The 227,798-nt window shown below is 65.0% G+C and carries 212 protein-coding genes and 2 tRNA genes (2 of these 214 cut by a window edge); 129 read left to right on the top strand and 85 right to left on the bottom strand.

Going from position 1 to position 227,798, the window contains the following annotated elements:
• Both IC608_RS08255 and IC608_RS08250 read left to right on the top strand, forming a co-directional pair.
• A protein-coding gene (locus IC608_RS08255; RefSeq protein WP_191774389.1) for a hypothetical protein crosses the window boundary here: on the top strand, window positions 1-159 show its 3' portion. The gene continues 66 nt to the left of window position 1, outside the view; the window shows 159 of its 225 coding nt (coding positions 67-225); its start codon lies off the left edge, out of view; the stop codon is at window positions 157-159.
• Between the two features lie 55 nt (window positions 160-214).
• Window positions 215-1,138, top strand: coding sequence for a glycine--tRNA ligase subunit alpha (locus IC608_RS08250; RefSeq protein WP_191774388.1), 924 nt, complete (start codon window positions 215-217; stop codon window positions 1,136-1,138).
• A 25-nt stretch (window positions 1,139-1,163) separates the two neighbouring features.
• Here IC608_RS08250 and rnk read toward each other — a convergent pair whose 3' ends face one another.
• Window positions 1,164-1,571, bottom strand: coding sequence for a nucleoside diphosphate kinase regulator (rnk, locus tag IC608_RS08245; RefSeq protein ID WP_191774387.1), 408 nt, complete (start codon window positions 1,569-1,571; stop codon window positions 1,164-1,166).
• Window positions 1,572-1,855: 284 nt separating this feature from the next.
• On the opposite strand from rnk, the gene IC608_RS08240 reads away from it, so the two are divergent.
• The 4 genes from IC608_RS08240 to IC608_RS08225 all read left to right on the top strand — a co-directional run bounded on the left by IC608_RS08240 (window position 1,856) and on the right by IC608_RS08225 (window position 7,535).
• On the top strand, window positions 1,856-2,416 hold the full coding sequence (locus IC608_RS08240) for a LemA family protein (protein WP_191774386.1): 561 nt from the start codon (window positions 1,856-1,858) through the stop codon (window positions 2,414-2,416).
• Between the two features lie 13 nt (window positions 2,417-2,429).
• A complete protein-coding gene (locus tag IC608_RS08235; RefSeq protein WP_191774384.1) occupies window positions 2,430-4,322 on the top strand; it encodes a DUF2207 domain-containing protein in 1,893 nt (630 codons plus the stop codon).
• A gap of 85 nt (window positions 4,323-4,407) precedes the next feature.
• A complete protein-coding gene (gene glyS / locus IC608_RS08230) occupies window positions 4,408-6,432 on the top strand; it encodes a glycine--tRNA ligase subunit beta (protein WP_191774382.1) in 2,025 nt (674 codons plus the stop codon).
• 110 nt (window positions 6,433-6,542) lie between these two features.
• Window positions 6,543-7,535, top strand: a complete 993-nt coding sequence (locus tag IC608_RS08225; protein ID WP_191774380.1) for a DUF808 domain-containing protein — start codon at window positions 6,543-6,545, stop codon at window positions 7,533-7,535.
• A 2-nt stretch (window positions 7,536-7,537) separates the two neighbouring features.
• Here the strand turns inward: IC608_RS08225 and rnhA are convergent, their stop codons facing one another.
• Genes rnhA through ispH form a run of 3 tightly spaced genes read right to left on the bottom strand, consistent with a single transcriptional unit; the run spans window position 7,538 to window position 9,493 of the window.
• Window positions 7,538-8,005, bottom strand: a complete 468-nt coding sequence (gene rnhA / locus IC608_RS08220; RefSeq protein ID WP_191774378.1) for a ribonuclease HI — start codon at window positions 8,003-8,005, stop codon at window positions 7,538-7,540.
• The gene (locus IC608_RS08215) at window positions 7,998-8,525 is read right to left on the bottom strand and encodes a GNAT family N-acetyltransferase (protein ID WP_191774376.1); all 528 of its coding nucleotides are present in this window, start codon (window positions 8,523-8,525) and stop codon (window positions 7,998-8,000) included. Before IC608_RS08215 ends, rnhA begins: the two co-directional genes overlap by 8 nt.
• Entirely contained in the window at window positions 8,522-9,493 is a 972-nt protein-coding gene (gene ispH, locus IC608_RS08210) for a 4-hydroxy-3-methylbut-2-enyl diphosphate reductase (protein WP_191774374.1), read from the bottom strand. The genes IC608_RS08215 and ispH overlap by 4 nt, the downstream gene beginning before the upstream one ends.
• Window positions 9,494-9,612: 119 nt before the next feature.
• On the opposite strand from ispH, the gene IC608_RS08205 reads away from it, so the two are divergent.
• The 3 genes from IC608_RS08205 (at window position 9,613) to IC608_RS08195 (ending at window position 13,768) form a co-directional block, all read left to right on the top strand.
• Window positions 9,613-11,883, top strand: coding sequence for a putative PEP-binding protein (locus IC608_RS08205; protein WP_210316276.1), 2,271 nt, complete (start codon window positions 9,613-9,615; stop codon window positions 11,881-11,883).
• An 83-nt stretch (window positions 11,884-11,966) separates the two neighbouring features.
• Window positions 11,967-12,530, top strand: coding sequence for a hypothetical protein (locus IC608_RS08200; protein ID WP_191774370.1), 564 nt, complete (start codon window positions 11,967-11,969; stop codon window positions 12,528-12,530).
• A gap of 245 nt (window positions 12,531-12,775) precedes the next feature.
• On the top strand, window positions 12,776-13,768 hold the full coding sequence (locus IC608_RS08195; protein WP_248306267.1) for a cell wall hydrolase: 993 nt from the start codon (window positions 12,776-12,778) through the stop codon (window positions 13,766-13,768).
• On the opposite strand, the gene IC608_RS08190 is transcribed toward IC608_RS08195, so the two are convergent.
• The 3 genes from IC608_RS08190 to ygfZ form a co-directional block, all read right to left on the bottom strand.
• Entirely contained in the window at window positions 13,765-14,250 is a 486-nt protein-coding gene (locus IC608_RS08190) for a hypothetical protein (RefSeq protein ID WP_191774366.1), read from the bottom strand. The two genes, IC608_RS08195 and IC608_RS08190, sit on opposite strands and share 4 nt — an antisense overlap.
• 98 nt (window positions 14,251-14,348) lie before the next feature.
• Complete coding sequence (locus tag IC608_RS08185; RefSeq protein ID WP_191774364.1) at window positions 14,349-14,957, bottom strand: HD domain-containing protein; 609 nt, start codon at window positions 14,955-14,957, stop codon at window positions 14,349-14,351.
• Window positions 14,958-15,026: 69 nt separating this feature from the next.
• On the bottom strand, window positions 15,027-15,857 hold the full coding sequence (gene ygfZ / locus IC608_RS08180) for a CAF17-like 4Fe-4S cluster assembly/insertion protein YgfZ (RefSeq protein ID WP_191774362.1): 831 nt from the start codon (window positions 15,855-15,857) through the stop codon (window positions 15,027-15,029).
• Window positions 15,858-15,976: 119 nt separating this feature from the next.
• Here ygfZ and IC608_RS18305 point away from each other — a divergent pair, with 119 nt between their 5' ends.
• Entirely contained in the window at window positions 15,977-16,111 is a 135-nt protein-coding gene (locus IC608_RS18305) for a hypothetical protein (RefSeq protein ID WP_282567961.1), read from the top strand.
• A gap of 25 nt (window positions 16,112-16,136) precedes the next feature.
• On the opposite strand, the gene IC608_RS08175 is transcribed toward IC608_RS18305, so the two are convergent.
• The 3 genes from IC608_RS08175 to IC608_RS08165 form a co-directional block, all read right to left on the bottom strand.
• Window positions 16,137-16,415 carry a hypothetical protein gene (locus IC608_RS08175; RefSeq protein ID WP_191774360.1) on the bottom strand — a complete coding sequence of 93 codons (279 nt, stop codon included), beginning with the start codon at window positions 16,413-16,415 and terminating at the stop codon, window positions 16,137-16,139.
• A gap of 107 nt (window positions 16,416-16,522) precedes the next feature.
• On the bottom strand, window positions 16,523-16,927 hold the full coding sequence (locus tag IC608_RS08170; RefSeq protein ID WP_191774358.1) for a TIGR02301 family protein: 405 nt from the start codon (window positions 16,925-16,927) through the stop codon (window positions 16,523-16,525).
• Between the two features lie 12 nt (window positions 16,928-16,939).
• Entirely contained in the window at window positions 16,940-17,338 is a 399-nt protein-coding gene (locus IC608_RS08165) for an NUDIX hydrolase (RefSeq protein ID WP_191774356.1), read from the bottom strand.
• 64 nt (window positions 17,339-17,402) lie between these two features.
• Here IC608_RS08165 and IC608_RS08160 point away from each other — a divergent pair, with 64 nt between their 5' ends.
• Entirely contained in the window at window positions 17,403-18,140 is a 738-nt protein-coding gene (locus tag IC608_RS08160) for an SOS response-associated peptidase (RefSeq protein ID WP_191774354.1), read from the top strand.
• A gap of 106 nt (window positions 18,141-18,246) precedes the next feature.
• Here the strand turns inward: IC608_RS08160 and IC608_RS08155 are convergent, their stop codons facing one another.
• Window positions 18,247-18,855: a hemerythrin domain-containing protein gene (locus tag IC608_RS08155; protein ID WP_191774353.1), complete on the bottom strand. Its 609-nt coding sequence runs from the start codon at window positions 18,853-18,855 to the stop codon at window positions 18,247-18,249.
• 97 nt (window positions 18,856-18,952) lie between these two features.
• Window positions 18,953-20,368: an FAD-binding oxidoreductase gene (locus tag IC608_RS08150; RefSeq protein ID WP_191774352.1), complete on the bottom strand. Its 1,416-nt coding sequence runs from the start codon at window positions 20,366-20,368 to the stop codon at window positions 18,953-18,955.
• 103 nt (window positions 20,369-20,471) lie between these two features.
• Here IC608_RS08150 and IC608_RS08145 point away from each other — a divergent pair, with 103 nt between their 5' ends.
• From IC608_RS08145 to aroC, 3 genes are read left to right on the top strand one after another with little or no spacing between them, the layout of a single operon-like run.
• A complete protein-coding gene (locus tag IC608_RS08145) occupies window positions 20,472-21,281 on the top strand; it encodes an enoyl-ACP reductase FabI (RefSeq protein ID WP_191774351.1) in 810 nt (269 codons plus the stop codon).
• 48 nt (window positions 21,282-21,329) lie between these two features.
• Window positions 21,330-21,971, top strand: coding sequence for a histidine phosphatase family protein (locus IC608_RS08140; RefSeq protein WP_191774350.1), 642 nt, complete (start codon window positions 21,330-21,332; stop codon window positions 21,969-21,971).
• 47 nt (window positions 21,972-22,018) lie between these two features.
• On the top strand, window positions 22,019-23,134 hold the full coding sequence (aroC, locus tag IC608_RS08135; RefSeq protein WP_191774349.1) for a chorismate synthase: 1,116 nt from the start codon (window positions 22,019-22,021) through the stop codon (window positions 23,132-23,134).
• A 274-nt stretch (window positions 23,135-23,408) separates the two neighbouring features.
• Here aroC and IC608_RS08130 read toward each other — a convergent pair whose 3' ends face one another.
• Window positions 23,409-24,326 (bottom strand): MBL fold metallo-hydrolase, encoded by a 918-nt coding sequence (locus IC608_RS08130; protein ID WP_191774348.1) that lies wholly within the window; start codon window positions 24,324-24,326, stop codon window positions 23,409-23,411.
• 92 nt (window positions 24,327-24,418) lie between these two features.
• Here IC608_RS08130 and IC608_RS08125 point away from each other — a divergent pair, with 92 nt between their 5' ends.
• A complete protein-coding gene (locus IC608_RS08125) occupies window positions 24,419-25,030 on the top strand; it encodes a biotin transporter BioY (RefSeq protein WP_191774347.1) in 612 nt (203 codons plus the stop codon).
• Window positions 25,031-25,074: 44 nt separating this feature from the next.
• Here IC608_RS08125 and IC608_RS08120 read toward each other — a convergent pair whose 3' ends face one another.
• The 3 genes from IC608_RS08120 to IC608_RS08110 all read right to left on the bottom strand — a co-directional run bounded on the left by IC608_RS08120 (window position 25,075) and on the right by IC608_RS08110 (window position 28,758).
• Window positions 25,075-26,118, bottom strand: coding sequence for a DNA topoisomerase IB (locus tag IC608_RS08120; protein WP_248306266.1), 1,044 nt, complete (start codon window positions 26,116-26,118; stop codon window positions 25,075-25,077).
• 80 nt (window positions 26,119-26,198) lie between these two features.
• Entirely contained in the window at window positions 26,199-28,550 is a 2,352-nt protein-coding gene (locus IC608_RS08115; RefSeq protein ID WP_191774346.1) for an HWE histidine kinase domain-containing protein, read from the bottom strand.
• 131 nt (window positions 28,551-28,681) lie between these two features.
• Window positions 28,682-28,758, bottom strand: a tRNA-Pro gene (locus tag IC608_RS08110).
• 163 nt (window positions 28,759-28,921) lie between these two features.
• Here IC608_RS08110 and IC608_RS08105 point away from each other — a divergent pair.
• The 3 genes from IC608_RS08105 to IC608_RS08095 all read left to right on the top strand — a co-directional run bounded on the left by IC608_RS08105 (window position 28,922) and on the right by IC608_RS08095 (window position 31,465).
• A tRNA-Gln gene (locus tag IC608_RS08105) sits at window positions 28,922-28,996 on the top strand.
• Window positions 28,997-29,174: 178 nt separating this feature from the next.
• Window positions 29,175-30,632 (top strand): NAD-dependent succinate-semialdehyde dehydrogenase, encoded by a 1,458-nt coding sequence (locus IC608_RS08100; protein WP_191774344.1) that lies wholly within the window; start codon window positions 29,175-29,177, stop codon window positions 30,630-30,632.
• 77 nt (window positions 30,633-30,709) lie between these two features.
• Window positions 30,710-31,465 carry an ABC transporter permease gene (locus IC608_RS08095; RefSeq protein ID WP_191774342.1) on the top strand — a complete coding sequence of 252 codons (756 nt, stop codon included), beginning with the start codon at window positions 30,710-30,712 and terminating at the stop codon, window positions 31,463-31,465.
• Here IC608_RS08095 and IC608_RS08090 read toward each other — a convergent pair.
• Window positions 31,462-32,265: an ABC transporter ATP-binding protein gene (locus IC608_RS08090; RefSeq protein WP_345890867.1), complete on the bottom strand. Its 804-nt coding sequence runs from the start codon at window positions 32,263-32,265 to the stop codon at window positions 31,462-31,464. The genes IC608_RS08095 and IC608_RS08090 overlap by 4 nt on opposite strands.
• Window positions 32,262-33,269 (bottom strand): ABC transporter substrate-binding protein, encoded by a 1,008-nt coding sequence (locus IC608_RS08085; protein WP_191774339.1) that lies wholly within the window; start codon window positions 33,267-33,269, stop codon window positions 32,262-32,264. Before IC608_RS08085 ends, IC608_RS08090 begins: the two co-directional genes overlap by 4 nt.
• A 280-nt stretch (window positions 33,270-33,549) precedes the next feature.
• Here IC608_RS08085 and IC608_RS08080 point away from each other — a divergent pair, with 280 nt between their 5' ends.
• From IC608_RS08080 to IC608_RS08055, 6 genes are all read left to right on the top strand, one after another.
• Window positions 33,550-34,533 carry an ABC transporter ATP-binding protein gene (locus tag IC608_RS08080; RefSeq protein ID WP_191774337.1) on the top strand — a complete coding sequence of 328 codons (984 nt, stop codon included), beginning with the start codon at window positions 33,550-33,552 and terminating at the stop codon, window positions 34,531-34,533.
• Window positions 34,533-35,342 carry an ABC transporter permease gene (locus IC608_RS08075; RefSeq protein ID WP_248306306.1) on the top strand — a complete coding sequence of 270 codons (810 nt, stop codon included), beginning with the start codon at window positions 34,533-34,535 and terminating at the stop codon, window positions 35,340-35,342. Before IC608_RS08080 ends, IC608_RS08075 begins: the two co-directional genes overlap by 1 nt.
• Window positions 35,339-36,142 (top strand): substrate-binding periplasmic protein, encoded by an 804-nt coding sequence (locus IC608_RS08070; protein ID WP_191774336.1) that lies wholly within the window; start codon window positions 35,339-35,341, stop codon window positions 36,140-36,142. The genes IC608_RS08075 and IC608_RS08070 overlap by 4 nt, the downstream gene beginning before the upstream one ends.
• A gap of 184 nt (window positions 36,143-36,326) precedes the next feature.
• Complete coding sequence (locus IC608_RS08065) at window positions 36,327-36,983, top strand: c-type cytochrome (protein ID WP_191774334.1); 657 nt, start codon at window positions 36,327-36,329, stop codon at window positions 36,981-36,983.
• Window positions 36,984-37,027: 44 nt separating this feature from the next.
• Window positions 37,028-38,821, top strand: coding sequence for a pyrroloquinoline quinone-dependent dehydrogenase (locus IC608_RS08060; RefSeq protein ID WP_191774332.1), 1,794 nt, complete (start codon window positions 37,028-37,030; stop codon window positions 38,819-38,821).
• 61 nt (window positions 38,822-38,882) lie between these two features.
• Entirely contained in the window at window positions 38,883-39,704 is an 822-nt protein-coding gene (locus tag IC608_RS08055) for a substrate-binding periplasmic protein (RefSeq protein WP_191774330.1), read from the top strand.
• On the opposite strand, the gene IC608_RS08050 is transcribed toward IC608_RS08055, so the two are convergent.
• Window positions 39,705-40,307 (bottom strand): zinc metalloprotease, encoded by a 603-nt coding sequence (locus IC608_RS08050; RefSeq protein WP_191774328.1) that lies wholly within the window; start codon window positions 40,305-40,307, stop codon window positions 39,705-39,707.
• A 294-nt stretch (window positions 40,308-40,601) separates the two neighbouring features.
• On the opposite strand from IC608_RS08050, the gene IC608_RS08045 reads away from it, so the two are divergent.
• The 6 genes from IC608_RS08045 to IC608_RS08020 are packed head-to-tail and all read left to right on the top strand — an operon-like array spanning window position 40,602 to window position 47,825.
• Window positions 40,602-42,119: an ABC transporter substrate-binding protein gene (locus tag IC608_RS08045; RefSeq protein WP_191774326.1), complete on the top strand. Its 1,518-nt coding sequence runs from the start codon at window positions 40,602-40,604 to the stop codon at window positions 42,117-42,119.
• 55 nt (window positions 42,120-42,174) lie between these two features.
• Window positions 42,175-43,134, top strand: a complete 960-nt coding sequence (locus tag IC608_RS08040) for an ABC transporter permease (RefSeq protein WP_191774324.1) — start codon at window positions 42,175-42,177, stop codon at window positions 43,132-43,134.
• Window positions 43,134-43,973, top strand: a complete 840-nt coding sequence (locus tag IC608_RS08035; RefSeq protein ID WP_191774322.1) for an ABC transporter permease — start codon at window positions 43,134-43,136, stop codon at window positions 43,971-43,973. The genes IC608_RS08040 and IC608_RS08035 overlap by 1 nt, the downstream gene beginning before the upstream one ends.
• Entirely contained in the window at window positions 43,970-45,700 is a 1,731-nt protein-coding gene (locus IC608_RS08030) for an ABC transporter ATP-binding protein (RefSeq protein ID WP_191774320.1), read from the top strand. The genes IC608_RS08035 and IC608_RS08030 overlap by 4 nt, the downstream gene beginning before the upstream one ends.
• The gene (locus tag IC608_RS08025; RefSeq protein ID WP_191774318.1) at window positions 45,697-46,698 is read left to right on the top strand and encodes a serine hydrolase domain-containing protein; all 1,002 of its coding nucleotides are present in this window, start codon (window positions 45,697-45,699) and stop codon (window positions 46,696-46,698) included. The genes IC608_RS08030 and IC608_RS08025 overlap by 4 nt, the downstream gene beginning before the upstream one ends.
• 11 nt (window positions 46,699-46,709) lie before the next feature.
• Entirely contained in the window at window positions 46,710-47,825 is a 1,116-nt protein-coding gene (locus tag IC608_RS08020) for an anhydro-N-acetylmuramic acid kinase (RefSeq protein WP_191774316.1), read from the top strand.
• Here the strand turns inward: IC608_RS08020 and IC608_RS08015 are convergent.
• Window positions 47,822-48,739 carry an AraC family transcriptional regulator gene (locus IC608_RS08015; protein WP_191774314.1) on the bottom strand — a complete coding sequence of 306 codons (918 nt, stop codon included), beginning with the start codon at window positions 48,737-48,739 and terminating at the stop codon, window positions 47,822-47,824. The two genes, IC608_RS08020 and IC608_RS08015, sit on opposite strands and share 4 nt — an antisense overlap.
• Window positions 48,740-48,836: 97 nt before the next feature.
• On the opposite strand from IC608_RS08015, the gene IC608_RS08010 reads away from it, so the two are divergent.
• Window positions 48,837-49,595 (top strand): SDR family oxidoreductase, encoded by a 759-nt coding sequence (locus IC608_RS08010; RefSeq protein ID WP_191774312.1) that lies wholly within the window; start codon window positions 48,837-48,839, stop codon window positions 49,593-49,595.
• A 141-nt stretch (window positions 49,596-49,736) separates the two neighbouring features.
• On the opposite strand, the gene IC608_RS08005 is transcribed toward IC608_RS08010, so the two are convergent.
• The gene (locus IC608_RS08005) at window positions 49,737-50,162 is read right to left on the bottom strand and encodes a GNAT family N-acetyltransferase (RefSeq protein WP_191774310.1); all 426 of its coding nucleotides are present in this window, start codon (window positions 50,160-50,162) and stop codon (window positions 49,737-49,739) included.
• Between the two features lie 192 nt (window positions 50,163-50,354).
• Between IC608_RS08005 and IC608_RS08000 the strand changes: the two genes are divergently transcribed.
• Complete coding sequence (locus IC608_RS08000; RefSeq protein ID WP_191774308.1) at window positions 50,355-52,796, top strand: EAL domain-containing protein; 2,442 nt, start codon at window positions 50,355-50,357, stop codon at window positions 52,794-52,796.
• A gap of 7 nt (window positions 52,797-52,803) precedes the next feature.
• Here the strand turns inward: IC608_RS08000 and IC608_RS07995 are convergent, their stop codons facing one another.
• The 10 genes from IC608_RS07995 to IC608_RS07950 form a co-directional block, all read right to left on the bottom strand.
• Entirely contained in the window at window positions 52,804-53,580 is a 777-nt protein-coding gene (locus tag IC608_RS07995) for an SDR family NAD(P)-dependent oxidoreductase (protein ID WP_191774306.1), read from the bottom strand.
• 2 nt (window positions 53,581-53,582) lie between these two features.
• A complete protein-coding gene (cobM, locus tag IC608_RS07990) occupies window positions 53,583-54,353 on the bottom strand; it encodes a precorrin-4 C(11)-methyltransferase (protein ID WP_191774304.1) in 771 nt (256 codons plus the stop codon).
• A gap of 127 nt (window positions 54,354-54,480) precedes the next feature.
• Window positions 54,481-55,692 carry a precorrin-6y C5,15-methyltransferase (decarboxylating) subunit CbiE gene (gene cbiE / locus IC608_RS07985; RefSeq protein ID WP_191774302.1) on the bottom strand — a complete coding sequence of 404 codons (1,212 nt, stop codon included), beginning with the start codon at window positions 55,690-55,692 and terminating at the stop codon, window positions 54,481-54,483.
• Window positions 55,693-55,933: 241 nt separating this feature from the next.
• The gene (locus IC608_RS07980) at window positions 55,934-56,689 is read right to left on the bottom strand and encodes a precorrin-3B C(17)-methyltransferase (RefSeq protein WP_191774300.1); all 756 of its coding nucleotides are present in this window, start codon (window positions 56,687-56,689) and stop codon (window positions 55,934-55,936) included.
• On the bottom strand, window positions 56,686-57,411 hold the full coding sequence (locus tag IC608_RS07975; RefSeq protein ID WP_345890866.1) for a precorrin-2 C(20)-methyltransferase: 726 nt from the start codon (window positions 57,409-57,411) through the stop codon (window positions 56,686-56,688). The genes IC608_RS07980 and IC608_RS07975 overlap by 4 nt, the downstream gene beginning before the upstream one ends.
• Window positions 57,408-58,040 (bottom strand): precorrin-8X methylmutase, encoded by a 633-nt coding sequence (locus IC608_RS07970; RefSeq protein ID WP_191774299.1) that lies wholly within the window; start codon window positions 58,038-58,040, stop codon window positions 57,408-57,410. The genes IC608_RS07975 and IC608_RS07970 overlap by 4 nt, the downstream gene beginning before the upstream one ends.
• On the bottom strand, window positions 58,037-59,398 hold the full coding sequence (gene cobG / locus IC608_RS07965) for a precorrin-3B synthase (RefSeq protein WP_191774297.1): 1,362 nt from the start codon (window positions 59,396-59,398) through the stop codon (window positions 58,037-58,039). Before cobG ends, IC608_RS07970 begins: the two co-directional genes overlap by 4 nt.
• A 120-nt stretch (window positions 59,399-59,518) precedes the next feature.
• Entirely contained in the window at window positions 59,519-60,244 is a 726-nt protein-coding gene (gene cobF / locus IC608_RS07960) for a precorrin-6A synthase (deacetylating) (protein WP_191774295.1), read from the bottom strand.
• Window positions 60,241-60,561 carry an ArsR/SmtB family transcription factor gene (locus IC608_RS07955; RefSeq protein ID WP_191774293.1) on the bottom strand — a complete coding sequence of 107 codons (321 nt, stop codon included), beginning with the start codon at window positions 60,559-60,561 and terminating at the stop codon, window positions 60,241-60,243. The genes cobF and IC608_RS07955 overlap by 4 nt, the downstream gene beginning before the upstream one ends.
• A 40-nt stretch (window positions 60,562-60,601) precedes the next feature.
• Window positions 60,602-61,624, bottom strand: coding sequence for a LacI family DNA-binding transcriptional regulator (locus IC608_RS07950; RefSeq protein ID WP_345890865.1), 1,023 nt, complete (start codon window positions 61,622-61,624; stop codon window positions 60,602-60,604).
• Between the two features lie 211 nt (window positions 61,625-61,835).
• Between IC608_RS07950 and IC608_RS07945 the strand changes: the two genes are divergently transcribed.
• From IC608_RS07945 to IC608_RS07935, 3 genes are all read left to right on the top strand, one after another.
• Complete coding sequence (locus IC608_RS07945; protein WP_191774291.1) at window positions 61,836-63,377, top strand: sugar ABC transporter ATP-binding protein; 1,542 nt, start codon at window positions 61,836-61,838, stop codon at window positions 63,375-63,377.
• On the top strand, window positions 63,358-64,362 hold the full coding sequence (locus IC608_RS07940) for an ABC transporter permease (RefSeq protein WP_191774289.1): 1,005 nt from the start codon (window positions 63,358-63,360) through the stop codon (window positions 64,360-64,362). Before IC608_RS07945 ends, IC608_RS07940 begins: the two co-directional genes overlap by 20 nt.
• A gap of 107 nt (window positions 64,363-64,469) precedes the next feature.
• On the top strand, window positions 64,470-65,420 hold the full coding sequence (locus IC608_RS07935) for a substrate-binding domain-containing protein (RefSeq protein ID WP_191774287.1): 951 nt from the start codon (window positions 64,470-64,472) through the stop codon (window positions 65,418-65,420).
• A gap of 398 nt (window positions 65,421-65,818) precedes the next feature.
• On the opposite strand, the gene IC608_RS07930 is transcribed toward IC608_RS07935, so the two are convergent.
• From IC608_RS07930 to IC608_RS07920, 3 genes are read right to left on the bottom strand one after another with little or no spacing between them, the layout of a single operon-like run.
• A complete protein-coding gene (locus IC608_RS07930; protein WP_191774285.1) occupies window positions 65,819-66,019 on the bottom strand; it encodes a heavy-metal-associated domain-containing protein in 201 nt (66 codons plus the stop codon).
• Window position 66,020: 1 nt separating this feature from the next.
• Window positions 66,021-66,428: a Cu(I)-responsive transcriptional regulator gene (cueR, locus tag IC608_RS07925; protein WP_191774283.1), complete on the bottom strand. Its 408-nt coding sequence runs from the start codon at window positions 66,426-66,428 to the stop codon at window positions 66,021-66,023.
• Complete coding sequence (locus IC608_RS07920) at window positions 66,428-68,692, bottom strand: heavy metal translocating P-type ATPase (RefSeq protein WP_191774281.1); 2,265 nt, start codon at window positions 68,690-68,692, stop codon at window positions 66,428-66,430. The genes cueR and IC608_RS07920 overlap by 1 nt, the downstream gene beginning before the upstream one ends.
• A gap of 180 nt (window positions 68,693-68,872) precedes the next feature.
• On the opposite strand from IC608_RS07920, the gene IC608_RS07915 reads away from it, so the two are divergent.
• Entirely contained in the window at window positions 68,873-69,595 is a 723-nt protein-coding gene (locus IC608_RS07915; RefSeq protein ID WP_191774279.1) for a Crp/Fnr family transcriptional regulator, read from the top strand.
• A gap of 307 nt (window positions 69,596-69,902) precedes the next feature.
• The gene (locus tag IC608_RS07910; protein WP_191774277.1) at window positions 69,903-70,049 is read left to right on the top strand and encodes a DUF1127 domain-containing protein; all 147 of its coding nucleotides are present in this window, start codon (window positions 69,903-69,905) and stop codon (window positions 70,047-70,049) included.
• Window positions 70,050-70,158: 109 nt separating this feature from the next.
• Here the strand turns inward: IC608_RS07910 and ybaK are convergent, their stop codons facing one another.
• Together ybaK and IC608_RS07900 are read right to left on the bottom strand one after the other, a co-directional pair.
• Window positions 70,159-70,632: a Cys-tRNA(Pro) deacylase gene (gene ybaK, locus IC608_RS07905; protein WP_191774275.1), complete on the bottom strand. Its 474-nt coding sequence runs from the start codon at window positions 70,630-70,632 to the stop codon at window positions 70,159-70,161.
• A 38-nt stretch (window positions 70,633-70,670) separates the two neighbouring features.
• Complete coding sequence (locus IC608_RS07900) at window positions 70,671-70,889, bottom strand: hypothetical protein (RefSeq protein ID WP_191774273.1); 219 nt, start codon at window positions 70,887-70,889, stop codon at window positions 70,671-70,673.
• Window positions 70,890-70,998: 109 nt separating this feature from the next.
• Here IC608_RS07900 and IC608_RS07895 point away from each other — a divergent pair, with 109 nt between their 5' ends.
• A complete protein-coding gene (locus IC608_RS07895) occupies window positions 70,999-71,904 on the top strand; it encodes a LysR substrate-binding domain-containing protein (RefSeq protein WP_191774271.1) in 906 nt (301 codons plus the stop codon).
• Here IC608_RS07895 and IC608_RS07890 read toward each other — a convergent pair.
• Window positions 71,893-72,768, bottom strand: a complete 876-nt coding sequence (locus tag IC608_RS07890; RefSeq protein ID WP_191774269.1) for a LysR family transcriptional regulator — start codon at window positions 72,766-72,768, stop codon at window positions 71,893-71,895. The two genes, IC608_RS07895 and IC608_RS07890, sit on opposite strands and share 12 nt — an antisense overlap.
• 92 nt (window positions 72,769-72,860) lie before the next feature.
• Between IC608_RS07890 and IC608_RS07885 the strand changes: the two genes are divergently transcribed.
• Window positions 72,861-74,357 (top strand): CoA-acylating methylmalonate-semialdehyde dehydrogenase, encoded by a 1,497-nt coding sequence (locus IC608_RS07885; RefSeq protein WP_191774267.1) that lies wholly within the window; start codon window positions 72,861-72,863, stop codon window positions 74,355-74,357.
• A gap of 141 nt (window positions 74,358-74,498) precedes the next feature.
• On the opposite strand, the gene rhaI is transcribed toward IC608_RS07885, so the two are convergent.
• Together rhaI and IC608_RS07875 are read right to left on the bottom strand one after the other, a co-directional pair.
• Window positions 74,499-75,788, bottom strand: coding sequence for an L-rhamnose catabolism isomerase (rhaI, locus tag IC608_RS07880; protein WP_191774265.1), 1,290 nt, complete (start codon window positions 75,786-75,788; stop codon window positions 74,499-74,501).
• A 154-nt stretch (window positions 75,789-75,942) separates the two neighbouring features.
• Window positions 75,943-78,039, bottom strand: a complete 2,097-nt coding sequence (locus tag IC608_RS07875; RefSeq protein WP_191774263.1) for a bifunctional rhamnulose-1-phosphate aldolase/short-chain dehydrogenase — start codon at window positions 78,037-78,039, stop codon at window positions 75,943-75,945.
• 180 nt (window positions 78,040-78,219) lie between these two features.
• On the opposite strand from IC608_RS07875, the gene IC608_RS07870 reads away from it, so the two are divergent.
• The 6 genes from IC608_RS07870 (at window position 78,220) to rhaM (ending at window position 84,165) form a co-directional block, all read left to right on the top strand.
• Window positions 78,220-79,026 carry a DeoR family transcriptional regulator gene (locus IC608_RS07870; protein WP_191774261.1) on the top strand — a complete coding sequence of 269 codons (807 nt, stop codon included), beginning with the start codon at window positions 78,220-78,222 and terminating at the stop codon, window positions 79,024-79,026.
• Between the two features lie 31 nt (window positions 79,027-79,057).
• The gene (rhaS, locus tag IC608_RS07865) at window positions 79,058-80,044 is read left to right on the top strand and encodes a rhamnose ABC transporter substrate-binding protein (RefSeq protein WP_191774259.1); all 987 of its coding nucleotides are present in this window, start codon (window positions 79,058-79,060) and stop codon (window positions 80,042-80,044) included.
• Window positions 80,045-80,197: 153 nt separating this feature from the next.
• Window positions 80,198-81,703, top strand: a complete 1,506-nt coding sequence (locus IC608_RS07860) for a sugar ABC transporter ATP-binding protein (protein ID WP_191774257.1) — start codon at window positions 80,198-80,200, stop codon at window positions 81,701-81,703.
• Entirely contained in the window at window positions 81,700-82,680 is a 981-nt protein-coding gene (locus tag IC608_RS07855; RefSeq protein ID WP_191774256.1) for an ABC transporter permease subunit, read from the top strand. The genes IC608_RS07860 and IC608_RS07855 overlap by 4 nt, the downstream gene beginning before the upstream one ends.
• A gap of 157 nt (window positions 82,681-82,837) precedes the next feature.
• Complete coding sequence (locus tag IC608_RS07850) at window positions 82,838-83,836, top strand: ABC transporter permease (RefSeq protein WP_191774254.1); 999 nt, start codon at window positions 82,838-82,840, stop codon at window positions 83,834-83,836.
• Complete coding sequence (rhaM, locus tag IC608_RS07845) at window positions 83,833-84,165, top strand: L-rhamnose mutarotase (protein ID WP_191774252.1); 333 nt, start codon at window positions 83,833-83,835, stop codon at window positions 84,163-84,165. Before IC608_RS07850 ends, rhaM begins: the two co-directional genes overlap by 4 nt.
• A gap of 92 nt (window positions 84,166-84,257) precedes the next feature.
• On the opposite strand, the gene IC608_RS07840 is transcribed toward rhaM, so the two are convergent.
• On the bottom strand, window positions 84,258-85,115 hold the full coding sequence (locus tag IC608_RS07840) for an NAD-dependent epimerase/dehydratase family protein (RefSeq protein ID WP_191774250.1): 858 nt from the start codon (window positions 85,113-85,115) through the stop codon (window positions 84,258-84,260).
• 189 nt (window positions 85,116-85,304) lie between these two features.
• Here IC608_RS07840 and IC608_RS07835 point away from each other — a divergent pair, with 189 nt between their 5' ends.
• From IC608_RS07835 to IC608_RS07820, 4 genes are all read left to right on the top strand, one after another.
• The gene (locus tag IC608_RS07835) at window positions 85,305-85,643 is read left to right on the top strand and encodes an SH3 domain-containing protein (RefSeq protein ID WP_191774248.1); all 339 of its coding nucleotides are present in this window, start codon (window positions 85,305-85,307) and stop codon (window positions 85,641-85,643) included.
• A gap of 75 nt (window positions 85,644-85,718) precedes the next feature.
• Complete coding sequence (locus tag IC608_RS07830) at window positions 85,719-86,720, top strand: asparaginase (protein WP_191774246.1); 1,002 nt, start codon at window positions 85,719-85,721, stop codon at window positions 86,718-86,720.
• 57 nt (window positions 86,721-86,777) lie between these two features.
• Complete coding sequence (locus IC608_RS07825; RefSeq protein WP_191774244.1) at window positions 86,778-87,332, top strand: biliverdin-producing heme oxygenase; 555 nt, start codon at window positions 86,778-86,780, stop codon at window positions 87,330-87,332.
• A complete protein-coding gene (locus IC608_RS07820) occupies window positions 87,329-89,881 on the top strand; it encodes an HWE histidine kinase domain-containing protein (RefSeq protein ID WP_191774242.1) in 2,553 nt (850 codons plus the stop codon). Before IC608_RS07825 ends, IC608_RS07820 begins: the two co-directional genes overlap by 4 nt.
• On the opposite strand, the gene IC608_RS07815 is transcribed toward IC608_RS07820, so the two are convergent.
• Window positions 89,868-91,151, bottom strand: a complete 1,284-nt coding sequence (locus IC608_RS07815; RefSeq protein WP_191774240.1) for a TIGR03808 family TAT-translocated repetitive protein — start codon at window positions 91,149-91,151, stop codon at window positions 89,868-89,870. The two genes, IC608_RS07820 and IC608_RS07815, sit on opposite strands and share 14 nt — an antisense overlap.
• Window positions 91,152-91,291: 140 nt before the next feature.
• Here IC608_RS07815 and IC608_RS07810 point away from each other — a divergent pair, with 140 nt between their 5' ends.
• Together IC608_RS07810 and IC608_RS07805 are read left to right on the top strand one after the other, a co-directional pair.
• Window positions 91,292-92,797, top strand: a complete 1,506-nt coding sequence (locus tag IC608_RS07810; protein ID WP_191774238.1) for a helicase HerA-like domain-containing protein — start codon at window positions 91,292-91,294, stop codon at window positions 92,795-92,797.
• A gap of 1 nt (window position 92,798) precedes the next feature.
• Window positions 92,799-93,332: a hypothetical protein gene (locus IC608_RS07805; protein ID WP_191774236.1), complete on the top strand. Its 534-nt coding sequence runs from the start codon at window positions 92,799-92,801 to the stop codon at window positions 93,330-93,332.
• A gap of 2 nt (window positions 93,333-93,334) precedes the next feature.
• On the opposite strand, the gene IC608_RS07800 is transcribed toward IC608_RS07805, so the two are convergent.
• Window positions 93,335-93,874 carry a response regulator gene (locus tag IC608_RS07800; RefSeq protein ID WP_191774234.1) on the bottom strand — a complete coding sequence of 180 codons (540 nt, stop codon included), beginning with the start codon at window positions 93,872-93,874 and terminating at the stop codon, window positions 93,335-93,337.
• A gap of 206 nt (window positions 93,875-94,080) precedes the next feature.
• Window positions 94,081-96,156: a S9 family peptidase gene (locus IC608_RS07795; RefSeq protein WP_191774231.1), complete on the bottom strand. Its 2,076-nt coding sequence runs from the start codon at window positions 96,154-96,156 to the stop codon at window positions 94,081-94,083.
• A 217-nt stretch (window positions 96,157-96,373) separates the two neighbouring features.
• Between IC608_RS07795 and IC608_RS07790 the strand changes: the two genes are divergently transcribed.
• From IC608_RS07790 to IC608_RS07745, 10 genes are all read left to right on the top strand, one after another.
• The gene (locus tag IC608_RS07790; protein WP_248306265.1) at window positions 96,374-98,785 is read left to right on the top strand and encodes a putative monovalent cation/H+ antiporter subunit A; all 2,412 of its coding nucleotides are present in this window, start codon (window positions 96,374-96,376) and stop codon (window positions 98,783-98,785) included.
• Window positions 98,782-99,207, top strand: a complete 426-nt coding sequence (locus IC608_RS07785) for an MnhB domain-containing protein (protein ID WP_191774228.1) — start codon at window positions 98,782-98,784, stop codon at window positions 99,205-99,207. The genes IC608_RS07790 and IC608_RS07785 overlap by 4 nt, the downstream gene beginning before the upstream one ends.
• Window positions 99,207-99,584, top strand: coding sequence for a Na+/H+ antiporter subunit C (locus tag IC608_RS07780; RefSeq protein ID WP_191774226.1), 378 nt, complete (start codon window positions 99,207-99,209; stop codon window positions 99,582-99,584). Before IC608_RS07785 ends, IC608_RS07780 begins: the two co-directional genes overlap by 1 nt.
• A 4-nt stretch (window positions 99,585-99,588) precedes the next feature.
• Entirely contained in the window at window positions 99,589-101,196 is a 1,608-nt protein-coding gene (locus tag IC608_RS07775) for a proton-conducting transporter transmembrane domain-containing protein (protein ID WP_191774224.1), read from the top strand.
• The gene (locus tag IC608_RS07770) at window positions 101,193-101,672 is read left to right on the top strand and encodes a Na+/H+ antiporter subunit E (RefSeq protein ID WP_191774222.1); all 480 of its coding nucleotides are present in this window, start codon (window positions 101,193-101,195) and stop codon (window positions 101,670-101,672) included. Before IC608_RS07775 ends, IC608_RS07770 begins: the two co-directional genes overlap by 4 nt.
• Window positions 101,669-101,971, top strand: coding sequence for an MrpF/PhaF family protein (locus IC608_RS07765; RefSeq protein ID WP_191774220.1), 303 nt, complete (start codon window positions 101,669-101,671; stop codon window positions 101,969-101,971). The genes IC608_RS07770 and IC608_RS07765 overlap by 4 nt, the downstream gene beginning before the upstream one ends.
• A complete protein-coding gene (mnhG, locus tag IC608_RS07760; RefSeq protein ID WP_191774218.1) occupies window positions 101,968-102,348 on the top strand; it encodes a monovalent cation/H(+) antiporter subunit G in 381 nt (126 codons plus the stop codon). The genes IC608_RS07765 and mnhG overlap by 4 nt, the downstream gene beginning before the upstream one ends.
• A gap of 101 nt (window positions 102,349-102,449) precedes the next feature.
• Window positions 102,450-102,872: a Ros/MucR family transcriptional regulator gene (locus IC608_RS07755; RefSeq protein ID WP_191774216.1), complete on the top strand. Its 423-nt coding sequence runs from the start codon at window positions 102,450-102,452 to the stop codon at window positions 102,870-102,872.
• Between the two features lie 141 nt (window positions 102,873-103,013).
• A complete protein-coding gene (locus IC608_RS07750; RefSeq protein WP_191774214.1) occupies window positions 103,014-103,361 on the top strand; it encodes a helix-turn-helix domain-containing protein in 348 nt (115 codons plus the stop codon).
• On the top strand, window positions 103,354-103,851 hold the full coding sequence (locus IC608_RS07745) for a DUF6456 domain-containing protein (protein WP_191774212.1): 498 nt from the start codon (window positions 103,354-103,356) through the stop codon (window positions 103,849-103,851). Before IC608_RS07750 ends, IC608_RS07745 begins: the two co-directional genes overlap by 8 nt.
• Here IC608_RS07745 and IC608_RS07740 read toward each other — a convergent pair.
• Both IC608_RS07740 and IC608_RS07735 read right to left on the bottom strand, forming a co-directional pair.
• Window positions 103,848-104,279 (bottom strand): SufE family protein, encoded by a 432-nt coding sequence (locus IC608_RS07740; RefSeq protein WP_191774210.1) that lies wholly within the window; start codon window positions 104,277-104,279, stop codon window positions 103,848-103,850. The genes IC608_RS07745 and IC608_RS07740 overlap by 4 nt on opposite strands.
• A 159-nt stretch (window positions 104,280-104,438) precedes the next feature.
• Window positions 104,439-104,729 (bottom strand): hypothetical protein, encoded by a 291-nt coding sequence (locus tag IC608_RS07735; protein WP_191774208.1) that lies wholly within the window; start codon window positions 104,727-104,729, stop codon window positions 104,439-104,441.
• A 338-nt stretch (window positions 104,730-105,067) separates the two neighbouring features.
• On the opposite strand from IC608_RS07735, the gene IC608_RS07730 reads away from it, so the two are divergent.
• Genes IC608_RS07730 through IC608_RS07720 form a run of 3 tightly spaced genes read left to right on the top strand, consistent with a single transcriptional unit; the run spans window position 105,068 to window position 108,496 of the window.
• The gene (locus IC608_RS07730; protein ID WP_191774206.1) at window positions 105,068-106,879 is read left to right on the top strand and encodes a PAS domain-containing sensor histidine kinase; all 1,812 of its coding nucleotides are present in this window, start codon (window positions 105,068-105,070) and stop codon (window positions 106,877-106,879) included.
• Window positions 106,876-108,141: a peptidoglycan-binding domain-containing protein gene (locus tag IC608_RS07725; protein WP_248306264.1), complete on the top strand. Its 1,266-nt coding sequence runs from the start codon at window positions 106,876-106,878 to the stop codon at window positions 108,139-108,141. Before IC608_RS07730 ends, IC608_RS07725 begins: the two co-directional genes overlap by 4 nt.
• A 1-nt stretch (window position 108,142) precedes the next feature.
• A complete protein-coding gene (locus IC608_RS07720) occupies window positions 108,143-108,496 on the top strand; it encodes a DUF1491 family protein (RefSeq protein WP_345890864.1) in 354 nt (117 codons plus the stop codon).
• Here IC608_RS07720 and IC608_RS07715 read toward each other — a convergent pair.
• Window positions 108,493-109,638, bottom strand: a complete 1,146-nt coding sequence (locus IC608_RS07715; RefSeq protein ID WP_191774200.1) for a DUF2336 domain-containing protein — start codon at window positions 109,636-109,638, stop codon at window positions 108,493-108,495. The two genes, IC608_RS07720 and IC608_RS07715, sit on opposite strands and share 4 nt — an antisense overlap.
• 296 nt (window positions 109,639-109,934) lie before the next feature.
• On the opposite strand from IC608_RS07715, the gene IC608_RS07710 reads away from it, so the two are divergent.
• Both IC608_RS07710 and chrA read left to right on the top strand, forming a co-directional pair.
• On the top strand, window positions 109,935-110,816 hold the full coding sequence (locus tag IC608_RS07710; protein WP_191774198.1) for a hypothetical protein: 882 nt from the start codon (window positions 109,935-109,937) through the stop codon (window positions 110,814-110,816).
• 7 nt (window positions 110,817-110,823) lie between these two features.
• Window positions 110,824-112,029 carry a chromate efflux transporter gene (gene chrA, locus IC608_RS07705; protein ID WP_191774196.1) on the top strand — a complete coding sequence of 402 codons (1,206 nt, stop codon included), beginning with the start codon at window positions 110,824-110,826 and terminating at the stop codon, window positions 112,027-112,029.
• Between the two features lie 27 nt (window positions 112,030-112,056).
• Here the strand turns inward: chrA and IC608_RS07700 are convergent, their stop codons facing one another.
• Together IC608_RS07700 and IC608_RS07695 are read right to left on the bottom strand one after the other, a co-directional pair.
• Complete coding sequence (locus IC608_RS07700; protein ID WP_191774194.1) at window positions 112,057-112,602, bottom strand: DUF1254 domain-containing protein; 546 nt, start codon at window positions 112,600-112,602, stop codon at window positions 112,057-112,059.
• On the bottom strand, window positions 112,599-113,174 hold the full coding sequence (locus tag IC608_RS07695; protein WP_191774192.1) for a DUF1214 domain-containing protein: 576 nt from the start codon (window positions 113,172-113,174) through the stop codon (window positions 112,599-112,601). The genes IC608_RS07700 and IC608_RS07695 overlap by 4 nt, the downstream gene beginning before the upstream one ends.
• Window positions 113,175-113,460: 286 nt before the next feature.
• Between IC608_RS07695 and IC608_RS07690 the strand changes: the two genes are divergently transcribed.
• Window positions 113,461-113,880, top strand: coding sequence for a hypothetical protein (locus IC608_RS07690; protein WP_191774190.1), 420 nt, complete (start codon window positions 113,461-113,463; stop codon window positions 113,878-113,880).
• A 45-nt stretch (window positions 113,881-113,925) separates the two neighbouring features.
• Here IC608_RS07690 and IC608_RS07685 read toward each other — a convergent pair whose 3' ends face one another.
• The gene (locus IC608_RS07685) at window positions 113,926-116,085 is read right to left on the bottom strand and encodes a PBP1A family penicillin-binding protein (RefSeq protein WP_191774188.1); all 2,160 of its coding nucleotides are present in this window, start codon (window positions 116,083-116,085) and stop codon (window positions 113,926-113,928) included.
• Between the two features lie 133 nt (window positions 116,086-116,218).
• On the opposite strand from IC608_RS07685, the gene IC608_RS07680 reads away from it, so the two are divergent.
• The 5 genes from IC608_RS07680 to IC608_RS07660 all read left to right on the top strand — a co-directional run bounded on the left by IC608_RS07680 (window position 116,219) and on the right by IC608_RS07660 (window position 121,487).
• Window positions 116,219-116,674, top strand: a complete 456-nt coding sequence (locus IC608_RS07680) for a YcgN family cysteine cluster protein (protein ID WP_191774186.1) — start codon at window positions 116,219-116,221, stop codon at window positions 116,672-116,674.
• Window positions 116,675-116,746: 72 nt separating this feature from the next.
• The gene (locus IC608_RS07675) at window positions 116,747-117,382 is read left to right on the top strand and encodes a GGDEF domain-containing protein (RefSeq protein WP_191774184.1); all 636 of its coding nucleotides are present in this window, start codon (window positions 116,747-116,749) and stop codon (window positions 117,380-117,382) included.
• A gap of 94 nt (window positions 117,383-117,476) precedes the next feature.
• Window positions 117,477-118,733 (top strand): Hsp70 family protein, encoded by a 1,257-nt coding sequence (locus IC608_RS07670; protein ID WP_191774182.1) that lies wholly within the window; start codon window positions 117,477-117,479, stop codon window positions 118,731-118,733.
• Window positions 118,734-118,786: 53 nt separating this feature from the next.
• Window positions 118,787-120,019, top strand: a complete 1,233-nt coding sequence (locus IC608_RS07665; RefSeq protein WP_191774180.1) for a DUF2254 domain-containing protein — start codon at window positions 118,787-118,789, stop codon at window positions 120,017-120,019.
• Between the two features lie 118 nt (window positions 120,020-120,137).
• Window positions 120,138-121,487 (top strand): MFS transporter, encoded by a 1,350-nt coding sequence (locus tag IC608_RS07660; protein WP_191774178.1) that lies wholly within the window; start codon window positions 120,138-120,140, stop codon window positions 121,485-121,487.
• A gap of 79 nt (window positions 121,488-121,566) precedes the next feature.
• On the opposite strand, the gene IC608_RS07655 is transcribed toward IC608_RS07660, so the two are convergent.
• Complete coding sequence (locus IC608_RS07655) at window positions 121,567-121,809, bottom strand: KTSC domain-containing protein (RefSeq protein WP_191774176.1); 243 nt, start codon at window positions 121,807-121,809, stop codon at window positions 121,567-121,569.
• A 98-nt stretch (window positions 121,810-121,907) separates the two neighbouring features.
• Between IC608_RS07655 and IC608_RS07650 the strand changes: the two genes are divergently transcribed.
• The 24 genes from IC608_RS07650 (at window position 121,908) to IC608_RS07535 (ending at window position 141,334) form a co-directional block, all read left to right on the top strand.
• Complete coding sequence (locus tag IC608_RS07650) at window positions 121,908-122,345, top strand: hypothetical protein (RefSeq protein ID WP_191774175.1); 438 nt, start codon at window positions 121,908-121,910, stop codon at window positions 122,343-122,345.
• On the top strand, window positions 122,320-123,615 hold the full coding sequence (locus IC608_RS07645; RefSeq protein WP_428054852.1) for a DNA-packaging protein: 1,296 nt from the start codon (window positions 122,320-122,322) through the stop codon (window positions 123,613-123,615). The genes IC608_RS07650 and IC608_RS07645 overlap by 26 nt, the downstream gene beginning before the upstream one ends.
• An 89-nt stretch (window positions 123,616-123,704) precedes the next feature.
• On the top strand, window positions 123,705-124,871 hold the full coding sequence (locus IC608_RS07640) for a phage portal protein (RefSeq protein WP_191774174.1): 1,167 nt from the start codon (window positions 123,705-123,707) through the stop codon (window positions 124,869-124,871).
• Window positions 124,872-124,975: 104 nt separating this feature from the next.
• Window positions 124,976-125,164, top strand: coding sequence for a hypothetical protein (locus tag IC608_RS07635; protein WP_191774173.1), 189 nt, complete (start codon window positions 124,976-124,978; stop codon window positions 125,162-125,164).
• Between the two features lie 4 nt (window positions 125,165-125,168).
• Window positions 125,169-125,324 (top strand): hypothetical protein, encoded by a 156-nt coding sequence (locus tag IC608_RS07630; RefSeq protein ID WP_191774172.1) that lies wholly within the window; start codon window positions 125,169-125,171, stop codon window positions 125,322-125,324.
• Window positions 125,321-125,794 (top strand): HK97 family phage prohead protease, encoded by a 474-nt coding sequence (locus IC608_RS07625; protein ID WP_191774171.1) that lies wholly within the window; start codon window positions 125,321-125,323, stop codon window positions 125,792-125,794. The genes IC608_RS07630 and IC608_RS07625 overlap by 4 nt, the downstream gene beginning before the upstream one ends.
• A gap of 12 nt (window positions 125,795-125,806) precedes the next feature.
• Window positions 125,807-127,027, top strand: a complete 1,221-nt coding sequence (locus IC608_RS07620) for a phage major capsid protein (protein ID WP_191774170.1) — start codon at window positions 125,807-125,809, stop codon at window positions 127,025-127,027.
• A gap of 294 nt (window positions 127,028-127,321) precedes the next feature.
• Window positions 127,322-127,888, top strand: a complete 567-nt coding sequence (locus IC608_RS07615; protein ID WP_191774169.1) for a head-tail connector protein — start codon at window positions 127,322-127,324, stop codon at window positions 127,886-127,888.
• Complete coding sequence (locus tag IC608_RS07610) at window positions 127,885-128,226, top strand: phage head closure protein (RefSeq protein WP_191774168.1); 342 nt, start codon at window positions 127,885-127,887, stop codon at window positions 128,224-128,226. The genes IC608_RS07615 and IC608_RS07610 overlap by 4 nt, the downstream gene beginning before the upstream one ends.
• Before the next feature lie 3 nt (window positions 128,227-128,229).
• Window positions 128,230-128,622, top strand: coding sequence for a DUF3168 domain-containing protein (locus IC608_RS07605; protein WP_191774166.1), 393 nt, complete (start codon window positions 128,230-128,232; stop codon window positions 128,620-128,622).
• A gap of 161 nt (window positions 128,623-128,783) precedes the next feature.
• The gene (locus IC608_RS07600) at window positions 128,784-129,197 is read left to right on the top strand and encodes a phage major tail protein, TP901-1 family (protein WP_191774164.1); all 414 of its coding nucleotides are present in this window, start codon (window positions 128,784-128,786) and stop codon (window positions 129,195-129,197) included.
• Between the two features lie 141 nt (window positions 129,198-129,338).
• Complete coding sequence (locus tag IC608_RS07595) at window positions 129,339-129,653, top strand: gene transfer agent family protein (protein ID WP_191774162.1); 315 nt, start codon at window positions 129,339-129,341, stop codon at window positions 129,651-129,653.
• Window positions 129,650-129,841: a rcc01693 family protein gene (locus tag IC608_RS07590; RefSeq protein ID WP_191774160.1), complete on the top strand. Its 192-nt coding sequence runs from the start codon at window positions 129,650-129,652 to the stop codon at window positions 129,839-129,841. The genes IC608_RS07595 and IC608_RS07590 overlap by 4 nt, the downstream gene beginning before the upstream one ends.
• On the top strand, window positions 129,831-130,379 hold the full coding sequence (locus IC608_RS07585; RefSeq protein ID WP_210316274.1) for a phage tail tape measure protein: 549 nt from the start codon (window positions 129,831-129,833) through the stop codon (window positions 130,377-130,379). Before IC608_RS07590 ends, IC608_RS07585 begins: the two co-directional genes overlap by 11 nt.
• 244 nt (window positions 130,380-130,623) lie before the next feature.
• The gene (locus IC608_RS07580) at window positions 130,624-131,244 is read left to right on the top strand and encodes a DUF2460 domain-containing protein (RefSeq protein ID WP_191774158.1); all 621 of its coding nucleotides are present in this window, start codon (window positions 130,624-130,626) and stop codon (window positions 131,242-131,244) included.
• Window positions 131,241-132,131, top strand: coding sequence for a DUF2163 domain-containing protein (locus tag IC608_RS07575; RefSeq protein WP_191774156.1), 891 nt, complete (start codon window positions 131,241-131,243; stop codon window positions 132,129-132,131). The genes IC608_RS07580 and IC608_RS07575 overlap by 4 nt, the downstream gene beginning before the upstream one ends.
• Complete coding sequence (locus IC608_RS07570; RefSeq protein ID WP_191774154.1) at window positions 132,128-132,544, top strand: NlpC/P60 family protein; 417 nt, start codon at window positions 132,128-132,130, stop codon at window positions 132,542-132,544. The genes IC608_RS07575 and IC608_RS07570 overlap by 4 nt, the downstream gene beginning before the upstream one ends.
• A 44-nt stretch (window positions 132,545-132,588) precedes the next feature.
• Window positions 132,589-136,317: a baseplate multidomain protein megatron gene (locus tag IC608_RS07565; protein WP_191774152.1), complete on the top strand. Its 3,729-nt coding sequence runs from the start codon at window positions 132,589-132,591 to the stop codon at window positions 136,315-136,317.
• Window positions 136,310-137,047 carry a glycoside hydrolase family 108 protein gene (locus IC608_RS07560; protein WP_191774151.1) on the top strand — a complete coding sequence of 246 codons (738 nt, stop codon included), beginning with the start codon at window positions 136,310-136,312 and terminating at the stop codon, window positions 137,045-137,047. Before IC608_RS07565 ends, IC608_RS07560 begins: the two co-directional genes overlap by 8 nt.
• Before the next feature lie 81 nt (window positions 137,048-137,128).
• The gene (locus tag IC608_RS07555; protein ID WP_191774149.1) at window positions 137,129-137,428 is read left to right on the top strand and encodes a PepSY domain-containing protein; all 300 of its coding nucleotides are present in this window, start codon (window positions 137,129-137,131) and stop codon (window positions 137,426-137,428) included.
• Window positions 137,429-137,450: 22 nt separating this feature from the next.
• Window positions 137,451-138,110: a response regulator transcription factor gene (locus tag IC608_RS07550; protein ID WP_191774147.1), complete on the top strand. Its 660-nt coding sequence runs from the start codon at window positions 137,451-137,453 to the stop codon at window positions 138,108-138,110.
• Window positions 138,111-138,141: 31 nt separating this feature from the next.
• Entirely contained in the window at window positions 138,142-139,515 is a 1,374-nt protein-coding gene (locus IC608_RS07545; protein ID WP_248306299.1) for a sensor histidine kinase, read from the top strand.
• Window positions 139,516-139,576: 61 nt separating this feature from the next.
• Entirely contained in the window at window positions 139,577-140,056 is a 480-nt protein-coding gene (locus IC608_RS07540) for a hypothetical protein (RefSeq protein ID WP_191774143.1), read from the top strand.
• 72 nt (window positions 140,057-140,128) lie between these two features.
• Entirely contained in the window at window positions 140,129-141,334 is a 1,206-nt protein-coding gene (locus tag IC608_RS07535) for a hypothetical protein (protein ID WP_191774141.1), read from the top strand.
• 1 nt (window position 141,335) lies between these two features.
• Here the strand turns inward: IC608_RS07535 and IC608_RS07530 are convergent, their stop codons facing one another.
• The gene (locus IC608_RS07530) at window positions 141,336-143,285 is read right to left on the bottom strand and encodes an FAD-dependent oxidoreductase (RefSeq protein ID WP_191774139.1); all 1,950 of its coding nucleotides are present in this window, start codon (window positions 143,283-143,285) and stop codon (window positions 141,336-141,338) included.
• Window positions 143,282-144,358: an FAD-binding oxidoreductase/lyase gene (locus IC608_RS07525; RefSeq protein WP_191774137.1), complete on the bottom strand. Its 1,077-nt coding sequence runs from the start codon at window positions 144,356-144,358 to the stop codon at window positions 143,282-143,284. The genes IC608_RS07530 and IC608_RS07525 overlap by 4 nt, the downstream gene beginning before the upstream one ends.
• Before the next feature lie 138 nt (window positions 144,359-144,496).
• On the opposite strand from IC608_RS07525, the gene ccmI reads away from it, so the two are divergent.
• From ccmI to IC608_RS07485, 8 genes are all read left to right on the top strand, one after another.
• On the top strand, window positions 144,497-145,573 hold the full coding sequence (ccmI, locus tag IC608_RS07520) for a c-type cytochrome biogenesis protein CcmI (RefSeq protein ID WP_191774135.1): 1,077 nt from the start codon (window positions 144,497-144,499) through the stop codon (window positions 145,571-145,573).
• A complete protein-coding gene (gene ccmE, locus IC608_RS07515; protein WP_191774134.1) occupies window positions 145,570-146,046 on the top strand; it encodes a cytochrome c maturation protein CcmE in 477 nt (158 codons plus the stop codon). The genes ccmI and ccmE overlap by 4 nt, the downstream gene beginning before the upstream one ends.
• Complete coding sequence (locus IC608_RS07510; protein ID WP_191775403.1) at window positions 146,043-148,016, top strand: heme lyase CcmF/NrfE family subunit; 1,974 nt, start codon at window positions 146,043-146,045, stop codon at window positions 148,014-148,016. Before ccmE ends, IC608_RS07510 begins: the two co-directional genes overlap by 4 nt.
• Window positions 148,013-148,489, top strand: a complete 477-nt coding sequence (locus IC608_RS07505) for a cytochrome c-type biogenesis protein (RefSeq protein ID WP_191774132.1) — start codon at window positions 148,013-148,015, stop codon at window positions 148,487-148,489. The genes IC608_RS07510 and IC608_RS07505 overlap by 4 nt, the downstream gene beginning before the upstream one ends.
• Window positions 148,490-148,615: 126 nt before the next feature.
• Window positions 148,616-150,154: a Do family serine endopeptidase gene (locus tag IC608_RS07500; RefSeq protein ID WP_191774130.1), complete on the top strand. Its 1,539-nt coding sequence runs from the start codon at window positions 148,616-148,618 to the stop codon at window positions 150,152-150,154.
• Between the two features lie 70 nt (window positions 150,155-150,224).
• Window positions 150,225-150,896: a winged helix-turn-helix domain-containing protein gene (locus IC608_RS07495; protein WP_191774128.1), complete on the top strand. Its 672-nt coding sequence runs from the start codon at window positions 150,225-150,227 to the stop codon at window positions 150,894-150,896.
• 3 nt (window positions 150,897-150,899) lie between these two features.
• Window positions 150,900-152,315 (top strand): sensor histidine kinase, encoded by a 1,416-nt coding sequence (locus IC608_RS07490; RefSeq protein WP_191774126.1) that lies wholly within the window; start codon window positions 150,900-150,902, stop codon window positions 152,313-152,315.
• Window positions 152,316-152,360: 45 nt separating this feature from the next.
• Window positions 152,361-155,240: a bifunctional [glutamine synthetase] adenylyltransferase/[glutamine synthetase]-adenylyl-L-tyrosine phosphorylase gene (locus IC608_RS07485; protein ID WP_191774124.1), complete on the top strand. Its 2,880-nt coding sequence runs from the start codon at window positions 152,361-152,363 to the stop codon at window positions 155,238-155,240.
• A gap of 6 nt (window positions 155,241-155,246) precedes the next feature.
• On the opposite strand, the gene IC608_RS07480 is transcribed toward IC608_RS07485, so the two are convergent.
• The 3 genes from IC608_RS07480 to IC608_RS07470 all read right to left on the bottom strand — a co-directional run bounded on the left by IC608_RS07480 (window position 155,247) and on the right by IC608_RS07470 (window position 160,044).
• Window positions 155,247-156,782 carry a sensor histidine kinase gene (locus tag IC608_RS07480; protein WP_191774122.1) on the bottom strand — a complete coding sequence of 512 codons (1,536 nt, stop codon included), beginning with the start codon at window positions 156,780-156,782 and terminating at the stop codon, window positions 155,247-155,249.
• 388 nt (window positions 156,783-157,170) lie between these two features.
• On the bottom strand, window positions 157,171-159,807 hold the full coding sequence (pepN, locus tag IC608_RS07475) for an aminopeptidase N (RefSeq protein ID WP_191774121.1): 2,637 nt from the start codon (window positions 159,805-159,807) through the stop codon (window positions 157,171-157,173).
• A gap of 12 nt (window positions 159,808-159,819) precedes the next feature.
• Window positions 159,820-160,044: a hypothetical protein gene (locus IC608_RS07470; RefSeq protein WP_191774119.1), complete on the bottom strand. Its 225-nt coding sequence runs from the start codon at window positions 160,042-160,044 to the stop codon at window positions 159,820-159,822.
• A 72-nt stretch (window positions 160,045-160,116) separates the two neighbouring features.
• Here IC608_RS07470 and IC608_RS07465 point away from each other — a divergent pair, with 72 nt between their 5' ends.
• On the top strand, window positions 160,117-161,967 hold the full coding sequence (locus IC608_RS07465) for an ABC transporter ATP-binding protein (RefSeq protein ID WP_191775401.1): 1,851 nt from the start codon (window positions 160,117-160,119) through the stop codon (window positions 161,965-161,967).
• Window positions 161,968-162,002: 35 nt separating this feature from the next.
• On the opposite strand, the gene IC608_RS07460 is transcribed toward IC608_RS07465, so the two are convergent.
• A complete protein-coding gene (locus IC608_RS07460) occupies window positions 162,003-163,982 on the bottom strand; it encodes an EAL domain-containing protein (RefSeq protein WP_191774117.1) in 1,980 nt (659 codons plus the stop codon).
• A gap of 233 nt (window positions 163,983-164,215) precedes the next feature.
• On the opposite strand from IC608_RS07460, the gene IC608_RS07455 reads away from it, so the two are divergent.
• Together IC608_RS07455 and IC608_RS07450 are read left to right on the top strand one after the other, a co-directional pair.
• Window positions 164,216-166,735: a beta-mannosidase gene (locus IC608_RS07455; protein ID WP_191774115.1), complete on the top strand. Its 2,520-nt coding sequence runs from the start codon at window positions 164,216-164,218 to the stop codon at window positions 166,733-166,735.
• A 142-nt stretch (window positions 166,736-166,877) separates the two neighbouring features.
• Window positions 166,878-167,792: a DMT family transporter gene (locus tag IC608_RS07450; protein WP_191774113.1), complete on the top strand. Its 915-nt coding sequence runs from the start codon at window positions 166,878-166,880 to the stop codon at window positions 167,790-167,792.
• Here the strand turns inward: IC608_RS07450 and IC608_RS07445 are convergent.
• The 3 genes from IC608_RS07445 to IC608_RS07435 all read right to left on the bottom strand — a co-directional run bounded on the left by IC608_RS07445 (window position 167,789) and on the right by IC608_RS07435 (window position 171,025).
• Window positions 167,789-169,075 carry an NAD(P)/FAD-dependent oxidoreductase gene (locus IC608_RS07445; RefSeq protein WP_191774111.1) on the bottom strand — a complete coding sequence of 429 codons (1,287 nt, stop codon included), beginning with the start codon at window positions 169,073-169,075 and terminating at the stop codon, window positions 167,789-167,791. The genes IC608_RS07450 and IC608_RS07445 overlap by 4 nt on opposite strands.
• 47 nt (window positions 169,076-169,122) lie before the next feature.
• Window positions 169,123-170,499 carry an FGGY-family carbohydrate kinase gene (locus tag IC608_RS07440; protein WP_191774110.1) on the bottom strand — a complete coding sequence of 459 codons (1,377 nt, stop codon included), beginning with the start codon at window positions 170,497-170,499 and terminating at the stop codon, window positions 169,123-169,125.
• 76 nt (window positions 170,500-170,575) lie between these two features.
• Window positions 170,576-171,025, bottom strand: coding sequence for a universal stress protein (locus IC608_RS07435; RefSeq protein ID WP_191774108.1), 450 nt, complete (start codon window positions 171,023-171,025; stop codon window positions 170,576-170,578).
• A 202-nt stretch (window positions 171,026-171,227) separates the two neighbouring features.
• Here IC608_RS07435 and dusA point away from each other — a divergent pair, with 202 nt between their 5' ends.
• Window positions 171,228-172,214: a tRNA dihydrouridine(20/20a) synthase DusA gene (gene dusA, locus IC608_RS07430; RefSeq protein ID WP_345890883.1), complete on the top strand. Its 987-nt coding sequence runs from the start codon at window positions 171,228-171,230 to the stop codon at window positions 172,212-172,214.
• Here dusA and IC608_RS07425 read toward each other — a convergent pair.
• Both IC608_RS07425 and IC608_RS07420 read right to left on the bottom strand, forming a co-directional pair.
• Complete coding sequence (locus IC608_RS07425) at window positions 172,211-172,897, bottom strand: retropepsin-like aspartic protease family protein (protein WP_191774106.1); 687 nt, start codon at window positions 172,895-172,897, stop codon at window positions 172,211-172,213. The genes dusA and IC608_RS07425 overlap by 4 nt on opposite strands.
• 63 nt (window positions 172,898-172,960) lie before the next feature.
• Window positions 172,961-173,755 (bottom strand): adenosylcobinamide-GDP ribazoletransferase, encoded by a 795-nt coding sequence (locus IC608_RS07420; RefSeq protein WP_191774105.1) that lies wholly within the window; start codon window positions 173,753-173,755, stop codon window positions 172,961-172,963.
• 64 nt (window positions 173,756-173,819) lie between these two features.
• Here IC608_RS07420 and cobT point away from each other — a divergent pair, with 64 nt between their 5' ends.
• Window positions 173,820-174,842: a nicotinate-nucleotide--dimethylbenzimidazole phosphoribosyltransferase gene (gene cobT, locus IC608_RS07415; RefSeq protein ID WP_191774103.1), complete on the top strand. Its 1,023-nt coding sequence runs from the start codon at window positions 173,820-173,822 to the stop codon at window positions 174,840-174,842.
• A 28-nt stretch (window positions 174,843-174,870) separates the two neighbouring features.
• Here the strand turns inward: cobT and IC608_RS07410 are convergent, their stop codons facing one another.
• On the bottom strand, window positions 174,871-176,394 hold the full coding sequence (locus IC608_RS07410; RefSeq protein WP_191774101.1) for a sensor histidine kinase: 1,524 nt from the start codon (window positions 176,392-176,394) through the stop codon (window positions 174,871-174,873).
• A gap of 245 nt (window positions 176,395-176,639) precedes the next feature.
• On the opposite strand from IC608_RS07410, the gene IC608_RS07405 reads away from it, so the two are divergent.
• The gene (locus tag IC608_RS07405) at window positions 176,640-177,119 is read left to right on the top strand and encodes an Lrp/AsnC family transcriptional regulator (protein WP_191775397.1); all 480 of its coding nucleotides are present in this window, start codon (window positions 176,640-176,642) and stop codon (window positions 177,117-177,119) included.
• Window positions 177,119-177,526, top strand: coding sequence for a VOC family protein (locus IC608_RS07400; protein WP_191774100.1), 408 nt, complete (start codon window positions 177,119-177,121; stop codon window positions 177,524-177,526). Before IC608_RS07405 ends, IC608_RS07400 begins: the two co-directional genes overlap by 1 nt.
• Here the strand turns inward: IC608_RS07400 and moaA are convergent, their stop codons facing one another.
• Window positions 177,527-178,540: a GTP 3',8-cyclase MoaA gene (gene moaA, locus IC608_RS07395; protein WP_191774099.1), complete on the bottom strand. Its 1,014-nt coding sequence runs from the start codon at window positions 178,538-178,540 to the stop codon at window positions 177,527-177,529.
• A 95-nt stretch (window positions 178,541-178,635) separates the two neighbouring features.
• On the bottom strand, window positions 178,636-179,166 hold the full coding sequence (locus IC608_RS07390; protein WP_248306263.1) for a L,D-transpeptidase: 531 nt from the start codon (window positions 179,164-179,166) through the stop codon (window positions 178,636-178,638).
• A 301-nt stretch (window positions 179,167-179,467) separates the two neighbouring features.
• On the opposite strand from IC608_RS07390, the gene rpiA reads away from it, so the two are divergent.
• The 5 genes from rpiA (at window position 179,468) to IC608_RS07365 (ending at window position 185,695) form a co-directional block, all read left to right on the top strand.
• Window positions 179,468-180,172: a ribose-5-phosphate isomerase RpiA gene (gene rpiA / locus IC608_RS07385; RefSeq protein ID WP_191774097.1), complete on the top strand. Its 705-nt coding sequence runs from the start codon at window positions 179,468-179,470 to the stop codon at window positions 180,170-180,172.
• A gap of 21 nt (window positions 180,173-180,193) precedes the next feature.
• Window positions 180,194-180,721 (top strand): DUF2059 domain-containing protein, encoded by a 528-nt coding sequence (locus tag IC608_RS07380; protein ID WP_191774096.1) that lies wholly within the window; start codon window positions 180,194-180,196, stop codon window positions 180,719-180,721.
• Between the two features lie 126 nt (window positions 180,722-180,847).
• Entirely contained in the window at window positions 180,848-182,221 is a 1,374-nt protein-coding gene (gene gor, locus IC608_RS07375) for a glutathione-disulfide reductase (protein ID WP_191774095.1), read from the top strand.
• Window positions 182,222-182,299: 78 nt separating this feature from the next.
• Complete coding sequence (locus IC608_RS07370; protein ID WP_191774093.1) at window positions 182,300-183,676, top strand: class II 3-deoxy-7-phosphoheptulonate synthase; 1,377 nt, start codon at window positions 182,300-182,302, stop codon at window positions 183,674-183,676.
• A 102-nt stretch (window positions 183,677-183,778) separates the two neighbouring features.
• Window positions 183,779-185,695 (top strand): PAS domain-containing sensor histidine kinase, encoded by a 1,917-nt coding sequence (locus IC608_RS07365; RefSeq protein ID WP_210316272.1) that lies wholly within the window; start codon window positions 183,779-183,781, stop codon window positions 185,693-185,695.
• A 3-nt stretch (window positions 185,696-185,698) separates the two neighbouring features.
• Here IC608_RS07365 and IC608_RS07360 read toward each other — a convergent pair whose 3' ends face one another.
• Complete coding sequence (locus tag IC608_RS07360) at window positions 185,699-186,127, bottom strand: response regulator (protein ID WP_191774091.1); 429 nt, start codon at window positions 186,125-186,127, stop codon at window positions 185,699-185,701.
• 198 nt (window positions 186,128-186,325) lie between these two features.
• On the opposite strand from IC608_RS07360, the gene IC608_RS07355 reads away from it, so the two are divergent.
• The 3 genes from IC608_RS07355 to gltX are packed head-to-tail and all read left to right on the top strand — an operon-like array spanning window position 186,326 to window position 190,376.
• Window positions 186,326-187,291, top strand: coding sequence for a hypothetical protein (locus IC608_RS07355; RefSeq protein ID WP_191774089.1), 966 nt, complete (start codon window positions 186,326-186,328; stop codon window positions 187,289-187,291).
• A gap of 53 nt (window positions 187,292-187,344) precedes the next feature.
• Complete coding sequence (locus IC608_RS07350) at window positions 187,345-189,051, top strand: NAD+ synthase (RefSeq protein ID WP_191774088.1); 1,707 nt, start codon at window positions 187,345-187,347, stop codon at window positions 189,049-189,051.
• Window positions 189,048-190,376: a glutamate--tRNA ligase gene (gene gltX / locus IC608_RS07345; RefSeq protein ID WP_191774086.1), complete on the top strand. Its 1,329-nt coding sequence runs from the start codon at window positions 189,048-189,050 to the stop codon at window positions 190,374-190,376. The genes IC608_RS07350 and gltX overlap by 4 nt, the downstream gene beginning before the upstream one ends.
• On the opposite strand, the gene IC608_RS07340 is transcribed toward gltX, so the two are convergent.
• The gene (locus IC608_RS07340) at window positions 190,321-191,466 is read right to left on the bottom strand and encodes a DUF2865 domain-containing protein (protein WP_191774084.1); all 1,146 of its coding nucleotides are present in this window, start codon (window positions 191,464-191,466) and stop codon (window positions 190,321-190,323) included. The two genes, gltX and IC608_RS07340, sit on opposite strands and share 56 nt — an antisense overlap.
• Window positions 191,467-191,601: 135 nt before the next feature.
• Between IC608_RS07340 and IC608_RS07335 the strand changes: the two genes are divergently transcribed.
• The 8 genes from IC608_RS07335 (at window position 191,602) to IC608_RS07300 (ending at window position 201,625) form a co-directional block, all read left to right on the top strand.
• Entirely contained in the window at window positions 191,602-192,606 is a 1,005-nt protein-coding gene (locus tag IC608_RS07335) for a fumarylacetoacetate hydrolase family protein (RefSeq protein ID WP_191774082.1), read from the top strand.
• A gap of 346 nt (window positions 192,607-192,952) precedes the next feature.
• Window positions 192,953-194,332: a cysteine--tRNA ligase gene (gene cysS, locus IC608_RS07330; RefSeq protein WP_191774080.1), complete on the top strand. Its 1,380-nt coding sequence runs from the start codon at window positions 192,953-192,955 to the stop codon at window positions 194,330-194,332.
• A 69-nt stretch (window positions 194,333-194,401) separates the two neighbouring features.
• A complete protein-coding gene (locus IC608_RS07325) occupies window positions 194,402-194,785 on the top strand; it encodes a VOC family protein (protein WP_191774078.1) in 384 nt (127 codons plus the stop codon).
• Window positions 194,786-194,836: 51 nt separating this feature from the next.
• Window positions 194,837-195,334, top strand: coding sequence for a GFA family protein (locus IC608_RS07320; protein ID WP_191774076.1), 498 nt, complete (start codon window positions 194,837-194,839; stop codon window positions 195,332-195,334).
• A 14-nt stretch (window positions 195,335-195,348) separates the two neighbouring features.
• Window positions 195,349-196,959, top strand: coding sequence for a citramalate synthase (gene cimA, locus IC608_RS07315; protein WP_191774075.1), 1,611 nt, complete (start codon window positions 195,349-195,351; stop codon window positions 196,957-196,959).
• 204 nt (window positions 196,960-197,163) lie between these two features.
• Window positions 197,164-199,305 carry a LysM peptidoglycan-binding domain-containing protein gene (locus IC608_RS07310; protein WP_191774073.1) on the top strand — a complete coding sequence of 714 codons (2,142 nt, stop codon included), beginning with the start codon at window positions 197,164-197,166 and terminating at the stop codon, window positions 199,303-199,305.
• A gap of 107 nt (window positions 199,306-199,412) precedes the next feature.
• Window positions 199,413-199,730 (top strand): ArsR/SmtB family transcription factor, encoded by a 318-nt coding sequence (locus IC608_RS07305; protein WP_191774071.1) that lies wholly within the window; start codon window positions 199,413-199,415, stop codon window positions 199,728-199,730.
• On the top strand, window positions 199,730-201,625 hold the full coding sequence (locus IC608_RS07300) for an ABCB family ABC transporter ATP-binding protein/permease (RefSeq protein WP_191774069.1): 1,896 nt from the start codon (window positions 199,730-199,732) through the stop codon (window positions 201,623-201,625). The genes IC608_RS07305 and IC608_RS07300 overlap by 1 nt, the downstream gene beginning before the upstream one ends.
• A 166-nt stretch (window positions 201,626-201,791) precedes the next feature.
• On the opposite strand, the gene IC608_RS07295 is transcribed toward IC608_RS07300, so the two are convergent.
• The 11 genes from IC608_RS07295 to IC608_RS07245 form a co-directional block, all read right to left on the bottom strand.
• On the bottom strand, window positions 201,792-205,127 hold the full coding sequence (locus IC608_RS07295) for an efflux RND transporter permease subunit (protein WP_191774067.1): 3,336 nt from the start codon (window positions 205,125-205,127) through the stop codon (window positions 201,792-201,794).
• 11 nt (window positions 205,128-205,138) lie between these two features.
• On the bottom strand, window positions 205,139-206,401 hold the full coding sequence (locus tag IC608_RS07290) for an efflux RND transporter periplasmic adaptor subunit (protein ID WP_191774065.1): 1,263 nt from the start codon (window positions 206,399-206,401) through the stop codon (window positions 205,139-205,141).
• 19 nt (window positions 206,402-206,420) lie between these two features.
• Window positions 206,421-206,969 carry a PadR family transcriptional regulator gene (locus IC608_RS07285; protein ID WP_191774064.1) on the bottom strand — a complete coding sequence of 183 codons (549 nt, stop codon included), beginning with the start codon at window positions 206,967-206,969 and terminating at the stop codon, window positions 206,421-206,423.
• A 128-nt stretch (window positions 206,970-207,097) separates the two neighbouring features.
• Window positions 207,098-207,910, bottom strand: coding sequence for a 3'(2'),5'-bisphosphate nucleotidase CysQ (gene cysQ, locus IC608_RS07280; protein WP_191774062.1), 813 nt, complete (start codon window positions 207,908-207,910; stop codon window positions 207,098-207,100).
• A 183-nt stretch (window positions 207,911-208,093) separates the two neighbouring features.
• Entirely contained in the window at window positions 208,094-208,879 is a 786-nt protein-coding gene (locus IC608_RS07275) for an SDR family oxidoreductase (RefSeq protein ID WP_191774060.1), read from the bottom strand.
• A gap of 65 nt (window positions 208,880-208,944) precedes the next feature.
• Window positions 208,945-210,213 carry an AGE family epimerase/isomerase gene (locus IC608_RS07270; protein WP_428054819.1) on the bottom strand — a complete coding sequence of 423 codons (1,269 nt, stop codon included), beginning with the start codon at window positions 210,211-210,213 and terminating at the stop codon, window positions 208,945-208,947.
• Window positions 210,214-210,323: 110 nt separating this feature from the next.
• Complete coding sequence (locus tag IC608_RS07265; protein WP_191774056.1) at window positions 210,324-211,271, bottom strand: class 1 fructose-bisphosphatase; 948 nt, start codon at window positions 211,269-211,271, stop codon at window positions 210,324-210,326.
• A gap of 76 nt (window positions 211,272-211,347) precedes the next feature.
• On the bottom strand, window positions 211,348-216,039 hold the full coding sequence (locus IC608_RS07260) for an NAD-glutamate dehydrogenase (protein WP_191774054.1): 4,692 nt from the start codon (window positions 216,037-216,039) through the stop codon (window positions 211,348-211,350).
• Window positions 216,040-216,432: 393 nt separating this feature from the next.
• Window positions 216,433-216,711: a DUF6894 family protein gene (locus IC608_RS07255; RefSeq protein WP_191774052.1), complete on the bottom strand. Its 279-nt coding sequence runs from the start codon at window positions 216,709-216,711 to the stop codon at window positions 216,433-216,435.
• 73 nt (window positions 216,712-216,784) lie between these two features.
• Window positions 216,785-217,339, bottom strand: a complete 555-nt coding sequence (locus IC608_RS07250) for a flavin reductase family protein (RefSeq protein WP_248306262.1) — start codon at window positions 217,337-217,339, stop codon at window positions 216,785-216,787.
• A gap of 89 nt (window positions 217,340-217,428) precedes the next feature.
• On the bottom strand, window positions 217,429-218,031 hold the full coding sequence (locus IC608_RS07245; RefSeq protein ID WP_191774050.1) for a superoxide dismutase: 603 nt from the start codon (window positions 218,029-218,031) through the stop codon (window positions 217,429-217,431).
• Window positions 218,032-218,181: 150 nt separating this feature from the next.
• On the opposite strand from IC608_RS07245, the gene IC608_RS07240 reads away from it, so the two are divergent.
• A complete protein-coding gene (locus IC608_RS07240; protein WP_191774048.1) occupies window positions 218,182-218,793 on the top strand; it encodes a helix-turn-helix transcriptional regulator in 612 nt (203 codons plus the stop codon).
• The gene (locus IC608_RS07235; RefSeq protein WP_191774047.1) at window positions 218,780-219,265 is read left to right on the top strand and encodes a group III truncated hemoglobin; all 486 of its coding nucleotides are present in this window, start codon (window positions 218,780-218,782) and stop codon (window positions 219,263-219,265) included. The genes IC608_RS07240 and IC608_RS07235 overlap by 14 nt, the downstream gene beginning before the upstream one ends.
• Before the next feature lie 30 nt (window positions 219,266-219,295).
• On the opposite strand, the gene IC608_RS07230 is transcribed toward IC608_RS07235, so the two are convergent.
• From IC608_RS07230 to arfA, 8 genes are all read right to left on the bottom strand, one after another.
• Complete coding sequence (locus tag IC608_RS07230; RefSeq protein WP_191774045.1) at window positions 219,296-220,114, bottom strand: alpha/beta fold hydrolase; 819 nt, start codon at window positions 220,112-220,114, stop codon at window positions 219,296-219,298.
• An 85-nt stretch (window positions 220,115-220,199) separates the two neighbouring features.
• Window positions 220,200-221,144 carry a glycoside hydrolase family protein gene (locus IC608_RS07225; RefSeq protein WP_191774043.1) on the bottom strand — a complete coding sequence of 315 codons (945 nt, stop codon included), beginning with the start codon at window positions 221,142-221,144 and terminating at the stop codon, window positions 220,200-220,202.
• Window positions 221,141-222,061, bottom strand: a complete 921-nt coding sequence (locus tag IC608_RS07220) for an ABC transporter ATP-binding protein (protein WP_191774040.1) — start codon at window positions 222,059-222,061, stop codon at window positions 221,141-221,143. The genes IC608_RS07225 and IC608_RS07220 overlap by 4 nt, the downstream gene beginning before the upstream one ends.
• Window positions 222,058-223,098 (bottom strand): ABC transporter ATP-binding protein, encoded by a 1,041-nt coding sequence (locus IC608_RS07215; RefSeq protein ID WP_428054812.1) that lies wholly within the window; start codon window positions 223,096-223,098, stop codon window positions 222,058-222,060. Before IC608_RS07215 ends, IC608_RS07220 begins: the two co-directional genes overlap by 4 nt.
• Before the next feature lie 2 nt (window positions 223,099-223,100).
• Complete coding sequence (locus IC608_RS07210; protein WP_191774036.1) at window positions 223,101-223,958, bottom strand: ABC transporter permease; 858 nt, start codon at window positions 223,956-223,958, stop codon at window positions 223,101-223,103.
• A 4-nt stretch (window positions 223,959-223,962) separates the two neighbouring features.
• A complete protein-coding gene (locus IC608_RS07205; RefSeq protein ID WP_191774034.1) occupies window positions 223,963-224,967 on the bottom strand; it encodes an ABC transporter permease in 1,005 nt (334 codons plus the stop codon).
• 188 nt (window positions 224,968-225,155) lie between these two features.
• Entirely contained in the window at window positions 225,156-227,036 is a 1,881-nt protein-coding gene (locus tag IC608_RS07200) for an ABC transporter substrate-binding protein (protein WP_191775391.1), read from the bottom strand.
• A 270-nt stretch (window positions 227,037-227,306) separates the two neighbouring features.
• On the bottom strand, window positions 227,307-227,798 hold the 3' end of the coding sequence (gene arfA, locus IC608_RS07195; protein ID WP_191774032.1) for an arabinosylfuranosidase ArfA. Its footprint extends 1,023 nt past the window's final position; the window shows 492 of its 1,515 coding nt (coding positions 1,024-1,515); its start codon lies off the right edge, out of view; it ends in the stop codon at window positions 227,307-227,309.

The raw sequence follows: 227,798 nt of genomic DNA, 5'->3' as shown, positions 1-227,798 counted from the left end.
TGGTTCGACTGGTCCAACAAGTTCAAGGACGATGAGGAAACCGCACGCCGCCTGCGCCGCGAGCGCGACCTGGCCGAACGGCAACGGCCGGATGTCATTGATCTCAAGCGGGACAACGACGGGACGTTCCGGCCGCGCGACAAAAACGAGCGCCATTGACCGCTCCGGAGCGGTTCACTAGAGCTTTGTCCCGCCTATCGAGGGACTTTTCCGCATGACCGATCGCCCCGCCCACATGGATCCCCGGAACTCTTTCCAGGGCCTCATCCTGACACTGCAGAACTTCTGGGCAGAGCAGGGCTGCGTCATCCTGCAGCCCTACGACATGCAGATGGGCGCCGGCACATTCCACACCGCCACGACCTTGCGCGCGCTCGGGCCCAAGCCGTGGAAGGCCGCCTATGTGCAGCCCAGTCGCCGGCCGACCGATGGCCGTTATGGGGAGAACCCCAACCGGCTGCAGCACTATTACCAGTTCCAGGTGATCCTCAAGCCGTCCCCGGACAACATCCAGGAGCTCTACCTCCAGTCGCTCGCCGCCATCGGGCTCGACTCGTCGGTACATGACATCCGCTTCGTCGAGGACGATTGGGAAAGCCCCACCCTCGGCGCCTGGGGCCTGGGCTGGGAGTGCTGGTGCGACGGCATGGAAGTCAGCCAGTTCACCTATTTCCAGCAGGTGGCAGGGTTCGAGTGCTCGCCCGTGCCGGGCGAGATCACCTACGGTCTCGAGCGCCTCGCCATGTATGTCCAGGGCGTCGAAAACGTCTACGATCTCAATTTCAATGGTCGCGACGGCGAGGACCGCGTCAGCTATGGCGACGTGTTCCTGCAGAACGAGCAGGAAGCCTCGAAGTACAATTTCGAAGCGGCCGACACCGAGATGCTGTTTCGCCACTTCGAGGACGCGGAGAAGGAATGCCGCGCCGTGCTCGCCAAGGGCGCCGAGGCCAACCGCCAGACCATGGCGATCCCGGCCTATGAGCAGGTGATCAAGGCCTCGCACAACTTCAACATGCTCGACGCGCGCGGGGTCATCTCGGTCACCGAACGCCAGAGCTATATCCTGCGCATCCGCGAAATGGCCAAGGCCTGCGGCGAGGCATGGCTGCAGACCTCGGGCGGCGGCGTCGACTGACACCGGCCCGGGTCTGCGCCTGCGATCAGGCGTTCTCGGCGGCCGCGACCTCGAGGACCGTCAATTGCTGCCGCCGGCCGGAGCGATCGCGCCAGGTGATGGACTGACCGGCCTTGAGCCCGATAAGCGCCGTGCCGATCGGCGTCATGACGGACACCTTGCCCTGATCGATGTCGGCTTGGGCAGGATAGACCAGCGTAACGGTCTGCTCGGCTCCCGATGCGGTAGTGTATGTGACCCGCGAGCCCATCCGCGTGACATCGGGCGGTAGCGTGCCGTCAGCGACAACGCGGGCGCGTTCCAACTCGCCGAGCAGGGTTTCAGCCAGTTCAGGCGTACGATCCAGTCCGGCCTGCGCCAGTGCGGTGAGCATCTGGTGGTCGGTCTTGCCAAGAGCAATGCGAGGCGTGAGGTCGCGCGATACAATAGTCATGATACGTCCTCCTGCGCCTCCGCGCATGGCGCCGGAGGTGAGCAGATTCTAGTTTTGGGAATAAGGTGTGCCGGTCGTGGCGATGCGCAGGCCCCCTAAGCAGGTGCCGGCTCGGCCTGCTTGGGGCAATCAGCTTTTGAGAGCGAACGCGAAAATGGAGCTGGTGCGCAAAGTCATCCTCTCAAGCTAGGGATGAACCCGGGGAAGTCAACCCCTGCGGACAGCCAATTGCGCGTCTTCGCGGAACCTGCGAGAGTCGGCGCAGCGTCGCGTGGAGCCCCATCATGGAATGGATCGTCGTGCTTGTGGTCGTCGTGGCCGTGGTCGGCTACGCGATCGTCCTCTACAACAGCCTCGTCACCAATCGACAGATGGTGCGCGAGGGCTGGTCTGGCATTGATGTGCAGCTCAAGCGCCGGACCGACCTCATCCCCAACCTCATGGAGACCGTGAAAGGCTACATGGCGCACGAGCGCGAAACGCTCGAGGCCGTGGTGGCAGCGCGGGCCCGAGCCACCAGCGCGTCCGGCGCCGGGCCGGATCAACGGGCCAAGGCCGAAGGTGAGCTATCGGCTGCCCTGGGGCGGTTGCTGGCAGTTGCCGAGGCCTACCCCGACCTCAAGGCCAACACGACCTTTCTTGAATTCCAGGACGCCTTGCGCACTGTCGAGGACGAAATCCAGATGGCGCGCCGCTACTACAACGGCGCCGTCCGCAATCTCAACGTGCAGGTGGAGTCCTTCCCCTCCAACCTCATCGCCAACGCCTTCCACTTCGAGACGGCCGAGTACTTCGAGCTCGAAAACGAGGCCGACCGCACCGTTCCGAACGTCAAGTTCACCTGACAGGCGACTGCCGATGTCCCTGCTTGTTCGCCTAGCGCTGCTGCTTGCTCTCGCGCTGGGCTTTTCCACGCATGCTCTGGCCCGGGAGGAAATCCGGGCATTTGCCAGCGATGTCGTCCTGCGTCAGGACGGGTCGGTGGCGGTGCAGGAAACCATAGACGTCAATGCGGAAGGCGTGGACATACGCCGCGGCATCTATCGGGACATTCCCGTTACCCTGGCGAGCGACAGCGGCGGCAGGATCCGCATCAACCTTTCGGTCTCCACCGTCACACGCGATGGCGCAGCAGAGCCTTTCCGCGTCGAACGCATGGGCGATTTTCAGCGGATCTGGATCGGCGACCCGGACCAGTTCATCTCTCGCGGCGAGCACCGCTATGTGGTGTCCTACGTCATGAACCGGATGGCCCGCAGCTTTGCCGATCACGACGAGCTCTACTGGAACGCAACGGGCAATTACTGGGCCTTTCCCATCCTCAAATCGGTAGCGCGCGTGACCCTGCCTCAAGGCGCGATCATCACTGATTTGTCCGCCTACACAGGCCTTGTCGGGTCCTCGGAAAGCGCCGTCACCATCACCCGCAGCGGGGATAATTCGGCGATCTTCCGCACGGGCCGGAGCCTGGCGCCAGGCGAAGGCATGACGTTTGCCGTTTCGTTCCAAAAGGGCATCATCACCTATCCCGAGGGTGTAGACGCTGCGGCCTACTGGCTTTCGGACATGCGCGATGTGCTGATCCCTGTGGGCGCGGTGCTGCTTGTCCTGCTCTACAATTTTGCCGCCTGGTGGCGTGTCGGTCGTGATCCGCCCAAGGGCACGATCATCCCGCTCTTTTACCCGCCCAAGGGGTTCTCGCCGGGCCTGGCGCACTACGTCCACCGCTGGGGCTTCGCCAAATCGGGCTGGACGGCCATGACCGCCGGTATCTTCGCTCTCGGGGTGAAGGGCCTGGTGACCATTTCCAATGTCGACAATACGCTGACCGTGACAGCGACGGGCAAGAAACCGTCCGAGAAGCTGCCCGTCGGCGAACAACTGCTCTTCAATTACTTCTCCGCCCGCGGCGCGGTCACCATAGACAAGGCAGCGGGGAAGGAGATCGGCGCCAAGCGCGCCGAGTTCACCAGCGCCATCGAGAGCGAAAACCGCCTGGTCTGGTTTCGCAACAATATCGTCTATTCGGTCTTCAGCTTCGTGCTCGCCATCGGGCTGCTCGCCCTGATGGTGGTGCTCGATGTCCTGGACCCGCCCCTGCTTATCCTTGGAGCGGTGATCGGCATTTTCGCGGGGGTTGTCGGAGGCATGCTGATGAACAGCTTCCGCAAGGGCGTGTTCCAGAAGCTGTTCATCCTCGTCTGGGCCGGCATCTTCCTGTTCAACGTGGGAGGCGGCATGCTGGGCTCGCTGACCGCTGTGCCGGTCAATTCCGCTGCCATTGCCGGCGCCTCACTGATCCTGATCAGCGTCATCTTCGCCGTGCTGATGCGTGCACCCACCATTCAGGGCCGCAAGGTCATGGACGAGATCGAAGGCTTCAAGCTTTATCTCGAAACCGCCGAGAAGAATCGCCTCAACATCATCGGCGAGCCGCCGATGAGCATCGACCGCTTCGAACGGATCCTGCCCTACGCCATCGCGCTCGGCGTGGAGAAGCCCTGGTCGGAGCACTTCGAGGCTGAACTCGCCCGCAACGCCGTGGCGGATACAGCCACGCCCTATCAGCCCATGTGGTACTCGGGCAGCAATTTCTCATCTGGTGGCCTCTCGCGGGCCATCAGCGGAGCCTCGGCGGGCATGGCGGCCGCCATGATCGCGGCGCAGCCGGTACAGGCGAGTTCCTCCGGGTCGGGCGGCGGCGGCTTTTCCGGCGGGGGCGGGGGCGGCGGCGGTGGTGGCGGCTGGTAGCTGACCCGGCCGCAATTGGCCCTGGCGATGGACATCGCCGTGCCCTCACGCTAAGCACGCACTGCCTTCCAACACGGTTCAAACCATGCCCGAATTCCTGCTTGAACTCTTCTCCGAGGAAATTCCCGCCCGCTTCCAGCGCCGCGCCGCCGAAGATCTCAAGAAGGCCGTTACCAACGGTTTGGCGGATGCGGGCTTGGTCTACGAGGGCGCCAAGGCCTTTGCCACGCCGCGCCGCCTGAGCCTGACGGTCTCCGGGCTTCCGGCGCGTTCGCCCGATACGCGGGAGGAAAAGAAGGGGCCCAAGGTCGGCGCACCGCAGCAGGCGATCGACGGCTTCCTTCGCGCCGCGGGCCTCGCGTCGCTCGACCAGGCGCAGATCCAAAGCGATCCCAAGAAGGGCGACTTCTACATCGCATCCATCGAGCGTCCCGGTGCCGATGCCATCGAACTGCTTTCGGGCATGCTGCCCAAGGTCATGAGCGAATTTCCCTGGGCCAAGTCGATGCGCTGGGGCTCGGGCAGCTTCAACTGGGTGCGCCCCCTGCGCGCCATCACCGCCACATTCGGCACGGAAAACGACGAACCTGTCGTGGTGCCATTCAGCGTGGCCGGCGTGACTGCCGGGCAGACCACGTTCGGCCACCGCTTCCTCTCGCCCCAGGCCATTCGCGTCAAACGGTTCGAGGACTACGTGATCGCGCTGGAACGGTCGAAGGTCATCCTCGACATCGACCGGCGCAAGGAAATCATCCGCACCGATGCCGACAATCTGGCTTTCGCCCAGGGGCTAACCGTCATCCATGACGAGGGGCTGCTCGAAGAGGTGGCTGGCTTGGTCGAATGGCCAAACGTCATGATGGGCGGGTTCGACCCGGACTTCCTCAAGCTCCCCGAGGAAGTCATCATCGCCACCATCCGCGCCAATCAGAAGTGCTTCTCCCTGCGCGACGCGTCGGGAAAGCTGGCGCCCAATTTCATCATCACCGCCAATACCGTTCCCGCCGATGGCGGCGACGTCATCGTCGCCGGCAATGAGCGCGTCATCCGAGCCCGGCTGTCCGACGCGGCCTTCTTCTACCAGAACGATCTCTCCCTGCCGCTCGAACACGGCCTGCCCAAGCTCGAAGACATGGTGTTCCACGCCAAGCTGGGCAGCCAGTTCGCGATGGTGCAACGCCTCGTGCAGCTGGCTGGCGAGATTGCACCCAAGGTGGGGGCTGACCCGGAGCAGGCCAAGCGCGCCGCCATGCTGGCCAAGGCGGACCTGGTCACCGATATGGTGGGCGAGTTCCCCGAGTTGCAGGGGTTGATGGGCCGCTACTACGCCGCAGCGCAGGGGGAGCCGGCGTCGGTCGCAACGGCTCTCGAGATGCACTACAAGCCGCTGGGCCCGCCCGACCGCATTCCCACCGAGCCGGTGTCGATTGCGGTTGCCCTGGCCGACAAGCTGAACGTCCTCTCGGGCTTCTGGTCGATCGACGAAAAACCCACCGGCTCGCGCGATCCCTTCGCATTGCGCCGCGCGGCGCTGGGCGTGATCCGCATTGTCGTAGAAAACGGCCTGCGGCTCCCGCTCGATGTCGAGGCCGATCTGCTGGCGTTCTTCCATGACCGCCTCAAGGTGTCCCTGCGCGATGCCGGCGCGCGGCACGATCTGGTGGACGCGGTGATCACCGCCGACAGCCGGGACATGCTGGAGATTACCCAGCGCGTGGAGGCGCTTTCGACCCTTCTCGCGACCGATGACGGCGCCAATCTCCTCGCCGGCTACAAGCGCGCCGCGAACATTCTGGCCGCGGAGGAAAAGAAGGACGCCCGCAGCTACGACGGTGCGGTGGAACGAGCCGCATTGTCGCTCCCCGAGGAGACGGCGCTGTTCGAGGCCGTCGAGAAAACGTCTGACGCCGTTTCCGCTCGTGTCGCGGCCGACGACTATCGCGGCGCTGTGTCGGCCCTCGCCGCTCTGCGCGCTCCGGTGGATGCGTTCTTCGAAGCGGTTCTGGTCAATGATGCCGATCCGCAGGTTCGGACCAATCGCCTCAACCTACTGGCGCGCCTGCGCGACACCATGCGGCTTGTCGCCGACTTCTCGCGCGTGGCCGGCTGAGGTCCAGTCTTGGAGGCCAGTGGTTCGGACAGCGAAAAGTGCCGGCGGGGAACAAACATCCCCCCGGCGTGGTTCGAGTGACGCAACAAAGGGTCTGCGGAGAAAGCTAGATGGCTGTTGGATTGCTGGCGCTGCTCGATGATGTCGCGAGCCTGGTCAAGGTCGCGGCGGCCTCGCTTGACGACGTAGCGGGGCAGGCGGCGAAAGCCGGCGTCAAGGCCGCCGGTGCCGTGATCGACGATGCCGCCGTCACGCCCAACTATGTCCAGGGGTTCACCGCGGAACGAGAGCTGCCTATCGTGGGCAAGATTGCCTGGGGGTCGGTCAAGAACAAGCTGCTGTTTCTGCTGCCTGCCGCGCTGCTGCTGAGTTTGTTTGCACCGTGGATCATCACGCCCCTGCTCATGCTTGGCGGCGCCTATCTCTGCTACGAAGGCGCCGAAAAGGTCTTCCACGCGCTTGCTCCGCACAGTGCCGAAAGCCACGAGGCGGAGCTGGAGCCGGCGGCCATCGAGCCCCATTCAATGGAAGATCGTCAGGTGGCAGGGGCGATAAAGACGGATTTCATTCTCTCTGCGGAAATCATGACGATCATTCTCGCCGCCATCGAGGTCGGCGACTTCTGGACCCAGGCGGCCATTCTTGCCGTTGCCGCTATCGGCATAACAGTTGCTGTCTATGGCGCGGTGGCGCTCATCGTGAAGGCCGATGATCTGGGCCTGTGGCTAGCCCGGAACAGCCGGACCGGAGCCGGCCGCAGCTTCGGGCGCGGCATCGTGCGCTTCATGCCAGTGTTCATGAATGTCCTCAGCGTCGTGGGTACTGCGGCGATGACGTGGGTCGGTGGCTCGATCATCGTCCACGGGCTTTACGAGTTCGGAATCGGTGGCCCCGAGCATGTAGTGGAAACTGTCGCGCACTGGGCGGAAGCAGCACTGCCCTCCGTTGCGGCAGTGGCCGGCTGGGTGGCTACCGCCGCAGTGGACTTTGTCTTCGGCATCGTCCTCGGCGCATTGTTGATCCCCGTTGCCAGCCACGTCATCGCCCCCGCCTGGCGGGCCGTCAAGCGCCGCCTGCCCAAGCGAAACAAGGCCGCCGCCTGATCCTAAACCGGAGGCGTCAGCGACGCCTTCTTGCGCTTGAACGGCGCCATCCCTTCGCGCGCCAGTTCGTCCGCCCGCTCGTTGAGTTCGTCTCCGGCGTGTCCCTTCACCCAGTGCCAGGAAATCTCGTGGCGCTTGGTGGCCTCGTCGAGCGCCTGCCAGAGCTCGACATTCTTCACCGGCTTCTTGTCCGCCGTCTTCCAGCCGTTGCGCTTCCATCCGTGGATCCAGCCCTGGACGCCGTTCTTGACGTACTGGCTGTCGGTATGAAGCTCTACCGTGCAGGGGCGGGTTAGGGCGTTCAGAGCCTCGATGGCAGCAGTGAGCTCCATCTTGTTGTTCGTGGTCAGCGCTTCCCCGCCATTGAGCTCCTTGCGATGTGCGCCGAACTGCAGGATCGCGCCCCAGCCCCCGGGTCCGGGATTGCCCGAACAGGCGCCGTCTGTGTGGATGATGACGCTATCAGCCATGGTCGGACCGTTTGAGGATGTGGAATTGGCAGGTGAGGCCGAGGTAGTCCACCTCGACATGGGTCTTCGTCATGCCGATCCTGGCGAGCACGGCGAGGGAAGGGGCGTTGCGGATATCGGCCATGCCGATGAAGTGGTCGTCGGGGCGTGTGTCGAAGAACCAGTCCCGCAGACCGCGCGCAGCCTCTTGCGCATAGCCGTGCCCCTGATGCTCCTCCAGAAGGGCATAGCCGATTTCCGGCTCCCCGGTCGACGGATAAAGGCCAAATCCGGCCCGTCCGATAAAGGCGCCATCGCTCTTGCGCGTCAGCCGCAGCTTGCCCAGTCGCTGGGTTTCGAACAGATCGGTCCAGCCGCGCAGAGCCGTGGCTGCCTGCTCCTCGGTCCAGGGTGCGCCGCTCTTCGTGAGATAGCGCGAGATGCGCGGGTTCCCGTGCAGCGCCATGAGATCGGGCAATTGGTCGTGCTGCCAGCCGGACAGGATCAGGCGGTCGGTCTCGATAAGGTCGAGGTCCTTCACCGGCCCGACGCCGTTTCCAGCGTCCGCAGCACACGCGGAATGTTGAAGGCGATGTGCTCTTCGGCGGTGGTCTTGGTCTCAACCGTCACATCGTAGCGCGCTGCAAAGGCGTCGATCACCTCTTCCACCAGGCTCTCTGGAGCCGATGCTCCGGCGCTGACGCCCAGCGAGGTCAGGTTGCCATAGATCGACCAATCGATTTCACTGGCGCGGTCCACCAGCGTCGCGACCTTGCAGCCATTGCGCAAGGCGACTTCCACCAGGCGCTGCGAATTGGACGAATGCGGCGAGCCCACCACGATCATGGCGTCCACCAGGGGGGCGACCGCCTTAATGGAGTCCTGCCGGTTCGTCGTGGCGTAGCAGATGTCTTCCTTGTGCGGGCCGGCAATGGCGGGGAAACGGGCGCGGAGGGCGGCGACGATGTCGCGCGTGTCGTCGACGGACAGCGTCGTCTGCGTCACGAACGCCAGCGCTTCCGGGTTTGATGGCGTGAAGCTGGCGACATCCTCGACGGTCTCGATCAGGGACACCGCGCCGGTAGGCAATTGCCCCATAGTTCCGATGACCTCGGGATGCCCGGCGTGCCCGATCAAAACGATCTCGTGGCCTTCCTCGAAATGCCTTTGCGCCTCGACATGCACCTTGCTGACCAGCGGGCAGGTGGCGTCGAGGAAGAACATGTTGCGGCTTTTGGCATCTGCCGGAACACTCTTGGGCACGCCATGGGCGGAAAACACCACAGGCGCCTCGGTCTCGGGAATTTCGTCCAGCTCTTCCACGAAGACGGCGCCCTTGGCCTTGAGTCCCTCGACCACATACTTGTTGTGCACGATCGCGTGACGCACATAAACCGGCGCGCCGTATTTCTGCAGCGCCAGTTCTACGATCTGGATGGCGCGGTCCACGCCGGCGCAGAAACCGCGCGGGGCGCAGAGCAGAATGTCGAGGTGCGGCCTTTTTTCCATGCCAGGAGAGATGCTTTCGGCGGCAGGGCAAGTCAAGTGCTGTTGCGGCGCGAGGGCGGCATGGGCAATATGCGGCCGCGGTGAAGGCAGGGATCTTTCAGGTGAGCTTGGCGCAGGAAATGTTTGCGATTGCCCCGGCAACGGGGAAGGCGAACCTGTCGGCCAGCCAGCTCAAGCTTCTGACCGGCAAAGCGAGATGGATTTTCCGCGTGGCCGAGGCGGGCTTCCCCACAGTGCCCACCATCGCCATCACCCGGGCGGCCTGGGATGCCCTCATTGCGGAACGCGGCCGCTACGACACGAAGCTGCGAACGCACTGGATCGCCTGCCTCTACAAGCTCGTCGGCAAGGACGGAAAGCCGCCGCACCTCGTGGTCAGGACTTCGGCAGGCAGTCACAATGGCGGCTTGATGCCGGCGCGTTCGGGGATCGCGGCGCCCACCTCGTCCGAAGATTCCGTTGATCCAACCCGGCCGCTTGCGCGGGCCATCAAGCAGGCATTCGAAAGCTACGGCTTTTCCGCGCGCAGTTGGGGCGGCCCCCGCCAGGACGACGACCGGGGCCGCCAGATCGTGCTTGTGCAGGTTGCCGCCGAGGGGGAGATCGCGCAGTTCCTGACCCGCAACGCATCGACGGGCGCCCTTGGTCCGGCGCCGCTCGCTGGCCAACCACCGCCGCGCCTCCCTGCGGAGGTGGAGGCGCTGATCGCCCTTCTCGACAGCAAGTCGGGGCGGCACATGGCCTGTCTCGTCGCGGTTGACGGCGCGCACATGCAGTTCCTTTCGGCGCGGCCCGTCCAGGCCAGCGCCGGGGCCGAACTGGCGGCGGCAGTGGACCGGGTCAACCGCAAGGTCTGGACGCCGCACAATGCGGTGACGCGGGTCGATCCCAACCGCCTGGCGCAGATGCTCCATCCGCACATTCGATCGAGCGAAGGCGCAACGCCCATCGCCATGGGGCTCGGCGTGTCGCCGGGAGCTGCCAGCGGCATCATTGTGTTCAACCCCGAAGACGCTGCGCGCCTGCGAGCCCGGGGCAAGCACTGCATCCTCGTGGTCAACGAGACCGGCCCCGCCGACATCGAAGGGATGAAGGCGGCGACGGGCATTCTGACCGCGCGGGGCGGCATGTCGAGCCATGCCGGTGTGATCGCCCGCATCACCGGCAAGCCATGCGTGGCGGGCGTGCGGACACTCTCCGTCGATCCCGTGGAAATGATCTGCCGCATCGGCGACCGCGAACTGCGCGCCGGCGACCGGCTGACCATCGATGGCAGCGATGGCGCGGTCTATTCCGGCACCTTGCCGCTGGCCCAGCCGCAGATCGTGGGTGCCGTCGGCACCTTGCTCGGCTGGTCCGACGCCAGCCGGACGATTGCCGTCCGGACCAATGTGGAAACGGTCGAATCTGCCGCGACGGCGCTCAGCTTTGGGGCCGAAGGGGTGGGCCTCGCGCGTTCTGAACACATGTTCTTCTCGCCCGAACGCATGGTTGCACTCCGCCGGGTCATTCTGTCCGAGGACGAGGATGACCGTAGCCGTGCCATTGCGGGCCTCGTCGATTACCAGACGGGGGACTATTCGGCGCTGTTTTCGGCGATGAAGGGGCTGCCGGTCACGGTGCGGCTCTTCGACCCGCCATTGCACGAATTCCTGCCGCGCACGGATGAGGAGGTCGAGGAAACCGCCGCTTCCCTGGGTGTGGCGGTTCGCGCGTTGCGCCTCAGGCTCGAGCGCATCGCCGAGATCAATCCCATGCTCGGCCACCGCGGCGTGCGCCTCGCCATTACCTATCCCGAAATCCTGCAGATGCAGATGCAGGCCGTGTTGGCCGGTGCTCGCGCGGCCAGCGAGCGGCAAGGCCCGCCGGTGGCTGTCGAGGTGATGGTGCCATTCGTCTCCACCGCCACGGAAGTGAGTTGGGTGCGCGACAGGGCAATGGCGATCGTCGACAATTCGGGCCTCCAGCGCTCCGAACGCGTGCGCTTTTCCTTCGGTACGATGATCGAGTTGCCGCGCGCCTGCCTCAGGGCTGGCGATATCGCCTCGATGGTCGATTTCATCTCGTTCGGCACCAATGATCTGACCCAGACCACGTTCGGGATTTCCCGCGACGATGCCCCTACGTTCCTCGCGGCCTATCAGCGCAAGGGCATCTACGAGCGCGACCCCTTCGTCACCATTGACGAAAAGGGCGTGGGTGAAATGATCGCTATTGCCATCGAACGTGGCCGGGCGGCCAATCCCCGGCTCAAGATCGGCATTTGTGGAGAACATGCAGGAGACCCTGCTTCCCTGGGCTTCTTTGCGCGTCTCGGCGTCGATTACGTCAGTTGTTCACCCTATCGTGTTCCCGTCGCGCGGCTGACCCTGGCTCAGGCTTCGGCTTAAACTGCTGGACATCCTCACCTACATGTTGAGGGTGGGAGGGGGCCGGCAGGTGTCGGCGCTCAGGCGGAAAGGGATCTCCATTCGTGAAGCGTGTACTGGCTCTCCTTGTGCTGCCGACCGTTCTTTTCACCGCCGGGCCCGCCTTCGCCCAAGCCACCGCGCAAACCGCTGCTCAATGTGCCGCCATCGGGGAGGATGTCGAGCGGCTGGCCTGCTACGACACTATCTTCCGGCCGGATACGGCAGCTGCAGAGGGCCCGAGTGTCACCCTTGAGTCCGAGCAACTGATCCCGGCAAGGCCTGAGGGGCGTGCGCCGGCCACCCTGACGGTCCGGTGCCAGGCTGGAACGCTGCAGGTCGCGTTCGGCTTTGCTGGCAATACCATGTCGGCGCTGGGGCGGGACGCCGGGATCACCCTGCAGTATGACCTGCAGCGAGCGCGCAGCAGCACCCTGCCGGTAAATGCCGAAAATACTGCCATCGTCATCGACACCACCCGGGCGGCCCTGGATTTCCTTGATGGACTGGCGGGCGCATCCAATCTCACTGTCCGGGTGACACCGGTATCCAGCCGTTCATTGTCGGTGCGGTTCCGCGTTGACACCCTGGAGGCCCAAAGCGCGCCTGTTGTTGCCGCGTGCTCCTGAGTTCCCTTTGGGCCAGTAACAATTCCGTCAATCAATGTTTGGCCATATCCCTGCCGTCTCAGGGCCTTCAACCGCATTTACGCAACAATAACCTTAATCGATGAACATCACGGACAGCGGCATTTGCGCGTCACATTTGCCGGCTTTGTGTTTGTGTTGCGTAGCGTTGAGTAGCTCTTATGGCAAATTCCACCCCGCCCTCGGTGTGCCTTCACCAGGGCAGAGCGGTTCGTTCTGTCGCCGTTATGGCCAAGGTTTTCCTGGCGGTCGTCGTGACAGGGCTGAGCTATGTCAGTCTCGCGAGCGGTGCCGCAGGCCCAACTTCCGGTCCCCTGGGAGAACACGGGCTTCCCCAGCGCCCCAAAATCGCGGAAGCAAGCCTGAGTTTCTCCGGGGGCAAGCCGGTCATCACCGGCTCAGTGGCCAGTCTGTTTGAGACGCCCATGTTCGCGGGTCCCAACCGGGCAGAGAAAACCGATCGGGTGCGTCCCAAGGTCGACGCGCTGCAGTTCGCCAACAACTTCGAGGAAGCGCGCATTCGCCTGGCGGCGCTGCGGGCGCCGAGCGCTGATGCGGAGGCGCTGGGGCAAACAGGCATCGCCGACGTCAAGCTGCCGACTTCAGACGACAAGGAGCTGGACGGTCCCCGCATTTCCGTTGCCTCCATCGATCCCTCTATCGGCACGGGAGCGCTCGAGGCTATCGACGGCATAGCGCCATCGTCGTCCGTGCCAACGCCAGCCATGCCCTCGGAACAACTGGCCTATGCCCGAGAAACAGCGCCCGTGACCGGCAGCTTTTCCCGCGGCAAGACAATGCAGGTGTCCGACAAGGAGCGCTGGTGCCTGGCCACCGCGATCTACTTCGAGGCCCGCGGCGAAAACTATCGTGGGCAGGTTGGGGTTGCCCAGGTGGTCCTCAACCGGGTCAAGGATCATCGCTATCCCAGCACGATCTGCGGCGTCGTCTTCCAGAACCAGAGCAAGCGGAACGCGTGCCAGTTTTCCTTCGCCTGCGACGGGATCCCGGAAGTCGTGACGGAAAAGGAGCCCTGGGCGCAGGCCGAGGAGATTGCGGCGCGGGCGCTGGACGGGGAACTCTACTTAACCGAAGTGGGCGACGCGACGCATTACCACGCCACCTACGTCCGCCCGGCTTGGGCACCGCGCATGCAGAAGGTCACGCAGATCGGCATGCACGTCTTCTACAAGTTCAAGCGCGGCTGGCTGTTCGGCTAGTTGCAGACCCGGAACCCCTTGCCGGAGACGCAACTGTCGGCCCAGCCGTTGACGAGGGAAACGAAAGACTTGCCCTGGTGGGTGGAGAGTCGCAGCCACCGCCCGTTCGACCAGGACGAGAAGGAAAACCGCGGCTTGGTCACTTCCGTCACGGCGATCCCCGGATATTGTACATGCGGGGACGTCAGGCCGTCGGTGGAATAGGTGCCGGTAGCTGTCGTCGAGATCGACACGTAGCTCACCCTGCCGCCTTCAATTTTCTTGACTGTGGTGGAGGACAACGGATCGGTCGCTACCCAGGGCTCGTAGTCCACCTGGTACTCCCGGTCTCCGAACTTCACGAGCTTGCTGGCGTCGATCCCTACCGGCGCTTCATCGGCAAAGGCCTCGACAACGTAGCCGGGCCCGATGGCGGCAAGGGCCGTGGCACAGATGGCGCCGAGCGTCATACCCATCAGCAGGTGGCGGTCTGGCAGGTTCATGGCGGAGCCCTCTGTTCCAATTCGGCACAGTTGCCTTAATGGATCAGTAACCATCGCGATCCGCAAACGCGACGATTTCGTTAAGCCATGGTTAACGATCAGAGCGCCGAACTTAGCGTCTGGAAGGCTTCGATGAACTGGGCATGCGCCTGATGCGTGGGCCAGGGTCGGATCAGGCGCTCGAAGGCGTCGACATCGAACGCGGCCTGACTGGGCTCGCCAAAGAGTTTCCGCGCTTCGCTGGCGGCAAATCCGGCCAGATGCGTGGCTTCGAAATAAGCCGCCTCGCGATCCGCGACCTTGATCTGGCGGGCGAGCACAGCGGGCATGGTAGCTGGCAGGGAAAAGCGCAGGAAGATCGCCGATAGCAGGCGGTTTTCCACATCCTTGTAATTGCCGCCCATCGCGGCCTTGAACGGGGAGATGATGTCGCCCATCACGTATTCCGGCGCGTCATGGAGCAGCGCCTGCATCTGCGCGGCGGGCAATGCCTGCGCGTTGGCGGCGCGGAAGAGTTCGAGCACCAGAACGGAATGCTGCGCGACCGAAAAAGGATAGTCGCCAACGGTCTGGCCGTTCCAGCGCGCCACGCGCGCAAGACCGTGCGCGATGTCGGAAAGCTCCACGTCGACCGGTGACGGGTCGAGAAGATCGAGACGGCGGCCGGACAGCATACGCTGCCAGGCGCGCGAACGTTGGCGTGACATCGATGGGGTTCTGGTTAGCAGACTGTTGACGGCGACAGTAGCAGAAGCGACCGATTCGAGAATGCCAACCTAATTGGTGTTTTCCGGTTCCGCAGGGCCGCCAAAGCAGTAGGTGGCCCACTGTGGCAGGGCCACCGAAACCAGCTTCCCCTCGACCGTTACCGCGTCGGGATCTTCGATGCGATCAAGGCGCAGGCTGGCAACGGCGCGGCCCTCGACCACCTGGCCGATCATGCCCGCCTCGCGCCCATCCGCGACAACCGCGGCTCCGGCGGGAGCATCGATACCCGAAACGATGACCGGACGGCGGCGTGCGGTGCCGCGGTGTTTCATGCGGCTGACGACCTCCTGGCCGACATAACAACCCTTGGCGAAATCGATGCCTTCGAGGATGTCCATGCCGATGTCGTGCGCGAATGCGTCACTGGCGGGAAAGTCGTTGCCCTGGTGGAGAATGCCGGCCGCGATGCGGGCGCGATGATAGGGCGTGTCGTCGCTAGACCAGCCTGCGGTATCCTCGACGGGAGCCACAAGGCGCCAGCCCATGCTCACGGGCCCCACCCGGTCGCGCTGGGCGCCCGGCACTTCGTCGGGCGAATAACCGACCCGGTGCGTCTCGCGCAGGTCCTCGATTTCCGCCTTGGCGCGGAGGCGATACATGCGCATGCGCTTGAAGAAGTCGTCGGCCACCGACTGGTGCACATCGAGCCAAAGGGCGTCGTCGACGCTTCCCGCAAGGCCTTCAGCCAAAATCTTGCCCTGCGGTGAGAGAAGCGCCCAGGCAGCTGCATCTCCCGGGGCCTCGGGGATATGCCCCGTCACCACATCATTGAGGAGCTTGTGCGCGTCGGGTCCGGAGAACCGGAACAGAACGCGGTCGGCACGCAGGATCGTGGTCATGACAAGCTCCGCAAAACTGGGGTCTTCGCATTGGCAGGAAGGTCCCGCGCATGGGGATGGACAGGCAAGGCGGACAGCTTCTGGGATCAGAGCAACCCAACCAACCTGGGAGTGCAGACATGGCGCAGGACGACACCTTTTTCAAGAATGCTATGGTGACCGCGGAAAGCTCGGCACGCGACCGGTCCGACCAAACATGGATGGGGCAACACTCGTTTTTCCGTTTGCGCGAACGAGCGGGAGGCGAGACCTGACCGCTAGCTTCAGCCAGAGCCGCTGCTACTGCACGACCCGGTCGAGGTTGTACTCGCCGTTGCGGATATGGTCCGTAAGTTCGGAGACGAGGTCAGCCGTAGCTTCGTCGCCGTGCAGGCGCACGAAGGTGGCGAGGGCGGCAAAGAGCGACGCGTGGGCCAGCGAGGCGCTTTCGAGGCCGTCTTCCTCGGCGCTGTTCCAGGCTTCGGCGAGGTATTCCAGCGCCAGCTGGCGCTCCGCCTGGCTGCGGTCAAAGGGACCAGGCCCGGAGGCGGGGGAAAATAGGGTTTTCGTCACGCTCATGGTGCTGGATTTACCACGCGCAACAGCGATGCGCGCCGGAGAAGTAAGCCGAAGGTTAACGACGAGTGCTCAATCCGACACAAAGTCGGGCGGCGCCCGCAACCCCGCTACTCGGCAAACCGCGTGTGTATCTCGCGCGCCAGTTTCTCAGCTTCTTGCAGAAGGCGGGTCAGGGCCTCGCGGGAGGCGGGCGTGCAGGTGTGGTGGAAGCGGGCAAAGGCCTCGTAGCCGCCATTGAACGCGCCGGCCAGGCGCTGGCGGCGGTCCTCGTCCGGTTCATCGAGCGCGATGAGGTCGGCCATCTCGGCGCGCCAGTCGTCGGAGCCGGCCTGGCACAGCGGTTCGAGGTAATAAAGACTGCCCATGACCTCGGAAAGCCGCTCCATCTGCTTCTGGTAGGGCGGATCGATGGCCAGCGCTGGTGTGGCGCAGCACAGCGCCAGGAGCAGCGGGGGGAGGCCGATGCGGAAGGCAGCCGAAAGCCGGGCGATATGGGGAGGTCGAGACGTCATGCCTCCCTCCTATCAGCTTTGTCCCAGAACGCTGAAGCACTCTTTGATGACTTGATCGAGACGCGACGTGGTGCGCAGGGCAGGGAGCATGCCGGGATCAGCCCAGATGTGGCCACTAACTTCGTCGGACGCGCGGATGACACCGGAAAAATCCGTGGTGGCGAAGACGGCGAGCCGGTAGGTGCCGTCGCGGCCCAGCTCCTGCGTCATGACTGGCCGCAGATTGCGAACGGTGAGGCCGAGTTCTTCCTGCACCTCGCGCACGGCGCACTGCTCGGGTGTTTCCCCCGCCTCCATGCGGCCGCCGGGAAAAGTCCAGAGGTTCTGGTAAGGCGCACGGGCGCGCTTGATCAGCATTACCTGCCCATTGCGCACGAGGGCGACACTGGCGGCGTTTGGTTGGTCGGTCATGGCGCACGGGTTTGCGATTCGGTTCCGGTGAGACTACCTCTTTGCCGGTAAAGGAGACACGACCATGTGCGGACGCTATGCCTCGACGCTGCCGCCCGAGATGATGGTGGAGCTGTTCAAGCTGCTCAAGACCATCGAGGTGGTGCCGCGCTACAATATCGCGCCCACCCAGCCCATCGTCGCGATCTGGGAAGAAGAGGCGCGCCGTGAGCCGCACTTTGCCCGCTGGGGTCTTGTGCCCGGCTGGGTGAAGGACCCGCGCGAGTTTCCGCTGCTGGTCAATGCGCGGGCCGAGAGCATGGCCGACAAGCCGGCCTTTCGTGATCCGCTCAAGCACGGACGCTGCATCGTGCCGGCCAGCGGATACTATGAGTGGCATACGGGGCCCGACAAGAAGAAGCAGCCCTATTACATCACCCGGGCCGACGGGCAGCCCATGGCGCTGGCCGGTCTTTACGCGCGCTGGATGGGTCCCAATGGCGAGGAGATCGACAGCGTCGCCACCATAACCGTCCCGACCAACGCGCAGCTGTCCGCCATCCATGACCGCATGCCCGCTATCCTTGTGGACGAGGCGGGGCAGGACGCCTGGCTCAATGTTCGGGAGGTGCGGGCCAAGGAGGCGGCGCAACTGGCCTTACCGCTGCCTGACGGGGTGCTGAAGTTTCACCCGGTTTCGACGCGCGTCAACTCGGCGCGCGACGATGATCCCGGGCTGATCGAGGAGGTGGCGGTCGAGGAGCCGGCGCCCGCGGTGTCGCGGCCGAAGAAGGTGGCGGGCGGGCAGATGGATTTATTCTAGGCGGGCTGCAGCCTGGAGATCGGGGCTCTCGTACCCCCCTCCCGGCCACTCCCTTTAGGGGAAGGAGTGGCGCGGTGGGTGTCGCACGGTCGCACCCTAGGTCCGGCTAGACGCCAATTTCGAAATAGCCCAGCGCGTCTCCGATGGCGTCTTCTTCGTAGCCGAGGTGGCTGAGGAGGACGCGTTCGAGGGCCCTGAAGACTTCGACGGCATCGTCGAATTTCTGTCTGTCCGGCGCATCGGCCAGCGCGATGAGCGCGTCAATCAGCTTTTCGAGGAGCTGATGAACCACCACGTGCTCGGCCTGCAGCCGGTCGGCAATGGCCTTGAAGGCCGGGCCCTGGGCCGCAATGCCGGGGAAGATCGCATAATCCTCGATCGAGTGATGGCCATGCACGAATTGGCAATACTGCCCGCACAGCGTGCCGAAGCGGCGATAGTTCGAGACCATGACGAGGTCGGCGGTCTCCGCCTTGACCTCCTCCGCACTCGCCGTGCCGGCCGCGGCGCGCTCGATGAGGCGCCCCAGGACCACCATGTTCTCGCGCAGGTGATCGTGGATCATCCGCAGGTGTTCGCCCGGCCCGCGATGGGCCTCGGTGAGACCGGGCAGATCGGGGATGGCCGGACGCGTGGCGTCGTCGAGAAACTGAATGTCTTTGAGCAGCATTGGGCAGAGATGGGCAGCCGAGGCTGCGATCGCAAGCAGGCACATGCGAGTGACTGGGGTGACGCGATGAGATGGATTGCCGGGACGAGCCCGGCAATGACGGGGAACGGGGGTTTGGCGTATTGTTTGGTTTAGAGGGCAGTTAGCGCAGCATCTTGCCGGGGTTGAGGATGCCATTGGGGTCGAGCGCGGTCTTGATGGCGCGCATCATGTCGAGGGCGACCGGGTCCTTGACCTGCCGAAGAAGATCGACCTTGAGCTGGCCGATGCCGTGTTCGGCCGAGACCGAGCCGCCGAGCTTGAGCACGACCTCGTAGATCACCTCGTGCACCGCCTCGTCGAACTCGGCCATGAAGGCCTTGGGGTCGGCGCCCGCGGGCATTGAAAAATTAAAGTGGATATTGCCGTCGCCCATATGCCCGAAGGGGACCGGTCGGATACCGGGGACGCGCCTTTCGACCGCCGCTGAGCCTTCGGCGATGAGGCGAGGAATGGCGGCGATGGGCACCGAGACATCGTGCTTGATGGAGGCGCCCTCGCGCGACTGGCATTCGCTCATCTGCTCGCGAAAGGTCCACATGCGGGTGCGCTCGGCTAGGGATTCGGCAATGGTCGCGTCGGCAATCAGGGATTGCTCGAACGCGGTTTCCAGTATCGACTGCAGCGAGCCCGGCGCGGTCCCGGCCAGGCGGATCAGCTCGATCAAGGCGTACCAGGGAGAGGCGCTGGCAGTCGGGTCGGCATCAAGCATGCCGTGGCGCAGCTGGATGTCGAGACCGATATGGGGGATGAGCTCGAAGGCATTGAGACGGCTGCCGGCGCGGGCGCGCAGCAGCTGGAAAAGCTCGAGCGCGGCCTCGGGCGAGGCGACGTTGACCAGCGCTGTTTCGTGGTCCTCGGGGAGGGGGAAGATTTTCAGGGTAGCGGCGGTGATGATGCCCAGCGTGCCCTCGGCGCCGACGAGCAAATCCTTGAGGTCGTAGCCCGTATTGTCCTTCTTGAGGGCGTTGAGCCCCCGGTAGAGCCGCCCGTCGGCCAGCACCGCCTCGACGCCCATGGTGAGTTCGCGCGCATTGCCATAGGCCAGCACATTGACCCCGCCGGCATTGGAGGAGAGAACCCCGCCGATCCGCGCGGACCCCTGCGAGGCGAGCCAGAGCGGGAACATGGCGCCAGCTTCCTCGGCGGCCTTGTGCGCATTTTCGAGGATGACGCCGGCCTCGGCCGTCATGACCCCGGCAGCGGCGTCCACGGAGCGGATTCGGTCTAGCCGCGCGAGGCTCAGGATGATCTCTTGGCCCGAAAGCGGCACCTGCGCGCCGACAAGGCCGGTATTGCCGCCCTGCGGGATGACGCCGACATGGTTCTGGTTGGCCCAGCGCAAGATCGCCTGGACTGCGGCGATGTCGGGCGGGGTGACCACGGCCGTGGCCGGCGTGTGGAAGCGCTTGCGCGGTTCGTTGAGCCAGGCGGCCATCTTGCTCGGATCGCTGACCACGACCTCGGGGCCGGCCATGTCCGAGAGGGCGCGGACGATTTCGGAAGCGGACAGGGACATGGAAAACCGGACGTGAAGATGAAGGGAAACGGGCGGCGCGCTTGCCGGGTCACCCGACCATGTGGCACAACCGGGCAAACGACTCCAGCAAGGGAAACCAAGAATGGCCACTGGATTGATGGCAGGCAAGCGCGGTCTCATCATGGGCCTCGCCAACAATCGCTCGATCGCCTGGGGCATCGCCAAGCAGTTGCATGCGCAGGGCGCAGAGATGGCCTTTTCCTACCAAGGCGAGGCCCTCAAGCGCCGCGTCGAGCCGCTGGCAGCCGAGGTTGGTTCGGACTTCCTGGTGGAGTGCGACGTCACCAATGAAGCGGCTATGGACGAGACCTTCCGCCAGATCAAGGAGAAGTGGGGCAAGCTCGACTTCGTGGTGCACGCCATCGGCTTTTCCAACAAGGATGAATTGGAAGGCCGCTATATCGAGACCAGCCGCGACAATTTCGCGCTGACCATGGACATCTCGGTCTATTCCTTCACCGCCGTGGCCAAGCGTGCTGAACCGCTGATGAGCGAGGGCGGTGCCCTTCTGACGCTGACCTATTATGGCGCGGTCAAATATGTGCCGAACTACAACGTCATGGGCGTCGCCAAGGCCGCGCTCGAGGCGTCCGTGCGCTATCTTGCCGTCGACTTGGGCAAGAAGGGTATCCGCGTCAACGCCATTTCGGCCGGCGCCATCAAGACCCTGGCGGCTTCGGGAATTGCGGGCCTGCGCGACATGCTGCACTGGCAGGAAGCCAACTCGGCCATGCGCAAGAATGTCGACATCAATGATGTGGGCGGCTCGGCCACTTATCTGCTGTCCGACCTGGCGGCGGGCGTATCTGGCGAAATCCACTACGTCGATGCCGGTTTCAACGTCGTGGGCATGAAGCTGCTCGACAACGACACGCCCGCAACTGGCGAATAACGCCCACCTACCTTTCGTGAAGGCGCGTCGGTTCGGCGCGATATGCCCATGACTGCCCCCAACTGGCCGGACTTCTATTTTGCCCGGCACGGTGAGACCGCCTGGAACCGCGAACAGCGCTATCAGGGCAGTCGCGACATTCCCCTCAACCGGACGGGGCAGTTGCAGGCCGATGCCAACGGCCTGCTGTTGCGGGACCTGCTGGAGCGGGACGCGGTGGACCCGGCATCGCTCAACTGGTTCGCCTCGCCGCTCAGCCGCGCGTCGGAAACCATGGACCGGATGCGGGCTGCGTTCGACGTGGCCCTGCCGCCGGTCATCCATGATCCGCGGCTGATCGAGATCTCCTTCGGGACGTTCGAGGGGCGTCTGCACGCCGAGATCTCCCGCGAGCACGCGGCGCTGGCGCCGGGCGAGCGGGACGAAAGCTATTGGGCGTTTCGGCCCGAAGGGGGCGAAAACTATGACGACGTGGCAGCGCGGCTGCTCGACTTTGCCCGCACCCTGACCGACCATGCCGTGGTCGTCGCACATGGCGGCGTCCTGCGCGTGCTGCGGCATCTGGTGGAGGGAACATCGCGGCGCGACGTTCTCAACTGGCCCCCGCCGCAGGGTGTCATCGCCCATTTCCAGGGGGGGCGGATGACGCTCCACTCGGCAGAGAACACCTGGGAAGAAGCGGTCGATTGACCTGACCAATCGCCCTGCCTAGAACGGGCTCAACCACGGGGCGCGCCATGTCTTTCAACACCTTCGGGCATCTTTTCCGATTTACCACCTGGGGCGAAAGCCACGGTCTGGCACTGGGCGTGGTGGTGGATGGCTGCCCGCCCGGCCTGCTGCTGACCGCGGAGATGATCCAGCGCGATCTCGACCGGCGCAAGCCGGGGCAATCCAAGTTCACCACGCAACGCCGCGAGGCCGATGAGGTCAAAATCCTCTCCGGCGTCTTCGAAGACGAGCGGACCGACGGGCCGCGGACGACGGGCACGCCGATCTCGCTGCTGATCGAAAACACCGACCAGCGCTCGAAGGATTATTCCGAAATCCGTGACAAATATCGTCCCGGGCACGCCGATTACACCTATGACCAGAAATACGGCATCCGCGACTATCGCGGCGGCGGCCGCACCTCGGCGCGCGAAACCGCGGCCCGGGTCGCTGCTGGGGCGGTGGCGCGGCAGGTGCTTGCCGGCGTGACGATCCGCGCCAGCCTCGTGCAGATGGGGCCGCACAAGATTGACTACGCCAATTTCGACTGGGACCAGGTGAACCAGAACCCGTTCTTCTGCGCCGATGCCAAGGCCGCCGAACTCTGGGCGGACTATCTCGATGGGCTGCGCAAGGACGGCAATTCGGCCGGGGCCGTCATAGAAGTGGTGGCCGAAGGCGTGCCGGCGGGGTGGGGTGCGCCGGTCTATGGTAAGCTCAGCGCCGACCTCGCTTCGGCGATGATGAGCATCAATGCGGTCAAGGCGGTGGAGATCGGTGCTGGCTTCGAGGCGGCGAGCCTGACCGGCGTGGAGAATGCCGACCAGATGCGCGCCGGGGCGGAGCGCCCGTACTTTCTATCCAACCATGCCGGCGGGATTTTGGGCGGCGTCAGCAATGGCGATCCGGTGGTGTGCCGGTTCGCCGTCAAGCCGACCTCGTCCATCCTGACGCCGCGCCAGACAGTGACCACAGCCAACGAGGATGCCGACATCGTCACCAAGGGCCGGCATGACCCTTGCGTGGGGATCCGCGCGGTGCCCGTGGGCGAGGCGATGATGGCGCTGGTGCTGGCCGACCACATGCTGCGCCATCGCGGGCAGACGGGCCGCGAAGGCGGGGTCGGCTTTCAGCGGAACTGAGGGGTTTGGTCGTCACCACCGGGCTTGTGCCGCTGGTCCATGCCTGTCCGAGATGGATTGCCGGGACAGGCCCGGCAATGACGGTGCTCAGGATATCAGGGTTGGGAAGAGCCTCGTCCCCAGGAGGCCGCGCACTCGGCACAATGGCAAGGACGCTGGCTCTCATCCTCCACCCCAGCCCTCCCCGCAAGGGAGAGGGAGCCGCATTGGGGCTGTGGCACTATCGCAGATCGATCACCAGCCCAACTCCTCGCGGGGAGGGAGGGCGTCGCGTTCAGGTCAGCGCCAGATGTGTCCCGAGCAACCCTCGCTTCACGCGCAATTCGCCTCGTGCTTCCAGATATTCCACATGTGCCGTGATCGTCATGCGGGCCGCGAAGCGCACTTTGGCCGGTTGAGTGGGGTAGATGGCGGCAACGACGGCGCCGATGGTCCGGGCGCCGTTTTTGACGGACTCCACCACCTGATGGTTACGCATCTCGCGATGGGCCTTGAGAGCGCGGGCGTAGTCGGGGCCGTCGGCGATGGGGCCGCCATGAGCAGGGACGTATTGGCGATAGGGCAGGGCGATGACCTTGTCGAGGGAGGCCAAATAATCCGCCATCGACCCGTCGGGCACTGAAACCAGCGTCGAGTTCCAGCCCATCACATGGTCCCCGCTGAGCAGCAGGTCGTGTTCCGGCACGCCGAAGGCAAGGTGGTTGGCGCAATGGCCGGGAGTCGCATGAACCACCAGGGCTAGGTCGCCGGCCAAAATGTTTTCTCCATCGACAAGCGCCCGGTCGGGCACCAGAGCCCAGTCGCAGGAGCGGCGGATGGGATTGCGCTCGAAGCGGCGCAGGGGCCGCGACAGGCGGTGTTGCCCACCGAACCACACGGGCGCGCTGAGCCGCTGGCTCCATTGGAGCGCCGAAGCGCTGTGGTCGCGGTGGGTGTGAGTGAGAATGATCGCCTCGACGGGCCGCGATCCGATCGCCGTTCGCAGCGCCGCTTCATGCTCCGCATTTTCCGGGCCTGGATCGACCAGCGCCAGCCGCTCTCGCCCCAAAACGAAGCTGTTGGTGCCGGTGAAGGTATAGGCGGAGGCGTTGGGCGCGGTGACGCGGACAACACCCTCGGCAAGGACGACAGGGCGACCCGTCAGCGGATCGAACGAGGTGTCGTAGACGGGGGAGGGAGGAGGGCTTGCCATTGCACCGCGCGTTGCGAAAAAGTAAGAACCGAACAGCCTGAACTCAAGGCGCCGCTGCGGGCGCCGGTTCGGCCAAGCATGGAAGGTATGAAATGGCCGTGACTTTGACCACGCCCAACACGCTTCTCGGCGTGTTCCAGCCCAAGGGCGATGCCGCCAAACTGGCGACCAATCTCGCAACCGTCGTGCTGGGCACCCTGCTCATCACCGCTGCCGCCAAGATCAACGTGCCGGTCTGGCCCGTCCCGGTGACCCTGCAGAGCTTCGCCATCGCGGCGCTCGCCGCCGCCTTCGGCATGCGAATCGCCGTGGCCACTGTCGCGCTGTATCTCATGGAAGGCGCTTTCGGCCTTCCCGTCTTTGCTGCCGGTGGTGGAATGGCCTATCTCGCCGGCCCGACGGGCGGCTTCCTCCTCGGCTTCCTGGCGCAAGCCGGCATCATTGGCTTTGCCGCAGACCGCGGCGCCTCCTCGCGTCCGGTCGTGTTGTTCGGTGCCATGCTGGCGGCGACGGCCGTGCTCTATGCCTTCGGCTTTGCCTGGCTGATGTCGATGGCCGGCAACGCGGCCTGGGTCGACCAGAACAACGTGATTGCCTCGGCCTTCGCTGGCGCGGTGCAGCCGTTCGTGGTGTGGGACATTCTGAAGATGGCCTTTGCCGCCCTGACCGTGACCGGGCTCTTCGGCTTTTTCGCCAAGCGCTGACCAGACATGATCGCGCACGGAGGGCCGGCATTCGCCGGCCCTTTTTATTTGCCGAGTTGCTTGAGGAAGGCGACGGTCTCCAACTCGTCTTCGTCCATTGCCTCCTGCGGCGCGAAGCGACCCGACCGATTCAGGGTTCCCTCCTGCCAGTGTTCGGGCACCGCCGGGTGGATGTAGGACTGGCGGCACACGGTACGCGTATTACCCAGCCGCGCGGCGACCTGATCGATGATCGCGTTCATGGCGCGGGCCTTGGCCGTCTTGCTGTCCGGCACTTCGGCATCGGCGAAGAGGCCGAAGGCGCGGACGGTGCCAGCCCAGGTCCGGAAGTGCTTGGCGGTGAACTCCGGGCCGGCAAAAGCCGCTAGGTAATCGTTGACGTCGCGCGAGGTGATGGTGCAGCGGCCCGCATCGCTCTCATACTGGAACAGGTGCTGCCCCGGCATTTCCTGCAGGGTCTTGATGATGTTGGCGATCCGCCGGTCGGCCAGGTCGAGCTTCCACTGCTTGCCGGACTTGCCCTTGAAATGGAAATGCAGCGTGGAGCCGGTGATGTCGACGTGCCGGTTGCGCAGCGTCGTCAGCCCAAAGCTCTTGTTTTCGCGCGCATAGGTCGGGTTGCCGATGCGGATGAGGCTGTTGTCGAGCAGCCAGACGACTGACGCGACGACGCGCTCGAAGCTGAGGCTGCGGCGGCGCAGGTCGCTTTGCACCTGCTCGCGCAGGCCGGGCAGAACCTCGGCGAAGCTGGTCAGCGTTTCGAATTTCGTCGAACTGCGGTGTTGCGTCCACTCGGCGTGATAGCGGTATTGCTTGCGGCCCTTCTCGTCACGCCCCGTGGCCTGGATGTGGCCGCAGGTGTCCTTGCAGATCCAGACGTCGCGCCAGGCGGGCGGGATGGCCAGCGCCTTGATGCGCGCCAGATCCGTTTCCGAAGGCCTGTTACCGTCGACATCAAAATAGGCAAAACCAGTCCCGCGGCGCTGCCGCTTCCAGCCGGAATCGGTGTCGCACGAAAAGGCCAGACTGGGTGGCGGCGCAATTTCGTCCGCCCGCATGCGGTCCCGCTGGGGAAAAGGCCGGCGCATGAGGAACTCCCCTACCGTTGGTTTCCCCAATGCAGGGCGCGCGGCGAGAGTTCCGCGCCACGCCGACACGTCAACGTGCGCTATCGCGGCCGACGGTGATTTTTCGACGGGGAGGGTGTGGCTGGCGAAAGGAGGTCGAGCAGCGCAGCGATGACCGCTTGCGGGTCGGCCGGCTTTTGCAGGCAGGGCGTGGCGGCGAGGTCCGGGGGCAGCATCGCCTGATCGTATCCCGTGAGGAAGACGAACGGGATGCCAGAGGCGCGAAGGGTGCGGGCCAGACCAAAATCCGGCCCGTCCCCGCCAAGGTTGAGGTCGAGAACGACGGCGTCCGGATTGTGCCGGAGCGCCCGGTGGGCCTCCTCCGCGTTTTCGCAAGGATCCAGAGGGTGGGCGCCGATGCGCGTCACAGCGCTCACAACCTCCGCTGCGGCGTAGTAATCGTCGTCCACAACGAGGATGCGCTTGTGCGCCAAACCCCCGCCCTTGCTCTCTTTGCCCGCATGATCCTCTGCAGGCGGCCGGGGGGCGTTCGTCTGGAAGATGCTCGGACGGTTGACCAGCGGAAACTCCAGCCGGCAGTGCAGGCCGGAGGGTAGAAACTCCAACCGGCCGATGCCCGACAACTCATAGGGAATGCGCGATTCGATGAGCTCGCTGCCGAAGCCGCGCCGGCCGGGCGGCGTCACGGCTTCGCCGGATCGCTCGATCCAGTCGAGCAGCAGCCATTCGGCGCCGTCCCTTGGCGCCGTCTGCCACTCCACAGATACAAAGCCGGTATCGCCGGAGAAGGCCCCATATTTGACGGCATTTGTTACGAGTTCGTGGATCGCCAGAGCCAGCACTTCAGTGGCCTTGGGCGGAAGCCCGATATCATCTCCCAGAAGTTCGAACCGGTCCTGTTGCGGCGCCTGCGCCACCACCTCTTCTTCGATAAGTGTCCGCAAGGAAGCGCCGCTATCGGGATTGCGCGTCAACACGCTCTGCACGCGGGCGAGGGTCGTGAGCCGGCCACTGAGGAGGCTGGCGTAGTTCTCGACGGTACCGGCCGTGTCGGCGCTACGCGCAGCGATGCCTCGAATAACGGCCATGACGTTCCGGACGCGATGCTGCAGTTCCGACAGCAATACGCCCTGCCGATCGGTCGCCTGGCGGACATCGGTGATGTCGGTGGAAATGCCCGCGACACGATCGACCCAACCTTCGGCGTCGAAGATGGGAAAGCCGGTGCTGCGGATCCACCGGATCGCGTGATCGGTGGGGCGCAGGATGCGGTATTCGTGGACCACCGCCTTACCAGCGCGCACGGCTTCAAGATTGAGAGATACGTCCGCACGATCCTCGGGGACAATGGTCCTCAAAAGCGCCTCGGCGTCAGCAAGGGCTGCCTCAGGGGAAATGCCGAACACGCTCTGGGACGCCTGGCTGATGAATTCGAGCGCCAGCGTGTCCACCTGGCGGATCCACAGAACGTCCGAGGAGGCGCCCGCAAACTGGCGGAAGCGTTCCTCGCTGGCCCGCAATGCGGCCTCTGCCTGCCGCGACTGCGTCACGTCCTGGAACAGCACGGCCACCTTGCGCTCATGCGGGCGGCCGATCCGAAAAGCGTAGAGGTCGAAGATGCGGTGCCCCAGGGCATCGGAGCCTTCCTCGAAGCGCAAACTCTCGCCGGTTTCGGCCACGTGGGCATAAGTGTCGATCCACTTGCGCTCGATGCCGGGCTCCAGCTCCCGCATGGTTTTGCCGGCGGCATCGTGCAGGCCATTGTGCCGCTCGAAGGCCGGATTGACCTCGAGGAAGCGCCAGTCGACCGCTTGCCGTCCCTCGTACAGCACCTGGATAATGCAGTAGCCCTGGTCCATGGAGTTGAACAGTTCGCGGTATTTTTCCTCGTTCTGCCGCAAGGCCGCTTCTGCCTGAGCCCGTTCGACCGCCGCCCATGTGCGCTCGGCGGTGGCCTCGGCCATCGCCACTTCTTCTGCAGTAAAAGAGTGTGCCGCGGTGAAATGGACGGCCAGAATGGCGATGGGCGCTCCATTCCTTGCCAAGGGGACGTTGAGCGTTGCCCCAAGCCCCAGCACCTGGTGAGCCTGCTTTTCCTCAAGGCTCATCCCGGGATCGCTGGCAATGTCGGAGCGGACGAGCGAGTGGCCGCTGCGCAGGGCCTCGGTCAGTTCCTCGCCGTAATCGGCGTAGCGGAAGCGGCCGGCGAGGCTCGGTAACCCGCGGGTCCAGTCGCGCGTGACCTGAACGTGCACACCGTCGCCCACATCTTCGGCATAGGCCACCCGGTCTGCATCCAGCCATTCTGCCAGGAGGCGCTGCGCCGTTTCCTGGATAGCCACCGGATCGTGCAGCGACCGCAGGGCATCGCTCAAGGCAAGGAGGTAGGCCTGGAGGCGCTCGTGGTTTGGTTCATCTTCTGGATTGCTCACGCGTTTCCCCGCTCGGCCGCTGCAGCGCCGGCCGGTGGCCTAGCACGGCAACAAGAGCTTGTTTGTGGCACAGGTTAAACGACGCCAACCGCGAAAAACAAACCCCGACCTCGCGAGAGGCCGGGGTTGATTGGTCGGAGTAGAGTGATTCGAACACTCGACCCCCTGCTCCCGAAGCAGGTGCGCTACCAGGCTGCGCTATACTCCGTCAAACATCGCAGCTTGCGATGCCCGTGCAGGAGCACGGACCGCTCACGATGGGCGGCGTTATAGCCGCGAGGCGGCTTGCGATCAAGCGGTTCGCACAACCTTTTCCTGCCCTCCCGAGCATGTTGCGCCCCTTAGGCAAACCGTGTAGGAACCCGCCGAGTTGGGGCGTCGCCAAGTGGTAAGGCAGCGGTTTTTGGTACCGCCATTCCCAGGTTCGAATCCTGGCGCCCCAGCCAGATTTCTCCCGTTTTCAGATTGATTGAAGCACTGGTTGGCGCATGCGCTGGGTGCGCAAGACGTATTGGGCACAGTTCGGCTTGCGGCTGAGGCAGGGAATGGAAATACTGCCGCTCGCCTTGCGCTGATGCCGCACGCTCTGCGTGACGGCGGGCGCCGGACGAAGAAGGAAAAGCCATGACCTCCGCCTCTGCCCTCACCCTCGACTGTTCCCGCTACGCCAAGGGGCTCTATATCGGCGGCGAGTGGATTGCCGGCGGGGGAATCGCGGTGGTTGATCCCTCGACCGAGGAGCCGGTGGCCGAGGTCGCCGATGCCAGCGAAGCCCAGGCCATCGCTGCGGTCGACGCCGCCCATGCCGCAGCCGCCGGGTGGCGCGCGACCGCGCCGCGCAAACGGGCGGAAATCCTGCTGCGCTGTCATGCGCTCATCCTGGAGCGGATCGACGAACTGGCCATGCTCATCTCGCTGGAAAATGGCAAGGCGCTGAGCGATGCGCGCGGGGAAGTGACCTATGCGGCCGAGTTCTTCCGCTGGTATGCCGAGGAAGCGGTGCGCGTGGCCGGTGAGTTCCGCATGGCGCCGGCGGGGACCAACCGGATCCTGGTGGACTATGAGCCGATCGGGGTATCGGTGCTGATCACGCCCTGGAATTTTCCTGCCGCCATGGCGACGCGCAAGATTGCGCCGGCGCTTGCGGCCGGCTGCACCGTGGTTCTGAAGCCGGCGAGTGAAACACCGCTGACCGCCTATGCCCTGGCCGATATTTACGCCGAGGCCGGCGTGCCGCCGGGGGTCGTCAACGTCATCACCACCAATCGGCCCGGCCCGGTGACTGCCGCCATGCTGGCCGATACGCGGGTGCGCAAGCTTTCGTTCACGGGCTCGACCGGCGTCGGCCGGACGCTTCTGGCGGAAGCGGCCAAGCGGGTGCTGAACGCCTCGATGGAACTGGGGGGCAATGCGCCCTTCATCGTCTTCGATGACGCCGATCTCGAGGCTGCGCTCGATGGCGCCATGGTGGCCAAGATGCGCAATGCCGGCGAGGCCTGCACCGCGACCAACCGGTTCATCGTGCAGGATGGGATCTGCGAGCGTTTTGCGGAGGGGCTGGCGCAACGCATGGGTGCGCTGCGTGTCGGCCCGGGTACCGACCCGCAGACACAGTGCGGGCCGATGATCACGAAAAAGGCCGTGGACAAGATCGAGGACCTGGTGGCCGACGCAATCCGGCAGGGCGCGGAGGTTCTTGTGGGCGGCGAGCGTCCGCAACGGGCTGGATATTTCTACGCGCCCACCGTGCTCATCGACGTGCCGCGCACGGCCCGGATGGCGCAGGAGGAAATCTTCGGGCCAGTGGCGGCGCTGTACCGCTTCACGGACGAGGACGAGGCCGTTTCGCTCGCCAATGACACCGAGTATGGCCTGTCCGCCTATGTCTACACCGACGACCTCAAGCGCGGCCTCGCCGTGTCGGGCCGCATCGAGGCGGGCATGGTGGCGCTGAACCGCGGCCTCGTCTCCGATCCGGCTGCGCCGTTCGGGGGCGTCAAGCAGAGCGGCCTCGGGCGCGAAGGCGGCATCCATGGCATTCTCGAATATATGGAAGCCAAGTACATTGCGACCAGCTTCTAGATGATCGTTTTTCGGGCGGGGGCGCAGGACCGGATGGTGGGGATGATCGGTACCAGCGTAAGCGCGGGTCAGCCGTGATGGAGCGGCAACGCGGCCTTATCTGGCTCTTGCGGTTCGCGTTCGTCCTCGTGCTGCTGGGGTTGTGGTGGCTAGCGGCGCTGGCCGTGGGAAGAAACCTCGTGCCCACGCCGCTGGCCACGATGGTCGCCGGCATCGATCTGTTGTCCCGCCCCGACATCTACGAAGCCATCGGCAACTCGATGTCGGTCTATCTCGGCGGCATGCTGATCGCCACGGCGATCGGCCTGCCGATGGGGCTGCTGGCCGGCGGCATCCCATTGCTGGGCCGGACGCTGGACCCGTTCTTCAATGCGCTGATGGCGACGCCGCGCGTGGCGTTCATTCCCCTCATCATCGTCCTGCTCGGGCTGGGCTTCCAGGCCAAGATCGCCATCGTCACCCTTGGCGCCGTCATGCCCATTCTCATCAACACCTATGCCGGGGTCCGCAACGGCGACGCGGAACTGGTGGAAATGGCGCGCTCGGCCGGGGCGACCAGAATGCAGGTGTTCACCAGGATCCTGCTGCCGGGCGCGGCGCCTTTCGTCATGGTCGGGCTGCGGCTCGGGGCGACCATCGGGCTGATCAACACGGTCGTGGCCGAGCTCTACACGGCCGTCCAGGGGCTGGGCGGGCTCCTCGCGACCTACGGCAACACGTTCCGCATGGCGCCCTATTTCGTGGTGGTGCTGGTTCTTTCGCTGCTGGGGGTCGCGATCACGGAAGTCCTGCGCCTCTTCGAACGGCGGCTGGACCGCTGGCGGCAGGGCTAGGCGCGGCGGAAGAAGGGCGAGTTCGGGTCGTCCGCGATCAGGCTTCGTATGGTGCCCGTCAACTGCGCGCGAAGGGCGAGGAAGCGCGGATCGGTCCGGATATCGTCGCGGCGCGGCCGGGGCAGGTCCACGGGCACGATTTCCCGGATCGATCGGGGCGCCGGTCCCATGACCACGATCCGGTCGGCGAGCAGGATGGCCTCTTCGACGCTATGCGTGACGAAGACGGCGAGACGTTTCCTTTCCTCCCAGAGCCGCAGCAGCTCAAGCTGCATGATCTCGCGCGTCTGCGCGTCGAGACTGGCGAAGGGTTCATCGAGCAGGAGAATGTCGGGATCGGTCGCCAGCGCCCGGGCCAGCGCAACGCGCTGCTTCATGCCGCCCGAAAGCTGGTTGGGATAGGAAGCGGCGGCGTGGGCGAGGCCGACCCGCTCGAGCCAATGGCGCACGACGGGCTGCCGCTGGGCACGCTCCATGCCGGCGAGCGCAAGCCCGAAGCCGACATTGTCGGCGGCATTGAGCCACGGCACCAGCCGGAAGGACTGGAAGACGAAGCTCATCGAAGGGCCGGGGGAAGGGGCACGACCGTCAATCTCGACCGTTCCCGCATCGGGAGGAATGAGGCCGTTGATGAGCCTCAAAAGAGTGGTCTTGCCGCAACCGGACGGGCCCAGGATGGTGACGAATTCACCCGGGGCGATATCGAGGGAGACATCCTGGATGACGGATGCCCCGCCAGCGGGTGAAAAGCCCTTGCTGACGCCGCGCAGAGAGATGCCGGAGACGGCTGCTCCGATCACCGATCGGCCGGATCCAGATCCGCTTCGGTGCCGATCTTGGCCAGAACATCATCGGCGACCGTAAAGTCGACCCAGCGGGAGAGGGGGAACGGCTCGATGTCGGCAAGGTCCTCGCTCTGGAAATTCCAGGTCGCGGTCGTCTCGAGGCTCTTGGCACTGAGCCCGCCATTGACGCTCCAGCTGCGGGCATAGCTCTGCGCCAAGGCTTCGAGGTTGCTCCGCTCGATGTCGGGCCGCGCCTTGCTCATGGCATCGACCCAGATCGCGGGATCTGCGGCAATGTCGCGCGAAAGCTTGGTCAGGGCGGTCACCACCGCGACCACGTCGTCGCGGCGGTTTTCGAGAACGTCCGCGGTCACGACGTTGACCTTGTTCACCACCGGAGCGGCGTCGAAATAGGCGTCCTGATCGATGAGGACGTGGAGCCCTGTTTTATCGGGAAGGGTTGTCCAGGTGCCCAGCGACATGGTGGTGGCATCGATCTGCCCGGCCAAAAGGGCCTGGGCCCGCGCGGCCGGCTGACCGAGCGCGACCTGCTCGAGGCCATCAAAATCGACGCCGTTGGCGTCGAGCACTGCTGCGCTGAGGCTGGCATCGACGCTGCCGACGCGGCCGATGCCGAAGCGCTTGCCGTCGAGGTCGCCGGGACTGTCGATGCCATCGCGGGCAACGATCATGAAGGAGAGCGATTTGCTGGGCGAGGTGACGGCCATGATGTCCAACTGCCCGCGGCCGACCAGCTGGAGCGCACTGTCCACGCCGATATTGGCCATCTCGCCTTCGCCCGCCTGCAGCGCCGTCACGGCCAGCGGCGTCTGCTGCACCCGCACCAGCTCGACATCGACGTTCTCGCGCTCGAAGTAGCCAAGGTCCAGAGCCAGATCCATGACCGAATTGGGCACCAGCGGGGGCTCCAGATCGGTGACGATCAGGCGGAACGGTTCGGCCTGGCCGGGCGAGGCAAGAAGGGCGAGCAGGCCGACAACGGCGAAGGATCTGAGCATGACGTCTCTCCTCATGGGCATTCTGGTGAACCCATTATGTTGGCTAGCGCAGGTCGAGCCGCACCCGCAAGGGCGTTTCGTCGCAAAACAAGGGGCGGCGATGCAGTTGCGCCCTTGCCAGCCGCTCCCTTCTGCCCTTCTGGCCTCCGGCGTAGCGACCGCAAACGCGATACTGGACATTGATCCGGTTGCGACGGCTCTAGCCGCTGCGCGGTCTTTTGACGTAACGGTTGGACCGGGCTGCCGCCCATCCTCAACCCCCAGCGGCCAGGACCCTCGTATGAATGCTCAACCCGACGCTGCAATCGTGGTCTCAAATGTCACGGTGTCCTATGGCGCAAAGCGCGCGCTGGACGATGTGAGCTTGACCGTGCCCGCCGGGGCCAGCTTTGCGTTGCTGGGCCCAAACGGAGCGGGCAAGACGACGCTGATCAGCGTTCTGTGCACCTTGCGCCGGCCGGATCGTGGATCGGCCGCGGTGGCTGGAGCCGATGTGGTGCGCATGCCAACGCAAGCCCGTCGCTCCATTGGGGTGGTGTTCCAGGATTCCAGCCTCGATGACCGGCTCTCGGCCTGGGAAAACCTGGAATTCCATGGCCTCGTCTACGGCATGCCGAAAAAGCGCCGGCGCACCATGATCGAGGCGGCGCTGGCGCTGGTCGAACTGGAGGAGTGGACGCACGACATCGTGCGCAGCTTCTCAGGTGGCATGCGGCGGCGCCTCGAAATCGCACGGGCACTCCTGCACGAGCCAAGAATACTCTTTCTCGATGAACCGACAGTGGGCCTCGATGCCCAGACGCGGCAGCGGATCTGGCAGTATCTCGAGACACTGCGGCGCGAACGGGGGCTGACGGTCCTCACCACGACCCACTATATCGAGGAAGTGGAGGACGCGGACAGTGTCTGCATCATCGATCAGGGGCGCATCATTGCCCAGGATACGCCGGCGGCCCTGAAAGAGCGCTTCGGGCAGCGCTGGTTGACGGTTCTGCCGCAAGACCAGGAGGCAGCGGATGCCATCTTGGCTTCTGTCCCGCAGGTCCGGCGGCTGGGAGCGCAGCGCCTGGCCCTGCCGGCAGAGGACGAGGCCGCGACGGACGCTTTCCTGTCGACCTTCCGCGACCGGTTGAGCGAAGTGCGCTTCCAGCCGCCAACGCTGGAGAGCGTTTTTCTGAGCCTGACCGGACGGGAACTGCGCGACCGGGCCGACGGGCAGCGCGACGCCGAAAAGGCAGCCGGGCGGCGGGGAGGGCAGCGGTGATGGAGATGCTGGCCTTGCTGCGCGGGCTTTACGCCATCTGGCTGCGCGAACTGACCCGTGCCACCCGCGACCGCGCGCAACTGATCGGCGGCGTCAGCCGGCCGCTCATCTGGCTGCTGATCCTGGGCGTGGGTCTCAACCCCTATTTCCGGGGCGAGGTCTATGGCGAAGTCCGCTTCGTCATCCCCTACACCTACCTGCAGTTCCTGTTCCCCGCCGTGATCGTGCTCAACATCATGTACACCTCGATCCAGTTCGCGGTGTCGGTGATCTGGGACCGAGAATTCGGGTTCCTCCGCGAAGTGCTGGTGTCACCCATGCCGCGACCGCTGATCCTTCTCGGCAAGGTCCTGGGGGGCAGCACGGTCGCCATGATTCATGGTGGACTGGTGCTGATCCTCGCGCGCTTTGCCGACGTCACGCTATCGCCGCTGCAGATCGTGCAGGCGCTGGGGTTGATGTTCGTGCTGGCCTTCGGTCTCACCTCATTCGGCGTGATCCTGGCAGCGCGCGTCCGCAGCTTCGAAGGCTTTGGCGTGTTCTCGAACACGATTATCCTGCCGCTCTATTTTACGTCATCCTCGGTGTTTCCGCTCGATCCGTCGCTCACGCGGGCGCAGATCGTGACGGCTTATCCCGAGTGGCTGGTGTTCATGGTGCAGATCAACCCGATCACCTACGCGGTGGATGCGCTGCGCGGCATCCTGATCACCTTCAACCAGTTTCCCTCGGCCATGGGCTCGGCGGTCATCTTCGGCATGGCCGTGGTGTTCTTCGTGGTGGCGCTGCTGGACTTCCGGCGCGCATGACCCCGGCTCGTCCGCATCGCTGGGGCAGGGCGCTGCTCAATATCGGGGCGGCCGCCTGCCTGCTGCTCGGCGCGAGCTTATTGCCGCCCGACACCTCACTGAACGATCGCAAGGCGTCCGGCGTCCTCAAGCTCTGCGTTCCCCCCAGTTACCCCCCGCTGGTGACCGGCAAGCCCGATGAGCCGGGCTATGATATCGAGCTGGCTCGCGCCATTGCCGGCAAGCTGGAGCTCCGTCTGCTGGTAAACGTGCTGCCCTCGATGGGCCAGGACTTCAACCCGCGCAACTGGTCTCTCACCCGCGCCCAATGCGACCTGGTCGGCGGGGGCGTGGCGGACACGGCACAGACGCGCAGCTTCATGCAGACCCTGGCAACGGGAGCCGAGACCGGCTGGGTGATCATCGGCAAGAGCGGCGCGCAACTGAGCAAGGGCGATGCGGTGGCCGTCCTGCCCGGTACCTCCGGCCTCGACCGGATCGCCCTCTCCAACTGGGTTCGCCGCGCGGGGCTCACGGCAAGGCTGGCGGCGACGCCTGCCGATCTTGAGCGGTTGCTGACCAGTAGCGAGGTGGCCGCGGCCATCACCGAGCGCTATGTGGCGGCCCAACTCTCCGAAGGGTTCAGCGTTGGCTGGCTGGATCCGGAGAGCTTCCCGGTCTTCCCGATGGCGTTCGGCCTCTGGAAGGGCGACCAAACCCTGATGCGGGCCGTCCGGCAGGCGCTCCACCAGCTCGAGCGCGAAGGCATGGTTAGTCAGTTGCAGGACCATTACGGCGTGTCGCGGCTGGGCCCGGGCTGAGCCTGCGAGGCCCCACAAACGCTCTGGACATCAAATGGTTCCGGGCATAACGCGGCAAAACCGTGGCAAAGTGACGTTGCGCTCACCTGTCGCATATGGAATGTTTTCGGAGCCGCGGGAGAGCGTCTTTCGTCCGATCGCGTTCTCTCTCACAAGCGGCGAATAACTTCATCGGGAGGCTTCAGTGTCCTTGAGATCCAACGGGATCGCCGCACCCGCTCTTTTCGCACTCATGACTGGTCTGGCAGGTGTCGGCGCTGCGCAGGCAGGCGGATTCACGGCCGAACAGGCGGAGGCCGGCGAACAGGCCTACAATACCAATTGCGCCCGTTGCCACGGCAGCCAGCTCGAAGGCGTGGAAGCGCCCGGTCTTGCCGGGCACGACGTCATGCAGAACTGGGATACCGCAGGGGGGCTCTACGACTTCATTTCGGTGGCCATGCCGCCCTCCGCACCGGGGCAGCTCGGGTCGGAAACCTACGTCAACATCGTTGCCTACATCATGAAGTTCAACGGCGCGCAGCCGGGCGACACGCCACTGACCGACGATCCCGACCAACTCTATTCGGTCTCGCTCGCGGAAGAGACGGCGGCCGGAGCGGCCAGCCAGGCATCCGCAGCGCTGGATGCCGGTGGCGCGCCAGCGGCGGCCGGTGCCGGTGCCGGCCCTGAAGCGGCGCAGCCCGCTGCGACCGATGTGCCGCAAGCCTATACATGGGGCAAGGAGCTTCCGGGCGCAACGCCCGCTCCCGCCCAGAGCACACCGGCGGCAACGCCCGCCGAACCATCGGTTCCACAGGCCTATACCTGGGGCAAGGACTTGCCCACGGCCGGCAACTGATTTCAACTTCGGCGCGCCCGACGCGCCTCTCGAGGAGACGATCGATGCGGATCAATTCGCTCAAAACCCTGCTGGTGGCCAGCACCGCTTTCGCGGCACTCAGTGCTCCGGCCGTTTATGCGCAGTCAGACACTGCGGCCCAGACACCCGCTTCGGCGATGGACAACTATACGCCCGTGACCGAGGACATGCTGGTGGACCCGCCGGCACAAGACTGGCTGATGTTCCGCGGTGCCTATAACAACCAGGGCTACAGCAAGCTCGACCTGATCAACAAGGACAATGTCGGCAAGCTGCAGCTTGCCTGGGCGTGGCCCATGGCGGAAGCCGGCATCCAGGAAACGGCGCCGCTGGTGCATGACGGCATCATGTTCCTGCAGACCAACAACAACATCGTCGAGGCGCTCGACGCCAAGACGGGCGACCTGATCTGGCAGTACCGCCACGTGCTGCCCGAGATCCCGGCATCCTGGAGTTACCAGGCCAACCAGGCCCGCCGCCAGAAGGCTTCCATCGCGCTCTACGACGACAAGGTCATCCTGACCACGGTCGACGCCAAGATCGTCGTGCTCAACGCCAAGGACGGCAAGGTCGCCTGGGAAAAGCAGGTCCTCGACTACAACGTGGGCTATAGCTACACCGTCGGGCCGCTGGTGGCCGATGGCAAGATCATCTCCGCCATTTCGGGCTGCTCGATCGCCGGCACGGCCGGCGGGTGCTACATCATGGCCCACGACATCAATACCGGCGACGAGCTGTGGCGCTTCAACACCATCGACGATCCGGACAATCCCAAGCAGCAGGAAAGCTGGGGCGACGTGCCGCCGGAGAACCGTTGGGGCGGCACGCCCTGGACGACGGGCTCGTACGACCCTGAAACCAAGACCACCTACTGGGGCGTGGGCATGCCCGGTCCGTATGCGGAGCTGATCCGCGGCTCGGGCGACGGCTCGGTGCTCTACACCAACTCGACCGTGGCCCTCGACACCGAAACGGGCAAGCTCAAGTGGTATTATCAGCATCTGCCGCGCGACAACTGGGACCTCGATAGCCCGTTCGAGCGCATCCTGGTCGACCAGGAGGTCGATGGCGAGACGCACAAGATGCTTGTCACCGTGGCGGGCAAGAACGGCATCGCCTTCGCGCTCGATCGCGATACCGGCGAGTACCTGTGGTCCCTGGAAACGGTGTACCAGAACGTCGTGACCAGCATCGACGATGATGGTACCGTGAACATCAACGAGGATCTGGTGTCCCAAGCGGTGGGCGAAGAGTTCCTAATCTGTGCGTCCGTTTCGGGCGGCAAGCTCTGGCAGGCCGGCGCCTACAGCCCGCTCACCAACGCCTACTTCGTGCCGCTGACCGAAGCCTGCAATACCGTCGCGCCGACCCAGACCGAGTTCACGGCCGGTAATGCCGTCGGGTCGGTCAAGTTCGGTCCGCGCGTCCTGCCTGAAGGCCAGACCAATGCGGGCCTGGTGGAGGCCATCGACGTCAACCCCGAGCAGGGCGAGAGCAAGTGGGAATACCGTAGCCGCCCCACCCCGACCAGTTCCGTGCTGGCCACGGCCGGTGGGCTGGTGTTCGGTGGTGACGCCGCACGTGACGTCAAGGCCTGGGATCAGGAGACCGGCGACGTTCTCTGGACGCAGCGTCTCAACGCCCCGATCGGCGGCTACCCCATGACCTACGAGATCGACGGCGAACAGTACCTCGTGATCCCGACGGGTTACTCGAACTCGGCGAGTTCGATTGCTTCGGCCTTCCCGGAAATCCCGCTGCCGACCGGCTCGGGCAACTCCATCTTCGTCTTCAAGCTGCCCAAGTCGGACAGCTAAGATACCGGCAGACGATGAAAGGGGGCCGCTGGCCCCTTTTCTGTTTCAAGGAGTATTCGAAATGGTTCGCCTGCTTGCGGCAGCCACCTTCCTTATCGGCACCACGGCCGCCTTCGCGCAAACCTCCGGCATCCCGCCCGAAGATTTCAGCAACACGCGGCGGCTGGCGGGTGATGCGATCAATGTGTGCTTCGATATCACGAGTCTCGGCCGCCCGTTCGACGAGGCGGTGGCCAAGGCGATCGGCGATGCGCTGTTTCTAAAGGTGAACGTCATCGAGGGGTTCGGTGGCTTTCCGCTCAATGGCGATGGGTTCATGGACGAGCTGAGCCTGGCCATGAACAACACCTGTGACATGTTCATGGGCGTTTCGGTTTCCGCCAACACGCCCTTTTCCGAAGCGTTCTCGATCACCCGGCCCTACGCCACCATTCCGTTCGTGCTCAGCGTATCGGACCCGGATTGGCAGAAGCTGAGCGACATTCCCAAGGACAAGCGGCTGGGCACCGCCATGGCCAGCATGGGTGAGATGAACTACATCACCTGGGCGCAGCAGCAGCCCAAGGCGGACCGGTGGGTTCGTCTGCCCTATGCCGACTACGACAAGATGGCGACGCGCGTGCTCGACGGCACCATTGCGGGAATGATCCTGTGGCAGCCGGCCCTGGCGCGGCTCAAGGCGGAGCGAACCGATGCCGAGGCCCTGCGGGTCATCGCCAACGACCCGTTGCCGGAGGCCTATGTCCGGGTCGGGGCGCTGGTGTCGAGCCGCAATTCCTTCCTGCGCAGCCAGGTCGACCAGGCGATCGATGCCCTTGTGGCGGACGGCACGATCGATGGCTTGCTCGAGCAGTTCGGCTATGAGGGGCACGCGGGCGAATAGTCAGCGCCCGATGAGGTCGAGGAGGGGGCCGGCAAAGCTCGGGAGCCAGCCGGCGACGATGGCGGCGGCGACGAGCGCGATGCCGATGGGCTCCCAGGTCCTGATCTGGCGTTCCCGATCCGGCCAGGCAGCCTGGAGCAAGGCGCCACCGACCAGGCCCGGAATGGGCAAGAGGTTCAGCAGCGCCGCGCCGAGCGCGATCAGCTGGAATTGTCCCAGCACGTAGAGCACGGCGTAGCTGCCGCTCCGGGGCAGCAGCAGCGCCAGCGGGCGCAAGAGTTCGACGGCCATGGCGATGGCCAGCATCAGTGCAATCGAGCCGAGGGTGACAGCGACGATGCCGCCGCGGGACCAGCGGTTCTGCGTGGGGTCGAACCAGATGCTGCGCGGCCAGCTGAGGGCAAAGAGCGCCCCCATGATGGCGCCCCACACCGAGACATGGACGAACGGGTTGAGCGTCAGCCGGCCCTCGTGCTGCGGGCGCCTGTCGCCGAAAAGCCGGGCGAGGGCCGCGAGAATGAAGCCGTGCAAAGCGGCGTAGACGAGCACCGCCGCGAGCCGGGAGACGATGAGGCCGATGCTGAGGTCGCGCAGGAATTGCATGCGGATTCGTGGGTGGCTCGAAAGAGGGAAGGTTCAAGCATCATGGAAATGGGTCGAGCGCAACACCACCCCATGTGGCAGCGGCAGAATTCGCGGCGGATGGTGCCAATCTGTGATCAATGAAAGACCAGTGTGATACCACTCTCGACACCGCCGCGTCATGCTCATAAGCTTTGCGCCGATAAGGTCGACGGACCGGGGGCGACGCTTCCGGCGGATTGACCACAAGGGCAGGCCGGCGACCGACGAAGTGCACCCGGGCCTGTCCAGAAAGAGCACTTCGGAGGGATGAGCATGTCAAAATTTTCCGCCAGATCCGGCCTAGGCCGGCTCGCCGCAATCGCTTTGGTCTCGACCGCGCTGGTTCTGCCGGCCGCGGCGGCCAATCTGCGCATGGCCTGGTCGCAGGACGCGACCGGGCTCGATCCGCATGCGCAGACGGCGTTCTCGTCGCTGCGCCTGCTCGAGCTGATCTACGAGCCGCTGGTGCGGCTCGACGCCGACCTCAACGTCGTTCCGGCCGTCGCCGACAGCTGGGAATTTTCCGAGGACGGGCTGACGCTGACCTTCAAGCTCGACCCGGATGCGACATTCAGCGACGGCACGGCGGTAACTTCGGCTGACGTCAAGGCCTCGTTCGAGCGCCTGCTGGACGAAGCCACCGGTGCGGCCGCGCGCTCGAACTTCCTCTCCATCGAGAGCATCGACACGCCGGACGAGGCGACGGTGGTGTTCAACCTGTCCCAGCCCGACGCGCCGATTCTCGTGGCCATGGCGACCATCAACGCGGCCGTGGTGCCGGCCAAGGCCATCGAGGATGGCTCGGTGGCGACCACGGCGCTCGGTTCGGGTCCCTTCGTGCTCGACCAGTGGGATCCCAATTCCAAGGAAGAGCTCAGCGTCAACGAGAACTGGGCCGGCGGCGACATCGCCTATGACGGCATCAGCATCTCGGTTCTGCCCGATGAAACGGCGATCCTGGCGTCGCTGCGCGCCGGACAAACGGACTTCGCGCTGCTCAACGATCCGCTGGTGGCAACGCTCGTGCCCAACGAGCCCAACCTGCAGCTCAATGCAGTGCCGGGGCTGGCCTACAACGTGCTCCAGCTCAACCCGTCGCGCCCGCCGATGGACAACCTCAAGGTGCGCCAGGCCATGTCCTGCGCCATCGACCGGCAGGATATTCTCGACACCGCGCTTGTCGGCGAAGGCAAGGTGACGGGGCCGCTCACCATGCCGGCCTATGCCAGCGATCCCTCCACGCTGTTCTGCTACGAGCAGGACCTCGACAAGGCCAAGGCGCTGATGGAAGAGGCCGGTGTAGACGGCTTCGAAGCCAAGGTGATCGCCGCGACGGGCGAGCCGCCGGTGGCATCGGCCGAAGCGCAGGTGCTGCAAAGCCAGCTGGCCGAGATCGGCATCAAGCTCGATATCGAGCTGATGGAGCTCAATGTCTATGTCGACCGCTGGCTGGCTGGCGATTTCGACATGGCCGTGGCCCAGAACGGCGGCCGGCCGGACCCCTATCCGATGTACAACCGCTACTTCACCAAGGACGGCAACCTCGTCAATGTCTCGAACTTCAAGGACGACGAGATCGACAGCCTGTTGCAGCAGGGGCGCGAGGAAACCGACATCGCCAAGCGCAAGGAGATCTTCTCCAAGTTCGAGCATCGCCTGGCCGAACTCTCGCCCTGGCTGTGGCTCTCCACCTCGAACATCTATACCGCCCAGCTCAAGACGGTGTCGGGCTTCGAATCGTCGCCCACCGGCACGCTGTTCGGCCTGACCAAGGTCACCCTCGGCGAATAACTTTTAGCGGGGCGGGCCGCCGGCCCGTCCCGACCTTTCGGGACGACCCACCCTCATGTCCTACCTGGCGCGGCGGCTGCTGACGTTCCCCCTGATCCTGCTGGGCGTATCCCTGCTGGTCTTCTTTTCCATCCGGCTCATTCCGGGCGACGCCATCACGGCCATGCTCGGCACCGAGGCCGGCCTGCTGACGCCCGCCCAGAGGCAGGCGCTCGCGGCCTATTTCGGCATCGATCAACCGGTGGTGGTCCAGTATGGCCGCTGGCTGACGGGCCTGTTGCGCGGCGACCTCGGCGTTTCGGTGACCTATGGGCGGCCGGTGCTCGACGTGATCCTCGAGCGTTTTCCGCTGACGCTGGAACTGGCGCTGCTCTCGATGCTGATTGCGCTCGCCGTCGGTGTCCCCGCCGGCGTCCTGGCCGCGACGCGCAAGGAGAAGGCGAGCGACGTGGGTATCCGCGTTCTCGCCATGTTGGGGCAATCGACCCCCAATTTCGTGGTGGGTCTGCTCATCATCTACATCTTGTCCGTCTATTTCGGTTTCATCCCCGCCATGGGCGCCTTCACGTCGCTCTGGGTGGACCCTTTTGCCAATCTGGGACAGCTGATCTTTCCGGCCATTACGCTCGGCTTTGCCTTCGCCGCCTCGGTGACGCGCATCTCGCGCTCGGCCATGCTCGATGTGCTCAGCGACGACTATATCCGCACGGCCCGCTCGAAGGGGGCGCCGGGGCGCAGCGTCATCTGGCACCATGCCTTGCCCAATGCGCTCATCCCGGTGGTGACGCTGAGCGGCGTGGAGTTCGGCTATCTCTTGGGCGGCGCGGTGATCGTGGAGCAAATCTTTGCCCTGCCGGGGCTGGGCCGGCTGACGCTGGACGCCATCGCGCAGCGCGACTATGCGCTGGTGCAGGGGAGCGTCCTGTTCATTGCGTTCAACTTCCTGATCGTGAACCTTCTCGTCGATCTCGCCTATGCGGCGCTCGATCCGCGCATCCGGCTCGGAGCGCGCTGATGCAAATCTGGAGAGCCATCCTTGCGCATCCGACCGGCCGCATCGGCGCCGCCATTATCGGGCTCTACATCCTCCTGGCCCTGCTCGGGGCGGTGGGGCTGACGCCGCACGACCCGCTGCAGCAGTTTCGCATCGACCGCCTGAAGCCCCCCAGCGGCACCTACTGGATGGGCACCGACCTCTTCGGACGCGACACGGCGAGCCGCCTCATGGTGGGGATCGGGCAATCCTTCATCATCGCCTTCGCCTCGGTGGGGCTTGCGGCGCTGGCGGGCAGCATCATCGGCCTGCTCGCCGGGTGGTGGGGCGGGGTGGCCGATGGCGTCCTGATGCGCATCATGGACGTGTTGCTCTCGTTCCCGGCGATCCTTCTGGCGCTGCTGATCATCGCCATCGTGGGGCCGGGAACATTCACCAGCGTCGCGGCCATCGCCATCGTCTATACCCCCATCTTCGCCCGGGTCGTGCGCGGGCCGACCCTGTCGCTCAAGCGGCGCGAATTCGTCGATGCGGCGCGCACCTTCGGCAGTTCGCAGCGCTATATCCTCTCCCACCATCTGCTGCTCAACCTCGTGGCGCCGCTGACCGTGCAGGTGACGCTGGCGCTGGCCTGGGCCTTGCTGACGGAGGCGGGGCTGAGCTTTCTGGGGCTGGGTACGCAGCCGCCGGCGCCCTCGCTCGGGCTGATGATGAGCGAGGCGCGCAATCTGATGCAGCAGGCGCCCTGGCTGCTCGCCTTTCCGGGCCTCACCATCATGCTCGGCATCCTCGGCTTCAATCTCTTCGGCGACGCGCTGCGCGACATTCTCGACCCGCGCAGCCAGGAGCGCTCGTCATGAGCCGGCTGCTGTCTGTCCGCGATCTTCGGGTGGGGTTTGGCCGGCGCCCCGAGGCGGCGCCCGTGGTCAAGGGCGTCAGCTTCGACCTCGAGGCGGGCGAGACGCTCGCCATCGTGGGGGAAAGCGGTTCGGGCAAATCGGTCACGGCGCTTTCGGTCAATCGCCTCGTCGATTTTGGCGGCGGCCGGATCGTGGCGGGCGACATGGCGTTTACGCGCGCCGATGGCTCGGTGCTCGACCTGCGGCAGGCGCGGGGCCGGGACCTCAACCGCATACGTGGGCGCGAGATCAGCATGATCTTCCAGGAGCCGATGACCTCGCTCAACCCGGTGCACACGATCGGGGCGCAGATCGAGGAGGCGTTCCGGCTGAGCCGAGGCCTGCGCGGGGCGGCGGCGCACAAGGCGGCGCTCGAGGCGCTGGAGCGGGTGCGCATTCCGGACGCTGAAACGCGGCTGCGCTACTACCCGCATCAGCTTTCCGGCGGCATGCGGCAGCGCGTGATGATCGCCATGGCCCTGGCCGGCAATCCGCGGCTGCTGATTGCCGACGAACCGACAACGGCGCTCGATGTGACGGTGCAGGCCCAGATCATGGCGCTGCTGGCCGAACTCAAGGCCCAGCTGGGCATGGCGATGATCTTCATCACCCACGATATCGGCCTTGTGGCGGGCGTTGCCGACAAGGTGCTGGTGATGCAGGACGGCGTGGCGGTGGAGCAGGGGGCGCTCGACCAGGTGCTCGATGCGCCGCAGCACGCCTACACCCAGCACCTGCTCAGGGCCGTGCCGCATTTTTCCGGCGGCCGGGCGGTGCGCGACGATGCCCCTCAGGCGGGGGCGCGCCATGCCATCGTGGCGGTGCGGGATCTGTCGGTGCGCTTTCCCTTCGGCCGGAGCGTGTTCGGCCGGTCGGCGGGGGCGATCCATGCCGTGGAAGGGGTCGGCTTCGATATCGTGCGGGGCGAGACGCTGGCCATTGTGGGCGAGAGCGGTTCGGGCAAATCCACCACCGCCCGCGCCATGCTGGGGCTGGTGGATGTGCATCGTGGCCGGATCGAAACCAGCGACGCAGAGAGCCGCCGGCCGGTGCAGATGGTGTTCCAGGACCCGTTCGCCTCGCTCAATCCGCGCATGACGGTGGACAGCATTCTGGCTGAACCCGCCATCGCGGCCGGGCGAAAGCAGGACGCCGAACTGCGCGAGCGCATGCTGTTCCTCCTGGGCAAGGTGGGACTGGCCGAGGACGCGCTCCTGCGCTACCCGCACCAGTTTTCCGGCGGGCAGCGGCAAAGGCTGTGCATTGCCCGCGCGCTGATGCTCAACCCCGATGTCGTGGTGCTGGACGAGGCGGTGTCGGCGCTGGACGTGTCGGTGCAGGCGAAGGTGCTCGACCTGCTGGTCGACCTGCAGGAAGAATTCGGGCTCGCCTATCTGTTCATCTCGCACGACATGGCCGTGGTGGAGCGCATCGCGCACCGGGTGGCGGTGATGTATGCCGGGGAGATCGTGGAGATCGGCAGCGCCCGCAACGTGCTGGGCCAGCCGCAGCACAGCTATACCAAGCGCCTGATCGCGGCGGTGCCGGGGATCGAACTTCGGCGCCAGCACTATGCGCTGGACAGTTCCGCCGTGCCCTCGCTGGTGCGCGAGCGCGGCTACGAGCCGCCCGAGGCGCGCTGGCGGGATCTCGGTAATGACCACCGCGTGCGGTTGGAGGACGAATGAGCTTGCAGGTAAAGTTTGACCGGGCTTTTGGCCCGGTGCAGCAGGCGGTCGCGGCGGGGCGCATTCCGGGGGCGGTGCTCGGGATCATCGACAAGGACGGCACGCGGGTGACCCGCGCGCTGGGTCAGGCGCAGAAGGTGCCCCAGGAGCGGCCGATGTCGGAGGGGACCTGGTTCGACCTGGCGTCCCTGACCAAGGTGCTGTTCACGACGCCGACCATCCTTCGGCTGGCGGAAGAGGGGCGGCTGGACCTCGATGCCCCGCTGACCAGCGCCATTCCTGATTTTGCGCAGTACAATCCGGACAACTGGCAGCGGAAGATCACGTTTCGGCAGTGCCTGGGGCACCAGACGCCGTTTCCCGGGGTATTTCCGCTCTATACCTACGGCACCGATCCGAACCAGTTGCGGCACTTCGTGCTCCAGCGCGACTGGCCGGGGGGGCCGGCGGTCTATTCCGACATCAACTTCATCCTCCTCGGCATCGCCATCGAGCGGCTGGCGGGGCAGACCATCCGGCACATCGATCCGGGGCCAGGCTTCGCCTGGTCGGCCGATCCGGCGCAAGCGGCGGCAACGGAACTGGACGCCTGGCGCGGCCGGATGATCGTGGGCGAGGTGCACGACGAGAACTGCGCGGCGCTAGAGGGTTCGGGACATGCGGGGCTGTTTGGCACGGTCGCCTCGGTGCTCGATTTCGCTTTAGCCGTGCTCAATGCCGATGACGTGTCTGCGTCCAGCATCGCGCTGATGCGCACGCCGCTCTCGGGACGCCGGACGCATGGCTGGGAGCGGCCCTATATCGGCTGGTCGGGCGGGGAACGCTGCTCGACCGACACCATCGGCCATACCGGCTTTACCGGCACGGGGCTGTGGATCGACTTCGCGGCCGGGCGGGCCTGGACGCTACTGACCAACCGGGTGCACCCCACCCGCCATTTCGACAGCGGCATTTTCGAGCTGCGGCGCGCCGTCGGCGACGCCATCAATTCCCACTGAGGATTTCGCGCATGGACCCCATCTGGACCATTGGCCTCATGACCGGCACGGTGCTGGACGGCAATATCGACATCGCCATGATCCGCACCGATGGCGAAACCATCGACCGCTTTGGACCCTATACGCTGGCGCCCTATAGCGCCGAGATCCGGGCGCTGCTGGAAGAAACGCTGGCGGCGGCGCGAGCCTGGAATTTCGAGGGCGCCGACCCGGCGATCTTCGCCGAGGCGGAACGGGCGCTGACCGAGGCGCAATCGGAGGCGGTGCTCAAATTCGTCGCCGATGCGGGCATGACGATGGCCGAGATCGGCGCGGTGGGCTTTCATGGACAATCGGTGCTGCACCGGGCGCCGCAGCCGGACCGCATCGGAGCGACGCGCCAGCTGGGCGACGGGCTGCTCATGCACGACATTCTGGACGTGCCCATCGTCTACGATTTCCGCAGTGCCGATGTGCGCGCGGGCGGGCAGGGGGCGCCGCTCGCGGCAGCCTACCACCAGGCGCTGTTGCGCAAGCTCGACGCCAGGGGTGATGTAGCCGTGCTCAATCTGGGCGGGGTGGCCAATGTCACCTGGTGGGACGGCGCGGACACGCTGATCGCCTTCGACACGGGGCCGGCCAATGCGCCCATCAACGACTTCGTCAAGGCGCGCGGGCAGGGTGATATGGACCGCGACGGGGCGCTGGCGCTGAAAGGCACGGTGGACGAGGCGCGGCTGGCCGAGCTGCTCAAGCACCCGTATCTGACGGCGCCGCCGCCAAAGTCGCTCGACCGTTTCGACTTCTCGGCCGCCATGGCCGACGGGCTCGACCTTGAAACCGGGGCAGCGACGCTGACGGCCTTTACCGCCAGCGCCGTGGGTAAGGCGCTGGACCTGCTGCCGCAGCGGCCGAAGAAGCTGATCGTCTCGGGCGGCGGACGGCACAACCCTGCGCTGATGCGGATGCTGGGCGAGCGCGCGGGCGTCGAGGCGGTGGATGCCGACGCTATCGGGTGGCGCGGCGATGCCATCGAGGCCGAATGCTTCGCCTTCCTTGCGGTGCGCGTGCTGCGCGGGCTGCCGACCAGTTTTCCGACGACGACCGGCGCGCCGGAGCCCATGTCGGGCGGGCTGGTGGTTCGCTAGGCCGCGCTGGCGGCGTTGGCGCTGCGCCAATGCGTCCGGGCATAGGCAGCCGGCGGGATGCCGACCTGCCGGGTGAAGGCGACGCTGAACGTGCTCGAGGAGCTGTAGCCGACACGCTGCGCGACTTCGCTCACGCTGACGGCCTCGCCGCGCAACAGGTCCTTGGCCAGTGTCATGCGCCACCCCAGCAGATATTCCATCGGCGCCACACCGACTTCGCGGCGGAAGCGAGTGAAGAAGGAGGAGCGCGAGAGCGCCGCTTCCCGTGCTAGGTCACCAATGGTCCAGGGATGGGACGGCTCGGCATGGATGCGGCGCAGTGCTGCCGCGAGTCGCCCATCGCCAAGGCCGCGGATCAGCCCGGGCGGCGCGGTCGGCCCGGTGGTCGCGCGGAACGCCTCGATCAGCAGCACTTCGAGGAGACGGGCCAGCACCGCGTCGCGGCCGGGCCGGCCGGCGCGGGTTTCCTCGCTCAGCAATTCGACCAACGTCGTCAACCGGCGCTCGCCCCGCACAACCACGAGCTTGGGCAAAAGCGAAACCAGCAGCGCGGCGTCGCTCGATCCGAACGAGCAATGCCCGATCAGCATGCGCACGTCGGGAGTGCCGGGCTCGCCCAGGTGAAATTCGCCCGGACGCTGTTCCACGGGCTCGTCGAGATGCCCTGCGGGGGGCGCGACCAGGCTGGTCATGGTGAACTCGTGCGAGGCCGGGATCAGGACGAAATCGCCCCGGCTGAGCCGCAGCGGTTCATGCCCCACGATGGAGAGCTCGCCCTCGCCCTCGAGCATGGCGCCGTAGAAGGGTTCGGCGCCGGGAGGGCGCACGGCCCAGCGGCCCGCCGCGGTCACCAGCTTGGAAAAGGAGGCGTTCGGCCGGAGCAGACCGATCACTTGCGCCAGGGGGTCACTCAAATCTGGACTATCTCCAATGATCAGCGGACTTTGACGCGTAGCACGTCCAGTAGTGGAAGGCTATCTCTCCGGTATCGATCCCTTCAGGAGATATTTCATGAACAGCGTCTTCATCACGGGTTGCTCGACCGGCTTTGGCCGCGAGACGGCCGCTTATTTCCTCGAGCAGGGATGGTCCGTCGTGGCGACCATGCGCGACCCGGCGGCCAACACGCTGCCGCCATCGGACCGGCTCCGGGTACTGCCGCTCGATGTCACGGATGCAAAGAGCATTGCGGCCGCGACCGCCGCGGCCGGCCCCATCGACGTGCTCGTCAACAATGCGGGCGTGGGTTGGCTCAATGCCGTGGAAGGCACGTCCATGGACACGGTGCGCCGGATTTTCGAGGCCAACACGTTCGCGATGGTCGCCATGATGCAGGCGGTGCTCCCCGGCATGCGGGCGCGGGGCGCCGGCGTCATCGTCAACGTCGGGTCGAGCACCACCATCAAGCCCTTGCCGCTGCTGTCGATCTACCGAGCCAGCAAGGCGGCCGTGAATGCCCTGACCGAGTCTGCGGACCTGGAACTGGCCCAGTTCGGGATCCGCGCCCGCGTGGTGCTGCCCGGGTCCGCGCCAACGACAAATTTCGGTACGACCGCGCGGGCACAGATCGCGGCGAGCGGCGGCTTTCCCGAACCCTATGCCGGCTTTGTCCAGGAGACCATGCAGGGCATGCAGCGCCATGCTTCGGGCGGCGCGGTGACGACGGCGCAGGATGTGGCCAAGGCCGTGTTCCGCGCCGCGACTGATCCCGATTGCCCGATGCTGCTGCCCGCCGGGGCCGATGCCATCGCCTGGTCCGAAGGGCGCTGAGCAACTGCTGCTTGGTGAGGCGGGGGCGGTACGCCCCCGCCCTTCGAGACGCCGCAGTGCGGCTCCTCAGGATGAGGGCCGGTGAGGGGGCGGGCCGTGCCTAGCAAAACCAAAAAATGCCAGGCACGGAGTGGCGCCGGCTCAGACGGGTGCGAGGGGTTTTTGCAGGAAGGTTCGGGTGCGGCCCCTGGGGAAGTCGGGGAGGGCGCCGAAAGGGGTGTATCCGGCGCGCTGGTAGACCTTGAGGGCGGTGGGGTTGAAGGTGTCGATATAGGCGCCGTGGCAGGTGCGGCGACGGGCTTCGGTTTCGGCCATGTCGAGCATGCGGCCGGCCCAGCCGGCGCCGCGTTGGGTTTCCGCGAGCCAGAGCCACTGGATGTAGAGCCAGCCCCAGGCGGTGTAGGCGGAAAGGCCGCCGACGATGACGCCGTCGTCGTCGCGCAGCACGATGGCGAGGGGCAGGCGGTCGGCGGGGCCGACATCGGCGGTGTTGAAGGCGGTGAGGCTCTCACCGATGGCGGTGAGTTCCTGTTCGGTGGGTGTGGCGGTGAGCGTGATCTGGACCATGCCGCCTTATAGACCAGACAGAGGCGTCTTGCTCGCTCTCAGCGAGTGTCGCGCAATGGCCGGAGGGATACCAGCGGCCGGTTCCTGTTGGAGTTCCGCCTGGTCCGACCTGTCAAATGCGCGAAGGGCCATAACGAATGTGAAAGGGGCCCGCCTTAAGCTGGGCAATCACCTTTCGTAGGATGCCTTCCCGTGAGTCTTGTCGACTTCTTCTTTCACGGGCACGATCTGCGGTTCGTGCTCCTGGCGGCCGCGGTCTGCCTGGTTTCGGCATATGCCTGCATTACCCTGATGCGGCATGCCAAACGGGCCACCGGGCGGATGCAGAAAGTCTGGATCGGGATTTCCGCGCTCGCGGTCGGGTTCGGCATCTGGGCAACCCACTTCGTCGCCATGCTGTCGTTTCGCCCGGGCTTTGCCCTCAGCTACGACATCGGCCTCACGGCCCTGTCACTGCTGATGGCCATCGTCCTCTGTGGCGCGGGTATCGGTCTTGCCATCTGGGGCGGCAAGTCAGTCGACCGGCTGCTGGGCGGCGCGGTCATCGGCGTCGGCATTTCGTCCATGCACTATGTCGGCATCGCCGCGCTCGTACTGGGGGGAAACCTCGAGTGGAACGGCGGGCTGGTCGGTGTCTCCATCCTTTCAGGCCTGGTGCTGTCGAGCTTTGCCGTCAGGGCCGGACTCGGAACCGGGCGCTATCGCGTGCCGATTGCCGTGGGCCTTCTGACGGTCGCCATCTGTGCCATGCACTTCACGGCGATGGGCGCAGCCGACTTCAGCCGCTGTTTCCCCATCGTCGCCAGTGGTTCGCAGGTCGACGGGACGCTGATGTCGCTGGCCGTTGCCCTCATCTCGTTCCTGATCGTGGCGGCCGCCGTGGGCGGCGCCGTGCTGGACGAAGCGGACCGGCGGCGCACCGAGCGGGAACGTGAGCGCGAGCGCCACGATGCAGCCCGCCTCGACGAGATGCGATCGCGCCTCGAGCTCGCGCTGGCCCATATGGAACAGGGGCTGGCCCTGTTCGGGCCCGACCAGCGCGTGCTGCTGCACAACCAGAAGTGGGTGCAACTGCTGGGCTTTCCGGCCGATGCCGTGGTCGAGGGCGAGCATATCGGCGATCTCTGCCGCGCGGCCATCGAGCATCTGGGCAGCCACGGCGTCGATCTTGACCGGGCCGCAGGCGAGATGTGTGCGCACCACCTGGCCACGGTGCAGGCCGGTGGCGGCACCACCACGCACAGCTTCGGGCATGATGCCGCCCTACGCATCCAGCACAGCCCCACCGGGGATGGCAGCTGGGTCACGACCATCGAAGACATTTCCGAAAGCAAGCGCAACGAGGCGGCCATCGCCCACCTGGCCCAGCACGACGCGCTGACGGGCCTGGCCAATCGCGCCCGCTTCAACCAGCTGTTCGACGCGGCCTTGGCGGCCGCCGAGAACGGTGACGACAATCTGGCGGTCATCCAGATCGATCTCGACCGGTTCAAGGAAGTCAACGACAGCTATGGCCATGCCGCCGGCGACGAAGTGTTGCGGCGCATGGCGGAGCGGCTGACGGCGGGGCTCAGGGAAGGGGAGGTGGTCGCGCGGCTGGGGGGCGACGAATTTGCCGCGCTCAAACCCTTCACCAGCATGGATAGCCTGCGCGACTTCCTCAAGCGCATCGAGGCGGCGGTGTTTGGGCAGGTCACCTACCAGGGCGTGATGGTCAATACCGGCGGCAGCATCGGGGTGGCGATCTATCCCGACGATGGGGCCGATCGGTCCAAGCTGCTCAACAATGCCGACCTCGCCATGTATCGGGCCAAGGCGGAGTTCGACACGCGCATCTGCTACTATGAACGCGAGATGGACGAACATGCCCGGCAGCGCCGGGCGATGGCGCACGATCTGTGGGTCGCGCTCGAAAAGGATGCCTTCGACCTCGTCTACCAGGTGCAAAAATCGGTCTCGACCGGCGAGGTGACGGGTTACGAGGTATTGCTGCGCTGGGACCGGCCGGGGCATGGACTGGTATCGCCGACCGACTTCATCCCGCTGGCCGAGGAAACAGGCTCGATCGGCCCCATCGGCGCCTGGGTGCTCAAGACTGCGTGCCTGGAGGCTGCGAGCTGGCCCGAGCCCTACAAGATCGCGGTCAATGTTTCCGGCCTGCAGCTGGCGCAGCTCGAACTGGTGGATTTGGTGCGCATGGTGCTGTTCCAGTCGGGCCTCGAGCCCGAGCGGCTTGAACTGGAGGTGACGGAAACGGCGATCATCGCCGACAAGAAGCGCGCGCTCTATGTGCTGCGCCAGATCAAGGCTATGGGCGTATCCATCGCCATCGACGATTTCGGCACCGGCTATTCCTCGCTCGACACCTTGCGCAGCTTCCCCTTCGACAAGATCAAGCTCGACCGCTCCTTCATGGTCGAGGTGGAGACCAACGAGCAGTCCAAAGCGATCATCCGCGCCATCCTGGCGCTAGGGCGGAGTCTGTCGGTTCCGGTTCTGGCCGAGGGCGTCGAGACGCACGCGCAGCTCGACGTGTTGCGCGACGAAGGCTGCAACGAGGCGCAGGGGTTCTTGCTGGGCCGCCCCGGCAACATTGACTGGGCGGACCTGCTGGACCCGCCGCTCAGCGCCTGAGGCGGGCTCAGGGCATCAGCATGCCGCCATTGACCTCGATGGTCTGGCCGATGATGTAGCCCGAAAGGCTCTTGCAGGCGAGAAAGAGGTAGGCGCCGACGCAATCTTCGGCGACGCCGAGGCGCCCCTGCGGCACGGTGGCGAGCTGCGCCTTGAGCTGGGCCTCGGTGGAATAGCGCTCGTGGAACGGCGTCTCGATGACGCCCGGCGCCACGGCGTTGACGCGGATGCCGAAGGGGATGAACTCCTTGGCCATGCCGCGCGTGACATTGGCGATGAAGGCCTTCGAGGAGCCGTAGAGCCCGGCGCCGCCGCTGGCGCCGTTGCGCGCGGCAATCGAGGTGGTGTTGATGACGAAGCCGCCGCCGGCGCTCTTGAGGTGCGGGATGGCGGCGCGCGTGGCGGCCAGCACGGAGCGGCCATTGAGGTCCATGACGGCGTCGTAGTGCGCGTCGGTCATCTCGGCATAGGCAAGGCGCGCGACCATGCCGCCGGCATTGTTGATGAGGCCGTCGAGCCTGCCGAAGGCGGTGGCGGTGTCTTCGACGGCGCGGGCGATTTCACCCGATTTCGAGGCGTCGGCACGCACGAGGTGCGCCTTGCCGCCGGCCGCTTCGACGGCTTCGGCGACCGCTTCGGCCGGACCCTGGCTGGAATTGTAGTGCACGCCCACCATGGCGCCCTGCGCGCCGAACGCCTTGGCGAGCGCAGCGCCGATGCCGGTGGAGGCGCCGGTGATGAGGACGGACTTGTTTTTCAGCTCAGGCAGGACGATGCCGGTCATGGTCAGTCTCCCATTGTGTCGCGGCCGCGGAAGCGGCGCTGGTAATCGGTGTCGTAAAGGGCGCTTTCCCGGAAATCGGCAGCGCTCAGCCCCCGGCCAACAAAGATGATGGCGGTCCGTTCCACGGGCGTTGCGGCGAATTTGGCCGCGATGTCGGCCAAAGTGCCGTGCAGCACCATCTCGTCGGGCCAGCTGGCGCGGGCGACGATGGCAACCGCGCAATCGGCGCCGTAGAGCGGGGTGAGTTCGGCCACGACGCGGTCGAGCGCGTGGATGGCGAGGTGGATGGCGAGCGTCGCGCCGGTGGCGCCGAAGGCGGCGAGGGTTTCACCCTCGGGCATGGGCGACGCGCGGCCGGACACGCGGGTGAGGACAAGGCTCTGCGCCTCCCCCGGAATGGTGAGTTCGCGCCCGATGGCGGCGGCGGCGGCGGCAAAGGCGGGCACGCCGGGGGTGAGCGTATAGGGAATACCGAGCCGGTCCAGCCGGCGCATCTGTTCGGCCACCGCGCTCCAAACCGACAGATCGCCCGAATGGAGGCGCGCCACGTCCTCGCCGGCGGCGTGGGCCTTTGCGTATTCGGCTTCGATCTCGTTGAGCGAGAACGGGGCGGTGTCGACGAGCCGCGCGCCGGGCGGGCACCAGGCCAGCATCTCGCGCGGCACGATGGAGCCGGCGTAAAGGCAGACCGGGCAGCGGGCGAGGAGATCGCGGCCGCGCACGGTGATGAGATCGGCCGCGCCGGGGCCGGCACCGATGAAATGGACGGTCATAAGATGCCTCGGAGGAGAGGAGCGCAGGACGGAGGTTGAAGGTCCCATGGCCCCCACCCTCGGTCCCTCCCCACGAGGGGGAGGGAGGCGATAGTTGGAAAGGCCTCGACTAAGGCATTGGCAAAGATCATGGCTTGCTCCAGCGCCATTGGGTGATCGGCATGGCGGGGCGCCAGCCGGTCATACTGCCGACCGGTTCGGCGCGGGAGACGGCGATGCGGGTGAGGTCACCGCCGTGGCTGGCGTGGAGGGCGAGGAGCACCTGCTCCATTTCGAGTGTCACGGCATTGGCCACCAGCCGACCGCCGGGGCGCAGGGCGGCAAGGGCCGCCTCCATGACGCCCGGTTCGGAGCCGCCGCCGCCCACGAAGATGGCGTCGGGTGGTTCGAGATCGGCAAGGGCCTGGGGCGCGCGGCCTTCGACGATGCGGAGGCCCGGCACGCCGCAGGCGGCGGCGTTGTGGGCGATGCGGGCGGCGCGCCCGGAGTGGGCCTCGATGGCGATGGTGCGCAGCGATGGATCCGCCAGCATCCACTCGATGCCGACAGAGCCCGAGCCGGCGCCAATGTCCCAGAGCGTCTCGTGGCGGCGCGGGGCGAGGGCGGAGAGGGTGAGGGCGCGGATGTCGCGCTTGGTGATCTGCCCGTCATGGGCAAAGAGCGCGTCGTCGAGCCCCGGCGTCAGCGGCAAGATGCGCGCCCCGGGCAGGGGGACGACGGTGACGGCGCAGATATTGAGCGGATCGATGTCGGTGAGGGCGAAGAGTTCGGCCATCTGCGAGCGGGTGCGTTCGCGCGGGCCGCCCAGCGCTTCGAGCACGGTGACGATGGAGCGGCCGAACCCGGCTTCTGTGAGGAGGGCGGCTAGAACGGCCGGACCGGTTTCGTCGGAGGTGAGCGCCAAGATGCGCGCGGCGGGGTGGAGGTGCGGCCGGATGAGATCGAGGGGGAGGCCATGGAGCGAGAGGCAGACGACGTCCTGCAACGGCCAGCCCAGGCGGGCGGCGGCAAGGCTGAAGGACGAGGGGTGCGGCAAGACGCGCATTTCGGCTGGATCGACGCGGCGCGCGAGGGTGGCGCCGACGCCGTAGTGGAATGGGTCGCCCGAAGCGAGGACGCAGACGCGGCGGCCCTTGTGGGCGAGGATGGCGTCGATGTTGGTTGGGAAGGGGGAGACCCAGGGGTGACGTTCGCCGGTGATGGCAGCGGCGGCAAGCTCGAGGTGACGGGCGCCGCCGAAGACGATCTCGGCAGCGCTGAGAGCGGTGCGGGCGGCGGGCGAGAGGCCGTCGAGGCCATCCTCGCCGATGCCGATGATGGTGAGCCAGGGGTCAGTCATTGTGTGGTCGGGGAGTGTGGGACCCCCACCCTCGGTCCCTCCCCACAAGGGGGAGGGAGGCGGGAAGGCGGAGCGAACTGCATCGAGGCTCTCGGCCCCCCCCTCCCGGCCTCCCCCGCGAGGGCGGAGGAGTGGGGGTGGTGGGTTTGGCGGGAGGGTGCCACGAGCGCAATTGGGCTCCCTCCCCCCTTGCAGGGAGGGTCGGGGTGGGGGGATGGGAGGCACGAAGACGTTGAGAGCATCACGTGCCGGTGCTCCGCGGGGAATAGATCAGGGGATCGCGGCCGGGGCGGTCGATGATGCGGGTTTCGGGGGAGCCGATGATGACGCAGGTGGCCATATCGGCGGGGTGGCTGTCGGCTTCGCCCAGGGGGATGACGGCGAAGGCTTCGTCGGGGCGGCCAATGGCACGGCCGAAGATGACGGGGGTGGTGACGGGCAGGACCTCACGCAGGATGCGGAAGGCGGTGGCCAACTGCCAGGGGCGGGCCTTGGAGATGGGATTGTAGAGCGCGATCACGAGGCCCGCTTCGGCCACGGCGCGCAGGCGCTTTTCGATGACATCCCAGGGCTTGAGATTGTCCGACAGGGAAATGGCGCAGAAATCGTGGCCGAGTGGAGCGCCGGCGCGGGCGGCGACGGCGAGCATGGCGGTGACGCCGGGCAGGATGGTGACCTCGAGGCGCCGCCAGGTTTCGGGGCCATGCTCGATGGCCTCGCAGACCGCGGCGGCCATGGCAAAGACGCCCGGATCGCCGCCCGAGACCACGCAGACATCGGCACCGCGCGCCGCGGCGTCGAGCGCAGCCTTGGAGCGGTCCAGCTCCTCGCGATTGTCGGAGGCCATGCGCGTCTGGTCGGGTCGCAGGTCGAGGCGGTCGAGATAGGGGCCGTAGCCGAAAAAGAGTTCTGCGCGGGCGATGGCGGCACTGGCCTCCGGCGTCATCTGCCCGGGATTGCCGGGGCCTGTGCCGATGACGGTGAGGCGCCCGCTCATGGCCGCGTGCTCCAGCCGGGGACCAGCAGCAGCGAGAAATAAGGGGCCGTGTCATCGGTCTTGTCGGCGAGCGGCATCGAGAACCCGCCGGCGGTGGTGCCGCGCTCGACATAGACGGTGCCCTCGAGGCGGCCTGCATCGGCCAGCGCGGCGCGCACCTTGGGCAGGTTGCGGCCCAGTTTCATGATGACGGCGCCATCGGTGGCGCACAGGCGCTGTGTGAGATCTTCGCGGGCGAGCGTGCCGGGCAGGATGGTGAGGATGTCGTCGCCCTGCACCAGCGGCAGGCCGGCCGCGGACCAGCAGCCCGACATGGCCGTGATGCCGGGGATGACCTCGGTGGGAAAGCGCGGCGCGAGGCGGAGGTGAAGGTGCATGTAGCTGCCATAGAACAGCGGATCGCCCTCGGACAGCACGGCGACGGAGCGGCCGGCCTCGAGATGGGCGGCGATACGTTCGGCAGCTTCCGCGTAAAAGGCCGCAATCTGGCTCTTGTAGTCGCCATGGCGGCGGTCGATTTCGGTGGTCACCGGATAATCGAGCGCCTCCTCGATCTGGCCGGGACGGAAATGGCCGGCGGCAATGGCGCGCGCATTGCTCGGATTGCCGCGCTTGGCGAAGTAGGCGACGACGTCGGCACCCGCGATGGCGCGCACGGCCTTGAGCGTCAAAAGCTCCGGGTCGCCCGGGCCGGTGCCGACACCAAAGAGAGTGCCGCTCACAGCCCGGACCTCGCCAGCGCGTTGAGGCAGGCGGCGGTGACGGCACTGCCGCCGAGCCGCCCGCGCACGATGGCGTAGGGCACGCCATAGGAGTTTTCGGCTAGCGCGTCCTTCGATTCGGCGGCGCCGACAAAGCCGACGGGCATGCCAAGGATGGCGGCGGGTTTGGGCGCGCCATCGCGCAGGAGTTCGAGCAGGTGAAAGAGGGCCGTGGGCGCGTTGCCAATGGCCACTACGGCGCCGGCGAGGTGTTCGGCCCAGAGATCGAGCGCGGCGGCCGAGCGGGTGTTGCCGATGCGGGCGGCGATATCGGGCGTACGCGCGTCGCGCAGGGTGCAAATGACGGGGTTTTGGGCGGGGAGACGGGCGGCCGTGACGCCACGGGCGACCATTTCCGCATCGCAAAGGATGGATGCGCCAGCGTTGAGCGCCGTGCGCGCGGCCGCGACGAAGCCGGGGCCGAAAATGAAGTGCTCGGCGGCCTCGACCATGCCGGCGGCGTGGATCATGCGCACGGCGAGTTCGGCTTCGGGGTCGGAGAAGCGCGATAGATCGGCTTCGGCGCGAATGGTGGCGAAGGACTGCCGATAGATGGCATCGCCGTCCTTGATGTAGTCGTAATGCGTCATCGGGCGTCCTGCCGGGCGGTGAGGGCGGGGACCAGCCCGGCCTCGTCGAGGATTGCTTGAGGCGTATCGCCCGCGCGGCCGCCGATGACAAGACCGATTTCCCCGGGGCGTCCGACGAGCGTCACATCGGCCGGCCGCGGATGGGCGCAGCCCTTGGGGCAGCCCGAGACATGCAGGTGCTGCCCGGGCGGCAGATGCGGCGCGAGCGCTGCGGCAATGCGGCGGGCGGCGATGTGGCCCGAGGCGCAACCGTCGCTGCCGATGCAGGCGGAGACGCGGCGGCGCGGATCGGCGGGATCGGTGATGAAGCCGAGGGCGGCGACGTCGGTGATGAGGTCAGCGGTGGCGTTGTCGAGGAGGAGTGTGTGGTCGGGCGCGAGGCGGATCGTGGTGAGGCCGGATTGTGTGGCGCGGTCGGCAAGGGCGATGAGGGCGGTGCCGGGCATCTGGCCGAAGGGCAGGGTGAGGGGGGTGGTGTGGCCATTGAGGGTTTGGAGCGTGGGGCTCCACCCCTCCCTCGGTCCCTCTCCATCGAGGGGAGGGAGGGGCAGGGTTGGGGGCGGGGTGGGCCCGTTGCGGGGTTCGAGCGTGGGGCTCCCCCCCTCCCGGCCTCCCCCGCGAGGGGGGAGGGGCGGCGTTGGGGGTGTGGCTCGATCCGGGGTGGTCACTGGCTCGGCTCCCTCCCCCTGGTGGGGAGGGGTGGGGTGGGGGGCGCCTGGGCTGGAAGCGGGAAAAAGGTCGGTGGCGCGGGCGTCGGGACCGAGGGCGGCGAGGGCGCTGAGGGTGGCGAGGGTGGTGGCGATAGCGGTGGGCTGGTCCATCGTCTGCGGCTTGCTGCCGCCGAGGGATACGAGCCAGCGGTCGCTGCCCAGCGCGAGGAGGCGGATGTCGGCCTTGAGGGGGGCGAGCGAAATCTGGCCGCTGCCATCGATGACGACGCTGACCTTGGGGCCGAGTTGGTCTGCCAGGGGCGCGGCGCCGTCTCGGATGGCCTGGGCGAGGGGGCGGGGGTCGGCGATCTCCTGCGGATCATCGCCGGCCAGGGGAGAGAGATCGACGACGAGGCCGCTTTCGATGGGCAGGCTTTGGCGAATAGTGGCGGCGAAAAGGGGGGCGCTTTGTTGGGTGAGGCCGCGCAACTGGAGGTTGCCGCGGGCGGTGACTTCGACAAGGCCGTTGCCGCAGGCGATGGCGAGGGTCGCGACGTCGCGCAGCTGGGCGGGGGACAGCCGATTGCCGGGGATGCGGAGGCGCGCGAGGAGGCCGTCGCCGGTCTGCATGGGCGCATCGAGCGTGGGGCAGGCGCCGCGTCGGCTGGGGGTGATTGTAGCAGTGACGCTGGAGGATTGATCGTCCACGGTGTCATCCCCGCGCAAGCGGGGACCTCCGTTTGGGGCAACAGGGTTTCCCGCTTTCGCGGGAATGACTCTGTGGGCGAGGGAACATGGGGATGGTTTAGCAGGCGGGGCGCGGAGACACTACTGCCGCTTGCGCAGGAGGTACGTGTCCATGATCCAGCCGTGGCGGGCGCGAGCTTCGGCGCGGGTGGTGACGATCTGGTCGGCGACGTCGCCGAGGCGCCCGGAGATGAGGAGCTGGTCGGGGGTGCCCAGATACGCGCCCCAGAAGATGTCGAGGTCCGGGTCGGCGTCGCGGAAGGCGAGGCGCCCGTCGAGCATGACGATGGTGTCGGTTTCGATGGGGCCAAGCTGGCGGGCGGGGGTGATCAGCACCGGTTCGCCGATGCGGTTGAGGGCGATGCCATGCGCGGCGGTGAGGGCCTGGATGGCGGTGATGCCGGGAATGACTTCGATGCGGAACGGCGCCTCGACGCGCTCGAGGATGCGCAGGGTGGAATCGTAGAGGCCCGGATCGCCCCAGACGAGGAAGGCGCCGGTGCCGTCTTCGGGGACCTCGGCAATGAGATCGGCGAAGATGCGCGCGAGGGCGTTGTGCCAGTCCTCGACGCCCTGGCCATAATCGGCGTTGGCCGCATCGCGGCGGGGGACAGCATAGCCGACAAGGTGCGGCGCGCCAGTGACGAAGCGGTCGATGATGGCGCGTCGGACATCGGCGAGGTCGGCTTTGGTGGCGCCCTTGTCGGGCACGAACAGCACATCGGCGCGGTTGAGGGCGTCTATGGCGGCGATGGTCATGTGGGCGGGGGAGCCGGTGCCGATGCCGATAACGAGGATGGTCTTCAAGAGGCTTTGCTTTCGGGCGGGGCATCCGCTGGGTGGTCATAACCCAGGCGCCGCTCATTAAGCCATTGTTCCGCTTCCCCCAGCGCGGCCGGGTCGATGCGGCAGGTGCGGACGCGGCCCACTTTCTGGGTGCGGACGAGGCCGCTGGTTTCGAGCGTCTGCAGGTGTTGCACAACCGCGGGCAGGGAGATGTCGAAGGGCGCCGCCAGTTCGCTGACGGAGGCCGGACCGTGGCTCAGGCGGTCGAGAATGGCGCGGCGCGTGGGGTCGGCGAGGGCCTGGAACAGCTGGTCCAAGGAAGCGTCTTGGTTAAGCATGAGCTTGAGTATGTTGACTGCGACCACAAGTCAACGCGCACTAGCGCCCGGGGTTCACGCGGGCGACGGAGTTGCGCAGGATCAGTTCGGCGCGCAGCAGGACCTCGCGCGATTTCGGCGTCTCGCCGGCGAGGAGGGCCAGCAGCAGGTCCATGGCGGCTTCACCAATGCGATGGCGCGGCTGCTTCATGGTGGTGAGCGAGGGGGCGACGAAGCTGGCAAAGGAGATGTCGTCAAAGCCCATGATGGAGAACTGGCGCGGCAGTTCGTAATTGCGGGCGCTGAGCGAGATGATGACGCCGAGCGCGGTGGCATCGTTGACGCAGAAGAAGGCGGTGGGCAGGGCATCGCGCACGAACATCAGTTCGGTGGCGGCGCGGCCGCTCTCGGTGGTGCCGTCGCCATCGATGATGAGGCGCGGATCGGCAGTGAGGCCGGCGCCGGCAAGGGCGGCGAGATAGCCCTGCTCGCGGCGGCTGTTGATCTCGCGATTGTTGGCGCGCCCGACAAAGGCGATGCGGCGATGGCCCTGCGAGATCAGATGCTCGGTGGCGACGCGGGCGCCCTCGAAATTGTCGACGCCGACGAAGGGCACATCGCTGCCCGGAACCGGTTCGTTGACGGCGACCATGGCCGGCAGCTTGGCCGCGTCCTGTCCGACGCCATAGGGGAGGTGGCCAGTAAAGAGGATAAGGCCGTCGGCCTGGTTGGAACTGATGAAGCGCAGGTAATCGGTTTCGCGGCTGGGATCGTTCTGGGTGTTGCCGATGAGGACGCCGTAGCCGCGCTTGCTGGCCTCGGTTTCGAGGCCGACCAGGATGTTGGAAAAGTTCGGATCACCGACGTCGGGCGCCAGGATCAGGATCATGTTGGAGCGCCGCATGCGCAGCGACCGGGCCATGGCATTGGTGGTGTAGCCGGTGCGGGCGACGGCGTCGGCGACGCGCTTGCGCGTGGCGTCCGCCACCTTGGTGGGCTCGTTCATGGCGCGGCTGACCGTGGCGATGGAGACCCCGGCCATGGCGGCGACATCTTCGATCGTGGCCAGTTTCTGCTGCTGCACCTAAGGCTCCGCCCCCTGCGCGCAGCCGGTTCCGCAGCGACGCGCCTCCGCCCTAGCAGAAGCCGTCTCCTCCGACACGGCGCATGCCAAAGGCATATACGGTTATCCCCCTTTGTAAACCTTTACATGAACCATGAAAACCTTTACATCGACTCTGGAACGCAGCACTCGGCAACAGACCGGGCAGCGTTCACGGGGAGGGGACTTGTCGATGAGCGATCCGCAGGACAGTGCTGTCCGGCCCATCCTGGCGGCGCATCGTATCTCCAAGTCCTTCGGCGAAATTCCGGTGCTGTTCAGTATCGATTTCGACGTCAGGCCGGGCGAGGTTCACGCCATCATTGGTGAGAACGGCGCGGGCAAGTCGACCCTCATCAAGATTCTCTCCGGGATCGAGCAGCCGACCTCCGGCACCATCGAATATGACGGGCAGACCGTAACCTTGCCGCCCAATGGGCAGGCAGAGGCCATGGGCATTGTGCTGATCCACCAGGAACTGAACCTGGCCGAGGATCTGACAGTCGCCGATTCGATTTTTCTGGGTCGCGAACTCAAGCGCTACGGCTTTTTGCAGAGCGGCGAGATGCGGCGCCGGGCGGCGGAAATCCTAGACACGCTGCACGTCCATGTCGATCCGGACGCGCGCATCCGCTCGCTCTCGATCGCCGACAAGCAGATGGTGGAAATCGCCAAGGCGATCAGCCGTGACGCGCGGGTTCTCATCATGGACGAGCCGACGGCGGTGCTCTCGGTGGGCGAAACGCAGACGCTGTTCGACCAGATCCGGCGGCTGACGGCGCGCGGCGTGGCGGTGGTGTTCATCTCGCACAAGCTCGACGAAATCATGCAACTGGCGCAGCGCGTGACGGTGCTGCGCGATGGACAACTGATCGCGACGGTGGGCACCGAGGCGCTGACGCCCGATTCCATTGCCCAGATGATGGTGGGCCGCGAACTGTCGAACCTTTATCCGCCCAAGCACGAGCCCGACGTCGACGCGCCGGTGGTGCTGAGCGTGCGGCACCTGTCGGCGCCGGGCGTCCACGACATTTCCTTCGATCTGCGCAAGGGCGAAATCCTGGGCTTTGCCGGGCTCATCGGGTCGGGCCGCACGGCGATTGCCGAAGCGGTGGTAGGGCTCGCGCGGCGCAGCGAAGGCGAGGTGGAACTCGAGGGCAAACCCGTCAACTTCACCCGCGTGGCTCAATCGGTGGATGCGGGCATCGCCTACATGACCAAGGATCGCAAGGGCAAGGGCCTGCTGCTCAACATGGGCCTGAGGCCGAACCTCACGCTGCTGACGCTGAAAAGGCACCTGCGCATGGGCTTTCTCGACAGCGCCAGCGAGGAGCGGGCGCTGGAGCGCTCGGTGCGGCGCTTCGATATCCGGGCGCGGGACGCTTCGGTCGCGGTGGGGCGGCTTTCAGGCGGCAACCAGCAAAAGCTGATGCTGGGCAAGACCATGGAAAGCGAGCCCGACATCATCATCATGGACGAGCCGACGCGCGGCATCGATGTCGGCACCAAGCAGCAGATCTATCACATCATCGCGGCACTGGCGGCCGAGGGCAAATCGATCATCCTCATCTCCTCGGAGCTGCAGGAGGTGATCGGCCTCAGCCACCGCGTAGCGGTGATCCGCACCGGGCGCCTCGCGGGCGTGCTGGAGGGCGCGGAAATCGCCGAAGAAGAAATCATGCGCTATGCCGCAGGCATCAAACAGGGTGGACACAATGAGCGTATCAGCGCCTGAGGTTCCGGCGAAGCCGGCGCGCGGCATGCGCATCGATTTCAAGACGGTGGGGCCGCTGCTGGCGCTTGTCCTCCTGGTGCTGCTGGGCATTTCGCTCAACGAGAACTTCCTCAGCTACAACAACATCACCAATGTGCTGGCGCGCTCGTCCTTCATCGGCATCATCGCCATCGGCGCGACCTTCGTGATCACTGCCGGCGGGCTCGACCTTTCGGTGGGGTCGATGGCGGCCGTGGTGGCAGGCGTCATGATCATCGTCATGAATGCGCTGATCCCGTCCATGGGCGTGAGCGTCGGCGTGGTGCTGATCGGCATGCTGGCAGGCCTTGCCGTGGGCGGCGCGGCCGGCATCGGCAACGGTCTGATGGTGACGCGCGGCCGCATCGAGGCTTTTATCGTGACGCTGGGCACGATGGGCATCTTCCGCTCGCTGGTGACGTTTCTCGCCGATGGCGGCACGCTCTCGCTCAACTTCAACGTCGCCGACCTCTACCGGCCGGTCTACTACAACGGCATCCTGGGCGTGCCGTGGCCGATCATCGTTTTCGCGCTGGTGGCCATCGGCGGCGAGATCGTCATGCGCCGCACCGCCTTCGGCCGCTATTGCGCCGCTATCGGCTCGAGCGAGCAGGTGTCGCGCTACTCGTCGATCAATGTCGATAACGTCCGGCTCATCACCTACATCGTGCAGGGCATCCTGGTGGGAGTGGCGGTGCTGCTCTACGTGCCGCGCCTCGGCTCGGCGTCGAGCACGACCGGCGTCCTGTGGGAGCTGGAAGCCATTGCGGCGGTGATCATCGGCGGCACCACGCTCAAGGGTGGCTATGGCCGCATCTGGGGCACGGTGGTGGGTGTGATCATCCTCGGGCTGATCGGCAATATCCTCAACCTGCAGAGCTTCATCAGCCCCTATCTCAATGGCGCATTCCAGGGCGTCATCATCATCCTCGCCGTGCTGCTGCAGCGCGGCCGCCGCGCTGCCTGAGGGCGTGTGGCCTAGAACGGGAGCATCAGACCCAAGGAGGACAGGGTCGGGGCTCCGGACAAAGGTTTAACATCGGGCTCTCGTCGAGCCCTTATGGGAGGACTGCAATGAAACTGATCAAGACCCTTCTGGCAGCGACCGTGCTGGCCGGCGCCCTTGGTGGCGCTGCCATCGCGCAGGACAAGGTGACGATCGGCGTCTCCGTGCCGGCCGCGGACCACGGCTGGACCGGCGGCGTCAACTACTTCGCCCAGCAGACTATCGACCGCCTCAGCAAGGTCTATCCGGATGCGACGTTCGTGTTCGCTTCGGCTGCCGACGCGCCCAAACAGATCGCCGACATCGAGGACATGGTCTCGACCCGCAATATCGACGCGCTGGTGATCCTGCCCGGTGATCCGGACGCCATGACCTCGGCCATCAAGCAGGTCAAGGACGCGGGCAAGTTCGTCACCGTGGTGGACCGCCAGCTCTCGATCGACGGCGTGGAAGATCTCTACGTCGCCGGCGACAATCCGGGCCTGGGCACCAACACCGCCAACTACTTCAAGGAAGCCATGCCGGACGGCGGCAACATCGTGGTGCTGCGCGGCCTGCCCATCCCGATCGACCAGCAGCGCGTCGACGCCTTCATGGCCGGCATCGAAGGCACCAACATCAAGGTGCTGGACGACGAGTTCGCCAACTGGAACCGCGATGACGGCTTCAAGGTGATGCAGGACTTCCTGACGCGCTTCCCGGACATCAAGGGCGTGTGGGCGCAGGACGACGACACGGCGGTGGGCGCCATCGAGGCGATCAAGCAGGCCGGCCGCGAAGACGAGATGTTCATTGTCGGCGGCGCCGGCATGCAGCAGATGATCCAGCGCGTGGCTGATGGCGACAAGCTGATGCCGGTGGACGTCAGCTACAACCCGGCCATGATCTCGACGGCGATCGAGCTGACGACGGCGCACGCGGTCGGCGGCGTGCCGGTTTCGGGCCGCTATATCCTCGAATCGACGCTGATCACCCAGGAGAATGCCAGCGAGTTCCTGGACGAAGAGAGCCCGTTCTGATCCCGGCGTTCCTTCCAACGAAGAAGGGGCACCCATCGGGTGCCCCTTTGATTTTGTATCAGGCGTTTTGTCGCAGGAACTTCATGGACTTGTGGGCATTTGTCTGCCCGAGCTCCAGGCGACGCCGGCCTTCTTTGGTGCCGCAGGAGCTCACCAGTTTTTCTGTGTGATCGGGTCGGCGCTGCGTGCGCTTGCCTGGGGGTTGTGCGTGCGGAGGCATCCCCCTCACCCGCCCTTTGGGCACCCTCTCCCCGAGGGGGAGAGGAAGAGGAGGTGCCTGCGTCCCAGGGATATGCCGGGATACGGGGAGGTCCGGCCTTTTTCTTCTCCCACTCGGGGAGAAGATGGCGCGGAGCGCCGGATGAGAGGGTCGCTCCGCAGTCCTTGGTGCGGGGCGATCAGGCGGCTTCGGGGGTGTAGCCGGCTTCGCGGATGGCGTCCTCGCCCTTGGCCTTGTCGCCGGTGAAGCTCACTTTCTTGGTGGCCAGGTCGATGTCGACCTGCGTGCCCGGCAGGGCTTGCTCCAGTGCGCCGCGGACGGTGCCGACGCAGTGGCCGCAGGTCATGTCGTTGACGGTGAGGGTGGTTTTCTCGCTCATATCAATGTCCTTTCTTCGCCGGGGCGCCGGCGAGGTCGTCGAGAATGGGGCAGTCGGGGCGGTCGTCGCCATGACAGCAATGCACGAGGTGGCGCAGGGTTTTGACCATGCCCTGCAATTCCCCGATCTTTGTTTCGAGCGCCGCGATGTGGTCGCTCGCGATATCGCGCACTTCCGAGCTGGTGCGCGACTTGTCCTGCCAGAGGCCGAGAAGGAGCGTCGTTTCCTCGATGGAAAATCCGAGGGTACGGGCCCGCTTGATGAAGCGCAGGATATGCACTTCGTCCTCGCCATAGACGCGGTAATTGCTTTCCGTGCGCCCGGGCGGCTCGATCAGGCCGATCTCTTCGTAGTAGCGGATCATCTTGGCCGAAACGCCGGAGCGCTCGGCAGCCTGGCCGATATTCATCACATCACTCCCTTGACGGTGCGCAGTCGCTGCGCGTTGGACACGACGAGCACGCTCGAGAGCGCCATTGCCCCGGCACCCAGCATGGGCGAAAGCAGGATGCCGAAGGCGGGGTAGAGGACGCCGGCGGCCACGGGGATCAGGATAACGTTGTAGCCGAACGCCCAGAACAGGTTCTCCCAGATGTTGCGCAAGGTGGCGCGGCTGATGATGAAGGCGTTGAGTACCTGCCGCAGGTCTCCGCCCAGCAGTACCACATCGGCGCTTTCGATGGCCGCATCGGTGCCCGTGCCGACCGCGATGCCGACATCGGCTTCGGCCAGGGCCGGGGCGTCGTTGATGCCGTCCCCGACATAGGCGACGGTGCGATAGGCCTGGCGCAGCGTCTTGAGGGCAGCGGCCTTGTCGGCTGGCAGCACTTCGGCGCGCACTTCGTCGATGCCCAGGTCTCGGGCGATCGCTTCGGCGGTGCGGCGATTGTCGCCCGAGATCATCGCGGTCTTGAGGCCCTGCTCGTGCAGCGCGGCGATGACCGCCTTGCTGGTGGGCTTGAGCACGTCGGCCACGACGATCGCCGCTGCCGGCCTGTCGTCGATGGCGGCAAAGACCGGGCTCTTGCCCTCTGCGCTCAGGCGCTCGACGGCGGCATCGAAATCGGAGAGATCGAGGCCGGAGAGGTAACGGGCCGAGCCGACCTTGACGAGCCGTCCCCCGACCCGACCGACGACGCCATGGCCCGGATCGGAGTCGAATTCTTCCACCGGGGAGAGCGTGAGGCCTGCCTTTTCGGCCGCAGCGACGATGGCGCTGGCAATGGGGTGCTCGGAGCGGGCCTCGAGGGCGGCCACCAGGGCCAGGACCTCGTCATGCTCGAAATGCTCATCGAGAATGAGATCGGTGAGTTGCGGCTTGCCTTCGGTGAGCGTGCCGGTCTTGTCGAAGGCCACGATGCCGGCATCGCGCAGGAGCTGCAGCGCTTCGCCCTTGCGGAAGAGGACGCCGAGTTCGGCGGCGCGGCCGGTGCCCACCATGATGGAGGTGGGCGTGGCCAGGCCCATCGCACACGGACAGGCGATGATGAGGACGGCAACGGCGTTGACCAGCGCATAGGTCAGGTTGGGTTCGGGACCCCAGACCAGCCAGGCGGCGAAGGTGAGGAGCGCCAGCGCCATGACGGCCGGCACGAACCAGGCGGTGATCTGGTCGACCACGCCCTGGATCGGCAGCTTGCCGGCCTGGGCGTCCTCGACCATGCGGATGATCTGCGCCAGCATGGTATCGCCGCCCACCTTGGTGGCGCGGAAGCGGAAACTGCCGGAGGTGTTGAGCGTGCCGCCCACCACGCTGGCGCCCGCGGTCTTGGCGACGGGCAGGGGCTCGCCGGAGATCATGGATTCATCGACATGGCTCGACCCGTCGACCACCTCGCCATCCACGGCGATCTTTTCGCCCGGGCGCACAAGGACGATGTCGCCCACGGCCACCTCGGCGATGGCGACTTCCTCGACGGTCCCGTCGCGCTCGACGCGGGCGGTCTTGGCCTGCTGGCCCACCAGATGCTGGATGGCGGCGCCGGTGCGGCCCTTGGCGCGCGCCTCGAGCCAGCGGCCGAGCAGGATCAGCGTCACGATGACGGCCGCGGCCTCGAAGTAGACGTTGCGGGTCGCCTCGGGGAGGAGCTGCGGCGCAAAGGTGACGACGGTGGAGTAAATCCACGCCGCGCCGGCGCCGACCGCGACCAGCGAGTTCATTTCCGGCGCCCGATGCAGCAGCGTCGGGATGCCGATCTTGAAGAAGCGCCAGCCGGGCACGAAGAGGACGAAACTGGCGAGCACGAAATAGGCAATGTAGAGCGCCGGCAGCGGCACCACCGACATCACCGCCATGTGGAAGGGCGGATAGAGATGGCCACCCATCTCGATGATGACCAGCGGCAGGGTCGGGATAGCGGCGCGGATGGTGTCGCGGCGCAGTACCGCCGCGTCCTCGTCATGGTGGTGGTGGCCGACATGGCCATGCGCCTTCTGATGCGGTCGCGCCTTGTAACCGATCTTTTCGATGGCGCCGATCAGCGGCTCCGGGCCGGCAGGCTCGGCGAGCTGGACGCTGGCACGCTCGGTCGCCAGGTTAACCGAAGCGGCGGTGACGCCGGGCACCTTGAGTAGCGCCTTTTCGACGCGCGACACGCAGGAGGCGCAGGTCATGCCCTCGATATCGAGCTGGACCGTGGAATTGGGCTGTGGATGATGGACGTGTTCGTTCATTTTTGCACCTCGTCCGCCATCATGTAAGGCTTCCCATCATGGGAAGGTCAAGGGCCGGCCACAAACTTTTCGAGCCGAGCGCGAAAGCCCCAAGTGCTTCACATTGGCGCAGCGACACCAGATGGGGTTATTGTGGCGCCTCAGAGCACCTTAAGAGTCTCAGGCACGAGGGCCAAGACCATGCAGACGGTTCGCAAGGACATCCACAATTCTGATCTGCCGGTGCTCTGCCAGAGCTGCGAGGCGCGGCACCAGGGGATTTGCGGCGCCCTCAGGCCCGAGCAGTTGCAGCAATTGTCCAAGGCCACGCGCCGCGTGCACCGGGGCGAGGGCGAGGAACTGATTGCCGATGCCATGCCCATCGACAGCTACGCCAACGTGCTGCGCGGCGTGGTCAAGCTCACCAAGGTGCTCGAGGATGGACGGCAGCAGGTGGTGGGGCTGCAATTTGCGCCCGACCTTCTGGGGCGGCCCTTTGCGTCAGAAAGCCGGGTGACGGCCGAGGCCGCGTCCGATGTGGATTTGTGCGTCATCCCGCGCCCGGCGCTGGAGTCGATGCTCAAGGACAGCGCGCCGCTCGAACACCGCGTGATGATGCAGGCCTTGCGCGAGCTCGACGAAGCGCGCGACTGGATGGTGACGCTGGGGCGCAAGACGGCGGCCGAGAAAGTGGCGAGTTTCCTCTATCTCATCGCCAGCCACATCGACCCCACCGAGGAAGGCGCGGCAACGACGTTCGACCTGCCCCTGAGCCGGAGCGACATCGGGGACTTCCTGGGGCTCACCATCGAGACGGTCAGCCGGCAGATCAGCAAGCTCAAGGCCGATGGGGTGATCGAAATCGTCAGCTATCGGCACGTGACGGTACCGGACCTGGCCCGCCTGCGCGTCCGGTGCGGCTGACGCGGGACGGGCCTTCCTGTGTCCGGCCGCGCAGACGCTGATGCTGCGCCAAACGCATAGCTCCTGACCGGATGGTCAAAAATAGGCCCGGCCGGTCGGGATGGAGCGTTTCTGTTTCCTTATCAGATCGTTAACGCAAGGGGCTCGCCGTATCGTTGCGCCCGGATTTGGTCGCGGAGCTGAATCGGGGGTGAATGGGCTGCTCGTTTTGGATGCACCCAGTGCATAACGGATGTGCACAGAGTCTACCTTCTAATCACGACTGTTCCGCTATAGATAAGGGGCATCGAAAGAAGGGGAACCGAAAATGAACATTGCCAAGAAGATCGCCCAGTTTGCCCAGTATCAGCGCACCATGCGCGAACTGAGCGCCCTCGATGCCCGTCAGCTCAATGACCTCGGCATCACCAAGGCTGATATCCGCTCGATCGCCCGCGGCACCTACGGCGTCTAATCGCCCAAAGGTCCCGGCCGTCGCAACGGCCTATCCGATGAAGGCGTCCGCAAGGGCGCCTTTTGTCGTTTCTGGGCTCTGATTCTCAGGCGCTCTGGGCGGCGCGAGGCTAGCGCACCAGATCGGCGACGGTGCAGCCCAGGGCTTTTACCAGATCGTCGGGGCGAATGCGGATCTGCAGGCCCCGTTGCCCGCCGTTGAGGAAGATCTCGTCGTAAAGCTGGGCCAGTTCATCAAGCGCCGTGGGCACGGCTTTGCGCTGGCCGAGGGGGCTGATGCCGCCGACCTTGTAGCCGGTGAGGCGCTCCGCATCGGCCGGCTTCATCATGTGGGCCGATTTGCCGCCGAGCGCCGCGGCGAGCTTTTTCATGTTCACTTCCTCGTCCGAGGGGACGATGGCGCAGACCGGCTTGCCGTCGAGTTCGGCCATCAGCGTCTTGAACACTTCGGCGGGCGACACGCCCATGGCTTCGGCCGCCTGCAGCCCAACGCGCTCGGCATTGGGGTCGTAGTCATAGGTGCCGGTAGTGTAAGCGATGCCGGCTCGGTCGAGAGCCTGGGTGGCGGGCGTGGTCTTGGACATGCCTCTGTTCTAGCGCACGCCCGGAGCGGGGCAAGTCCCTAGCGCTCGAGGTCGGGGCGGCGCAACCAGCGCGGATCGTCGGCGGGCGTTTCGAACTCGTCCATGCCGACGTCATGCAGCAGGTGCGGTGACAGGCGCAGCGACTCGATGGCCCGGCGGCGGCGATGGGTATCGGGTTGGGAACCGGGGCGGGCCATGGCCGGCATGGCCGCGAGAAAACCGAGAAATGTCTGGAACACAGTCATGGTCGCATACATGGGCCTTATAGGTCCATGCCCTCTGCTTGTTTGACAGTGCCGAGGATGCGCCCGATGATGGCGCCATTCCAACTAAACGTCAGCACGGCGCCATAAGGAAAATTTATCCATGACGTTGCCGCCTCTCACCGCCGTCCGCGCCTTCGAGGCCGTGGCGCGACACCTGAGCTTTACCCGTGCGGCGGACGAACTGGGCATGACGCAGGCGGCGGTGAGCTACCAGATCCGGCTGCTCGAGGAGCGGATCGGCACGCCGCTGTTTCTGCGTAAGCCCCGGCAGATTGCGCTGACCGAAACGGGGGCGCAGCTGGCGCCGGCCACGCGGGATGCCTTCGACATGCTGCGCAATGCGTTCGCAGAGGCGCAGGGGCGCGTCGAGGGGACGCTGGCCATCACCGCGGTGCCGACCTTTGCCAGCCACTGGCTGGCGGCCAATGTCGGCCTCTTCCAACTGGCCCATCCGGAGATCGCGGTGCGGGTGGAGAGTTCGGGGCATCTGGTGGATTTTGGCGCCGAGGAGTTCGACGTCGGTATCCGCGGCACCAAGAAGCCGACGCCGGGCCTCGTCTGGCACCTGCTGCTCAAGGCGGAATTTGCGCCGATGATGAGCCCCAAGCTGGTGCATGAGTACCAGGTTCGCCAGCCCCGTGACCTGCTGCGGGTGCCCCAGATTGCGCCCGACGATCCGTGGCTGACGGCCTGGCTCGATCTGGCCGGGGTCAGTGGCGCGGTGATCGATGACCGGCCGTTCAGCCGGCTGGGATCGCAGAACCTGGAGGCGGCCGCCGCCATCGCGGGGCGGGGACTGGCCATGCTCACCCCCACATTCTATTCCGATGACATCGCCGCAGGGCGGCTGGTGCAGCCATTCAAAACCATCGGCTGGGACGGCCATGGCTACTATCTGGTCTACCCGGAAAGCCGCCGCAACGCGCCGAAGATCCGCGCCTTCCGCGAGTGGCTGCTCGAGGCGACGGCGCCGCTGCGCGACCGGCAGGCCAGCCTAGAAGGGTGAGCGGTCGCGGGAGACGATCTCGGCGAGGAAGTCGGACACGACGGTGACCCGGCGCAGGCCGCGCAAATCTTCATGCACGACGGTCCAATAGGAGCGCGTGAGCGTGTGGCTCGGCAGCACGGGCACGAGGCGCGTGTCGCCGGCGGCCATGAAGGCGTGGAGGATGCCGATGCCGGCACCGGCGCGGACGGCTTCGGTCTGGCCCATGGCGGAGGAGACGGCGACGCTCGATTGCCAGCTCTTGAGAAAGTCGGCGGTGTAATCGAGCGACGGCGTATAGAGCAGGTCCTCCACGTAACCCACGAGACGATGCGCGGCGAGGCCGTCCAGCGAGTTCGGCGCGCCATATCGCCTGAGATAGGTGGGGGAGGCGTAGAGGCCGAGCCGGTAATCGGTCAGCTTGCGGGCCACGAGCCGACCCTCGCGCGGGCGCTCCAGCGTCACGGCGATGTCGGCCTCGCGACGCGAGAGGGAAAAGGCCCGCGGCACCGGGACGAGTTCGATCCTGAGGCCGGGATGGCGCTCGATCAGCTCGCCGAGGCGTGGGGCGAGGAAGGCGACGCCAAAACCATCGGGGGCGCCGACGCGCACCGTCCCTTCGAGCGCACTATCGGCACCGGCCGTCGCCATGGCGGCAAGCGAGGCGCTTTCCATGGCCTCGGCATGCCGCAGGAAGCGTTCACCCTCCGCCGTCAGCTCGGTGCCATTGGTGCGGCGGCGAAAGAGTGCGCTGCCGACGGCCTGTTCGAGAGCCGCGATGCGCCGGGCGACGGTGGCGTGGTTGAGGCCGAGCGTGCGGGCGGCGCCCAGGAACTGGCCCTGCCGCGCCACGGCGAGAAAGATGCGCGCATCGTCCCAGTTCATCGGCTACGATTTTCGCACAACGGATACGCTTTCCTTCTCGTTGATGTGTGCAAAGCGTAGTGCGAAACCTCTCCGCAATAAAGGAGATTTGCATGCGCACGATTGGACACTTCATCGACGGGGCCGAAACGACGGGCGAAAGCACGCAGTTTCAGGACGTGTTTAACCCGGCGACCGGCGAAGTGCAGGCGCGGGTGGCGCTCGCGACGCCGGCGGAGCTCGAGGCTGCCGTCCGCTCGGCCGCTGCCGCCCAGCCCAAATGGGCCGCGACCAACCCGCAGCGGCGGGCGCGTGTATTCTTCGCCTTCGTGGGCCTCATCAACCAGCACATGGACGAACTGGCCGAACTGCTGAGCGCCGAGCACGGCAAGACGGTGGAGGACGCCAAGGGCGACCTGTTGCGCGGGCTGGAGGTGTCCGAATTTGTGGCCGGTGCGCCGCACCTGCTCAAGGGGGAATTCACCGAAGGGGCGGGGCCGGGCATCGACATGTATTCTCTGCGCCAGCCGGTGGGCATCGGCGCGGGCATTACGCCGTTCAATTTCCCGGCCATGATCCCACTCTGGATGCTGTCTCCGGCGATTGCCGCGGGCAACGCGTTTATCCTCAAACCCTCCGAGCGCGACCCGTCCGTGCCGGTGCGACTGGCGCAACTGGCGATCGAGGCGGGGCTGCCCAAGGGCATCCTCAACGTGGTGCATGGCGGCAAGGATGTGGTGGATGGCATCATCGCGCACGAGAAGATCGAGGCGATCAGCTTCGTCGGCTCCACCCCGATCGCGCGCTATGTCTATGCTAGCGCTGCGCAAAACGGCAAGCGCGTGCAGGCGTTTGGCGGCGCCAAGAACCATATGGTGATCATGCCCGATGCCGACATGGAAAAGGCCGCGGACGCCTTGATGGGGGCCGGTTATGGCTCGGCCGGGGAGCGCTGCATGGCGGTGTCGGTGGCGGTGCCGGTGGGCGAAGCGACGGCGGATCGGATCATCGCGGCGCTCAAGCCCCGCATCGAAAAGCTCACGGTGGGCCCGGCGACGGACAAGGCGTCGGACATGGGCCCGGTCATCACCAAGGCCAGCCAGGAGCGCGTCAAGGCGCTGATCGGCAAGGGCGTGGAGCAGGGCGCCGACCTCGTGGTCGATGGGCGGGACTTCTCGCTGCAGGGCTATGAAAACGGCTACTTCGTCGGGCCGACCCTGTTCGACAAGGTGACGCCGGACATGGACATCTACCGCGAGGAAATCTTCGGGCCGGTGCTGAGCGTGGTGCGCTCCAAGACCTATGAAGAGGCGCTGGAGCTGGTGATCGATAATCCCTATGGCAACGGCACGGCGATCTTTACCCGCGATGGCGATGCGGCGCGCGATTTTGCCAGCCGGGTCAATATCGGCATGGTGGGCGTCAACGTCCCGGTGCCGGTGCCGCTGGCCTATCACAGTTTCGGCGGCTGGAAGGCCTCGGCCTTCGGCGACCTCAACCAGCACGGCACGGATTCGATCAAGTTCTGGACCCGCACCAAGACGGTGACGGCCCGCTGGCCGAGCGGCATCAAGGATGGGGCGGAGTTCCAGATGCCCACGATGAAGTAAGTACTCGACGTCGTCATTGCCCGGCTTGTCCGGGCAATCCCTTCTTTGGGGAAGGAAGGTGGATCACCCGGACGAGCCGGGTGATGACGGTGGTGGTTGGGGTCGGAGCGTCCGGCCTTTGGCGTTGTCGCGACGTGCTGCTCAGACGATGCCGCTGGACCCGGCGGCGATCTCGGGCCGGACTTCGGCGACCTTCTGGCGATATCCGGAGGCGCGATAGGTGGCGAGGAGGTCGATGGCGCCGCCCTGTTCGAGGCGAGCCATGGCCAGGATCGGCTCGACGTCGGTGCGGTAGGCGAGGCGCAGGGCCTGGGTGGCGCCAAGGGCGTCGTTGCCTTCCTGCGCGGCCTTGAGGCCCTTGCGGTCGACCAGCAGGGCCTGGGCATAGGCGCGCTGCACGTCGGCCGCCGAGAGCATCAGCGATTCGATGGGGTCGGTGACGTTGTGCGACTGGTCGAGCATGTGCGCGGGGGCGAAATCGGCGTAGCGCTCTTCGGCATCGACCAGTTCGTTGAAGACAAGGAACAGGCGGAACGGATCGATGGCGCCCGCGTCGAGATCGTCATCGCCGTACTTTGAATCATTGAAGTGGAAGCCGCCCAGCTTGCCGAACTGCGCGAGGCGGGAAACGATCATCTCGATATTGACGTTGGGCGCATGGTGGCCGAGGTCGACGAGGCAGAAGGCCTTGTCGCCCAGCTCCTTGGCGATGAGGTAGTTGGTGCCCCAATCCTGCACGACCGTGGAATAGAAGGCCGGCTCGTACATCTTGTGTTCGGAATAAAGCCGCCAGTCGTCGGGGAGGGCGGCATAGATCGCCTTCATGGAGTCGAGATAGTGCTCGAACTGGGTGGCGAAATTGGTCTGGCCGGGGAAGTTGGAGCCATCACCGATCCAGACGGTGAGGGCCTTCGAGCCGATGGTCTTGCCGATCTCGATGCATTCGAGGTTGTGCTCGATGGCTTGATCGCGCGTGGCCTTGTCGGCGGCCGAGAGCGAGCCGAACTTGTAGCTCTGCATCTGCCCCTTGGCGTCGGCGAAGGTGTTGGAGTTCATGGCATCGAAGCCGAGATTGAAGCGGCTGGCCGCCTGCTTCAGGCGGTTCGGATCGGCCTTGTCCCACGGAATATGGAGGGAAACGGTGCGCGTCGCCTGGGTGAGCTGGGCGATGACGGCGCAATCCTCGATCTTGTCGAAGATGTCGCGCGGCTCGCCCTTGCCGGGAAAGCGGGCAAAGCGGGTGCCGCCGGTGCCGACACCCCAGGAGGGCACGGCAACTGAGAAGGCAGCGACCTTTTGCTTGATGGCGTCGATGGCGATGCCGCGCCGGTCGAGACGCTCGCCCAGCGAGTCGTAGTCGCGGCGGAGGTTGGCCTCGCGGGATGCGTTTTCGGCTTCGATGGTGGTGGGCTGGATGATGTGATCTGTCATTTTGGTGGGTCCTCCCCCGAAATTGTGGCTCTCACCCCCACCCCGACCCTCCCCACAAGGGGGAGGGAGGCCGACTGAAACATTTGCGCCAGCGGCTCCTGCGCATCCCTCCCCCTTGTGGGGAGGGACCGAGGGTGGGGGGGCCTCCTGAAAATTACCGCGGGAACGACTGGGCGTTGCCGGCGTCGACGTTGAGGATATTGCCGGTGGACTTGGCCGAGGCTTCGGACGCGAAGAAGTAGATCGCTTCGGCGATGTCTTCGGGGAACACCGAGCGCTTGAGCATCGAGCGCTGGCGGTACATTTCCTCAAGGCCATCCTTGTCGGTCTTGTAGGTCGAGGCGCGCTGCTCCAGCCACTCGCCGGCCCAGATCTTCGAGCCGCGCAGCACGGCGTCGGGGTTGACGACGTTGACGCGGATCTGGGCTTCAGCGCCTTCGAGCGCGAGGCAGCGGGCGAGATGGATTTCGGCGGCCTTGGCGGTGCAATAGGCAGCAGCGTTGGGGGAGGCGGCGAGACCGTTCTTGGACGCGACGAAGACGACGTTGCCGCCGATTTTCTGCTGGCGGAACAGGCGGAAGGCTTCGCGCGACACGAGGAAGTAGCCCGTGGACAGGATGTCCATGTTCTTGTTCCACAGCTCGAGCGTGGTCTCTTCGATGGGGGCGGACGAGGCGAGGCCTGCGTTCGAGACCAGAATGTCGAGGCCGCCGAACTCCACCACGGCGTGGGCAAAGCCGGCAGTGACCTCGGCTTCGCGGGTGACGTTGATGTTCACCGGGCGCACGAAGTCGGTGCCGAAGACGCTGGAGAGCTCCGCGATGGCACTGTCGAGCGCGGCCTGGTCGATGTCGGCGAGAACGACGCAGGCGCCTTCGCGCAGCAGCCGGATGGCCGTCGCCTTGCCGATGCCGCCGGCGCCGCCGGTGACAAGGGCGATCTTGCCGGCCAGGGATTTAGGCTTGGGCATGCGCTGCAGCTTGGCTTCTTCGAGCAGCCAATATTCGATATCGAAGGCTTCCTGTTCGGGCAGGCCCTGATATTCGGAAACGGTCGAGGCGCCGCGCATCACGTTGATGGCGTTGACGTAGAACTCGCCGGAAATGCGGGCCGTGGCCTTGTCCTTGGCGAAGGTGATCATGCCCACGCCGGGGATCAGGTAGACGACGGCGTTCGGGTCGCGGATGGCCGGCGAGTTGTCGTGCTTCGAGCGTTCATAATAGGCGGCATAGTCGGCGCGGTAGGCGGCGATCTGCTTGTCGAGGCCGGCGATGACGGCGTCGACATCGGGGTGGGCCGGATCGAAGTCGATCACCAGCGGGCGGATCTTGGTGCGCAGGAAGTGGTCGGGGCAGGAGGTGCCCAGCGCGGCCAGCGGGCGCAGATTGTTTGAGTTGACGAATTCGAGGACGGCGGGGCTGTCATCGAAATGGCCGAGCTTGTGGCTGTCCTCGGAGATGAAGCCGCGAATCTTGGGCATCAGTTTTGCGGCGATGGCGCGGCGGGCGTCCGCATCGAGCGACTGGACGGCGGCGCCGCCAAAGATGGTCTTGCCCTCGGTTTCCTTCTCGAACCAATCCATCGCCGTATTGATGATGCGCAGCGTGGTTTCGTAGCACGCCTTGGGAGTGTCGCCCCAGGTGAACAGGCCATGGGACTCGAGGATGACGCCATTGGCATTGGGGTGCTCGAGGCAGAATTTTTCGAGCCACAGGCCGAGCTCGAAGCCGGGCTTCTTCCAAGGGAGCCAGCCGATCTCGTCGCCGAAGATTTTTGCGGTCAGCTCTTTGCTGTTCTTCGAAGCGGCGATGGCGATGATGGCGTCCGGGTGCATGTGGTCCACATAGGGGTGGGGCACATAGGCGTGGAGCGGGGTGTCGATTGAGGAGGCGCGGGGGTTGAGGTTGAAGGTGGCGTGTGGGAGGTAGCCCACCATCTCGTCTTCGAATTCGACGCCGCGATAGAGGCCCTTCAGCGCCCGCAGCTTGTCCATGTAGAGCGTGGCAAAGCCGTCGAGCTTGATCGAGGCATTGTCGCCGCCCGAACCCTTGACCCAGAGCACTTCCACCTCTTCGCCGGTCAGCGGGTCTTTCTGCCAAATCTTCGAGGAGGTATTGCCGCCGCCGTAATTGGTGACGCGCTTGTCCGACCCGAGGAGGTTGGAGCGGTAGACGAGGCGCTCGGGCTCGCTCATCGAGGCGGCCTTGGCATCGTCCCAAAGGTTCTCGAGGCGCTTGGGCGCAGTGGACATCGGGGTTCCTCCTCGTCTGGACAGCGTGTGCGCGCGAAATGGGCACGGCGCCTGGTGGTTGTCAATCAGAAACGATCATGTCTAAGCCGTCATGACAGATAATGACCGAATGTGTCAGTTTCCTGATTGACTCGCGCTGCCGTTCTGTTTGAACCTGCGCGACGTCAGGGAGGACACTCGGTGCACGAGACGGAACGCCATCGCGTCATATTGTCGGCAGCGCAATCGCGCCCGGTGGTGACCGTGGCGGAGCTCTGCGAAGTCACGGGATCGTCGGAAGCCACGATCCGCCGCGACATCGCCTCGCTCGACGAACAGGGCAAGCTGCGGCGGGTGCGCGGGGGCGCCGAGGCGTTGAACCCGCCCTCGCAGCGCGGGCTGATCGGCCGGCCCTACTCGGTCAACGAAACGATCAACATTGCGCAAAAGCACGCCATCGCGCGGCTGGCGGCAGAGATGTGCAGCGATGGCGAGCCGATCATCATCAATGGCGGCACGACGACGTTCCAGATGGTGCATCACCTGACGGACAAGCGGATCAGCGTCTTCACCAACAGCTTTTCCATCGCCGAGTTCCTGATCCACCACTCGCGCAATTCGGTGGTGATCCCGGGCGGCACCATCTATCGCGAGCAGAACGTCATCCTCTCGCCCTTCGGGGGCGTGGTGGCGAGCCACTTTTACGCCAAGCGCATGTTCATCGGCTGCCAGGGCATTGGTCCGCACGGGCTGATGGAGGCGGACCCGATGGTGGTGCAATCGGAACTGGCGCTGATCGACCAGGCCGAGGAACTGGTCGTGCTCGCCGACAGCTCGAAGTTTTCCGGCAGATCGAGCCTCATCCTGTGCGGGCTCGAGAGAATTTCCGCTGTCGTCACCGACAGCGGCATACGCGACGAGGACCGGCAGATGCTGGAAACGGCAGGTGTCCGGCTGCTCGTCGCGGACATGACGACCCAGGTCAACCGGCCGGCGTCGGTGGCCTGACAACGGGTTCAATTCAAGGGAGGAACCAACAATGAAACTGCTCAAACTGCTTGCTGCCACGACGGCTGTTGCCGCCATGCTGGCCTCGCCGGCCTTCGCCCAGACGCGCATCGCGCTGGTGGTGAAATCGCTCGGCAACGGCTTTTTCGATGCCGCCAACAAGGGCGCCCAGGAGGCGGCCAAGGAATTGGGTGATGTCGAGGTAATCTACACCGGCCCGACCACGGCGACGGCCGAAGCGCAGATCGAAGTCGTCAACTCGCTGATCGCCCAGCAGGTGGACGCCATCGCCATCTCCGCCAATGACCCCGATGCGCTGGTGCCGGTGCTCAAGCGCGCCATGGACCGCGGCATCAAGGTGATCAGCTGGGATTCGGGCGTGGCGCCGGAAGGCCGCATGCTGCACCTCAACCCATCCGACGTGAACCTGATCGGCGAGACGATCGTCAAGCTCGCGGCGGACTACCTGCCCGAGGGCGGTGACGTGGCGATCCTGTCGGCAGCGTCCACCGCAACCAACCAGAACGCTTGGATCGAAGCGGCCAAGAAGGTGATCCCGGAAAAGTACCCCAACATCAACCTCGTCGCGACCGTCTATGGCGACGATGACTCGGTCAAGTCGACCGAAGAAGCCCGCGGCCTGATCTCCGCTTATCCGGACCTGAAGGCCATCATCGCCCCGACCACGGTCGGCGTCGTGGCTGCAGCCCAGGTGGTGACCGACCAGGACCTGATCGGCAAGATCAACGTCACCGGTCTCGCCCTGCCGTCCGAGTTCAAGCAGTTCATCGACAATGGCGCGTCCCAGGCCGTGGCGCTGTGGAACCCGATCGACTTGGGCTACTCGGCCGTCTACCTGGCCAACGCCCTGGTGGATGGCGAGGAAGCCAAGCCGGGCGCAACCTTCTCCATCGGCAAGGTGGGGGAAGTGACGCTGGACGACACCAACTCGGCCGCCATGGCCGCGCCGTTCCAGTTCGACAAGTCCAATATCGAAGAGTTCTCGAAGATTTATTGATCGTCCGCTCTGTTGCTCCTCCCCCTTCACGGGGGAGCCGGGTGGGGGTGCGGGAGCCCGGATATCGTGGCTCTCGCCCCCCACCCTTGATCCCTCCCCGCAAGGGGGAGGGTGTCGACTGACATTTTCGCGCGAGCGAACGAGACCCTTCTTATGATCGACCCCATCCTCACATTGACCGGCATATCCAAGAGCTTTCCCGGCGTGCGGGCGCTGCATGAGGTGTCGCTGGAGCTTTACGCCGGCGAGGTGACGGCGCTGATCGGAGAGAATGGGGCGGGCAAATCGACGCTGGTGAAGACCATGACGGGCATCTACCAGCCGGACAGCGGAGAAATCCGCATGGGAGGGAAGGTGGTGACGCTGCCGACAGCGCATTCGGCGTCTGATGTCGGCATCACCGCGATCCACCAGGAAACGGTGCTGTTCGATGAATTGAGCGTGGCCGAGAATATCTACCTGGGGCACGCGCCCAAGAACCGCTTCGGCCTGATCGACTGGAAGACGATGCGGCGCGAGGCGCAGGCGACGCTCGACTCGATGGCCGCGGGGATCGACGCGGACATGCCGCTCAAGGAACTGGGCATTGCCAAGAAGCACCTGGTGGCCGTGGCGCGGGCGCTGAGCGTCGATGCGCAGGTGGTGATCATGGACGAGCCGACCGCGGCGCTGAGCCAGAAAGAAATCGAGGAGCTTTACGTGCTGGTCGACCTGCTCAAGCAGGACGGCAAGGCCATCCTCTTCATCTCGCACAAGTTCGACGAGATTTATCGCATCGCCGACCGCTACACCGTGTTTCGCGATGGCGAAATGGTGGGCAAGGGGTTCATCAAGCAGACGCCGCAAAGCGAGATCGTCAAGCTCATGGTGGGCCGTTCGGTGGACCAGATTTTTCCACCGCGCCACGCCATGGTCGGCGAACGTGTGCTCGACGTCAGTGGATTGAGCCACCCCACCGAGTTCCGCGACGTGTCCTTTTCCGTGCGGCGCGGCGAAATCCTGGGGTTCTATGGCCTTGTGGGGGCAGGGCGCTCCGAGGTGATGCAGGCCGTGTTTGGCCTGACGCGGCCCTCGGCAGGCACCATGACGCTGGCCGGAAGACCCCTCTCGCCGCGCTCGCCGGCGGATGCTGTCGAGGCAGGGATCGTCTACGTGCCCGAGGAGCGGGGCAAGCAGGGTGTCATCACCGGAGAGCCGATTGTCGTCAACGTGTCGCTGCCGAGCCTGAAGCGCACCAGCCGGAGCGGCTTCCTGCGCATGGCCGAAGAATTCAGGCTGGCGCGGACTTTTACCGAGCGGCTGGACCTGCGCGCCTCCTCGCTCAGCCAGAACGTCTCGACACTGTCGGGCGGCAACCAGCAGAAGGTAGTGATCGCCAAATGGCTGGCGACGGACCCCAAGGTGATCATTCTCGATGAACCGACCAAGGGCATCGATATCGGCTCGAAAGCGGCGGTGCACGAATTCATGGCCGAGCTCGTGGCGCAGGGACTGAGCGTGATCATGGTGTCCTCCGAGCTGCCAGAAATTCTCGGGATGAGCGACCGGATCGTGGTGATGCGCGAGGGGCTGGTGGTCGAGACGCTGGACAATGTGGATCTGGCGCCCGAGACGCTGGTGCGGCTGGCGGCGGGCATTGCCGAGGAGCGCGCGGCGTGAACCGGCTCCTGAAAAACCGCGAGTTCTGGCTGGCGCTGGCGATCCTGGCGGTGATCGTGCTGGTGACCTTCCGCTTCCCGCGCTTTGCGCAGGCAAGCAATCTGCTCACCATCTTCAACGACACCTCGATCCTGATGATGCTGGCGCTGGGGCAGATGGTGGTGATCCTGACCCGCTCCATCGACCTCTCGATGGCGGCCAACCTGGCGCTGACCGGCATGCTGGTGGCCATGGTCAATGCGGCGTTCCCGTGGCTTCCGATCCCCGTGCTGATCGCGGGATGCATCCTCGTTGGCGGATTTCTGGGCGCTTTCAACGGAGTGCTGGTGTGGAAGCTGGGCATTCCGCCCATCGTCGTGACACTGGGCACGCTGACCATTTTCCGCGGGCTGGTGTTCGTGGTGTCGGGCGGCGCCTGGGTCAATGCCGACCAGATGAGCCAGGATTTCATCCAGCTCCAGCGCGGCGCGTTCCTCGGCTTGCCGATCCTCTCCTGGTTCGCGATCGTGGTGGCGGGTCTCATGTCCGTGCTGATGACGCGCACGCCGCTGGGGCGGGCTTTCTACGCCATCGGCGTCAATCCGACGGCGTCGGTCTATACGGGCATCGACGTGGGGCGCACCAAGTTCCTGGCTTTCGTGCTGTCCGGCGCCATTTCGGGGCTCTGCGGCTATCTCTGGATTTCGCGCTATGTGATCGCGTCGGTGGAAGTGGCGGGCGGCTATGAGCTGACCATTGTGGCGGCCTGCGTCATCGGCGGCGTCTCGATTGCCGGGGGCATTGGCACGGTCGCCGGGGCGCTGCTGGGTGCCATCTTCCTCGGGGTCGTCAACAATGCGCTGCCGGTGATCGGCGTGTCGCCGTTCTGGCAGATGGCGATTTCAGGGGCGGCGATTTTGCTAGCGGTCGTGCTCAATGCGCGCGGGGAGAAAAGCAAAGGCCGGGTGATTTTGCGCTCGGCGGAGGGGGTGGCGTGATGGTGCATCGTGGCCAACCGTCCCCCCACCCGGCCTCCCCCGCAAGGGGGGAGGAGCCGCATCCAGTTTTTGGCTCGGTTTCGTCCCATGCACCAACTCGGGTCCATCGCCCTCGCGGGGAGGAATGCAAAGGTCGGCGCCAAGATCGGATAAAGTCATGACCGAGACATCGCTTCATCGCCGGCTGCCGGACCGGCTCGACAATCCGCTGAAATCCGGGCTCCTGAGCTGGGAAATGCTGCTGGTGCTGGTGGCGGTGGCGATCTTTGTCGCCAACAGCTTCGCCTCGCCCTATTTTCTCAATGCCTGGAGCCTTTCGGACCTCACCTTCAACTTCACCGAGAAGGCGCTGATTGCGCTGGCCATGGCGCTGCTGATCATTGCCGGCGAGATCGACCTTTCGGTGGCGTCCATCATTGCGCTGGCCTCGACGCTGATGGGGCTGGCGCTACAATTTGGAGCCGACACGCCGGTGCTGGTCGCCATCGGGGTGGGGGTGGGCATTGCCTGCGGGGCGTTTAACGGGTTCCTGGTGACGGGTCTGAAACTGCCGTCGATCGTCGTTACCATCGGCACGATGAGCCTGTTCCGCGGCATCGCCTTCATCATCCTCGGGGACCAGAGCTACAAGGGCTATCCCGCCAGCTTTGCCTGGTTCGGGCAGGGCTATGTGTGGTGGGTGATCTCGTTCGAGCTGGTGCTGTTCGCCATCTTTGCGGTGATCTACTGGGTGCTGCTGCACCGCACCAATTTCGGGCGGCGGGTGTTCGCCATCGGCAACAATCCTGTCGCGGCGCAGTTTTCCGGCGTGCGCGTCGATCGCATCAAGTTCGTGCTGTTTTGCCTGACGGGGCTGATGAGCGGCGTTGCTGCCGTGCTGCTGACGGCTCGGCTCGGCTCGACGCGGCCGTCAATCGCGCAAGGATTCGAGCTCGACGCCATCACCATGGTGGTGCTGGGCGGGGTGTCGATCCTGGGCGGGGCAGGCTCGATCCTGGGGGTGGTGCTGGCGGCGCTGATCATCGGGCTCGTGACCTTCGGGCTAGGGCTCCTGAACGTGCCGGGCATCGTCATGTCGATCTTTACCGGCGCGCTGCTGATCGTGGTGATCGCGCTGCCGATCCTGTGGACAATGATGAGGGAGCGCCGCGCATGATCGAGGATGCCGGATACGAAAAACACGCCTTCAAGATGCGGCTCAACCCGGGCATGGCGGAGGAATACAAGAAGCGCCACGACGCGATTTTTCCCGAGCTCGTGGACCTGCTGCATGAGGCCGGGGTGAAGGACTATTCGATCCATCTCGACGAGGAGACGAACACGCTGTTCGGCGTGCTGTGGCGGCGGGTGGATCACACGATGGATAAGCTGCCCTCGACCGCGGTGATGCAGCGCTGGTGGGCGCATATGGCCGACATCATGGCGACCAATGAGAAGAACGAGCCGCTATCGGTGGATTTGCGGCCGATGTTCTGGATGAAGTGAGGGTGGCGGGATTGCTGTTGCGCGGCCAGCGGCTACGGATGCAATCCCCCCCTCACCCGTCCCCCCGGGGGAGAGGAATAAGAATGGCGCAGCTAGACTTCGTTGCGCCAGCTGTATTGCGGCGAGTAGTCGAGCATGCGCTTGGCTTTCTCGATGGAGAGCAGCGTGCCGTTGGTGGTGATGTGGCCCTTCTGCTCGACGCCGGGGAAGACTTCGGCAAGCAGGGACATGTTGGAGCGGCTCATCACCGTGTCGGCGTTGGCGATGATGAAAGCCTCGAAGCCCTTGAAGTCGGCTTCGATGGAGCGGCGCACGGCCTGGGCGCCGTCGCGCGCGTCGATATAGCCCCAGAGGTTCCACTTGCGCTGCATCGGGTCGTTGTTGAAATCGGGAAAGCGCTTGTAGTCCTCGGGGTACATGACGTTGGAGAAGCGGAGGCCGATCATGCGCAGCTCCGGGTCCCAGCGGCAGAACTGGGCGGCCATGGTCTCATCGAGCAGCTTGCCCAGCGAATAGGCGCTTTCGGGGCGCGGGAAATATTCTTCATCGACGGGCGCGTAGGGCGGCGGATTGTCGAAGGGCAGGCCCAGCACGGTTTCGCTCGAGGCGAAGACGACGTTCTTGATGCCCGCCAGGCGGCAGGCCTCGAAGACGTTGTAGCTGGTGGGGACGTTGTTGGCGAAGGTCCTGGGATTGGCGGCGATGCCCGGAGCGGGAATGGCAGCAAGGTGGACCACGGCGTCGAAGGGTCCCTTGCGCTCGTCGACGCCGCCCAGAATGGCCGAGGCGACTTCGCCGAAATTGGTGAGATCGACCCGGACGGTGGGGCAGGTGGGCTCGGGCAGGGGGCTCTGGTCGACGTTGAGGACGTCGTAGCCGTGGGCAACGAGGTCCTTGAGCACCGCGCGCCCGAGCTTGCCGCTACCGCCTGTCACCAAAACCTTCGCCATCACCAACCTCCTCTAAACGATTGCAGAATTCTTCTTGCTGGTGGGCCGAGTCTAGCGGGGAAGGCGGCTCCTGCCAATGCGGCGGCGCGGCTCTCAAGATGAACGGCAGGTGAACCCACCCATAAGCGTGGGTTCAAGCGCGGCCGCCCACTGTATCACCCGCCACGACAGTTCAGGGGGGATGCCCAAATGACCAAATCTCAGGAAAAGATCCTCGTTGCGGCCCTCTGTGGGCTCGTCATCACCGCCGCCGCAGGCTTTGCCGTGCAGCCGGCGCGGGCGGCGGGATATTCGGTGGATGCCATGGCGCGCGTCAGCAACGTGGCCCACTGGGATGTGCTCAACGTGCGCAAGTGGCCGGCGAGCTATTCGCGCAAGGTGGGTGCCTTTGCACCCGGCACGCCCGTCTGGGTGGAGCGCTGCATCGAGGCGGAGCGGGGCTCGGACTGGTGTCTCGTCGCGCGGCAGCACACGCGCGGCTGGGTCAATGCCCGCTTCCTGACGCCGATGAGCGACTGGGACCTCTAGCCACCCCGCTCTGTTGACTTTCCACCGCTGCGCTGGTCGTGATGGCACCGGTTTTGTGCGCGTGGAGGGCGGGGAATGGATGCCAATCCCATTCTGGCCGAGGTGGTCCGGGGCAATTGGGTGGAGAATCGCCACCGCGGAGCGTTCATCGTCGTCGATGCCGATGGCGGGGTGATCGCGGCGGCCGGCGACGTGGAGCGGCCGGTGTTTCCCCGCTCGGCCATAAAGTCCATGCAGGCGCTGGCGATTTTCGACCGCCATGCCAGCGAACGCTTCCACCACACACAAGAGGAACTGGCCCTGGCCTGCGCCTCGCACCACGGCGAGGACGCGCATGTCGCTGGGGTGAGCCAGCTACTGGCGCGGCTGGGGCTTTCGGAACGCGATCTCGAATGCGGGGCGCACATGCCGACCAACGCCAAGGCGCGCGCGGCGCTGCGGGCGCGGGGCGCCGAACCGTCACCGCTCCACAACAACTGCTCGGGCAAGCATTCAGGCATGCTGAGCGTGGCGCTGGCGATGGGCGTGCCGACGGCGGGCTATGTCGAACGCGAGCATGACGTGCAACGCGCCGTGCGGGCTGCGGTGGAAGCGGTGATCGGCGAAGAACTGAGGGAGGATCGTTGCGGCACCGATGGCTGCTCCATCCCGACCTGGGCGGCGCCTCTGCGCGCCTTTGCGCGGGGCTTTGCCCGCATGGCTACGGGGCAGGGGCTCGACAGGACGCATGCCGCGGGCGCTGCGGCACTGTTCGACGCGGCAACGAGCCACCCGCACCTCGTGGCCGGGACGGGGCATATCGATACGCTCGTGATGGAGGCGTTCGAGGGCCGCGTGATGCAGAAGGGCGGGGCCGAGGGCGTGCAGTGCGGCGCCATCCGCGACAAGGGCTGGGGCTATGCCCTCAAATGCGACGACGGCAACATGGCCGCGAGCCAGGCCATGGTGGCCGCCCTGCTGCTGGCTCACGCCGGCCCCGATGCGCGGCAGCGCGCCGTATTGGAGCAGTTCGCGCGCCAGCCGCTCAAGAATGTGCGGGGTACCGTCGTCGGGGAGATGCGCGCAATATCAACATGAGCTAGGAACCCCGGACGGCGTTGCGCATTTACGCCCTTCGGTGAACTGGACAGCTTGATGCCGCATACCCCGAGACGTTGGGCCCTCCGCGAACAGACGACGACGTTGCACGACGCTGTCGACGACGCGGTCGGGTCGTTTTCTACGCTGTGCGAATATGGCCGGTACCTCAGGCACATGACCGCCTTCCGGCTGCCTGTGGAGCGCAGTCTGCGGGACGCGGCCTGGCCGGACGCCTTCGCGGACTGGCGCCCGACGGTCATCGCCGGGAGCATCGAACAGGATCTGGCGGATCTTGGCCTCGACATGCCTCCGCTCGAAGCGCTGGAGGGGCCGCGCGATACGGATGAACTGATGGGCGTCAGCTACGTGCTGCAGGGATCGAGCCTGGGGGCGCAGGTGCTGCTCAAGCGGGCCGAGGCTCTGGGTCTCTCCTCTGATTTCGGAGCGCGGCACCTGGCGGCACAGGCCAATGGCGCAGCGCGGTGGCGGCGCTATCTCGATCTTCTCGAAAGCGCAGAGGGTCTGGACATGGACCGGGTGGTTCAGGCCAGCTCCGCCACGTTCCAGCAGGCCAAAAGCGCCTTTGCCGGCGACGTCGTCCCCGCATGAACCCGTCCCAACCGGTCGACCTGACCAATTGCGATCGCGAACCGATCCATATCCCGGGCAGCATCCAGCCGCACGGGGCCCTGTTAGCGACGGACGTGACGGTGACAACCGTGCTGCGCCACTCGGCCAATGCGCCCGACATGCTGGGCCTTCCGGCCGACCCCAACGGCATGACGCTGGAGGCCGTGCTGGGCGGCGAGTTGACCCATACCTTGCGCAACGCCCTGGCCACGGCCGGTGACGCCGGGCGGCCGGCGCTGATGATCGGGCAAAAGCTCGCCAATGGGGCGACGGCGGACATTGCCATTCACCGCTACCTCTCCGACGTCATCATCGAGTTCGAGATCCACGCAGGCGATCATCCGGACCAGCCGCTGCAATTGGCGCGCACGATGATCGGCCGGGTGTCCAGCATCAACGAAATCCTGCCGCTGGCCCGCCAGACGGCGCGGCTGGTGCGCGGTCTGCTCGGTTACGACCGGGTCATGATCTACCAGTTCGAAGCCGATGGCTCGGGCAAGGTGATCAGCGAGGCCAAGCGCCCGGACCTCGAGAGTTTTCTTGGCCAGTATTTTCCAGCCACGGACATCCCCAGGCAGGCGCGGGCGCTCTACCTCAAGAACACCATCCGGGTCATTTCGGACTCGCGCTTTAGTCCGGTGCCGCTGGTGCCGCAGTTCGATGCCTCGGGCGAGCCGCTGGACCTGTCCTACGCGCATCTGCGCAGCGTTTCCCCGATCCACTGCGAATATCTGCGCAATATGGGCGTGGGGGCGTCGATGTCGGTGTCGATCATCGTCGACGGCGAGTTGTGGGGCATGATCGCCTGCCACAATTATTCACCCAAGGTGCTACCGATGGCGCTGCGGGTGGCGACCGAGATGTTCGGTGATTTCCTGTCGCTGCATCTGGGCACGCTGCGGCAGAAGTTGCGTCTCGACACGGCGGCGCGGGCGCGGGCCTATCTCGATCGCATCCAGCAGATGGCCACCGGGCGCGACGTAGCCGATCTTCTGGTGGAGCAGGTGCAGGAGATGGGAGACGTCCTGCGCAATGACGGGTTCGGGCTTTATCTCGACGGCGTGTGGACGGGCTTTGGCAGCACGCCGCCGCTCGATGCCATCCCGGACCTCGCCCGGTTCGTCGGCAGCGTGGCGGATAATCGAGTGTGGGCGACCCACGCGGTCGCCAGCCGGTTTGCTCCGGCCGAGGACTATTACGGGGACGCTGCTGGACTTCTGGCGATACCGCTCTCGCAACTGCCGCGCGACTACATCTTCTTTTTTCGCAAGGAGATGCTGCAGACGCTGAACTGGGCGGGCAATCCGGAGAAATCCTACGAAACCGGACCGATGGGGGATCGGCTGACGCCGCGCAAGAGCTTTGCGATCTGGAAGGAGACGGTGCATCGCCAGGCCGAACCCTGGTCCGAGAGCGAGCGGGAAATCGCCGAGGCGATGCGCTCGTCCATTGTTGAGGTGCTCCTGCGCCACAGCGAGCTGATGGCCGATGAGCGCGCCAAATCCGACGTGCGCCAGCGCATGCTCAACGAGGAGCTGAACCATCGGGTCAAGAACATCCTCGCGGTGATCAAGTCGCTGGTGGGGCAGCCCGTGCAGGAGGGCAAGAGCCTGCAGGACTATGTCGATTCGCTCAGGGGCCGCATCCAGGCACTGGCGCTGGCGCATGACCAAGTGATCCGCGGCGATGGCGGCGGACGATTGGCCGATCTGCTGCAGGCGGAATTGAGCCCCTATCGCACCAGCAGTAATGTGGCGGACATTGTCGGCCCCGATGTCTGGCTCGACGCACGGGCGTTTTCGGTGATGGCGCTGGTGTCGCACGAATTGGCGACGAATGCGGCCAAATATGGCGCCCTTTCGGTGGCAGGTGGGCGTCTCTCGATCAACTGGGACCTGGCTGAAAATGGCGACTGCCATCTCAAGTGGCAGGAATTCGATGGCCCTCCGGTGCGTCCGCCCACCCGGCAGGGTTTTGGCACCGCGCTGCTCGATCGCAGCCTGCCGTACGAGCTCAACGGCACCAGCGACATCACCTATGCGCCCGATGGCCTGCGGGCCGAGTTCTGTCTGCCGGCGCGGAACCTGCGGGGCGGCGGGACGGTGGTGAAGGTTCACGTCGTGGACGCGCAGGCCCCCAAGGCGCAGCGCGATGCCTTGCCGGCCGACCTGCATATCCTTCTTCTCGAAGACCAGATGCTGATCGCCATGGACGTGGAAACCATGCTCGCCGACCGGGGTTTCGAGGCGATCAGCACGACCAATGCGGCCGACCAGGCGCTGCGGCTGCTGGACACGCGCCGGCCCGACATTGCGATGCTCGACGTCAACCTGGGCGTCGGGACCTCGGTGCCGGTGGCTGAAAAGCTGACCGCGCTGGGCGTGCCGTTCGTGTTCGCGACCGGCTATGGCGAAGGCGGCGCCATCCCCGAGCACCTCTCGCAAGTGCCCGTGGTGCGCAAGCCCTATCAGATCGGCTCGCTGATGGCAGCGCTGGCGAGGGCCTATCGCGAAGCTAGCGGAAGCTGAGCTGCGGGTAGCGGTCGGCGGCGGCGGCGAGATCGGGTTCGGCGACCTGCGTCCAGCGCATGCCGGCAATGGCGTGCTCGGTGGCGTCGAGCTGGTTGCCGGTGATGGTCACCGCGCCTGCGCCTTCGGCCACGCTGACGCCGATGCCGATGCGGCTGTTGGTGACCACATTGCCGCTGATGGCGACGTTGCGCAGATACGGTCCCCAACCGGCGCCGATGGCGATGCCCGGAACGCCGTCGACGACATTGCCGGCGATCGCGGCATCGGCTTCGGCGAAGATGCCGAAGGGGCGGGTGTCGGGATTGACCGCAGAGGACGGGGCAATGGTGCGCACGATATTGCCCGAGCACACGGCCATGTGGCCCTCGGCGTCGAGATTGGTCATGGAAATCCCGCCAGCCGCGCCGTCGACGACGTTGTTGGCGATGATGGAGCCGGAAAAACCGAACTCGGAAAAGATGGCCACTTCGCCCGAGGCGAGGCACTGATTGCCGCTGACCTGCGCGTTGCGCGTGGCGTTGAGCCGGATGGCGGAGAAGGCGCAACCGGAAATGGCGTTGTCGCCGACGATGACGTTGTCGGCGCGGAAGACGTTGATGCCGTTGCCGTTCTGGCCGTTGCCGCCGTCGCGCCAGTCGATCTCGGAGATGACGTTGCCGCGCACGATGGAATTGTCGGCGCCGCTTTCGGAGCGCCAGATGCGGATGCCCGCATTGCCGCAGCGGGCGATGCGGTTGCCGGTGATGAAGAGGCCGGTGCTGTCCATGGCGTGGATGGCGGCATCGCCATGGCCGGAGAAGTCGCAGCCATCAATGATGGCGGCGCTGGCCGAAAGTTGGAGCGCCATGCCGGGGCTGTCGCGGAAGAGGCAGCTGGTGAGGGTGACGCCGCTGCTGCGCTCGATCGCCAGCAGAGCATCGCTGCCGCTGTCGCCGACAAAGCCGATGTCGCGCAGGGTGAGGTTTGACACGCTCGAAATGGCGCCGATGGCCGCGCCCTGGGCGACAAGCCATGTCGCGCCGGGAATGCCCTCGATCGTCATGCTGGAGGGGAGGCGAAGGCCGGAGACGCGAAAGCGGCCCGGCGGCAGGAGGAGGCGTCCCGCCGGGGCCGCGGCGTCAATGGCGGCCTGGAGCGCGCCGGTCTGGTCAGCCGTGGAGGCAGGGTCGAACTCCTGCGCCAGGGTGAGGCCAGGGACAAGGGCGGCGGCTGCGACCGCGAGGCCACCCAGAGTGACCGCGCGACGGGTGAGACGGGGACTTTTCATGACAACATACTGCCCGAATGGCGGCGCGAAGCGAGGCAATCCGGGGGCGGTGGTGAACGAACACTGTCGGTGCTTGCTTGTCCCACTTGGCTCCTGCTGGCTATAACGGGCGCGACTCCATGTGGGACAAGGCGGTTCGGATGCTCGTTGACGGCAAGATTTTTCTGGGAGTGAGCGACCGCCCGGAATACCTCAACCTCAAATATGGCAATCGCCATGGCCTCGTCACCGGCGCCACCGGCACGGGCAAGACGGTGAGCCTGCAGGTGCTGGCCGAAGGGTTTTCGGCGGCCGGGGTGCCGGTGTTCGCCGCCGATATCAAGGGGGATTTGTCCGGCATCTCGCGCATGGGGCAGGCGCAGGCCTGGCAGACCAAGCGCGCCGAGGAGATCGGCTTTTCCGAGTTCGCCGATGACGTCTTTCCGGTGATCTTCTGGGATCTGTTCGGCAAGCAGGGGCACCCGGTGCGCACCACCATCTCCGAGATGGGGCCGGTGCTGCTGGCGCGCATCCTCGACCTCAACGACACGCAGGAGGGTGTGCTCAACATCGCGTTCCGCCTGGCCGATGACGAAGGCCTGCTGCTGCTCGACCTCAAGGACCTGCGGGCACTTCTGACGGAGGTGCAGGAGCGGGCGCGGGAGATTTCCGGGCGCTATGGCAATGTGACGACGGCATCCATCGGCGCCATTCAGCGCGCGCTGCTGGTGCTGGAGGAGCAGGGGGCGGACAATTTCTTCGGCGAGCGGGCGCTCAGCGTCGCCGACCTCATGCGCACCGATACGGACGGGCGCGGCTTCGTCTCGATCCTGGCCGCTGACCAGTTGATGCAGGCGCCGCGGCTCTACGCCACGTTCCTGCTCTGGCTGCTCTCGGAACTGTTCGAGGAACTGCCCGAGGTGGGAGACCTCGACAAGCCCAGGCTCGTCTTCTTCTTCGACGAGGCGCACCTGCTGTTCGACGACGCCCCCAAGGCGCTGGTCGACAAGGTGGAGCAGGTGGTCAAGCTGATCCGGTCCAAGGGCGTCGGCGTCTATTTCGTCACGCAGAACCCCGTCGACATTCCCGAAAGCGTGCTGGCGCAGCTCGCCAACCGGGTGCAGCACGCCCTGCGCGCCTATACGCCGCGCGAGCAGAAGGCGGTGAAGGTGGCGGCCGAGACGTTCCGGCCCAACCCGGCCTTTTCGACGGAAGACGCGATCACCCAGCTTGGCATCGGCGAGGCGCTGGTCTCCGTGCTGGAGGACAAGGGCGTCCCCTCCATGGTGGGGCGCACGATGATTCGGCCCCCTTCGGCGCAAGTGGGACCGATCTCGCCGGCCGAACGCGACGCGATCATGGCAAACTCACCGGTCGGGGGGCTTTATGACAGTGTGACGGATCGAGAGTCGGCGTTCGAAATCCTGCAGCGGCGGGCGCGGGACAAGCAGCTGGACGCCGAGCGGGCCCAGTACGAAGACCAGCGCCAGCGCGAGGCGGACGAACTGGCGCGGGATCGGGAGAGACTGGAGCGCGCCAATACTCCGCGCCGCAGCACGCGCCAGAGCCCGACCGAGGCCGCCATGACCTCGCTGGCGCGCAGCGTCGCCAATACGCTCGGGCGCGAAATCGTCCGGGGCATTCTCGGCGGATTGAGGCGGCGCTGAGATGGCCAGCCCAACGATCGGCATCCTGACATCGGACCGCGGGCCGGGAGACCCGGAGCGCGCCAGCCTCATGGGCGAGGCGGGGCGTCTTCTTGCGCGCAAAGGGGTCGAGATGGTGTGCCTCGCGGAACAGGGCGTCGTGCCAGTGCCGCTGATTTCGGCGGCACGCACGGCAGGCGGTACGGTGACGGTGCTGGCGGACGCCAGCATCGTGCTGCCCGCGGCGCTGGCGGCCGTGCCCATTTCGGTGGTGCCGGACCGCGCCGAGCGCATGGCGCAACTGGCCAAGGTCGATGTGCTTGTCGGACTGCCCGGATCGCTGGCTTCTGCCACGGCCCTGTTTGGGGCGTGGGCAGCGGGGCAGGGCGTGCCGGTGGTGATGCTCAACCGGCACCGGGCCTTCGAAGCGATGCGCGGGTTTGCCGCCGACGTCTTGGCGCACAGCGTTTCGGGCCACGACCGCAAGGTGCAGTTCGCCGACAGCGTCGACGATCTCTGGAACAAGATCAGCTGGCTGCTGGCGCAGCGCAAATAGCGTTAGTGAAGGGGCTCGGCTTCGCGCTGGCGACGGTCGGGGAAGAGCGGCACGACATTGTCGGTGCTGCGGCGCGCCGGGCGAATGTCGGGCTGCCGGAACGGCACGCGATCGCGGCGCTCGGGACCGCGATAGCCGGAGCCCAAAAGGCCAACGACGCTGCGGTGCAGGAGCCGGGCCTGGACGCGCTGCAGCAGGTGACGCGGCGACATCGGCTTGACGAGGACCTCATCGATGCCGGCGCTGATGGTCTGTTCGCGCATCGGAGGCGTGATGGCGCGGGTGAGGCCGATGACGGGCAGATCGCGCGAGACCAGAGAGGGGTTGAGGCGGATCGCTTCAACGATCTCGTAGGCGGGACGATCTTCGCGGTCGAAATCGATGACCAGCATGTCGAGCGGCGCGATGCCCATATAGGAGACCAGCTCCCGCTCGCCCTCGAAGGGCCGGACGCGCAGGCGCGTATCCCCGGCCAGGACCATGGTCAGCAACGCACTGAGGGCCGGATTGCCAGCCAGGATGGCGACGGTCTTGCCTGTCACGAACGCTCCTTAAAGAGTTAAGGGTTCGTTAACACGGGCGGGTGACCGGTTGAAGGGACGAGTGCGGCTTATCCCTACACAATGCCGCTCAAGGTAAACGCGGCAAAAGAAATGGCGGCCGATCGGACCGGTCGCCATTTTGCAGGACTGCGCGGAAGAGCGTTCGCGGGCGCTTCCTCGACCATCTTATCGACGGGCTCGGTCGCCTAACCGTCGAGGCCGGCAGACTTGATGGCGAAGGCATAGCACATGGCCGTTTCCTTGAGCCGGTCGAAGCGGCCCGATGCGCCGCCGTGGCCCGCACCCATATTGGTGCGCAGGTAGAGCGGCGCCTCGCCCAGCCCGGTGGCGCGCAGCCGCGCAACCCATTTGGCCGGCTCCCAATAGGTGACGCGCGGATCGGTGAGGCCGGCAAGGGCGAAGATCGGCGGGTAGGCCTGGGCGCTGACCTGCTCGTAGGGGGCATAGGCGGCAATGCGCCGATAGTCCTCGATCGAGGTGATGGGATTGCCCCATTCGGGCCACTCGGGCGGGGTGAGGGGGAGCGTGTCGTCCAGCATGGTGTTGAGCACGTCCACGAACGGCACCTGCGCCACGATGCCGGCCCAGAGCTCGGGCCGCATATTGGCGATGGCGCCCATCAGCATGCCGCCCGCCGATCCGCCCTGCGCGACGATCTGGCCCTTGGCGGTATAGCCCTTCTCGATCAGCATTTCGGCGGCGGCGATGAAATCGGTGAAGGTGTTGGTCTTGTGCTCGCGCCGGCCGAGCCGATACCAGCGATAGCCCTTTTCCATGCCGCCCCGGACGTGGGCGATGGCATAGACGAAGCCGCGATCGACCAGCGACAGGACGGAGACGGAAAACGCCGCCGGCATGCTCATGCCATAGGCGCCATAGCCGTAGAGCAGGGTCGGATTGGACCCATCGAGGACGAGGCCCTTGCGATAGAGAAGCGTCACCGGGACCTCTTCTCCGTCAGGCGCGCGGGCGAACAGCCGCCGCGTCTCGTAGTCGTCAGGATCGTGGCCGGAGGGCACTTCCTGCGTCTTGAGGAGGGTACGCTCCCCGGTTTCGAGATCGACGTCGAAGGTCTGCTGCGGCGTGGTGGGGGAGGAATAGGTGAGGCGGAAGACGGAGGTGTCGAATTCGTAGCCGACCGACATGCCGAGCGAATAGGCATCTTCCTCGAAATGGACAGTCTCTTCCCGATCGGTGCGCAGGTCGCGCACCACGATGCGCGGCAGGCCGTTGAAGCGCTCGAGGCGCAGCATGTGGTTGGACAGGACGATGAGGTCGAGGATCAGCACGCCCTGCCGATGGGGCACGAGGTCGACCCAGTTTTCCGAACCCGGATCGTCTGCCGGGGCGGTGACGATCTTGAAGTCTTCGGCGCCATCGGCGTTGGTGCGGATGAAGAGCGTGCCGCTGCGTTCGTCGATCTCGTATTCACGATCCGTCTGGCGCGGGGAGACGCAGCGCGGCTGGCCGCCCGTCGCCGCGTCGATCAGCCAGACCTCGCTGGTCTGGTGGTCATGCGCGTCGATGACGATGAACTTGTCCGAAAGGGTCTTGCCGACGCTGACGAAGAAGCCCGGATCACGTTCTTCGTAGATCACCGGATCATCGGCCTGGGCGGTGCCGATGTCGTGGCGCCGGATGCGCCAGGGGCGGTGGTTGTCGTCGTATTCGGTGTAGTAGATGGCCCGGCTGTCGTTGGACCAGACATAGCCTCCGGCGGTGCCGCGGATGATCTCCTCGCTGTCGATGCCGGTGTCGAGATCGCGCACGACGATGTCGTAATATTCCGAGCCGGCCCGGTCGGCCGCCCAGGCGAGGTAGCGGTGGGTGTCGTCGTGGCTGGCCCCGGCAAAGCCGAAATAGCCCTCGCCCGCTTCCTTGTTGCAATCGAGCAGCACGGTTTCGGCACCGCCTGCGCGCGGCGTGCGCACGACCAGCGGGTATTGCTGGCCTTCGATCATGCGCGAATTATAGGCGAAGGGGCCGTGGGGCGAGGCGACGCCGCTGTCGTCTTCCTTGATGCGCCCGCGAATCTCGCGATAGATCCGATCCTGCAAATCCGCCGTCGGTTTGCCGAAATGGTCTTCGTAGTAGGCGTTCTCGGCTTCGAGATAGGCGCGAATTTCTTCGTCCAGCACCTCGGGCTTCTGCATCACCTCCTGCCAGTTGTCGGCGCGGAGCCACGCCCATGGGTCCTCACGGACAATGCCATGATGGCTCGATGAATGGGCGATGCGCTTGGCGAGGGGTGGCTGGACCATGGTCTTTCCGGACGATTTGAGCTGAAGTGGTCGAGGCGGGTGCACAGCACATAGGCCCCCGGCGTGGGGAAAGCCAGACCGGGGGGCAGCAGCGGAAACCTTTGGACGGATCGCCACACGCGGCCGATTACGCTTGTCGTGCAATCCCCAATGGTTAAGGTCGCACCGCAGTAATGCCGAGGAATCGTTCGACGCGCCGGGGGTAATGGATTTGGGGTTGAGCCTGGACACGAGCCTGTTGCTGGTCGCGCTGGTGCCCTTTCTCGCCGCCTTCGTCGCGCCCTTCGTGCACCGCTTCATCCGGCCCGTAAGTGGCTGGATTCTGGCGCTCGTGCCGGGGGGAATCTTTCTTTATCTGCTCGGCTTCGTTGAGCCGATCGTTTCGGGCGGGACGATCAGTGCTGGCCTCGACTGGATCCCCTCCTACGACATTCGCCTGAGCTTTTTCGTCGACGGGCTGAGCCTGCTGTTCGCGCTCACCATCTCCGGCATCGGCGCGCTGGTCGTGCTCTATTCGGGGGCGTACCTGAAGGGGCATCCGCATCAGGGGCGGTTCTTCGGGTTCATCCTCGCCTTCATGGGCGCCATGCTGGGACTGGTGCTGTCGGACAGTCTCCTCGCGCTGTTCACCTTCTGGGAACTGACCTCGATCACCTCGTTCCTGCTGATCGGGTTCGACCATGGGCGGCAGGCGGCGCGGCGCGGCGCCATCCAGGCGCTGGTCATCACCAATATCGGCGGCATGTTCCTCCTGGCCGGCGGCATCCTCATCCATCAGATCGCCGGAAGCTGGGACCTGAGCGCGGTGCGGGGCATGGGCGAGGTGCTGCGCGGCTCGGGCCTCTATGGGGCGGTGCTGGTCTGCATCCTGGGGGGCGCGTTCACCAAGTCGGCGCAGTTTCCGCTGCATTTCTGGCTGCCCAACGCCATGGAGGCGCCGACGCCGGTTTCGGCATTCCTTCATTCGGCCACCATGGTGCAGGCGGGCGTGTATCTGCTGGCGCGCATGTCGCCGTCGCTGGGCGGCACCGAGGCCTGGACGCTGACGCTCACCATCATCGGCGGGGTGACGCTGCTCTGGGGCGCGCTGGGCTCGCTGCGGCAGACCGACCTCAAGCAGATCCTGGCGCAGTCGACCATCGCGTCGCTGGGCCTTCTCGTGCTGCTGATCGGGCTCGGCACCGAAGCCTCGATCGCCGCCATGGCGGTCTATTTCCTGGCCCATGCGCTCTACAAGGCCGGCCTCTTCATGGTCGCCGGGGCGGTGGACCACGAAACGGGCACGCGCGATATCACCACGCTACGGGGGTTGGCCGACAAGATGCCGGTGACCTTTATCGGCGCGGGGCTGGCGGCGCTGTCGATGATCGGCCTGCCGCTGACCATAGGGTACTTTGCCAAGGAAGAGATGTATCTGGGGCTCATCGGTGGCCAGTGGGAGACCGCGCTGGCGCTGATCGTGCTGGTGCTGGGCAATGCCCTGCTCGCCGGTGTTGCCCTGCTGGTGCTGATCCGGCCGTTCCTGGGGGATTTGGCGCCGACGCCCAAGCCGCCACACGAGGCGCCGATCGCCATGCTGGCCGGGCCGATCCTGCTCGGCGCCGGGGGTATCGTCGCAGGGCTGCTGCCCGACTGGGTGGGGCACGACGTGCTGGTGCCGGCCGCCTCGGCCGTGCTGGGCGAGACGGTCAAGAGCCATCTGTCGCTCGCCATCGACCTCACCAGCCCGCTGCTCTGGCTCTCGGCACTGACCTGGGCGCTGGGCATTCTGTTCTACCGGCAGGCCGACACGATGCGCACGCTGCTGCGGCGCTTCGAGCAGGGCCTTGGCTGGACGGCCGACACGGTGTTCGATGCGGTGATGTTCGGCCTCATCCGTTTTGCCGGGGCGGTGACGCGCTTCTTCCACCACGGCCAGCTCGAATTCTACCTGACCGTGGTTTTTGCCGGCCTGGCGCTGGCGGTGTTCGGCCCGATGTTTGCCTTTGGCGGCTTCGACTGGCTGGTGCCGGCGGCCGACCTGGGCGACTGGTCCAAGCGGCTGGTGCTGCCCGGGCTGCAGCCCTACGAATGGGGCATCATCCTGCTCGCGGTCCTTGGCCTCGTCGCCGTGCTGATCGCGGGCACGCGCCTCGTCGCCATCCTCTCGCTGGGGGCGCAGGGCACGGCGCTGGCCATGATCTTCCTGCTGTTCGGCGCGCCGGACCTGGCCTTCACCCAATTCATGGTGGAAATCCTTTCAGTTGTGATCCTGGCGCTGGTCATGACGCGCCTCAGGCTCGACGAGCGCGACCACCGGCCGTTCGAGGACTGGGCGCGCGACGGGACGCTGGCCATCGTCTGCGGGGCCGGGGTGAGCCTGCTGCTGATGCTGGTGCTGACCGGAACGCTCGACACGCGCCTGTCGGATTTCTTCACCCAGACCAGCGTGCCGATCGCGCATGGGCACAACATCGTCAACGTGATCCTCGTCGACTACCGCGGCTTCGATACGCTGGGCGAAATCTCGGTAGTGATGGGCGCCGGCATCGCCATCCTGGCGCTGCTGCGCCGCCGCAAGGCACCGCTGCCACCGCGATCGGCAGACCCGACGGAGCCGAACCACCGGGTCACGGAGGCCGAGGCATGAACACCATCATCTTTCGCACCATCGCGCCGCTCATCGTCGCGACTATGCTGGTCTTTTCCGTCTATGTCTGCCTGCGCGGGCATAACGAGCCGGGGGGCGGCTTTATCGGCGGGCTGATCGGCGCGGCCGCCATCGGCGTTTTCGGCATGGCCTCGGGGGTCGCCACGGTGCGGCAGGCACTGCGGGTCGACCCCATGGCCATTGCCGGCTTCGGCGTGTTCCTTGCCGGGTTCACCGGCGTGCTGAGCCTTTTTACCGCGTCGCCCTTCATGACTAGCATCTGGCTCTACCTGCCGATCGGTGAAACGACCATCCCGCTCTCGACGCCGCTGTTCTTCGATATCGGCGTCTATTGCGTGGTCTTCGGCACCATTTCGGCCATTGCGCTGGCGCTCGAAAGCGATCGCGAGGAGGAGCTCTGATGGACTACGTGCTGGCCGCGCTCGTCGGGCTCTTTATCGCCATGGGGGTGTACCTGCTCCTCTCGCGCTCGGTGATCCGCATGCTGATCGGCATGACCATCCTGGGCAATGGCGTAAATCTGCTGATCTTCACCGCCGGCCGGGTGACGCGCGAGGTGGCGCCGATCATTCCTTCGGCGCTGGAGCAGCCGTCCGGCCCGATCGCCAATCCGCTGCCGCAGGCGCTGATCCTCACTGCCATCGTCATCGGCTTTTCGATGTTCGCCTTTCTGCTGGTGCTGGCCTTCCGCGCCTACCAGAGCCTGGATGCCGACAATACCGACACCATGCGCCTGGCCGAGCCGGAACAGACCCCCAACCCGCCGCTGAGCTACTGACCGCATGGCCACACCGACACCGACTACCGACTTGCCCCAGGCCATGATCGAGGCGATGACGCCGGCTGCCGACTGGGTGATCGTGCTGCCGATCGTCTTTGGCCTGATGGGCGCGGCGGCGCTGCTGACCATGCGGCGTTCCAATTCGACGCCACTCCTCGTGGCCCTGGCGGTGGTTTTCGCCATCATCGCGTGTGAGGTGACGCTGTTGCTGCGCGTGCTGGCGGACGGGCCGGTCAGCATGACGATGGGCAAGTGGCTGCCGCCCTTCGGCATCAGCCTCACCGCCGACATTTTCAGCGCCGCCTTTGCACTGGGCGCGGCGGTCGTGACCGCGATCGTGCTGGTCTATGCGGAAATCGACCGCGGGGACGCGCAGGAGGCCGACACATTCCATGCGATGGTGTTGCTGCTGCTCGCCGGCGTGACCGGCGCGTTCCTGACCGGGGACCTCTTCAACCTCTATGTCTGGTTCGAGGTGATGCTGATCGCGTCCTTTGGGCTGATCGTGTTCGGCGGGCGGCCGATCCAGCTCGATGGAGCGGTGAAGTACGGCTTTCTCAATTTCCTCGCCACGACGTTTTTCCTCCTCGCGCTGGGCCTGCTCTACGGCCTGCTCGGCACGGTCAACATGGCCGACATCATGCGCGTGGCGCCGGCTGCCAACCCGGCGGCGATGGCGGGCGTGGCGGCGCTGTTGCTGCTGGCCTTCGGCATGAAGGCGGCGGCCTTTCCCGTCAATGCGTGGCTGCCAGCCTCCTACCACACGCCACCCGCTTCCGTGTCGGCGCTGTTTGCCGGGCTTTTGACCAAGGTGGGCGCCTACGCCATGCTGCGCGCGCTGGTTGCCGTGCTGCCCGGCAGCCGCGACCTGCTCGAGCCGGTGATGGCGATGATCGCCATCAGCACGCTGGTCATCGGACCCTTGGGGGCGATTGCCGAAACCAATCTGCGGCGGGCCGTGGGCTTTATCGTGATCGGCGGGATCGGCACCATCATGGCCGGCCTCAGCATGCCCAGCCTGCTCGGGGTCGCCGGAGCGGGGCTCTATATCTTCCACGCGCTTTTCACCATGACGGCGCTCTACATGATTGCCGGCCTTGTCGAAAAGCGCACCGGGGCCACCGACAGCCGGCAGATGGGTGGGCTCTATGCTGCCAGCGGCTCGATCTCGGTAATCTTCCTCGTGCTGGTGCTGGCTGCGGCGGGCGTGCCGCCTTTCCTCGGCTTCTGGCCCAAGCTCTTGCTGCTCGAAGCCGGGTTTTCGCAGGGCGCGACTGGTCCGGCGCCGGGAACCGTTGGCGTCGTCCTTGTCATCGCGCTTCTGGTCAACGCCGTGCTGACCCTGATCGCGGGAGCCCGGCTCTGGGGGCATATTTTCTGGCGCAGCGGGCCCATTGATGCAGCGCCCTCCGACGCGCCTCGTTTGCTGGCGCCGCTGACGGGGCGGGGCCGCGTGGGCTATGCTGCGACGGCAGTGCTGACGGCGCTGATCGTGGTTGCGGGGCTCTGGCCCGAGCCCGTGATGCAGGGGGCGCGGCTGGCCGCCGGGGATATCGTGGATCCGGCGCGTTATGTCGAGGCCGTCGGACTTGCGGGAGAGACACCATGACACCGGCCTTCCTGGTTATCCTGCTCGCCATCGGCTGGGGTGGCATTACCGGCAATTTCTCCGGCCTCAACCTGATCTTCGGGGCGATCATCGGTGGCGGGGCGGTGCTGTTGCTGCGCGACCATGTGGGTTCGCCCAGCGCCCTGCGCACGGTGCGGCATGTCCTGGGGCTCGTCCTTCTCTTCCTCTACGAGTTGGTGGTCAGCGCGGTGCGGGTGGCGCTGATCGTGATCCGGCCCAACATCGAGAAGGCGTTGAGCCCCGCCATCGTCGCCGTGCCGGTGAGCCTCAAGACCGACGCCGAGATCACGATTTTGGCCAACATGATCACTTTGACGCCCGGCACGCTGAGCATCGACGTCTCGGCCGATCGGCAGGTGATCTACGTGCACACGCTGGCGTTGAGCAGCAAGGAGGCGCTGGTCTCGGAGATTTCCGACGGGTTCGAGCGCAAGGTGCGAGAGGTGTTCGAATGACGGCGGCAGGCTTCATCGACATCGTGACCCTGATCACGCTGGGCATTCTGGGCCTGTCGCTGATTCTGGCCGGCGTCCGGATCGTCATCGGCCCCAGCCTCTCGGACCGCGTGCTGGCGCTGGACCTGCTCACGGTGATCGCCATGGGCTTTGTGGGCGCCATTGCGGTGCGGACCGGCCTGACGCTTTATCTCGATATCGCCATCGCGCTGGCGCTGCTGGGTTTTCTCGCGACGGTGGCTTTCGCCAGATACATCCTGTTGCGCCACCACGAAGCCGCAAAGGCAGGCCAAGGATGATCGAGGACGTGATTCTACTTATTGGCGGAATACTGTTGCTGATCGGTGCAATATTCATGCTGCTGGCGACGATCGGCGTTCTTCGCCTGCCCGATCTTTATACCCGCATGCACGCCGCCTCAAAGGCGGGCGCCGTAGGAGGAGGGTTTATTTTGCTTGCCGTTGCGTTCATCAGCCAAGATGCCGCAGTGTCGCTGCGGGCCCTGGCTGGCGTTGTATTCCTCATTCTGACAACGCCGGTTTCTGCACATCTTTTGGCGCGTGCCAGTTACATAGCGGGTTATCGGCCCTGTGAAGAAACACTACTCGACGAACTTGAATCAAAGTCTGACCTAAATCCTGCCACACAAAGCTCGCACGATACGAATAATATATGATATATAAAGGTTGCGCTGAACAGTAAAGAGACGTAGGTAATCAATCAACGCGGTAGCGCCCTGCGGCCCCGCCAACTACTTTATAGCGGAAGGCTTTTGCCATGAACGATATAACTGGCCTGGTTACCGGGCCGGACGCCGACTTGATCGAATTGAGCACAGAGATCGTGTCGGCCTATGTCAGCCACAATTCCGTCAGCCCCGGCGACTTGCCGAAGCTGATTTCCGAGGTGCACGGAGCGCTCCGGGCGCTGCAGGGCCATGAGGCCCCGGCTCCCGTGGAAGAACTCAAGCCCGCTGTGCCAGTCAAGAAATCGGTGGCTCCGGACTATATCGTGTGCCTCGAAGACGGGAAGAAGTTCAAATCCCTCAAGCGGCACCTGCGCACGCACTACAATCTCTCGCCCGAGGAATATCGGGAGAAGTGGGGCCTGCCGGCGGAGTACCCGATGGTTGCCCCGAGCTACTCGGCAACCCGCTCGAAGCTCGCCAAGGACAACGGGCTGGGCCGCAAGGTCGGCTGACCGTTTAGCGTGCTGTGAATGCCAGGCCGCCCCTCGGGCGGCCTTTTTTATTGCTCCAGCAACGAGTTGAGCCTGATTTATCCCCGGGGGATGGCAATCTGCAAATCTAGGAATATATTCCTATAATGTGCAGAGGCCATTATGAGTTCGTTATCAGAAGAACCAACCCCCACACCGGCGCAACGCGCGGCCTGCGGGCGCGTGGTCCGCCTTGTTGCGCGGCAAAAGCGTGTCCCTATCCGGCTCATAATAAACCCTTCTCGCTGCCGCGCCAATGCCGCCAAGGCCCGGCACCTGGCAATGTACCTGTCGCACGTGATGCTTGGGCAGAGCCTGTCGCAGGTGGCCGAGGTGTTCGGGCGGGATAGGACAACAGTCTCATACGCCTGCGCCCAAGTGGAGGATCTGCGCGACGATCCGACCTTCGATGCGGAAGTCACGCGGCTCGAGGAATTGATCGAGGCCGGGGAGGCGGGGGCAGATGAGTAGAGGAGAGGCGAGCATAGTTGGCCTGCCCGAGGCGGTGGGGCGCCTCTGCGGCAGTGCCGGGTATCTCTCTGACGGTCACCGCGAATCGGCGCGCCGACTCGTGCGAATGATCGAGCGGGCGCAATTGCGGCAGCGCGTGACGATGTCCTACGACCCCACGCGGATCGGCCATCGTGGCGCGAACAATCAGGACACGCTGGCCGGGACGGCGGCCGAAGCGCGGGCGCGCCTCAACGATTTGGCGCGCGCCATGCCGCCCGACTGCTGGGGCGTGGTGATCGACGTGTGCGGATTCGACAAGGGACTGCAGCAGATCGAGCTGGAAAAGGGGTGGCCCCGGCGCAGCGCCAAGCTGGTGCTGCGCATTGCGCTCGACCAATTGGCGGCGCATTGGCACCTGGGCGCGGAAGCAAGCGGCACCGCCAGCGGCCGGGTCAGCGCCTGGCTGCCTGAGCGCCCGCCGATGTTTGCCGATGACGTCCAGCCTTAGCCGCCCACGCGGGCCTGGGCTTCGGCACGGATGCGGTTGACCATGGCGACCAGGCCATTGGAGCGCTGCGTGGTGAGGTGCTCGCGCAGGCCGAGCTCGTCAAAGAGCGCGATGGCATCGGTGGCCGCGATCTCCCCGGCCGGCCGGTGCGAATAGAGCGCCAGCAGCACCGCCACGAGGCCCTGCACGATCATGGCGTCGCTTTCGCCGCGAAAGCCGAGGCCTGGCTGGCCCTCGACGGTCTCGGGCTGGGCCACGAGCCAGACCTGCGAGACGCAGCCATTGACCTTGTTCTGCGGCGTGCGCTCCGCTTCCTCAAGCTTTGGCAGGGCCTGGCCGAGCTCGATGAGATAACGATACCGCTCCTCCCAATCGTCGAGGAAGGCAAGGTTATCGGCGATGTCCTGGAAGGCTTGGGGCTGGCTCATGGGCCCTATCTAGGACAGAGCGGGAGCCTTTGCCAGTGGTGCAGAAAAATGCCGCAAGCACGGGGCAGCGTGCTTGCGGCAGGAGCCGGGGGCCGCTGGAGTAGTACCGCTTGGGCAAGCGAGGCGACCCACCGGAGTAGCAATCAGGCCCTTATGGCCTTATCCCGCGTATCCCGGCCGGGGCTTGGGGAAAGGAACGGCCGCCACATCGTCATGCATGGGAGCGGCGGCCGGTGGAGCAGGTGTGAGGGCGGCGGCGGCGATGGCCTTGCCGCTGGCGCAGGTAAAATCCTGGCACTCGATGGCGTCGATCTGGCTTGCCACGAACTGGCTGCCCCGGCTCAAGGCATCGGCCGAGACGCTGGCTGCGGCCTGCTGCACGTCAAACCCTGGCCGGATGACCATGAAGGCGAGCGTGAGCCAGAAAGCGGAACGAAGCAGCAGGAACATCGGGTCCATCCGGGGCGGGCGGGGCCATCCCGTCCGATGCCCAGCACCCTAGGGCAGGGCTCTTAAGCCGGCTTGGCGGCAATAGATAAAATGCAATTCAAATGCCGTGCTTTTTGAGAAGGAGCGCAACGGCTTGTTTACGCTAACCATACAAAGCGGCCCCTCCCGGCTGCTGCGGCGCCTCCCAGGTGGCCGCGCTTAAACCTGTCTTAGCGGTTAGCGGATCAGGGTTCCTTGCAACAGACCCGGAGCTCATCCGGGCACATGGCTCTCCCCCAAAACGGCTTCGGCCAACCGGGAAGGTCCACGAAAAAGGCGTCCACTTCGTGAGTTTATCAATGCGCTTTGCGATGCTCTTCAGGGCCGGAACAGGGGAGGATGCGGCCAAGGCCGGCCCCGGTAGCCGCCCCGAAATCCTGCGTCGCAAGACCATCGCCCATGCCGCGCAGATCCTGTGCTTTTCAGCGCTCCTGGCCATGCCGCTCGCCGTCTATCCGCTGGTGGCCGGCGCAGCGCTGCCGTTTCTGCTGTCGACCCTCGTGCTCGCGGGCAGCATGATCGCCCTCTCGCTGGTCAACCAGGGCCGGCACGACGAGGCTGCGCTGGCCGGCATGTCCACCCTCGTTGCCCTGGGGCTGGTGCTGACGCTGGCCGACCCTGCGCTGGCCGATGCCGGACTGGCTACGGCCCTCATGGGACCGGTGCTTGCCGCCCTGATCGGTCCGCAGCAGATGCGCCGGCTGAGCTGGCTGGCTATTGTGCCGGTGGCGCTCGCCGGAGCGATCGGAACGGGGTTCGGCTGGGCTCCCTTTGCCTTGCAGGGCTCGGCCGTCATGGTCTGCTCGGTGGCCGGATTCGTGGTTGCCGTTGGGGTCGTTGGCTATTGTGCACACCGGATCAATGCCGGCTACGAGGTGCACGACAAGACGCAGATCAATGCCTACCGGCACCTGATCGAACACGTGCAGGACGCCGTGCTGCGCTTTTCGTGTGACGGGCAAGTCCTGCTTGCGTCGCACTCCTCCGAAAAGCTGTTCGGGTGCCCGCGCTACCAGGTGACGGCGGCAGGCATTGGCGAGCGCCTGCACGTGCTCGACCGGCCCGCCTACCTCACCGCCTTTGCCGATGCCAACCAGGGTGGCCGCAACCGGACCATCGAGGTGCGGATGCGCCAGGACGATCCGCGCGCCGCCAGTAACGTGCCGGCCTTCATCTGGGTGGAAATCGGGTTCTCTCCGATTCGCGAGGCGGGGCCAACCGGCGGACGTTATGAAGTCATCGCTCTTTTGCGCGACGTGACGGCGCGCAAGGATGCGGAGGCCGCCATGGCCGAGGCGCGGGCCGCCGCCGAAGAGGCGTCGCAGGCCAAATCCCGGTTCCTCGCCACGATCGGCCACGAATTGCGCACGCCGCTCAACGCCGTTGTCGGGTTTTCCGAGATGATGTCGAGTGGCATCGGCGGAGAACTCTCGAGCACGCACAAGGAATATGCCGGCCTGATCCACCAGAGCGGCAAGCACCTGCTCGAGGTGGTGCGCATGTTGCTCGACATGTCCAAGATCGAGGTCGGGCGCTTTGAAATCCAGGCCGAGCCGGTAGATGTCGGGGCCATGGTGCCCGCGTGTTTTTCCATGGTGGAAACGCTGGCCCAGGCGCGTAGTGTCCGCCTGCGCACCGACATCGAGGCCGGTCTGCCGCTGTTGACGGCGGACGAGCGGGTGTGCCGGCAAATCCTGATCAACCTGCTCTCTAACGCCATCAAGTTCAGCTACGAAGGCGGGGCGGTCACCGTTTCCGTCAAGCGGCAGGGGCAGGCGATCAATTTCTCCGTGCGGGACGACGGCATCGGCATGGCGCCGACGGCCCTCAAGCGGATCGGCGAGCCGTTCTTCCAGGTGCAGGACGGGCTGACGCGCGAATATGAGGGCACGGGCCTCGGCCTGTCCATCGTCAAGGGCCTCGTGGAACTGCATGGCGGCACGCTGCGGGCCATGTCCGAAATCGGGGCAGGGACAACCATGACCATTCTCCTGCCCATAAACGGTCCGGAAACCAAACAGAGCGACACTGCCGACATCCTCACACTGCATAGAGACTCAGCGCCCACCGCGACCACTTCATGGCCAGACGAAAAAAGAAAAGCGCAATGACGGCAACCTTACTGACCCAGCTGCCGCTCACGGCGGGAGGCGCCCTGTTGGGCACTCTTGGCCGGGCCGGCCAGTGGACCCTGTCGCGCTACATGCGCGCCCCTTTGGCCTCCACGGGCCTTTTGGCGCTTGTGACGCTCACCGCCCTTGCCGGAAGCAATGCGCTTTACTTCCAGACCAAGCACCATCCGGCCCCTCTGTTTGCGCCGACCGTTCGCGTGGCAAGCGCCGAGCCGGTGGCCCCCATCCCCGAACCGGCCCAAGCCAAGCCGGTGCAGCGCGTGGCGGTGCCCGAACCTGTGGCGCCCGCCTTGCCGCCGGTGACGAGCCCCGAAACGACCGGCAGCGTGCAGACGCCCGCGCCGGCGATTCCCGATGCGCCCGTGGGCAATGCGGACGTGTTCGCAGTGCAAAAGAAGCTGGCCGAACTGCAGCTCTTCCAAGGGACGGTCGATGGCTATTACGGCCCAAAGACCGCCAGCGCGATCCGGGCCTTCGAAGAGCGCAACGGGCTGACACCGATGGGGGCGATGGACCCCAGCGTGGTTCGGGCCATCCTCGATTCCGATTCGTCCGGGCGCATGACCACGCCGGCGCAACCGCAGGCAGCCGCGGTGCCCGCGCCGCAAGCGCAGCCGGCTCCGGTGCAGCAGGCGAGCCTTGCGCCCCAGAGGGCGCAGCCGGTGGCGGTGCCGACCGAACAGCCGGCGGTAGCGCAAGATCGCGTCGTGGCCCGACTGCCCCCGCTCTCGCCGGCCGAGCAGGCGCTCGACCAGGTTGCTCAATCGGCCGCCGAGACGATCGATTCCATCATTGCGGGCCTCGACGGCGGCCGGCCGGCCGCGCAGCCGGTAGCCAATCCTCCGGTGCCCAAGGCCGATGTCCCCTCGCTCCAGCCGATGGCCCTGCCGTCGACCCAGCAGGTGGCGCAGACCCCGTCGCGGGCCGTGACGCAGGCCATGCCTGCGCCTGTAGTCGCCAACAAGCCCGTTGCCGCGCCGACGCCGCCCGTTCAGGTGGCCGATATTTCGCCTGATCCGACGGTGCCGGCGCAGGCCCCCGCCACCAACACCGAGCTGGTGATGCAAATCCAGCGGGGCCTTGCGAGCCTGGGCTTCTTCCACGCGCCGATCGATGGAAAGCCGGGCGCCGAGACGTCACGGGCGATTCGGGAGTTCGAGAACTTCTATCGCTATAAGATCACGGGGCAGGTGCAGCCGGACCTTGTCGGCCTGCTGCGCGAGGCCGGGGCGACCATCTGACGTGCCGTCGATCCGCAGCGATCTGTGGTGCATGGCCTTCATCCGGCGTCATAACGATCTAGGGCACATGTGCGTGGTCGTGCAGCGCGGCGACCCGATCGCGGGGCAGGTCTTCATCGACGTCGACCATATGGATGGAACGCGCTCGCTCTTCACGCCGGCGCCCTTCGTGAGTCGCGGCGAGGGGGTCGGCCCCATATTCCAACGCCGTTTTCAGAGAGTCGAGCCCAGCCGCGTGCACGAGCGCATCGAGCAGGAAAAGCGCTTCGACCCCGATCTCTGGGTGCTGGGGCTCGATCTGCGGACCGACGATCCGGGGATCGAAATTGTCTCGCCCGATGAGAACCGCCGCTAGCCGGCCCGGCGGACGCCCAGCCGCGACAGCGCTTCGAGGGCGTGATCCACCACCGGGTTCTGCGTCGGCCTGAGGGCAGCCGGCGTGCGGCGGCTTTCCTGCATCGATGGCAGGTATTGCGGCTTGGTCAATTCGAGCAGGTTCACTTCGCCGCGCCAGGCGCTCATCAGGTAAGCCATGGACTTGGGCGAAACCGACGCGAACATGTTGGCAAAATCGGCCAGGGCGCGCGAGCGGTCTTCGTCGTGGCTGGTCGCGTGGATCAGCACCTTGAGCCCGTCATAGGACGTGGCGCCGAAGGCGCGCAGGATGACGAACAGCGATGCGCCGGTGACGTCGTGCGCGATCTGGCCGCAGCGGACCTCATCGAGCCCGGTGATCTGGGCGAGGAGGCGGGTGACCTCGGGACGGCGATTCTCGGAAAAGAGCTTCATCAACGCCTTGGTCAGCTCCGCGGAGGCCACCGACAACTGCTCGATGGTGCGGGCGATGGGGGCTATCGGGGTCGAGCGTTCCGCGAAGGCCTGGATCACCTTGATGCGGTGCGCGTCGGAGAGATCGAAAAAGGCGGGGGCCAGGAGGCCGGCGTCGAAGTCATCGCGACGCGCCAGGGCCTCGGCGACGAGGTGGTCCATCTGCGCGGAGCGGGCGAGGGCGCTGAGATAGGCGCCGCGCGGCACGATATGGGGGTTGGCGGCTAGGGCGCGGTATACCTTGCGCGAATTCATCTGGAAGAGCTTGGCGAGCACAACGTTGGAGAGGTTCGCCCGGCTGGCCAGCGTGGTGCAGGCGGGGACGTCGTAGCGGCCGATGATGTCGAGCATCGTCTGGTCCGACAAATCCACCGCCTTTTCGAGGAACGGGATCAGGTCCTCACCGATATTGTCGACCACCAGCCGCTCGAGCATCGGGGACAGCAGTTCCGCGCGTCCAAGGATCGCGGCACCCTTGGCGCGGGCCTGGGGACCGGCAATGGGAAAGAGGCGCCCGGCGAGCGCCTCGAATTGTTCCATTTCTGGACCGGTCGGCTTGCCGCGCCGGGCATAGGCGTCGCAGGCGGCGATCAGCAAAGTATTTGTCCGGTCCACGCCGCCCGTTTCGATCAGGAGCTGGAACGTCTCGTAAGGCTGAAATCCAAGCATTTTCCGCGGAACCGTAGACTCAAAGGGTGTGTCGGCGCTGATGCAGTGGAGTTTTGACGGCAATTCGTTAGCAGACTGTTAACCTTGACGATCTCTTAATGGGGCAGCGCGAGGGGCGTCGCGCAAAAACAGAAGACCGATTTCTTTTCGCTGCCTGAGTCGAGGGACCCAGGAGCGGTGCACCATGGAGGCCAGCTTGGGAAAGCTGCTCAAATTCAGTCGGCGGGACCGACCCGCCAGCGCCGGCCCGATACCACCCGGCAGCGCCCAGATCGTGATTTTCACTGGGGTCCGGTATGAACGCGGGACGACGCCGCCACCCACTGATCGGCTCGACCCGTCGCGGCCCAAGCGCAAGCGTGGGTAACGCTTGGGCGCGGGTCGTCGCGGCAGGGCTTATCATTGGCCTGGCGCTGTCGGGGTGCGTGGCGCGTCCGGTGGGCGATTTCGGCCGGGCCAAGCCCAGCGTGCTGCATGACGACCTCATGCCAGCCGTGGGCAGCTTCATGGCGCGCCAGCGGGGCGAGCCGGTATCGGGCTTCAACCAGACCGACCAGGAACGGGAGATGCACGACCGGACCTGGCGCTTCCTGATTGCGCCGCATGCGCGCGACTGGATGTTCGACGCCTCGGTGGAACTGCAGCGCACGCGGATCGGGCGGGCGCAGGATTTCCGGTTCACCCTCGATCGTTATTATAGCTGGCTGCGCACGACGCGATACCAATCCTCGACGACGCGCTATGCGACTGTCGGGCGCCATATCCTGGCCGATCTCGACACCTTGCCCGATACGTTCCGCGCCATCTGCGCCGTGATCGAGGTGGATAGGCAGCGGCAAGTGGCCTTGGCCTCGTTGCCAGCCATGGAGCCGGGCGTTGCCGCCGATGTCGCGGCCCGACGCACGGAGAACCAGTGGCATATCGACTGGTTCACACGGGCGCTGACATACCGTTACCGTAGCTATTCCTACGCGCTCGATCACCTCCTGGTCGAAACGCCGCACGAGCAGTCCATGGCCGTGGACGAAACGCTGCGCCGCATGGGGCCATGGGTGGAGCGGGCCAACCGCGGCGATTTCTGTAGCGGCGCCGTGGTGGCGCGTGGAGCAACAGGGTTCACCATACCGTCACGCTTCCAGACCATGGTGTACGATCGGGAAATCGTGGATCAGAAGTAGTTGACGCATGAGTGAGGACGGACGCGTGGGCGGGGGAACGGCAAGGGAGGTGTTTCTCGCCTTTCTCAAGCTTGGCGTGACGAGCTTTGGCGGGCCGATTGCGCATCTGGGCTATTTTCGCCACGAGCTGGTGACACGCCGCGCCTGGCTCGGCGAGGCCGAATACGCCGATCTGGTTGCGCTCTGCCAGTTTCTTCCCGGTCCAGCTTCGAGCCAAGTCGGGTTTGCGCTTGGATTGCGGCGGGCCGGACCGCTGGGCGCGCTGGCTGCCTGGACCGGGTTCACCATGCCATCGGCCATCCTGCTGGTGCTTTTTGCCTATGGGGCTGCCAGCCTCGACGGTGCCTTGGCCCAGGGCGTGTTGCACGGCCTCAAGCTGGTGGCGGTGGCGGTGGTCGCGCAGGCCGTCTTCGGCATGGCCAGAAGCCTCGTGACCGACCGCTGGCGCGCCGCGATCGTGGTTCTCTCGGTTCTGGTGGTGGCGCTTGTCGCCGGGCCTGTGGGGCAGGTGGGCGCCATTGTGCTCGGTGCTGCCCTGGGGCTGGCCCTGCCGGGCATCAAGGTGCCGTCGGCTGATCCGACCCGCTTGGCTGGCCTGTCGCGGCGGGCCGGCGCGGTGGCGCTGGTGGTCTTTGCGGCGCTGCTGGTGGGGCTGCCGCTGATTGCGGCAAGCCAGCCGGCGCTGGCGCTGTTCGACGCCTTCTACCGCTCCGGCGCGCTGGTGTTCGGCGGCGGGCATGTGGTGCTGCCGCTGCTCGATGCGGAAACGGTGGGGCGCGGGTGGGTGTCGCCCGACGCGTTCCTTGCGGGATATGGCGCAGCCCAGGCCGTGCCGGGGCCGCTCTTTACCTTTGCCGCCTATCTCGGGGCAATTGTGCAGGGGCCGCCCAACGGCGTCGTCGGGGCTCTGATCGCGCTCGTCGGGATCTTCCTTCCCGGAATGCTGCTGCTGGTCGGCGTGCTGCCGTTTTGGGAAGGGTGGCGCACGAGGCACTGGGCCCGGTCGGCCATGGCGGGGGCCAACGCTGCCGTGGTCGGCCTGCTCGGGCTCGCGCTTTACGATCCGGTGTTCACGAGCGCGGTGGGAGGACCGGTCGATCTTGCCCTGGCGCTGGGCGGGTTCGTCGCCCTTGTGGCGTGGCGGGCGGCGCCCTGGGTCGTGGTGGTGGCGCTGGCAGCGGTGGGCGGGTTGATGGGGCTGCTGGCCGGCTGACCCGATCCGCCGTTCCAAAGGGGAGTGTCAGGTCTGCGGTCCGCAGCGCACGGCTGCCAGCTTCTCGGCGAAGCGGGCGCGCATGGCCTCGTGCGGGGGCGCGAGGCGGACCAGCGCGAAGATCTGGTTTGCCGGCGACTCGATGACCAGAAGGCCTTCCTCGATGTCGATCTGCTGCTGCGCCAGGAGCCGCGTCTGCGCGGCGTTGAAAATGCCCATTTCGAGGCTCTGCCCGATGCCGTCGCGATTGGTGGTGGAATAGGCGATGGTGCCGGACGGCTCGAAGAGCGCGATCGACCAGAAGGCGTCGGGCAGGATGCCGCTGAGATAGGCGGGGCCCTGCGTCAGATCGAGCTGGCAGATGCCGTAGACGACGTCTGGATCGAGATGAAGCGGGTTGGCCTGGCCGGCCTGGATCTCGGGCAGCACCGTCATCACGTTTTGCGCCTCGATGGCGGAGACGCGGGTCCAGAGTGTCTCCTCGGCAAGGCGGGGCAGCGCGAGGATAGTGACCAGGTGAATGACGCCGCCGAGCAGCAGGCCGCCCAGAATCCAGAGCAGGGTGCGGATCATGCGCAAGCCCCCCGCGTGATCGACGGCATCACGGGCGTGCCGGAAGAGAGACCGGTGAGCGCGGTGCTATCGTAGAGGGTGAGGACGAGGCTGAAGGTGCCGCTGCCGCTGAGTTCGAGCCAACTATAGGGCGCGAGGAACCGCCCCACTTCGACGCGCATGCTGCCGTCGTTGGCGCGGATCACGTCGCTCGAGCGAAGGGCTGCATCCGTACCGGGCGCGGCAAGGTTGCGCCACTCGGCGTCGACCGCCACCAGCGTCCAGAAGGTGGACACGGGGACGTGACCATCGAGCCGGTAGGTGCAGGCCAGATCGAGGGGCTGGCCATCGCTGTCGGTGGTGGCGACGAACTCCAGCCCTTCGCTTGCCCCCAGTTGCAGGGCGGCCTCGCGGGTGAGATGGGCGCGGGTATAGGGGTTGGGCGTCGGCGAGCCGACATCGGGCCAGGCCGTCCATGGCCCCGATTGCACGGTGCCGAACATGCGGCCGTCGGTGAGGGCATACCAGCTGAGCCAGAAGCCCAGGCCCAGCGCAATGGCGATCATCAGGAGAAGATGGAAGACGAAGCGCACGAGGGCTCAGCTTTTCTGCAGGTGTGGCATCGTGGCTGGGCCGGGCGAACGGAAACGGGTTGCTAGGCTATAGCAACCACATAGCTGCGGCGGAAGGGACTTTGCCGGGGACGACCGTTATTGCCCTGCCGCGCGCAAAACCCCGCGACACATCGCGGGCATTATCTGGCGACCAGTTGCGGCGCTCCCGCCATGGCCGAAGCCAGCAAAAGCCCAATCGCCAGGGTGCGCCCAAGGCTTTTCCCGACCAGTTGTGTAGAGTTCTGTGACATCGCATGAAAGGCTCTTGGACCGCGTACAAGCCGATGCGCGTTGGGGCCCTTACCCGCACGGCACCGAGGCAACGGTCTCTGCCGCGCAGGGAGTGCTGTTTTTGCCTCCCGTCAAAGACAGCGATGGCCCTTCGCTGCTGGACGGCAAACGCGACGACCTTGGTCACGCCTGGCACGAGTTCGTGGCTTATGTCGTACAGTTCGAGGCCATGGATGCCGACATGCGCAGGGGCATCCTCGACCAGTTCGCATCGCTGGAGGGTTTTGCCTCCCCGGCCAACGTCAACGCCATCACGCTCAGCTTCGACCCGGCGCTGTTCGGGCTGAGGGCATATCTGTTCGCAAGAGACCAGGGTGGACGAGATTTTGCGGCGCGCGTGATCTCGGGCGATGTGGATTTTGCCACCGAAGAGGGTGGCCCGATGCACCCTTAGGGAGCATCTCGTGCCTGACGGTCCGCTAGCCAGCGGACCCGGTTTCTATAGGTCGGCGGATTTCTGCTCCAGCTGTGCGCTGGCCTGGTCGGCGACCGGGGCGCTGTCGCCGAGGACTGCGTCGAACCGGTTTGCCAGCTCGAGGAGCTTGCGTGCCGCCTCGGGCTTGAGGCTTGGCGGCCGCTCCGCCACGGGTTCGACCGGTGCTTCCGCATCGGCGATTACGGTTTGCTCGGGCACGAAGTCGACGCCGAACACCGGTTTGATTTCGGTATTGGTGTGGGCGTAGGCCATGAACTTCTGGAACGCGATGGCCGGCAGGCTGCCGCCGGTGACGTTGTTGGTCGGGCGGTAGTCGTCATTGCCGAACCAGACGGCGGCGACGTAATTGCCGGTGAGACCGCAGAACCAGGCGTCGCGATAGGAACTGGTGGTGCCGGATTTGCCAAGCACCGGTACACCCGGCACGTCGGCCTTGCGGCCCGTTCCGCCGGTGACGACGGTGCGCATCATCTGGTTCATGTAGGCGACGGTCTGCTCGGACAGGACGCGCTCCCGCGGGGCGTCCGGATCATATTCAAAGACCGGGTCGCCACCGGTGGTGGTGATGCGGGTGATGCCGAAGGCGGGGGTCTTATAGCCCTGGTCGGCAAAGACGGCATAGGCGCTGGTCATGTCCAGCACCGAGACCGACGCGACGCCCAGCGCCAGCGACCGGGTGACGGGATAGTCGGCGCGCAGGCCCATGCGGTGGCTGAGGGCGGCGATGGGCTCGCGCCCCGTCTTGATCGAAAGCGTCACCGGGACGGTGTTGATCGAGGCGGCGAAGGCGCTGAGCAGCGAGGTCTGGCCGCGATAGGAACGGCCGTAGTTCTGCGGGCACCAGTCACCGATACAGACGGGACGGTCGGAAATGGTGTCGGAGGGCGTCAGGCCAAGCTGTTCGAAGGCCTCGGAATAGACGAACACCTTGAAGGCCGAGCCCGGTTGCCGGTTCGAGACGATGGCGCGGTTGAACTGGCTCTTGGCGTAGTCCGTGCCGCCCACCATGGCGCGGATGGCGCCCTTGGTGTCGGTGACGACCATGGCGGCCTGATCGACATTGTAGGCCTGACCGTTCTCGCGGACCACGGACGTCACGGCCTCGTCGGCATATTGCTGCAAGGTGGTGTCGATGGTGGTGCGGACGACGAAGCTGTTTCCGCGCGCGCCGCTATCGGCGATGATGCGCTTGGCCTCGTCATAGGCCCAGTCCAGGAAATAGTTGGGCGAGTGGATATCCTCGGAGCGGTCCACTGGGGTGGCCGGGTGCCGGCGGGCGGCGGTGACCTGCCCCTCGGTGAGGAAGCCGGAGGCCACGAGGTTGGTGAGGACGATATTGGCGCGGCCGCGTGCCGCGGCGAGGTCGACATGCGGCGCGTAGCGCGTCGGGGCCTTGAACATGCCCGCCAGCATGGCCGCTTCCGCCAGGGAAATGTCCTGCACGCGCTTGCCGAAATAGAACTCGGCGGCGGCGGTGACGCCGTAATTGCCACCACCCATATAGGCGCGGTCGAAATAGAGCTTGAGGATCTGGTCTTTCGAGTAGTGCCACTCGAGCCAGACGGCGAGGAAGGCTTCGACGATCTTGCGCTCGAGCGTGCGCTCGGGCGAAAGGAAGAGGTTTTTCGCCAATTGCTGGGTGAGCGAGGAGCCCCCTTGCGTGCCATTGTCGCCCGAGGCGTTGCTGGCCAGCGCGCGCAGCGTGCCCACCACGTCGATGCCGAAGTGATCGTAGAAGCGCCGGTCTTCGGTCGCGAGCGCGGCCTTGATCAGGTAGTCGGGCATATCCTTGAGGGCGACGCTGTCGTCCGAACGGATACCGCGCCGGCCCACTTCGTTGCCGAACCGGTCGAGCATGATCAGCGAGACGTCCTCGGCCTTGTTGAAGGCACCGCGGTCGATGATGTCGAAGGCCGGCAGGGCCAGCGCCGTCATCAGCACGCAGCCGATGGCAAAGAAGCTGAAACCGTCGGACAGGAGTTCCACGAACAGGCGCTTGATGCCCGAGACGTGGAAGATGGACATGAAGTCCTGGAAGCGCGTGTAGCCGCGGCCGGCCCAGCGCCAGAATTCGTAGAGCGAGGAATCGAGCCAGGCGTCGGCCGCCAGCATGCCGCCGGCGGATTTGCGTTTTTTGGCTTTGGTGTAAAATGGATCCTGCACGCGTCGCCCATGTCTCTTGGTCACGGACTGTTGTCCGCAAATGCCGCCGCCCGCAACATAATCGCCTGAATATGATTGCACCGTGAATGGCACAAGGGCAAACGGACAACAGCGTGAATGGGTGCGAGTGCCGATGGCCTTTTGGGAAGAAAAAACTCTCGATCAGATGACCGATGCGGAGTGGGAAGCCCTCTGCGACGGCTGCGGCAGGTGTTGCCTCATCAAGCTCGAGGACGAGGACAGCGGCGTGCTGATCACCTCGGACGTGCGCTGCAAGCTGCTGGACGGGGACACCTGCGCCTGCACCGACTATCCCAATCGGCAGAGCAAGGTGCCCGACTGCATCAAGCTGACGCTGGAGAACCTGACCGAAATCGAGTGGATCCCGACCACCTGCGCCTATCGGCGGCTTGCCGAGGGCAAGGGGCTGGCCTGGTGGCATCCGCTGGTGTCGGGTGACCCGCAGACGGTGGTCGATGTGGGTGTCTCGGTGAAGGGCAGGACCTTCCTCGAAACCGAGGTCGACCCACAAAACTGGGAAGAGCACGCCGTGGACTGGCCCGAGTTCGAGCCGCCCGAGCATCTGTGAAATCGGCAATACTTACCAATCATTAACCATTGTATGGCGTGATTAACCAATTGCAAACGGCCCAGGACAGGCATGATGGACGCTCACGGTTCGGCCGCAGGTGACAGTTTCTGGGGGCGGGTGCGCGTGGCGCTGACGGGACGGGCGACGCCTGCCGAGCCGCCAAGGGTGCAGCCGCGAACCGAAGTCCGCCGGCCGGGCAAGTCGGCCACCCTTGTTTCCGAGAACCTCCGGAAGGCCTGGCACATCTGCGCTGGGCGCAATGTGTCGCTGTGCCTGATGGCCCTGGAAGTGGACGGCTATGGCGCCTACCACGCCGCTTATGGCGCCGATGCCGCCGACGAGACCATGGACCGGCTCGAAGCCGTGGTGCGGAGCATGATCAAGGGCGAAGCGCGCACCTGCGTGCGGGTTGGACCCGGAAATCTCATGCTGGTGCTGCCCGACATGCCCCTGGCGCTCGGGCGCGATCTTGCCGGCAAGATCGCCAAGGCCGTTCGCCGCGAAGGCCTGCCCAACCGCGAAAGCCATGCCGGCCATGTCTCGTTCAGCATCGGGCTGGCCGTGACCAATCCCGTCGGCCAGCCGACCCCGTCGGTGTCCGAGGCTGCCGTGGAGGCGCTCCAGAAGGCGCAGCGGCGAGGGCTCGGGCGGCTGGAGATCGTGGACCTGCGCGTCCGCGAGGCGAAAGAGAACCAGGCCGCCTGATGGCGGCGGGGCGGGTTGCCTCGACCGCATCGTGTCCCTAAGAGAGCCATCCTCCGGCGCCCCAGGCGCCTTTCCCGGATTTGGATGGCGCGACATGACCCTTTCCTGCGGCCTCGACTTCGGCACGTCAAACTCGACCCTGGGCCGGGTAAGCACGGCCGGTCCGGAACTGGTGCGGCTCGAGGGGGCGCACCAGACCATCCCCAGCGTGTTGTTTTTCGGCTTCGAGGACGATCGGCTGCGGTTCGGCCGCGCGGCGGTGGCCGAATATGTGACGGGCGCGGAAGGGCGGCTGATGCGCTCGCTCAAGAGCGTGCTGGGCACTGCACTCTTCAACGACACGACGCGCGTCAAGGCACGGCGGCTCGGCTTTGGCGAGATCATCGGGCTCTTTGTGGGCGAGATGAAGCGCCGGGCCGAAGCGGAACTGGGCGGGACGCTCCGGCGCGTCGTGATGGGCCGGCCGGTGCAGTTCGTGGACGACGATCCGGCCGCGGACCGCCAGGCGCAGGACCAGCTCGAGGCCGCTGTGCGGGCGCAGGGTTTTGAGGAGATCGCGTTCCAGTACGAGCCGATCGCCGCAGCGCTGGACTATGAGCGGCAGGTCAATGGCGAGCGGCTGGCGCTGATCGTCGACCTGGGCGGGGGCACGTCGGATTTTTCGCTGGTGCGCGTGGCGCCGGAACGAGCCGGCCGGGCGGAACGGGCGGACGACATTCTCGCGACCGCGGGTGTGCATATCGGGGGCACCGATTTCGACCGCCTGCTGGCGATGAGCCGGGTGATGCCCGAACTGGGGCTGGGGAGCGAAACCCTGGATGGCAAGCGCTACCTGCCGGTGGCGCCGTATTACGACCTCTCGACCTGGCACCGCATCAACCGGCTTTATGATCCGGCGGCGCTGCGGGACCTGCGCTCGACCATGCGCGAGGCGCGGGAACGGAACAAGGTCGAGACCATGGTGATGCTGGTCGAGGACCGGCTGGGGCATCGGCTGATCGGGGCTGTCGAGGAGGCCAAGATTGCCCTCTCGGACGCTGACAGCGTCGACTTCGTCTTTCCCGTGCGCGAGCGGCAGGTGGCGACGACGCTTACGCTCGCGCACCTGGCGGCGGCGCTGGCCGACTCGATTGGCCGGCTGGAACGCACCATCGGGGAAGCGCTCAAACGGGCAGGGGTGGGACCCGAGGCGGTGGACAGCCTGATCCTCACCGGTGGCTCGACACTGGTGCCGGCGGTGGCGGGGCGCCTGTCGGCGCTGTTTCCCGATGCCGAGGTGGTGCGCACCGATGTGCTCGGCAGCGTGGGACTGGGGCTGGCGCTGGAGGCGCGCCGCATCTTCGGGCCGTGACGGGGCGCAACCATTCGCGTCGAAGGAGCGTCTTTCCTTCGCGAGGAGCGTCGATGAGTCAGATCAGTTTCAAGCTGCGCCAGTTGGCGCAGCGCATGTGGTTCCTACCGGCGGCCTTTTCCGTCGTGGCGGTGGTCACGCTCGCGATCGCGTTCGGCATGGGGCGGTTGATCCCGGACCAGACGAACCTGCCCTTCACCATAAAGTCCGCAGCCGTCGAAAACATCCTGGCGGTGCTTGCCTCCAGCCTTCTGACAGTCGCCGTGTTTGCGCTGTCCACCATCGTCAGTGCGCTTGCGAGTGCGTCGTCCTCATCGACACCGCGCGCCGTGCCGCTGATCGTCGGCGACCGAAGCGCCCAGACCTCGATCTCCGTCTTTATCGGCGCGTTCCTGTTCTCGATCGTCGGCATCATCGGATTGTCCGCCGGCATCTATAGCGAGGCCGGGCGCCTCTTGCTCTTTGCCGTGACGCTGGCCATCGTGGTGATCGTGGTGGCGGCGCTGATCCGCTGGATCGGACAGATGTCCGCGATCGGCAGGGTGGGGCAAACCATCGATCGCACCGGCGAGGCGGCTCGGAACGCGTTCAAGGCCGTGCCGGGCGAGGGGTACATGGGGTGCAGGCCTCTGGAAGAGGCGCCGCTGGGGGACCGCGTGTTCTCCCGCTCAATTGGCTATGTGCAGCACGTGGATTTGGGCCGCCTGCAGGACCTGGCGGAGGAAAACGATCTGGTCATCTCCATCACGGCCCGTCCGGGAGCCTATGCCGCCCCGGACCGTCCGTTGATGCGGGTGGAGGGGACGTTCGACGATGATCTGGCCGAGCGGCTGGCGCATGCCTTTGTGGTGGGCACGGCCCGGACGTTCGACACCGATCCGCGTTTCGGCCTGATCGTGCTGTCGGAAATTGCACAAAAGGCGCTTTCGGCCGCTATCAACGATCCGGGCACCGCTATTGCCGTGTTGGCCACACTTGTGCGGGTCCTGGGCGACCGGCCGGCCGAGGATGGCGAGCTGAAATATGACCGCGTGCTGATGCCACCGCTCGACCCCGACGATTTGATGGCCGACGCGTTTCGTCCCATCGCGCGCGATGGTGCTGGCAATATCGAGGTGCTGCTGCGCATGCTTTCCGGGCTGCGGACACTCGTCCACTGCCGGCCGGAGTTGCGTGAGGCCGCGCTGGCCATGATGATCGACACCGAAGAACGCGGGTTGGCGGCACTGACTGCGGAAAGCGACCGCGTGCTCTTGAAGCGGGCAGCAAACCGGGACGATCTCTAGTCTCTCCCGCCCTGTCGAATGGACGCGGCCCCATCCGTCGTGCTGGCACGAGCAAGGCCCCTGACAGAACCCGTCGTTCCGGTGTGGTGACTGTCCAGGCAGGAGAGGAGATCCGCCGATGAAGCCGTTCTATCAGATCCTGGGCAACAATCTCGTGGCAAACGTCACCAACTTCACCGTGTGGTTCGCGGTCACCTTCTGGGTTTTTCTCGAGACAAGATCGGTTTTTGCGACAGGCATGATCGCCGGCATCTACCTTGTGCTGACGGCGGCGCTGGGCTTCTGGTTCGGGTCCATCGTCGACCACAATGCCAAGCGCATCGCGATGATGGGCTCGAGCCTTGTTTCGGTTGTGCTCTATGCCATCGGGCTGGCGCTGGTGCTGCTTGAGCCACAACAGGCCTTCCTCGACCCCTACGGACCCTATCTCTGGGCATTCGTGTTCATCGTCATGCTGGGCGTGATCGCGGGCAATATCCGCTCCATCGCGCTGCCGACATTGGTGACGATCCTCATCCCCGAGGGAGAGCGGGACAAGGCCAACGGGCTGGTGGGCATGGTGACCGGCATCGGCTTTCTCACCACCTCCGTCATTTCGGGGTTTCTCGTCGCCTATACGGGCATGGTGGGCGTGCTCGTGCTCGCGCTGGCGCTGAACCTGTTGGTGATCGCGCATCTGGCGGTGCTCAGGTTTGACGAGGGCCGGCCTCAGCCCAGCGCGGACGCGCCGGCCGAACCCAAGCGGGTGGATATCGCGGGCACCATTCGCGTGGTGGCCGCGGTGCCGGGGCTGTTTGCGCTGATCTTTTTTACCTGCTTCAACAATTTCCTGGGCGGCGTCTTCATGGCGTTGCTCGACGCCTATGGGCTGTCCCTGGTGCCGGTGGAGGTGTGGGGGCTGACGTTCGGCGTCCTCTCGACCGCCTTCATCATCAGCGGCATCGTCATTTCGCGTACGGGGCTGGGCAAGAACCCGGTGCGTACGCTGATGATGGTCAATGTCGTCACCTGGTCGGTGTGCTGCGTCTTTACGCTGCAATCCTCGTTCTGGCTTCTGGCGGGCGGGTGTTTCATGTGGATGCTGCTGGCGCCCGTGGCCGAGGCGGCCGAACATACCACATTGCAGAAGGTCGTGCCGCTCGAGCGGCAGGGACGGGTGTTCGGCTTTGCCCAATCGATCGAGCAGGCGGCCTCGCCGCTCACCGCATTCCTCATCGGGCCGCTGACGGAGTTCGTGGTCATTCCGTTCATGACCGATGGGGCAGGGGCGCGGAGCATCGGCCCGTGGTTTGGCGTGGGCCCGGAACGCGGCATGGCGCTGGTCTTCACCGTCGCCGGCATGGTGGGGCTGGCGGTGACGATCGTGGCCTTCAACTCGCGTTATTACCGCCAGCTCTCAGCCGCCTACCGCGACGGGCGGGGCGATGACGGCGAGAGCGGAGGCAGCGCCGTGGCCAGCCCTGCGTGACTAAGTGGTAGGAAACTATTCCTAGTTCTCCCCGCGTCACGGCGGTCTGCTATTGTTCGTGTATGGTCGACGAATTGGGTCAAGGCGCTGAGCGCAGGACCCAGCCGCGATTGCGCCTGTCGGGCTTGCCGACCGGTGCGCATCGGTAGTGTCCCTTGATCGACTGGTTGAAGTACTGGCCGCGCGAGGGTGCGGCGCGCAGCGCTTCATAGGTCGCGGGCGGGACATCGAAATAGGTGTAGCGGCGGCCTTCGGGGCCGAACCAGATCGAGAGTTCCCCGGTCTCGGGTCGGTAGTGCAGGTGGCGGATGGCGGACGACATCGGGGTTCTCCCTTTCGTGACTCCGCAAAGACGAATCCCGCGTGGATTCGCCGGGTTCCGCCGGGTTCCGCCGTGGGATTCACAGTTGAGTCAACGACATGGCCGTAAGCGACGACATCGGGGGGAAATCTTCCGCCACGGGGTGGGACCGTGTGCGGGAGGACTATGAGGCCGGGCTCGTGACGATCAATGCCGTCGCCCGCAGCTATGGGCTGTCGCGCGGCGAGATCGAGCAGCGCGCCCGCGCTGGCGGTTGGGTGCGCCCGGCCACCCTAGCGCTCGACAGGCGCATTCTCATTCACAAGCTGATGGCGCTGCTGGAGCGCCAGATCGACGTGCTGGAGCAAGCCATGAACGGACCCGACAGGATTGAAAGCAAGATGTTGAGCGACCTGGTGCGCGATCTGGACCGGCTCATCACCATCGAGAAAGCGGAAACCGGCTCCACTAACCCCTATGAGCAGAGCGGCGAGATGAGTGATCTGCGGCGCAAGCTCGAGGCGCGGATCAATGCCATCACCAAGGGCAGGGTGTGACGCCGCCGCGATGGATGAGGAGCATGGCGAGCCATTTGATCTGGTGGAGGTCCTGCACGGGCTCAAAATGGGGGAACTGGGGCAGGTCTTTTATAAATGGAGCACCTGGGCCTATCCGCACCAATTGCCGCCCGAGGGCGACTGGACGACCTGGCTGCTGCTGGGCGGCCGTGGGGCCGGCAAGACCAGGGCTGGAGCCGAGTGGGTGCGGGGGTTGGCCGAGGCCGGCATCGGGCCGATCGCGCTGGTCAGCGAGACCATGAGCGAAGTCGAGGCCATCATGGTGCGCGGCGAGAGCGGCATCCTCAGGGTCTGTCCGCCCCATGAACGGCCCCGCCTTGTCGAGAACACGCTGCGCTGGAGCAATGGCGTCGAGGCGCATCTGCTGCCGGCGGCCGATCCGGAACGCTTTCGCGGACCGCAGTTCGCGGCCGCCTGGTGCGACGAGATCGGCAAATGGAGCAAGGCGGAAGCGGCCTTCGACATGCTGCAGTTTGGGCTCCGGCTAGGCGACAACCCACGCCAACTGGTGACGACGACGCCGCGCGCGACGCGGTTGCTCAAGCGTCTCCTCGCCGATCCGGCAACGCAAGTCACCCGGGCGGCAACGAGAATCAACCAGCACCTGGCCCACACCTTTCTCAAGACGGTGGTGGGCCGCTATCAGGGCACGGTGCTCGGGCGGCAGGAGCTGGATGGCGAACTGATCGAGGATCGGATCGATGCGCTCTGGCGGCGCGGGGTGTTTCGCACGGCGACAGGCGGGGCCGACGGCCGGGTCGTGGTGGCGGTGGATCCGCCGGTGACCGGCACGGCACGCGCCGACGCCTGCGGCATTATCGTAGCGGGCAGGCAGGGCGAGGGTGCAGTGGTGCTCGAGGACGCGACGCTCAAGGGCATCGCGCCCCAGGTGTGGGCCGAGCGCGCCGTGGCGGCCTACCGGGCGCATGAAGCGGACTGCATCGTGGTGGAGGTGAACCAGGGCGGGGACCTGGTGCGGCAGGTGCTGCACCAGGCCGACCCGAGCGTGCCGGTGCGCACGGTGTGGGCCAGCCGCGGCAAGTGGGTCCGCGCCGAGCCGGTGGCGGCGCTCTATGCACGCGGGCTGGTGAGCCACGTCGCGGGGCTGCATGCGCTCGAGGACGAGATGTGCGCACTGGGCCCCGACGGCCGGGCGGAGGGGCATTCGCCGGACCGGTTGGATGCGCTGGTGTGGGCGCTGACGGAACTGGTGCTGAACGACCAACGGCCGCGGGTGCGGGGGGTGTAGGGGGCGGTGCGTGCGGCTGAGAGTTGCCCTCAGGTCGAGCCCAAGGGCAGCACCGCTGTAAATAGAACGTAGCCTGCAAGGAAAACATCATGCCGAACCTGTTGAACCGCCTGTTAGGCGGGCGCATCGACACGCCTGCCGAAACCAAGAGTTTTGCCGGCCACACCCTGATGACGCTGAGCCCGCTGGGGCCGGCGCAGTGGAGTGGGCGGGGCTATGCGAGCCTCGTCAACCAGGGGTTCATGCGCAATCCCGTGGTCTATCGCTGTGTGCGGCTGATCGCCGAGGCTGCCAACCGGGTGCCGCTCGTGGTCAAGGTCGACGGCGAGGTCGTCACCGAGCATCCGCTGCTCGATCTACTGACGCGGCCCAATGGGCGGCAGTCGGGCGGCGAGATGCTCGAGGCGCTCTATGCGTTCTTGCAGACGGCGGGCAATGCCTACCTCCAGGCGGGGATCGTCGATGGGGTGGTGCGCACCCTTTTCGTGTTGCGGCCCGACCGCATGAGCGTCGTGGCGGGGGAGGATGGTTGGCCGGTGGCCTATGACTACAGGGCCGGGGGCCGGGCGGTCAGGATTTCGCAGGAGAAGCTGCCGGTGCAAGGCGTGCTGCACATGGCCCTGTTTCACCCGCTGGACGACCATTATGGCATGGGCCCGCTCGAGGCGGCGCAGACCAGCCTCGACATTCACAATGCGAGCGCCCAGTGGCACAAGGCGCTGCTCGACAATGCGGCGCGGCCGAGCGGCGCGCTGGTCTATTCGGCGGGCAATGGGAGTTTGACCGAAGACCAGTTCAGCCGCCTCAAGGCCGAGCTGGAGGAGCAGTTTTCCGGTTCGGCCAATGCCGGGCGGCCGATGGTGCTCGATGGCGGGCTGGACTGGAAATCGCTGGCCATGAGCCCGCGCGAAATGGACTTCATCGAAGCCCGGCACGCGGCGGCGCGCGACATTGCGCTGGCTTTCGGCGTGCCGCCCATGCTGCTTGGCATTCCGGGCGACAACACCTATGCGAACCTGGCGGAAGCCAACAGGGCGCTGTGGCGGCAGACGCTGGTGCCGCTGGTGGTGCGCGTGGCCCAGGAACTGAGCGGCTGGCTCGGACCGGCCTTCGCAGGCGCCGAAGTGGTGCCGGACTTCGAGGGTGTGGAGGCGCTTGCCGAGGACCGCGCGGCACTCTGGGCCCGGGTCGGGGCGGCGGATTTTCTCACCGATGCCGAGAAGCGGGAGATGGTCGGGGCCGGGCGAGGTCTGTGAACATTAGCGCCGAGCAGGCGGCTCGCTGTGAGTACCGATTACCCCACGGGCTGGACACCCAATGGCCCGCCTCCGGCGGGCTTTTTTGTTGCCTGGAGGAACCCATGGACGAGCTGACCAAGACCGTCATCGAGCGCGGGGATCTGGCGCATCTGGCGCTGTTTCTGTGGGGCAGCAGCTCCACGGCGCTGTTGGTGTGGAGCCTGCGGGAAATGGCGAAGGTGAATCAACACTTCAACGACTTCGTGCAGGAGATCGCACAATTGAATCGGCTTTTCCGAAAGGAGGACTAAGGCCATGGCAGAAAAGCAGAATCGTGAGGCCGCGCAGCAGACGTTCCGGCAATTTGCCTGGAACCTGGCGGGCACGCTGGCGGACCGGAAAGACGGCGGGGGCAAGACACCGACACGCGGTCCAGCGCGACCACAGGGCAGGGGCGGCAAGCGCGGATGACGGGCATCGCCATCGACGCCGAGGGCCGCTTTGCCGGCTATGCCAGCGTCTTCAACCGGCGCGATACGGGCGGCGACATCGTCATGCCGGGCGCCTTCGGCAAGAGCCTCGAAATGCGGCATGGACGTATTCGCCTGCTGTTCCAGCACGATCCCAAGGAGCCGGTTGGTCTTTGGGAAACGCTGCGCGAGGACGGACACGGGCTCTTTGCGGCGGGCCGCCTGGTGCCGGGTGTGCCGCGCTCGGACGCCCTGCGGCGGCTGATCGAGAATGGAGCGCTCGATGGGCTCTCCATAGGTTTTCGCACCGTGAGGGCCAGCCGCCAGGCGGGCAATCGTCTCCTGCACGAGATCGACCTCTACGAGGTTTCGATCGTCACCTTTCCGATGATGGAGGACGCGCGTATCGCCTCCCCCCTCACGGCCGGCGCGGCCATTGCCGCCGCCACACGACGCATCCGCAACCGATAAAGGGATACCGACATGGATCGGATTGACGACGGCCTCGAAACCAAGGCCGGCGCTGGGAGCGATATTGGCGCGCTCTTTGCCGAGTTCTCGACCGCGTTCGAGGACTTCAAGCGCACCAACGACCAGCGCCTTACCGAGATCGAAAAGCGCGGCAGCGCCGATGGCCTGCTCGAGGGCAAGCTCGACCGGCTCAACGCGGTGCTCGACGGGCAGAAGGCCGCGCTGGACCGGGCGGCCGCAGAACGGGCGCGCCCGGCGCTCGAAGGAAAAGCTGCCGTGCCGGACGGCGAATACAAGCAGGCCTTCTCGGCCTATGTGAAGCGCGGCGAGGAGAAGGCCCTGCAGATCGGCGTCGGCAGCGACGGCGGCTATGTTGTGCCGGGCGAGGTGGAAACCGAGATTACCCGCCGGATGACGGCGATCTCCCCCATCCGCGCCATTGCGGGTGTGCGGCAGGTCTCCGGCGCGATCTACAAGCGGCCGATCACGGTGTCGGGGCCGGCGACCGGCTGGGTAGGCGAAACCGCGAGCCGCCCACAGACGGCGTCGCAGACGTTGGCGGAACTGAGCTATCCGACGACCGAGCTCTACGCCATGCCGGCGGCGACCAGCGCATTTCTTGATGACGCGGCGGTGGATGTCGGCCAGTGGATTGCCGACGAGGTGAACGCAGCCTTTTCCGCGCAGGAAACGACAGCCTTCGTCACCGGGGACGGGGTCAACAAGCCGACCGGTTTTCTTTCGGCCACTACGGTCGCCGAAAGCGCCTGGAGCTGGGGCAATCTGGGGTACCTCGCGACGGGCACGGCCGGGGCCCTGCCGGCCAGCAACGCCTCGGACGTGCTGATCGACCTCGTTTATGCGCTCAAGGCCGGGTACCGGCAGAACGCGAGCTGGGTGATGAACCGCAAGACGCAAGGGGCGCTGCGCAAGCTCAAGGATGCCGACGGCAACTATCTCTGGCAGCCGGCGGCCTCGGCCGATGGACGGGCGAGCTTCATGGGGTTCCCTCTGGTCGAGGCCGAGGACATGCCCGATATCGGCGCCAATTCGCTCTCGATCGCCTTCGGCGACTTCCGGCGCGGCTACCTGATCGTCGACCGCCAGGGCGTCAACATCCTGCGCGACCCCTTCAGCGCCAAGCCCTACGTGCTGTTCTACACCACCAAGCGCGTCGGGGGCGGTATCGCGGACTATGACGCGATCAAGCTGCTGAAGTTCGCGGCGTCCTAGGGAGCGCTGCCGGCGCTGACCTGGCCACACGCGCGATGTCACTCCGGCGATAGCCGGGATCCATCCTGAGGTTTCGGGATGGGCCCCGGCCTGCGCCGGGGTGACGGCCGGTGGGGTGTCGCTGTGCGGAGGATCGATGGGCCCATCGCGGTCTGCCAGTTTTCTTCGCCACCACCTGGCTTGTCCGGGGGGTCCAGGCTCGGGGGCGCATGGATTGCCCGGACCACCGGGCAATGACGGGCGGGTGGTGCGGGGCCGACACTGCGTCGCCATAAGAAATCAAGGAACAAAACAATGACTTCATATCTGCTGGCGGGACCCGTCGCGGAGCCGGTTTCGCTTGCCGAGGCCAAGGCGTTTCTCAAGCTCGACGAGGGTATTGAGGATGCGTTGATCACGACGTTGATCGGCGCGGCGCGGCTGCATGTGGAGGGGATCACCGGACGGGCGTTGATGGCCCAGAGCTGGCGCGTGGTGCTGGACGACTCGCCCGAAACCGGCTTCGTGAAGCTGCCGGTATCCCCGATCATCATGGTGACGGCCGTGACCGCCACCGACACCAATGGCGCGAGCCACGATGTGCCGCTCGGTCAGTTCAGCAGCGAAGGCGACCGGTTGCTGGTGCCGCGCGTCGTGGTCGACATGCCGAGCCTGCAGGAGCGGCAAGGCATCGAAATCGACTATGTCGCCGGCTTCAGCACCGAGGCCGAGGAGGTGCCGGCCGACCTGCGGCAGGCCATGCTAGGGCTCGTCGCGCATTGGTTCGAGCGCCGAGATGCGGTGATCGTTGCCGGATCGGGCGCGGTGGTGCCGAGTGGCTTTGATCGGCTGGTCAGCCAGCACAAGCGGGTGCGGCTATGAGCGAGAAGGTTCCGCCGATCGGCACGCTGACCGACCGGGTGCAATTCCGACGCTGCGAAAGCGTCGCCGAGGATGGCGGTGGGCACGCGAAAATCTATGTGCCGGTGAGCCATCTCTGGGCGCGGGTGCGGAGCCTCTCGGGGCGTCAGGGGGTGACGGCGGACGGGCGAAGCGTCGAGATTTCGCATGCCGTCGTGCTGCGGTTTCGCAGCGATTTGGGGCCGGGGGACCGCATCGTCTATCGCGGGCGCAACCTCGATGTGGTGAGCGCTGCGGACCTCAACGGGCGGCGGGCGTATCTGAGCTGCGCCTGCAGCGAAACCAGCTTTACGGGGTAGGCCATGCATCCGATTGCGGCATTGCAGGGGGCGCTGGTGACGGCGCTGCGGGCCGATGCGGCGCTGACCGCGCTGATCGGGGCGGACGGCGTGTTCGATGCGCCACCACGCGAGCGGCCGGCGCCCTATGTGGTGATCGACCGCCACGATGTGCGCCAGCGCGATGGGGACCAAACGCCGGGCCAGGAGCATCGGGTTCTTCTTCAGTGCTGGGCCGGTCAGCCGAGCCGGCGGGCGGCGCTGGAGATTGTGTCGCGGGTGGTGGCGGCGATGGCTGGACTGCTGCCCGCGGGGCTGACGGTGACCCATGCCGAGCACCTGCGCACCGAGACGGTGATCGACCGCGAGACGGGGCAGGCGCGGGCAGCGGTGACGCTGCGGTTCATGAGTGAATGACGGCTTTGAATGGTGGCATCCCCCTCACCGACTCGGCTCCGCCGAGCCACCTCGACCAGAGGGGGAGAGGAATAAGGGCGGACGCGGACCCATTCTTCTCTCTCTCGGGGAGAAGGTGGCGCGTAGCGCCGGATGAGGGGGATTTTTGAGAGGAGCACAGAATGGCGGCCCAGAGCGGCAAGGACATGCTTTTGAAACTCGACGAGACGGGGTCCGGGAGTTTCCTCACGGTGGCGGGTTTGCGGTCGCGCAGTCTCAGCCTCAATGCGGCGAGCGTCGATACGACGGACCAGGAGAGCGCCGGGCGCTGGCGCGAGCTGCTGGCGGGGGGCGGGGTGAAACGCGCCTCGCTCTCGGGCTCGGGGGTGTTCAAGGACCAGGGGTCCGACGCGGCGATCCGGGGCCTGTTCTTTGCCGGGACCATCCGGACCTGGCAGCTGATCCTGCCCAGCTTCGGGGTGGTGGAAGGGCCGTTCCAGATCGTGGCGCTGGAGTTTTCTGCCGATCATGCGGGCGAGGTGACGTTCGACCTGGCGCTGGAAAGCGCGGGCGAAGTGACGTTCGCGGCGGTTTAGCGAGCCCCTCACCCTGGCCCTCTCCCCGGAGGGGCGAGGGGACGTTGGGGCACCGCTAGTGGACTACCTGCAACAATTGCGGCTCCTGCGCCCCCTCGCCCCTCCGGGGAGAGGGCGGGGTGAGGGGCTAGGAGGAGCAACATGACCAATCTTCATCGGGGTGAGATTGCGGCCGAGATCGGCGGCGAGACGAGGACGCTTTGCCTGACGCTGGGGGCGCTGGCAGAGCTGGAGGCGCGGCTGGGGGCAGGGGACCTGGCGGGGCTGGCGGAGCGCTTTGCCGGCGGCAAGGTTTCGGCGCGGGACCTGACGGCGATCATCGGCGCGGGTCTACGGGGCGGTGGCCATGCCATCACCGATGACGACCTGGCGCGACTGACGATTGAAGGCGGCCTGCGCGGTGCGGCCGATATCGCCGTGCGGCTGCTCAAGGCGACGTTTGGAGAGCCATCATGAGCGCGTTTCCGTGGAGTGAAGCGATGCGCTTCGGTCTCGGCGTGCTCAAATTGCCGCCGGAGGCCTTCTGGAAGATGAGCCCGCGGGAACTGGCGGCGGCCTGGGGCGCCGTGATGGGCGATGCGGCCCGGCCCATGGACCGGGTCTCCCTCGAACAGTTGATGGAAAGGTTTCCCGATGGCCGATGACCTTTTTGGCAGGAGCATCGGCGATGACCTTGGCGGCGTGTCGGACGAGCTGGAGCGGATCGGCGACCTGGCCGATGGCGTGGCGCGCTCGATCAGCACCGCGTTTCGCGGCGCGCTGACGGATGGGAAGTCGTTTCGCTCCGTGTTGTCGGACATTGCTGGGGCCTTCGCCGATATTGCGCTCAAGGCCGCGTTCAAGCCGCTGGGGTCGCTGGTCCGGGGGCTGGTGGAAAACCTGTTCGCTGCCACCAACCCGGCTTTGGGTGGTGTGACACCCTTTGCCAAGGGCGGGGTGATCGCGACCCCGAGCTATTTCCCGCTGGGGCGGGGGACGGGCCTCGCGGGCGAGGCGGGACCTGAAGCGATCATGCCGCTCCAGCGGGGCGCCGACGGCCGGCTCGGCGTGGCGGGCGGGGGCCGTGCAGTCAATGTCACATTCAATGTGACGGCGAGCGATGCGCGCAGCTTTGCGGCCAGCGAGGCGGAGGTGAGCGCGATGCTGCTGCGAGCCGTCAAGCGCGGGACGCGGGGGATTTAGGACCCCCACCTAGCCTCCCCTGAGAAGGGGGAGGGACAGATCGAGGTTGCGGCAACTCTTGAGATCGGCACCGACCGCTCCTCCCCCTGCCGGGGGGAGGCCGGGTGGGGGGAGCCATTGGCGCGGTGCTCACCGACCCCCACCCTGCTCGATTCAACGGACTTGGCCAGGGCCAAGTCCTATCACGCATCCCTCCCCGCAAGGGGGAGGGAAAGGCAGGAGCCGGTGATCCGGAGGAACTCGAATGGCTTTTCATCATGTGCGGTTTCCGCTCGATATTGCGCTGGGGGCGCGGGGTGGGCCGGAGCGGCGGACCGAGGTGGCGACGCTGGCGGGTGGCGGCGAGCGGCGCAACGGGCGCTGGGCGCATTCGCGGCGGCGCTACAACGCCGGGTACGGGATAAAGTCCCGGGCAGACATGCAGGCGGTGCTGGCCTTCTTCGAGGAGCGGCGCGGGCGGCTGCATGGCTTCCTGTGGCGCGACGGGCTCGATTTTTCCTCGGGCGGTGCGACCCCCACCGCACTGGACCAGGCCGTCGGCGTGGGCGATGGAAAGCGGACGGTTTTTCCGCTGACCAAGCGCTATGGCGCGGCGTTCGACCCCTATTTGCGACCGATTGCCAAGCCGGTGGCGGGGACGGTGCGGGTCGCGCTCGAGGGGGAGGAGGTCTCCACGGGCTGGACCATTGACGTCACGACCGGGGAGCTGGGTTTCGCCGTGCCGCCGGGGGCCGGCGTGGCGGTGACGGCAGGTTTCTTGTTCGACGTGCCGGTGCGGTTCGACACGGACCGGCTCGACATCGAGCTCAACGGCTTCGATGGCGCGGAGGCGCCCAATATTCCGCTGGTGGAGATCCTGCCATGAGGACGCTGGATGTGGCTCTGGCGGAGCACCTGGAGCAGAGCGAGACCACGCTGGCGCGCTGTTGGCGCATCAGGCGCAGCGATGGCGTGACGCTGGGGTTCACCGACCATGATCGGGACCTGTTGGTGGACGGGACGGTGTGCAGCCCGGCCTGGGGGCTCGACAGCGGCGAGGTGCCGGCGCGGCTGGGCGGCGGGGTGGATACGGGCGAGGTGCTGGGTATTCTCGACAGCCCCGCCATCCACGAAACCGACATTGCCTTGGGGCGCTATGACGGCGCGCGGGTTGAAAGCTGGGTGGTGAACTGGATTGAGCCGGCGCAGCGCGTGCTGCTGCGCGTGGATACGATCGGCGAGATCGTGCGCGAAGACGGTGTGTTTCGGGCCGAGCTGCGGTCGCCGCAACAGGCGCTGAACGTGACACACGGCCGCGTCTACCAGCGGCTCTGCGATGCGGTGGTGGGCGATGCGCGCTGTGGTGTCGATCTGATGGCTCCGGCCTTCACGGCCAGCGCCGTAGTGACGGCGGTGGACGATGCGTTCCGCCTGCGCGTGAGCGGCATCGAGAGTTTTGACGAAGGCTGGTTCTCGTTCGGCATGGCGCGGTGGATCGACGGCGCGCGAAGCGGACTGGGCGACGCAGTGCTGACCCATCAGCGCATGGACGGTGACGACGTGCTGGGTTTTGCCCAGAGGGTGGGGGACTGGGTAGAGGTTGGTGACAGTCTCGCTCTCACGGCGGGGTGCGACCGCCGGTTCGCCACCTGCCGGGTCAAGTTCGGCAACGCGGTCAACTTCCGCGGCTTTCCGCACATCCCGGGCAATGATTACGTGCTGCGCCACCCGGGCGAGGGCGATGCGCTGGATGGACGGGCGGTGGTGCCGTGACGGGCGACGACGTGGTTGGAGCGGCAAGGCTGTGGCTAGGCACACCCTACCGCCACCGGGCGTCGACGCTCGGCGCCGGGTGCGATTGCCTTGGCCTGCTGCGTGGCGTCTGGCGGGCGCTCTACGGCGAGGAGCCGGTGGTGATCCCGCCCTATCGCGCGGACATGCGGGACCCGTTGAACGCCGGGGCGTTGGGAGATGCAGCGCGGACATACCTGGTCGCAGCAGACACAACGCCTTCGGCCGGAGACGTGCTGCTGTTCACGCTCTGCGGCATGGCGGAGGCCAGGCACTGCGGCATTCTGGCGGCGCCGCAGCGGTTCATCCATGCGCAGGAGCGCCTGGGCGTGGTCGAGGCAAACCTGACGCCGGGTTGGGCGCGGCGGGTGAGCGGACGCTTCCGCTTCCCCTGACGGGCCGGCAGCGGGCGTCATTTTTCTGATTTTGGAGTTGGACGATGGCCACTCTGGCACTTTCCGTTGCCGGGCAATTTGCCGGCGCGCTCGTTGGCGGCCCGATCGGGGCGACCATCGGCCGGGCGCTGGGCGCACTGGCCGGCAACGCGATCGATGGCATGCTGTTTGGCGACAAGCCCGAGGCGGCAAGCTTTGACGTGCGCCTGGGTGGTTCGAGCGAGGGCGCGGCGATCCCGAGGCTCTATGGCTGGGGGCGGATGGCCGGCAACATCATCTGGGCCCGCGAACTGGAACGGCTGGGTGGGGAGACGAGCGGCGCCAAGGGGCTTGGCGGCGGCCAGGAGAAGGACGAGATCGGCGCCAGCTTCGCCATCGGCTTCTGCGAGGGAAAAGTGGCGCGTCTCGGCCGGCTCTGGGCCGACGGGCAGGTGCTGGATACGCGCGGCCTCACCCTTCGCTTCTATGACGGGTCGGACGAGCAACTGCCCGACAGCCTGATCGAGGCAACGCAGGGCAGCGGCAAGGCGCCGGCCTATCGGGGGCTCTGCTACATCGTCTTCGAGAACCTGCCGCTCTCGCGCTTCGGCAATCGCATCCCGCAGATCACCGCCGAGCTGTGCCGCGTGGTGGGTGATCTGGAGCCGGCCATCCGGGCGGTGACGGTGATCCCCGGAGCAACGGAGTTTGGCTATGACCCGGCGCCGCGCGTGCGCGTGCTGGGGCCGGGGCAGGGGGTGAGCGAGAACGCGCATCTTGTCTCCGGCGTCAGCGACTGGACGGCGTCGCTGGACGAGTTGCAGGACCTTTGCCCGAACCTGGCGCATGTCTCGCTGGTGGTGGCCTGGTTCGGCGACGACCTGCGCTGCGGGTCCTGCGCGATCGGCCCGCGGGTCGAAGCGGCGGTGCGGGAAATCGAGGGGGTGACGTGGTCCGTGGCGGGCTTGGGGCGTGCCGAGGTGCCGGTCGTCTCCACCCATGATGGCGGGCCTGCCTATGGCGGGACGCCTGCCGACAGCGCGGTGCTGGCCGCCATCGCCGACCTGAAGGCGCGCGGGCTCCAGGTGACGCTTTACCCGCTGATCCTGATGGACCTGCCGCCGGGCAACGGCATACCGGATCCTTATGGGGGCGCTGAGCAGGCCGCCTACCCCTGGCGCGGGCGCGTTACCTGTGATCCAGCTCCCGGGCAGGCGGGTTCGCCACACCGGACCGGAGCGGTGCGCGACCAGATCGACGCCTTCGCTGCGAGCTATCGCGCCATGATCCTGCACTATGCCGCGCTGGCTGCGGCCATAGGTGGGGTGGATGCGCTGCTGATCGGCTCGGAGCTGGTCGGACTGACCACGCTGCGCGCCGAGGGTGATGCGTTTCCCTTCGTCGAGGCGCTAATCGATCTCGTTGCCGAGGTGCGGGCGGTCGTGGGACCGCAGACAAAGCTCACCTATGCCGCGGACTGGAGCGAGTATTCGGGCACGGGCGAGGGCGGAGAAAAGGTCTTTCATCTCGATCCGCTGTGGGCGGCGCCGGAGATCGATGCGGTGGGCATCGACTGCTACATGCCGCTCAGCGATTGGCGCGATGGCGAGACCCATCTCGACCGGCAGGTGGCGCGGAACAGCTACGATCTGGACTATCTGGCCGGCAATATCGCGGGCGGCGAGGGCTTTGACTGGTACTACGCCAGTGCTGCCGAGCGCATGGCGCAGCAGCGCACGCCGATCACCGATGGTGCGTATGGCGAGCCCTGGGTGTGGCGCTACAAGGACATCCGTTCCTTCTGGAGCCTGCACCACCATGATCGGCCCGGCGGCGTGCGATCAGCAACACCGACGGCATGGGTGCCGGGGTCGAAGCCGGTGTGGCTGACCGAGATCGGGTGTGGTGCCGTCGACAAGGGCGCGAACCAGCCCAACATTTTTGGCGACGAGAAAAGCGCCGAGGACGGGCGGCCCTACTTTTCCGCCGGAACGCCGGACGGATTGATCCAGCGGCAGGTGCTGCGGGCGCATCATCGGTTCTGGGCGAACGCCGACAACAATCCGGCCGGCATGGTGGATCGCGAGCGGCTGACCTGCTGGACCTGGGACGCGCGGCCGTTCCCGGCGTTTCCGGGCCTTGCCGACATCTGGGCCGATGGGCCCAACCACGCCACCGGCCACTGGTTGACCGGACGGCTCGGAGCCCTCGCCAGCGACGAACTGATCGCGGCCATCGCTTCCGAGCACGGCTGTGCTGTCGAGGCGGCGGCCGGGGCGCCGCTGATTGGCGGCTACACGCTCTCCCGGCCCGGATCGGCGCGCGAGGCGATCGAGCCGGTGCTGGACGTTGCGGGCCTCGAGCTGCGGGCCAGCGCGGGGAAGCTTGTTGCCGAACCCGCCGCGACGGCCGCGCCGATGGCATTCGTCGAGGAGCATCTTGCGGAAGGCGAGGGGCCTGTCATCACCAAGCGCCGGGCGCAGGCCGAAGAGCGGCCGGCCCGGCTGACCGTGAGCCATTTCGAGCGGGAGCGCGATTACCAGAGTGCCACGGCCACTGCCGTGCGACCGGGGACGGGACCTCTCGACATGCAGGCCACCGCCTTTGTTCTGGATCCGTCAGACGCGCGGCTTGCTGCCGAGCGTTTGCTCGACCTGCGCGGGAGCCAGCAGGACAGCCTGGAATTTGCCCTGCCGCCGGCGCTGCTCGCAGTGGAGGTGGGCGACCGGGTGGCGCTCGACGGCACGCCGTATGAGATCGCGGAAATCCGGGACGGGGCCACGCGCCGGGTGGTGGCCCACGCCGTGCCCCCTGCCGATGCGGTGGGGGTGGGCGGCGATCGTCCGGAATACAGGGGCGAGGTGGCCAAGCCGCTTGTGGCGCCGCTGGTTGTGGCGGCCCATCTTCCGGCGCGGCCCGATGCGCCCGGCCAAACGCGGCTGGTGCTGGGGGCCTATGCCAATCCATGGCCCGGTTGGGTGCAGGTCACGGAAGAGACGACCGGCGCCGAGCTCTGCCGCCTGGATCGGCCCATGGTCGCCGGTCGTTTGCTGGCGCCGATGGCGCCGGGAGCAACCGCTGTATGGGACGACGCGAGTACGGCAGAGATCGTTCTCCAGAGTGGACACCTGGCCGATGCGGCCGAGGCCGCCGTATTGGGTGGCGCGAACCGGCTCGCCGTGGCGACGGATGCGGGCGGCTGGGAGGTGCTGGGGTTCGCCAGAGCGGAGCTGGTGGCACCCCGGCAATACCGGTTGACCCGGCTGCTGCGGGGGCTCGAGGGCACCGGCGAGGCGATGGGCATAGCGTCGGCGGGCAATGCTGTTGTCGTGCTCGATACGCGCCTCGTCTCGCTTCCGGTGGACCCGCAAGGACTGGGCGCGCCGCGCCTGCTCCGTGTCTACGCCGGACGCATGGACACGACGGGCCGACTGGTGGAGGTGGCGCTGGAGGCCGGCCCGGCGCGGCTGCTGGCGCCCGTGCACCTGGCGGCAGCACGCCAGACCAACGGCGACATCGCGCTGGACTGGATGCGCTGCAGCCGTGGCGACACGGGGAACTGGGGCGTGGCGGAAGCGCAAAGCGATGCCTTGCCCGAGATGTATCGGGTGACCATCAGGTCGGGCCCGTCCGTCAAGCGCATTTGGGTGAGCAATGCCGCCGAGGCCACCTACACGCTGGCCGATCAGATCGTCGATTTTGGCGCGATGGCTGAAAGTTTCACGTTTTCGGTGGCGCAGATCAGTCCGTTGCTGGGCGATGGGTATCTAGCGGAGGGGGTATTCGATGAGTGACAGCCGGTTTGAACGGTGCCTTGGCGAGGTGCTGCGGCACGAAGGTGGCTATGCCGATCACCCTGCCGACCCCGGAGGCGCGACCAAGTTCGGCATCAACCGCAAGACCCTGGCGCGCTGGCGCCACGTCTCCCCATGGTCAGCGCTCCCCAAATCGGAGGTGCGGGACCTTGGGCGGGAAGAGGCAGGTCGCATCTACCGCGCCCTCTACTGGACGGCCTGCGGAACCGACCGCCTGCCGCCGGGAATCGATCTTGCCCTCTTCGACTATGCCGTCAATTCCGGGCCGGACCGTGCCGTGCGGACGATGCAGGCGGCGCTGGGCGTTGCGGCGGACGGTGTGGTCGGCCCGGTGACCGAACGCGCAGCGCAGCAGGCCGAGGTCAACGAGATCATCGACGCGATCTGCGACCAGCGGCTGGTCTTTCTGCAGCGACTTGCAAATTTTTCCGTTTTCGGCGCCGGCTGGACCGCCCGCGTCAAGGACGTTCGCGCCACGGCCAAGGCCATGGTCGAGCAACCAACCAGACCAAGGAGTGTCGAGATGACCAGTCTTTCGGGCTACAAGACCTATATTGTCGCCGCAATCATGCTGCTAGCGGGCGTGGCGCAGATCATGGGGATCGATCTTCCCAGCCTTGAGGGCGGCTCGGCGGGGAGCCTTGTGCTCGAGGCCCTGGCGGTGATGTTCTTGCGTCGCGGCCTCAAGAGTGAAACCTTGAGGCAGTGACTGCCTTTAGGGCTGATGGGGAAATGTGACCGCCTGCCGCATTCATGTCCCATTCAGCAACGGACCCGTAGGGTGGCCCGCATGAAAACGAAACTCTCCCTAAAATCTGTCGGTGCTGCTGCAGCGCTTGCCCTTGCCCTCGTGGCTGGCGGCGGGACTGCAGCATCCGCCGCAGGATGCCTTGACCGCTACCAGATCCAGGATGCCGTCTCCTCAGGCCAGATCAAGTCGCTCGACACGGTCCTGGCTGAGGCCGGCATTGACCCGAATGCAGAAATTCTCAGTGTCCAGGTCTGTGACGAGGGCGGCGGTCTGATATATGTGATCGGCGTGCTGAACCCGGACGGAACGGCGCGGAACGTGACCCTTAGCGCTCAATAGCCAATTCGAGTCGGAGCCGCCCATGCGCGTCCTGGTCGTCGAAGACGATGCCAATCTCAACCGTCAACTCAAGGAGGCGCTGGGCGAAGCCGGATACGCGGTGGATGTCGCCTTCGACGGAGAAGAGGGGCATTTCCTCGGCGACACGGAGCCGTACGACGCCATCGTGCTCGACATCGGCCTGCCGCAGATGGACGGCATCTCGGTTCTCGAGGAATGGCGCCGCGCGGGCAAGACGGTTCCCGTTCTCCTGCTGACGGCGCGTGACCGCTGGAGCGACAAGGTCCAGGGTATCGACGCCGGAGCGGACGACTATGTCGCCAAGCCCTTCCACATGGAAGAAGTGCTGGCGCGTCTCAGGGCGCTAGTGCGCCGCGCCGCCGGGCATGCCAGCAATGAGATTGTCGCCGGGCCGGTGCGCCTCGACGTGCGCTCCGGCAAGGTGACTGTGGACGGACAGGCGGTGAAGCTCACGAGCCACGAGTTGCGGCTCCTCAGTTACCTCATGCACCACAAGGGCAAGGTCATCTCGCGCACCGAACTGACCGAGCACCTCTACGACCAGGACTTCGACCGCGACAGCAACACCATCGAGGTGTTCGTCGGACGGCTGCGCAAGAAGCTGCCGGACGAGTGCATCCAGACCGTGCGTGGGCTGGGCTACCAGATCGCGGACGACTGAAATCGACCGCGCGGAGCCGGAAGTGGCCAAGATGCGCAAGGGGTCGATCGCGGCCTCGCTGTTCTGGCTGTCGGCCGGGTGGCTCATCGTGGCCCTGGTGGCCACGGGATTCCTGCTGACCGAACTCTATACACGCGCCCTCGACACCAGCCTCAGCCAGACGCTCGACTTCCACGTCGAGAGCCTGGCCGGCGCCTTGCTGGACAGTGAAGACCCCCGCAGCCCGGACATCGCCCTGGCGGACCCGCGCTTTGGGCGACCGCGATCGGGCTGGTACTGGGTGATTCGCAACGAGAGTGGCCAGGTGGTCAATCTCTCGACGTCCGTGGTGGGCATCGACCTCCCGGAAATCTCAAGGTCCGCTGATAGCCTGGGCCGCAGCACTGCAATGCTTGAAGACGCGTTCGGGACAAAGCTGCGCGTCGTCGAACGGCGGGTTTCGGTGGGCGACCGACGCTACACCATTGAGGTCTCTGGCAACTTCACCGAAATCCAACAGCTTGTGGATGACTTCCGCGGCCAAGCCTTTATCGTTTTGGGGGCGGTCGGGGCGATGCTGGCCATCATGAGCACGATCGTCGCGCGCTTCGCCATGCGTCCGGTTGCCCGGTTGAGTCACGCCATCGAGGCGGTGCGGGAAGGGGAGCGGGCAGAGATCGGCGGCCGCTATCCGCGCGAGATCGCCCCCCTCGCCGAAGAGGTCAACGAGCTGCTGCGGTCCAACGCGCAGATCATCGAGCGGGCGCGCAGCCAGGTGGGCAATCTCGCGCACGGACTCAAGACGCCCATCGCCGTGCTGCGCAACGAAGCGGCGGCGAATCAAGGATCCCTTGCCGATGTCGTCCGCTCGGAAGCGGACAAGATGAGCGGGATGGTGACGACTTATCTCGACAGGGCAAGGCTGGCGGCGCGCACGTCGCTTGTCGGCAAGCGCGCCGATGCCCAGCTCGTGCTGTCACGGCTCGTGCGGGTGATGGCCAAGATACACTCGGGCGTCGACATTGAATTCGAGACGCCGGACACGGGCGTGCCCTGGTTCCGCGGCGACGAAGCCGATCTGGAGGAAATGGTGGGCAACCTCCTCGACAATGCCTGCAAATGGTCTTCCGCCCAGGTGCGCGTCCGCCTTGGAAGCGCGCGCGATGCACGTGGTACTCAGTTGACGGTGCGGATCGAGGACGACGGGCCGGGCCTCGAGCCACAAGACGTGCAGAAGGTGTTGCGCCGCGGCGTCAGGCTCGACGAGAAAACGCCCGGCAGCGGACTGGGGCTGGATATCGTCAAGGAACTGGTTGATGTGTACGGCGGCACGCTGGAGCTGACGCGGTCATCCCTCGGAGGGTTGCAGGTCGACCTTCGACTGCCTGTTGCGCGGGCCGCTGGACCGGCGCCAGCCGCCAGCTGACGTACTTTTGCCGTAATGGCTCAACAAGAACCGACCGACTGTTTTGGAAGGCCTAAAACCGATGACTCGTTTCGTTTTCCTCGTCGCGCCCGTCATGGCTCTGGCTCTGGCCGGTTGTGCAAGCACAGCCCCGACCAGGACGCAGATGGCACAGGCCCCTGTTACGCCGCAGCCGGTGGTGGTGCAGCCCATGGTGCCGACTTCCGCCCAGACCGTGCAGCAGGCCCGTTTGACGACGAGCGTATCGAACGGTTTCGTTGATCCTGCCGCGCTGCCGCTGATGACGGCCAAGGATTCCAACGAAGCCAACAGCGCGCAGTTCTATGCGCTGCAGTTCGGGCGTCCGGGTGCACCGCGGCAGTGGGCCGGGGACAAGGGAACGACCGGCAGCGTCGCCGTAGGCCCCTATGTCCGCGTCAACAATCTCGATTGCCGGGACTTCACCCATACGGTCAAGATCAATGGCAAGGACTATGTCCGCAAGGGAACGGCGTGCCGCGAGCAGAACGGCAACTGGAATGTGGAGCAGGGCGCAGCCTGAGCGGTTCCGAAAAGGATTGTTTACCAAACCATTATAGGGTGGAGGTCCTCTTCCACCCTATAATGATGCGTGATGAACCAACGTGCCCAGACCGCCGGAACCAGCCCCCTCGGGGCGAAAGACCGTGGCCGGAGCACGCCCTCTCAGCCTTTCCAGGGCCTGATTGATGCGGTTCTGATAGCACCTGGCCAGTTCTCGTTCGAGGGCGCGGTGGGTGCCGATAGTGCTGCCGCCTGCTGGACCTGGGTTGTTCGTGATCTGTGCCCCGACCTGATCTCGGCCGAGGGCGTGGCGAACGGCAATTTCGGGAGCGCCGACCTAGAACTGGTCGTGCCCGAGATACTGCTCCGCGTGAAATCGACGCTCGATGCGTCAGGGTCGGACGGCGAGGCGCTTCGCCGCTTGCGCGCGCAGCTGGGCCGCGACGATGCGCTCGAGGCCGCAAAAAAGACGATGACGGCACTGCGGCATCGTGCTCTTCTCGCCAAGGCGCAGTCTTTCGGCAAAGCCCTCAACGCCATCACCGAGGAACAGGCCCTGACGGTCGCGCTGCAATCCATGCCGCTGCAGGAGCCCAAAGTCGCGGCTCTTTTGTTTCAGGCGGCGCTGGGCCATGTCGCCAACCCGACGCGCCTCATTCTTGCGGCCATCAAGCTCAGCGGCAATGCCTCCGAGGTGGCGGTGCAGCGCCAGGGCTTCGGGCCGCTGATCGAGGCGTGCCTGGCGCATGCACAGGACCAACTCAGCCATCTGGACCTGAACGGCCCTTTCGCCGACGTGGACCGGGCGTGTCGCAGCCTCGATCGCTTTCACCGCCTCGTGCGCGCACTCACCGGCTACATCGAATTTCCGCGCACCAGCCGATCGACCCATATTCTCGCGACCATCACCAAGCAGGTTTCCGACCGCGTCGAACCACGCCTGCGCGAGGTGGTGACGGACATCAACCAGGCCATGCGCCGTCCAAGAGAGGCGCCCGACCGGGTCGATATGGATCGGCTGCTGGGCGCCATAAACGGTGTCTATCTCCTGGCCACCGTTCGGGACTGCCGGGATTCGCTGGCCCTCAATGCCATCTTCGACCAGGCCTGGAACCAGTCCGGGCAGGCGCTCGAAATCCACATCCAGCGCAGTCTCGAACTGCTCCGACAGGCGCCGGAGGATGAAGCGACGGGGACGCGACTGGACGCGGCCATCAAGATGGCCGAAGTGCGCTTCAATGGGGAATATGCCGACACCCTGAGGCGTGCCCGGGCCGCCGCCGGCCGGCGCGCCTAGTTTACTCTGGCAACTCTTCCAGTCTCGAAGGCACTTCGCGTCCGCTATCGCGGACAATAACGGCCTTGGGCGCTGATGCCGAGACAAGCGCGAGCGCAAAGGGACCCTGCTGGCGAATGACCACCCCCACCGCGAGGAGCGGGTTTCGCTCGTCCGGCGTGCTGAAGATCAGCGCGCCGGTGTCGAGGGTTCGCGCCTCTATCGGAAGCACGCGCCTGACGCGGGCTTCCTGGAAACGGCCCTGGAGATAGGCCGGCACCAGCGGCAAGTCCGCATGCGCCGGCGCTGGCGAGGCCTCGCCGGGCGTGGCCAATGGCACCAGCGCGACCCGTTCTGCCGCTATTATGCCGGCCGAAGGCGGGGGAATGAGGCCCAGGTCCACGCCAGCCGCCACCTCGCCGAGCGTCAGCGGTTGCGGGGCCTGTGCGAGCACGTCGAGATTTTTGGGCATCCTGAGGAAGCGGGCAAGCACCGTGGGGGGCTTGTCCTGCGGTCGTTCGAGAAGGCTATGGCCGCCGTCGAGATAAGACGGGGGCCCCTCGGTGGCCGGCGAAATCGGCGAGGGACCATCAGCGCTTTCATAGAGAGGATCGATCAGCGGATCCTCAATGGGCCGGCGGGGGCGCCCAAGCAGCTGATCTACTGCATCCGCCCCGCTCTGGATGCACCCAAGGCGGGTGAAATAGCCGGCGGCGCCTCCGGCCAAGGCCACCCCCTCGATCTGCCCGAATGGTTCCAACCGGTTGCGCTCGGTCGACCACGCGCTGGGCCCACCCCCCAGATGCCAAAGCGTCAGGTCGGGCTGCCAGCCGCCAGACACCACAAGCCGATCGGTGGCGACAGGGACGTCTTCGCCCAAGTGCACGGCCAGGCCGCCTCCCCGGGATACGGTCTCAGCGTGACCCAGCCACGTGCCAGGGAATTGGCGAATGCCGTAGGCCTTGGAAAACTCGATGAAGCGGGATGCGGGGTGGGGGCGGCTGTCGAGCATGCGGTCGATCGACACCTGCGCATCGCGGGCGAGGACCGCCAGTCGATAAGCAGGGCTGCTCGACGTCGCAACGAGGGCTTTTTGACCCGGCCAGATGCCGTAGCGGAAGGCCAGTTCGAACGCTTCAAGCGCACCGACGACACCCGGTAGTCGGTTGCCGCCGAACACGGGCAGCCGCTCGAATGTGCCGGTGGCGAGGACAATTCGGGGCGCGGTGAAATCGGTCACGGCGCCCTTGGTCGTGACCTCGGACAGGTCGGTGACGTGGGCGCGTACCTTTCCGGGTCGCAGCGCGAAAACATGCGCGCCGGTGACGACCTGGATGGCAGCGTGGCTGCGCACGTCCTGAGCGAGGCGCGCCATGCTGTCTTCGGGGGCATCTTCGCCATCCTGCCGGCCGAACAATCCGGAGTGACCGCCAAGATGGAGTTGGGCTTCGAGCAGCACGACACCCAGACCCGAGCGCGCTCCGGCAAGAGCGGCAGCAAGACCGGCGACGCCGCCGCCGACAACGATGAGGTCGGTGCTGACCTGGGAACGCGCGGACTGCTTGCGCCAAGGCTCGTCGAGCGCGCCCTGCGCATCGAGCGCCAGGCCAAGGCTGCGGCCCGAGAAAAACAACTGCCCCAGCCCCTTCGCCCGGCGCGGCCCGAGGGTCACCAGATCCAGGTTTTCGAGGGCAGGCGTGCGGGCCATGGACAGAGCCGTGACCCTTTCCGCTGAGGCACCGGCGGCGACGATAGCGGGGGCACTTTGCAGCGTCAGGCCGAGGGGACTGCCATTGTGCGTGCCCAATGTGTCCACGCGCGCGGCGATGAGCGCGCTCAGCACCGTATCCCCCCAGAACGCCGAGTATTGCCGCCCATCGAGCCTGAACCAGATCGGCCGTGTCCGATCGACCTGCGTGCCGGCAAACAGTCGGACCGTGTCGGGGGGCAGGCGGTTCGCGTGCGGCTTCATTGGGCACTACCGGCGTCGTGCTGCGGCGCAAATTCCGCCACGGTTGACGAAGCGGCCTCGCGTTCGACGAGCCGCGCGGCGAACCACAGTTCTTCCTCGGACCGGCTCGCCCCGCTGAGCCACCGGGCGAGGCTCGGAGCGAAATATACCCCTAGAGCGCCAAGTCCGGCGATGACGTCGGCCCCGGACCCGCCCAGGCGACCGAAGGCGGGCGCTCCGTCCCCGGTGCTGACTGACTGATAGCTGGTCTGCCCCGCCTGCTCGACCCGCCGGTTCGCGCCCAGCAATTGATGAAGTCGGCTGGAAAATTCTGCGAGGTCACCCGGGCCCCAGGCGGAAACGCCCCCGCCTTTGCCCTGCTCCAGTGTCATCGCAGCATCCACGTGCACCATGACGGGGGCAGCGATGGGGTGGGTGGGCCTGGTGAGAATGCTCGACATGGTCTGCCTGTGCAGCAGGCCGGGCAACTCCGCAAGGTGGGCCAGGATGGAAGCGTCGTCTGCCAGGATCGTCTGGCGGGCGGCCAGGGGGTGGTCCTCGCCAACATCGAGCATTGCACCGCCGTCGGCAGCGATTTCCACGCTTTGCGGTGACACCCGCCTTACCCCCACCTGCTCAAGCCAGGCATCGAGACGCGGCTCGAGAACGGGCCGGTGGAGCCGAACCGCATCGCGGAAAAGGGTCCCTGTGCGTCCCGCCCCGAGCAGCGATGGTGTTGCACGTTCGGCCGCAATGCCGAAGCTGATCGCCATCTGCCGCATGTGGGCGATGGCTTCTTTCCCGGCTTCTCCGTCGGCAAAGAGAATTGGATCGGTTCGGCTCCAGGAGCCTCGCCCCCCGATCCGGCTCAGGAGACGGGTGGTTTCGCCCACCCCGTCGCGCAGCATCTGCCAGGTTTCGGGCCGGGAAATAGGCGCCAGGGAAAGATCGGTCCCGCGCGGGAGGCGATAGGCGGCCTGGCTTTCTCCGACGAAAATTACGGTCCGCTTGTGCTCGGCGGCAAGCAGCCCGGCGAGCAGCCGCGCCAATGGCGTTGACCCGAACAGGACAAAATCGGCAACGGCCTCGCTCATCCGCCGCATAGCCCGAGCTGGCACGGCCCCTGTGGCAATGCGTCCAACCTAATCACTTCGCTTTTGGTGGTTTTTCGCCCCATACGGCTTATAGATGGCGCACGCCTGCCGTGCCCAACCGACAAGCATATGGGGCCCATGTTTTTCTGGTCGATCGCCATTGCCGTCACCGCCATCGCCTGCGCTGCGCTCTTGTACGCAGGCCGTACACGGGCGGTCAACGCAACGGCAGCAGGCCCGGTCGATGCGCACAGCCATTTTCGGCAGTTGCTGAACGAGATCGACCAGGATCGGGCGACCGGCAAACTGGGCGAGGCAGAGGCCGAAGCCGCAAAAGCCGAACTGGCGCGCGAGATGGTGCGCCAGCGCCAGGAGGACGCAGGGCCGAAGCGCGACCTGGGGCGCGTACCCACTCTGGCCGGCGTGGCCTTGACCGCGCTTCTGGCGGTTTCGCTCTACGCCTTCCTTGGGCGGCCCGACCTTCCCGGCCAGCCGCTGGCGGCCCGCCCCGAGGCTGCTGCGCGCACGATGACCCTCGATGATGCGGTCAAGCGCATCGAACAGGCGCTGCAGGAGAACCCTGCCGATCTGCGAGGCTGGACCGTCATTGCTCCGGCCTATCTGAGCCAAGGGCGGTACTCAGACGCCGTTGCGGCCTATCGCCATGTGCTGGAACTGGGCGGCGCGTCACCGGCCGTGGAGACGCGGTTGGCTGAAGCCCTGCTGTTCGAGGCGAACGGAGAGGGATCGGACGAGGCGCTGGCGCTGCTCGAAAAGGCGGCGGCGGGTGACGCAAGCGATCCCCAGCCGCGCCTCTACCTGGCCGCGGAAATGACCCGGCTGGGGCGTTTTGAGGAAGCCGCCCGGTACTGGCAGGAGGCCATAGACCTGGCGCAGGGCGACGAGCCGTGGCTGGCCGCAGCGCGGCAAGGGTTGTCGGTGGCGCAGAACGATGGCGAGGATATCGGCGAGACTGATCAACAGGCGATGATCGGGCAAATGGTAGCGGGTTTGGCCGCGCGTCTTGAACAGCAAGGTGGTAGTATAGAGGAGTGGACGCAATTGGTGCGGGCCTACCTCGTACTGGGCGACAAGGACAAGGCGCAGGCGGCCTATGATGACGCCGTCCGAGCCTATCCGGCAGCCTTCGATCGCGGAGACCTCGACTCGCTGGCGCTCGGCGGAGGGCTGACATTGAACGGAGACAAACCATGACCCTGCAGGCTCAGGCGCGCCGCAAAGGGTGGACGCGCAAGCAAAAGCGTATAGCCGTGATTGTGGCCCTGGCGCTGGTACTGGCTCTGGCGACGGCACTCGTGCTGACGGCGCTGCGCGATCAGATCGTCTTCTTCTATTCGCCCAGCGACGTTGCGGAGCGCCATGTGGAGCCCGGCCACCCCATTCGCCTGGGCGGTCTGGTCGGGGAAGGCACCTGGGTGCGCGAGGGGCAGGAGAACACCTTTACCATCACCGATGGAGCGTCCAGCATCGTGGCCACGTACACCGGGCTGCTGCCGGACCTGTTCCGCGAGGGGCAAGGCGTCGTGGCCGAGGGGAGCATGGGCCCGGATGGGCGCTTTGCCGCCACGAACGTGCTGGCCAAGCATGACGAGAAATACATCCCCAAGGAAGTCGCCGATGCCCTGAAGGAGCGGGGGGAATGGCGCCCGGAGCCAGCGCCGCAATGACCATCGAGCTTGGGCACTTTTCGCTGATCCTGGCCTTTGCCATGGCCACCGTCTCGGCCATGGGCGGGCTGCTGCTGTGGCGGCGGGGCGAGCGACTGGCGCAGGTGCTGGCGCAGGCTTCCATATTGCAGTTCGTTCTGGTGGCGCTGGCGTTTCTGGCGGTCGTGCAGGCCTTCATGACCTCGGACTTCAGCCTCAAGCTGGCCGCAGAAAACTCGCACTCGCTCAAGCCGATGATCTTCAAGATTTCGGGCGTCTGGGGAAACCACGAAGGCTCGATGCTGCTCTGGATCCTCATCCTCGTGCTGTTCGGGGCCCTTGTGGCCGCTTTCGGTCGGCGCTTGCCGGCTGACCTCAAGAACCTAGTGCTCGGGACACAGAGCCTGCTGACGGCCGCCTTTACCGGCTTCACCGTCCTTACGTCCAACCCGTTCCTGCGGCTGGCAAATCCGCCGCTCGAAGGGGGAGACCTCAACCCGGTCCTGCAGGATATCGGCCTCGCGATCCACCCGCCGCTGCTCTATGCCGGTTATGTCGGCTTTTCGATCTGCTTCTCCTTTGCCATAGCCGCGCTGGTGTCGGGACGCGTCGACCAGGCCTGGGCGCGCTGGGTGCGGCCGTGGGCCATGCTGAGCTGGATGTTTCTCACCCTCGGCATCGCCATGGGCTCCTACTGGGCCTATTACGAACTCGGCTGGGGTGGCTGGTGGTTCTGGGACCCAGTCGAGAACGCCAGTTTCATGCCTTGGCTGGCCGGCACGGCTCTTCTTCACTCCGCTCTGGTGATGGAGAAGCGCAATGCGCTCAAGATCTGGACGATCTTTCTCTCCATCATTACCTTCTCGCTGTCGTTGCTCGGCACATTCCTCGTGCGCTCCGGCATCCTCACCTCCGTGCACACCTTCGCCAGCGATCCCACGCGCGGTATCGTCATCCTCAGCATCCTGGCCGTGCTGATCGGAGGTGCATTCCTGCTGTTTGCCATGCGGTCTCCGGCGCTGCGGCAGGGTGGGCTGTTTGCGCCCATCAGCAGGGAAGGGGCGCTGATCCTCAACAATCTGTTCCTGGCGACGGCTGTCGGGGCGGTACTGGTGGGAACGCTCTATCCGCTCCTTCTCGACGCCTTGGCCGGAACGAGCATTTCGGTCGGAGCGCCGTTCTTCAATCTGACATTCGGCGTGCTCATGGCGCCCTTGCTGCTGGTGCTGCCGTTTGGCCCGCTTCTGGCCTGGAAGCGCGCCGATCTTGTCGCCGTCGGTCAGCGGCTGATCGGCACCGCAGCGCTGACAATTTTCCTGACCATCCTGATATCGGCGCTGGGCGGGGTCTCTTTTTCTCTGGTTCCGCTCGGCCTGTTGCTCGGCTTCTGGGTCGTCTTCGGCTCCGTCGCCGAACTCGTTGAGCGCGCGCGCATCGGCCGCATTCCCCTACGGGAAAGCATTCGGCGCCTCGTCGGGCTGCCGCGCTCGATCTGGTCCACCGCCATGGGCCATCTCGGTCTTGGCCTGACGGTGCTCGGCATTGTCTCGGTATCGGCGTGGGAAAGTGAGCTGGTCACGACGCTCAATCCCGGCCAAACCGCAGACGTGGCCGGGTACACCATTGCCTTTGACAGCTTCGAGACGGAGCAGGGTCCCAATTACGTCGCCGATACCGGGCGGTTCACGGTGACGGGGCCCGGACAGGGTACGCGGCAACTGGAAGCGGAGCGCCGCACCTACGTGGCTACCGGCGCACCCACGACAGAGGCGGCCATCTCGACATACGGGCTAAGCCAGCTCTACCTGCAACTGGGCGAGCCGCTCGATGACACGCACGTGGTGCGCATCTGGCACAAGCCATACATCCTCCTGATCTGGATCGGCGCGCTGGTAATGGCGGCTGCGGGTGCGCTTTCGCTGACGGATCGGCGCCTGCGCGTCGGTGCGCCCGCGCGCGCTCGTCGAACGGCTGCGGAGCCGGCCGAATGACAAGGCTGCTCGTTCTGATCGGTCTTTTGCTGTCGCTGTCCATGCCGGCGCTGGCCGTCAACCCTGACGAGATGCTCGCCGATCCTGCTCTCGAAGCGCGCGCCCGCGACATTTCTGCCGGGCTGCGCTGCCTTGTCTGCCAGAATCAGTCCATCGACGATAGCGATGCCGACCTTGCCCGCGACCTGCGCGTCCTGGTGAGGGAGCGGCTTGTGGCCGGCGACAGCAATGCGGAAGTCGAGCAGTACCTGGTGGATCGGTACGGGGAATATGTGCTGCTGCGCCCCAGGTTCAACGCACACACCTGGCTGCTCTGGGCAGCCGCGCCGGTCCTGTTCCTGATCGGGCTGATGGCATTGATTGTCGCCCGGCGGGCAAGGCGGGCCCCGCCGCCGTCTTCATTGACGGATGAGGAAGCTGCGGCACTAGCCGCGCTGGAAGACGAGCGGAACTCTCGCTCCCACGTGGACTGATTCAGGTCACGATCCCGCCCACAACATTGCCAAAGCTTAATGCTGGCGCAACTTCGCCGAAAGGCGGCACGTTGCATAAACTCCCCCCATAAGCTGTTGAGAGCTTAATCGAAGGAGATACAGTCCATGCGTTCGACAATTCTCTCGCGCACCCGACGCTGGCTCGGAGCCTCCGCTCTTGCCCTTATGGTCGGCGTGGGCGGCGTGTCCACCGCCTATGTCATGACGGGCCAGACAGCCAATGCGCAGATGCAGAAGGCTGCGCAGATCGTCGTGCCCGAGGCGCAGGTTCAGCAGGGCTTTGCGGATCTTGTTTCGGCAGTGAAGCCGGCCGTGGTTTCGATCCTTGTCGAAGCCGAAGAAAAGAACGGCCCCGTGCAGCAGCGCGGCCGCAACTTCCAGTTCAACTTCCCCGATCTTCCTGAAGACAGCCCGTTCCGCGACTTCTTCGACCAGTTCAATGGCCCGGGTGGCCAGGGCGGTCCGGGGGGCCAGCAGGCGCCGCGCCACTACATGGCGGCCGGTTCGGGCTTCCTGATTTCCGATGACGGTTACGTCGTCACCAACAACCACGTGGTCGAAGACGCGACCAAGGTCACCGTTGTGATGGACGATGGCAGTGAAAAGACGGCCGAGATCGTCGGCACCGACCCCCGCACCGACCTTGCCGTGGTCAAGATCGAAGGCAGCAACCTGCCTTTCGTGGGCTTCGAGGATGAGCCGAGCCGTGTTGGCGACTGGGTGATCGCTGTCGGCAACCCGTTCGGCCTTGGCGGTACGGTGACGGCCGGCGTGATTTCGGCTGAAGGCCGCGACATCGGCGGTTCGAACTATGGCGACTTCCTGCAGATCGACGCGGCGGTCAACACCGGTAACTCCGGTGGCCCGTCCTTCAACACCAAGGGCCAGGTCGTTGGCGTGAACAGCGCCATCTACTCGCCCAATGGCGGCAATGTGGGTATCGCGTTCGCTATCCCGGCGCATACGGTCAAGCAGGTGGTCAACCAGTTGATCAATAGCGGCTCGGTGACCCGCGGCTATCTTGGCGTTTCCATTCAGGATGTGACCAAGGATATCGCTGACAGCGTTGGCCTGTCCGATGCCAAGGGCGCCATCGTTCGCGAACCCACGCCCGACGGCCCCGCCGGTGCAGCCGGCATCAAGTCTGGCGATATCATCACCCAGGTTGATGGCGAAGAAATCACCGACGCCCTCGACCTCAGCCGCACCATCGGCAACAAGTCTCCCGACTCGACGGTCGAGCTGACCATCTGGCGCGATGGCAAGGAGCAGACCATCTCGGTCAAGCTGGCAAAGCTCAGCGAAGAGCAGCAGGCCTCCGAGGACCAGACGGCACCCAGCGCTCCCCAGGCTGCGCCGGAGTCCACCCAGAGCATGGGCATGACGCTCGTGCCCAACGGTGACGGTTCGGGTGGCTTGATCGTCCAGAATGTCGAACCGGGCAGCATCGCCGCCGAGCGCGGTCTGGCTGTGGGTGATGTCGTTCAGGAAGTCGACAACAAGCCGGTGGCCAGTGCCAGCGACTTCGACCAGGCCATCGCGGCCGTGAAGGATCGCGGCCTCAACACTGCGCTTGTGAAGGTCGCTCGTGACGGCGAGTCCCGCTTTGTCGGGCTGCCGCTCAACGCCGAAACCAACGACTAAAATCGGGTAGTGTACCGGCCTCGGGGATTCCCTTCCCCGGGGCCGGATTTCATTTGTCGGGAGTGGTAGCGTGAAGATCCTTTTGATCGAGGACGACCGTGAAGCCGCCAGCTACCTCGTACAGGCGCTGGACGAAGCGGGGCACGTGACACACCATTCCGCCGACGGGGAGACAGGATACGCGATGGCGTCCGGGATGGACTACGACGTCCTCATCGTCGACCGCATGCTGCCCCGCCGCGACGGCCTCTCCATCATCGAATCCCTGCGTGCCGAAGGCGACAAGACGCCGGTGCTTATCCTCTCCGCGCTTGGCGAGGTTGACGACCGGGTGACCGGGCTTCGCGCGGGTGGCGACGATTATCTCGTCAAACCCTATGCCTTCACCGAGCTTCTGGCCCGCATCGAAGTGCTGGCGCGCCGATCCAGCCCCGCAGAGGCGGCGACCAGCTATGCTGTTGGCGGGCTGACGCTCGATCGGCTTTCGCGAAAGGTCGAAAGGGACGGCGAAACCATCCTTCTGCAGCCGCGCGAATTCCGGCTTTTGGAATACCTGATGAAGAACGCAGGAAAAGTGGTGACCCGCACGATGCTGCTCGAGAACGTGTGGGACTACCATTTCGACCCGCAGACCAACGTCATCGACGTCCACATGTCGCGTTTGCGGTCGAAGATCGACAAGGGTCACGCCACCCCGCTGCTGCACACGGTGCGCGGCGCCGGCTACATGATCCGGGAGTAGCGCTTGGCCCGCTTCGCTCAGGTCTGGCGCACATCAACGGTACGGCTGACGGCGACGTTCATCGCCATCTTCGTGCTGTTCGCCATCCTGCTCATGGGGTTCATTGGCTGGCAGTCGAGCGTCCAGATCCAGCGCCAGCAGGCCGACGACATCGATCGCGAAGTGGCTCTGTTCCAGCGCATCGAAGCCAACCAGGGCATCAGGGCCATGGCTTTCGCGCTTGACCGCCTGTCGCGCCAGCCGGGGCCCGGCATCTATTATCTCAGCGATGCCAGTGGGCAATATCTCCTGGGCAACATGAACAATGTGCCCCCCGAAGTGTTGATCAATCCCGGCGTCTATAGTTTCAGCTACCACCAGCCCGATCCGCTGAGCGGCGATGGCCCACCCGCACCGCCCGGTGCTCCGCAGCGTGGCGGTGTAGCCGTTGTCCGGTCCGTGGAGTTGCCGAACGGCATGCGCCTCGTGGTGGGTCGCGACGTGGTCGAGAGGCGAGGCTACTCAGCCATCATCCTGCAGAGTTTCCTCGTGGGTGTGGTCGGCATCATTCTCTTTTCCATTGTGGCCGGTGGCGTTACGGCGCGCCGCGTCCTGCGGCGCATCGATACGATCCGCGCGACCTCCACCAAGATCATGTCCGGCAACCTCTCCGAACGCGTTCCTGTCACCCGGCGCAACGACGAGTTCGATGGCCTGGCCACCAACCTCAATGCCATGCTCGACCGCATCGAACAGTTGCTGCAGGGCATGAAGGAGGTGACCGACAATGTGGCGCATGATTTGAAAACGCCGCTCACGCGCCTCCGCAACCAGGCCGAGGCTGCCTTGCGCGAGGGCACCAGCGAGGAAACGCGCGAACGGGCGCTGGAGACGGTCATTGCCGAGAGCGACCGACTAATCCACACGTTCAATGCCCTGCTGATGATCGCGAGGGCCGAAGCTGGCACCCCCTCAGGTGCGCTCTCCGATATCGACGTGGGCCCAGTCGTTGCGGACGTGGCGGAGCTTTATGGGCCGGTGGCCGAGGATGCGCACATCGTCCTGGTAACCGACATCGACGAAGGGGTAAGGCTGCGCGCCAATCGCGAACTCATCGGCCAGGCGCTGGCGAACCTTCTGGAGAACGCGGTGAAATATGCGCGGCCGGAGGACGGCACTGCCGGGCAGATCGTCGTGAGCCTTAAGGCGCGGGATGGGCGTGCGCTGATCGCGGTCGCCGATAACGGATCGGGCATCGCGGCGGCAGATCGGCAGCGTGTCCTGGAGCGCTTCGTCCGGCTGGAGAAGAGCCGGTCCGAGCCTGGCTCCGGGCTGGGGCTCTCCCTCGTGAATGCCGTAGCCAGATTGCATGGCGGGACCTTTCGGCTGGAGGACAATACCCCAGGTGTCCGGGCGGTCATGGACCTGCCCTTGCCTTAGCTCGCCCGCCTTGCTCGCGAGAAGGGCGCAGGTTATGCCTCCGAAATGAGCATCTCCCTTTCTCCCCTGCCGCCCGACGATCACCGTGCCTTCGATGCGCTTCTGGCGGAGTTGCCGGAGGAACAGGCGGCGGTCCTGAGATCGGCCTCGGGGACTCTTGCACCCCTGCTGGGGTCTGCTCCCTACCTGCTCGACCTCACCCGCAAACATGCGGCGTGGCTAGCTAAGACGCTAGAGGATGATGCCGACGACGCGTTAAACTCTCTCCTGGCGATGGTGAGGGAGACCGGCCGGCACGCCGATGAGGGCGAGGTGGCGCGTACATTGCGCATTGCCAAGGGTCGCACCGCACTTCTTGCCGCGATCGCCGAAACCGGCGACGCCTGGACAACGGCCCGGGCCACGGAAGCCTTGTCGGATCTCGCCGACGCAGCGCTCGAAGCCGCGCTTGATTTTCTGATGCGCCAGGCCTTCGCCGCCGGGCGGTTGGCCATCCCCGAGAGTGAGGCTACGGCGGCCAATTCGGGACTCGCCCTCTTCGCACTGGGCAAGCATGGCGGGCGCGAGCTCAACTATTCATCCGACATCGACATCGTCGCCTTCTTCGATCCGGAGCGGGGGGTGCTCAAAGAGCCCGAGGAGGCGACCAAGATCTATTCCCGCATGGTTCAGAAGCTTGTCGGCCTGATGGAGGAGCGGCAGGCATTCGGCTATGTCTTCCGCACCGACCTGCGCTTGCGCCCTGATCCGGGCTCGACCCCTGTGGCGCTGTCGGTGGACGCGGCGCTGGCCTACTACGAGGTGCGCGGCCAGAACTGGGAACGCGCTGCCTGGATCAAGGCGCGCCCCTGCGCTGGCGACAAGGCGGTGGGGAAACTTCTCCTGAAAGAGCTGGCGCCCTACGTGTGGCGCAAGCACCTCGACTTTGCGACGATCGCCGACATCCAGGCGATGAAACGCCAGATCAACGTCACCAAGAAGGTGGGGGATATCCGGGTCGAGGGGCACAACGTCAAGCTGGGCCGGGGCGGCATACGGGAAATCGAGTTCTTTGCCCAAACCCAGCAACTGATCGCCGGCGGGCGCGACCCGGCGCTGCGCGTTCGGCCAACGGGAGAGGCCCTTGCTGCTCTTGCGGAAGGCAACTGGATCAGCCGCGAAGCGGCCTCGGAGCTGACTGAAACCTACTGGTACCTGAGGGCCGTCGAGAACCGCCTGCAGATGCTGCGGGACGAACAGACGCACATCATGCCCGATACGCCCGAGGGCGTATCGGTCATCGGGCGGCTGATGGGCGAGCCGGAGCCTGCGCGCTTCGAGCACAGCTATCGCGGCGCGCTGGAGCGGGTGGCGCGCTACTATGGCGAACTCTTCACGGAGGGCGAGTCGCTGGGCGCAGGAGAGGGTAATCTGGTTTTTACCGGCAGCGACGACGACCCCGGCACGCTCGAGACGCTCACCGCGATGGGCTTCGCCGATGCCCACAAGGCCATCGAGACCGTGCGCAAGTGGCACTATGGGAGCTACGGCGCCACGCGGACGTCGGCGGCTCGCGCTCACCTCACCGAACTGTTGCCGGCGCTCCTGATTACGTTTGGCATGGCCGGCAATGCCGACGGTGCCTTGGCCCGTTTCGACGATTTTCTTTCCCGCCTGCCCGCAGGCGTCCAGCTTTTTGCGCTCCTGCGCAATCACGCGCAATTGCGCACGTTGCTCGTGCAGTTTATGTCGTCCGCCCCGCGCATGGCAGAAGCTGTCATTCATCGTGCCCATGTCATGGACGGACTGATCGATCCGGCGTTCGCCGAGGACGTGACGCATCGCGACGTGCTGGTGGGGAAGGTCGATGCCTTCCTGGCAGACGCCTTGTCCTATGAGGATCTCATCGACCGCGCCCGCATCATCGGGCAGGAGCAGAAGTTCCTGGTGGCTGCGGGGCTCCTCTCGGGAACGGTTAGTGCGGCCGGCGCCGGCGAGCAGTTCACGGCCCTCGCCGAAACCCTGCTGCAGCGCCTCTTCGCCAGCGTCCGCACCGAGTTTGCGCGGCGCCACGGGGAAATACCGGGTGCGGAAATCGCCCTGCTAGCCTTCGGAAAGATGGCAAGCCGGGAAATGACCTACACCTCCGATCTCGACTTCATCCTGCTCTACGATGCGCCCGACGTGGAGAGCGATGGGGAGCGGTCGCTGTCGCCATCGCATTACTTCGCGCGGCTGACGCAGCGCCTGCTGGCTGCCGTTTCGGCGCCTACGGCGGAAGGCGTTCTGTATGAAGCGGACATGCGCCTGCGCCCGTCCGGCAACTCCGGCCCGCTCGCGACGAGCCTGACGGGGTTCAACGCCTACCACAAGGACAACGCCTGGACCTGGGAGCATCTGGCCTTGAGCCGGGCGCGCGTTGTGGCAGCGACCGGGAACATGGCCGCCAAGGTGGACGCGGCCATCGGGGAGGTGATGTCGCGCGTGCGCGACCCGGCAAAAGTTGTCGAGGATGTGGTGTCCATGCGTGCGCTGATGGCCCGGGAGCGTAAGCCGCGGCACCCGTTTGACTTAAAACTGGCCAATGGTGGACTTGTGGATCTGGAGTTCATCGCCCAGTCCGCGCAGTTGGTCGCGGGGACCCAGGTGCGGCTGCCACAGGCGCAAACCGCCGCCGTCCTGGCTCGTCTGGGGGAACTGGGGCTGGTACCGGAGGGGCAGCGGCTCGCCGAAATCCACGGCCTCTATTCGACAGCGCTGCAGGTCATGAGTTCCGCGCTCATCAGCCCGTTCAAGGATGAGGCGTGGACGCCGGCCTTCAAGGACCTTCTGGCCCATCTGGCGCACTATCCCGATTTCGGGCGGCTCGAACTCGACATTGCGCAAATGCAGGGCGAAGTCGAAGCCGCTGCCAGTCACTGGTACGAAAAGGCGGCAGCGCTTTAGCCTCGCTTATTCCGCTGCGACCGTGTCGCCGATCATGCTCTCGAGCGGCAACGAGATGGCAACCGTCGTGCCGATCCCGGGGGTGGAATCGATGGCAAGGTGCCCGCCACTCGAGCCGGCAATGGCCCGCGCTATGGAGATGCCCAGGCCCTGTCCCACGCCCTCGCGGGTGAAGGTCGCGTCTCCCAGCACGAAGGGCTGGCTGAGGCTGGAGAGGCGTTCGTCGTCCATGCCGATGCCCGTGTCGCTGACTTCGATGACCACTCCATCATCTGCCGCGAAGGTCGCCAGGCGAATTTCACCGCCCCTGGGCGTAAAGCGGATGGAGTTTTCGATGATGTTTCCGATCATGCGGGCAAAGCCGAGCCGGTCCCCCCGCACTACGGCCCCGCAGCCGATGCCGAGGTCCATGCGGACGCCGGCCCGCTTGATCTGGGCCTGATACTTGCGCGCAATATCAGACACGAGGCTATCGATGGCCACCGGGTCCTGCCGCAGGGCCCTCTGCCCGCTTTCAAGCTCGGCCAGTTCCAGGATCGTGGCGAACGAGGCGAGCAAATGTTCACCCGAGGCCTGGATCGTCTGGACGTACTCGACATAGCGCGGGTCGCCGAGCGGGCCATAGGTCTGGTGCTTCATCAATTCGGCAAAGCCGATGATATGGTTGAGCGGCGTCCGGACATCGTGGCTGAGATGGGCGAGAAACGCTGTCTTGGACCGGCTCGCCGCTTCGGCCTTGAGTTTTTCCTCGTGGTAGCGGCGGGCCAGCAGGCGCTGTTCTTCGCGTATGGCATCAATTAGCGCATCGGCACGCTTCTGCTCGGTGACATCGGAGACCAGCGTCATGAAGCCGCCATCGGCGAGGGGTCGCTCGTCGATCAGGAGCACGGCGCCATCCTCGCGATGCAGTTCCAGCACGCGATTGTTGTCGTCCTCGCGCAGAAGCTTCATGTAGCCGCCGGCGATCAGGCGCGAGACGGCGGCGTGGTAGGTAATGCGGCTCTTGTCCAGGTTGAGCCGGTCGCGATAGCGGTCATTGCACACGATCAGTTCACCCGCCTTTGTCCAGCAGGCGAGGCCGAGCGGCACGGCCGCAGCAAGGGTGCGGTAGTTGTCGCGTTGCAGCCGGTCAGGCATGCCCGACTTGCGGCGGCGGCGAATGCTGGCGAGTGACATGCATGTGGCCAGCAGGAGGGCGGCTGCGCTGCGCGTCCCTAGCCCCGCCAAGGCACCGGTATCGTGGAAATCCACGGTCAAGACGCCGTGTGAACCGGCTTTGAAGCGCCTCGAGAAGAGGCTCTCGCTGATGGTGCCGTCATCGATGCCGACCCGCCGGACCTGCGTGAAGCGCGCCGCCTCTTGCGTCAATGCCGCTGGCAATTCCGAGGCCGGCTGCTTAGCGGCGTCCTGGGCGATGATATTGCCGATGAGCGAGAACTCACGGCCGATTTCAGCCAGCGAGTGGCCGGTGTCGTAGGCGATGAAGAGAAGTGCGCACGCGAAGGCCGTGACGGTTACCGCGAGAGTGATGGGGGAAGCCAAGGCTTTCAGTCGCGCCGCGGGAGAAAGGGCGCCGGCGGCTTTGCACCGCGGTGGTCGATCTTCTGTGCCAGCGCGGAATCCTACGGCGCCGGCGTCGGATGCCCCCGACGACCGCATAAATTTCTCCTTGTAGAAGAGGGGGTTAGCCCCAACCCCGATTTGCCCTTAACAAGTTATGAATCAGCTACGGGCCGGTTGTCCAGCGGTCAGTATTGGCTGTTTCCGGGTCGATCTCGAAAACGCGAGTCTGCTGAATCACTTAGGCAGAAAGAAAAATTCTTCCACCTTCGGAGCCCGGGAATTGCTGCGGCTCCGGACGCTGCGAAGCGGGGTGAGTTCGCCTTGGGGAACGGCGGCGAGTTGAAGGCAACCCGCCGCCGCGAAGATCCTAATTGCCCAATATGCGATCGATAATGTCGCTGCTGTTTCGGCTCAGTTTGTGCTGCGCGCGAAGAGCCTCAAGGGCGCTTCGTCCCGCCGCCTGACGGGCGCTTTCGAGGCTCGGCAGAGTCCGGAACCCCGTCAGGATCCGCGAGGCAACCTGTGGGTTCACCTTGTCGATCTCTGCGACTGCTTCCGTCACCATCGCATAGCCTGCCCCATCGGCACGGGCGAACTGGACCGGATTGCTCATGACGAAGCTGGCCAGCAGCGAGCGGAGACGATTTGGGTTGGTGCGCGGGAAGTCAGGAGCGGCCAGTGTGGCCCTGATGCGTTCGACGACGCCGTCGTCAGGTGCCTGCGCCGAAGCCGTCAGCCATTTGTCGAATACGAGGGGATCACCGGCAAAGCGCGTCCGGAAGTCGCCAAGCAGGGCTGGGGCCTCGCCGGTCCAGTTGTGAGCCGAAATGGCCATGGCAGCATACCGGTCCGTCATGTTGCTCGCTGTTTCGTATTGCCGCGCCGCTAGTTGCCCGCCCGTTTCCGTTCCGGCCACGAGGAGCGACAGCAAGCCGTTGCGCAAGGAGCGGCGGCCGGCTTGCGCGGCATCGGGGCTATAGGGGTCGGAGATCGTCAGCTCCTCGTAGCGGCGCTCGAGTGCCGCACCGACCGGGGCCACGAGTTCCCGGATCATCTGCCGCCTGGCCCTGGCAACCGCGTCCGGGTCGACGTTCTCTCCGATCTGCCGGGCAATGACGCCTTCCCCAGGCAGGCTGATGGCCTGCGCCTTGAACGCATCATCCAGTGACGGGTCCTGGACGGTTTCGACCAGGGCGTCGCGCAGCGCATCGACGGCGTCCCCGGTCCAGGCCCGACCCTGGGCGCCCTCGGACAGCAGGCGGGTCGCGGCGGTCTGCAATGCGTCCCAGCGGTTGAATGGGTCGCTGTCGTGCCGTGCCAGGAACAGAAGCGTCTCGAGGTCCATGTTCGAGACAACACGAACCGGTGCAGAAAAGCCGCGGAACAACGACGGCACCGGCTTGTTAGCGACCCCTGTGAAGGTCAGCGTCACGCTCTCTTCATCAAGAACGATGACATCCTCCTGCACGGTGCCACCGCTGACGCCGCTCCAGCCCATCGGGCTCCCGTTCGGCCCGACAAGTCCAAAGCGCACCGGGATGACGAAGGGCGGCTTGTCCGGCTGATTGGGAGTCGGCTTAGTCTTCTGGCTCAGGTTCAGGCGATAGGTCTGCGTGGCGCTGTCATACTCGTCGGAAACCGTGACTTCGGGTGTGCCAGCCTGCAGGTACCATTGCGCGAACTGGGCAAGGTCGACCCCGTTTGCGTCTTCGAACACCTTGATAAAGGCCTCGATGGTCGTCGCGTCGCCGTCATGCCGCTCGAAATAGAGATCCATCCCTTTGCGGAAGCCCGCTTCGCCGAGCAGCGTTGAGAGCATGCGGACAATCTCCGAGCCCTTCTCGTAGACCGTGGTCGTATAGAAGTTGTTGATCTCCCGATAGCGATCCGGCCGGGGCGGGTGGGCCAGCGGGCCGCCATCCTCGGGGAACTGCAGGGTGCGCAGGTTCTGCACGTCGTGAATGCGCTGCACCGGACGGCTGCGCTCGTCGGAGGAAAACTCCTGATCGCGGTAGACTGTCAGACCCTCCTTAAGGCACAGCTGAAACCAGTCGCGACAGGTGATGCGGTCGCCCGTCCAGTTGTGGAAGTACTCGTGCGCGATTACGCGCTCGATATTGCCGTAGTTGGCATCGCTGGCCGTTTCGGGAGAAGCGAACACCAGCTTGTCGTTGAAGATGTTGAGTCCCTTGTTCTCCATGGCCCCGAAGTTGAAGTCGGAGACGGCGACGATGTTGAAGACGTCGAGATCATATTCCCGGCCGAAACGACGCTCGTCCCAGGCCATGGAGCGCTTGAGGCTGTCCATGGCGTAGAGGCACTCGCTCTCCTTGCCGTGGGTGCAGTAGATGGCGAGATCAACCTTCCGGCCACTCATGGTGGTGAAGCTGTCGGTGATCGATCCGAGATTACCGGCGACCAAGGCGAAGAGGTAGGACGGCTTAGGGAAGGGGTCTTCCCAGAGGGCAAAATGCAGCCCGTCGCCGGCATCTCCCTTGTCGATCAGATTGCCATTCGACAAGAGGACTGGTGCGACAGCCAGCGGGGCCGTGATGCGGACCTTGAAGGGCGCAAGGATATCCGGACGGTCCAAGTAATAGGTGATGCGGCGGAAGCCTTCCGGCTCGCACTGGGTGCACCAGGTGCCGCCCGAGCGGTAGAGTCCCATAAGCTTCTTGTTCGCTGCAGGGTCGAGGAAGACTTCCGTCTCGAGCACGAAGCGGCGATGCGGCGGTTCGACCAGGGTCAACCCGTTTTCGTCGGCGAGATAGGCCGAAAGCACGAGCGGCAGGCCGTCAATGGCAATGCTGTCGAGTGTCAGGCCATCGCCGTCCAGCACCAACGGTGTCCCAGGTTCCGTCTCCGGCCGCGGCTCGATCGTCAGTTGGGCGCGGACGCGGGTCTTTTCCTCGAGGATCTTGAAATCGAGCTCTACTGTCACAATCCGGTAGGGCGTCGGCGCATAGTCCTTAAGGTAGATCGTGTGTTCGGTCTCTGTGCGCATGGAGCGATCCAGTTATGTCTGCGGCTGGAAGTTGTGGCCATCTTGCAATAGCCGACTCGGGAACTTCATGTATTCTATGCGGCTCCTGGCTGCATAGCCCATCTCTTCATCCGCAAATGAGACGGTATTGGGGAATTGGGCGTTGCAGCCATCGGCACGCCGCTCCTCTGCACCAATTGCGGGTGTATCGAGCGCCGGACTCACGATTTTACGCAGTCTTCCGTCGGCGGCATCCACGCGTCGGCCCCGATGGGCCGGATGCCATCGCGCTGGTGCGGGACTGCCTTTGACACGAAGTGGTACTTGAACATGTTGCGTTGGTTCGAAAAGCGGCTCGATCCCTATCCGGTCGGTGAACCCGAGGAGCCGCCCAAAGGCCTCCTGGCCTTCTGCCTCCACTATAGCCACGGCGCCAAGCGCTGGCTGGCGCTGATGTCGGCCGCCGCCGCTGGCGTCGCGATCGGCGAGATCGTCGTCTTCGGCTTTATCGGGGATGTCGTGAACTGGCTGGCCGGGGCCAACCGCGAGACGTTCCTGCAGACGGACGGCTGGAGACTGGCGCTGATGGGCGCCATGGTGGTGTTCGTCTTGCCTGCCATCGCGCTGGTCTCGACACTGACCATGCATCAGACGCTGCTGGGCAACTTCCCCCAGCGCATCCGCTGGATGAGCCACCGGTACCTGATCCGTCAGTCGATGAGCTACTTCCAGGACGAGTTTGCCGGCCGCATCGGCGCCAAGCTGATGCAGACCTCGCTCGCCGTGCGCGAGGTGGTGATGAAGCTGCTCGACATGCTTGTCTATGTCGTCGTCTACTTCACCGGCGCGGTCATCCTGGCCGCTTCAGCGGACTGGCGCCTGGCGATCCCGTTCCTGGTCTGGCTCGTCGCCTATGTGTCGATGATGGTCTACTTCATCCCGCGCATGGGCAAGATTTCCCAGGCGCAGGCCGACGCGCGCTCCATGATGACCGGCCGCATCGTCGACAGCTATACCAACATCGCCACGGTGAAGCTGTTCTCGCACTCGAACCGCGAGGAGACCTACGCCAAGGAGGCGATGGATGATTTTCTCGGCACCGTCTACCGGCAGATGCGGCTGTTCACCGTGCTCAACATGCTGGTCCTCTGGTCCAATGCCCTGTTGCTGTTCGGCGTTGGTGCCATCGGCATCTGGCTCTGGATGGGCGGCCTCATGAGCCCCGGGGCCATCGCCGTTTCGCTGGGCCTCGTGATGCGCTTCCAAGGCATGAGCCAGTGGGTGATGTGGGAGATGTCGTCGCTGTTCGAGAATATCGGCACCGTCAAGGACGGTATTTCCTCGATCTCGCTGCCGCGCGTCGTCACCGACAGGCCGGACGCCAAGCGGCTGCCGCAAGTGCAGGGCGATATCCGGTTCGACAAGGTGAGCTTTCACTATGGAAAGTCCTCGGGCGTCATTGACAATCTCGATCTGCACATTCGCCCTGGCGAGAAGATCGGCCTCGTCGGCCGCTCCGGCGCCGGAAAGTCGACCATCGTCAACCTGCTACTGCGCTTCTATGACCGGCAGGGTGGCCGCATTCTGATCGATGGCGAGGATATCGCCGGCGTCACCCAGGATAGCCTGCGGGCCAATATCGGCGTCGTCACGCAGGACACGTCCCTGTTGCACCGTTCCGTGCGGGACAACATTCTCTACGGCCGCCCAGATGCGACCGAGGCGATGATGCGTGCTGCCGCCGAGCAGGCGGAAGCGTCCGACTTCATCGAGACGCTGACCGATCCAAAGGGCCGCAAGGGATATGATGCCCATGTCGGCGAGCGGGGCGTAAAACTCTCGGGTGGCCAACGGCAGCGTATCGCCATTGCTCGCGTCCTGCTCAAGAACGCCCCGATACTGGTGCTCGACGAGGCGACGTCCGCCCTGGATTCCGAGGTGGAGGCGGCAATCCAGAGCCAACTCGTCCGCTTGATGGAAGGCAAGACCGTGATTGCCATCGCCCATCGGCTCTCCACCATCGCCATGATGGATCGGTTGGTTGTGCTCGATAAGGGGCGGATCGTTGAGCAGGGGAGCCACGCGCAACTGGTGGATTCCGGCGGCATCTACAGCCAGCTCTGGCACCGGCAGTCCGGTGGCTTCATCGACGCGGACCAGCCCGAAGAGGCGGCACAATAGAGTCATGAGAGGCGCGGCCTAGGCCGCGCTTTTTCCTATCCTGCTACGCCCATCATGTGGTCGCGTCTGGCGCTGTGAACATAGCTGTCTTCTGCCTTGAGGTGGTCGAGGGCGGCTTGAGGGGTCATCGGGCGGCCGAACAGATAGCCCTGCATCACCGTTCCACCGAGGCCAATCAGGCCATCGAGTTGCTCCTCCGTCTCAATGCCTTCGAAGACGCAGGATATCCCGAGGTTTCGGCAAAGGTCGATCACCGTCTTGATGATGGCGCGGCTAGCCGTGTCAGTGGTGACTTCGGCCACAAAGCTCCGGTCGATCTTGATGCGATGCAGCGGCAGCTTCTGCACGTGGGTGAGGCTGGAATGGCCGGTGCCGAAGTCATCGAGGGCAATTCGGGCGCCCAGTCCCAGGAGGGCCAGCAGCGATTGGTTCGCCTGGGCCAGATCCCGCATCAGCGCCGTTTCCGTGATCTCGAAGTCGATCCGGCACGGCCCCGCATGCTCACGCACCAGCGATACGATGCCGTCGATGGCGCTTGGGGAGCCGATGTCGTTGGCGGAGAGATTGACGGACACGCGCAGAGGCCGGGGCAGGGTGGCGGTCACAGTCAACGCCTTGCGCAGGATCGTCTGGGTGATCCTCGTGATCTGCCCGGTCCGCTCCGCCATCGGCACGAATTCCGCCGGCGAGACTTCGCCCAGAACAGGGCTGCGCCAACGCGCCAAGACTTCGAAGCCCGTGGTTTGCCCCTGCGAAATATCGAACTGGGGCTGCAGGAGGATGTGTATCTCCTGTTCGAGGTCGGCGGTGTGCAGAAGGTGCTCCATTTGCCGAACACGACGAATTTCGAGGGCGTGTTCGCAGCCAAAGATCACAGCACTTCCCTGGGCCTCGCGTTTAGCGACCGAAGTTGCGTAGTCGGCACGGTCGTAAAGGGCAGCTGCTGTATCACCTGCCTCTGCCACGGCAAGGCCAAGCGAGGTCGAGAGGCGGATCACCCCTGCCGGCACGTCGAATGCCTTGTGCAGCGCATGCCCGATCATGGCACTTGTCTTGTTCAGCGCCACTGGAGTGACGTCGCCGCGCAGCACGAGGCCGAACCGGTTTCCCTCAAGACGCGCCACGAAGCTGTCCGGCCGCCGCAGCTTTTCCAGCCGGTGTCCCATTTCGACGATGACGCTGTCACCGGCCAACTGTCCGAAGATCTGGTTGATGGACTTGAAGCGGTCGATGTCGGCGATCGCAACGGCCACTCCAGCGCCCCCCGCGGCTTCCTCCGCAAGGGCATGCGTCAGAAAGAGCTCGAAGCTGCGCTGGTTGGGCAGACCGGTCAGGGCATCGGTGCTGGCCAGCCGGACGTTCTCCGTCAGCAGCCTCTGTGCCTCTGCCTGGCGCCTCGCCATTTCGGCCCGCGAGGCCACGAGTTCGGCGAAGTCCGAATTGTTGGCAACGAGAATGTAGCCGAGCCCTGCAACCACCAGCACCATGTTGATGGCAATGGCCACCAGCGTCTGTTGGCCGGAAATGGCAAAGAACGCGGAGAACGGCAGCAGGGCAACCACGCCAACGAGGAAGGCCGCCGCCCGGACATGCATGAGGCAAAACATGCAGCCGATGGTTGTAACGCCCATGTAGAAGGCGACGTGGGACTGCATGTAGGCGTCGCCATAGCCATAGAGGCTGAGGCTCCAGGCGGTGAAGCCGACCGCCAGAGTGCCAGCGATCCAGATTGGGCCCCGAAGGGCACGCAGAGCCTGGTGTGCAGACACCGGCGCGTTGCGGCCGCGCAACCACACCGAGGTTCTCACAATGCCAACGACCGTGAGCGTCGAAGGGATGTAGAGGGTAAGGAATCGCGGCGCTCTTCCGAAGTGGGTGAGGGCCAGCACCCAGGTGTTCGCCAGCAGCATAATGTAGAGCAGCGGAATCTGCCGGCTGAGCGCATTCCACTGCGCCAGGGCGAGTTCGGGCGTGTCTGGTGGCTTGAACACTATGCGAAAGATGCGCCGGATCACGGGTTGCTCTCTTGTCGAACTGAAAAAGAGCCTAGGATCAAATTTCCTAACACAAGGAAAAGGCCGGAGGCCGTCTTGCAGCCTTTGCACATGCCGCAACTGCAACGATGCAAATTTACGATGAAACTGGAGCGGCAACCCATTGGAACGCAGGCTGACTCTCGCTAGAACATCCTTGAAATCGATTGCGCTCCAGACCCTGCCAATCCGCAACCCTCCTGCGAGAAATGCTCATGCCTGTGCCAGCCAACTACACATCCCTCGATCTTTCGGGTCAGTATGCGCTCACCGCGCCCGGGCGGCAGATCGCGACCAGCATTTCCCTGCCGGGGGACGTCCACGGTGCCCTTCTCGCCGCCGATCTGATCCCCGATCCTTATTTCGGCGAGAACGAGAAGCTGGTGATGTGGGTGAACGAGACGGCCTGGACGATGGAGCGGCGCTTCGAAGCGAGCGCCGCCGACATCGATGGCTACCTCACGCTGACGCTGTCGGAGGTGGACTGCATCGCAACCATCTTCCTCAACGGCGAGGAGGTGGCCCGAACCGACAACAGCTTTGTTCGCAACGACATTGATGTGACCGGCAAGGTACGAGCGGGCGAGAACACGCTGCGGATCGAATTCGCGATCGCGCCCGATGTCGCCAAGGCGCGGGCAGATGCCCATCCCTTCCCCATCCCGTTCACCAAGAACTATCAGACCAACGGCCTCAAGGGCATCCACATGAACTTCATCCGCAAGGCCGCGTGCCATGCGGGGTGGGATTGGGGCATCTGCACCATGCCGATCGGGATCTACGGGACGATGAGCCTGCGCAAGTCGCGCCTGGCGCGACAGGAGAGTGTCCAGATCGACCAGGTGCATGGCAACAACGCCGTCGAACTGGCGATCAAGACTCGCGTTTTCGCCTTCGCTCAAGGTGAGGTAGAGCTTGAGCATAGCATCGACGGCCAGGTCATCACCGATAAGGTCGTGGTGCAAAAGGGCGAGAATGTCTTCACCCACAACGTCACCATTCGCAACCCGCGGATTTGGTGGCCGGCCGGCCAGGGCGAACAGCCGCTCTACGAACTGACCACCAACCTTGAGGGCGAAGTCACCCGGCGCAAAGTCGGTTTGCGCAGGCTCGAATGGGTCGTCGAGAAGGATGAGATCGACCACACGTTCAAGTGCCGCGTCAACGGCCGCGACATGACGATGATGGGCGCCAACTGGATCCCCGCCGACGCCATTCCGAGCCGCATCACGCCGGCCATCATCCGGGACCTGCTGGAGAGCGCCAAGGCCGCCAACATGAATATGCTCCGCATCTGGGGCGGCGGGCAGTACGAGCCGGACTATTTCTACGATCTGTGCGACGAACTGGGCATCCTGCTTTGGCACGATTTCATGTTCTCGTGCATGAGCTATCCCTCCAATCGCGAGTTCCTCAAGAACGTCGAGCTGGAGATCACCCAGCAGGTGCGACGGCTCTCGCATCACGCCTCGATCGCCCTCTGGTGCGGCGACAACGAGGTGATCGGCTCGCTTGACTGGTACCCCGAGACGCGCGCCGACAAGGAGCGCTACATCGCCAATTACGACCGGCTGAACTCAATGCTGCACCGGATTGTCGAGGATGAGGACCCGGCCCGCCGCTTTTGGCCGTCCTCGCCATCCTTGGGCTATATGGATTTCTCCGACGGCTGGCATTCCGACACGCGCGGCGACCTGCACTATTGGGATGTCTGGCATTCAGCCAAGAGCTTTGACGCCTACCGTAGCGTCAACCCGCGCTTTGCCTCCGAATTCGGTTTCCAGTCGTTTACGTCGATGAATGTCATCGAGACCTTTGCCGAGCCCAAGGACCGGAACCCGTCTTCGCCGGTGATGGAGAACCATCAGCGCAATGCTGGCGGCAATGCACGTATCCTCGAGACGATGACGCGGTATTTCCGCTTCCCGCGCGACTTCGAGCAGATGGTCTTCCTCAGCCAGATCCAGCAGGGCCTGGCGATCAAGACCGCCATCGAATACTGGCGTTCGACCAAGCCGCGGTGCATGGGCACCCTCTATTGGCAGATCAACGACATCTGGCCCGTGGCAAGCTGGTCGAGCCTCGACTACGGCGGGCAGTGGAAGCTGATGCACTATATGGCGCGCCGCTTCTTCCTGCCGATCAACCTCGTGGCCGTCCCACAGGTGTCTCAGGTTGAGACCAACTCGCGTGGCACCCCGGTCGAGGGACAGATGCCGGACCAGATCCTGCTCAGGGCCATCAACGACACCGGAACGTCCGCGACCATTGCGCTCGAGGTTCAGGCGGTGAAGGTGTCCGGACCCGTGCGCACCGTCTTTTCAGGCACCTGCGAGGTCGGACCAGACGCAGCAATCACGGCCGCAACGATCGAGGCGGCTGAACTGGCCGAGGATGAGTTCCTCTCCTTCGTCTGGAGCGACTCCCAGAGTACCGTCCTGGGCCAAAATGACTTCTTCCCGAAGCCATATAAGGCGTACGAACTGGTGCAGCCCAACGTCGATGCAAGGTGGTCGGATCGAGACGGTAAGGCGGTATTGACACTGCAAGCGGACGCGCCAGCTTTTTTCACCACGGCGACTGTGGACGCCCCCGGTTACTTCTCCGACAACGCGATCACGCTGCTCCCGGGCCGGCCAGTTGACCTTGTCTTCCATCCCCGCCACGGGGCAACCGTGTCGTCGGCGGATCTGGGTGGCGCGCTCAAGGTCAGCAACCTCGCGCAGACGTTCTGACGCACTGGCCGTCCTCCGACGCGGGGGACGGCACCAAGCGGAACTTCCATACAAGTTTTTCGCCACATGAGGTTGACTTGCTCCGGCGCCTCGCCAACGCTGGGGGCAATGATCGGCCACCTCCCGGCCGAATGGAACGGCAATGTCATCTTCCTTTGTGCCACCCGTCGAGCGGCGGCTCCTCGGCATCGGCCTCGCGCTGGCTGCTTACTTCATGTTCACCGGCATCGACAGCTCGGCCAAATGGCTTGGACTTGTCGGCATTCCGGCGCTGCAGATCGTATTCCTGCGGTACGTGATCCATTTGGGCCTCGTCGCCACCGTCCATCTGCCGCGACATGGATGGGCCATGGCGCAATCCCAGGACATCCGCCTGCAATTCTTCCGCGCGCTGGCCCTTCTGGGCGCTACAGGCTGCAATTTTCTGGCGCTGCAGTACCTCCCGCTGACAGTCACCGGTTCAATCGCCTTCACAGCGCCCCTGTTCATCTCTGCTCTTTCCATTCCCATGCTGGGCGAAACGGTGGGATGGCGGCGCTGGACGGCCATCGGCGTCGGGTTCATCGGGGTTCTGGTGATCGTGCGACCGGGCACCGATGCCTTTCATCCCGCAGCGTTGCTGTGTCTCTTTGCGGCCTTCAGCACGGCGTTCTACATGCTGCTGACGCGCAAGGTTTCGGCCCATGACAGCGCGGCCACCAGCCAGTTCTACGTCGGCATCTTCGCCACCGCGCTTCTGGCCCCCTTCGTGCCGTTCATCTGGGTATGGCCAAGCACCGTGGACGGCTGGATCACCTTTTTCACCGTCGGAATTTTTGGCTTCATTGGCCACCAGTTGATCACGATGGCCTCGGGCTTCGCTCCGGCCTCGGTGCTGGCGCCGTTCGCCTACTTCCAGATCATCTTCTTGGCTGCCTCGAGCTGGCTCATCTTCAATCAGCCGCCTGATCTCTGGCTCTATGTGGGCGCGCCCATCGTGGTCGGCAGCGGCCTCTATATCTGGCTGCGCGAACGCGCCAATGCGCGGCCCTCGCCGCCGGTAATAGCGCCGCGCTAGCCGTCTTCTACCTCATCGAGAGGGGTGTGCGAGGGCGCGCGGCCATGCGTGATCAGTCGCGCGCTGCGTTGGCCGGTGAGGGAAATCCACAGCCAGCTCAACAGCACGAAGATGCGGTTCTTGAGGTCCACCAGAAAGTAGATGTGGGCGACGCCCCATATCCACCAGGCGAACCAGCCGCGGAATTTGGTCCAGCCGAAGTCGATGACGGCCGAGCGCTTGCCGATGGTGGCCAGGCTGCCGGCGTGCTTGTAGCGGAATGGCTCGGGCGCGGCATTGCCGGCGACGCGGGCGGAAATGACCTTTGCCACATAGGCGCCCTGCTGTTTGGCAGCGGGCGCCAGCCCAGGTACCGGGCTTCCATCCGGGTTCTTGATGCTGGCGACGTCGCCGATGACGAAGATGTCAGGTTTGCCGGGCGCCGTGAGATTCGGAGCCACCAGAACACGGCCGGCTTTGTCGGCCTCCGCCCCGATCCATTTCGCGACCGGAGAGGCCGCGACACCCGCCGCCCAGATGACCGTCTTGGCCGGCAGGCGCTGGTCGCCAAATGTCACCCCGTCGGCATCGATGGCCTTCACCATCTGCCCCAGTTCCACATGCACGCCCAGCTGCTGCAGGGATTTGAGGGTGTAGTCAGACAGATCATCGTCAAAGTTGGACAGCACCCGGTCTCCCCCCTCGATCAGGACAACACGCAGATCATCCGGCCTGATGGCCCGAAACTGGTCTTGGATGCTCGCTCGTCCCAGTTCTATCATCGAGCCAGCCATCTCCACGCCAGTGGGACCAGCACCGATGATGGCGAAGGTCAGGAGAGCCTCGCGCTTCTCAGGGTCCGGCTCCCGCTCCGCGGCCTCCAGCGCGAGAAGGAGCTTGCGGCGAATGCCAATGGCGTCCTCGAGTGTCTTGAGACCCGGTGCAAATTGCTCCCATTCATCGTGCCCGAAATAGGCATGCTGCGCCCCCGTAGCGAGGACCAAGGTGTCGTACGGCACGCGCGTCTGGTCTTCGAGCAGCACCTCCTTGGCGGCCGGGTCGACGTCCGTGACGGTCGCCATGATGATCCGGACGTTCCTCTGACGGCGCAGGATGTGGCGCAGGGGCCAGGCAATCTCGGAGGGGCTGAGCGAGGCCGTGGCAACCTGATAGAGCAGGGGCTGGAAGAGGTGGTGGTTGCGCCGGTCGAGAAGCGTGATGTCGACATCGGCATCGGCAAGGCCGCGAACGACGTCAAGCCCAGCAAATCCGCCGCCGACAACCACGACTCGATGTGCACCCATCTGTTGGCCCTTCCGCCTTACATCAACCCAGCGGAAGAAGCCGCCACTCAGGGCCTTGCAGCGCGCTGCAGCCACCGTTGTGCGTACGCCTCAAGACCATCTGCCTGCAGAGGCTCCACAACGGCCTCCGCACTGTGTGCTCCGCCCGCTCCGGGGAACAATAGGCTGGCGCCAAGGCTGGTTCCGGTTCCGTCCGCCGAGGTCGATACAAGCACGCCCAGGAGCTGCGCCAGCGCCGAGACGAAGAGCCGGTTCCGGGCCAGCGGCCCCTCGATGACCACGCGCTTGCCGAGTCCGCACAAGCTCAGGCATTCGCGCGTCATCAGGGCGAGATAGAAAGACGCCGCGGCGGTCCGCATCCCATCCGGAAGGTTCTCGGGGTCGACCGTCCAACTGGCCCGGCGCGCTCCGAACGGACCAACCCCCGGAACGACGCTGGGCAAGGCCTGAACATCAGCGGCCAGCACCTGCTCGATGTCGGCGGCACTCGGCTCGGCAATCCCCGGCACCAGGGTATCGAACTCGCGCCCCCCCATGAAGCGTGCCGTCGGTACCGGGCGCCCGAAGGCGTCCACATTGGCGAGGCTGTCGCGCTGTGGGTCAAGCTTGGAGGTGCCGCCGCCAATGGTCATGACAATCGTCCACGTGCCTGACGAGACGACCGAGAGTGGCGTCTCGCCCTCCTGCAGATGCGGCAGGAGCGAAGCATTTGAATCATGGATGCCGCAGGTGACCGGCGTCTCCCGTGGCAGTCCGGTCCGCTCCGCAACAGCCTCCGTCACCCGGCCAAGGATGGAATTGGCGGGACGGATGGGCGGGAACAGCTGGCGCCACCCCATCTCGTCCACGAGGTGCGAATAGTCGCTGCGGTCGGGACTCCAGAGATCGGTATGACAGCCAAGCGAAGTGACTTCGCTGGCCAGTTGTCCTGTCAGCCGCCAGGCCCAATACTGCGGATAGGACAGAATGGCCGTTGCTCGGGCGAAGGCCCCCGGAAACTCCCGCGCCTGCCAAAACAGTTGTGCGCCCAGATTGAGACCATTTGGCAATCGCGGCGACAGCGTGTGCGCGAAATCGGGGCGAACCCGCGCATAGGCATCGGCAGATGTTTCGGGCCCCTGATGCTCATAGTCGAGGACCGGCAGCACAAGGTCGTTCCCATCGATGAGCGCGGCCGTGGCGCCGTGCGTGGTGATGGAAATCCCTTCGACGCCGTGCCGGGCGTGCAAGCGCTTGAGGCTGTCGCAAATGAAGGCCCAAAGCGCCTCCACGTCCGCGTGAGGGTAGGGTCCAACTCTGCGGACCGCGTTAGGCGTCGTCAACACATCCAGTTGCCGTCCCGTGCGGGCGTCGAACAGGACAACCTTGGCGTTCGTCTTGCCGATGTCGATGACGGCGATGTGGCGGGGCAGAGGGGTGGGCATGGCGCGCGTCCACAGTAGGGGATGAGCCCCCATACAGGATTGGCCCGCGCCATTCCAGCAGCTGACATGTCAGTTGCTACTTGATGATCAACACCGGCAAATCGCTGTGAGCGAGAACTTCGGCGGCCTGACTGCCGAGGAGGAGGCGTCCGAGCCCGCGCCGGCCATGCGACCCCATGACGATCAAATCCGCCCCGTGCTCCCGCGCAGCCTCGAGGATGCCCTCCGCCGGCGGTTTCATGGGAACATGGACTGCCTGGGCGCTCAGGCCAGCTCCGGATGTGAGCAATTTGGCATCGTCGAGCACCTTCTTTGCCCCTTCTGCCTTGGCGCGCTCGAGGTCGTCGTAGATGCGGCTCGTATCGACCATCACCATCTCGGCGCCCGGCGTGACGATGACGGAGGGTTCGGTCACCGTCACCAGCGTGAGTTTCGCCCCCAGCTTTGAGGCGAGTTCCATGGAGTGGCGAAGCGCCTTCGTGCTGAGGTCTGAGCCGTCGATCGCGCAGACGATGTGACTATACATGGCAGGCTCCTTTTTCGCCCATTTCATACCCCCACTATGGATGAACTTATCGGGCTCGACCTTGATCCAGATCAGACTTGAAGGCGGAACGCTAGGCTCACGAAACGGCGCGGGCTCTTGAGCCGTGTCGGCATCCACTCTAGATGAACGGCGAATTGTTTCGCTGAACGAGGCACCAGCCATCGCCATTCCCGCATTGTCTATCGCCGAGGCGCGCCGCTTTTCCGTGGCGCCGATGATGGACTGGACCGACCGCCATTGCCGTTACCTGCACCGGCTGCTGACCCGGCACAGCCTGCTGTTCACCGAAATGGTCAACACGGGCGCCATTGTTCATGGCAACGCGGAGCGGCACCTGCAGTTCAGCAGCGCCGAGCATCCGGTGGCATTGCAGGTCGGCGGGTCCGACCCGGCTGAGTTGGCGGCGGCGACGGCGATCGCGCACCGGTTCGGCTACGACGAAATCAATCTCAACGTTGGCTGCCCATCCGATCGGGTGCAGTCCGGCCGCTTCGGTGCGTGCCTCATGGCCGAACCGGATCTTGTCGGCGCGTGCGTGCGGGCAATGAAGGAGATGACCGACCGGCCGGTAACCGTCAAATGCCGCATCGGCATCGACGATCAGGATATCGAACCGGGCCTGGACCGGTTCGCGGACACCATGATCGCCGCAGGAGCAGACGCGCTCTACGTCCATGCCCGCAAAGCCTGGCTGCAGGGGCTCAGCCCAAAGGAAAACCGCACTATTCCGCCGCTCAACTACGACCGGGTGTATCGGTTGAAAAGCCGGTTGTGGACCTATCCCGTCTTCATCAATGGCGGGATCGAGACGCTGGGTGCCGTGGATCAGCATCTGCGTCATGTGGATGGCGTCATGCTCGGGCGCGCCGCCTACCACAACCCCATGTTGCTGGCGGAGGTGGATGGTCTCGTCTTTGCCGATCCGACCCCGCGCCCTGATCTTCCCTCGATTATGGAACGCATGAGCGTCTACGCGGAGGCCGAACTATCTCGCGGCGTGCGGCTGAACGCCATCGCGCGGCACATGCTGGGCTTGGCCAACGGTCTGCCCGGCGCACGGCAGTTCCGGCAGATCCTCAGCGTCGAAGCCTGTCGCCAGGGCGCCGGCATCGAGGTCTTCGCTGCGGCGCTGGCAGCCGTAGAGCGCCACGAGAAGGTCGTCGCCTAGTCCTGCAGCTCGAGCGAATTCTGGGTGACCGAGTACCGTCCCAGAGTTTCGAGAAACGTCATGCCTAGGAGGCTGGTGTCCATCGCCCCGGCCTCGGTGACGAAGGCGGTGATATTGCGTCGGGTGATGCCGCCCACACTGATGCTGTCGATCTGAGTGCGGGCCGCCATGCCCCGCCCGTTGGCGGTGGCTACGGGCACGGTGTAGCGCAGGTCGCGGGTGTCAATCCCCGCAGCCTCAGCATCGGCCACTGTCAGGACAACAGCGCTGGCGCCCGTGTCGAAGATCATGGGCGTGGTGTGACCATTGATGGTGGCGTTGAGTTCGAAGTGACCGTTGAAGCTGCGGCGGAACACGGCCGTTCCGGCCTCCTCGTCGACCATGGCGACGCCGGGCTGCAACTCCCCTGCGACCCTTCCGGCCACCCCCATCAGCTCGTCACGATAGGCGTAGCCCAGCATGGCGGCAGCGAACAGGCCCACCCACAACACGATGCCGCCAAAGAGCTCGGAGGCTTTTCGCCGCCGGGAGAAGAGACCCCCGGCAAAAACGATCAGCAGGATGACCATGGGCACCAGTTGGGCTGTCTGCTGCTGGCTGAGCCCGACCAGGCTTCCGGCGTCGGCACTGATCATCAGGGCCAGCCCAACGGCAACCAGAAGTGCGATGCCGATGAAAATCATGCCGGTCCTTTCGCGGAAACGCGTCGATTCAAGAATGGGAACAGGCGCGGCAAATTCAAGGCGTCAGACAAAGATCATCAGCGCGGTGAGGGCAGCGATCTCTCCCAGAGCCCCCGCTGCACCGATGAGATCGCCGGTCTGGCCGCCCACAAGGCGCCGGCAGAGTGCCGCCCAGGCGAGGTTGACCACCACCAGCGCCATGCCGAGGACGGCAAGTCCGACCACACCAACGATCCACGTCGTAAACAGTGCCGCAAACAGGCCAGCCAGCGCAGCCCCTACCCAGTATGCGCGAGCGCCGAGGCGTCCCGCGCCGGCCGAGGCTCCATCTGTCCGCGCCGGCGACAAGGCCACCGCAAGCCAGAGCCCGGCAGAGCGCCCCGCCGTATTGGCGCAGAGCCAGAGGCAGAAGATGGCGAGAGGCGAGAGGGGCAAAGTCCCGAAAAACGCGACACGCAAAAGGAGAAACAGACAGAGCGCGCTGACGCCATAGGTGCCGTGCCGACTGTCCTTGAGAATATCGAGCCGCCGGTCCGGCGTGCTGCCGCCGAAGAGTCCGTCGGCGGCATCGGCCAGAGCATCCTCCATCATGCCGCCGCCCACGAGCACCATCGTGGCAACGGCGAGTACCGCGGCAAAGATTGGGGTCAGGCCTAGCTGCACCCCGCCAAGGAAAAGGGCGCCCGGAACCACGCCCATGATGACAGAGGTTACAGGCAGCACGGCCGCGATGCGTCCCAGATGCGGTCGCCGATGCGGCGAGCGGCCAGTGGGGAGGCGCGAGAAGAAGCGCAGGGCCATGATCACGTCGCCGGCCAGCCGGTTCAGCGCGCCCTTGTCCGTTGCCTCGACCGTCAATTGCAATTCGCTCCGTTCTGGGCAACAAGTCCGCACCTTCCTAACACATCGTGCCGGACCTGCCATGCCCGCCCTCAGCCCCGCCTTCTCCGATATCGTTGAACTCCTGACGGCGGTGCCAGAGGGAGATGAGTCGGCCGTTGTGGCTGTCCGGGCACACGATGCGCAACTGACCAAGCCGCCGGGGTCGCTTGGGCGGCTGGAAGAGCTGGTCGAGTTTCTCGCGCGATGGCAGCACCGTAGCACGCCGCGTCTCGACAATCCCATGGTAACGATCTTTGCCGGCAACCACGGCGTCACTGACCAGGGCGTCTCCGCCTTCCCTCGCGAGGTGACAGCGCAGATGGTGGCCAACTTCACCAACGGGGGAGCGGCGATCTCGCAGATCTGCGCTCTGCACGAGATAAACCTCCGGGTGTTCGAGCTGGCGCTCGAACTGCCCACGGGCGACATCACCCGAGAAGCCGCTCTGGACGATCAGATGTGCGCCGCCACCATCGCCTACGGCATGGAAGCGGTAGCCGGAAAGCCCGATCTCATCTGTCTTGGCGAAATGGGCATCGGCAATACGACAATTGCCGCTGCGCTCTATGCAGCGCTGTTCGGCGGCACCGGCGTCGACTGGGTTGGCCGTGGCACCGGTGTCGATGATGCCGGGCTCGCGCGCAAAGCTGCTGCCGTAGATGAGGCGTTTGCGTACCACGCCGGTCACCTCGACCATCCACTCGCCATCCTTGCGCGGCTGGGAGGGCGGGAAATTGCTGCGATGCTCGGCGCGCTGGTGGCGGCTCGGCACCAGAAGGTTCCGGTGATCGTGGACGGCTATGTGGCAACGGCTGCAGCGGCCGTGGCCCATGCCGTCAATCCCCGCGCCATCGATCACTGCCTTTTCGCCCACGTCTCGGCGGAGGGCGCACACGCCAAGGCGCTTGCCCACATGGGGAGGACAGCCCTGCTCGACCTGGGAATGCGCCTGGGTGAGGGGAGCGGTGCGGCACTCGCGGCAGTGATGGCCAAGACCGCCCTGCACCTTCACACCAACATGGCGACGTTCGAAAGCGCGGCCGTCAGCGGAAAATCTGCCTGATAGGCGGGCTGCACCGGCAGATCGTCGCTTAGCCGGCTTCCGAATAGATCTCGAGGCGGCTGCGCTTTTCGACCACCGGGGCAAGCGCGTCCATCACGCGCGCCCGCGGGAAGGTAGCGATCACTTCCGTACCGAAGCGGAGCTTGGAGAAGAGGTCGAAGCGGCCCTGGTGCAGGTCCATGATCTTCTGGACGATTGGGAGGCCGAGACCGGCACCCTGTTCCGCGGTCTTTTGCGCCAGCGAACCCTGGCCGAACGATGAAAGCACGGTCTCGATCTCGCTTTCGGGGATGCCGGGGCCGTTGTCGGTGACGGAGATCAGCTGGCCGCCATCGCCGCTGCGCTGCACGACGAGAGTGACCTTGCCGTTCTGCGGCGTGAACTTGATGGCGTTGGACAGAAGGTTGAGCATGACTTGGCGGATGGCGCGCTCGTCGCCCCAGATCTTGGGCAGGTTGTCGCCATAGCTGAAGACAAGGTCGATGCCCTTGGACTTGGCGCGCAATTCCATCATGCGCCGGCAATCGCTGGCGACATCGACCAGCGCGACCGCTTCTTCGTTCAACTCATACTTGCCTGCCTCGATGCGGCTGAGGTCGAGCAGTTCGTTGATCAGCGTCAGGAGGTGCTGCCCCGAAGCGTGGATGTCCGCGGCATATTCCTTGTACTGCGGCACCTGATGCGGTCCCAGAAGTTCCGCTTTAAGAACCTCCGAGAAGCCGATGATGGCATTGAGAGGGGTGCGCAGCTCATGGCTCATCGTGGCCAGGAACTGGCTCTTGGCGATATTGGCCTGCTCTGCGTGGCGCCGCGCCTCGTCCGACATGTGCCGCGCTTCCTCGAGCTCGGCGATGAGGGTGTCCTTCTCGGCCTGGTGGGTCACCGTATCGAGGTCGGAACTGTGCAATTGGCGTGCGAGATAGAGGAAGAAGACCTCGCCACACACGGCAACGGCGGCGAGCGTATAGTTCACCGTCCCGCCCAGAGCCAGCAGCGTGACCGTGACAGTGGCGGTGATGGGCAGGGTGCTCATCAGGGTCGCCGCAGGAAGGGTATGCGTCGCGATGGCGTTGGTGGCGATGCTGACCAGCACCATGGCGAACATGACGGGGGTCAGGTCCTCAGGATTGGCCACCAGGGAAAAAAGGGCGAGCGATGAAAGAGCCAGGCCGTAAACCGCTTCACCGGCGACAAAGGTCGTGGTCCAGCTGGCGGCGTTGAACTTGGCCGGATCGGCGTGCTTGAACCGCTGCGCGAGAAGGACAACGACCAAGAGGCAGGCTATGACGATGCCCGCCCAAAGGGCCGAAAAAAGGACCGGGACCCAGAAGCTGGCGACGACTGCAAGAATGGCCACAATCGATGCCATGGGCAGCGCCGCGCCACGCCTTGTGTTGGCGTAGTCGGTCAGCAGCTCGAAATCGAAATCTGCACGTGTACCGGAACTGGAGGTCAGGCGCTGGCGGGCGTCGAGCACCGCCTTTTGTGCGGTGCGTTTCCCGTCGCGTCCCGAACGGTCGCGGACATCGGCATCGGTGGCCGTCAGCGGCATGGGACTTTTACTCGTTACTCAACAATGCGAAAGAAAACACAATCGCTACGCTTGCGTTCGGACATTAGGGTGGCCGTGGTTAACGGTGGGCAAACGGGTATGGTTAACCGCTTCCTACCGCCCGTGCCCAAAATCGGGCTCGGCAATTTTATTGCGCCGAACAGCCTGATGTGGCAGTCAGGAGCCGCGCTTGGGGGCAATAATCGGGCGCGGACAAAATCTGATTTCGCGAGGCTGTGATGGCTCTGGACAAGATCGACCGCAAAATTCTGACGCTCCTGCAAAAGGATGCGACGATGCCGGTGGCGGAAATCGGCCGCAAGGTCGGGCTTTCGACCACGCCGTGCTGGCGGCGTATTCAGAAAATGGAAGAGGATGGCGTGATCCAGCGCCGCGTCGCCGTGCTCGATCCGAACAAGGTCAATGTCGGCGTCACGGTCTTCGTCTCGGTCAAGACCAACGAGCACAACGACGCGTGGATGCGGAAATTCTCCGGAGTGATCGAGGAGTTTCCCGAGGTGGTGGAATTCTACCGGATGAGCGGCGACGTGGACTATCTGATGCGCGTGGTGGTGCCTGATATCGGCGCCTATGACACGTTCTACAAACGGCTGATCAGCAAAATCAATCTGACCGACGTCAGTTCCGCTTTTGCCATGGGCCAGATCAAATACACGACGGCGCTGCCGCTCGATTTTGCCATTGTAGTGGATGACGACAAGTAATGCTGCGCGGCTTTGAACATGTCGGCATGACCTCCGGCGACCTCGACCGGACCATCCATTTCTATTGCGAGTTGCTCGGTCTGACCCTGGCCTTGCGGCGCCAGACGGAATTTGGCGAGATGGCTTTCTTCGATACCGGCGCGGGCATGCTCGAGGTTTTCGCGCCCAAGGCACAGGAAATCGGCCGCTTCCGGGATGTGCCGCCGCACGAGGCAGGTATGCGACACCTGACCTTCGCGTTCGACGATATCGACGCCGTTTTTCAGCGGCTGGTCGATGCCGGTGTCGAAATCGTGGAAAAGCCGCGCGATGCCATCAATCGCGAGATGCTGAAGCGGGTGGCCTTTGTGCGTGACGGAGACGGGATCCTGGTGGAACTGGCTGAGCGCGCCGAGGGGCGCAACTGATCAGCCGCCCGTCACGCTCATGTGCCGGGCAACGGCCGGCGCGGCGTGGTCCCTGTCCAGGATGAAGTCATGCCCCTTGGGCTTGATGGCCATGGCGTGATCGAGCGCGCCATCGAGCGCGGCAACGCCACCATCGCGAAGTGCATCGCGTAGGTTCACCTGATCGTCTTGGCCGAGACACAGGAAGAGCTGACCGGTTGCGGTTAGTCGCACCCGATTGCAGCTTTCGCAGAAATTGTGACTCATGGGCGTGATGAAGCCCAGCGTGCCCCCAGTCTCTGCGACGTGCACATAGCGCGCGGGACCGCCCGTGGTCTTGGCCATTGGGGAAAAGGTATAGCGTTTCGAAAGTGACGCATGGAGTTCCCGCAGGGGCAGGTAGCTCTCCACGCGGTCTATCCCCACCTCGCCCAGCGGCATCCCCTCGATCAGGGTCAGACCCATACCGCGGCCATGAGCCCAGGCCATCATGCCTTCTATCTCATCGTCGTTGACGCCCCGCATGGCGACCATGTTGATCTTGACCGCCAGACCTGCGGCCTGTGCTGCGTCTATGCCTGCCAGAACGTCGGCCAGCCTGTCGCGGCGCGTGATGGCTGCAAAACGGTTCCTGTCCAGCGTATCGAGGGAAACGTTGATCCGGCGAACGCCAGAGACGAAGAGGCCTTCTGCATGCCGTGAAAGCTGACTACCATTCGTTGTGAGTGTCAACTCATCGAGCCCGTGGCCGATCCTCCGTCCCATCGTTTCGACCAGGTCCATGATATCGCGGCGCACCAGCGGCTCCCCCCCGGTGAGGCGGATACGGGTGGTCCCGCGTGCGATGAAGGCCGAGGCGATGGTTTCCACCTCCTCGAAGCTCAGCACGTCCTTCTTCGGCAGGAAGGTCATGTCTTCGGCCATGCAGTAGACACAGCGGAAATCGCACCGGTCGGTGACGGAGATGCGCAGATAGCTGATCCGTCGGCCGAAGCGGTCGATCAGCGGGCGGTCTGTGGCGGCAGCTGTGGGCATAGTGTCAGTCTAGCCGGGACAACGTTCTCTGCAAAGGCGGGGCAAACGAAAAGACCGCCTTGCGGCGGCCTTGAATCCAGGACGCGACACACCGATCAGCGGTTGACGATGATCCGGGCGCCGACCTGCACGCGGTCGTAAAGGTCGATGACGTCTTCGTTGGTGAGACGGATGCAGCCCGACGACACTGCCTGGCCGATCGACCAGGGCTCGGACGTGCCGTGCACGCGGTAGAGCGTCGACCCGATATAGAGGGCGCGGGCGCCGAGCGGATTGTTGGGGCCGCCTTCCATGTAGGCCGGCAAATCCGGCACGCGCTTGCGCATCTGGGCAGGCGGTGTCCAGCCTGGCCACTCCGCCTTGCGGGTGATGCGGTTGGAGCCAGACCAGGTAAAGCCCTCGCGCCCGACGCCGATGCCATACTTCAAGGCCTTGCCGCCCTCGAGGACGAGGTACAGACGGCGTTCGCCCGTTTCGATGACGATCGTGCCGGGTCTGTAGTTGCCGGCGTAGTCGACGATCTGCTTCTTGATGGGGCTGACGCCACGGCTGCGAGTCGCCACCGCGGTGGCTTCTTCCCAGACATTGGTGTCCGGATTGTAGACGCGCGCTGCGGCGCTCGGCATCACCGCTGTCGCCAACATTAACAAGGACAAACCGATCGCCGCTGCGAATTTCAACCTGTTCATGCGTTCCAAATGCCTCTGAAGTGCCGCCCCGACTCGGCGCTGTGCTCACGCTATTTATGAGCAATGAAGATTCACGAGAAGTGAACGTCGTCGCCATTTCGCCACATTACTGCTGGCTTTGCCAAATTCTGTTGCGCCCCAGCCACAGTCGAAGTTGTTTCGGCCACTGGTGCGGCCTGCGCGAATGCTTGACTCTCTTCCGGCCAAGCGGCACACGCCTCTCAACGGGGGATATGCCATGACCAATGCTGACGAGCTCAAGCGAGCGGCCGCCGCCAAGGCTCTCGGCGAAGTGAGGAGCGGCATGCGGCTCGGCCTGGGGACCGGCTCCACGGCCTGGCACTTTGTCGACCTTCTGGGCGAGAAGGTCCGCAATGGCTTCGATGTCCTGTGTGTCCCCACGTCGGAGGTTACGGCCGAGCAAGCCCGTTCCAACGGTATTCCGCTGAGCGATCTCGACACACTCGATCGCTTGGACCTGACGGTCGACGGCGCTGACGAGATTGACCCGGCGCTCAACCTCATCAAGGGAGGCGGCGGCGCCTTGTTGCGCGAAAAGATCGTGGCCGCGGCCTCGGCCGAGATGATCGTCATTGCCGATGCGTCTAAGGTCGTGCCAGCGCTGGGGCGCTTTCCGCTGCCCGTGGAAGTCAATCGCTTCGGTTTGGGCGCGACGCGGCGGGCGGTTCGGCGCGTCCTTGACCGGCATGGCGCGCAGGGCGAATTGCGGTTGCGTGGCGAAGAAACGGGGCAGGCTTTCGTCACCGATGGCGGCCACCTGATCCTGGATGCTTTTTTTGGCCGCATTTCGCAGCCAGAAGCGCTGTCGAAGGATCTGCTGGACATACCGGGCGTCGTGCAGCATGGACTTTTTCTGGGGATGTGCAGCAAGGCTTATATAGCCACGCCAAATGGCGTAGAACGTCTGCTCAAGAACAACTGACCAATCTTGGATCGGCACACTATGGCATTTTGGAAGAAGGCAAATCTTGTGCGCGGCGCGAGAACTGTAATCGCTGCGGCACTGACCATGGGTTTCATCGGTTTGTCCGTCCCGGCCTATGCGCAGGAAGTGGCGCCCGAGGCCTTGGCAATGGCGCGCAAATACGTCGATTTGACCGACCGCTCGGCGATTTATGAAACCACGATCGTTGAGACCGGCATCGAGACGATGCGGCAGATCGTTCAGCAAAATCCTGAAATAATGGACAAGACCAACGACGCCATTACGAAGGTGATCGAGGGGTATAAGGGCCAGAAGGGCGAACTGCTCGATCAGTTCGCGCGCGTCTATGCTACGCGCTTCTCCATGGAAGAGCTGCAGCAGATTGTCGATTTCTACTCCTCCCCGACAGGGCAAAAGCTGGCCTCGGCCAATTCCGAGCTCAACACCGATTTGCAGCGCGTGATGCAGGTGTTCACCAACAACCTCAAGCGCGAGTTCTTCGCCAAGGTTCGGGCTGAGCTGCGCGCGCAAGGCGTTGAAATCTAAGCAGGCCTGTGGCTTGTTTTACGGACCCCGCCAAGGCGGGGTCTTTTTTTATCTACGCCCCTCACCATATTCATCGGCGATTAACGATGGGTGGCGGTGCGGCGGCGCTGTCGAATGGGGGCAGGCATGGATTACGATTATGATCTCCTGGTGATCGGCGCCGGGTCCGGCGGCGTGCGCGCTGCCCGCATGGCCGCCACCTATGGCGCCAAGGTCGCGATCATCGAGGAATTCCGGGTCGGTGGCACCTGCGTGATCCGCGGCTGCGTGCCCAAGAAGCTTTATGTCTATGCCAGCCGTTTTCGTGACCAGTTCGATGTCGCCTCCAGTTTCGGCTGGCAGGTGGATGCCAGCTTCGATTGGCCAACGCTCGTCGCGGCCAAGGAAAAGGAAATCACGCGGCTCGAGCATGGCTATACGGCCAATCTGGAGAAGCCCGGCGTCGAAATCATCAAGGATCGCGCGGTAGTCACCAGCCCGCACAGCCTCAGGCTTCAGTCGGACGGACGCGAGCTGACGTCGAAATATCTGCTGATCGCCACCGGCGGTCATCCATTCATTCCGGACATCCCGGGTGCCGAACTGGGCATTACCTCGAACGAGGCCTTCGACCTTCCGGCCCTGCCGCATTCGATCCTGATCGAAGGAGGAGGCTATGTTGCCGTCGAGTTCGCGACCATCTTTGCCGGTCTGGGCGTCAACACCGCCATCATCTATCGCGGCGACTGCATCCTGCGCGGCTTCGATGAGGACATGCGCCGAGGCCTTGAGGCCGGGTTGATCGAGCGTGGCATCCGGATCATCTACCAGACCAACCTCACTCGCCTCGAAAGATCAGGCGAGGACATCTTGGCCACATTCAGCGATGGGGTCAGCGCACCCTTCGGAGCGGTCATGTTCGCCACGGGCAGGCGGCCGAATATCGGCGGCCTGGGTTTGGAAACTGCGGGAGTGAAGGTCGATGAAACCGGAGCAATCGCGGTCGACCAGTATTCCCAGTCCTCCGTGCCGTCCATCTATGCCGTGGGCGACGTGACAGGGCGCGCGCAGTTGACCCCGGTGGCCATCAGGGAAGGCTGGTATTTTGCTGAGACGGTGTTCAACAACAACCCGCTCGCCGTCGATCATTCCCTGATCCCGACGGCCGTTTTCTCTGATCCCGAGATCGGAACCGTCGGCCTGACAGAGGCGGAAGCGTCCACGCATGGCGACATCGACGTCTACGTCGCCCGCTTCCGACCCATGATCAACACGCTGTCCGACCGCACGGAGCGCATGATCATCAAGCTCATCACCGAGAAGGACGAGGGCAAGGTGCTGGGTATCCACATTCTCGGGCCGGGCGCTGCCGAGATGATCCAGATGGCAGCCATCGCCATGAGCATGGGGGCGAGCAAGAAGGATCTGGATCGGACGATGGCGCTTCATCCTTCCGCCGGCGAAGAGCTGGTGACGTTCAAATCCCCCAGCTATTCCTATCGCGATTGCAAGAGGGTCTGACCCTTTTGTCTTGGCAGGGCAGGGTGGACTTGCTAGATCGCCCGCAGGCGTGATGTGCGCAGCTGCAGCGAGGCGACGATGACCGATTGGACCCCCAGTTCCTGGCGCGACAAGCCGATCCTGCAAGTGCCGGCATACCCCGACCCTGTTGCTCTCGAAGAGGCCGAGCGCCAATTGGCGACGTTCCCGCCGCTGGTCTTTGCCGGCGAAGCGCGAGAGTTGAAGCAGCGGCTGGCGGCGGTGGCGCGCGGAGAGGCGTTCCTGCTCCAGGGTGGGGACTGCGCCGAAAGCTTTGCCGAACATGGCGCCGATCATATCCGCGATTTCTTCCGCGTCTTCCTGCAGATGGCGCTGGTGCTGACGCACGGTGCGTCAAAGCCGGTGGTGAAGGTCGGCCGCGTTGCCGGTCAGTTCGCCAAGCCGCGCTCCGCCGACACCGAAACCATCGATGGCGTGGAACTGCCGAGCTACCGCGGCGACATCATCAACGACATCGCCTTTACCGAATCCTCGCGCGTCCCCAATCCGGATCGGATGCTGCAGGCCTATCGTCAGTCCGCCGCCACGCTCAACCTCCTGCGCGCCTTTTCGAGCGGTGGTTACGCAGAGCTCACCCGCATTCACGAGTGGACGATGGGCTTCATGAAAGGCTCAAACTGGAATGCACGCTACGAGGAAGTGGCGCGCAAGATCGACGAAGCCATCACTTTCATGGGCGCCCTCGGTCTGACTCCGGAAAATACGCCCGCGCTCAAGCAGACCAGCTTCTACACCAGTCATGAGGCGCTGCTGCTCGGTTACGAGCAGGCGCTCACCCGCCGGGACTCCATCTCGAACAATTGGTACGCCACCTCTGGACACATGCTCTGGATAGGGGACCGCACCCGTCAGCCAGATGGGGCCCATGTCGAGTACTTCGCCGGCATCAACAATCCCATCGGGCTCAAGTGCGGCCCGAGCCTCTCGAGCGACGACCTGCTGCGCCTGCTCGACAGGCTCAACCCCACCGATGAGGCCGGTCGCATCACCCTCATCTGCCGCTTCGGTGCCGACAAGGTGCACGAGCATCTGCCGCGTCTTGTCGAGACGGTGCAAAGGGCCGGCCGCACCGTGGTCTGGTGCTGTGATCCGATGCACGGCAACACCATCAAGGCGTCGACGGGGTTCAAGACGCGGCCGTTTGATCGCGTCCTCTCCGAGGTGAAGAATTTCTTCGATGTCCACCGCGAAATGGGCACCTATGCCGGCGGTGTCCACATCGAGATGACCGGTGACGACGTAACTGAGTGCGTCGGCGGCGTATCCGCCGTCACCGAGGCCTCGCTTTCGGACCGCTATCACACCTATTGCGACCCGCGCCTCAACGCGAGCCAGGCGCTGGAACTTGCCTTCCTCGTGGCAGAGGAAGTGCATGCACAAAAACCGCCGCGGGAACAGCGCGCGGCCGGCGAATAAATGCCAATCCGCCGGTTGAACTCCTGCGAATAACACGCGTTATGGGACATGGCGTTGCGTTCAGGCATTGCGCCTTTATGCGAGAGCCACCAAGAGCAGGAAATGCCCCGGTCCCTATTCCCCCTGGCCTCCCCAGAAACGCGAGACCGTCTGGAGCGGGATCAAACCCTCAAGCTTTTCAACGCTCATGATTGGGGCGCCACACCGCTGGGACCTGTTCCGGGCTGGCCGGAAAGTCTCAAGGGCGCTGTCCGCCTGATGATGGTCGCAAGCACCCCCATGGCCATGCTGGTGGGTGAGCAAGGCATCCTCATCTACAATCAGGGCTACGCCGAGTTCGCGGGCCCCCGCCATCCTCACATCTTCGGCTTGCCGGCTGAGCAGGCGTGGCCTGAAATTGCCGACTTCAATCGCTCCAACATTGAGCGGGGCATGCGCGGCGAAGGACTGACGCTCCTCCGCCAGGAACTGCATCTCAACCGGCACGGCGCGCCCGAACCTGTCTGGCTTGACCTCCACTACAGCCCCATGCTCGACGATGCTGGTGAGCCGATGGGCAGCGTGTGCGTGGTTATCGATATCACCGACCGTGTCACGGCCGAAAAGGCATTGGCCCGCAGCGAAGAACGGTTGTCGCTCGCCCTCGGCGGCTCCTCGCTGGTTGGCACATGGGATTGGGACGTGGTCGAAAATCGCGTCACTGCCGATGACCGCTTCGCCAGGCTTTACGGGCTGGATCCGCTTCGAGCCGGAGTTGGCGTGCCTGTCGAAGAGTTCATCGCTGCCATCCATCCGGATGATGCAGAAAGGGTCCGCTCCGAGATAGAGGCCGCACTGCAGAGCCGCGGAGACTATCATTCCGAGTATCGCGTCGTTTCCACCGACGGCACCGTCCACTGGATCGTCGCTTCCGGCCGGGTTCGGTTCAACGGCGAAGGGGCACCGGTTCGATTCCCTGGCGTGGTAATGGACGTCAGCGAGCAGAAGCGGATCGCTGAAGCACTGGCCGAGAGTGAACTGCGGTTCAGGACCTTGGCGGACACCATGCCGCAGATGATCTGGTCGACGCTTCCTGACGGCTATCACGACTACTACAACGCGCGCTGGTACGAGTTCACCGGCGTGCCGGTTGGCACGACTGACGGGGCGGCCTGGAACGCGATTTTCCACCCCGACGACCAGGAGAGGGCTTGGGCAGTCTGGCGCGACAGTCTGGCCACCGGCGAGCCGTACGAGATCGAATACCGCCTGCGCCACCACTCCGGCCGCTACCGTTGGACCCTCGGTCGCGCTCTGCCGATCCGGGACGTTTCGGGCACGATCGTGCGTTGGATCGGCACGTGCACCGACATTCACGAATCCCGTCAGTCTGCGCAGGAGCGCGAACTGGTGGCTCAAGAACTCAGCCACCGCATCAAGAATATCTTTGCCGTGCTGACGGGGATCATTTCGCTGTCTGCGCGCAGCAATCCGGAGGCGAAGCCGTTCGCGGACCAGTTGCGGCAGCGCATTCATGCTCTGGGCGAAGCGCACGACTTCGTTCGGCCGCACACCAACCTCAGTTCCACTGACGAGGACACTCGAAAGCTGTCCGCGCTGATCCAGCGGCTCATGCGCCCCTACAACGAGGATGCGAGCCAACAGCGCGTTGTGTTCACCGGGCAGGACACGGTGGTTGATGATGCAGCAGCCACTCCCTTGGCGCTGCTGTTCCACGAACTCGCCACAAACGCTGCCAAGTACGGGGCGCTCTCCACCGAAGGTGGGCGCGTCGAGATCAGTGGCGAAGAGTCTGGCGAGATTTATAGGCTCGTCTGGCGCGAAATCGACGGACCGCCGATTGACATGCCGGCGGAAAATACGGGTTTCGGCACGCGCCTCGTGGGACTTTCCGTTGAGGGGCAGATGCGCGGCAAGGTCGAGCGTCGCTGGAAGGCCGAGGGATTGGAAGTGATGGTCGAGGTTCCCGCCGAGTCCCTCATCCGCTCCACGCGGCTGCGCGCGGCGACCACTTCCTAGAGATTATACCGCCATATTGGGACCTTTACCGGTCCAATCGAACAACCGAAGCCGACGGGGCGCCGGGCGCTGTCCCCGGCGTTGCCTGGCGACAGCGAAGTCGATTACTTCGCGGATATCCCGCTCGGTCGCCGGCTTGGGGAGCACGCCGACAGTGCCCGAAACGCCGTCCCCGAGTTGGGAGGGATTTGCCGTCATGAAAATGACCGTCACGCCGTGCGTCTGGGCCAGGATCTTTCCGATGCCAATGCCGCTCGGGCCGTCCCGCAGGTTGAGATCGACCAGGGCAATGTCGGCCTTTGATGCGAGCGCGAGAGCGCCGCGTTGATCTGCAGCGATACCGATCGGCTCGTGCCCCATCTCGGCAACGATATCTTCGATTTCCGTGGCTACGATGATTTCGTCTTCCACGATCAGTACACGGCTTGTCATGCAATCAACTCAAGCTTCAACTTCGGCATACGGGTAAACTCCTTCATCAGCTTCCCGGTTGCCACCGTTCTTCCAACAAGGCGAGTTGTGATCGAACAAGTTTGTCCTAAGCCGATTCCAGGTTAGCGCGCCGATTTTATCAGAACATTAACTGTGGCGGGCCAAGCTGGCAGATGACATCTGCAAAAGAGTGGTGACATGAGAGCGTCCTTGTCGGCCATCGCCGTGCTTTCCTTGATCGCCACACCAGCGGTCGCCGCGGACATCGCCGACATGCGCCCGCCGCCTGATCAGCCGCCACAGAGCCAGGAGAGCCCCCTCAGGTTCGAGGCTGGTCTGCGGTACTGGCTGAGCTGGGGTCGGCAGGAGGCAGGCTTCGCCGTTCCCAATCTTGGCGATGTCACGCTCAACAGCGACGACACCACGCACATCGTCGAGGCCTATGGCCGCGTCGACGATCTTTATACAAGCACGTTCCTCAAAGGTCAGGCTGGGATCGGCCTTGCCACGACCGGCACCTACGACATTGCTCCGGCGGGGTCGGGTTCGATCGGCACGGGGTCGCGCATCGGCTATGCCGGTATCGACTACGGCTGGATGCCGCTCGGGCAGATGGACGGACCCGCCGCCCTGGGCGGCTTTGTCGGCTACACCTATTGGAAGGATGCGCCCGATATCGGCACCGGGCAGGTCGCCGCAACGTTCGGTCCAGGTGGTGCTCCAACCAGCTTCAGTGCGGCCCAGGACGACTTCGACATTCATGCCCTGCGCATCGGCCTTCGGGGCACGGCTGACATGGGCGCCTTCGACATTCAGGGTGAAGTGGCAGCAGTCCCCTACGCTCATGTGTCCGGCGCCCTGGGTGGCAGCAGCCCGAACGGCTTCGTGTTTCCCGCCTTGCCGGGAGTTCCGGTCTACGAAAACCAGCAGACGAAGCTCTCCGGCTGGGGCTATGGTGTCATGACCGAGGCGATGCTCGGCTTTCACCCGACGGACAACCTGACCGTGCGCGTCGGAGGCCGGGCCTGGTACCTGCAGGGGAAGCTGGATGCCGTCTTCAATGGCACGGCAGGGGGAACCAACCAGCCGTCCATGGACCTGACGTCCACGTTCGCGTCCATATTCCGCTATGGCGCCCTCGTGGAGGTGTCCGGCCGCTTCTAGCCGGGCGCTTGCCCTCATCCGGCCGAGCGGCTAAGTCTGCCGCGCGCTGGCCGATGTCACGCGCGCCCGTCCAACACCAGGCCCGCAAGACCGTGACAGACAAGCTCCGCATAGCGCTCGCCCAGCTCAATCCGAAGGTGGGCGATATCGCAGGCAATCTTGCCCTGGCGCGCAAGGCGCTGGCGGATGCTGTCGCGGCAGATGCAGATATCCTGATGCTGTCTGAATTGTTCCTGACAGGCTACTTTCCCGACGACCTGCTGTTCAAGCCACAGTTCGTCGCCGACGCCATCGAGGCAGCCAAGACGCTGGCGGTCGAGACCGGCGGGACGGAAACGGTGCTGGTCCTGCCAACGATCTGGCACGACAAGACAGGCCTGCACAACGCGGTGCTGGTTGCGGAAAAGGGCGAGATCATAGCCCTCCGGTTCAAGCGCGAACTGCCCAATACTGACGTCTTCTACGAAGCGCGCTACTTTGCCTCGGGGCCGCTGCCCTTGCCGGTTGCGATCAAAGGCGTTCCGGTCGGCATCCCGATCTGCGAAGACATCTGGCACGCTTCGGTCTGCGAGCATCTGGCGATGCGCGGCGCCGAAATAATGCTATGCCCCAATGGGTCGCCCTATTGGACGGCCAAACAGCATCTGCGCAAGGATCTGGTGCGGGCGCGGGTCGCCGAAGATGGCGTGCCGCTGATCTACCTGAACCAGGTGGGTGGGCAGGACGAGCTGGTATTCGACGGCGCCTCATTCGCCATGGAGCCGGGCGACCGACTGGTCCTGCAGGGCAAGTCCTTTGCGGCCGATTTCATCGTCTCCGATTGGGTTCGAACCGATGCGGGTTGGGCCTGTAAGGAGGGACGGGTCGAGCCGCTGACGTCCGTCGAGGAGGCGCCTTGGCGAGCCAGCGTTCTCGGATTGCGAGACTATGTCCACAAGAACGGCTTCAGCCACGTGGTGCTCGGATTATCCGGGGGCATCGACAGTGCTGTGGTGGCAGCACTTGCCGTCGACGCGCTTGGAGCCGACAAGGTGCACTGCATCATGCTGCCCTACCGCTATACCTCCGAGGCCAGCTTGCGCGACGCCAAGGCCTGTGCCGAGGCCCTTGGGGTGCGCTACGATGTCGTGGCGATCCGTGATCCGGTGGATAGGGCCCTGGCCGAACTGGCGCCGATCTTCGGCAGCCGCCCGCTTGATACGACCGAGGAAAATATCCAGTCCCGAATGCGCGGTACGATCCTGATGGCGGTGAGCAACAAGCTCGGCTCCATGCTGCTGACCACGGGAAACAAGTCTGAAATGGGGGTGGGATACGCCACCATCTATGGCGACATGAACGGCGGCTACAATCCGCTCAAGGACATGTTCAAGATGCAGGTCTACGCGTTGGCCGACTGGCGCAACAAGCACATGCCCGGTAATTGCCTCGGACCGACGGGAGAAGTCGTTCCACGGGCCATCATTGACAAGGCACCCAGCGCTGAGCTGCGCCCCGATCAGACAGACCAGGACAGCCTGCCACCCTATCCGGTACTGGACGACATCCTGACCTGCATCGTCGAGGAGGAGATGAGCCTCCGGGACGTAGTGGCGCGTGGACATGATGCGGCGCTGGTCAAGCGCATCGAACGCCTCATCAACATCGCCGAATACAAGCGCCGCCAGTCGGCACCCGGCCCCAAGCTCACGCCCAAAGCGTTCGGCCTGGGACGCAAATATCCCATTACCAATGGCTACAAGGACCTGACCATCGGATGAGCGTTGTTGTTCGCTGGGCACCGTCCCCCACAGGGCGTATCCATCTCGGCAATGCGCGGCCGGCGCTGCTGAACTGGTTCTTTGCCCGCCGCCACGGCGGTCGCTATGTCCTGCGCATGGACGACACCGACCTCAGCCGCTCCACCCGCGAGTTTGCCGATGGGATCGAGCAGGACCTGGCTTGGCTCGGAGTGACGCCCGACCTGCTCGTGCGTCAATCGGACCGAACGGCGCTTTACGATGCGGCGCGTGACCGGCTGGTCGCTGCGGGCCGCCTCTACCCCTGCTACGAGACGGAGGATGAACTCGATCGCAAGCGGGCGAGGGCGCGGCTCCTGGGCAAGCCCCCGATCTATGACCGTGCAGCTCTCTCCCTCACCGACGAAGATCGGGCGCGATTGAAGGCGGAAGGCCGAAAGCCACACTGGCGTTTCCGGCTCGATGGACGGCCCGTCCAGTTCGACGACCTGATCAAGGGGCCGCAGACGGTCAACACCGCCTCCATGTCCGACCCCGTGCTGATCCGCGCCGATGGCTCCTACCTCTATACGCTGCCCTCCGTGGTCGACGACATCGACCTCGGCGTGACCCATGTCATCCGCGGGGAGGACCACGTGTCCAACACGGGGACCCAGATCGAAATCTTCGAAGCGCTGGGCGGCCCGGTGCCCACCTTCGGCCACCATAACCTCCTCATCGATGCGCAAGGGCAGGGGTTCTCCAAGCGCGCAGGCTCCCAATCGATCGCTGATCTGCGGCAAGAAGGCTACGAACCTTTGGCCGTCGCCATCGCCGCGACATTGACCGGCACAAGCCTGCCGGTTGAACCCTATGCCAGCCTTGATGCCATTGCCGAACGACTCGACTTTTCCATGATTTCGCACGGCTCGGCCCGTTTCGACCCTGCCGAACTCGATGGGCTCAACGCGCGCATGCTGCATTCCATGCCTTATGCGGAGGCGGCCTCGCGCCTGTCTGCAATCGGGATGGAAGGCGAAGCGATCTGGAACCTGTTTCGCGACAACCTGGCCAAGTTCAAGGATATTGCGGAATGGTCGGCTGTGCTTCACGGGCCGATCGATCATGAACCAGCACCGGAAGATATTGAGTACCTGACGCTGGCCAGGGCCCTGTTGCCGCCCGAGCCCTGGGACGAAACCATATGGGCGACCTGGACGAATGCCCTGAAGGCCGCGACGGGCCGCAAGGGCAAGGCCCTCTTCCTGCCGCTCCGCCTGGCACTGACTGGCCGTCACGACGGGCCGGAGCTTAAGAGCCTGCTCGTCCTGCTTGGGCGTAAGGCGTGTCTGGACCGACTACCCTGACGGTCCTATCCCCCAACTGGATCAGCCGCAGCTTGTCGTTTGCCGCTTCCTGAGTGGTCGCCTGTGTGGCGGCAGTGCTGCCCGGCCGGGGACGCGGAAGCGGGACGTCGGCCATTGCGACGGTGCTGACCGGCGCGGCGGCGACCGGCGCCTGAACAGGCGCGACACCTCGAGGGTCACGCATCGGCAATGGGAAGCGAACGCCATTGAGCTCGACCATGGCACGACCCGTTCCCGTCGCCGTACTGGCGCGCGTGATGGTGCCGTCAGCGGTCGGCCTGACGGTACAACTAGCGGATTGGTCGAACTTGTTGCGATAGGCAAAGGCCGTCGGCAGCGACGTGTAGGGCTGGCCATACATGTTGCGCATCTGCTCGGGCTCTTCACCCGGGTTGTTGTAGAAATAGAGGTCTACCGACGTATTCGGGCAGCTTTGCTGGCAGGTCTGGGCATCGTTGGCGATATATTCCTGCAGCGTCGAGTAGCTGATGGGCCAGAAATACCCGTCGCTGAGGCGGACGCACACCGTACGGACCGTGTTGTAGCCCTGCGAGTTCCAGTAGTCGCCGCCGTCGATCATCTGGCCATTGGTGAAGTCGCCTTCGGTGGTGCTGCCAAAGACGCGGTCGAACACCGACTGGCGGTCCTGGGAAAATCCAGCGCTCGATCCGCTATTGCACCCGAAACGGGCCATTTCCTGCAAAATGGCCTCGCGCTGTCCCGCGACAGCGTTGGCCGTCTCAACCGACTGGGAGACGTCGGCGTATTCGCGCCGCAACCGTAGGACGTCCCGCCCGATCTGCTGGCACTGTCTTGTAAGCTGGCGCCCCGCTTTCGCGTCGTCATTGCAGCCGCCGCGGATGTACTGGCTCTCGGCATCCTGCACCTGCGCGGCAAGTTGCCGGGCCTGCCGGGAATTGCTGCCCGAGCGCTGAAAATCGGCATTGCTGTCGAACTGGCGCAGGGCCCCCTGCAGGTTGGCACACTGGCTCGATTGCGCATAGGCCGACTGCACGTCGAGCGCAAAGAGAAGCGTGCCGAACAGCACGAGCATCAGGGCGCGGACGCCATTGCCGTTGAGAGTCACCATGGTATTCCGTTCGCCGGCCGCAACATTTGTCGGCTTCTGGCCCTTAAGACATCGCTAGGGCGCATGGCAACATTATAGCGCCTCGCACGCCTGCGGTAGGGCTGCGCCGCAACACGAGACCGAGAGACAGACGCGATGAAACTTGCCACCTTGCGCTCCAGCCGACCTGACGGGCAGCTCGTGGTCGTCTCCGACGATGCCACCCGCTGCGTTTCGGCGGGGCGAATCGCGCCGTACCTGCAGGGGGCGCTGGATGATTGGGAGGCAGCGGCTCCCGCGCTTGAGGATCTGGCTGCACAGCTTGACGCCGGCGCCATCGCGGGACAGCCCTTCGACCCCGCCATGACGCATGCGCCCCTGCCGCGTGCCTACCAGTGGATCGACGGCTCGGGCTATCTCAGCCACCTCGAACGTGTCCGCTCGCTCAAGGGCAGCAAGGATGCGGAACTGCAGTCGGTGCGACCCCTCATGTACCAGGGTGCGTCGGACTCATTTTCGGCGCCCACCGCTCCGATCGTGGTTCCGTCCGACGACCTGGCGCTCGACAGCGAAGCCGAGGTGGTCGTGATCACCGGGCCTGTGCCCATGCGCCCCAGCAGGGAAACAGCTTCGGCGGCCATCCGTCTCGTGACTGTCTGCAACGATGTATCTCTCCGCAAGCTCGTGCTCGACGATCTGCAGAACGGGTTTGGCTTTTTCCACGCCAAGCCCGCCACCACCTTCGCCCCCATTGTCCAGACGCCGGAAAGCCTCGGCTCGGCCTGGCGCGACAACCGGTTGCATCTGCCGGTGCGTGTGGAGGTCAACGGCACGCTTTACGGTCAGCCGAACGCCGGCGTCGGCATGCACTTCGATTTCGCCGACCTTATTGTGGAAGCGGCTCGCACCCGCAAACTGGCGGCCGGCACCATTATTGGCGGTGGCACGATTTCCAATCCGCACGACGAGACCTTGCCGATCAAGCGCGATGGCATCGGCTTTGCCTGCATCGCTGAAGCGCGAACCGCCGAAAAGGCGAAGTACGGTCGCGCGCGGACGCCCTTCCTGAAGGTTGGGGATAGAATCGCAATTGGGGCCATCGGGGAGGACGGACGCTCGGTTTTCGGGCAGATGGATCAGAACGTCGAACTGCTGGATTGATTGAGTCACAATCCCGTGTAGGCGTTGGGTCAAGGCCGAGACCGTGTCAGTCTCTGCCTTGGTTGGTGCAGCGAATTGTTCATCAGTCTGGGGCTTCGGCTCCCTACGTGCATATCGCCTCCAAAGCGATGGGCGGTCTTCGGACCGCCCTTTTTTGTTTTCGCTTGATTTCCGGGCGGCAGGCAGTCAATCTCCGGCCCATGAAGATCCAAGGCATTCAGATTATCGACTGCATTATTACCTGCTAACCCAGCGTTGGCGGAGCGGTCTTCTTCATCCCGATAGATGTCAAAGGACAAAGGCTCCCGCCAGGGCAATCATACCGTCTGGCCAGAGGAAGCCATTGATGTCCACGGCAAAGCCGCAGCTCGCCTTCTACAACACGTTGACGCGGTCCAAGGCGCCCTTCGTGCCGATGGACGCAGGCAATGTGCGCCTCTACGCCTGCGGGCCGACGGTCTATGACTTCGCCCACATCGGCAACGGCCGGGCCGCCATTGTTTTCGACCTGCTGTTCCGCCTGCTGCGCCACACCTACGGCGCCGACCACGTCACCTATGTGCGCAACATCACGGACGTCGACGACAAGATCAACGCGCGCGCCCTGCGCGATCACCCGGAACTGCCGCTCAACGAAGCAATTCGTAAAGTCACGGAGACGACGGCCGCGCAGTACCAGAAAGACGTGGCGGCGCTGGGGTGCCTCGAACCGACCATCCAGCCCCGTGCGACCGAGAACATCGAGGAGATGCAGCGCCTCATCGCGACGCTTGTCCAACGCGGCCATGCCTACGAGGCCGGCGGCGAAGTGTTGTTCGCAGTCGATTCCATGCCCGACTACGGTCAGCTCTCGGGCCGCAACCTCGAGGACAATCTGGCGGGCGCCCGCATTGCCGTCGATGCGAACAAGCGCAATCCGGCCGATTTCGTCCTGTGGAAGCAGTCGTCCGCCGAAGAGCCCGGCTGGGACAGCCCCTGGGGGCGCGGTCGCCCCGGCTGGCATATCGAATGCTCCGCCATGTCCGAGCGCTATCTGGGGGAGACCTTCGACATTCACGGTGGCGGTCTCGACCTCATCTTCCCGCACCACGAAAACGAGATCGCCCAGTCCCGCTGCGCCCACGGCTCGCACGCCATGGCCAATGTGTGGATGCACAACGGCTTCCTTCAGGTGGAGGGCCAGAAGATGAGCAAGTCACTGGGCAATTTCTTCACCATCCACCAGCTGCTCGAGACCACCGATTTCGGTGGCCGCAAATGGCCGGGCGAAGTGCTGCGGCTGGCTATGCTGATGACGCACTACCGCGAGCCGATCGACTTCTCGCAGCGCCGCTTGGAAGAGGCCGTAAACCTGCTCGAAAAGTGGGAACGGGTCGCAGGGGACGCTGGGCCTGCAAAGGACATCGAGGCGGACCTCATCGCCCGGCTGGCCGACGACCTTGATACGCCCGGTGCCATCGCGCGACTGCACGCCCTCATCATGGACGAGGGGAAGGCACCTGAAGGCCTGGCACTTGCGGAGCTCATGGGCCTGCGCATCCGCCGCGAGGTTTCCGTCGATGCAGCGGTTGCCGATCAGGTTGCGGCTCGCCTGGCAGCCCTCAACGCCAAGGACTTCGCCCAGGCCGACGCGATCCGCGCCGATCTTGCAAAGTGCGGCATCGTCCTGATGGACTACAAGGACGAGGCCGGGCAGCGCCAGACCAGGTGGGAGGTGAAGCGTTGATCGCCGTCCTGCCACACTCTGTCACGGCCCTTCGCTCATCTGCAGTCTCCTCGAACCGGAGCTGCAAAGATGCTTGATCACGTTGGAATTCTCGTCGCCGATTGGACCAAGGCCAAGGCCTTCTACGATGCTGCCTTCGCCCCGCTCGGCATCACGCTCCTCAGCGTCATCCCGCAAGAGTACACCGGCGGCGTCAAGGTGGGCGGTTATGGCAAGGACGCACCCGATTTCTGGCTGACGGAAGCCGCCGATGTTGGTCCGGGCCGCCACTATGCCTTCCGGGCCGACACCCGCGCCGCCGTGGATGCGTTCTATGCTGCGGCCATTGGCAATGGTGGCCGCGACAACGGCGGCCCAGGTCTCCGCCCGCAATACCATCCCAACTACTACGGCGCCTTTGTTATCGACCCCGACGGCAACAATCTGGAGGCAGTGTGTCATGCTCCGGAGTGATGCCGGGGTGGGCGACGTGATATGGACAGCATTGCAAGGGGAGCACCGAGCATGACCGACGACAGCTATCGTTTTCACGACCGTTCGGGGGGCTGCCAGTGCGGCGCCGTGCGCTTCCACGCGACCGAACTGCTTGACAATCCGCACATCTGCTATTGCCGCATGTGCCAGAAGGCGGCGGGCAATCTGTTCGCTTCCCTGGTCGGTGTGGGTCACGAACACCTGACCTGGACGCGCGGAGAACCGGCAGAATTCAAGAGTTCTGACCATGTCGCGCGCGGCTTTTGCCGGGACTGCGGCACGCCGCTCTACTACCGCACCGTTGGTGGTCCGCACGTCTCGCTGACCATCGGCGCCTTCGATGACCCGGCGTCCATTCCCGTGCTCTACCAGATGGGTATGGAGGGCAAGCACCCTTCGCTGAAGAACCTCGACGGCGTCGAAGACGTCGGCACCACGGAAGAGGGCATGGCCGACCAGGTGGCCTCCATCCGGGCCAGCAATCGACAGCACCCCGACCACGACACGGCCACCTGGCCGCCCCGATAGTGCCGAGTAGCGCCATGTTCCGCGAACGCCTTTATCTCTTCGACACCACCCTGCGCGATGGGGCGCAGACGGCCGGCATCGAGTTCTCGCTCGAGGACAAGATCGCCATTGCCCGCATGCTCGAAGAGATTGGCGTCGACTACATTGAAGGCGGCTACCCGGGCGCGAACCCGGTCGATACCGAATTTTTCGAAACCGAGCGCACCAAAAGGGCCACCTTCACCGCCTTTGGCATGACCAAGCGGGCAGGGCGCTCCGCAGCCAATGACCCGGGGGTGCAGGCGCTGGTCAACTCCGCTGCCCCGGCCACCTGCTTCGTGGCCAAGGCCTGGGACTATCAGGTCGACCTTGCGCTTGGCTCGAGCACAGAGGAGCACCTTGAAGGACTGGCCGATACGGTGGGCGTTGCCGCCGCCGCGGGCAAGGAAGTGCTGGTCGACCTTGAGCATTTCTTCGATGGCTTCAAGGCTAACCCCGACTATGCCCTGTCGTGCGTTCGCACGGCGCTGGACGCCGGTGCCCGCTGGGTCGTCCTCTGCGATACCAATGGGGGCACCATGCCGAGCGAGGTGCGGCAGATCGTCGGTGCTGTCCTGGAGATCGCGCCCGGAGACCATCTGGGCATCCATTCGCACGACGACACGGGGCAGGCCGTCGCCAACGCCCTGGCTGCTGTCGAGGCCGGCGTGCGTCAGGTACAGGGAACGCTGAACGGACTCGGTGAGCGTTGCGGCAACGCCAACCTCATCACCCTCATCCCGACACTGGCGCTGAAGCCCTTCTATGCCGAGCGCTTCGAAACCGGGGTGACGCCCTCCCATCTCCAGCGGCTCACGAGCATCTCCCGCGCCTTCGACGATCGGCTCAATCGCGCACCCGCCCGGCAGGCGCCCTATGTCGGCGCATCCGCCTTCGCGACGAAGGCCGGCATCCACGCCTCGGCGCTGCTCAAGGATTTTTCCACCTATGAGCACGTGGCGCCGGAGGGCGTCGGCAACGAGCGGGCGATCATGGTCAGCCAGCAGGCCGGCAAGTCCAATCTGCTCACGGCATTGGCTCGCCACGGCATTACCCTCGAAAAGGATGACCCACGGCTGGAGAAGTTGCTCAAGACCGTGAAGGAGCGCGAAGCGCGCGGCTATTCCTACGATGGCGCCGATGCCTCCTTCGCCGTCCTGGCCCGACGCAGCCTCGGCACGCTCCCGAAATTCTTCGAGGTCGAGAACTATCGCGCCTCGGTCGAGCGCCGGCACAATGCGATGGGCGAGGAGGTGACCGTCACCGAAGCGGTGGTCAAGGTACGGGTCGATGGCGAGTTGCTGATGTCCGTGGCGGAAGGCAACGGTCCGGTCAACGCCCTCGACCAGGCGCTCCGCAAGGACCTTGGCAAGTATTCGTCGCAGATCGAAGATTTGCGCCTCAGCGACTTCAAGGTGCGTATTCTCGACGGCGGCACGAGCGCGGTCACTCGTGTACTGGTTGAAAGCCGCGATGCAAGCGGCGAGCGCTGGGTGACCATTGGCGTCTCGCCCAACATCATTGATGCTTCCTTTGAAGCTCTGTATGAATCCATCACATATAAGCTGTTGAAGGCTGAAGCGGCACAGACTTCGACAACCGCATAAAGTGACAATACGCCCGCGCAAGTCGCAGGCTGACGAACCGTCCTGGAGGACAAACTGGCCGACCCCACTCCGAAACGTCCTCTTGCTCTGACCATCGGGGCGGCTGGTGTTACCCTTCTTGTCATTCTGGGCGTCTTGACTGGCCCATCCCTCGTCTCGTGTTTCAACAGCGCAGACGGCATGGGCATGTGCCTGCGCGGGAAAATGGCAGACGCCGGGCTGATCCCGCGTACGCCGGAAACCGTGGTGGCCGAGACGGGCGATGTGGCCCCGGAAGAAAGCGCCACCGTCGCCGAGGCGGAGATATCGTCCGACGAAGCCGAACGCGAACCATCCGCTCCGCCGGCGCCCCCGTCCGGTTCTGAGGAGACGCGGTCAGCCGATGCACCGGCCGTAGCCGAGCCTGAACTGGCTGCCGCTCCACCCCCGGCGGACGCGGCTGTCGATGGCGCGAAGGCCGACACGCTCGTGGCCGCCACTTTCGGTCTCCTGCGCGCCCAGCCTGACGGGTCCGTCGTCATTGCCGGCAGCGGCACGCCGGGTAGTGAAGTGGAAATTTTCGCGAACGGCGAACCACTCGGGAGCACGGAAGTCGAACCAAGCGGCGACTGGGTTTTCGTGCCCGACCAGCCTTTGCCGCCTGGCGGCTCCGAAATCACCCTGGGTGAGGCCGGCAAGTCAGGCGAGGCAGACAAGTCTTTTGTCGTCGTGATCGATGAGGACAAGACCAGCCAGCCTCTGGTGGTGGCGAGCGCGCCGGGCGAAGCGAGCGAAGTTCTCCAAGGGCTGGAACCGGACCGCGCGGAAGTCGCCGCGGTCGAGCCGCTCAGCCCGCAATCCGAACCAGCACCGAGCCCGGAACCTTCGGCATCGGCCGAACCGGAACCGGCCCCTGGCGCCTCGGCCCGCGACGGTGACGGGTCTCCCCTTGCCGTGGCGGAAGCCGAAGCGCCAAAACCGCTGTCCCCTGCTACGCCTATAACGCCCGAACCGGCGACCCCCGGTTTGGCCACAAATGAAGACGTGGCGGCAGCATTGCCGAACGGCGCCAACGCCGGGGCGCCTGTCGACAACGAGACGACAGCGCCCGCCGAGCCCTCGGCTACGCCGGACGCATCCGAAGGGGCCGCCCCTAAGTCCGTTGCCTCGGCGGAGCCGTCCAGTTCTGTGCCGTCCGTCCCCGAGGCGCCCGCAGCGCCTGCTACAACTGAGGCCAATGACCCATCCCTGGAAACGCCTGCCCAACCGTCTGAATCGGCTTCGGTATCGGCTGATCAGGGGGCAGTAGCCGTTGCACCAACGGAGTTGGCCCCGGCCAGCCCGACGCCACCCGTCGCGAACGCTGAATCGGTTGCACCCACCATCGACGCCATCGAAATCGAAGGCGACCGCACCTTCTTTGCTGGAGCGGGTCCGGAGGGCGGCACCGTCCGCCTTTATGTCGATGACCAGTTCATCGCCGATGCAGTGGTCGAAGGCGGCCGCTGGCTCGTGGAAGCCGGCAAGGTGCTGACCAAGCCGCTGCAGCGCATCCGCGCCGACCTGCTCGAAGGGAACTCCTCGAAGGTCATCGGGCGTGCGGAGGTGAACTTCGAAATCCAGCTGCCTGCCGCAGAGCCCGAGGCGCCCATTGCCGTGGCGGAGGCCGAGCCTGAGCAAGCTGCTGAGCCCGCCGCGGCCGCCCCGGCGGCGCAGCCTGCAGCCCCCGCTGCGGAGTCGCCTGCTTCGTCGGCGAGTAAGCCTGATGCGGCACAGGTATCCGCGCCTCCGGCATCGTCTTCAACGGTGGTTAAGACAACCGCTGGCGACGCCGTGGCGCCTGCGCCTGCCGAGTCCACGACGTCCGCGCCAACGACAGCAGCCTCCGTACCAGAGAGGACGTCTGCCACAGCGGTGGAGACTGCGGCCCCGGCTGCCGCGACCGAGGGCAATGTAAGCCCGCCGGCCGCCGACAATGAGCCAGCCGCTTCGGCACCAACCGACGCGGCTGCGCCGCAGCCCGATGCCGTCAGTCCTGCTGAAGCGACGCCACCCGCCGCGCCGGCGTCGCCCTCTGCCCCCTCCACTCCGGCAGCAGCCTCCACGGCGCCTGCGGCTCCCGAATCTGCCGCGGAACCCGATGTGCCCACGCTCGTCGCGGTTTCTCTGGGTGATCCGGATGCAGAGCGTTTCGCAGCCGGCAAGGCCATCATCCGCCGCGGCGACAACCTCTGGACCATCGCCCGTCGCGTCTACGGCGAAGGCATCAAGTACACCACCATCTACCAGGCCAACACGGGTCAGATTCGCGACCCCGACCGCATCTACCCCGGTCAGGTGTTTGACCTGCCCAAAGGCGCCCAATAGGCCTTTTGGCGGCGCCTTCTGGCGCCGCCCACCGAGCGGGGATTGACCTGCATGACATTCGACACCATGTTCTATCGCAATTCACCGATATTGCGGCCGGGGCTTCCATGCGCGACGACGATATAGCCAACACGATGCGAGCTTTAGGGCACCCGGTTCGCCTCGAGATCATGCGCATCCTCGCCAAGCAACAGGGCCAGTGTTGCTGCGCGGACGTGACCGACAGCCTGCCTCTGGCACAGTCTACCGTGTCCCAGCACATCAAGGTTCTGCTTGACGCGGGCCTGATCGAGCGCAAGCCGCATGGCACGCGCAATCGCTACATCATTCAGCATGACCGGCTGGCCGAACTCGGCACGGCCTTTGGCGGCTTATTGCAGGGTCTTGTTCCTGCGCCCGTCCACACGGAAGCGGAAACAGCCTGATGGCTCACGACAGCGTCGAGAAGAAGCCGTCCGTCAACGCGGACGAGGGGTCGGTCTTTGCCACGGTGAAGAACCTCTGGCCCTATATGTGGCCGAGCGAGCGTCCCGACCTCAAGCTGCGTGTCGTCTTCGCCATGGGCGCGCTGCTCCTCAGCAAGGTCGCCACGACTCTCGTTCCCTTCGCCTACAAGGGCATCATTGACAGCCTTGACGGCAACGGACCCGACAACGCGCTGATCCTCGGCGTTGCCGTCCCGCTGGTTCTGGCGGTCGCCTATGTGCTCGGCAACATCATGGATGCCGGCTTCCAGCAGTTGCGCGATATCCTTTTTGCCAGCGTGGGTCAGCACGCGGTGCGCAAGCTGGCCCTGCAGACATTCCACCACATGCACCGCCTCTCGCTGCGCTTCCACCTGCAGCGTCGCACTGGCGGCCTCTCCCGCGTTATCGAGCGCGGCGTCAAGGGCATCGAGACGATTGTCCGCTTCGTGGTCCTCAACATCGCCCCGACGATTGTGGAGTTCTTTGTCGTCGCGGCAATCTTCATCTGGATGTTCGGCATCACCTATCTCGGCGTGCTGATCGCCATGATCTGGGGCTATCTCTATTTCACGATCAAGGCCTCCAACTGGCGCATCTCCATCCGGCGCGACATGAATGCCTCGGACACCGATGCCAACGGCAAGGCCATCGACAGCCTCCTCAACTACGAGACGGTGAAGTATTTCGCCAACGAGGAGATGGAAGCCCGACGTTTCGACGGCGCCATGGCAAAATACGAGCGGTCGGCCATCCGCATCTGGACCTCGCTCGGCTTTCTGAACTTCGGCCAGGCCGTCATCTTCTATGGCGGCTTCCTGGTCATTGCGATCATGGCCATCCTGGGCGTGATGAACAGGACGCTGACCTTGGGCGACTTTGTCCTGCTCAATACCTTCCTGCTGCAGATCTACCGCCCCCTCAATATGATCGGCTTCGTCTATCGCGAACTGCGCCAAGCCCTCACCGACATCGAGGAGATGTTCAAGCTGCTCGACAGGGACCCAGAGATCGTCGACAAGCCCGACGCCAAACCCTTGCAGGTGACCGGTCCGGTCATCCGCTTCGAGAACGTCAGCTTCCACTATGATCCAGAGCGCCCCATCCTCAAGGGCGTCAGCTTCGAGGTGCCCGCAGGCGAGACGGTGGCCATCGTCGGCCCGACGGGAGCCGGCAAATCCACGATTTCCCGGCTGCTGTTCCGCTTTTACGACGTGACGTCGGGCCGCATTACCATCGATGGTCAGGACCTGCGCGACGTGACGCAGGAAAGCCTGCGTTCAGCGATCGGCATGGTCCCACAGGACACGGTGCTGTTCAACGACACCATCGGCTACAACATCGAATACGGCCGCCCGGGTGCCAGTCATGAAGAGGTGCGCGCAGCTGCCCGTATGGCCCAGGTCGGTCCATTTATTGAAACGCTGCCGCACGGTTACGAGACGCAGGTAGGGGAGCGCGGGCTAAAGCTCTCGGGTGGCGAAAAGCAGCGCGTGGCCATCGCCCGCACCATCCTCAAGGCGCCGCCCATCCTCATTCTTGACGAGGCGACCTCCGCCCTCGACACCAAGACCGAGCGCGACATCCAGTCGGCTCTGGACGAAGTCTCCCGCAACCGGACCAGCGTCGTCATTGCCCATCGGCTGTCGACCGTGGTCAATGCCGACCAGATTCTCGTTCTGCGCGATGGCGTGGTCGCCGAGCGCGGCAGCCATGCCGAGCTCCTCGCTCAGGATGGCCTCTACGCCCAGATGTGGAACCGCCAGCGTGAGGCGACCGAGGCCGAGGAAGCCCTGGCGCGCACCCAGAATGATCCTGAGGGGTTTGTCCGCCGTGGGCCCGCAGCGGCGGAATAGGACGCTTCTGCTGCCGCTGATGTGGTCAGCCGATTGGCCTCACTGCCACTGCTGTATAGCCGCAATCGACTCCTTGGCCGCGCAGGTGGGGGGACTCGTGAAGGTACATAGGCAAAAAGAGAGGCCCGCATCGCTGCGGGCCTTCTTGCTTGCTGCGGTGAAACCGCTACTCAGCGGCATCCTGCCGGTTGATCCGGGTGTTGCTGGCTTCCTTCTCGTCCAGCCCCGCTTCCCTCGAAACCACGTAGCGCTTGGCTCCATCGGCATCCTCGGGGATCTCCACCGCCATGCCATCGAACCCTGCGGCGACGGCCGTCTGGCTGCGGCGTGAGCGGCCGGTGATCCACCCGAATAAGCGGGCGAACACGCTGCCCAGCCACTTGATCTGAGCCCACATCACCGTCGGCGCGGTGATCATCACCGGCACCATGACGAGGGTCAGAGCGGTCGAGAAGAACAGGCCAGAGACAAGAGCGGCCGAAAGGTGGATGAACCAGGAACCGGCGATTCCACCGACGACGATCTCGCGACGGATGAAGTCGAACTCGACGTTCGCCCACATGGGGATCACACCCAGGGCCGTCAGGAATGCGGTCAGCAGCACCGGCCGTACACGCTGGCTGACGGTGAGCAGCATCGCCTTGACCGCCTCCACGTTCTGGTGCCGGTGGTAATCGTTGTAGGTGTCGATCAGCACGATGCCGTTCTTCACCACGATACCGGCCAGCGCGACGATGCCCAGCCCGGTCATGATGGCCGAGAAGGTCATCCCCGTCAGCAGCATGCCCAGCAACACCCCGGCAACGGACATGACCACCGTCGTGAGCGTCACCATCACCTGATAGAAGCTGTTGTACTCGAGCAGCAGCACGAAGAAGATGATGGCCATGGCCATGCCGAGCGCCTTGACGATGAACGCATTCGCGTCGCCCATCTGTTCTTCGGCACCGCCGAACGCCACGTTGACGCGCTCGGGGAAGTCCTGCTCGGCGATCCAGCCCTGCAGTTCCTGCACCTTGTCGGCCACGTAGACGCCTTCGGGCAGGTTGGTGAGGCCCGCAGCCACGTTCATGACGTAAACTTCGTTACGCCGCTGGATATTGGCGACCTTTGGCACGGCCTTGCGCTCGATGAAGTTGGACACCGGCACCAGACCTTGGCTGGTAGCGATACGCATCGAGTCCAGCGCATCGAACGTGCGTTCGTCCTTCGGCAGGCGCACCTTGATGTCGAGTTCGTCGCCGGTCTCAGCATCGCGGTAGGTGCCCAGGTTGACGCCGGACGTGATCAACTGAACGTAGGGTGCCAGTTCCCGCACACCGATCCCGTATTTGGCAGCCTCGACACGGTCCACCGTGATCTCCCAGTCGATGCCGGGGGAGGGGCGTCCGTCCTCGAGGTCCACAACCTCGGGCCAACTGGCCAGATGGTTATGGATGGCCGTTACCACAGGAACCAGGTCGTCGTAGCTGCTGCTCTCGACCCGCAGGTTGATGTCTTTGCCTGCGGGAGGTCCGTTCTCGGCAGCCAGAACCTGCACGTCAAGGCCCGATATGTCGGCAACACGGCTGCGGATGTCGGTAAAGATCTGCTCCGCCGGGACCCGGTTGCTCCAATCGGTCAACTGCAACTGGAAGTTGCCGATGGTATCGGGCGGCATTGTGCCGAAGGCGCCGGTGGTCCCGAACTGCATGATCACGTCCTGGACGCCCTGGACATTCAGCAGCCGGTCCTGCACCTGCTCGAGCATGTCGCGCACCTGTTCCGGCGAGTAGTTGCCGCGTCCGACGACCGCCACCGTAGCGTATTCCGGCTCCGATGCGGGAAAAGCTTCCGAGCCTGTGGGGTTCGCCGCGTAGAAGCCGAAGATGGCGACGATGATGGCAAAGCCAACGCCGAGCGTCGGCAGCGGCCAGTGGAGCAGGTGCTCCATCGTACGCACGTAGAACCCGGTCAGGCCGCCCACTTTCTTGGTGTCGAACTTGTCCGGGTACATGACGATGTCGGCCTTTTCCTTCTCCTTGGGGTCGACATGGGTCGAGGCAATGACCGAGCCGATCACGGGCATGAAGATCAGCGCGGAGATGAACGAGGCGACCATCACGATGATGACGATCGTCGGCAGATAGCTCATGAACTTGCCGATGATGCCGGGCCAGAAGAGAAGCGGGATGAACGCCCCCAGCGTTGTTGCCGTCGCGCCTACCACCGGGACGAACATCTTGCGCATCGCCATGATGAAGGCTTCGCGCTTGGATACGCCTTCCTGCAGCTTCCGCTCCGCATACTCGACGACCACCACCGGGTCGTCCACCAGCACGCCCACGGCGATAACCAGCCCGAACATCACCATCATGTTGATGGTCATACCCAGGGACTGCGCAACGAGAAACGCTGTCATGAAGGAGAGCGGGATGGACAGGCCGATCATGAGGGCAGGGCGCACGCCCAGCGTCGCCACGCAGGTGATCAGCACCAGCGCCACGGCGGTCAGCACGGCGGCTTCCAGCGAGCGGAACAGGTGCGTCGTGGTTTCGGCCTGATCGAGGAAGAAGGAGTAGGAAACCCCGGCCGGCCAATTCTTGGCCTGCTCCTCGGTGACGGCCCGAACCTTGTCGGACACGTCGATGATGTTGGTGCCAAGCTTCTTCGACACGCCCAGGATCAGAGCGGGGGAGCCGTTGACCTGGGTGTATTCTGTGGCATCCGCCAGGGCGCGCGTCACCGTTGCGACATCACCAAACGTGACGACGGTATCGCCATCGGTCTTGATCGGCAGGCTGTAGACGTCTTCAGGTGTCGTGATCAGCCCCGGCACTTCGATGTTGAATGAGCCGCTGCCGGTGTTAAGCGTGCCGCCCGGCACCACCATGTTGTTGCGGGCCAGCGCGTCGAACAGCTGGTTGGCCGTCAGGCCATAAGCCTCCAGCCGCAGCAGGTCGATGCGAACCTCCAACTGCTCCTCGCGGGCACCGGAAAGCTTGGCCTCACGAACCTCGGCAATGCCTTCGAGCGCGTCCTGCAGGGCCTCTGCACGGCGCACCAGTTCCTTTTCGGGTGCGGAGCCATAGACAGCCACCGAGATGATCGGCTGGCCGACCAGGTCAACCTCCGCCACCACCGGATCCTTCGCCTCGGAGGGAAGCTTGGCCTTGATCGCGTCGATCTTGGCGCGCGTGTCTTGAAGCGCCTTGTCCTTGTTCGTGTTGATGTCGAACTCGAGGAAGATCGAGGCGTGGCCGGTCGTCGAAGTCGACGAGATGTTGTTGAGCCCTGTCAGTGTCGAGAGTTCTTCCTCTGCCGGCTTGGCGAGGAGATTTTCCGCGTCACGCGGTGACACGCCCGTCTGGGAGATCGAGACGTAGAGATAGGGAACGTCGATGGCCGGGAAGCTTTCCTTGGGCATCGAGACATAGGCCGCCGCGCCAGCCCCGAGCAGGAGCAGCATGACCGTCAGCACAACCCGCGGCATCCTGAGGATTTTTTCGATGAAATCGAGCATGGGAGCGGTCCTCAGCTTGCTGCGGTTGCAGTGGTTTCGGTGTCACTGGCCACCACGGCCTGCCCATCGGTGACGCTCTCCTGGCCCACCGTGATGACGCGCGCGACCGGCGGCAGGCCCGTAACCCAAACACCCTCGCGCGTATCGCTAACAATGGTGATCGGATGAAACACGACCTTGTCGTCTTCCACCGTGCGGACGCCCAAGACACCATTGTCATCCAGCGTCAGGACAGACTGTGGCAGCAGTTGTCCGGGTGCCGACCCCAGATTGACCGTCGCCTCGGCCGTCACGCCGTCACGGATGGCAAAATCGGGGTTGGGGATTTCGATTTCGACGGGGAAGGAACGGGTTGCATTGTCAGCGACGGAAGAAATGTAGGTCACCTCGCCCTCTACGGCGTGGCCCGTAACGGTTTTGACTTCTGCCTCAAGTCCAACTTTCGCCAGGCCGATCTGTGCCTCCGGCACCATTCCGGTGAACACCAGCGGATCGAGCTGGACGATGGTCGCGCATGGCGCACCGGCCGCCAGCATCGCACCCGCGGTAGCGACGGGATCCTGCACCAGTCCCGCTACGTTCGCGGTGATGACCGTACGGTCGAGTTCGGCCTTGGCATTGTCGAGTCCGGCCTGCGCCTGGGCAACCGCGGCCCGGGCCTGTGTGAGAGCGACGTCTGCAGCGTTGGCGGTGTTGGCGGCCGCGAGCCCCTTGGCGCGCAAATCACTGTTGGTGCTGGCGTTGAGCTCAGCCTGGGCAAGGGCAGCCTCGGCCTGCGCCACCGCGGCTTCGGCCTGCTTGAGCGCTGCCGCGCGGGTGCCTTGATCGAGGGTGCAAAGCTTGTCGCCGATCGCCACCCGCTGGCCCTTGGTGACATGAACAGCATCCACGGTTCCGGGCGTTTCAGCCACCGCCGACACGGTCGCCCGCGCCTGGGTGCGGCCGCGGAGCGGCACCCGGAGGGGCATGGGCTGTGCGGTGAAGGTCTTCACCCGGACGCTTGGCAGTTCGGCGTTCGCTCCGGAGGTTTCCGCGTTGCGCTGCGCAATCGTCAGCTCGGGGTCGACCTCCGGATGTGGCGGCTCAGCGAGCACGCCGGCTTCCTTGAGCTGGGTAGCAACGGGGCCGTTCTCCTCGCCCTCCAGCACGGAAACAATTGCCTTTTCGCCGTTGCCCGGACCCTGGCCACCGACGACCAAGGTGCCCGTTGCGAGCCATCCCGCTGCCAGGACCAGAATGGCGAACGCCAAACCATACGAAAAAAGTGCACGCATGAAAGAATTTGCCCCTTAATTATTCCGCCGCGTCTTGACGTGGCTCGGCTCGCGCCATTGTGATTAGCTCGTGCATATGGGAGCGCACGTGGCGCTCCGCAACCTCGAAGACCGCACGCCCATAGTCCAGCACCCAGCGGTCCGCTGCGCTGCAGCTTTCATCGCACGCGACTTCGTCGAGCATTTTCCGCTTCTCGACCGCACGCTGCAGAAATTCTTCCACCCGCTGTTCGACCAGCTCCCGCGGCAGGAGATGCACGAAGCGCGCAAACAGCAGGAACGGGCTGCGGAACACGTCCTCGCTCAGCGGTTCGCTCAGCTGTTCGGCAAAAGCCTCACGCCCGGCCTGGCTGATGGAATAGACTTTGCGGGCCGGCTTGCCGTCCTGCTGCTCGGTCCGGCTCGTCACCAGTCCTTCAGCTTCCAGCCGCGCCAAGGCCGGATAGATCGAGCCATAGCTGGCTTCGACGAAGTAGGCGCATTCGCCTTCCGCGCACAAACGCCGGATTTCATATCCGGTGGCGTCGCCTTCATAAAGGACAGAGAGGCACAGGGTCTTGACGTTCATGCGGGGCGCAATCCTTCTGGCATATTCATGCCCGATATATGCTGGGGCTATATATGCCGGAGCAGCATTGCGCAATGCGTACGAGTTCGAATTCGGCGCAGATCAGTTAAGCGCCAGTTGCATGCGGCCTAATCGACGAGGCGGCGCATCTCAGCCGCTGCCTTTCTGGCCAGGTCAAGTGTGGCGGCAGCAACGAAATAGGGGTTGAGAAACCCGGCCCGGTGCTTGCTGTAGCGCATGGGCGCGCCATCCAGCGTCAGCACGACGCCCCCGGCAGCTTCAAGCACGGCCTGTCCGGCAGCGGTATCCCATTCACAAGTTGGGGTAAAGCGCGGGTAAAGCTGCGCATCGCCTTTGGCCAATAGGCAGAACTTGAGGGATGAACCCACCGAGACATCCGCTTCCACATCCAGTGTCTGACAAAGCGCGGCCAGCGCGACGTGGCCATGGCTGCGGCTCGCAACGATCCGAGGCCGCTCCCGTGTATCGACCGAGATGGGCCGTCTGTGGGCGACATGGGTGTTCTTCACGGTTCCCGCCCAGGCCCCATCTGCGTCACCGAAAAAGATCGCGCCCGTGGCGGGCGCCAGGACCACCCCCATCACGGGCCTGCCGTCGTCGATCAGTGCAATATTGACCGTGAACTCGCCATTGCGCTTGATGAATTCCTTGGTGCCGTCCAGCGGATCGACGACGAAGAAGCGCTGGCCGAGCTCGGGGATGATTCCCGCCGATACGCTCTCCTCCCCGAGGATAGGAATGCCGGTGGGGGCCAGGTGCGCGATGATAACCTGTTCGGCCGCCGCATCTGCCTCCGTAACCGGCGAGCCGTCGGCCTTCGCCTCCGCATGGATGGGGCGGGCATAAACGGCCATGATGACCTCTGCGGCCTCAAGGGCGGCAGCGACCATAAGTTGCTGCAAATCTGCCGCGTGGGTCATCGCGGACGACTGCACGGAACCATACGCCAAAGTTCTGTGGGAACCGGCAAGGCGCGGCCCGGAAGACGGACGCTTGCAGAAGTCATCAAAGCTACCGGCGTTTGAGTGCTGTGACCGGTGCTTTACGCTGCTACCCCCGCACTGGCAACGCCCGGCGGGAGCACGCTTTTGTTCGTTGCCGGGCTAGCGAAGCAAACTCTGCCCGCCGTCGATCCAGACCGGTGACCCGGTGATATGCCGGGACGCATCGGATACGAGGAACAGCACGAGGTCAGCCACATCTTCGGCCTTCCCCTTCTTGCCGCCGGTCAGGGGAATGTCGCCTTCCGGAAATTCTACCGGGACCGCCGCCTTTTCACTGTCGCGGTGCTCGGTATTGTCGTTGATCTCGCTCTCGATGGCGCCCGGGCAGATGGCGTTGATGCGTATCTTGTGCTGCCCGAGCTCAAGGGAGAGCTGCTGCACCATCGCCAGTTGCCCCGCCTTCGTCGCGGAATAGGCGGTGCCGCCGGGCGACGTGAAGGTGCGCGTGCCGTTGATCGAACTGATGACCACGATGGCGCCACCGCCTCCATGCTTCAATACCGGCACCGCATGATGGATCGTCAGGTATGTTCCGCGCAGGTTCACGGTGATGGTCTTGTCCCACTCGTCGGGCTCCAACTCATCGATCGGCGCCCACACGCCGTTGATGCCCGCGTTGGCCACCACGATGTCGAGCCGTCCATAGGTCTCGACGGTCTTGGCGATCAGCTGTTTCATGGCCGCGTCGTCGGTGGTGTCGGCCGGAACGGCGAGCGCCTTGCCGCCGGCCGTCTCGATCTCGCGCGCGGTCGCTTCGATTTCCTCGGCGGTACGGCTCATCACCACCACCGCCGCGCCGGCGCGGCCGAGCGCCAGCGCCGCAGCTTTGCCGATGCCCGAACCGGCGCCGGTCACCAGCGCCACCTTGCCATTCAGATCCGTCATTCGCTTGCTCTCCGTGTCTGGACAGGCAACGCGACGGGTAGGAAAAAGTTGTCAGGCTCGGCCCGCTAGCGGTGCGGCCTGTGATCCGCCTCGATGATCGCGTGGGTCAGGCTACCGGTGGCGGGGTAGAGCGGGATGAGGCAGGCCTGCAGGGCGTGATAGATATCGGGCTTGCCCACGAAGAGGCGGGAGGTCGGGGTCAGGTCTTCCTTGAGTTCGCTGAGCCAGCCGCCGCGTGCATGATCGATGACGTGGTTCTCGGCATGGTCCCAGAGCTTGCGGTACCAGACTTGGAAGTAGTCGTCGTGGTCGTAGGCAGAGATGAACGAGGCGGCCCCGATGGCCTCGGCCACCGGCCACCACAGCTTTTCGCGAAGGATGGGCTGGTTGTCCCAGTCGAGCGTGTAGAAGAACCCGCCATGCATTTTGTCCCACCCAAGCTCGATCGAATTGCGGAACAGCTTGCGCGCGGCGTCGGTCATCCAGCCATGCTCCTTCTGGCCCAGCACGAAGAGCTGGTAGAGCAGGCGCGACCATTCCAGCCAATGGCCTGGAGTCGAACCGGACGGGCGGAACATCTCGGAACCTTCGTAACCGTTGTCGAGGCTCCAATCGGCGTGGAAGTGCTCGGCGACCCGGTAGTCCATCTGCACGGCGTGCTTGCGGATGATGAGCTCGGCAATGCGCTGCGCCTTGGCGAGATAGGCTTTGTCGCCCGTTGCCTCGAACGCCGCCATCAGGGCTTCCGTCAGGTGCATGTTGGAATTCTGCCCGCGATACTGCGAAGTTTCGCTCCAGTCGTTGGCGAACTCCTCGCGCACCGCGCCAACTTTTTCGTCCCAGAAGCGACTCTCGATGACCTGCGTCGCATCGGCAATCACCTGGTCGGCCAGCGGGTGGCCGGCCAGCTTGGCGCTCGAGCCGGCCAGCAACACGAAGGCGTGCCCATAGGCCTGCTTGCTGTCGTCCTGGGGACCTTCATCGTTGAGCGACCACAAATAGCCGCCGTTCTTGTGGTCCCGATGCTTCTCCCAGAGATAGCGCATGCCGTGGTCGATGATCTCATCGGAGCCGGGGCGGCCGATCAGGCTGCCGATCACGGCACAATGGATCATCCGCGTCGTGACGTGAATCTGCCGGGTTGCGTTGTCCTCGGCCAGCGGCAGGCCGTCGTCGTCGAGCTCAAAGAACCCGCCCTTGGGGTTGATCGAGGCGGCTTCGAAGAAGTCGAACAGGTCGTTCGCCTGGCGCATCAAGTATTGCCGGTGAAACGGCCGGCTTTGCCACGGTCCGGAATTCGTCTTGGGCAGGTTCCACGTCGTCTCGGTCATCATCGCTCCCCGCCGAAGCACACCCTCGGCTTTCGTTGCCCGCGGTATTAGCCAAACCGCGGCAACGTTGCAATTTATCAGAGCGCTTTAGTCAAAGGCGCGAGCGTGGGCCGTTACTGGCGCTGGTAGAACGCCTCGATCCGCCGGACCTCCTCAAGCGAGCCGAGGATCACCGGGACGCGCTGGTGGATGTCGTTGGGCTCCACATCCAGAATGCGCTGCCGTCCTGTCGTGGATGTGCCCCCAGCGCCTTCCATGAGCCAGGCCATGGGGTTGGCTTCATAAAGCAGGCGCAAACGCCCACCCTTGCTCACCGTCTCGCTATCCAGTGGATACAGGAAAATGCCGCCACGCATGAGGATGCGGTGGATGTCGGCGACCATCGAGCCCACCCAGCGCATGTTGTAGCGCTTGGCCGCACCGCCGGTTTCGCCTGCAACGTTCTCGCGGACATAGGCCCGTGTCGCCGCGTCCCAGAACCGCTCGCGGGCGGCGTTGATGGCGTATTCGCCCGACGCCTCAGGCACTTTTGCGGCGGCGAGCGTCATGACCCACCCGCCGGCCCTGTCGAGTGCAAAAACGGTCGTGTCGCCGGCAATGCGAACTACCAGGCTGGTTGCGGGTCCGTACGCCACATAGCCCGCCGCAACCTGTTCGGTCCCCTTTTGCAAGAGGCCGCCCTCGGTACGCAGCACGGAAAAGATCGTGCCCACGGTGACGTTGACGTCGAGATTGGAGGACCCGTCGAGCGGGTCGGTGGCGACGATGAAGGGTCCATCGGCCGCCAGAGGCCGCGCCTCATCCAGTTCTTCCGAGATCAGGACCGAAACTGCAGAGTTCTGCTGCAAGTGATTCAGAACAATGTCGTTCGAGATAATGTCGAGCGCCTTTTGCGCCTCGCCCTGCACATTGGTCTGGCCTGCCAATCCGGTCTGCCCCGCAATCGGAGCCTGCCGCAATACCGCAGCAATGTCGCGCCCCGCCGCCGCCATTGACTGAATTACCCCTGAAAGCTGGATATCCTGGGTTTGCGTGGCCAGCCATTGGGCGAGATCGGTCATTAGGGGCTCTCCTGTTCCTGGGCCAATCTGCCCGACATGCGCCTCGAGGCAAGGGCGACTTTCGGGTGAGGGGCGCCTATGTCTCCTGTGCGAGGTCTGAGAGGAGGCCTGCGGCCACGCTCAACCGGGAAACAGTGGCGCCGCCCTGCGTCAGTTCCCCCACCGAGCGTATGGTTCGCGCCAGGCTTGACGCATGGTGCGCCTGCCATGCGGCCAGGCGATTGGCAATGGTGCCGTCGCCAGTCGCCAGCACGTCCAGCGTCAGGTCCCGCGCCGCCCGCATCAGATTGGCCAGCGCCCGGTCGAGTGCCATGCGTTCGAACCGGTCCGCGGGAGCCATGGCGCGGCCTTCGTCAACGATCCGGGCGAGATCGAACAAGCCGGCAACGCCGAAATAGGCCTCCGCGCCCGACTCTGTCGCCACGCCAGCCCGGTCGCTGACCAGCACGACGTCGCTTGCCTGCGCCAGAAGCGGTAGTGTGGCAATCCGCTTGGCGAGATCGGCGGGCACGCCCGCAGCGCTGAGCCGCTGCGTGTCCCGGTCCACCGTTTCACGCTGGGCTCCGGGCAGGGCGCTTTCGGCAAGAGCGCTGAGCACCGAGGCACCGCGCCGGTGACGCTCGACAAGCTCGCTCACCCCCCGGTTCACATCAGCATTGCGCAGGAACCAGAGTGTCTCCTGGCGCAGCAGGCCCTGCACCTGCGCGTAGAGCGAAAGCTGGAGGTCCCCTGACACCTGCCCATCAAGGGCGTCAATGGCGGCATTGACGTCTGGAAGGCCAAACACGTCGCGCGTCGCCGCATAGGCCAGTGCAACCTCTCCGGGGCTGGCGCTGGTTGACGCGGTTAGGTCGGACACGAAAGCGGGCCCGCCGCGATTGATCATGGCATTGGCCAACACAGTCGCGATCACTTCGCGCCTCAACCGATGGTGCTCGACTGCTGAACCATAGCGCTGGTGCAGCGTCTCGGGGAAATAGCGGAAAAGCTCGCCGGCCAGATAAGGGTCGTCGATGGCGTCGCTGGCGAGCAGGTCGTCGAACAGCGTGAGCTTGGCATAGGCCAGGACGACAGCCAGTTCCGGCCGCGTCAGCCCGAGCCCCTCCTGCGCCCGCGCGTCCAGCATCGTGTCCGGGGGCAGGAACTCCACCTTTCGGTCGAGCAGCCTTCGGCCTTCGAGGCTTTCGATCAGCATGCGGTGGTTCGGCAGCTCTGAAGCACCGGCGCGCTGCGCCAGGGAAAGGGCAAGCGGCTGGAGGTAGTTGTTGCGCAGGCAAAGTGCCGCTACCTCGTCGGTCATGCTTGCCAGAAGCGCGTTGCGCGCCGCCAGATCGAGCTGCCCCGACGCCACCACTGGCGCCAGCGCGATCTTGATGTTGACCTCGAGGTCCGACGAGTTGACCCCCGCGGAATTGTCGATGGCGTCGGTATTAATCCGGCCGCCGCGCAAGGCGAAAGCCACGCGCCCGCGCTGCGTCACGCCCAGATTAGCCCCTTCGCCCACCACCTTGGCGTGAACGCTGTCTGCGGTCACGCGGATGGCGTCATTGGCCCTGTCGCCCACGGCCGCGTCGTCTTCGTCCGCGGCCTTGATGTAGGTGCCGATGCCACCAAACCACAAAAGATCGGCGCGCGCGCTCAGGATGGCGCGCATCACCTCGGCTGGCGTCGCCGTTTCTCCGCGCAGGTTCAGCAGGTCCCGCATCTGCGGGCTGAGAGGCACCGCCTTGAGCGTGCGCGAAAACACGCCGCCGCCTGCGGAGATCAGGCTCGTGTCATAGTCTTGCCAGCTCGAGCGCGGCAGGGTGAACAGTCGCTCCCGCTCCACAAAGCTGCGCGCCGGATCAGGATCGGGATCAACGAAAATATCTCGGTGGTCAAACGCGGCCACCAACCGGATCTGTCGCGACAAGAGCATGCCGTTGCCGAACACGTCCCCACTCATGTCGCCGACGCCGACCACCGTGAATGGCTGCGTCTGGATGTCTCGATCCAGTTCGCGGAAATGGCGTTTGACCGCCTCCCACGCACCACGGGCCGTGATGCCCATTTCCTTGTGATCGTAGCCGGCTGACCCGCCCGAGGCGAAGGCGTCGCCCAGCCAGAAGTTGCGCGCAATGGCTATGGCGTTGGCGGTGTCAGAAAAGCTCGCCGTGCCTTTGTCGGCAGCCACGACGAGGTAGGGATCGTCGGCATCGTGCCGCACCGTTTGCGACGGTGGGACGACGGCGCCATCCACCAGGTTGTCGGTGATGTCGAGGAGCGCGCCGATGAAAATCTTGTAGCTCTCGGTGCCCTCGGCCATGACCGCGTCCCGCGCCATGCCGGCAACCAGTCGCTTGGGCACGAAGCCGCCCTTGGCGCCCACCGGCACGATCACCGCATTCTTGACCTGCTGCGCCTTCACCAGCCCCAGCACCTCGGTGCGGAAATCTTCCGGTCTGTCCGACCAGCGCAGGCCGCCGCGGGCGATGGCGCCGAACCGAAGGTGCACCCCCTCGACGCGTGGCGAATAGACCGAAATTTCGCGGAAGGGGCGGGGCGCGACCATGCCCTCGACCCGCTGGCTGTCAAACTTGATTGCCAGCGCAGGCCGCCGCCGCCCGGCCTCGTCCCGCTGCCAGGCATTGGTGCGCACCGACGCCTCGATGAGGTTCTGGAAGCGCCGAATGATGGTGTCCTCGTCCAGCGAGGCCACTGTTTCCAGTTGTGCCGCCAGCGACGCCCGGGCCGCTTCTGCGTCCTCGGTTCGGCGGGTTCGCTCCGGATCGTGCCGGGCGTTGAACAGGTCGACCAGTGTCCGGGCGCTCTGCCACTGGGTCACCAGCACTTGCGCGATGTACCGCTGCGAATAGGGCGTGCCCACCTGCCGCAGGTAGCGGGACAGGGCGCGGAGCAGTGCCGCCTCCGTCCAGTCCAGCCCCGCGCGGGTCACGAGAGTGTTGATCTGATCGCTCTCGGCCTCGCCATGCCACACCGCCAGCAGACCTGCCTCGATGGCGTGGCCGCGGGCGCCGACGTCGAGCGCAGCACCGTCCTGCGTCTGCAACACCATGTCGTGGATAAAGCGCTCTACCCCATCGCGCGGCACGAGGGTGAAGGTGCGCTCGTCAATGACACGAAAGCCGAAATGCTCCAGCGCCGGCACGCGGTCGCTGAGCGGAAGGGCGTTACCCTTGCTGTAGAACTTGAGCCCGAGGGCTCCTTCGCCGGCCGGGCGGGTTCGAAGCTTGAGGGCGATATCGCCCTCCTTGAGTTGGCGAAAGGTGGCGATGTCATCGAGCGCGTCAGCGGCGTTGTGCCGGGATTGGTAGGCCGGCGAAAAAGCCTGTCGCCACTCGCTGATCGCGCCCGGCTCAGCCGCCTGGGCCATCAGCATGTCCGAAAAATCGCGCGTGATCGCTTCGACCGCGGCTTCCAGCTCCGCTCGCGTCGGCCGCGGCGTGGCCCCGCCAACCCGCCCAATGATCACGTGGAGGCGGACCAGTTCGCCTTCGGGGAAATGGGGGTAGTAGGCCGAGACGCGCCCCTTATAGACCTCGGCCAGGTAGCGCGTGATCCGGGCACGCACCTCCCCGTCATAGCGGTCGCGCGGGACGAACACGAGAATGGAGACGAAGTTGTCGAACCGGTCGATGCGCGGCAGAACCCGGACCCGGGGCCGGTCATAAAGACCTGCGATCGCGCCGGCGAACTCGGACAGTTGCGCGCCCTCGATCTGGAACAGTTCGTCGCGCGGGTACGTGTCGAGCGCGCCCAGAAGGGTCCGGCCGGCGTGCCCGAGCGGGTCGAGCCCGGATTGCCGCATCACGTCGGCGATCTTGCGCCTGATGATGGGTACCTCTGTGTGGGGCGTGGCCAGCGCCTGCTCTGTGTAAAGGCCCACAAAGCGCATCTCGCCGCGCGCCGACCCGTCGGGGCGATAGAGCTTCACGCCGATATAGTCCATGTGCTGCCGCCGGTGCACACGGGCCCGCACATTGGCCTTGGTGATCAGCAGCGGCTCGCTTCCTTCAAGGAAAGCCACGAGAGCCGGGGTGCTCTCCACATAGTCCGGCCCCGAGCGCAGCACCTTTACGGTTTCATCCCGGAAAATGCCCAAGCCGCTCCCGGCCACGGGCCGAAGCGCTCCGCCGTCCAGTTCGTATTCGCGGGCGCCGAGGAAGGTGAAGTTGTGTTCAGTCAGCCAATCGAGGAAAAGCCGCGCTTCGTCGCGCCGCAGCGCCGCAGCGTGGATGGCCATCGAGGCATGCCGCATCCGGTCGAGCATGGCCTGCCAGTCGCCGACGGCCCAGGAGACGTCTTGCAGCGTGGCGCGGATTTCTCTCGTCACCGCATCGATGTCTGCAACCGGATCGCTATGGATATGCAACACGCTGATGGCGTCGCCGCCCTGGCCGGTCACCGCTCCGCTCGAAACCTGGACCACGGGATGAGCAAAGAGCCGGATCGTTCCGCCTGCGGCCCGCAACGCCGCCAGGACGCTGTCGACGATGAATGGCATGTCGGGCGAAATCACGTCGATGATCAGCGGCTCGCCTGCCTGCTGCGCCGGATGCGGCACGACCCGCGTTTCTCCAACCGGCGTTGACCGCAGTTCCGCGTAGCTCCTGGCAAGAGCATCAAGGAAAGCGTCCGGCGCCTGGCTCGCCAGATCGTCCGGGTCCGAGGCCTTGATGGCCGTCAGGAAGAACCGCCCCAATCCCTCGTCGCCACTTGCTCGCTCCCGCGCCCGCTCGTTCAGCTGCGTCACGCGTGCATCGGCCATCTTCTCTCTCCCAGACTCGCCGGAGCACTCTATCACCGGTGAGCGTTGTGTCTGCCCTGCAGCTTGGAGCCTAAACCCACGTGACGCGATGTCATTTCGCCGCAGCCGGGTGGCGCGGCAAGATTTTTCACCGCGCCGTCTCCAAACCGTCATTTACCGCTTGTTAATCTCTAGTTACTCGGTAGTATTAGAGGTGTTACCTTCCGGAGCCTTCCATGCCCAAGGTCTTCCACCTCGCCTCCTATGCTGCCCTTCTTGCTTCGCTGGTTCTGGTGCTCGCGATCACCATGACGGCAGGCCTCCACTTCTAGCGGTCCATCTCCAAAGCAAGCGGCCGTCATGCCCGAGTGGTGCCGGGCAGGGCGGCCGTTCTGTTTCTGTTGGTAGGGAAGTTCAGTGCAAGCGCGCTGGCTCGACCGGCGTGCCGGACCCGGGGATGATCTTCGGCCCCGCCCAGAACACCACGTAGAGCAGGTCGTGCCCTTCCGCGTCCGTGATCTCGATGGACCGGGGGACGTCCGTTTCACCACCTTCGCCGGCAACCTTGTCCACGATGGCCTTGCCGATCTCGGCGGCGTTGTGTTCGGCAGCGTCGAGGTCGGGAAAGTCCTGCCCATCCTGGTCGAGGATCAGTTCCTCATCGGTGCGGTAGTGAAAGTAATAGCGCGGCACGGCAAACTCCTCGATTGGAACGAACGCGCTGCGTCCACGATGTTTCCATCGGTTCCAAATCGATTTCAGTCTGTCACTCCTGATGCTGCGCGTCGAGCCCGCCAAGAGCGCGATAGTGGTGGCGCTGCCAGAGGAGCGGAGAGCGATCGGTGCTGGTTTCCGCTTCAACGATTGCGCCGACGAACAGCACGTGGGTCCCCGTCTCGAGAGATCCGATCACCTCGCAATCGAGCCTGGAAACAGCGCCGTGGAGCAGCGGTTGTCCGGAGGGCCACTCTCCCCACTGCCCCTCTTCAAATCTGAGTTCCGGAGCGACGCTACCGGCGAATGCGTCGGCGATGGGCGCTTGCGTATCGGCCAGCATGGCAAGCGAAAAGCCGCGCGTCTTGACGATGAGATCGGCGAGCCGGCTCATCATGTCGATGGAGACGAGGATGGCCGGCGGTTGGGCAGAAAGCGAGATGACCGACGTCGCGGTTCGTCCAACCCTTTCCGTCCCGCGCCGTGCCGTCACCACATGAACGCTGGCCGCCAGCCCCGACATCGCCGCGCGGAATTCCGCATCGCCCACCGGCGGTCGGTGGCTGGGGCGCAGCGCTAGGCGCTCGGGCATGTCGAAATCAGGCATCAAGTGGTTCATCGCGTATCGGTGGTGCGGAGGCAGTCGATTTGCGGGCCAGAACCGGGCGGACACCTCCGCCCGGCGAGCCAGTTCAATTAGCCCAGATTGGCTTCGGCGAACTCGTAGTTGGCGAGCTTGTCGAGGAAGTTGGTCACGTAATCGGGACGGCGATTGCGGTAGTCCACATAGTAGGCGTGCTCCCAGACGTCGAGGCCGAGCAGGGGTTTGCCCTCGCCAGTTGCCAGCGGATTGGAGCCGTTCGGCGTCTTGGTGGTCTTGAGCTTGCCATCGGAGCCCAGGATCAGCCAGGCCCAGCCGGAGCCGAACTGCGTGGTGGCAGCGGTCTTGAACGCGTCCTTGAAGGCATCGACGGAGCCGAAATCTTCAACGATCTTGCTTTCCAGCCGGCCCGGCAGCGCGCCGCCCTTGGGCGACAGGGCCTGCCAGAAGTGGATGTGGTTCCAGTGTTGCCCCGCATTGTTGAACACCGGAGCCATGTCCGGCTTGCCATTGACCAGGGTAATGATTTCTTCGAGCGACTTGCCCTGCAGTTCCGGGTTCTTCTCTACAAAGCCGTTGAGGGCGGTGACATAGGCCTGGTGATGCTTGTCGTGGTGCAGTTCCAGCGTTTCCTGGCTCATGCCACGTTCGGCAAGTGCGTTGGCGGAATAGGGCAGGGCGGGCAGGGAGAAGGTCATTTCGTCGCTCCGGTTTGCAGTGGCTTGCGTTGACCCGTCATAGCGGGTAATTCCCAAGTCATGGCTTTGAAAACCCATTCCCCGGACAAGTCAAGTCGGCGCCTGGATAACAGCGCGTGGTCGCCGCGCAATCCGGCTGAGCGGATCCTCATGCATCTCAAGATGCACGGGGGCCTTTCAGCGAGCGCGCTGGGACAGAAGCTGGGGATCAGCGGCGAGGCCGTGCGCCAGCAGCTGGCGCGGCTGGCCGACGAAGGATTGGTTTCACCGACCAGCGTTCCCGGCGGTGTCGGTCGCCCAACCCAGCTCTGGAGCCTGACGCAGCTGGCGCAGGCCCGCTTCCCTGACACCCATGCCGCCTTGACGGTGCAGATCCTCGACATCATGCGAAGCCAGCTCGGCGAGGCGGCGCTCGACGCCGTCATTTCGGTGCGCGAGGCCGAAACCAGCCATGCCTATCAGACAGCACTGGCAACGCGGCGCGGCCTGCGGGATCGGGTGGCAGCACTGGCCGATCTACGGACACGCGAAGGATATATGGCCGATTGGAGCGAGCAGGACGACGGCACGCTGCTTCTGGTAGAAAATCACTGTCCGATCTGCGCTGCCGCCACGGCCTGCCAGGGGTTCTGTCGCGCCGAGCTTGAAGTCTTCCGGGCGGTCCTTGGGCCGGGTGCCGAAATCGAGCGCCTCGAACACATTGTCAGCGGTGGCCGGCGCTGTTCCTACTCCATAAGGCCCGTACAGCATGAGCCAGCCTGATCGCCCCATCGGCACGCAACTTCACAGGGTGGGTTGGAATGTGCCCGAAGGTCTGGACGAGGCCCTGATCAGACGGGTCGTCGATGCCTTCTACGCCCGGGCGCGCCGCGATGATGTCATTGGCCCAGTGTTCAATCGCATCATCCCCGATCCCGAATGGCCCGCGCACCTGGCCAAGATCGCCGACTTCTGGAGCTCTATGCTGCTCGGCACCGGGCGCTACCAGGGGCGGCCAATGCCCAAGCACATGGCCATCCCGGAACTGTCCGACGCTCATTTCATGCGCTGGCTACGGCTGTTCCGCGAAACGGTGGAGGAACTGTGTCCACCCGACGTGGCTGAAGTCTTCATCGAGCGCTCCGAGCGCATCGGCAATTCCTTCCGCATGAACATCTGCATGCGGCGCGGTGAGGACATCACTTCCATGGCCCCCCTCAAGCGTGAGCCACCGGCCAGATGGCAGCCCGATTGAAATCTACCTCTAGCGAGGTCATTCGAACGGTCACGCGACGGCTCTCGGCGTATCGCCATGGCCGCGCAGGAACTCGAGCACCGCCGCGTTGAACAGTTGCGGCCGCTGGACGGGCGCGAAGTGGCTTACGCCCTCGAGCATCACGTAGCGGCCGTTCGGGACGGTTCGGGCGATATAGCGGGCGTGATCGGGACGGATGAACTCGTCGTTCTCGGCCTGCGCGACCGTTACCGGCACGGCGATCTCTTGGAGGTCTTCCGCAATGTAATTGGGCTGCGTGCTCTGCATCACCTGCAGGGCTTTGCTCATGGCTTCGAACCCGGCTGGGATGGGGGAGAGAGCGGCATAGTCCTTCTGGTGCCGTTCGAGGCAGCGCCCGATGGTCTCCGTCATTTCAAACGGCCAAGCCCCGCTCGCATCCACGTTGCACGCGAAAAAGAACACGCCCCGCACCCGAGCGGGTTCCAGCCGCGCCATTTCGAGGCCCGTGCACGCGCCATCGCTCCAGCCCACGACGGCCGCGGTTTCGACGCCGATACGGTCAAGGATCGCCAACACGTCGCCGGCATACTGACGGTAGGAAAAGGGCGTTCCATCCCAGCCACTTCGCCCCTGACCGCGACTGTCCATCACCACCACGCGAAACCCGGCCTCAAGCAAGGCCGGTACCTGGTGACCGAAATTGTTGGCATTGCCCAAGCCGCCATGCAGCAGGACAACCACCGGCCCGGCGCCATAATCAGCGAACCAAACGGGGACGCCGTCGCGGTCGATGGTCTGCCCACCGGGCGGCAGGGCAGGCGGGCCGCTGGCCGCAAAATCGAATAGCTCGTCGTCCTCGAACGTCATGGCTCGTCCTCCATTGCCAACACGACGAACGAGCGGGGCAAGCTTCGACACGGACCACGTTTCCGGCCGACGCCCGTAGCCGTGGTCAGCGCAGCAGCCCCGCGTGAGCCGAAACGTTCCTATCGAACTTGAGATGCCCGTCCGTGACGGTCAGCACCGCCTGATGAATCGCGGTCTTCCGCGCGGTGGCATCCGGAGGCCCTTCGGTCTGACTGTGTTCATTCCAGAGCGGATGCGTGAAATAGAACATCACCGCATGATCCGCGAACGCGACAACGTCTGCGTGACGGACGAACCTCAGGTCCATAGGGTCGTGCCCCGGATCGCTCCCGATTATCCCCTGCCGGGTCCAGAGCTTGCAGTCATCCGAGCGATAGACGCCCTGGCCGTGCCATTCGTCCACGATCAGCCAGTAGTACCCACCGAGCGCAAAGACGTTGGGCCCCTCGTGCGGGTCGCCATAGGGTGAGCCCGCCAGCACGCGGCCCTCGATCTGCCAGTCGAACAGGTTTTCGCTCGTGGCGCTCCACGTGCTCGAACCGGCGTTCTCGTCCTTGTACCACAGGCGCCAGTGGCCATCGGGGCATTTGAAGACGCAGGCATCGATCACCCGTGGGCTCGAAAGGCGCAGCGGCCCCACGCGCGTCCAGTGCGCCAGATCCGGGCTGGTGAAATGGGTGATGGTGCGCGGTACGCCGCGCCAGTCCGTCGGCACGCCGGTGATGTAGCTGAGGAACATGTGGTACTGTCCCTCGGCATGGATCACCTCCGGTGCCCAGTGTGTGTTCAGTCCTTCATCCCCGGGTGCATCGAGCCCCGCCACCGTGCCGCGATAGTGCCAGCTGGCGCCATGGTCGAGGCTCATGGCGACGCCGATGGGGGAGCCGTGGATCCAGCCGTGCCCGGGATCGGAGGCGCTGGCCCGGCGATTGGTGTAGAACATCCACCATTCGTCAGTGCCCTCGCGGCGCACCACGACCGGGTCCGCCGCGCCATCCTCGATCGGATCACGAAAGATCGGTGCGCTCATGCCTCATCATAGACCCGCACGCGGCGGCCGTCTTGCCTGTCGACGAGTTTTCCCGCCCGGCCCATCATGGCGTTGGCTAGGTCCACCATCCCAGGATCGGTCGCAAGCTTGCCCGCCCCGGCATCGTCCGTGGACAGAACCGAGGCCTTCAGCAACCGGGAATAGGGGTGTTCGGGATTTTCGAGGACGGTTCGCGCGTCGCCCATCTCCACGATGCGCCCGCGCTGCATGATGATGATCCGGTCGGAAATGTAATACGCCGTTGCCAGATCATGCGTGATGTAGATGACGCTCACCCCCAGATCGTCCCGCAGGCTCCTGAGCAGGTTGACGATGCTCATGCGCAGCGACGCATCGACCATGGACACCGGCTCGTCTGCGATCAGCAGCGGCGGGTTGGGGATCAGCGCCCGGGCGATGGCGCAGCGCTGCAACTGGCCGCCGCTCATCTCGTGCGGAAAGCGGCCGCGCACCTCCTTGAGGCTGAGGCCCACCTTCTGCAGGGCCTCGTCCATGGCGCGGTCGATGGTCGCTCGGTCCGAGGTCCTGAGGAACCGTCGCGCCGTACTGGAGAGGTATCGTTCGATCTTCTTGAGCGGATTGAAGGCTTCGAAGGGGTTCTGGAACACCGGCTGCACGGCGCTCATGAAGGCCAGCCGCTCCGCTTGCCCCATGTGGCGGCTGATGCGCTTGCCTCGAAACAGGATTTCGCCCTCGCTCGCGTCCTCCAGCCCCAGGATCATGCGAGCGAGGGTCGTCTTGCCCGAGCCGGACTCGCCGATGATGGTAAAGATTTCCGGCTTGTCGGTGGTGAGCGAAAAGCTTGCCTCCTGCACCGCATCCACCACGCGCCGGCCGAACAGGCCGCCCATGGTGAAGCGCTTGGAGACATTGTTGACCTCAAGCAGTGTGCTCATGCCACCACCCCCACCGGCGCGCTGGGCTTGACCAGCGGCTCGACGTCCATCCACCGCCAGCAGGCCGAACGCTGGTCGGGCGCGACTTCTTCGAGCGGCGGCGTCTGGGTGCGGCACTTTTCAACCGCCAGAGGGCAGCGCGGGTGAAACCGGCAACCCTGTGGTGGGTCCGCCAGGTTCGGCGGCCGCCCCTCGAGCGCGGGGCGCTGCGTCGTGTCGCCGATGCGCGGCAGGCTGGCTACCAGATGCGCCGTGTAAGGGTGCTTGGGCGCAAAGAACATTTGCCGCGTCGGCCCTTCCTCGACAAGGCGCCCGGCATAGATGATGCCCACTCGGTCGGCCATGTTCGCATGCACGCTCATGTCGTGCGTCACGAACACCACGGACGAGCCCATGTCCTGCTGGATCTCGCGGATGAGGCTCAGCACTTCCTTTTGCACCACGACGTCGAGGGCCGTGGTCGGCTCGTCGGCGATGATGAATTCAGGGTGACAGACGGTGGCAAGGCCGATGGTGACGCGCTGCCGCATGCCGCCCGAAAGCTCGTGCGGATAGGCCTTAAGCACGTCAGGCGGCAGTTTCAGGCGCGAGAGGTGATGCACCACGCGTTCTTCGAATGCCCGACCGCTCAGCCCCAGCGGACGCTGGGCAAAATCCTTGAACGTCTTGCCGATGCGGCGCACCGGATTGAGCACGCTCATCGAGCCCTGCATGATGTAGCTCAGGTGCTTCCAGCGAACCGCCTCGATTTCTTCGGGGCTAGCGTGCGCCACGTCGATCGTGCCGCTCTTGAACGCATAGGTGGCCGAACCCGCCACCACGCGCAAAGGCGGACGAATGGCGGCCGCGAGGACCTTGATGAACGAGGTCTTGCCCGAGGAGCTCTCCCCGGCGATGCCATAGACCTCATTCTTGCGCACGGTCATGGTGATGTCGTCGACGGCGCGCACCTCGCGCTCCACGCCGAAATAGTTCATCTGGTAATAGGCCTTGAGCCCATCGACCTTGAGGATGTCCCGGTTCGATTGCTGGCTCATGGTCATGCTCCCATCCGGCGCAGCCGGCTGCGCGGGTCGATATATTCGTTCATGCTGATGGCGAGCAGGAAGAGCCCCAGGAACGTCATGACGATCAGGATGACCGGGATCACGATCCACCACCACACGCCCACGACCATCGCCGAGTGCGAGTTGGCCCAGTAGAGCACGGTGCCGATGGTGGGGTTGTTGATGTTGGTGAACCCCAAGACCGCGAGCGTCACCTCGAGGCCGATCGACCACAGCATGTTGTTCATGAAGGTCGAAAAGACGATCGGCATCACATAGGGCAGGTGCTCTTCGAGCAGGATTTTCCGCGTGCTCATGCCGGCAAAGGTGGCGTGGCGGGTGAACTCGCGGTGTTTCAGCCCCAGCGCCACCGAACGGATCAGCCGCGCGTCGAACGGCCAGCCGAAGCAGGCCATGATCAGCGCCAGCGTCAGGCTGTCGAGATTGTTGCGCAGCACGAAATAGAACAGCACCAGCACCGGAAAGATCGGCACGGCCACGAAGATGTCGTTGATGAACATCAGCACGCGATCGACCCAGCCCCCGACATAGCCGGACAGCAGGCCTACGGTGATGGAGATGATGCGCGAAAGGACGGCCACGGTGATGCCGAAGACGAGGCTGTTGCGGAAGGCGGCGGAGAGTTGCCAGAACATGTCCTGGCCGCGCGAGTTGGTGCCGAACCAGAATTGCGGCGAGGGCGGCTGGTCGGGGATCGTCATGTAGATGAGGCTCGGATCCACCGGAGCGAAGAAGCTCAGGGAGGCAAACACCACCACGATGCCGACCAGGACGAGGCCGATGGCGAATTCGATATTGTAACGAATGAGGTCGCGGAGAACGGCAAACATCGGCTTACTCCGCCCGCACGCGTGGATCGAGAAGGGGATAGAGCAGGTCCACCACGAAGATGGCGATGGCCACGGCCGCCACGGAAATGGTCGAGACGGCCAGCACCAACGAGTAATCGCCCGCGTTGACCGCGTCGATCAGGAGCGACCCCAGGCCTGGGTAGTTGAACACCTGCTCGGTGATGACGGTGCCCGAAAACACGCCGCCCAGCGTCATCGCCAGCGCGGTCAGCTGCGGCACGAGCGCATTTCGCATCACATAGCCGCTGACAATGGTGTGCCGGCGCACCCCGGCCAGTTCGGCATAGGTCACGTAATCCTCGGTGACGACATTGGACACCAGCGCCCGCATGCCCAGGAACCAGCCGCCGAAGCCGACGAGCACCAGCGACATGGACGGCAGGATGGCGTGTTGCAGCACCGAGCTGATGAAGGGCCAGGTCCAGCCGGGCGTGACGTTCATCGCGAACCCGCCCGAAATGGGCAGAACGGGCCACAGGAAGCCGAAGATGATGAGAAGGATGAAGGCGACGATATAGTAGGGGATCGGCTGCAGGCCCATCGAGATAATCCCGAAGGCCTTGAAAAACTTGTTGTTCTGGCTGTAGCCGGCGAGGCCGCCAAGGATGTTGCCGACGATGAAGGTAATGATGGTCGAAAGCACCAGGAGCCCCACCGTCCAGGGCATGGCGCGCATCACGAGGTCCATGGCGGGGGTCGGGAAGGCCAGCAGCGATGGGCCCAGATCGCCGCGGAAGAGGCGCATCCAGAAGTTGACATACTGGCTGAGCAGGGGCTCGTTGACCCCGTACATTTCCGTCAGCGCTTCGCGCATGGCAGCAATGGCTTCGGGCGCGAAGTTCGACCGCGCTGTCATGCGCCCCAGCGCCGCTTCAACTGGGCTGATGGGCGAGAGATGGGTGACGAAGAACGTCGCCGACACGCCGAAAAACACCACTGCCAGAAGTTGCAGCGCCCGCTTGCCGACAAACCACAAATAGCCGTTCATCCAACGTCCTTCAGTCCACTTCAATACCAATAAGCGACCAGTTGCTGACCAGCTCGATACCTCTCAGGACCGGTTCGCCCGATGGGTCGGGCGAGCGGCAAGCGAGGGGAAAGCACGTGGGTGATCGGGTCGCTGGAAACAGGTCTCCAGACGGTCCGGCTTGCGTCGGACCGTCCGGGGAGGGACGCTTACGCCGCGCCGTCGGCGGGAGAGATCTGGGTGAAGATCGTCTTGCCGTTGGACCAGTTGGTCACCGGATTGGCGTAGTTGTTCTCGGCATTGGGCCAACCGGTCCAGTACTTGTTCGACTGCACCGAGAACACGTTGTAGGCCATGATCGGGATGTTCGGCATCTCGTCGAGATGGAGCTTGACGAACTCCTGGCCGTACTCGATGCCCTTGGGGTCGTTGAAGTCGATCCCACGGATCTTCTCGATGATCTCGTCGAGCTTGGGATTGGTCCAGCGCATCCAGTTACGGGCTGGCTGGATTTCACCGGGCTTGGCCACATATTCGGAGTGGTAGCTGTCGAGGAAGAAGCTGAGGTCGGGATGACCGCCCCAGGTTTCCACGGCCCAGCCCATTTCCACCGCGAAGTCGCCGGCACCTGTGCGATCCCAGATGTCGGTCGCCACTTCCGCCGTCGCCTGCACGCCATTCTGCGACCAGGTCTGGGCGATGATGACGCCAAGACGATTGACCACGCCTTCCTGCGGCACGAGCACGCTGAACTGGAAGGGCTGGCCCTCCGGCGTCATCCACTGATTGCCGTTCTTGGTGAAGCCGGCAGCCGTCAGGAGCTCTTCGGCGGCCTTGAGATCCTGCTTCCACCAGCCGTAGCCGAAGGCGCCGTCGATGGCCTCCTGCTCGGAGGGGACGGCGTCGCCGAACTGCGGCCGCACCATGTCGGCGATCTGCTTGCCGATGGTTGGGTCGTAGGGCTTGACCTTGCTGGTGCCGGTGTCGACCTCGTAGTTCATGAGGTAGTCCTGCATCGGCTTGTGGTAGTCGCGCGGATGCGTGCCGGTCGGCGGTACCGAGATGGCCGAGAGCGTCGCGGCACCACGATAGCTCGCCATGCTCATGGAGCGCGCGTCGAGCATCAGGGTGAGGGCCCAGCGCACACGCTTGTCCTGGAATAGCGGGTTCTGGTGGTTGAACACCGCCATGACCAGCGTCGGATCGGGGTGGGCGTAGGGGAAGCCGGCGAACCAGCCATGCACGTTCGGATCCTGCTGCACGATGGAGAACGTGCCTTCGGGCGACAGGTCGTGGATCATGTCGAGATCGCCGTTGCGCATCTCGATGAGGCGGTTATCGGTGGAAATGTTGTTCCGGTAGATGATGTATTTGGGCTTGGGTTCGCCGACGAGGCCGAGCGTCGTCTTGTCCCAGTCCGCGCGCTTTTCCCAGATGTACCAGGTGCCGTTCGGGTCGAACGAATGGAGCGTGTACGGCCCCAGGCTGACGGGCGGATTGTTGTCGAAGGTGAGGACGTCGTCGACCTTCTCGAACACGTGCTTGGGCATGATCCAGGCCGCGTTCCAACGCACGGACATCACGGCGTGGAAGCGGGAGTTGGGCGCCTTGAGCTTGAAATGGACGGTGTAGGGATCGGGGGCCGTGACCTCGGCCACCTGGGTCGAGAAGGCGCCGCTCCAGCCCATGCCGGGCGTGTCCATCTGCTTTTGCGCGGTATAGACCACGTCGTCGGCGGTGAACTCCACACCGTCGCTCCACATGATGCCCTTGCGCAGCTTCACCGTCATTTCGGTGAAGTCGTCATTGTATTCCCACGGCCCTTCGGCCAGCGAATTGTAGATGGCGTTCTCGCTGGCGCCTTCGACACCGGCTTCGGGGTCGATGTACCATAGCGTATCGGCCGTCAGCTGCTGCAGGCCGGTCGAAAGGCCGCCGCCACCGTTCACCCACAGGTTGAACCAGCCGGGATTGCGGATCACGCCCTCGGGGTTGTGCACAATGACGGTTTCATTGCGCGGAAACTGGGCCAGATCCGGCACCGCACCGGCTGCCTCCTGGGCAAAGGCCAGGCCCTTGCCGGCGGCCATCAGCGCGCCGATGGCGGTCGTGCCGATCAGAAAACTGCGTCTATCCATCGATGTATCCTCCCTTGCAAGGCGCGTCTCGCGCACTGCTCTCGGCACCCTCCAGTGCCGTCATTTATCATACTTAAACGGGGGGTTAGCCTTGTCAATGGCTTTCGTGATACAAATCAGTAATCATGATTTGAAAAGCTTACGGGCACATCGTTGCTGATGCGCCCGTGCTTGATTTCGTAGTCATAATCGCTGTGTTCGCAGCTTGCAGACACGTTCGCGTCAGCCGATTTGCACCCGCACCATCTGATACGAATAGGGCGGCAGCGAGACGCTGAGCTTGCCATCGGCAATTCGAGCGCCGTCGCCCTTGCGCGGCTTGACCTCGTCCTGCTTGCCGGCCGTGTTGACGGCCTTGAGGTCGGGGTGGGTCATGACCTGGTGGTCCGTGACCGAGCCACCGGCAAAGCCCTGCAGGCTGACTTCCGTTTCGATGGCTTCGCTCGGGTGCCGGTTGACGAGGAAGAAGGTCAGCATTCCCTCATCCTCGTTATGCACGCCCGAAACGTCGACATAGCTGGTGTCGGCGGCGTGCGTGGTTTCGTAGCCGGGCGAGCTGGTGACCAGCTGCAGGGCCGAGCCGCGCCCGAAAACGGAGGCGAAGTAGTACGGGTAGTAGATGGTCTGCGCCCAGGCGGGGCCGCCCTTTTCCGTCATGATCGGGGCGATGACATTCACCAGCTGGGCAATGCAGGCGATCTTGACCACGTCTGA

Source organism: Devosia oryzisoli (assembly GCF_014837245.1).
Lineage (GTDB): Bacteria > Pseudomonadota > Alphaproteobacteria > Rhizobiales > Devosiaceae > Devosia > Devosia oryzisoli.
The sequence above is the reverse complement of the archived record's forward strand: the minus strand, read 5'-3'. Positions and strand labels throughout refer to the sequence as shown.

Coding starts and splice junctions, on each gene's coding strand:
- IC608_RS08250 (WP_191774388.1), top strand. CDS start 215: ATGACCGATCGCCCCGCCCACATGGATCCCCGGAACTCTTTCCAGGGC.
- rnk (WP_191774387.1), bottom strand. CDS start 1,571: ATGACTATTGTATCGCGCGACCTCACGCCTCGCATTGCTCTTGGCAAG.
- IC608_RS08240 (WP_191774386.1), top strand. CDS start 1,856: ATGGAATGGATCGTCGTGCTTGTGGTCGTCGTGGCCGTGGTCGGCTAC.
- IC608_RS08235 (WP_191774384.1), top strand. CDS start 2,430: ATGTCCCTGCTTGTTCGCCTAGCGCTGCTGCTTGCTCTCGCGCTGGGC.
- glyS (WP_191774382.1), top strand. CDS start 4,408: ATGCCCGAATTCCTGCTTGAACTCTTCTCCGAGGAAATTCCCGCCCGC.
- IC608_RS08225 (WP_191774380.1), top strand. CDS start 6,543: ATGGCTGTTGGATTGCTGGCGCTGCTCGATGATGTCGCGAGCCTGGTC.
- rnhA (WP_191774378.1), bottom strand. CDS start 8,005: ATGGCTGATAGCGTCATCATCCACACAGACGGCGCCTGTTCGGGCAAT.
- ispH (WP_191774374.1), bottom strand. CDS start 9,493: ATGGAAAAAAGGCCGCACCTCGACATTCTGCTCTGCGCCCCGCGCGGT.
- IC608_RS08205 (WP_210316276.1), top strand. CDS start 9,613: ATGTTTGCGATTGCCCCGGCAACGGGGAAGGCGAACCTGTCGGCCAGC.
- IC608_RS08195 (WP_248306267.1), top strand. CDS start 12,776: ATGGCCAAGGTTTTCCTGGCGGTCGTCGTGACAGGGCTGAGCTATGTC.
- IC608_RS08190 (WP_191774366.1), bottom strand. CDS start 14,250: ATGAACCTGCCAGACCGCCACCTGCTGATGGGTATGACGCTCGGCGCC.
- IC608_RS08185 (WP_191774364.1), bottom strand. CDS start 14,957: ATGTCACGCCAACGTTCGCGCGCCTGGCAGCGTATGCTGTCCGGCCGC.
- ygfZ (WP_191774362.1), bottom strand. CDS start 15,857: ATGACCACGATCCTGCGTGCCGACCGCGTTCTGTTCCGGTTCTCCGGA.
- IC608_RS18305 (WP_282567961.1), top strand. CDS start 15,977: ATGGCGCAGGACGACACCTTTTTCAAGAATGCTATGGTGACCGCGGAA.
- IC608_RS08175 (WP_191774360.1), bottom strand. CDS start 16,415: ATGAGCGTGACGAAAACCCTATTTTCCCCCGCCTCCGGGCCTGGTCCC.
- IC608_RS08170 (WP_191774358.1), bottom strand. CDS start 16,927: ATGACGTCTCGACCTCCCCATATCGCCCGGCTTTCGGCTGCCTTCCGC.
- IC608_RS08165 (WP_191774356.1), bottom strand. CDS start 17,338: ATGACCGACCAACCAAACGCCGCCAGTGTCGCCCTCGTGCGCAATGGG.
- IC608_RS08160 (WP_191774354.1), top strand. CDS start 17,403: ATGTGCGGACGCTATGCCTCGACGCTGCCGCCCGAGATGATGGTGGAG.
- IC608_RS08155 (WP_191774353.1), bottom strand. CDS start 18,855: ATGTGCCTGCTTGCGATCGCAGCCTCGGCTGCCCATCTCTGCCCAATG.
- IC608_RS08150 (WP_191774352.1), bottom strand. CDS start 20,368: ATGTCCCTGTCCGCTTCCGAAATCGTCCGCGCCCTCTCGGACATGGCC.
- IC608_RS08145 (WP_191774351.1), top strand. CDS start 20,472: ATGGCCACTGGATTGATGGCAGGCAAGCGCGGTCTCATCATGGGCCTC.
- IC608_RS08140 (WP_191774350.1), top strand. CDS start 21,330: ATGACTGCCCCCAACTGGCCGGACTTCTATTTTGCCCGGCACGGTGAG.
- aroC (WP_191774349.1), top strand. CDS start 22,019: ATGTCTTTCAACACCTTCGGGCATCTTTTCCGATTTACCACCTGGGGC.
- IC608_RS08130 (WP_191774348.1), bottom strand. CDS start 24,326: ATGGCAAGCCCTCCTCCCTCCCCCGTCTACGACACCTCGTTCGATCCG.
- IC608_RS08125 (WP_191774347.1), top strand. CDS start 24,419: ATGGCCGTGACTTTGACCACGCCCAACACGCTTCTCGGCGTGTTCCAG.
- IC608_RS08120 (WP_248306266.1), bottom strand. CDS start 26,118: ATGCGCCGGCCTTTTCCCCAGCGGGACCGCATGCGGGCGGACGAAATT.
- IC608_RS08100 (WP_191774344.1), top strand. CDS start 29,175: ATGACCTCCGCCTCTGCCCTCACCCTCGACTGTTCCCGCTACGCCAAG.
- IC608_RS08095 (WP_191774342.1), top strand. CDS start 30,710: ATGGAGCGGCAACGCGGCCTTATCTGGCTCTTGCGGTTCGCGTTCGTC.
- IC608_RS08085 (WP_191774339.1), bottom strand. CDS start 33,269: ATGCTCAGATCCTTCGCCGTTGTCGGCCTGCTCGCCCTTCTTGCCTCG.
- IC608_RS08080 (WP_191774337.1), top strand. CDS start 33,550: ATGAATGCTCAACCCGACGCTGCAATCGTGGTCTCAAATGTCACGGTG.
- IC608_RS08075 (WP_248306306.1), top strand. CDS start 34,533: ATGGAGATGCTGGCCTTGCTGCGCGGGCTTTACGCCATCTGGCTGCGC.
- IC608_RS08070 (WP_191774336.1), top strand. CDS start 35,339: ATGACCCCGGCTCGTCCGCATCGCTGGGGCAGGGCGCTGCTCAATATC.
- IC608_RS08060 (WP_191774332.1), top strand. CDS start 37,028: ATGCGGATCAATTCGCTCAAAACCCTGCTGGTGGCCAGCACCGCTTTC.
- IC608_RS08055 (WP_191774330.1), top strand. CDS start 38,883: ATGGTTCGCCTGCTTGCGGCAGCCACCTTCCTTATCGGCACCACGGCC.
- IC608_RS08050 (WP_191774328.1), bottom strand. CDS start 40,307: ATGCAATTCCTGCGCGACCTCAGCATCGGCCTCATCGTCTCCCGGCTC.
- IC608_RS08045 (WP_191774326.1), top strand. CDS start 40,602: ATGTCAAAATTTTCCGCCAGATCCGGCCTAGGCCGGCTCGCCGCAATC.
- IC608_RS08040 (WP_191774324.1), top strand. CDS start 42,175: ATGTCCTACCTGGCGCGGCGGCTGCTGACGTTCCCCCTGATCCTGCTG.
- IC608_RS08035 (WP_191774322.1), top strand. CDS start 43,134: ATGCAAATCTGGAGAGCCATCCTTGCGCATCCGACCGGCCGCATCGGC.
- IC608_RS08030 (WP_191774320.1), top strand. CDS start 43,970: ATGAGCCGGCTGCTGTCTGTCCGCGATCTTCGGGTGGGGTTTGGCCGG.
- IC608_RS08025 (WP_191774318.1), top strand. CDS start 45,697: ATGAGCTTGCAGGTAAAGTTTGACCGGGCTTTTGGCCCGGTGCAGCAG.
- IC608_RS08020 (WP_191774316.1), top strand. CDS start 46,710: ATGGACCCCATCTGGACCATTGGCCTCATGACCGGCACGGTGCTGGAC.
- IC608_RS08010 (WP_191774312.1), top strand. CDS start 48,837: ATGAACAGCGTCTTCATCACGGGTTGCTCGACCGGCTTTGGCCGCGAG.
- IC608_RS08005 (WP_191774310.1), bottom strand. CDS start 50,162: ATGGTCCAGATCACGCTCACCGCCACACCCACCGAACAGGAACTCACC.
- IC608_RS07995 (WP_191774306.1), bottom strand. CDS start 53,580: ATGACCGGCATCGTCCTGCCTGAGCTGAAAAACAAGTCCGTCCTCATC.
- cobM (WP_191774304.1), bottom strand. CDS start 54,353: ATGACCGTCCATTTCATCGGTGCCGGCCCCGGCGCGGCCGATCTCATC.
- cbiE (WP_191774302.1), bottom strand. CDS start 55,692: ATGACTGACCCCTGGCTCACCATCATCGGCATCGGCGAGGATGGCCTC.
- IC608_RS07980 (WP_191774300.1), bottom strand. CDS start 56,689: ATGAGCGGGCGCCTCACCGTCATCGGCACAGGCCCCGGCAATCCCGGG.
- IC608_RS07970 (WP_191774299.1), bottom strand. CDS start 58,040: ATGACGCATTACGACTACATCAAGGACGGCGATGCCATCTATCGGCAG.
- IC608_RS07955 (WP_191774293.1), bottom strand. CDS start 60,561: ATGCTTAACCAAGACGCTTCCTTGGACCAGCTGTTCCAGGCCCTCGCC.
- IC608_RS07945 (WP_191774291.1), top strand. CDS start 61,836: ATGAGCGATCCGCAGGACAGTGCTGTCCGGCCCATCCTGGCGGCGCAT.
- IC608_RS07940 (WP_191774289.1), top strand. CDS start 63,358: ATGAGCGTATCAGCGCCTGAGGTTCCGGCGAAGCCGGCGCGCGGCATG.
- IC608_RS07935 (WP_191774287.1), top strand. CDS start 64,470: ATGAAACTGATCAAGACCCTTCTGGCAGCGACCGTGCTGGCCGGCGCC.
- IC608_RS07930 (WP_191774285.1), bottom strand. CDS start 66,019: ATGAGCGAGAAAACCACCCTCACCGTCAACGACATGACCTGCGGCCAC.
- cueR (WP_191774283.1), bottom strand. CDS start 66,428: ATGAATATCGGCCAGGCTGCCGAGCGCTCCGGCGTTTCGGCCAAGATG.
- IC608_RS07920 (WP_191774281.1), bottom strand. CDS start 68,692: ATGAACGAACACGTCCATCATCCACAGCCCAATTCCACGGTCCAGCTC.
- IC608_RS07915 (WP_191774279.1), top strand. CDS start 68,873: ATGCAGACGGTTCGCAAGGACATCCACAATTCTGATCTGCCGGTGCTC.
- IC608_RS07910 (WP_191774277.1), top strand. CDS start 69,903: ATGAACATTGCCAAGAAGATCGCCCAGTTTGCCCAGTATCAGCGCACC.
- ybaK (WP_191774275.1), bottom strand. CDS start 70,632: ATGTCCAAGACCACGCCCGCCACCCAGGCTCTCGACCGAGCCGGCATC.
- IC608_RS07900 (WP_191774273.1), bottom strand. CDS start 70,889: ATGTATGCGACCATGACTGTGTTCCAGACATTTCTCGGTTTTCTCGCG.
- IC608_RS07895 (WP_191774271.1), top strand. CDS start 70,999: ATGACGTTGCCGCCTCTCACCGCCGTCCGCGCCTTCGAGGCCGTGGCG.
- IC608_RS07890 (WP_191774269.1), bottom strand. CDS start 72,768: ATGAACTGGGACGATGCGCGCATCTTTCTCGCCGTGGCGCGGCAGGGC.
- IC608_RS07885 (WP_191774267.1), top strand. CDS start 72,861: ATGCGCACGATTGGACACTTCATCGACGGGGCCGAAACGACGGGCGAA.
- rhaI (WP_191774265.1), bottom strand. CDS start 75,788: ATGACAGATCACATCATCCAGCCCACCACCATCGAAGCCGAAAACGCA.
- IC608_RS07875 (WP_191774263.1), bottom strand. CDS start 78,039: ATGTCCACTGCGCCCAAGCGCCTCGAGAACCTTTGGGACGATGCCAAG.
- rhaS (WP_191774259.1), top strand. CDS start 79,058: ATGAAACTGCTCAAACTGCTTGCTGCCACGACGGCTGTTGCCGCCATG.
- IC608_RS07860 (WP_191774257.1), top strand. CDS start 80,198: ATGATCGACCCCATCCTCACATTGACCGGCATATCCAAGAGCTTTCCC.
- IC608_RS07850 (WP_191774254.1), top strand. CDS start 82,838: ATGACCGAGACATCGCTTCATCGCCGGCTGCCGGACCGGCTCGACAAT.
- rhaM (WP_191774252.1), top strand. CDS start 83,833: ATGATCGAGGATGCCGGATACGAAAAACACGCCTTCAAGATGCGGCTC.
- IC608_RS07840 (WP_191774250.1), bottom strand. CDS start 85,115: ATGGCGAAGGTTTTGGTGACAGGCGGTAGCGGCAAGCTCGGGCGCGCG.
- IC608_RS07835 (WP_191774248.1), top strand. CDS start 85,305: ATGACCAAATCTCAGGAAAAGATCCTCGTTGCGGCCCTCTGTGGGCTC.
- IC608_RS07830 (WP_191774246.1), top strand. CDS start 85,719: ATGGATGCCAATCCCATTCTGGCCGAGGTGGTCCGGGGCAATTGGGTG.
- IC608_RS07825 (WP_191774244.1), top strand. CDS start 86,778: ATGCCGCATACCCCGAGACGTTGGGCCCTCCGCGAACAGACGACGACG.
- IC608_RS07820 (WP_191774242.1), top strand. CDS start 87,329: ATGAACCCGTCCCAACCGGTCGACCTGACCAATTGCGATCGCGAACCG.
- IC608_RS07815 (WP_191774240.1), bottom strand. CDS start 91,151: ATGAAAAGTCCCCGTCTCACCCGTCGCGCGGTCACTCTGGGTGGCCTC.
- IC608_RS07810 (WP_191774238.1), top strand. CDS start 91,292: ATGCTCGTTGACGGCAAGATTTTTCTGGGAGTGAGCGACCGCCCGGAA.
- IC608_RS07805 (WP_191774236.1), top strand. CDS start 92,799: ATGGCCAGCCCAACGATCGGCATCCTGACATCGGACCGCGGGCCGGGA.
- IC608_RS07795 (WP_191774231.1), bottom strand. CDS start 96,156: ATGGTCCAGCCACCCCTCGCCAAGCGCATCGCCCATTCATCGAGCCAT.
- IC608_RS07785 (WP_191774228.1), top strand. CDS start 98,782: ATGAACACCATCATCTTTCGCACCATCGCGCCGCTCATCGTCGCGACT.
- IC608_RS07780 (WP_191774226.1), top strand. CDS start 99,207: ATGGACTACGTGCTGGCCGCGCTCGTCGGGCTCTTTATCGCCATGGGG.
- IC608_RS07775 (WP_191774224.1), top strand. CDS start 99,589: ATGGCCACACCGACACCGACTACCGACTTGCCCCAGGCCATGATCGAG.
- IC608_RS07770 (WP_191774222.1), top strand. CDS start 101,193: ATGACACCGGCCTTCCTGGTTATCCTGCTCGCCATCGGCTGGGGTGGC.
- IC608_RS07765 (WP_191774220.1), top strand. CDS start 101,669: ATGACGGCGGCAGGCTTCATCGACATCGTGACCCTGATCACGCTGGGC.
- mnhG (WP_191774218.1), top strand. CDS start 101,968: ATGATCGAGGACGTGATTCTACTTATTGGCGGAATACTGTTGCTGATC.
- IC608_RS07755 (WP_191774216.1), top strand. CDS start 102,450: ATGAACGATATAACTGGCCTGGTTACCGGGCCGGACGCCGACTTGATC.
- IC608_RS07750 (WP_191774214.1), top strand. CDS start 103,014: ATGAGTTCGTTATCAGAAGAACCAACCCCCACACCGGCGCAACGCGCG.
- IC608_RS07745 (WP_191774212.1), top strand. CDS start 103,354: ATGAGTAGAGGAGAGGCGAGCATAGTTGGCCTGCCCGAGGCGGTGGGG.
- IC608_RS07740 (WP_191774210.1), bottom strand. CDS start 104,279: ATGAGCCAGCCCCAAGCCTTCCAGGACATCGCCGATAACCTTGCCTTC.
- IC608_RS07735 (WP_191774208.1), bottom strand. CDS start 104,729: ATGTTCCTGCTGCTTCGTTCCGCTTTCTGGCTCACGCTCGCCTTCATG.
- IC608_RS07730 (WP_191774206.1), top strand. CDS start 105,068: ATGCGCTTTGCGATGCTCTTCAGGGCCGGAACAGGGGAGGATGCGGCC.
- IC608_RS07725 (WP_248306264.1), top strand. CDS start 106,876: ATGACGGCAACCTTACTGACCCAGCTGCCGCTCACGGCGGGAGGCGCC.
- IC608_RS07715 (WP_191774200.1), bottom strand. CDS start 109,638: ATGCTTGGATTTCAGCCTTACGAGACGTTCCAGCTCCTGATCGAAACG.
- IC608_RS07710 (WP_191774198.1), top strand. CDS start 109,935: ATGAACGCGGGACGACGCCGCCACCCACTGATCGGCTCGACCCGTCGC.
- chrA (WP_191774196.1), top strand. CDS start 110,824: ATGAGTGAGGACGGACGCGTGGGCGGGGGAACGGCAAGGGAGGTGTTT.
- IC608_RS07700 (WP_191774194.1), bottom strand. CDS start 112,602: ATGATCCGCACCCTGCTCTGGATTCTGGGCGGCCTGCTGCTCGGCGGC.
- IC608_RS07680 (WP_191774186.1), top strand. CDS start 116,219: ATGGCCTTTTGGGAAGAAAAAACTCTCGATCAGATGACCGATGCGGAG.
- IC608_RS07675 (WP_191774184.1), top strand. CDS start 116,747: ATGATGGACGCTCACGGTTCGGCCGCAGGTGACAGTTTCTGGGGGCGG.
- IC608_RS07670 (WP_191774182.1), top strand. CDS start 117,477: ATGACCCTTTCCTGCGGCCTCGACTTCGGCACGTCAAACTCGACCCTG.
- IC608_RS07665 (WP_191774180.1), top strand. CDS start 118,787: ATGAGTCAGATCAGTTTCAAGCTGCGCCAGTTGGCGCAGCGCATGTGG.
- IC608_RS07660 (WP_191774178.1), top strand. CDS start 120,138: ATGAAGCCGTTCTATCAGATCCTGGGCAACAATCTCGTGGCAAACGTC.
- IC608_RS07655 (WP_191774176.1), bottom strand. CDS start 121,809: ATGTCGTCCGCCATCCGCCACCTGCACTACCGACCCGAGACCGGGGAA.
- IC608_RS07650 (WP_191774175.1), top strand. CDS start 121,908: ATGGCCGTAAGCGACGACATCGGGGGGAAATCTTCCGCCACGGGGTGG.
- IC608_RS07645 (WP_428054852.1), top strand. CDS start 122,320: ATGCCATCACCAAGGGCAGGGTGTGACGCCGCCGCGATGGATGAGGAG.
- IC608_RS07640 (WP_191774174.1), top strand. CDS start 123,705: ATGCCGAACCTGTTGAACCGCCTGTTAGGCGGGCGCATCGACACGCCT.
- IC608_RS07635 (WP_191774173.1), top strand. CDS start 124,976: ATGGACGAGCTGACCAAGACCGTCATCGAGCGCGGGGATCTGGCGCAT.
- IC608_RS07630 (WP_191774172.1), top strand. CDS start 125,169: ATGGCAGAAAAGCAGAATCGTGAGGCCGCGCAGCAGACGTTCCGGCAA.
- IC608_RS07625 (WP_191774171.1), top strand. CDS start 125,321: ATGACGGGCATCGCCATCGACGCCGAGGGCCGCTTTGCCGGCTATGCC.
- IC608_RS07620 (WP_191774170.1), top strand. CDS start 125,807: ATGGATCGGATTGACGACGGCCTCGAAACCAAGGCCGGCGCTGGGAGC.
- IC608_RS07615 (WP_191774169.1), top strand. CDS start 127,322: ATGACTTCATATCTGCTGGCGGGACCCGTCGCGGAGCCGGTTTCGCTT.
- IC608_RS07610 (WP_191774168.1), top strand. CDS start 127,885: ATGAGCGAGAAGGTTCCGCCGATCGGCACGCTGACCGACCGGGTGCAA.
- IC608_RS07605 (WP_191774166.1), top strand. CDS start 128,230: ATGCATCCGATTGCGGCATTGCAGGGGGCGCTGGTGACGGCGCTGCGG.
- IC608_RS07600 (WP_191774164.1), top strand. CDS start 128,784: ATGGCGGCCCAGAGCGGCAAGGACATGCTTTTGAAACTCGACGAGACG.
- IC608_RS07595 (WP_191774162.1), top strand. CDS start 129,339: ATGACCAATCTTCATCGGGGTGAGATTGCGGCCGAGATCGGCGGCGAG.
- IC608_RS07590 (WP_191774160.1), top strand. CDS start 129,650: ATGAGCGCGTTTCCGTGGAGTGAAGCGATGCGCTTCGGTCTCGGCGTG.
- IC608_RS07585 (WP_210316274.1), top strand. CDS start 129,831: ATGGCCGATGACCTTTTTGGCAGGAGCATCGGCGATGACCTTGGCGGC.
- IC608_RS07580 (WP_191774158.1), top strand. CDS start 130,624: ATGGCTTTTCATCATGTGCGGTTTCCGCTCGATATTGCGCTGGGGGCG.
- IC608_RS07575 (WP_191774156.1), top strand. CDS start 131,241: ATGAGGACGCTGGATGTGGCTCTGGCGGAGCACCTGGAGCAGAGCGAG.
- IC608_RS07565 (WP_191774152.1), top strand. CDS start 132,589: ATGGCCACTCTGGCACTTTCCGTTGCCGGGCAATTTGCCGGCGCGCTC.
- IC608_RS07560 (WP_191774151.1), top strand. CDS start 136,310: ATGAGTGACAGCCGGTTTGAACGGTGCCTTGGCGAGGTGCTGCGGCAC.
- IC608_RS07555 (WP_191774149.1), top strand. CDS start 137,129: ATGAAAACGAAACTCTCCCTAAAATCTGTCGGTGCTGCTGCAGCGCTT.
- IC608_RS07550 (WP_191774147.1), top strand. CDS start 137,451: ATGCGCGTCCTGGTCGTCGAAGACGATGCCAATCTCAACCGTCAACTC.
- IC608_RS07545 (WP_248306299.1), top strand. CDS start 138,142: ATGCGCAAGGGGTCGATCGCGGCCTCGCTGTTCTGGCTGTCGGCCGGG.
- IC608_RS07540 (WP_191774143.1), top strand. CDS start 139,577: ATGACTCGTTTCGTTTTCCTCGTCGCGCCCGTCATGGCTCTGGCTCTG.
- IC608_RS07535 (WP_191774141.1), top strand. CDS start 140,129: ATGAACCAACGTGCCCAGACCGCCGGAACCAGCCCCCTCGGGGCGAAA.
- IC608_RS07530 (WP_191774139.1), bottom strand. CDS start 143,285: ATGAAGCCGCACGCGAACCGCCTGCCCCCCGACACGGTCCGACTGTTT.
- IC608_RS07525 (WP_191774137.1), bottom strand. CDS start 144,358: ATGAGCGAGGCCGTTGCCGATTTTGTCCTGTTCGGGTCAACGCCATTG.
- ccmI (WP_191774135.1), top strand. CDS start 144,497: ATGTTTTTCTGGTCGATCGCCATTGCCGTCACCGCCATCGCCTGCGCT.
- ccmE (WP_191774134.1), top strand. CDS start 145,570: ATGACCCTGCAGGCTCAGGCGCGCCGCAAAGGGTGGACGCGCAAGCAA.
- IC608_RS07510 (WP_191775403.1), top strand. CDS start 146,043: ATGACCATCGAGCTTGGGCACTTTTCGCTGATCCTGGCCTTTGCCATG.
- IC608_RS07505 (WP_191774132.1), top strand. CDS start 148,013: ATGACAAGGCTGCTCGTTCTGATCGGTCTTTTGCTGTCGCTGTCCATG.
- IC608_RS07500 (WP_191774130.1), top strand. CDS start 148,616: ATGCGTTCGACAATTCTCTCGCGCACCCGACGCTGGCTCGGAGCCTCC.
- IC608_RS07485 (WP_191774124.1), top strand. CDS start 152,361: ATGAGCATCTCCCTTTCTCCCCTGCCGCCCGACGATCACCGTGCCTTC.
- pepN (WP_191774121.1), bottom strand. CDS start 159,807: ATGCGCACAGAGACCGAACACACGATCTACCTTAAGGACTATGCGCCG.
- IC608_RS07465 (WP_191775401.1), top strand. CDS start 160,117: ATGTTGCGTTGGTTCGAAAAGCGGCTCGATCCCTATCCGGTCGGTGAA.
- IC608_RS07455 (WP_191774115.1), top strand. CDS start 164,216: ATGCCTGTGCCAGCCAACTACACATCCCTCGATCTTTCGGGTCAGTAT.
- IC608_RS07450 (WP_191774113.1), top strand. CDS start 166,878: ATGTCATCTTCCTTTGTGCCACCCGTCGAGCGGCGGCTCCTCGGCATC.
- IC608_RS07445 (WP_191774111.1), bottom strand. CDS start 169,075: ATGGGTGCACATCGAGTCGTGGTTGTCGGCGGCGGATTTGCTGGGCTT.
- IC608_RS07440 (WP_191774110.1), bottom strand. CDS start 170,499: ATGCCCACCCCTCTGCCCCGCCACATCGCCGTCATCGACATCGGCAAG.
- IC608_RS07435 (WP_191774108.1), bottom strand. CDS start 171,025: ATGTATAGTCACATCGTCTGCGCGATCGACGGCTCAGACCTCAGCACG.
- IC608_RS07425 (WP_191774106.1), bottom strand. CDS start 172,897: ATGATTTTCATCGGCATCGCACTTCTGGTTGCCGTTGGGCTGGCCCTG.
- cobT (WP_191774103.1), top strand. CDS start 173,820: ATGCCCGCCCTCAGCCCCGCCTTCTCCGATATCGTTGAACTCCTGACG.
- IC608_RS07410 (WP_191774101.1), bottom strand. CDS start 176,394: ATGCCGCTGACGGCCACCGATGCCGATGTCCGCGACCGTTCGGGACGC.
- IC608_RS07400 (WP_191774100.1), top strand. CDS start 177,119: ATGCTGCGCGGCTTTGAACATGTCGGCATGACCTCCGGCGACCTCGAC.
- moaA (WP_191774099.1), bottom strand. CDS start 178,540: ATGCCCACAGCTGCCGCCACAGACCGCCCGCTGATCGACCGCTTCGGC.
- IC608_RS07390 (WP_248306263.1), bottom strand. CDS start 179,166: ATGCCGAGCGCCGCAGCGCGCGTCTACAATCCGGACACCAATGTCTGG.
- rpiA (WP_191774097.1), top strand. CDS start 179,468: ATGACCAATGCTGACGAGCTCAAGCGAGCGGCCGCCGCCAAGGCTCTC.
- IC608_RS07380 (WP_191774096.1), top strand. CDS start 180,194: ATGGCATTTTGGAAGAAGGCAAATCTTGTGCGCGGCGCGAGAACTGTA.
- gor (WP_191774095.1), top strand. CDS start 180,848: ATGGATTACGATTATGATCTCCTGGTGATCGGCGCCGGGTCCGGCGGC.
- IC608_RS07370 (WP_191774093.1), top strand. CDS start 182,300: ATGACCGATTGGACCCCCAGTTCCTGGCGCGACAAGCCGATCCTGCAA.
- IC608_RS07365 (WP_210316272.1), top strand. CDS start 183,779: ATGCCCCGGTCCCTATTCCCCCTGGCCTCCCCAGAAACGCGAGACCGT.
- IC608_RS07360 (WP_191774091.1), bottom strand. CDS start 186,127: ATGACAAGCCGTGTACTGATCGTGGAAGACGAAATCATCGTAGCCACG.
- IC608_RS07355 (WP_191774089.1), top strand. CDS start 186,326: ATGAGAGCGTCCTTGTCGGCCATCGCCGTGCTTTCCTTGATCGCCACA.
- IC608_RS07350 (WP_191774088.1), top strand. CDS start 187,345: ATGTCACGCGCGCCCGTCCAACACCAGGCCCGCAAGACCGTGACAGAC.
- gltX (WP_191774086.1), top strand. CDS start 189,048: ATGAGCGTTGTTGTTCGCTGGGCACCGTCCCCCACAGGGCGTATCCAT.
- IC608_RS07340 (WP_191774084.1), bottom strand. CDS start 191,466: ATGGTGACTCTCAACGGCAATGGCGTCCGCGCCCTGATGCTCGTGCTG.
- IC608_RS07335 (WP_191774082.1), top strand. CDS start 191,602: ATGAAACTTGCCACCTTGCGCTCCAGCCGACCTGACGGGCAGCTCGTG.
- cysS (WP_191774080.1), top strand. CDS start 192,953: ATGTCCACGGCAAAGCCGCAGCTCGCCTTCTACAACACGTTGACGCGG.
- IC608_RS07325 (WP_191774078.1), top strand. CDS start 194,402: ATGCTTGATCACGTTGGAATTCTCGTCGCCGATTGGACCAAGGCCAAG.
- IC608_RS07320 (WP_191774076.1), top strand. CDS start 194,837: ATGACCGACGACAGCTATCGTTTTCACGACCGTTCGGGGGGCTGCCAG.
- cimA (WP_191774075.1), top strand. CDS start 195,349: ATGTTCCGCGAACGCCTTTATCTCTTCGACACCACCCTGCGCGATGGG.
- IC608_RS07310 (WP_191774073.1), top strand. CDS start 197,164: ATGGCAGACGCCGGGCTGATCCCGCGTACGCCGGAAACCGTGGTGGCC.
- IC608_RS07305 (WP_191774071.1), top strand. CDS start 199,413: ATGCGCGACGACGATATAGCCAACACGATGCGAGCTTTAGGGCACCCG.
- IC608_RS07300 (WP_191774069.1), top strand. CDS start 199,730: ATGGCTCACGACAGCGTCGAGAAGAAGCCGTCCGTCAACGCGGACGAG.
- IC608_RS07295 (WP_191774067.1), bottom strand. CDS start 205,127: ATGCTCGATTTCATCGAAAAAATCCTCAGGATGCCGCGGGTTGTGCTG.
- IC608_RS07290 (WP_191774065.1), bottom strand. CDS start 206,401: ATGCGTGCACTTTTTTCGTATGGTTTGGCGTTCGCCATTCTGGTCCTG.
- IC608_RS07285 (WP_191774064.1), bottom strand. CDS start 206,969: ATGAACGTCAAGACCCTGTGCCTCTCTGTCCTTTATGAAGGCGACGCC.
- cysQ (WP_191774062.1), bottom strand. CDS start 207,910: ATGACCCACGCGGCAGATTTGCAGCAACTTATGGTCGCTGCCGCCCTT.
- IC608_RS07275 (WP_191774060.1), bottom strand. CDS start 208,879: ATGACGGATCTGAATGGCAAGGTGGCGCTGGTGACCGGCGCCGGTTCG.
- IC608_RS07270 (WP_428054819.1), bottom strand. CDS start 210,213: ATGATGACCGAGACGACGTGGAACCTGCCCAAGACGAATTCCGGACCG.
- IC608_RS07265 (WP_191774056.1), bottom strand. CDS start 211,271: ATGACCGATCTCGCCCAATGGCTGGCCACGCAAACCCAGGATATCCAG.
- IC608_RS07260 (WP_191774054.1), bottom strand. CDS start 216,039: ATGGCCGATGCACGCGTGACGCAGCTGAACGAGCGGGCGCGGGAGCGA.
- IC608_RS07250 (WP_248306262.1), bottom strand. CDS start 217,339: ATGCCTGATTTCGACATGCCCGAGCGCCTAGCGCTGCGCCCCAGCCAC.
- IC608_RS07245 (WP_191774050.1), bottom strand. CDS start 218,031: ATGACCTTCTCCCTGCCCGCCCTGCCCTATTCCGCCAACGCACTTGCC.
- IC608_RS07240 (WP_191774048.1), top strand. CDS start 218,182: ATGCATCTCAAGATGCACGGGGGCCTTTCAGCGAGCGCGCTGGGACAG.
- IC608_RS07235 (WP_191774047.1), top strand. CDS start 218,780: ATGAGCCAGCCTGATCGCCCCATCGGCACGCAACTTCACAGGGTGGGT.
- IC608_RS07230 (WP_191774045.1), bottom strand. CDS start 220,114: ATGACGTTCGAGGACGACGAGCTATTCGATTTTGCGGCCAGCGGCCCG.
- IC608_RS07225 (WP_191774043.1), bottom strand. CDS start 221,144: ATGAGCGCACCGATCTTTCGTGATCCGATCGAGGATGGCGCGGCGGAC.
- IC608_RS07220 (WP_191774040.1), bottom strand. CDS start 222,061: ATGAGCACACTGCTTGAGGTCAACAATGTCTCCAAGCGCTTCACCATG.
- IC608_RS07215 (WP_428054812.1), bottom strand. CDS start 223,098: ATGAGCCAGCAATCGAACCGGGACATCCTCAAGGTCGATGGGCTCAAG.
- IC608_RS07210 (WP_191774036.1), bottom strand. CDS start 223,958: ATGTTTGCCGTTCTCCGCGACCTCATTCGTTACAATATCGAATTCGCC.
- IC608_RS07205 (WP_191774034.1), bottom strand. CDS start 224,967: ATGAACGGCTATTTGTGGTTTGTCGGCAAGCGGGCGCTGCAACTTCTG.
- IC608_RS07200 (WP_191775391.1), bottom strand. CDS start 227,036: ATGGCCGCCGGCAAGGGCCTGGCCTTTGCCCAGGAGGCAGCCGGTGCG.